The organism is Mannheimia sp. USDA-ARS-USMARC-1261, assembly GCF_000521605.1.
GTDB lineage: Bacteria > Pseudomonadota > Gammaproteobacteria > Enterobacterales > Pasteurellaceae > Mannheimia > Mannheimia indoligenes.
The window spans coordinates 288,358-519,043 of the sequence record NZ_CP006942.1; the positions used below are offsets into that span (position 1 = coordinate 288,358).

218 protein-coding genes, 15 tRNA genes, 2 other RNA genes, 4 pseudogenes, 2 riboswitches and 2 other annotated features (2 of these 243 running past the window's edge) are annotated in these 230,686 nt (G+C 40.1%); of the genes and pseudogenes, 147 read left to right on the forward strand and 92 right to left on the reverse strand.

The window, feature by feature from the left end:
• Nucleotides 1–676: the beginning of a molecular chaperone DnaK gene (gene dnaK, locus X781_RS01385; RefSeq protein WP_025235209.1), read on the reverse strand. It extends 1,223 nt beyond the left edge of the window; the window shows 676 of its 1,899 coding nt (coding positions 1–676); the start codon lies at nucleotides 674–676; its stop codon lies off the left edge, out of view.
• Between the two features lie 369 nt (nucleotides 677–1,045).
• Between dnaK and X781_RS01390 the strand changes: the two genes are divergently transcribed.
• Nucleotides 1,046–1,693, forward strand: a complete 648-nt coding sequence (locus X781_RS01390; RefSeq protein ID WP_235068759.1) for a hypothetical protein — start codon at nucleotides 1,046–1,048, stop codon at nucleotides 1,691–1,693.
• A gap of 93 nt (nucleotides 1,694–1,786) precedes the next feature.
• The gene (locus tag X781_RS01395; RefSeq protein ID WP_025235210.1) at nucleotides 1,787–2,017 is read left to right on the forward strand and encodes a zinc ribbon domain-containing protein; all 231 of its coding nucleotides are present in this window, start codon (nucleotides 1,787–1,789) and stop codon (nucleotides 2,015–2,017) included.
• Nucleotides 2,018–2,280: 263 nt separating this feature from the next.
• Here the strand turns inward: X781_RS01395 and X781_RS11910 are convergent.
• Nucleotides 2,281–2,902 (reverse strand): annotated as a pseudogene (locus X781_RS11910) (IS1595 family transposase).
• Between the two features lie 181 nt (nucleotides 2,903–3,083).
• Between X781_RS11910 and X781_RS01410 the strand changes: the two are divergent.
• Together X781_RS01410 and X781_RS11915 are read left to right on the forward strand one after the other, a co-directional pair.
• Nucleotides 3,084–3,428, forward strand: a pseudogene (locus X781_RS01410) (YadA family autotransporter adhesin); the annotation flags it as partial.
• A gap of 108 nt (nucleotides 3,429–3,536) precedes the next feature.
• Nucleotides 3,537–4,863, forward strand: a pseudogene (locus tag X781_RS11915) (IS3 family transposase).
• 112 nt (nucleotides 4,864–4,975) lie between these two features.
• On the opposite strand, the gene panF reads toward X781_RS11915, so the two are convergent.
• The 3 genes from panF to metJ are packed head-to-tail and all read right to left on the reverse strand — an operon-like array spanning nucleotide 4,976 to nucleotide 6,987.
• Entirely contained in the window at nucleotides 4,976–6,397 is a 1,422-nt protein-coding gene (panF, locus tag X781_RS01425) for a sodium/pantothenate symporter (RefSeq protein WP_025235214.1), read from the reverse strand.
• Nucleotides 6,390–6,620: a YhdT family protein gene (locus X781_RS01430; RefSeq protein WP_038643848.1), complete on the reverse strand. Its 231-nt coding sequence runs from the start codon at nucleotides 6,618–6,620 to the stop codon at nucleotides 6,390–6,392. The genes panF and X781_RS01430 overlap by 8 nt, the downstream gene beginning before the upstream one ends.
• 49 nt (nucleotides 6,621–6,669) lie before the next feature.
• The gene (metJ, locus tag X781_RS01435; RefSeq protein WP_025235216.1) at nucleotides 6,670–6,987 is read right to left on the reverse strand and encodes a met regulon transcriptional regulator MetJ; all 318 of its coding nucleotides are present in this window, start codon (nucleotides 6,985–6,987) and stop codon (nucleotides 6,670–6,672) included.
• A 151-nt stretch (nucleotides 6,988–7,138) separates the two neighbouring features.
• Here metJ and X781_RS01440 point away from each other — a divergent pair, with 151 nt between their 5' ends.
• From X781_RS01440 to X781_RS01455, 4 genes are all read left to right on the forward strand, one after another.
• Nucleotides 7,139–7,894: an MlaA family lipoprotein gene (locus X781_RS01440; protein WP_025235217.1), complete on the forward strand. Its 756-nt coding sequence runs from the start codon at nucleotides 7,139–7,141 to the stop codon at nucleotides 7,892–7,894.
• A 79-nt stretch (nucleotides 7,895–7,973) separates the two neighbouring features.
• A complete protein-coding gene (gene mpl, locus X781_RS01445) occupies nucleotides 7,974–9,338 on the forward strand; it encodes a UDP-N-acetylmuramate:L-alanyl-gamma-D-glutamyl-meso-diaminopimelate ligase (RefSeq protein ID WP_025235218.1) in 1,365 nt (454 codons plus the stop codon).
• 161 nt (nucleotides 9,339–9,499) lie between these two features.
• Complete coding sequence (locus X781_RS01450) at nucleotides 9,500–10,489, forward strand: virulence RhuM family protein (protein WP_025235219.1); 990 nt, start codon at nucleotides 9,500–9,502, stop codon at nucleotides 10,487–10,489.
• Between the two features lie 407 nt (nucleotides 10,490–10,896).
• On the forward strand, nucleotides 10,897–18,789 hold the full coding sequence (locus tag X781_RS01455) for a YadA-like family protein (RefSeq protein ID WP_025235220.1): 7,893 nt from the start codon (nucleotides 10,897–10,899) through the stop codon (nucleotides 18,787–18,789).
• A 60-nt stretch (nucleotides 18,790–18,849) separates the two neighbouring features.
• Here X781_RS01455 and X781_RS11920 read toward each other — a convergent pair.
• Nucleotides 18,850–20,177, reverse strand: a protein-coding gene (locus X781_RS11920) for an IS3 family transposase (RefSeq protein ID WP_144084193.1) whose coding sequence is annotated in 2 segments (ribosomal slippage) — nucleotides 18,850–19,724 and nucleotides 19,724–20,177 — 1,329 coding nt in all. Because the reading frame shifts where the segments join, the coding sequence is not laid out codon by codon here.
• 183 nt (nucleotides 20,178–20,360) lie between these two features.
• Here X781_RS11920 and X781_RS01470 point away from each other — a divergent pair.
• Nucleotides 20,361–20,660, forward strand: coding sequence for a DUF4298 domain-containing protein (locus X781_RS01470; protein WP_025235222.1), 300 nt, complete (start codon nucleotides 20,361–20,363; stop codon nucleotides 20,658–20,660).
• Nucleotides 20,661–20,683: 23 nt separating this feature from the next.
• Here X781_RS01470 and fabR read toward each other — a convergent pair whose 3' ends face one another.
• The 3 genes from fabR to thrC form a co-directional block, all read right to left on the reverse strand.
• Nucleotides 20,684–21,316: an HTH-type transcriptional repressor FabR gene (gene fabR, locus X781_RS01475; protein ID WP_025235223.1), complete on the reverse strand. Its 633-nt coding sequence runs from the start codon at nucleotides 21,314–21,316 to the stop codon at nucleotides 20,684–20,686.
• A gap of 1 nt (nucleotide 21,317) precedes the next feature.
• Nucleotides 21,318–22,202, reverse strand: a complete 885-nt coding sequence (oxyR, locus tag X781_RS01480; protein ID WP_025235224.1) for a DNA-binding transcriptional regulator OxyR — start codon at nucleotides 22,200–22,202, stop codon at nucleotides 21,318–21,320.
• A gap of 213 nt (nucleotides 22,203–22,415) precedes the next feature.
• On the reverse strand, nucleotides 22,416–23,690 hold the full coding sequence (gene thrC, locus X781_RS01485) for a threonine synthase (protein WP_025235225.1): 1,275 nt from the start codon (nucleotides 23,688–23,690) through the stop codon (nucleotides 22,416–22,418).
• Nucleotides 23,691–23,815: 125 nt separating this feature from the next.
• Here thrC and mgsA point away from each other — a divergent pair, with 125 nt between their 5' ends.
• Both mgsA and yccS read left to right on the forward strand, forming a co-directional pair.
• Entirely contained in the window at nucleotides 23,816–24,274 is a 459-nt protein-coding gene (mgsA, locus tag X781_RS01490; RefSeq protein ID WP_025235226.1) for a methylglyoxal synthase, read from the forward strand.
• A 117-nt stretch (nucleotides 24,275–24,391) separates the two neighbouring features.
• Nucleotides 24,392–26,599, forward strand: a complete 2,208-nt coding sequence (yccS, locus tag X781_RS01495) for a YccS family putative transporter (RefSeq protein ID WP_025235227.1) — start codon at nucleotides 24,392–24,394, stop codon at nucleotides 26,597–26,599.
• Between the two features lie 46 nt (nucleotides 26,600–26,645).
• On the opposite strand, the gene X781_RS01500 is transcribed toward yccS, so the two are convergent.
• Complete coding sequence (locus X781_RS01500; RefSeq protein ID WP_025235228.1) at nucleotides 26,646–27,890, reverse strand: paraquat-inducible protein A; 1,245 nt, start codon at nucleotides 27,888–27,890, stop codon at nucleotides 26,646–26,648.
• A gap of 203 nt (nucleotides 27,891–28,093) precedes the next feature.
• Here X781_RS01500 and ilvC point away from each other — a divergent pair, with 203 nt between their 5' ends.
• On the forward strand, nucleotides 28,094–29,575 hold the full coding sequence (ilvC, locus tag X781_RS01505; RefSeq protein ID WP_025235229.1) for a ketol-acid reductoisomerase: 1,482 nt from the start codon (nucleotides 28,094–28,096) through the stop codon (nucleotides 29,573–29,575).
• 140 nt (nucleotides 29,576–29,715) lie between these two features.
• Here ilvC and X781_RS01510 read toward each other — a convergent pair whose 3' ends face one another.
• Nucleotides 29,716–30,573: a phosphoribosylaminoimidazolesuccinocarboxamide synthase gene (locus tag X781_RS01510; protein ID WP_025235230.1), complete on the reverse strand. Its 858-nt coding sequence runs from the start codon at nucleotides 30,571–30,573 to the stop codon at nucleotides 29,716–29,718.
• 202 nt (nucleotides 30,574–30,775) lie between these two features.
• Nucleotides 30,776–30,904, forward strand: a sequence feature (His leader region).
• A 34-nt stretch (nucleotides 30,905–30,938) separates the two neighbouring features.
• Here X781_RS01510 and hisG point away from each other — a divergent pair.
• Nucleotides 30,939–31,838: an ATP phosphoribosyltransferase gene (gene hisG, locus X781_RS01515; protein ID WP_025235231.1), complete on the forward strand. Its 900-nt coding sequence runs from the start codon at nucleotides 30,939–30,941 to the stop codon at nucleotides 31,836–31,838.
• A 102-nt stretch (nucleotides 31,839–31,940) separates the two neighbouring features.
• A complete protein-coding gene (gene hisD / locus X781_RS01520; RefSeq protein WP_025235232.1) occupies nucleotides 31,941–33,224 on the forward strand; it encodes a histidinol dehydrogenase in 1,284 nt (427 codons plus the stop codon).
• Between the two features lie 28 nt (nucleotides 33,225–33,252).
• Here hisD and plsX read toward each other — a convergent pair whose 3' ends face one another.
• The 3 genes from plsX to yceD are packed head-to-tail and all read right to left on the reverse strand — an operon-like array spanning nucleotide 33,253 to nucleotide 35,014.
• Nucleotides 33,253–34,284 (reverse strand): phosphate acyltransferase PlsX, encoded by a 1,032-nt coding sequence (gene plsX / locus X781_RS01525; protein WP_025235233.1) that lies wholly within the window; start codon nucleotides 34,282–34,284, stop codon nucleotides 33,253–33,255.
• 18 nt (nucleotides 34,285–34,302) lie between these two features.
• Nucleotides 34,303–34,473, reverse strand: coding sequence for a 50S ribosomal protein L32 (rpmF, locus tag X781_RS01530; protein WP_005598552.1), 171 nt, complete (start codon nucleotides 34,471–34,473; stop codon nucleotides 34,303–34,305).
• A 16-nt stretch (nucleotides 34,474–34,489) separates the two neighbouring features.
• Entirely contained in the window at nucleotides 34,490–35,014 is a 525-nt protein-coding gene (gene yceD, locus X781_RS01535; protein ID WP_025235234.1) for a 23S rRNA accumulation protein YceD, read from the reverse strand.
• 217 nt (nucleotides 35,015–35,231) lie between these two features.
• Here yceD and X781_RS01540 point away from each other — a divergent pair, with 217 nt between their 5' ends.
• From X781_RS01540 to X781_RS11925, 4 genes are all read left to right on the forward strand, one after another.
• Nucleotides 35,232–36,026, forward strand: a complete 795-nt coding sequence (locus tag X781_RS01540; protein ID WP_025235235.1) for a cytochrome C assembly family protein — start codon at nucleotides 35,232–35,234, stop codon at nucleotides 36,024–36,026.
• Nucleotides 36,027–36,144: 118 nt separating this feature from the next.
• Entirely contained in the window at nucleotides 36,145–37,422 is a 1,278-nt protein-coding gene (locus tag X781_RS01545; protein ID WP_025235236.1) for an HlyC/CorC family transporter, read from the forward strand.
• 339 nt (nucleotides 37,423–37,761) lie between these two features.
• Nucleotides 37,762–39,270: a sodium-dependent transporter gene (locus X781_RS01550; protein WP_025235237.1), complete on the forward strand. Its 1,509-nt coding sequence runs from the start codon at nucleotides 37,762–37,764 to the stop codon at nucleotides 39,268–39,270.
• Nucleotides 39,270–39,368: a methionine/alanine import family NSS transporter small subunit gene (locus X781_RS11925; RefSeq protein WP_025235238.1), complete on the forward strand. Its 99-nt coding sequence runs from the start codon at nucleotides 39,270–39,272 to the stop codon at nucleotides 39,366–39,368. Before X781_RS01550 ends, X781_RS11925 begins: the two co-directional genes overlap by 1 nt.
• Before the next feature lie 49 nt (nucleotides 39,369–39,417).
• Here X781_RS11925 and X781_RS01560 read toward each other — a convergent pair whose 3' ends face one another.
• Nucleotides 39,418–39,678, reverse strand: coding sequence for a GrxA family glutaredoxin (locus X781_RS01560; protein WP_025235239.1), 261 nt, complete (start codon nucleotides 39,676–39,678; stop codon nucleotides 39,418–39,420).
• 138 nt (nucleotides 39,679–39,816) lie between these two features.
• On the opposite strand from X781_RS01560, the gene srmB reads away from it, so the two are divergent.
• Nucleotides 39,817–41,151, forward strand: a complete 1,335-nt coding sequence (srmB, locus tag X781_RS01565; RefSeq protein WP_025235240.1) for an ATP-dependent RNA helicase SrmB — start codon at nucleotides 39,817–39,819, stop codon at nucleotides 41,149–41,151.
• 69 nt (nucleotides 41,152–41,220) lie between these two features.
• Here the strand turns inward: srmB and X781_RS01570 are convergent, their stop codons facing one another.
• From X781_RS01570 to X781_RS01585, 4 genes are all read right to left on the reverse strand, one after another.
• Entirely contained in the window at nucleotides 41,221–41,514 is a 294-nt protein-coding gene (locus tag X781_RS01570; protein ID WP_025235241.1) for a YfcZ/YiiS family protein, read from the reverse strand.
• A 1-nt stretch (nucleotide 41,515) separates the two neighbouring features.
• Nucleotides 41,516–42,556, reverse strand: coding sequence for an LLM class flavin-dependent oxidoreductase (locus X781_RS01575; protein WP_025235242.1), 1,041 nt, complete (start codon nucleotides 42,554–42,556; stop codon nucleotides 41,516–41,518).
• Nucleotides 42,557–42,652: 96 nt separating this feature from the next.
• On the reverse strand, nucleotides 42,653–43,291 hold the full coding sequence (dsbA, locus tag X781_RS01580) for a thiol:disulfide interchange protein DsbA (RefSeq protein ID WP_025235243.1): 639 nt from the start codon (nucleotides 43,289–43,291) through the stop codon (nucleotides 42,653–42,655).
• A 63-nt stretch (nucleotides 43,292–43,354) separates the two neighbouring features.
• Nucleotides 43,355–43,624 carry a YihD family protein gene (locus X781_RS01585; RefSeq protein WP_025235244.1) on the reverse strand — a complete coding sequence of 90 codons (270 nt, stop codon included), beginning with the start codon at nucleotides 43,622–43,624 and terminating at the stop codon, nucleotides 43,355–43,357.
• 150 nt (nucleotides 43,625–43,774) lie between these two features.
• Here X781_RS01585 and mobA point away from each other — a divergent pair, with 150 nt between their 5' ends.
• Complete coding sequence (gene mobA / locus X781_RS01590) at nucleotides 43,775–44,794, forward strand: molybdenum cofactor guanylyltransferase MobA (protein ID WP_051411638.1); 1,020 nt, start codon at nucleotides 43,775–43,777, stop codon at nucleotides 44,792–44,794.
• A gap of 44 nt (nucleotides 44,795–44,838) precedes the next feature.
• Here mobA and fbp read toward each other — a convergent pair whose 3' ends face one another.
• Nucleotides 44,839–45,843, reverse strand: coding sequence for a class 1 fructose-bisphosphatase (fbp, locus tag X781_RS01595; protein WP_025235246.1), 1,005 nt, complete (start codon nucleotides 45,841–45,843; stop codon nucleotides 44,839–44,841).
• Nucleotides 45,844–45,990: 147 nt separating this feature from the next.
• Between fbp and X781_RS01600 the strand changes: the two genes are divergently transcribed.
• The 5 genes from X781_RS01600 to X781_RS01620 all read left to right on the forward strand — a co-directional run bounded on the left by X781_RS01600 (nucleotide 45,991) and on the right by X781_RS01620 (nucleotide 49,614).
• Nucleotides 45,991–46,764 carry a D-hexose-6-phosphate mutarotase gene (locus X781_RS01600; RefSeq protein ID WP_025235247.1) on the forward strand — a complete coding sequence of 258 codons (774 nt, stop codon included), beginning with the start codon at nucleotides 45,991–45,993 and terminating at the stop codon, nucleotides 46,762–46,764.
• Between the two features lie 126 nt (nucleotides 46,765–46,890).
• Nucleotides 46,891–47,841 carry a beta-ketoacyl-ACP synthase III gene (locus X781_RS01605; protein ID WP_025235248.1) on the forward strand — a complete coding sequence of 317 codons (951 nt, stop codon included), beginning with the start codon at nucleotides 46,891–46,893 and terminating at the stop codon, nucleotides 47,839–47,841.
• A 9-nt stretch (nucleotides 47,842–47,850) separates the two neighbouring features.
• Nucleotides 47,851–48,600 (forward strand): tRNA (guanosine(46)-N7)-methyltransferase TrmB, encoded by a 750-nt coding sequence (trmB, locus tag X781_RS01610; RefSeq protein WP_025235249.1) that lies wholly within the window; start codon nucleotides 47,851–47,853, stop codon nucleotides 48,598–48,600.
• A gap of 31 nt (nucleotides 48,601–48,631) precedes the next feature.
• Nucleotides 48,632–48,973 carry a YggL family protein gene (locus tag X781_RS01615; RefSeq protein ID WP_025235250.1) on the forward strand — a complete coding sequence of 114 codons (342 nt, stop codon included), beginning with the start codon at nucleotides 48,632–48,634 and terminating at the stop codon, nucleotides 48,971–48,973.
• 107 nt (nucleotides 48,974–49,080) lie between these two features.
• Entirely contained in the window at nucleotides 49,081–49,614 is a 534-nt protein-coding gene (locus X781_RS01620) for a YggT family protein (protein ID WP_025235251.1), read from the forward strand.
• Between the two features lie 55 nt (nucleotides 49,615–49,669).
• Here X781_RS01620 and X781_RS01625 read toward each other — a convergent pair whose 3' ends face one another.
• The 5 genes from X781_RS01625 to X781_RS01645 form a co-directional block, all read right to left on the reverse strand.
• Nucleotides 49,670–50,422 (reverse strand): amino acid ABC transporter ATP-binding protein, encoded by a 753-nt coding sequence (locus tag X781_RS01625; protein ID WP_025235252.1) that lies wholly within the window; start codon nucleotides 50,420–50,422, stop codon nucleotides 49,670–49,672.
• Between the two features lie 9 nt (nucleotides 50,423–50,431).
• Entirely contained in the window at nucleotides 50,432–51,148 is a 717-nt protein-coding gene (locus X781_RS01630; RefSeq protein WP_025235253.1) for an amino acid ABC transporter permease, read from the reverse strand.
• Between the two features lie 99 nt (nucleotides 51,149–51,247).
• Nucleotides 51,248–52,021, reverse strand: a complete 774-nt coding sequence (locus X781_RS01635; protein WP_025235254.1) for an amino acid ABC transporter substrate-binding protein — start codon at nucleotides 52,019–52,021, stop codon at nucleotides 51,248–51,250.
• Nucleotides 52,022–52,249: 228 nt separating this feature from the next.
• Nucleotides 52,250–52,375, reverse strand: coding sequence for a type B 50S ribosomal protein L36 (gene ykgO / locus X781_RS01640; protein ID WP_025218041.1), 126 nt, complete (start codon nucleotides 52,373–52,375; stop codon nucleotides 52,250–52,252).
• 12 nt (nucleotides 52,376–52,387) lie between these two features.
• Complete coding sequence (locus tag X781_RS01645) at nucleotides 52,388–52,660, reverse strand: type B 50S ribosomal protein L31 (RefSeq protein WP_025235255.1); 273 nt, start codon at nucleotides 52,658–52,660, stop codon at nucleotides 52,388–52,390.
• A 194-nt stretch (nucleotides 52,661–52,854) separates the two neighbouring features.
• On the opposite strand from X781_RS01645, the gene rpe reads away from it, so the two are divergent.
• Nucleotides 52,855–53,532, forward strand: a complete 678-nt coding sequence (gene rpe / locus X781_RS01650; protein WP_025235256.1) for a ribulose-phosphate 3-epimerase — start codon at nucleotides 52,855–52,857, stop codon at nucleotides 53,530–53,532.
• A 196-nt stretch (nucleotides 53,533–53,728) separates the two neighbouring features.
• Nucleotides 53,729–53,959, forward strand: a complete 231-nt coding sequence (gene acpP, locus X781_RS01655) for an acyl carrier protein (RefSeq protein WP_006249478.1) — start codon at nucleotides 53,729–53,731, stop codon at nucleotides 53,957–53,959.
• A gap of 46 nt (nucleotides 53,960–54,005) precedes the next feature.
• Here acpP and X781_RS01660 read toward each other — a convergent pair whose 3' ends face one another.
• The 7 genes from X781_RS01660 to truD all read right to left on the reverse strand — a co-directional run bounded on the left by X781_RS01660 (nucleotide 54,006) and on the right by truD (nucleotide 59,221).
• A complete protein-coding gene (locus X781_RS01660; protein ID WP_025235257.1) occupies nucleotides 54,006–54,569 on the reverse strand; it encodes a DNA-3-methyladenine glycosylase I in 564 nt (187 codons plus the stop codon).
• An 81-nt stretch (nucleotides 54,570–54,650) separates the two neighbouring features.
• On the reverse strand, nucleotides 54,651–55,928 hold the full coding sequence (locus X781_RS01665) for a peptidoglycan DD-metalloendopeptidase family protein (RefSeq protein WP_025235258.1): 1,278 nt from the start codon (nucleotides 55,926–55,928) through the stop codon (nucleotides 54,651–54,653).
• Nucleotides 55,929–55,946: 18 nt separating this feature from the next.
• A complete protein-coding gene (locus tag X781_RS01670; RefSeq protein WP_025235259.1) occupies nucleotides 55,947–56,150 on the reverse strand; it encodes a hypothetical protein in 204 nt (67 codons plus the stop codon).
• Nucleotides 56,151–56,162: 12 nt separating this feature from the next.
• Nucleotides 56,163–56,660, reverse strand: a complete 498-nt coding sequence (locus tag X781_RS01675) for a LysM peptidoglycan-binding domain-containing protein (RefSeq protein WP_025235260.1) — start codon at nucleotides 56,658–56,660, stop codon at nucleotides 56,163–56,165.
• 19 nt (nucleotides 56,661–56,679) lie between these two features.
• Nucleotides 56,680–57,264, reverse strand: a complete 585-nt coding sequence (locus X781_RS01680) for a YqaA family protein (protein WP_025235261.1) — start codon at nucleotides 57,262–57,264, stop codon at nucleotides 56,680–56,682.
• Nucleotides 57,251–58,039 carry a 5'/3'-nucleotidase SurE gene (gene surE, locus X781_RS01685; protein ID WP_025235262.1) on the reverse strand — a complete coding sequence of 263 codons (789 nt, stop codon included), beginning with the start codon at nucleotides 58,037–58,039 and terminating at the stop codon, nucleotides 57,251–57,253. Before surE ends, X781_RS01680 begins: the two co-directional genes overlap by 14 nt.
• 162 nt (nucleotides 58,040–58,201) lie before the next feature.
• Entirely contained in the window at nucleotides 58,202–59,221 is a 1,020-nt protein-coding gene (gene truD / locus X781_RS01690) for a tRNA pseudouridine(13) synthase TruD (protein ID WP_025235263.1), read from the reverse strand.
• Between the two features lie 151 nt (nucleotides 59,222–59,372).
• Between truD and tpiA the strand changes: the two genes are divergently transcribed.
• Nucleotides 59,373–60,164 (forward strand): triose-phosphate isomerase, encoded by a 792-nt coding sequence (gene tpiA, locus X781_RS01695; RefSeq protein ID WP_006251116.1) that lies wholly within the window; start codon nucleotides 59,373–59,375, stop codon nucleotides 60,162–60,164.
• Nucleotides 60,165–60,238: 74 nt separating this feature from the next.
• Here tpiA and X781_RS01700 read toward each other — a convergent pair whose 3' ends face one another.
• The 7 genes from X781_RS01700 to X781_RS01730 all read right to left on the reverse strand — a co-directional run bounded on the left by X781_RS01700 (nucleotide 60,239) and on the right by X781_RS01730 (nucleotide 67,613).
• Nucleotides 60,239–60,709: a DUF986 family protein gene (locus tag X781_RS01700; protein ID WP_025235264.1), complete on the reverse strand. Its 471-nt coding sequence runs from the start codon at nucleotides 60,707–60,709 to the stop codon at nucleotides 60,239–60,241.
• Nucleotides 60,710–60,806: 97 nt separating this feature from the next.
• Nucleotides 60,807–61,643 carry a PTS mannose transporter subunit IID gene (locus X781_RS01705; RefSeq protein ID WP_025235265.1) on the reverse strand — a complete coding sequence of 279 codons (837 nt, stop codon included), beginning with the start codon at nucleotides 61,641–61,643 and terminating at the stop codon, nucleotides 60,807–60,809.
• Between the two features lie 13 nt (nucleotides 61,644–61,656).
• Nucleotides 61,657–62,457: a PTS mannose/fructose/sorbose transporter subunit IIC gene (locus X781_RS01710; RefSeq protein WP_025235266.1), complete on the reverse strand. Its 801-nt coding sequence runs from the start codon at nucleotides 62,455–62,457 to the stop codon at nucleotides 61,657–61,659.
• A gap of 11 nt (nucleotides 62,458–62,468) precedes the next feature.
• Nucleotides 62,469–63,446, reverse strand: a complete 978-nt coding sequence (gene manX, locus X781_RS01715) for a PTS mannose transporter subunit IIAB (protein ID WP_025235267.1) — start codon at nucleotides 63,444–63,446, stop codon at nucleotides 62,469–62,471.
• A 314-nt stretch (nucleotides 63,447–63,760) separates the two neighbouring features.
• Nucleotides 63,761–66,037: a bifunctional glutamate--cysteine ligase GshA/glutathione synthetase GshB gene (gene gshAB / locus X781_RS01720; RefSeq protein WP_025235268.1), complete on the reverse strand. Its 2,277-nt coding sequence runs from the start codon at nucleotides 66,035–66,037 to the stop codon at nucleotides 63,761–63,763.
• A gap of 162 nt (nucleotides 66,038–66,199) precedes the next feature.
• Nucleotides 66,200–67,090: an archaetidylserine decarboxylase gene (asd, locus tag X781_RS01725; RefSeq protein WP_025235269.1), complete on the reverse strand. Its 891-nt coding sequence runs from the start codon at nucleotides 67,088–67,090 to the stop codon at nucleotides 66,200–66,202.
• Nucleotides 67,091–67,268: 178 nt separating this feature from the next.
• Nucleotides 67,269–67,613 (reverse strand): ComEA family DNA-binding protein, encoded by a 345-nt coding sequence (locus X781_RS01730; RefSeq protein ID WP_025235270.1) that lies wholly within the window; start codon nucleotides 67,611–67,613, stop codon nucleotides 67,269–67,271.
• Between the two features lie 290 nt (nucleotides 67,614–67,903).
• On the opposite strand from X781_RS01730, the gene X781_RS01735 reads away from it, so the two are divergent.
• From X781_RS01735 to cysE, 14 genes are all read left to right on the forward strand, one after another.
• Complete coding sequence (locus X781_RS01735) at nucleotides 67,904–69,232, forward strand: LysM-like peptidoglycan-binding domain-containing protein (RefSeq protein ID WP_025235271.1); 1,329 nt, start codon at nucleotides 67,904–67,906, stop codon at nucleotides 69,230–69,232.
• A gap of 56 nt (nucleotides 69,233–69,288) precedes the next feature.
• The gene (locus tag X781_RS01740) at nucleotides 69,289–69,708 is read left to right on the forward strand and encodes an MliC family protein (RefSeq protein ID WP_025235272.1); all 420 of its coding nucleotides are present in this window, start codon (nucleotides 69,289–69,291) and stop codon (nucleotides 69,706–69,708) included.
• Between the two features lie 109 nt (nucleotides 69,709–69,817).
• The gene (waaF, locus tag X781_RS01745) at nucleotides 69,818–70,855 is read left to right on the forward strand and encodes a lipopolysaccharide heptosyltransferase II (protein ID WP_038644082.1); all 1,038 of its coding nucleotides are present in this window, start codon (nucleotides 69,818–69,820) and stop codon (nucleotides 70,853–70,855) included.
• Between the two features lie 64 nt (nucleotides 70,856–70,919).
• Nucleotides 70,920–71,879, forward strand: coding sequence for a lipopolysaccharide heptosyltransferase RfaC (gene rfaC / locus X781_RS01750; protein ID WP_025235273.1), 960 nt, complete (start codon nucleotides 70,920–70,922; stop codon nucleotides 71,877–71,879).
• A gap of 120 nt (nucleotides 71,880–71,999) precedes the next feature.
• Nucleotides 72,000–72,374 carry a 30S ribosomal protein S12 gene (gene rpsL / locus X781_RS01755; protein ID WP_005708967.1) on the forward strand — a complete coding sequence of 125 codons (375 nt, stop codon included), beginning with the start codon at nucleotides 72,000–72,002 and terminating at the stop codon, nucleotides 72,372–72,374.
• Between the two features lie 129 nt (nucleotides 72,375–72,503).
• Nucleotides 72,504–72,974, forward strand: coding sequence for a 30S ribosomal protein S7 (rpsG, locus tag X781_RS01760; protein WP_025235274.1), 471 nt, complete (start codon nucleotides 72,504–72,506; stop codon nucleotides 72,972–72,974).
• Between the two features lie 96 nt (nucleotides 72,975–73,070).
• Nucleotides 73,071–75,173, forward strand: coding sequence for an elongation factor G (gene fusA / locus X781_RS01765; RefSeq protein ID WP_025235275.1), 2,103 nt, complete (start codon nucleotides 73,071–73,073; stop codon nucleotides 75,171–75,173).
• A gap of 59 nt (nucleotides 75,174–75,232) precedes the next feature.
• On the forward strand, nucleotides 75,233–76,417 hold the full coding sequence (gene tuf, locus X781_RS01770; RefSeq protein ID WP_025235276.1) for an elongation factor Tu: 1,185 nt from the start codon (nucleotides 75,233–75,235) through the stop codon (nucleotides 76,415–76,417).
• 225 nt (nucleotides 76,418–76,642) lie between these two features.
• Nucleotides 76,643–79,666 (forward strand): autotransporter outer membrane beta-barrel domain-containing protein, encoded by a 3,024-nt coding sequence (locus X781_RS11775; protein ID WP_025235277.1) that lies wholly within the window; start codon nucleotides 76,643–76,645, stop codon nucleotides 79,664–79,666.
• Between the two features lie 280 nt (nucleotides 79,667–79,946).
• Nucleotides 79,947–81,245 carry a trigger factor gene (tig, locus tag X781_RS01780; RefSeq protein WP_025235278.1) on the forward strand — a complete coding sequence of 433 codons (1,299 nt, stop codon included), beginning with the start codon at nucleotides 79,947–79,949 and terminating at the stop codon, nucleotides 81,243–81,245.
• 90 nt (nucleotides 81,246–81,335) lie between these two features.
• Entirely contained in the window at nucleotides 81,336–81,788 is a 453-nt protein-coding gene (locus X781_RS01785; protein ID WP_025235279.1) for a rhodanese-like domain-containing protein, read from the forward strand.
• A gap of 21 nt (nucleotides 81,789–81,809) precedes the next feature.
• Complete coding sequence (gene secB, locus X781_RS01790; protein ID WP_025235280.1) at nucleotides 81,810–82,313, forward strand: protein-export chaperone SecB; 504 nt, start codon at nucleotides 81,810–81,812, stop codon at nucleotides 82,311–82,313.
• A gap of 95 nt (nucleotides 82,314–82,408) precedes the next feature.
• A complete protein-coding gene (gene gpsA / locus X781_RS01795) occupies nucleotides 82,409–83,419 on the forward strand; it encodes an NAD(P)H-dependent glycerol-3-phosphate dehydrogenase (protein ID WP_025235281.1) in 1,011 nt (336 codons plus the stop codon).
• A gap of 1 nt (nucleotide 83,420) precedes the next feature.
• Nucleotides 83,421–84,242, forward strand: a complete 822-nt coding sequence (cysE, locus tag X781_RS01800; protein ID WP_025235282.1) for a serine O-acetyltransferase — start codon at nucleotides 83,421–83,423, stop codon at nucleotides 84,240–84,242.
• Between the two features lie 95 nt (nucleotides 84,243–84,337).
• On the opposite strand, the gene X781_RS01805 is transcribed toward cysE, so the two are convergent.
• Both X781_RS01805 and ssrA read right to left on the reverse strand, forming a co-directional pair.
• Nucleotides 84,338–85,078 (reverse strand): Abi-alpha family protein, encoded by a 741-nt coding sequence (locus tag X781_RS01805; protein WP_025235283.1) that lies wholly within the window; start codon nucleotides 85,076–85,078, stop codon nucleotides 84,338–84,340.
• A 144-nt stretch (nucleotides 85,079–85,222) separates the two neighbouring features.
• Nucleotides 85,223–85,588, reverse strand: a transfer-messenger RNA (tmRNA) gene (ssrA, locus tag X781_RS11855).
• A 189-nt stretch (nucleotides 85,589–85,777) separates the two neighbouring features.
• Here ssrA and rpoH point away from each other — a divergent pair.
• Nucleotides 85,778–86,740: an RNA polymerase sigma factor RpoH gene (gene rpoH / locus X781_RS01810; protein ID WP_025235284.1), complete on the forward strand. Its 963-nt coding sequence runs from the start codon at nucleotides 85,778–85,780 to the stop codon at nucleotides 86,738–86,740.
• A gap of 141 nt (nucleotides 86,741–86,881) precedes the next feature.
• Entirely contained in the window at nucleotides 86,882–87,208 is a 327-nt protein-coding gene (locus tag X781_RS01815; protein ID WP_235068761.1) for a DUF3144 domain-containing protein, read from the forward strand.
• 18 nt (nucleotides 87,209–87,226) lie between these two features.
• Here the strand turns inward: X781_RS01815 and X781_RS01820 are convergent, their stop codons facing one another.
• Nucleotides 87,227–87,766: a KdsC family phosphatase gene (locus X781_RS01820; RefSeq protein ID WP_025235286.1), complete on the reverse strand. Its 540-nt coding sequence runs from the start codon at nucleotides 87,764–87,766 to the stop codon at nucleotides 87,227–87,229.
• A 69-nt stretch (nucleotides 87,767–87,835) separates the two neighbouring features.
• On the opposite strand from X781_RS01820, the gene X781_RS01825 reads away from it, so the two are divergent.
• On the forward strand, nucleotides 87,836–88,519 hold the full coding sequence (locus X781_RS01825) for a YggS family pyridoxal phosphate-dependent enzyme (protein ID WP_025235287.1): 684 nt from the start codon (nucleotides 87,836–87,838) through the stop codon (nucleotides 88,517–88,519).
• 155 nt (nucleotides 88,520–88,674) lie between these two features.
• Nucleotides 88,675–90,522, forward strand: coding sequence for a translational GTPase TypA (gene typA / locus X781_RS01830; RefSeq protein WP_025235288.1), 1,848 nt, complete (start codon nucleotides 88,675–88,677; stop codon nucleotides 90,520–90,522).
• 46 nt (nucleotides 90,523–90,568) lie between these two features.
• Here typA and rimI read toward each other — a convergent pair whose 3' ends face one another.
• Nucleotides 90,569–91,006, reverse strand: coding sequence for a ribosomal protein S18-alanine N-acetyltransferase (rimI, locus tag X781_RS01835; protein WP_025235289.1), 438 nt, complete (start codon nucleotides 91,004–91,006; stop codon nucleotides 90,569–90,571).
• Nucleotides 90,999–91,406 (reverse strand): DNA polymerase III subunit psi, encoded by a 408-nt coding sequence (locus X781_RS01840; protein WP_025235290.1) that lies wholly within the window; start codon nucleotides 91,404–91,406, stop codon nucleotides 90,999–91,001. The genes rimI and X781_RS01840 overlap by 8 nt, the downstream gene beginning before the upstream one ends.
• Before the next feature lie 142 nt (nucleotides 91,407–91,548).
• On the opposite strand from X781_RS01840, the gene rsmC reads away from it, so the two are divergent.
• From rsmC to hisIE, 12 genes and pseudogenes are all read left to right on the forward strand, one after another.
• Entirely contained in the window at nucleotides 91,549–92,535 is a 987-nt protein-coding gene (gene rsmC / locus X781_RS01845; RefSeq protein ID WP_025235291.1) for a 16S rRNA (guanine(1207)-N(2))-methyltransferase RsmC, read from the forward strand.
• A gap of 123 nt (nucleotides 92,536–92,658) precedes the next feature.
• Nucleotides 92,659–92,781, forward strand: a sequence feature (His leader region).
• A gap of 22 nt (nucleotides 92,782–92,803) precedes the next feature.
• Nucleotides 92,804–93,031 (forward strand): annotated as a pseudogene (locus tag X781_RS01850) (hypothetical protein); the annotation flags it as partial.
• 138 nt (nucleotides 93,032–93,169) lie between these two features.
• The gene (locus tag X781_RS01855; RefSeq protein ID WP_025235293.1) at nucleotides 93,170–93,610 is read left to right on the forward strand and encodes a GNAT family N-acetyltransferase; all 441 of its coding nucleotides are present in this window, start codon (nucleotides 93,170–93,172) and stop codon (nucleotides 93,608–93,610) included.
• 28 nt (nucleotides 93,611–93,638) lie between these two features.
• A complete protein-coding gene (gene hisC / locus X781_RS01860) occupies nucleotides 93,639–94,691 on the forward strand; it encodes a histidinol-phosphate transaminase (RefSeq protein WP_025235294.1) in 1,053 nt (350 codons plus the stop codon).
• Nucleotides 94,692–94,803: 112 nt separating this feature from the next.
• Complete coding sequence (gene tnpA, locus X781_RS01865; protein ID WP_025235295.1) at nucleotides 94,804–95,244, forward strand: IS200/IS605 family transposase; 441 nt, start codon at nucleotides 94,804–94,806, stop codon at nucleotides 95,242–95,244.
• A gap of 125 nt (nucleotides 95,245–95,369) precedes the next feature.
• Complete coding sequence (gene hisB, locus X781_RS01870; protein ID WP_025235296.1) at nucleotides 95,370–96,458, forward strand: bifunctional histidinol-phosphatase/imidazoleglycerol-phosphate dehydratase HisB; 1,089 nt, start codon at nucleotides 95,370–95,372, stop codon at nucleotides 96,456–96,458.
• A 93-nt stretch (nucleotides 96,459–96,551) separates the two neighbouring features.
• Nucleotides 96,552–97,481: a DUF2806 domain-containing protein gene (locus X781_RS01875; RefSeq protein ID WP_158497204.1), complete on the forward strand. Its 930-nt coding sequence runs from the start codon at nucleotides 96,552–96,554 to the stop codon at nucleotides 97,479–97,481.
• A gap of 21 nt (nucleotides 97,482–97,502) precedes the next feature.
• On the forward strand, nucleotides 97,503–98,087 hold the full coding sequence (gene hisH, locus X781_RS01880) for an imidazole glycerol phosphate synthase subunit HisH (protein ID WP_025235298.1): 585 nt from the start codon (nucleotides 97,503–97,505) through the stop codon (nucleotides 98,085–98,087).
• Nucleotides 98,088–98,244: 157 nt separating this feature from the next.
• A complete protein-coding gene (gene hisA / locus X781_RS01885) occupies nucleotides 98,245–98,994 on the forward strand; it encodes a 1-(5-phosphoribosyl)-5-[(5-phosphoribosylamino)methylideneamino]imidazole-4-carboxamide isomerase (protein WP_025235299.1) in 750 nt (249 codons plus the stop codon).
• Nucleotides 98,976–99,749 carry an imidazole glycerol phosphate synthase subunit HisF gene (hisF, locus tag X781_RS01890; protein WP_025235300.1) on the forward strand — a complete coding sequence of 258 codons (774 nt, stop codon included), beginning with the start codon at nucleotides 98,976–98,978 and terminating at the stop codon, nucleotides 99,747–99,749. Before hisA ends, hisF begins: the two co-directional genes overlap by 19 nt.
• A complete protein-coding gene (locus tag X781_RS01895) occupies nucleotides 99,746–100,426 on the forward strand; it encodes a hypothetical protein (protein WP_025235301.1) in 681 nt (226 codons plus the stop codon). Before hisF ends, X781_RS01895 begins: the two co-directional genes overlap by 4 nt.
• Nucleotides 100,423–101,067 carry a bifunctional phosphoribosyl-AMP cyclohydrolase/phosphoribosyl-ATP diphosphatase HisIE gene (gene hisIE / locus X781_RS01900; RefSeq protein WP_200865318.1) on the forward strand — a complete coding sequence of 215 codons (645 nt, stop codon included), beginning with the start codon at nucleotides 100,423–100,425 and terminating at the stop codon, nucleotides 101,065–101,067. Before X781_RS01895 ends, hisIE begins: the two co-directional genes overlap by 4 nt.
• Before the next feature lie 72 nt (nucleotides 101,068–101,139).
• On the opposite strand, the gene hslO is transcribed toward hisIE, so the two are convergent.
• Complete coding sequence (hslO, locus tag X781_RS01905; RefSeq protein WP_025235303.1) at nucleotides 101,140–102,033, reverse strand: Hsp33 family molecular chaperone HslO; 894 nt, start codon at nucleotides 102,031–102,033, stop codon at nucleotides 101,140–101,142.
• A gap of 141 nt (nucleotides 102,034–102,174) precedes the next feature.
• Nucleotides 102,175–102,591: a ribosome-associated heat shock protein Hsp15 gene (gene hslR / locus X781_RS01910; protein WP_025235304.1), complete on the reverse strand. Its 417-nt coding sequence runs from the start codon at nucleotides 102,589–102,591 to the stop codon at nucleotides 102,175–102,177.
• Between the two features lie 88 nt (nucleotides 102,592–102,679).
• Here hslR and nudE point away from each other — a divergent pair, with 88 nt between their 5' ends.
• The 8 genes from nudE (at nucleotide 102,680) to X781_RS01950 (ending at nucleotide 109,723) form a co-directional block, all read left to right on the forward strand.
• Nucleotides 102,680–103,231, forward strand: coding sequence for an ADP compounds hydrolase NudE (gene nudE / locus X781_RS01915; RefSeq protein ID WP_025235305.1), 552 nt, complete (start codon nucleotides 102,680–102,682; stop codon nucleotides 103,229–103,231).
• A gap of 25 nt (nucleotides 103,232–103,256) precedes the next feature.
• Entirely contained in the window at nucleotides 103,257–104,075 is an 819-nt protein-coding gene (gene cysQ / locus X781_RS01920; protein ID WP_025235306.1) for a 3'(2'),5'-bisphosphate nucleotidase CysQ, read from the forward strand.
• 73 nt (nucleotides 104,076–104,148) lie between these two features.
• The gene (gene zwf, locus X781_RS01925) at nucleotides 104,149–105,636 is read left to right on the forward strand and encodes a glucose-6-phosphate dehydrogenase (RefSeq protein ID WP_025235307.1); all 1,488 of its coding nucleotides are present in this window, start codon (nucleotides 104,149–104,151) and stop codon (nucleotides 105,634–105,636) included.
• 49 nt (nucleotides 105,637–105,685) lie between these two features.
• Entirely contained in the window at nucleotides 105,686–106,384 is a 699-nt protein-coding gene (pgl, locus tag X781_RS01930; protein WP_025235308.1) for a 6-phosphogluconolactonase, read from the forward strand.
• A 14-nt stretch (nucleotides 106,385–106,398) separates the two neighbouring features.
• Nucleotides 106,399–106,749, forward strand: a complete 351-nt coding sequence (locus X781_RS01935) for a hypothetical protein (protein ID WP_025235309.1) — start codon at nucleotides 106,399–106,401, stop codon at nucleotides 106,747–106,749.
• Nucleotides 106,746–107,435 carry an aspartate/glutamate racemase family protein gene (locus X781_RS01940; protein ID WP_025235310.1) on the forward strand — a complete coding sequence of 230 codons (690 nt, stop codon included), beginning with the start codon at nucleotides 106,746–106,748 and terminating at the stop codon, nucleotides 107,433–107,435. Before X781_RS01935 ends, X781_RS01940 begins: the two co-directional genes overlap by 4 nt.
• A 107-nt stretch (nucleotides 107,436–107,542) precedes the next feature.
• Nucleotides 107,543–108,997 (forward strand): decarboxylating NADP(+)-dependent phosphogluconate dehydrogenase, encoded by a 1,455-nt coding sequence (gnd, locus tag X781_RS01945; protein WP_025235311.1) that lies wholly within the window; start codon nucleotides 107,543–107,545, stop codon nucleotides 108,995–108,997.
• A 132-nt stretch (nucleotides 108,998–109,129) separates the two neighbouring features.
• The gene (locus X781_RS01950) at nucleotides 109,130–109,723 is read left to right on the forward strand and encodes an SGNH/GDSL hydrolase family protein (RefSeq protein WP_025235312.1); all 594 of its coding nucleotides are present in this window, start codon (nucleotides 109,130–109,132) and stop codon (nucleotides 109,721–109,723) included.
• 68 nt (nucleotides 109,724–109,791) lie between these two features.
• Here X781_RS01950 and X781_RS01955 read toward each other — a convergent pair whose 3' ends face one another.
• The 6 genes from X781_RS01955 to X781_RS01980 all read right to left on the reverse strand — a co-directional run bounded on the left by X781_RS01955 (nucleotide 109,792) and on the right by X781_RS01980 (nucleotide 115,609).
• Complete coding sequence (locus tag X781_RS01955; protein WP_025235313.1) at nucleotides 109,792–112,656, reverse strand: valine--tRNA ligase; 2,865 nt, start codon at nucleotides 112,654–112,656, stop codon at nucleotides 109,792–109,794.
• A 31-nt stretch (nucleotides 112,657–112,687) separates the two neighbouring features.
• Entirely contained in the window at nucleotides 112,688–113,602 is a 915-nt protein-coding gene (locus X781_RS01960; protein ID WP_025235314.1) for a hypothetical protein, read from the reverse strand.
• 240 nt (nucleotides 113,603–113,842) lie between these two features.
• Nucleotides 113,843–114,037 carry a hypothetical protein gene (locus X781_RS01965; RefSeq protein ID WP_025235315.1) on the reverse strand — a complete coding sequence of 65 codons (195 nt, stop codon included), beginning with the start codon at nucleotides 114,035–114,037 and terminating at the stop codon, nucleotides 113,843–113,845.
• 1 nt (nucleotide 114,038) lies between these two features.
• On the reverse strand, nucleotides 114,039–114,788 hold the full coding sequence (locus X781_RS01970) for a Fic family protein (RefSeq protein WP_025235316.1): 750 nt from the start codon (nucleotides 114,786–114,788) through the stop codon (nucleotides 114,039–114,041).
• Nucleotides 114,789–114,794: 6 nt separating this feature from the next.
• Nucleotides 114,795–115,178, reverse strand: coding sequence for a GNAT family N-acetyltransferase (locus X781_RS01975; protein WP_038643858.1), 384 nt, complete (start codon nucleotides 115,176–115,178; stop codon nucleotides 114,795–114,797).
• Nucleotides 115,172–115,609 (reverse strand): DNA polymerase III subunit chi, encoded by a 438-nt coding sequence (locus X781_RS01980; protein WP_025235318.1) that lies wholly within the window; start codon nucleotides 115,607–115,609, stop codon nucleotides 115,172–115,174. The genes X781_RS01975 and X781_RS01980 overlap by 7 nt, the downstream gene beginning before the upstream one ends.
• A 245-nt stretch (nucleotides 115,610–115,854) precedes the next feature.
• On the opposite strand from X781_RS01980, the gene lysM reads away from it, so the two are divergent.
• Nucleotides 115,855–116,298 carry a peptidoglycan-binding protein LysM gene (gene lysM, locus X781_RS01985; protein WP_025235319.1) on the forward strand — a complete coding sequence of 148 codons (444 nt, stop codon included), beginning with the start codon at nucleotides 115,855–115,857 and terminating at the stop codon, nucleotides 116,296–116,298.
• 92 nt (nucleotides 116,299–116,390) lie between these two features.
• On the opposite strand, the gene X781_RS01990 is transcribed toward lysM, so the two are convergent.
• The 5 genes from X781_RS01990 to ubiD all read right to left on the reverse strand — a co-directional run bounded on the left by X781_RS01990 (nucleotide 116,391) and on the right by ubiD (nucleotide 122,463).
• On the reverse strand, nucleotides 116,391–116,918 hold the full coding sequence (locus X781_RS01990; RefSeq protein WP_025235320.1) for a hypothetical protein: 528 nt from the start codon (nucleotides 116,916–116,918) through the stop codon (nucleotides 116,391–116,393).
• A 137-nt stretch (nucleotides 116,919–117,055) separates the two neighbouring features.
• Nucleotides 117,056–120,067: a ribonuclease E gene (gene rne, locus X781_RS01995; RefSeq protein WP_025235321.1), complete on the reverse strand. Its 3,012-nt coding sequence runs from the start codon at nucleotides 120,065–120,067 to the stop codon at nucleotides 117,056–117,058.
• Nucleotides 120,068–120,463: 396 nt separating this feature from the next.
• On the reverse strand, nucleotides 120,464–120,748 hold the full coding sequence (locus X781_RS02000) for a type II toxin-antitoxin system RelE/ParE family toxin (protein WP_025235322.1): 285 nt from the start codon (nucleotides 120,746–120,748) through the stop codon (nucleotides 120,464–120,466).
• Nucleotides 120,741–120,920, reverse strand: coding sequence for a hypothetical protein (locus X781_RS02005; RefSeq protein ID WP_025235323.1), 180 nt, complete (start codon nucleotides 120,918–120,920; stop codon nucleotides 120,741–120,743). Before X781_RS02005 ends, X781_RS02000 begins: the two co-directional genes overlap by 8 nt.
• A gap of 79 nt (nucleotides 120,921–120,999) precedes the next feature.
• Complete coding sequence (ubiD, locus tag X781_RS02010; RefSeq protein ID WP_025235324.1) at nucleotides 121,000–122,463, reverse strand: 4-hydroxy-3-polyprenylbenzoate decarboxylase; 1,464 nt, start codon at nucleotides 122,461–122,463, stop codon at nucleotides 121,000–121,002.
• A 132-nt stretch (nucleotides 122,464–122,595) separates the two neighbouring features.
• Between ubiD and znuA the strand changes: the two genes are divergently transcribed.
• The gene (znuA, locus tag X781_RS02015) at nucleotides 122,596–123,564 is read left to right on the forward strand and encodes a zinc ABC transporter substrate-binding protein ZnuA (protein WP_025235325.1); all 969 of its coding nucleotides are present in this window, start codon (nucleotides 122,596–122,598) and stop codon (nucleotides 123,562–123,564) included.
• Between the two features lie 44 nt (nucleotides 123,565–123,608).
• On the opposite strand, the gene X781_RS02020 is transcribed toward znuA, so the two are convergent.
• Complete coding sequence (locus X781_RS02020) at nucleotides 123,609–124,130, reverse strand: hypothetical protein (protein ID WP_025235326.1); 522 nt, start codon at nucleotides 124,128–124,130, stop codon at nucleotides 123,609–123,611.
• Nucleotides 124,131–124,203: 73 nt separating this feature from the next.
• Nucleotides 124,204–124,524: a zinc ribbon domain-containing protein YjdM gene (locus tag X781_RS02025; RefSeq protein WP_025235327.1), complete on the reverse strand. Its 321-nt coding sequence runs from the start codon at nucleotides 124,522–124,524 to the stop codon at nucleotides 124,204–124,206.
• Between the two features lie 138 nt (nucleotides 124,525–124,662).
• Between X781_RS02025 and rnr the strand changes: the two genes are divergently transcribed.
• From rnr to recN, 19 genes are all read left to right on the forward strand, one after another.
• Entirely contained in the window at nucleotides 124,663–127,026 is a 2,364-nt protein-coding gene (gene rnr, locus X781_RS02030; protein WP_025235328.1) for a ribonuclease R, read from the forward strand.
• 3 nt (nucleotides 127,027–127,029) lie between these two features.
• Nucleotides 127,030–127,296: a hypothetical protein gene (locus X781_RS02035; RefSeq protein ID WP_025235329.1), complete on the forward strand. Its 267-nt coding sequence runs from the start codon at nucleotides 127,030–127,032 to the stop codon at nucleotides 127,294–127,296.
• 202 nt (nucleotides 127,297–127,498) lie between these two features.
• A complete protein-coding gene (gene mraZ, locus X781_RS02040; RefSeq protein WP_025235330.1) occupies nucleotides 127,499–127,957 on the forward strand; it encodes a division/cell wall cluster transcriptional repressor MraZ in 459 nt (152 codons plus the stop codon).
• 15 nt (nucleotides 127,958–127,972) lie between these two features.
• Nucleotides 127,973–128,911, forward strand: a complete 939-nt coding sequence (rsmH, locus tag X781_RS02045; RefSeq protein WP_025235331.1) for a 16S rRNA (cytosine(1402)-N(4))-methyltransferase RsmH — start codon at nucleotides 127,973–127,975, stop codon at nucleotides 128,909–128,911.
• Nucleotides 128,912–128,939: 28 nt separating this feature from the next.
• Nucleotides 128,940–129,251, forward strand: coding sequence for a cell division protein FtsL (gene ftsL, locus X781_RS02050; protein WP_025235332.1), 312 nt, complete (start codon nucleotides 128,940–128,942; stop codon nucleotides 129,249–129,251).
• Between the two features lie 3 nt (nucleotides 129,252–129,254).
• Nucleotides 129,255–131,309 (forward strand): penicillin-binding transpeptidase domain-containing protein, encoded by a 2,055-nt coding sequence (locus X781_RS02055; protein ID WP_025235333.1) that lies wholly within the window; start codon nucleotides 129,255–129,257, stop codon nucleotides 131,307–131,309.
• 8 nt (nucleotides 131,310–131,317) lie between these two features.
• On the forward strand, nucleotides 131,318–132,817 hold the full coding sequence (gene murE, locus X781_RS02060) for a UDP-N-acetylmuramoyl-L-alanyl-D-glutamate--2,6-diaminopimelate ligase (RefSeq protein ID WP_025235334.1): 1,500 nt from the start codon (nucleotides 131,318–131,320) through the stop codon (nucleotides 132,815–132,817).
• 261 nt (nucleotides 132,818–133,078) lie between these two features.
• Nucleotides 133,079–134,473, forward strand: coding sequence for a UDP-N-acetylmuramoyl-tripeptide--D-alanyl-D-alanine ligase (gene murF, locus X781_RS02065; protein ID WP_025235335.1), 1,395 nt, complete (start codon nucleotides 133,079–133,081; stop codon nucleotides 134,471–134,473).
• A 25-nt stretch (nucleotides 134,474–134,498) separates the two neighbouring features.
• Complete coding sequence (gene mraY / locus X781_RS02070) at nucleotides 134,499–135,581, forward strand: phospho-N-acetylmuramoyl-pentapeptide-transferase (RefSeq protein WP_025235336.1); 1,083 nt, start codon at nucleotides 134,499–134,501, stop codon at nucleotides 135,579–135,581.
• Nucleotides 135,582–135,639: 58 nt separating this feature from the next.
• Nucleotides 135,640–136,941: a UDP-N-acetylmuramoyl-L-alanine--D-glutamate ligase gene (gene murD, locus X781_RS02075; RefSeq protein WP_025235337.1), complete on the forward strand. Its 1,302-nt coding sequence runs from the start codon at nucleotides 135,640–135,642 to the stop codon at nucleotides 136,939–136,941.
• Nucleotides 136,941–138,119 carry a putative lipid II flippase FtsW gene (gene ftsW, locus X781_RS02080; RefSeq protein ID WP_025235338.1) on the forward strand — a complete coding sequence of 393 codons (1,179 nt, stop codon included), beginning with the start codon at nucleotides 136,941–136,943 and terminating at the stop codon, nucleotides 138,117–138,119. Before murD ends, ftsW begins: the two co-directional genes overlap by 1 nt.
• Nucleotides 138,120–138,236: 117 nt before the next feature.
• Entirely contained in the window at nucleotides 138,237–139,292 is a 1,056-nt protein-coding gene (murG, locus tag X781_RS02085; RefSeq protein WP_025235339.1) for an undecaprenyldiphospho-muramoylpentapeptide beta-N-acetylglucosaminyltransferase, read from the forward strand.
• 86 nt (nucleotides 139,293–139,378) lie between these two features.
• A complete protein-coding gene (gene murC, locus X781_RS02090; protein WP_025235340.1) occupies nucleotides 139,379–140,806 on the forward strand; it encodes a UDP-N-acetylmuramate--L-alanine ligase in 1,428 nt (475 codons plus the stop codon).
• 9 nt (nucleotides 140,807–140,815) lie between these two features.
• Nucleotides 140,816–141,727: a D-alanine--D-alanine ligase gene (locus tag X781_RS02095; RefSeq protein ID WP_025235341.1), complete on the forward strand. Its 912-nt coding sequence runs from the start codon at nucleotides 140,816–140,818 to the stop codon at nucleotides 141,725–141,727.
• Complete coding sequence (locus X781_RS02100; protein ID WP_025235342.1) at nucleotides 141,727–142,518, forward strand: cell division protein FtsQ/DivIB; 792 nt, start codon at nucleotides 141,727–141,729, stop codon at nucleotides 142,516–142,518. Before X781_RS02095 ends, X781_RS02100 begins: the two co-directional genes overlap by 1 nt.
• 23 nt (nucleotides 142,519–142,541) lie before the next feature.
• A complete protein-coding gene (ftsA, locus tag X781_RS02105) occupies nucleotides 142,542–143,813 on the forward strand; it encodes a cell division protein FtsA (RefSeq protein ID WP_025235343.1) in 1,272 nt (423 codons plus the stop codon).
• Nucleotides 143,814–143,843: 30 nt separating this feature from the next.
• A complete protein-coding gene (gene ftsZ / locus X781_RS02110; RefSeq protein ID WP_025235344.1) occupies nucleotides 143,844–145,079 on the forward strand; it encodes a cell division protein FtsZ in 1,236 nt (411 codons plus the stop codon).
• A 30-nt stretch (nucleotides 145,080–145,109) separates the two neighbouring features.
• Nucleotides 145,110–146,030, forward strand: a complete 921-nt coding sequence (lpxC, locus tag X781_RS02115) for a UDP-3-O-acyl-N-acetylglucosamine deacetylase (protein WP_025235345.1) — start codon at nucleotides 145,110–145,112, stop codon at nucleotides 146,028–146,030.
• Between the two features lie 177 nt (nucleotides 146,031–146,207).
• The gene (gene recN, locus X781_RS02120; protein WP_025235346.1) at nucleotides 146,208–147,887 is read left to right on the forward strand and encodes a DNA repair protein RecN; all 1,680 of its coding nucleotides are present in this window, start codon (nucleotides 146,208–146,210) and stop codon (nucleotides 147,885–147,887) included.
• Between the two features lie 58 nt (nucleotides 147,888–147,945).
• Here the strand turns inward: recN and X781_RS02125 are convergent.
• Nucleotides 147,946–148,021: transfer RNA gene (locus tag X781_RS02125), tRNA-Ala, on the reverse strand.
• A 77-nt stretch (nucleotides 148,022–148,098) separates the two neighbouring features.
• The gene (gene gltX, locus X781_RS02130) at nucleotides 148,099–149,538 is read right to left on the reverse strand and encodes a glutamate--tRNA ligase (protein ID WP_025235347.1); all 1,440 of its coding nucleotides are present in this window, start codon (nucleotides 149,536–149,538) and stop codon (nucleotides 148,099–148,101) included.
• 176 nt (nucleotides 149,539–149,714) lie between these two features.
• Between gltX and X781_RS02135 the strand changes: the two genes are divergently transcribed.
• The 5 genes from X781_RS02135 (at nucleotide 149,715) to X781_RS02155 (ending at nucleotide 150,292) form a co-directional block, all read left to right on the forward strand.
• Nucleotides 149,715–149,790 (forward strand) — tRNA-Val (locus tag X781_RS02135).
• Between the two features lie 49 nt (nucleotides 149,791–149,839).
• A tRNA-Val gene (locus X781_RS02140) sits at nucleotides 149,840–149,915 on the forward strand.
• Nucleotides 149,916–149,968: 53 nt separating this feature from the next.
• Nucleotides 149,969–150,044: transfer RNA gene (locus X781_RS02145), tRNA-Val, on the forward strand.
• 48 nt (nucleotides 150,045–150,092) lie between these two features.
• Nucleotides 150,093–150,168, forward strand: a tRNA-Val gene (locus X781_RS02150).
• A 48-nt stretch (nucleotides 150,169–150,216) separates the two neighbouring features.
• A tRNA-Val gene (locus X781_RS02155) sits at nucleotides 150,217–150,292 on the forward strand.
• Between the two features lie 131 nt (nucleotides 150,293–150,423).
• Here X781_RS02155 and mltF read toward each other — a convergent pair.
• The 5 genes from mltF to X781_RS02180 all read right to left on the reverse strand — a co-directional run bounded on the left by mltF (nucleotide 150,424) and on the right by X781_RS02180 (nucleotide 153,138).
• A complete protein-coding gene (gene mltF / locus X781_RS02160) occupies nucleotides 150,424–151,932 on the reverse strand; it encodes a membrane-bound lytic murein transglycosylase MltF (RefSeq protein WP_025235348.1) in 1,509 nt (502 codons plus the stop codon).
• Between the two features lie 122 nt (nucleotides 151,933–152,054).
• Nucleotides 152,055–152,131, reverse strand: a tRNA-Arg gene (locus tag X781_RS02165).
• 65 nt (nucleotides 152,132–152,196) lie between these two features.
• Nucleotides 152,197–152,273: transfer RNA gene (locus X781_RS02170), tRNA-Arg, on the reverse strand.
• 13 nt (nucleotides 152,274–152,286) lie between these two features.
• A tRNA-Ser gene (locus X781_RS02175) sits at nucleotides 152,287–152,381 on the reverse strand.
• A 208-nt stretch (nucleotides 152,382–152,589) separates the two neighbouring features.
• Nucleotides 152,590–153,138: a hypothetical protein gene (locus tag X781_RS02180; protein WP_025235349.1), complete on the reverse strand. Its 549-nt coding sequence runs from the start codon at nucleotides 153,136–153,138 to the stop codon at nucleotides 152,590–152,592.
• Between the two features lie 89 nt (nucleotides 153,139–153,227).
• On the opposite strand from X781_RS02180, the gene X781_RS02185 reads away from it, so the two are divergent.
• Nucleotides 153,228–154,079: a thymidylate synthase gene (locus X781_RS02185; RefSeq protein WP_025235350.1), complete on the forward strand. Its 852-nt coding sequence runs from the start codon at nucleotides 153,228–153,230 to the stop codon at nucleotides 154,077–154,079.
• Between the two features lie 52 nt (nucleotides 154,080–154,131).
• On the opposite strand, the gene X781_RS02190 is transcribed toward X781_RS02185, so the two are convergent.
• The 4 genes from X781_RS02190 to X781_RS02205 form a co-directional block, all read right to left on the reverse strand.
• Nucleotides 154,132–154,404: an HU family DNA-binding protein gene (locus X781_RS02190; RefSeq protein ID WP_025235351.1), complete on the reverse strand. Its 273-nt coding sequence runs from the start codon at nucleotides 154,402–154,404 to the stop codon at nucleotides 154,132–154,134.
• Between the two features lie 134 nt (nucleotides 154,405–154,538).
• Nucleotides 154,539–155,129 carry a YjaG family protein gene (locus X781_RS02195; protein WP_025235352.1) on the reverse strand — a complete coding sequence of 197 codons (591 nt, stop codon included), beginning with the start codon at nucleotides 155,127–155,129 and terminating at the stop codon, nucleotides 154,539–154,541.
• Between the two features lie 95 nt (nucleotides 155,130–155,224).
• The gene (hemE, locus tag X781_RS02200; protein WP_025235353.1) at nucleotides 155,225–156,289 is read right to left on the reverse strand and encodes a uroporphyrinogen decarboxylase; all 1,065 of its coding nucleotides are present in this window, start codon (nucleotides 156,287–156,289) and stop codon (nucleotides 155,225–155,227) included.
• A gap of 134 nt (nucleotides 156,290–156,423) precedes the next feature.
• Nucleotides 156,424–156,981 carry a UPF0149 family protein gene (locus X781_RS02205; protein ID WP_025235354.1) on the reverse strand — a complete coding sequence of 186 codons (558 nt, stop codon included), beginning with the start codon at nucleotides 156,979–156,981 and terminating at the stop codon, nucleotides 156,424–156,426.
• 77 nt (nucleotides 156,982–157,058) lie between these two features.
• Here X781_RS02205 and X781_RS02210 point away from each other — a divergent pair, with 77 nt between their 5' ends.
• The 7 genes from X781_RS02210 to X781_RS02235 all read left to right on the forward strand — a co-directional run bounded on the left by X781_RS02210 (nucleotide 157,059) and on the right by X781_RS02235 (nucleotide 163,447).
• Nucleotides 157,059–157,343, forward strand: a complete 285-nt coding sequence (locus X781_RS02210) for a cell division protein ZapA (protein ID WP_038643863.1) — start codon at nucleotides 157,059–157,061, stop codon at nucleotides 157,341–157,343.
• A 110-nt stretch (nucleotides 157,344–157,453) separates the two neighbouring features.
• Nucleotides 157,454–157,648, forward strand: a non-coding RNA gene (gene ssrS, locus X781_RS11860) — 6S RNA.
• 1 nt (nucleotide 157,649) lies between these two features.
• Nucleotides 157,650–158,237 carry a 5-formyltetrahydrofolate cyclo-ligase gene (locus tag X781_RS02215; protein ID WP_025235355.1) on the forward strand — a complete coding sequence of 196 codons (588 nt, stop codon included), beginning with the start codon at nucleotides 157,650–157,652 and terminating at the stop codon, nucleotides 158,235–158,237.
• A complete protein-coding gene (locus tag X781_RS02220) occupies nucleotides 158,234–159,022 on the forward strand; it encodes an IclR family transcriptional regulator (protein WP_025235356.1) in 789 nt (262 codons plus the stop codon). Before X781_RS02215 ends, X781_RS02220 begins: the two co-directional genes overlap by 4 nt.
• 89 nt (nucleotides 159,023–159,111) lie before the next feature.
• Complete coding sequence (putP, locus tag X781_RS02225) at nucleotides 159,112–160,626, forward strand: sodium/proline symporter PutP (protein WP_025235357.1); 1,515 nt, start codon at nucleotides 159,112–159,114, stop codon at nucleotides 160,624–160,626.
• An 80-nt stretch (nucleotides 160,627–160,706) separates the two neighbouring features.
• Nucleotides 160,707–161,867, forward strand: a complete 1,161-nt coding sequence (locus X781_RS02230; RefSeq protein ID WP_025235358.1) for an MFS transporter — start codon at nucleotides 160,707–160,709, stop codon at nucleotides 161,865–161,867.
• Nucleotides 161,868–162,037: 170 nt separating this feature from the next.
• On the forward strand, nucleotides 162,038–163,447 hold the full coding sequence (locus X781_RS02235; RefSeq protein WP_025235359.1) for a cytochrome-c peroxidase: 1,410 nt from the start codon (nucleotides 162,038–162,040) through the stop codon (nucleotides 163,445–163,447).
• 63 nt (nucleotides 163,448–163,510) lie between these two features.
• On the opposite strand, the gene rsmI is transcribed toward X781_RS02235, so the two are convergent.
• Nucleotides 163,511–164,383 (reverse strand): 16S rRNA (cytidine(1402)-2'-O)-methyltransferase, encoded by an 873-nt coding sequence (rsmI, locus tag X781_RS02240; RefSeq protein ID WP_025235360.1) that lies wholly within the window; start codon nucleotides 164,381–164,383, stop codon nucleotides 163,511–163,513.
• 74 nt (nucleotides 164,384–164,457) lie between these two features.
• Here rsmI and X781_RS02245 point away from each other — a divergent pair, with 74 nt between their 5' ends.
• From X781_RS02245 to X781_RS12465, 5 genes are all read left to right on the forward strand, one after another.
• Nucleotides 164,458–166,179: a penicillin-binding protein activator gene (locus X781_RS02245; protein WP_025235361.1), complete on the forward strand. Its 1,722-nt coding sequence runs from the start codon at nucleotides 164,458–164,460 to the stop codon at nucleotides 166,177–166,179.
• Nucleotides 166,154–166,525 carry a YraN family protein gene (locus X781_RS02250; protein ID WP_025235362.1) on the forward strand — a complete coding sequence of 124 codons (372 nt, stop codon included), beginning with the start codon at nucleotides 166,154–166,156 and terminating at the stop codon, nucleotides 166,523–166,525. The genes X781_RS02245 and X781_RS02250 overlap by 26 nt, the downstream gene beginning before the upstream one ends.
• Before the next feature lie 6 nt (nucleotides 166,526–166,531).
• The gene (locus X781_RS02255) at nucleotides 166,532–167,116 is read left to right on the forward strand and encodes a D-sedoheptulose-7-phosphate isomerase (RefSeq protein WP_025235363.1); all 585 of its coding nucleotides are present in this window, start codon (nucleotides 166,532–166,534) and stop codon (nucleotides 167,114–167,116) included.
• A gap of 9 nt (nucleotides 167,117–167,125) precedes the next feature.
• Nucleotides 167,126–167,716, forward strand: coding sequence for a division/outer membrane stress-associated lipid-binding lipoprotein (gene dolP, locus X781_RS02260; protein ID WP_025235364.1), 591 nt, complete (start codon nucleotides 167,126–167,128; stop codon nucleotides 167,714–167,716).
• Nucleotides 167,717–167,815: 99 nt separating this feature from the next.
• On the forward strand, nucleotides 167,816–170,425 hold the full coding sequence (locus X781_RS12465; RefSeq protein WP_025235365.1) for an autotransporter outer membrane beta-barrel domain-containing protein: 2,610 nt from the start codon (nucleotides 167,816–167,818) through the stop codon (nucleotides 170,423–170,425).
• Between the two features lie 76 nt (nucleotides 170,426–170,501).
• On the opposite strand, the gene tusA is transcribed toward X781_RS12465, so the two are convergent.
• Nucleotides 170,502–170,744: a sulfurtransferase TusA gene (tusA, locus tag X781_RS02270; protein ID WP_025235366.1), complete on the reverse strand. Its 243-nt coding sequence runs from the start codon at nucleotides 170,742–170,744 to the stop codon at nucleotides 170,502–170,504.
• A 10-nt stretch (nucleotides 170,745–170,754) separates the two neighbouring features.
• Here tusA and pepQ point away from each other — a divergent pair, with 10 nt between their 5' ends.
• From pepQ to nudC, 5 genes are read left to right on the forward strand one after another with little or no spacing between them, the layout of a single operon-like run.
• Complete coding sequence (gene pepQ / locus X781_RS02275; RefSeq protein WP_025235367.1) at nucleotides 170,755–172,077, forward strand: Xaa-Pro dipeptidase; 1,323 nt, start codon at nucleotides 170,755–170,757, stop codon at nucleotides 172,075–172,077.
• Nucleotides 172,077–172,562, forward strand: a complete 486-nt coding sequence (locus X781_RS02280; protein WP_025235368.1) for an FxsA family protein — start codon at nucleotides 172,077–172,079, stop codon at nucleotides 172,560–172,562. Before pepQ ends, X781_RS02280 begins: the two co-directional genes overlap by 1 nt.
• The gene (locus tag X781_RS02285) at nucleotides 172,562–173,410 is read left to right on the forward strand and encodes a DMT family transporter (RefSeq protein ID WP_025235369.1); all 849 of its coding nucleotides are present in this window, start codon (nucleotides 172,562–172,564) and stop codon (nucleotides 173,408–173,410) included. The genes X781_RS02280 and X781_RS02285 overlap by 1 nt, the downstream gene beginning before the upstream one ends.
• Nucleotides 173,407–174,090: a pseudouridine synthase gene (locus X781_RS02290; RefSeq protein ID WP_025235370.1), complete on the forward strand. Its 684-nt coding sequence runs from the start codon at nucleotides 173,407–173,409 to the stop codon at nucleotides 174,088–174,090. The genes X781_RS02285 and X781_RS02290 overlap by 4 nt, the downstream gene beginning before the upstream one ends.
• Entirely contained in the window at nucleotides 174,083–174,841 is a 759-nt protein-coding gene (gene nudC, locus X781_RS02295; RefSeq protein ID WP_025235371.1) for an NAD(+) diphosphatase, read from the forward strand. Before X781_RS02290 ends, nudC begins: the two co-directional genes overlap by 8 nt.
• A gap of 82 nt (nucleotides 174,842–174,923) precedes the next feature.
• On the opposite strand, the gene X781_RS02300 is transcribed toward nudC, so the two are convergent.
• Nucleotides 174,924–176,591, reverse strand: a complete 1,668-nt coding sequence (locus tag X781_RS02300) for a ribonucleoside-diphosphate reductase subunit alpha (protein ID WP_025235372.1) — start codon at nucleotides 176,589–176,591, stop codon at nucleotides 174,924–174,926.
• Entirely contained in the window at nucleotides 176,578–177,555 is a 978-nt protein-coding gene (locus X781_RS02305; protein ID WP_025216695.1) for a ribonucleotide-diphosphate reductase subunit beta, read from the reverse strand. Before X781_RS02305 ends, X781_RS02300 begins: the two co-directional genes overlap by 14 nt.
• 357 nt (nucleotides 177,556–177,912) lie before the next feature.
• Between X781_RS02305 and dusA the strand changes: the two genes are divergently transcribed.
• From dusA to X781_RS02320, 3 genes are read left to right on the forward strand one after another with little or no spacing between them, the layout of a single operon-like run.
• Nucleotides 177,913–178,890, forward strand: a complete 978-nt coding sequence (gene dusA, locus X781_RS02310; protein ID WP_025235373.1) for a tRNA dihydrouridine(20/20a) synthase DusA — start codon at nucleotides 177,913–177,915, stop codon at nucleotides 178,888–178,890.
• Between the two features lie 17 nt (nucleotides 178,891–178,907).
• Nucleotides 178,908–179,414: a DUF2301 domain-containing membrane protein gene (locus tag X781_RS02315; protein WP_025235374.1), complete on the forward strand. Its 507-nt coding sequence runs from the start codon at nucleotides 178,908–178,910 to the stop codon at nucleotides 179,412–179,414.
• Nucleotides 179,415–179,441: 27 nt separating this feature from the next.
• A complete protein-coding gene (locus X781_RS02320; RefSeq protein WP_025235375.1) occupies nucleotides 179,442–179,906 on the forward strand; it encodes a hypothetical protein in 465 nt (154 codons plus the stop codon).
• 57 nt (nucleotides 179,907–179,963) lie between these two features.
• On the opposite strand, the gene leuD is transcribed toward X781_RS02320, so the two are convergent.
• Both leuD and leuC read right to left on the reverse strand, forming a co-directional pair.
• A complete protein-coding gene (leuD, locus tag X781_RS02325; RefSeq protein ID WP_025235376.1) occupies nucleotides 179,964–180,566 on the reverse strand; it encodes a 3-isopropylmalate dehydratase small subunit in 603 nt (200 codons plus the stop codon).
• 12 nt (nucleotides 180,567–180,578) lie between these two features.
• The gene (gene leuC, locus X781_RS02330) at nucleotides 180,579–181,997 is read right to left on the reverse strand and encodes a 3-isopropylmalate dehydratase large subunit (RefSeq protein ID WP_025235377.1); all 1,419 of its coding nucleotides are present in this window, start codon (nucleotides 181,995–181,997) and stop codon (nucleotides 180,579–180,581) included.
• A gap of 433 nt (nucleotides 181,998–182,430) precedes the next feature.
• Between leuC and X781_RS02335 the strand changes: the two genes are divergently transcribed.
• Nucleotides 182,431–184,065, forward strand: a complete 1,635-nt coding sequence (locus tag X781_RS02335) for an ABC transporter substrate-binding protein (RefSeq protein WP_025235378.1) — start codon at nucleotides 182,431–182,433, stop codon at nucleotides 184,063–184,065.
• Between the two features lie 53 nt (nucleotides 184,066–184,118).
• Nucleotides 184,119–184,391 carry an acylphosphatase gene (locus X781_RS02340; RefSeq protein WP_025235379.1) on the forward strand — a complete coding sequence of 91 codons (273 nt, stop codon included), beginning with the start codon at nucleotides 184,119–184,121 and terminating at the stop codon, nucleotides 184,389–184,391.
• Nucleotides 184,392–184,451: 60 nt separating this feature from the next.
• Here the strand turns inward: X781_RS02340 and pepN are convergent, their stop codons facing one another.
• Both pepN and hutZ read right to left on the reverse strand, forming a co-directional pair.
• On the reverse strand, nucleotides 184,452–187,064 hold the full coding sequence (gene pepN, locus X781_RS02345; RefSeq protein ID WP_025235380.1) for an aminopeptidase N: 2,613 nt from the start codon (nucleotides 187,062–187,064) through the stop codon (nucleotides 184,452–184,454).
• A 150-nt stretch (nucleotides 187,065–187,214) separates the two neighbouring features.
• Nucleotides 187,215–187,733 (reverse strand): heme utilization protein HutZ, encoded by a 519-nt coding sequence (gene hutZ, locus X781_RS02350; protein WP_025235381.1) that lies wholly within the window; start codon nucleotides 187,731–187,733, stop codon nucleotides 187,215–187,217.
• 166 nt (nucleotides 187,734–187,899) lie between these two features.
• Here hutZ and X781_RS11780 point away from each other — a divergent pair, with 166 nt between their 5' ends.
• From X781_RS11780 to hutX, 3 genes are read left to right on the forward strand one after another with little or no spacing between them, the layout of a single operon-like run.
• On the forward strand, nucleotides 187,900–189,135 hold the full coding sequence (locus X781_RS11780) for a transferrin-binding protein-like solute binding protein (protein ID WP_025235382.1): 1,236 nt from the start codon (nucleotides 187,900–187,902) through the stop codon (nucleotides 189,133–189,135).
• 49 nt (nucleotides 189,136–189,184) lie between these two features.
• Nucleotides 189,185–191,503, forward strand: coding sequence for a TonB-dependent hemoglobin/transferrin/lactoferrin family receptor (locus X781_RS02360; RefSeq protein ID WP_038643867.1), 2,319 nt, complete (start codon nucleotides 189,185–189,187; stop codon nucleotides 191,501–191,503).
• 55 nt (nucleotides 191,504–191,558) lie between these two features.
• Nucleotides 191,559–192,071: a heme utilization cystosolic carrier protein HutX gene (gene hutX / locus X781_RS02365; RefSeq protein WP_235068768.1), complete on the forward strand. Its 513-nt coding sequence runs from the start codon at nucleotides 191,559–191,561 to the stop codon at nucleotides 192,069–192,071.
• Nucleotides 192,072–192,141: 70 nt separating this feature from the next.
• On the opposite strand, the gene X781_RS02370 is transcribed toward hutX, so the two are convergent.
• The gene (locus tag X781_RS02370; RefSeq protein ID WP_025235385.1) at nucleotides 192,142–193,359 is read right to left on the reverse strand and encodes an aromatic amino acid transport family protein; all 1,218 of its coding nucleotides are present in this window, start codon (nucleotides 193,357–193,359) and stop codon (nucleotides 192,142–192,144) included.
• Nucleotides 193,360–193,517: 158 nt separating this feature from the next.
• Here X781_RS02370 and mfd point away from each other — a divergent pair, with 158 nt between their 5' ends.
• A complete protein-coding gene (gene mfd, locus X781_RS02375; RefSeq protein WP_025235386.1) occupies nucleotides 193,518–196,967 on the forward strand; it encodes a transcription-repair coupling factor in 3,450 nt (1,149 codons plus the stop codon).
• Between the two features lie 170 nt (nucleotides 196,968–197,137).
• Here the strand turns inward: mfd and X781_RS02380 are convergent, their stop codons facing one another.
• Nucleotides 197,138–197,395 carry a hypothetical protein gene (locus X781_RS02380; protein ID WP_025235387.1) on the reverse strand — a complete coding sequence of 86 codons (258 nt, stop codon included), beginning with the start codon at nucleotides 197,393–197,395 and terminating at the stop codon, nucleotides 197,138–197,140.
• A 13-nt stretch (nucleotides 197,396–197,408) separates the two neighbouring features.
• Here X781_RS02380 and X781_RS12470 point away from each other — a divergent pair, with 13 nt between their 5' ends.
• From X781_RS12470 to X781_RS02435, 12 genes are all read left to right on the forward strand, one after another.
• A complete protein-coding gene (locus tag X781_RS12470; RefSeq protein WP_235068769.1) occupies nucleotides 197,409–197,612 on the forward strand; it encodes a helix-turn-helix domain-containing protein in 204 nt (67 codons plus the stop codon).
• 54 nt (nucleotides 197,613–197,666) lie between these two features.
• Nucleotides 197,667–197,885, forward strand: coding sequence for a hypothetical protein (locus X781_RS11940; RefSeq protein WP_144084196.1), 219 nt, complete (start codon nucleotides 197,667–197,669; stop codon nucleotides 197,883–197,885).
• A 157-nt stretch (nucleotides 197,886–198,042) separates the two neighbouring features.
• The gene (gene pepT / locus X781_RS02390; RefSeq protein ID WP_025235389.1) at nucleotides 198,043–199,275 is read left to right on the forward strand and encodes a peptidase T; all 1,233 of its coding nucleotides are present in this window, start codon (nucleotides 198,043–198,045) and stop codon (nucleotides 199,273–199,275) included.
• Between the two features lie 172 nt (nucleotides 199,276–199,447).
• Nucleotides 199,448–199,523: transfer RNA gene (locus tag X781_RS02395), tRNA-Gly, on the forward strand.
• 16 nt (nucleotides 199,524–199,539) lie between these two features.
• Nucleotides 199,540–199,626: transfer RNA gene (locus X781_RS02400), tRNA-Leu, on the forward strand.
• 25 nt (nucleotides 199,627–199,651) lie between these two features.
• Nucleotides 199,652–199,727, forward strand: a tRNA-Gly gene (locus X781_RS02405).
• 18 nt (nucleotides 199,728–199,745) lie between these two features.
• Nucleotides 199,746–199,832, forward strand: a tRNA-Leu gene (locus X781_RS02410).
• A gap of 39 nt (nucleotides 199,833–199,871) precedes the next feature.
• Nucleotides 199,872–199,958 (forward strand) — tRNA-Leu (locus X781_RS02415).
• 21 nt (nucleotides 199,959–199,979) lie between these two features.
• Nucleotides 199,980–200,055 (forward strand) — tRNA-Gly (locus X781_RS02420).
• A 53-nt stretch (nucleotides 200,056–200,108) separates the two neighbouring features.
• Nucleotides 200,109–200,891 (forward strand): GDP-L-fucose synthase, encoded by a 783-nt coding sequence (locus tag X781_RS02425; protein WP_025235390.1) that lies wholly within the window; start codon nucleotides 200,109–200,111, stop codon nucleotides 200,889–200,891.
• A gap of 83 nt (nucleotides 200,892–200,974) precedes the next feature.
• On the forward strand, nucleotides 200,975–201,850 hold the full coding sequence (locus X781_RS02430; protein WP_025235391.1) for a metal ABC transporter permease: 876 nt from the start codon (nucleotides 200,975–200,977) through the stop codon (nucleotides 201,848–201,850).
• Complete coding sequence (locus X781_RS02435; RefSeq protein ID WP_025235392.1) at nucleotides 201,843–202,652, forward strand: metal ABC transporter permease; 810 nt, start codon at nucleotides 201,843–201,845, stop codon at nucleotides 202,650–202,652. Before X781_RS02430 ends, X781_RS02435 begins: the two co-directional genes overlap by 8 nt.
• Nucleotides 202,653–202,699: 47 nt before the next feature.
• Here X781_RS02435 and X781_RS02440 read toward each other — a convergent pair whose 3' ends face one another.
• Both X781_RS02440 and X781_RS02445 read right to left on the reverse strand, forming a co-directional pair.
• On the reverse strand, nucleotides 202,700–203,443 hold the full coding sequence (locus X781_RS02440; RefSeq protein WP_025216715.1) for a metal ABC transporter ATP-binding protein: 744 nt from the start codon (nucleotides 203,441–203,443) through the stop codon (nucleotides 202,700–202,702).
• Between the two features lie 11 nt (nucleotides 203,444–203,454).
• On the reverse strand, nucleotides 203,455–204,294 hold the full coding sequence (locus X781_RS02445; RefSeq protein ID WP_231475492.1) for a metal ABC transporter substrate-binding protein: 840 nt from the start codon (nucleotides 204,292–204,294) through the stop codon (nucleotides 203,455–203,457).
• A gap of 305 nt (nucleotides 204,295–204,599) precedes the next feature.
• On the opposite strand from X781_RS02445, the gene X781_RS02450 reads away from it, so the two are divergent.
• Nucleotides 204,600–205,760, forward strand: coding sequence for a bifunctional tRNA (adenosine(37)-C2)-methyltransferase TrmG/ribosomal RNA large subunit methyltransferase RlmN (locus X781_RS02450; RefSeq protein ID WP_025235393.1), 1,161 nt, complete (start codon nucleotides 204,600–204,602; stop codon nucleotides 205,758–205,760).
• A 42-nt stretch (nucleotides 205,761–205,802) separates the two neighbouring features.
• Here X781_RS02450 and X781_RS02455 read toward each other — a convergent pair whose 3' ends face one another.
• Together X781_RS02455 and X781_RS02460 are read right to left on the reverse strand one after the other, a co-directional pair.
• The gene (locus X781_RS02455) at nucleotides 205,803–206,105 is read right to left on the reverse strand and encodes a helix-turn-helix domain-containing protein (protein WP_025235394.1); all 303 of its coding nucleotides are present in this window, start codon (nucleotides 206,103–206,105) and stop codon (nucleotides 205,803–205,805) included.
• The gene (locus X781_RS02460) at nucleotides 206,089–206,460 is read right to left on the reverse strand and encodes a type II toxin-antitoxin system RelE/ParE family toxin (protein WP_025235395.1); all 372 of its coding nucleotides are present in this window, start codon (nucleotides 206,458–206,460) and stop codon (nucleotides 206,089–206,091) included. The genes X781_RS02455 and X781_RS02460 overlap by 17 nt, the downstream gene beginning before the upstream one ends.
• 215 nt (nucleotides 206,461–206,675) lie before the next feature.
• On the opposite strand from X781_RS02460, the gene pilW reads away from it, so the two are divergent.
• From pilW to X781_RS02485, 5 genes are all read left to right on the forward strand, one after another.
• Entirely contained in the window at nucleotides 206,676–207,233 is a 558-nt protein-coding gene (gene pilW, locus X781_RS02465; protein ID WP_025235396.1) for a type IV pilus biogenesis/stability protein PilW, read from the forward strand.
• Nucleotides 207,230–209,566, forward strand: a complete 2,337-nt coding sequence (locus X781_RS02470; RefSeq protein ID WP_025235397.1) for a Tex family protein — start codon at nucleotides 207,230–207,232, stop codon at nucleotides 209,564–209,566. Before pilW ends, X781_RS02470 begins: the two co-directional genes overlap by 4 nt.
• Before the next feature lie 129 nt (nucleotides 209,567–209,695).
• Nucleotides 209,696–209,938: a hypothetical protein gene (locus X781_RS02475; protein WP_025235398.1), complete on the forward strand. Its 243-nt coding sequence runs from the start codon at nucleotides 209,696–209,698 to the stop codon at nucleotides 209,936–209,938.
• Between the two features lie 10 nt (nucleotides 209,939–209,948).
• Nucleotides 209,949–210,485: a DUF805 domain-containing protein gene (locus X781_RS02480; protein WP_144084197.1), complete on the forward strand. Its 537-nt coding sequence runs from the start codon at nucleotides 209,949–209,951 to the stop codon at nucleotides 210,483–210,485.
• A complete protein-coding gene (locus X781_RS02485; protein WP_025235400.1) occupies nucleotides 210,469–211,020 on the forward strand; it encodes a hypothetical protein in 552 nt (183 codons plus the stop codon). Before X781_RS02480 ends, X781_RS02485 begins: the two co-directional genes overlap by 17 nt.
• A 14-nt stretch (nucleotides 211,021–211,034) precedes the next feature.
• Here the strand turns inward: X781_RS02485 and X781_RS02490 are convergent, their stop codons facing one another.
• Both X781_RS02490 and X781_RS02495 read right to left on the reverse strand, forming a co-directional pair.
• The gene (locus X781_RS02490; protein WP_025235401.1) at nucleotides 211,035–211,856 is read right to left on the reverse strand and encodes an SDR family NAD(P)-dependent oxidoreductase; all 822 of its coding nucleotides are present in this window, start codon (nucleotides 211,854–211,856) and stop codon (nucleotides 211,035–211,037) included.
• A gap of 1 nt (nucleotide 211,857) precedes the next feature.
• Entirely contained in the window at nucleotides 211,858–212,421 is a 564-nt protein-coding gene (locus X781_RS02495; protein WP_025235402.1) for a nitroreductase family protein, read from the reverse strand.
• A 104-nt stretch (nucleotides 212,422–212,525) separates the two neighbouring features.
• Between X781_RS02495 and sppA the strand changes: the two genes are divergently transcribed.
• On the forward strand, nucleotides 212,526–214,382 hold the full coding sequence (gene sppA / locus X781_RS02500) for a signal peptide peptidase SppA (protein ID WP_025235403.1): 1,857 nt from the start codon (nucleotides 212,526–212,528) through the stop codon (nucleotides 214,380–214,382).
• A gap of 79 nt (nucleotides 214,383–214,461) precedes the next feature.
• A riboswitch (TPP riboswitch) is annotated at nucleotides 214,462–214,558 on the forward strand.
• A gap of 61 nt (nucleotides 214,559–214,619) precedes the next feature.
• On the forward strand, nucleotides 214,620–216,140 hold the full coding sequence (gene thiE / locus X781_RS02505) for a thiamine phosphate synthase (protein ID WP_025235404.1): 1,521 nt from the start codon (nucleotides 214,620–214,622) through the stop codon (nucleotides 216,138–216,140).
• A gap of 46 nt (nucleotides 216,141–216,186) precedes the next feature.
• On the opposite strand, the gene X781_RS02510 is transcribed toward thiE, so the two are convergent.
• The 6 genes from X781_RS02510 to ilvG form a co-directional block, all read right to left on the reverse strand.
• Nucleotides 216,187–217,500 (reverse strand): MFS transporter, encoded by a 1,314-nt coding sequence (locus X781_RS02510; RefSeq protein ID WP_025235405.1) that lies wholly within the window; start codon nucleotides 217,498–217,500, stop codon nucleotides 216,187–216,189.
• On the reverse strand, nucleotides 217,493–218,311 hold the full coding sequence (gene thiM, locus X781_RS02515; RefSeq protein ID WP_025235406.1) for a hydroxyethylthiazole kinase: 819 nt from the start codon (nucleotides 218,309–218,311) through the stop codon (nucleotides 217,493–217,495). The genes X781_RS02510 and thiM overlap by 8 nt, the downstream gene beginning before the upstream one ends.
• Before the next feature lie 56 nt (nucleotides 218,312–218,367).
• Nucleotides 218,368–218,471: riboswitch (TPP riboswitch) on the reverse strand.
• Nucleotides 218,472–218,517: 46 nt separating this feature from the next.
• The gene (nrdD, locus tag X781_RS02520; protein WP_025235407.1) at nucleotides 218,518–220,299 is read right to left on the reverse strand and encodes an anaerobic ribonucleoside-triphosphate reductase; all 1,782 of its coding nucleotides are present in this window, start codon (nucleotides 220,297–220,299) and stop codon (nucleotides 218,518–218,520) included.
• On the reverse strand, nucleotides 220,296–220,769 hold the full coding sequence (nrdG, locus tag X781_RS02525) for an anaerobic ribonucleoside-triphosphate reductase activating protein (RefSeq protein WP_025235408.1): 474 nt from the start codon (nucleotides 220,767–220,769) through the stop codon (nucleotides 220,296–220,298). The genes nrdD and nrdG overlap by 4 nt, the downstream gene beginning before the upstream one ends.
• Before the next feature lie 210 nt (nucleotides 220,770–220,979).
• Nucleotides 220,980–221,198, reverse strand: coding sequence for an acetolactate synthase 2 small subunit (gene ilvM, locus X781_RS02530; protein ID WP_025235409.1), 219 nt, complete (start codon nucleotides 221,196–221,198; stop codon nucleotides 220,980–220,982).
• Nucleotides 221,199–221,206: 8 nt separating this feature from the next.
• Nucleotides 221,207–222,859 (reverse strand): acetolactate synthase 2 catalytic subunit, encoded by a 1,653-nt coding sequence (ilvG, locus tag X781_RS02535; protein ID WP_025235410.1) that lies wholly within the window; start codon nucleotides 222,857–222,859, stop codon nucleotides 221,207–221,209.
• Between the two features lie 340 nt (nucleotides 222,860–223,199).
• On the opposite strand from ilvG, the gene nrfA reads away from it, so the two are divergent.
• The 8 genes from nrfA to X781_RS02575 all read left to right on the forward strand — a co-directional run.
• A complete protein-coding gene (gene nrfA / locus X781_RS02540) occupies nucleotides 223,200–224,684 on the forward strand; it encodes an ammonia-forming nitrite reductase cytochrome c552 subunit (RefSeq protein WP_025235411.1) in 1,485 nt (494 codons plus the stop codon).
• Between the two features lie 19 nt (nucleotides 224,685–224,703).
• On the forward strand, nucleotides 224,704–225,360 hold the full coding sequence (gene nrfB, locus X781_RS02545) for a cytochrome c nitrite reductase pentaheme subunit (RefSeq protein WP_025235412.1): 657 nt from the start codon (nucleotides 224,704–224,706) through the stop codon (nucleotides 225,358–225,360).
• Nucleotides 225,360–226,037, forward strand: coding sequence for a cytochrome c nitrite reductase Fe-S protein (nrfC, locus tag X781_RS02550; protein ID WP_025235413.1), 678 nt, complete (start codon nucleotides 225,360–225,362; stop codon nucleotides 226,035–226,037). The genes nrfB and nrfC overlap by 1 nt, the downstream gene beginning before the upstream one ends.
• Nucleotides 226,037–227,005 carry a cytochrome c nitrite reductase subunit NrfD gene (gene nrfD, locus X781_RS02555; protein ID WP_025235414.1) on the forward strand — a complete coding sequence of 323 codons (969 nt, stop codon included), beginning with the start codon at nucleotides 226,037–226,039 and terminating at the stop codon, nucleotides 227,003–227,005. Before nrfC ends, nrfD begins: the two co-directional genes overlap by 1 nt.
• 136 nt (nucleotides 227,006–227,141) lie before the next feature.
• Nucleotides 227,142–229,046 carry a heme lyase NrfEFG subunit NrfE gene (nrfE, locus tag X781_RS02560; RefSeq protein WP_025235415.1) on the forward strand — a complete coding sequence of 635 codons (1,905 nt, stop codon included), beginning with the start codon at nucleotides 227,142–227,144 and terminating at the stop codon, nucleotides 229,044–229,046.
• Nucleotides 229,043–229,576: a redoxin family protein gene (locus tag X781_RS02565; protein WP_025235416.1), complete on the forward strand. Its 534-nt coding sequence runs from the start codon at nucleotides 229,043–229,045 to the stop codon at nucleotides 229,574–229,576. Before nrfE ends, X781_RS02565 begins: the two co-directional genes overlap by 4 nt.
• A 3-nt stretch (nucleotides 229,577–229,579) precedes the next feature.
• On the forward strand, nucleotides 229,580–230,011 hold the full coding sequence (gene nrfF / locus X781_RS02570; protein ID WP_025235417.1) for a heme lyase NrfEFG subunit NrfF: 432 nt from the start codon (nucleotides 229,580–229,582) through the stop codon (nucleotides 230,009–230,011).
• An 11-nt stretch (nucleotides 230,012–230,022) separates the two neighbouring features.
• Nucleotides 230,023–230,686 carry the 5' portion of a TPR domain-containing protein gene (locus tag X781_RS02575; protein ID WP_025235418.1) on the forward strand. The gene runs 104 nt beyond the window's last position, so only the first 664 of its 768 coding nucleotides appear in the window; it begins with the start codon at nucleotides 230,023–230,025; its stop codon lies off the right edge, out of view.

Genomic DNA, 230,686 nt, shown 5'->3' on the forward strand with positions numbered 1-230,686 from the left:
AGTGAGTATCACCGTTAGTTGCACGCACTTCAAAGGTTTGTTCGCCGTCAAAGTTGTCGATTTCGATGATTGAAATATCGAATGTACCACCACCTAAGTCATAAACTGCGATAGTTTGGTTCTCTTTCTTCGAATCTAAACCGTAAGCTAAGGCTGCTGCTGTTGGTTCGTTGATGATACGTTTTACATCTAAACCAGCGATACGACCGGCATCTTTGGTTGCTTGACGTTGTGCATCGTTAAAGTATGCAGGCACAGTGATTACTGCTTCAGTTACCGGCTCGCCTAAGAAATCTTCTGCAGTTTTCTTCATTTTTTTCAAAATTTCAGCAGAGATTTGCGGTGGTGCTAATTTTTCGCCTTTTACGGTTACCCACGCATCGCCGTTATCTGCTTTGCTGATTTCAAACGGCATAATTTCGATATCACGTTGTACTTCAGCATCGGTAAAACGACGACCGATTAAACGTTTGATTGCAAATAAAGTATTTTTCGGGTTAGTAATTGCCTGACGTTTTGCCGGCTGACCCACTAAGGTTTCTTTATCTGTGTAAGCAATGATTGATGGCGTTGTGCGTGCACCTTCTGCATTTTCAATTACGCGTGGTTTGTCGCCGTCCATTACCGCAACACAAGAGTTTGTTGTACCTAAGTCAATACCAATGATTTTACCCATTTTATGATTCCTCTAGTTATAAATTCAGTTTCACAAAGAAACGGGATAATTTCCCGTTCAGACGAAACCATAAATAGGGGCAAAATTTAACGGTTCAAGAGGAAAAGTAAAAAAAATTGTAAAAATTTGGAAAAAATTATTTATAGGATTGTTCACAGTTTCTCTGTTGCCGACAAACCAACCTTCAAAAAACAAGGCTTGCTTGTTTGTGGTGAATTAATCCCATAGAAAACAAATGGGTAATAAATGTTACAATTTACAGTATGAGATTCGGATCTATATCTAAAAAGGTCAATTAAATATTCCTTTCTGTTGTCAAAAAATGTATCATTCCTTCTTTATGGTTTTCGTGAAGGTAGAGAAGTTGTTATGCTCAAGACTCACATTAATAAAATTATAAACTCCTCATTTTCTCTTGCATTTTTAACTATCATCAGCTTTTCGACAGCTTATTGCTATGGCTGGGGACAAGCACTTTTTCACGGCTATCCTTGGTGGCACGTTGAGGTTGGTAATGCCAGTATGGCAAGAAGTCTTGCTTATGTATTCATTGTTTCGGTGTTACTCTTTTTCTGCTATGCTTTAGGCTACGCTTTAATAAATAAAGTTTTTAAACTACATTATTTTCAACATTTAGGCTGGTTAAGAGTTATTGTATTGGTTTCTGTTTTTACCATACCGGTTATTCTCACTTTCTATGTGTTTACGGGTATTGTGCCTGTTTCCATTTCAATTACCTATGTTTTTGTTACCGCACTAAGTGTTTTATTTTTCCAGAAAAAGTGGAATGATACGAAACTTGATCTTGATGTCAGAAAGATGATATTAAAAGGAGATCTCCATATCTTTAATCTCTTTATCTTCCTCTATTTTTCGCTATTAGCTCTACACATCGGTTATTTAAGAGCTGGCTTACGTACTACCTATGATTATATAGAAATAGAGAACCAAAAATATTATATTCTCTCAACCAATAGTGATAATGGTTATATTATGGGGGAGAAACAAAAAGAATGATAATTTTATTTTCTTTAATCGAAATGATCAAAGTTATTATCGTATCTATATTGAAAATTTTTCGAAATAAATAACCGCTTGTAAGGGGAAACTATGGCATTACACCGCTGCCCGGAGTGCAGAAAACGTATCAGCGACAGCGTAGAAAGCTGTCCGCATTGTGGTTTTTCATTTAAAGAAGCAGATTTAGAAATTTATCGGCAAAAATTAGAGCAGCGTAGGCTACATAATCAGGAAATTAATCGTAAAAGTATGAAGTTACAATTGATTTGGCTGGCGGTTTTTGTGATCGTGATTGGAGTGGCAAATTTCATTGTAAATTAATGGCGTATTTAACGAAGTAGGGCATTCATCAGATATGAATGCCCTTTGTTTTTTACAGGCTTTACAGCCTCTTTCTCTGTGCACGTTAGGGCTAAGTAAAATTGAGTAAATAATATGGAATTTTTGGAGTAATACTATTAATTTATAAAATGGCTAAATTTCCTTGTTGTTTGATTTTTAAGGATGTTTTTTTATTTAGTCGATAAAAATGGATTCTGTATTAGGGGCTATAGTAGATATTAGCCCTAAATCTCACGCCATTTTTACAACATTTTAAGCCGTTTTTTGAGCATGCCAAAGTTAAACCGAAATTCACATTCCTTCAAGAATAAAGGGAAGTTTTTTCTGTTAATTCTATTATATTTTCGGAGTACTCGCTTCACTTGATTCCAAAAATTTTCAACGCCATTGATGTGATTTTGTTTCATCGCAAATACCTCGAAATGATTGATTCATTTGTGATGAAATTCGTTTACGTCAAGGGCATCATAACTATGATAAGTATCCTTATAAACCCAGCGGTCAAGCTTGGTTTACCTTGTAATAATAGTCCTCAGTGCTATTTTCTATCACTACCGTAAATACCTTTCCCTGACGCTTCAACAAGCCGAATATGGCAACATTTCTTACTCCTCGTCTTAGTTTTCTTTTGCGATGACCACCAAAATAGCTTTCATCTACCCCAATTTATCCCTCAAAAATTTCGTGAGTTTCAAGGGATAAATGGTATTCAATGATTAGCTTGATTTTATAATAAAGCAGGGCTGTCGTACTGAGCTGAATACCACGCAAATCAGTAGCCGTTCTAATATTCTCTTCGGCAACAAAAAATTCAAGGAGTTTTTTCTGCAAAGATTTCTTTAATTTACAATGGGTTATTTTCATTTTTGTAGTATAGCAGTGATGCTAATTTACTATAGTCCCTAATATTGTTGTTTCACGCAAAGGTTCAGAAGTAACGGTTGCAACATCAATGAAACCAACGTTTGATACAGTAACTGCTAACGAAGTGAAAGTAGGCGATGTAACTATCAATAACAACGGTATTAATGCTGGTAATAAACAGATTACTAACGTTGCAGATGGTGTGAAAGATACTGATGCGGTGAATGTAAGACAGTTAAAACAAGTGAAAAACGATGTTACTAACATCAATAACAAAGTTGATAAACTTGATAAACGTGTACGTGGTATCGGTGCAAGCTCAGCAGCAGCGGCTTCATTACCACAAGTTTACATTCCGGGTAAATCAATGGTCGCAGCAGCTGGTGGTACTTATAGTGGTGCTTCTGCAGTGGCAGTTGGTTACTCAAGAGCAAGTGATAATGGTAAGCTTATCTTGAAACTTCAAGGTACTGCGAACAGTCAAGGAAACTTCTCCGCAGGTGCAGGTGTTGGTTACCAATGGTAATAAGATTTAGCTAATATGCTAATATAATAATGAAAGCCCCTTTCTAATCAGTGATCTGCCCCCCAAAAGTTGGACTAAACAACCAACAGATTAAGGTGCAGATTTTTTATGACTAAATACAACCAATCTTTTAAACAACAAGTGATCGAGTTTTATCTTCAAAATGGGAAAAATCGTTCATTCACCTGTCAGCATTTTCAGCTGGAGAAAAGCACATTACGACTTTGGATTAACCAATATCATTATTATGGTTCCAATGGGTTAGCCGTACTCGGTACTAAACAAACCTATTCCCCTGAATTTAAATTATCGGTCGTACAAGCGGTCAAAAACGGACAATTTTCTGCAAGACGGGCGGCGTTATATTTTGGGATACCTAATCACAGTATGGTAATTCAATGGTTGAAAGCCTTTGATAAACAAGGTATAAACGGCTTATTTCCCAAACCGAAAGGTCGTCCGTCAATGAAACCTAAATACCCGAAAATGCCGCCCCCGCCGAAAACCGAAGAAGAACGCTTGCGTTACCGTATTTTGGAGCTGGAAGCGGAGAATGCTATCCTAAAAAAGTTGCAGGCACTCAACCAAGCAAAAATGCGGAAAAAGCAAGTATCGTAAAAGCATTGCGAGTAGCGTTTCCGCTTGAAATCCTGTTGCAACTTGTCGGCTTGAAACGCAGTACGTTCTTTTATCACTTGCCTGAGAAAGACGATAAAAATGCGGCAATCAAGCAGGAAATTGCCGCTATATTTCACAAAAATCACGGAAACTACGGCCATCGCCGCATTACGCTGGTGTTGAAAAAAACCAAGAAAATCAACCACAAAAAAGTGCAATCGATAATGCAGGCGTTGGAATTGAAAGGAAAATGTCCGCGTAGAAAATACCGTTCTTACCAAGGTGAAGTGGGTAAAATCGCCGATAATCTGTTGCAACGGAATTTCCACTCAACTGCACCCATGAAAAGTGGGTAACGGATATTACTGAGTTCAAATGCCCTGAAGGTAAGCTCTATCTTTCACCGATTAAAGATTTATTTAACGATGAAATCATTGCTTACGACTTGGCAGGAAGCCCGAATTTTGAACAGATTACCCAAATGATGACACAAGCTATCGCAAGGCTTGACGGGGCGAAACCGATTTTGCATTCCGACCAAGGTTGGCAGTATCAAATGGCGGAATTTAGGGCAATCTTGCGGAAAAACGGCATCACGCAAAGTATGTCGAGAAAAGGAAACTGCTTGGATAATGGGGCGATGGAGAGCTTTTTCGGGAGGTTAAAAACGGAGTGTTATTTAGGCAGACAGTTTGAGACGCTTACAGAGCTTGAAAAAACGATTCATGATTACATTCATTACTACAATAATGAGCGTATTCAAGTGAAGCTAAAAGGACTGAGCCCTGTGGAGTACAGAACTCAGTCCTTGAATTAGAGCAGTCTAACTTTTTGGGGTCAGATCATCAGAAAGGGGCTTTGTTTTTATTTATTTCTACAAAGTTATGTAGAGGATAGTAATATGTCTGTTCGCTTTGTAGATAAATATTTTATTTTTGAGATAGTTTATTTCCAACTATAAACGCAACCAACCCAATTACTAGTGAAGGCACAATAGCGTGGAAGCTGAAAATAGTGATCTTAAATGTTGTCATCACAATATAACTGCTTAATCCTGCCAACATTGAGCAAATTGCCCCTGTGGCATTTGCTTTTTCCCAATAAAGTCCTAATACGATAACCCAAAGGAATGTGGCTTCTAAACCGCCTAAAGAGAGCAAGTTGAGCCAAATCAACATATCGGGTGGATTAAGGGCTGCAAATACTAAAAACACCGTGAATGTGAGAGTAGTAATGGTGGAGAATAATTTAATTTTTTTCTCGTTATTAATTGCATTTGGTTTGATAGCTAAATAGAGATCTTTGATCAAGGTTGATGAAGATTGGATCAGCATTGAATCAATAGATGACATAATAGCTGCCATTGGTGCAGCTAAGAAAATACCTGCAACCATTGGAGGAAGCACTTGCACCATTAAGGTTGGGATCACCTGATCCGGCACTTTTAGATCAGGCACAACCGCTCTGCCTAACACGCCTGAAAGGTGCATACCAAACATCAAAATCGCAATGACGATAGTGCCAATAATCATCGCTTTATGTAGAGCTTGGCTGTCTTTATACGCCATACTTCTCACTGCAATATGTGGTAAACCGACTAAGCCAAAGCAAACTAACACCCAAAATGAAGCCATAAAGGTGAGATCAAGTGGGCGTTCATCAATACCGTAAGGAGTAGTAAGTTGTGGATTAATTGCCTCAAGCGTATTCATCGCATTTTCTATTCCACCAGCGGCGTAAATTACCCCACCGAGTAGAATAGTGGTTCCTACCATCATTACTAAACCTTGAATGGTATCGGTTAAAACAACAGCTCTAAACCCGCCGATAAAGGTATAAAGCCCAACGGTAATAGCAAAGATAATCACGGCAGTCTGGTAAGGAATGCCGAGAGTTGTTTCAAGTAAACGCCCTGCACCAATAAATTGCACTGCCATCATTGCAAAAAAGGAGAGCAGTAAGGCGAGTCCTGCAATCCATACTACAAATTTATTTTGATAGCGGGCGAGCAACATATCATTAATGGTTACGCTATTATGTTTACGGGAAAGTAAGGCAAATTTTTTACCTAATACACCTAAAGAAAATAGCACGGCAGGCACTTGAATCATCGCCAGTAATACCCAGCCTAAGCCATATTTATACGCAGCACCCGGTCCGCCAATAAATGAACTTGCCCCAACGTAAGTTGCAGCAGTTGTCATTGCCAGTACAAAGCCCGACATTGAACGACCGCCGATATAATATTCGGAGATAAAACTACCACCTTGACGCTGACGATATGCATAAAAAGCCACACCAAATACAAAAAGCAGATAGGCAATGAGCGGTAAGATCATTTCATTATTCATTATGTACCTCAAGATCGATATTTTTATAGATTTTTTTAACCACAATAATTGCTATTAGAGTGAAGATAATAGGTAAAAAAATACAAGAAAGCTCAAACCAAATCGGAAAGCCGAAAATACCTCTGCCTTGTGGCGAAAAATAAGCAAAACCTATCCACCCTAAAATATAGAGTAGTGTGAGCAAGATTGCCCAGCGAGCCTCTCTGGCTAATTGTTGATACATAATTTCTCCTTAAATTCCATAAAAAGAACCTCGCTGACGCGAGGTGGTTTTAATATTGCCATTCATCAGGATCAATCCCCAACTCACGCATTTTCTGCTTTGCTGCTTCAGGGATCTCATCAGCCCTATCCTTCATTAAATCGTCATCGTTTGGCAAAGGTTGCCCTGTAAAGGCGTGTAAAAAAGCCTCGCATAATAGTTCACTATTGGTTGCGTGGCGAAGGTTTTTAATTTGGCGACGTGTGCGTTCATTGGTTAAAATTTCCAATACTTTAATTGGAATTGACACCGTTACTTTTTTCACTTGTTCGCTTTTTTTGCCGTGTTCTGCATAGGGGCTGATGTATTCGCCGTTCCAGTCTGCCATTTAATACTCCTTATGATTTGTTCGTATTGTAATCAAAAGCGAGGCATATAACAATCTAGACGTCTGGATTTCTAAAGGAAATCGTATTTTATTTTGTATTTTTAATGAACTCCGTTAAAATGACCTCAATTTATTCCTAAAAGGTAAACTTATGAAATTATCATCATTAAAACAACTTTTTGTTGTACTCGGCGTTGCGGTTTTAACCGCTTGTTCTTCAAGCATTAACCCTGAAACCGGTGTGCGAGATGACCCATTAGAGGGCTTCAACCGTGCAATGTGGAAAGTAAACTACGATTATTTAGATCCTTATGTGTTAAAGCCTGTTGCAAAAGGCTGGAAAGACTACGTGCCAAGTCCGGTAAAAACCGGTTTAGTGAATGTAGCAAATAACCTTGATGAACCTGTCAGTTTTGTTAATCGACTATTAGAAGGTGAGGGCAAGAAAGCAATGGTTCACTTCAACCGCTTCTGGATCAACAGTATCTTCGGCTTAGGCGGTTTAATTGACTGGGCAAGCCTTGATGACGGCTTACGCCTGAATAACGGACAGCGTAGCTTAGGCGAAAGTTTAGGGGCAAATGGTGTGCCTTCCGGCTCTTATGTTATGTTACCTGCTTATGGAGCAACAACACCACGTCAAGGCATCGGTAGTGCGGTAGAAACGAGCTATTCCGTACTGACTTATGTAGGCACACCTTGGTCGGTTGCAAAATATGTGGTGCAGGGTATTGATACCCGCTCTAAATTATTGGAGCAAGATGCATTGTTAAAACAAGCACAAGATCCGTATGTAACCTTCCGTGAAGCCTACTTCCAAAACTTAGAATTTAAAGTAAAAGATGGCAGTGTTGAGCAAAATCAACAAGAGCAACTGTCTGAAGAAGAATTGAAAAATATTGATTAATTGATTAACTATACAAGCGGTTCTTTTTTGCAAAAAATTTGTAAAAAACGACCGCTTGTGCACTTTTAAATAGATGAAAATGAAAAAACATATCCACATTTTAGGTATTTGCGGCACTTTTATGGGTGGTGTCGCAATGATCGCTCGTGAACTTGGTTATAAAGTTACAGGGTCAGACACCAATGTTTACCCGCCGATGAGTACCTTTTTAGAATCTCACGGCATTGAAATTATCCCGAATTACGATGTAGCCCAATTGCAGCCGGCTCCTGATTTGGTGGTAATCGGAAATGCGATGAGTCGTGGTAATCCGTGCGTAGAATATGTGTTGGATAACCAACTGAATTACACCTCTGGACCACAATGGTTACACGATCATTTATTAAAAGATAAATGGGTGCTTGCTGTTTCCGGCACGCACGGCAAAACCACTACAACAGGAATGTTGGCGTGGATTTTAGACCAAAACGGCATCGACACAGGCTTTTTAATCGGCGGAGTAGCAGGCAATTTCGGCATTTCTGCCCGTGCAGGCAATAGCAAATTCTTTGTAATTGAAGCGGACGAATACGATTCCGCCTTCTTCGATAAACGATCTAAGTTTGTGCATTACACGCCGAAAACGCTGATTATCAATAATTTGGAATTTGACCACGCTGATATTTTTGATGACCTAAAAGCGATTCAACGCCAATTTCACCACTTAGTCAGAACGATGCCACAAAGCGGCTGTATTTTATCGGCAATTGAGGATAAAAACGTACAAAATACGCTCAAAATAGGCAGCTATAGCCAATTACAATTTATTGGCGAACAAAATGAATGGTTTGCTAAGCCATTGAATGCCGATTGTTCACAATTTGACGTGTTTCATTTAGGTGATAAAAAAGGCGAAGTACATTGGTCGGTTATCGGCAAACACAATATGCACAATGCTCTAATGGCAATTGCAGCTGCTCACCACGCAGGTGTTGGGGTTGAAAAGGCGTGTAACGCATTAGGCTCATTTATTAACGCTAACCGCCGCTTGGAAGTCAAAGGCGAAGTAAACGGCATTACCGTTTATGATGACTTCGCCCACCACCCAACGGCGATTGAAGCTACCATTGATGCCTTACGTGGCAAAGTCGGGCAGAACCAACGTATTTTAGCGGTGCTAGAGCCGCGTTCTAATACAATGAAAATGGGTGTGCATAAAGATGAAATTGCCCCAAGCCTACACGATGCACAAATGGTATTTGTTTATCAGCCCGATATTATTGCGTGGAGTGTGAGTGAGATTACCAATGCGTTATCACAACCAGCCTATTGGTCAGCAAATATTGATGATTTAGTGGAACGAGTTGCTAACGAAGCCAAACCAAGCGATCATATTTTAGTGATGAGCAACGGAGCTTTTGGCGGTATTCATCAAAAACTCCTTGCCAAATTAGCGGATAAATAACCTTTTACAAGCGGTAAATTTTTCACAAAATTTTACCGCTTGTTTGTATAACTCCTCTATTTTTGTGATCTGCATCGAAAAAATCAAAATCATTTCTGGATATTTATACATATTTTATTGAAAATAACAGCTAATATTTCCAACAATAAGCAGAATAAAATATGAACGATTTAATTATTTATAATACTGAAGATGGTAAAAGCAATGTAGCCTTGTTAGTGGTTGAAAATGAGGCTTGGCTAACACAAAGTCAGCTCGCAGAACTTTTTGACACCTCTGTTCCAAATATAACCATTCATATAAAAAATATCTTAGAAGACAATGAGTTAGATGAAAATTCAGTTATTAAGGATTATTTAATAACTGCCCAAGATGGTAAAAATTATCAAGTAAAACACTACTCATTGGCAATGATTTTAGCGATAGGTTTTCGTGTGCGTAGCCCAAGAGGGGTGCAATTTAGAAAATGGGCGAATACCACATTACGTTCTTATCTGGATAAAGGCTTTTTGGTGGATACTGAACGGCTAAAAAATCCTCAAGGACGGTTAGATTATTTTGATGAATTGCTCGAGCAAATTCGGGAAATTCGAGCCAGTGAGTTGCGTTTTTATCAAAAAGTACGAGAGCTATTTAAGCTATCTAGCGATTACGATAAAACAGATAAAAATACGCAAATGTTCTTTGCAGAAACGCAAAATAAGCTAATTTACGCAATTACTAAACAAACGGCAGCCGAACTTATTTGCCAACGAGCTGATGCCACAAAAGCCAATATGGGTTTAACCGGTTGGAAAGGTAAAATTGTACGTAAAGGCGATATTATTACCGCTAAAAATTACTTAAATAATGACGAACTGGATTCTTTAAATCGTCTAGTGATGATTTTCCTTGAGAGTGCAGAATTAAGAGTGAAAAATAATCAAGATTTAACACTGGGTTTTTGGCGAAGAAATGTAGATATGTTGATTGAGTTTAACGGTTTTCCTGTGTTAGAAAATGGTGGAACGATTACGCATAAACAAATGGAAAGCTTTGTTAGAGAACAATATGAAAAATTTGATACTCAGCGTAAATATCTAAAACAGCAGGAAGCGGAGCTTGAAGATCTTAAAGAACTAGAGCAGTTAGCAAAAGGATTAAAACCGTAAAATACAAGCGGTAAAATTTTTCACAAAATTTTACCGCTTGTAACTTTATTTTCTATACCTCTCATCAGTCAGCGTATGTAAAAACGCTTCTAATGCCTTAATGGTTTTATCTGCTAAATTATCAGTATCGTTATCTGATAGTTTCACTCTCTGGTTGTATTTCGTTTCTGTTTTTAATCAAAGAACAGTTAGATAGTAAATTTAACTCCTAAAAAATGATTTTTAACTATTTGAATTTATTAATGTTTTTATGAACAAAATAGATATTATCAATCTTTACAATTAATTTACTCTTTTCTAAATTGCTATACAGACAGCCTAATCATTAATCTATATAATGCGTCCCATTTAAGTAGTAATGTTGCAGCTTGAATATTTAACATATAAACCTTATTAAGGGATTTTTAATGAATAAAATTTTTAAAATTGTTTTTAACAAAGAAACTGGTGTATTTACCGCAGTGGCTGAATTTGCCAAAGCACAGGGCAAATCATCTTCTTGTACAGTCGGCTCTAAAAGCTCAAGATTTGTTGCACAAACGTTCACTTTAACTGCATTAGCAGCGGGGATGATGCTATCATCATCAGTATGGGCTTACTCATCTATGAATGGTCGTGTTACAGGCGGAGATGCTGATAAAACGCTTGCTATGATGGATAATGCTGTTGTAGAAGCGAGCGAAGGTATTGCTATTGGTAATAGTGCTACTTCTTACTCTAATGCTACAGGTCAATCAGCTCAAAACGTAGCTATTGGGCATGAAGCGAAGGCGATTACAGGTGCTGTAGCTATTGGCTATCAAGCTAATACACTAAATAGCTCCCAGCAAAAAGGCACTAATCAGCAGTCAGTTGCTATTGGTTATCAAACCGTTGCTTCAGGTGACCAGTCAACTGCTGTAGGTGCTCAATCAAAGGCTGCCGGTAATTCGTCTGTTGCAATTGGTGGCGATGATTTAGACAAAGTAGCTAGCTCTCAACCCCCTGCTTGGGATAATCAAACCCTTACTGCTGCCCAAGCCAAAGAGCTTAATAATACTGCTGCTGCTAAAAAATATGAGCAATTGACTGGTGATATTTTAGTGCACTTTGAAAATAGCTTTGTGCGTGGAAATCAGGTAACTAAAACGCCAGGTATGCCTAACCGTTACACAGGAACTGAAGCTGGAGAGGGTTCAGTTGCTGTTGGTGTACAATCTCAAGCTAAGGGGGGGTTGGCAACAGCCTTTGGTACCCGTACTTCAGCTAGCGGTACTGCCTCTGTAGCATTAGGTGTGGGTGCATCAGCTACTAACGATGGTTCATTTGCTGGTGCTGCCGGTGCTCAGTCGACAGGAATATCATCTATTGCGTTAGGTACTGGTTCTAAAGCTCAAGGCAATCAATCTATTGCTATGGGTGATGGTGCTATAGCGACAGAAGTAGGTGCTATTGCTCAAGGTTTTTCAGCGAATGCAACTGCTATTTCAGCTATCTCTATCGGTCGTGAAACGAACGCCACTAAAGAAAATGCTGTAGCATTAAGCCGCCTTGCAAATGCAACAGGCGAAGCAGCCAATGCAATTGGTTTTAAATCAGAAGCTCACGGGACTAACTCTGTTGCACTAGGTACTCAGGCAGTAGTAACCGCAGGAGCACTAGCAGGTGTGGCTATCGGTGAAAAAGCGAATGCAAGTAATATCAAATCGATTGCTATCGGTGCCGCATCGAAAAGTAGTGGTGATAAATCTATCGCTGTGGGCGACCAAGCCAATGCGACTAGTGAACATTCATTTGCAATGGGTGGTCAGTCGGCAGCAACTAATCGATTTGCAACTGCTGTTGGTTCAAACTCTGCCGTAAGTGGAGAATACGGTACTGCTATGGGTAAATCAGCCTCTGTATCAGGTCGTATGGGGTCTGCCTTTGGTACAGACAGTAAGGCAAGCGGTGAGAGCTCTACTGCTGTAGGTCGTGCAGCCAATGCTACAGGTTCAAGTGCTATAGCAATGGGGTCTGGTGCGAATGCGACTAACAACAATGCTATAGCTACAGGTACGAGTTCTACAGCAGCAGCAAGTAGTTCTATTGCTATTGGTAACGAAGCGAATGTAGCAAGTGCAGCAGTAAACTCTATTGCAATGGGGTATAAAGCCTCGTCTACTCAACAAAATAGTGTGTCTTTAGGGCGTGAAGCAACTACCGCTTCAATCTACAGTACAGCCTTAGGTGCGAATGCAAATGTGGGTGCAAACTTAGCAGGTGCGGTGGCATTAGGTAACCATTCAACAGCTCAAGCCGGTGTAAGCACAAACGAAGCAACAGTAAATGGTATTACTTATAGCGGTTTTGCAGGTAATAAAATTACACACAACACTGGCACAGAAAGCTATGTCGTTTCAGTGGGTGATGCACAAACCAAACGCCAAATCCAAAACGTGGCGGCAGGTCAAATTACGAAAACCTCTACTGATGCAATCAACGGTTCACAGCTTTATATGGTGGCTGATGAAGTTGCGAAATCAAGAGAGAAAGTAACTTCAAATGATAAAACTGTTACAGTAAAAGAATCAAAAGACGCAAGTGATTCAACCGTATTTGATTTATCAATCAAAAAAGCAGCACCAACAACTAATACAGACGGCAAGGTTCAGCCAATTCAGCAAGATGGCGATACTTCTTTCGTAACCGGCGATACATTAGTCAATACCATTAATGCTGCTGGCTTTAATGTGGCAGGTAATGGCATTAAAACAAATGAATTAGTAAATCCGGGCGATACGGTTGATTTTGTTAATGGTAAGGGCACTACAGCTAATGTAAGCGTTGTAGATGGCAAAAATACCATTAAATATGACATTAATGTTGATGATAAAACTATCAAAGTAGGTGATGATGGTAAATTAACTGTAATTAACAATGTAGAGGATACTAACGATATCGCAAAAGTTGTTGCTGGCGATAACATTCAAGTAGATGCAAAAACTGAAGGTAATACCACTACATTTACTGTCGCAACTAAGAAAGATTTAGTGGTAGATAGCGTTAAAGCCGGTGATACTACTATCAATAATGATGGCTTAAAAATTGGTGATGTAACAGTAAATAACTCTCCGATTACGGTAAATGGTAATACTGTTAATAACATTAATGATGCTATTAACCGAACGGCAGAACAAGCATTTAAATCATTAACTTTCGGTGGCGATAAAGGTAACGATGTAACTCGTAAACTGGGCGAAAAAGTAAATGTTAAGGGTGGAGCGACTGGTGAGCTTTCTAGTGGCAATATTGCTGTTGAAGCAGACGGTACAGATACGTTAAACATTAAATTAGCTAAAGAGCTTAAAGATATCAATAGTATCACTATCAATAATGGTCCAACTATTAATAATAATGGTATTAATATGGACGGTGATAAGATCACTAATCTTAAAGATGGTGAAGATGATGGTGATGCAGTAAATGTTAAGCAATTAAAAGAATCTAAAGAAACGGTTATTTCTAAAGATAATTCAATCAAAGTAACTACAGGCAAAAATGCTAATGGTGCAAATGAATTTGACTTATCTGTGAATAAGACTGAGTTAAAAGATGAAAACAACGACGGTAAAGTTGATGCACCTTCAAATGAAGATGGCGATAAATTAGTCAATGCTAAGAATGTTGCCGATGCAATCAACAGCTCAGGTTTTAACTTAAAAACCTCAGCGACAGATGGCGAGAAATTATCTGGTGCTGATGAGCTAATCAATCCGGGTGATAGCATTGAAATGATTGCAGGTAAAAACTTAACTGTTAAGCAAGAAACGAATGGTAAAGTAACTTACACTACCAAAGAAAATGTAACGTTTACCAGCGTTCAATTAGGCGATAATGGTCCGAAAATTACCAATAAAGATGGTGACATTAATATTGGCGATAAAAACAATAACCCGGTAAATATTACCAACGTTAAAAGTAACTTAGCACCAACTTACAATAGTGCTGATAAGAAAATTGATGAAAAAGGTAAACCGACTAACGAAGTGGTTAATATGCCGACTAAGCAACAAGAAGCACCAAAACCGGCTGATGTGGCGAAAATGTATAACAACGCTGCAACTGTTGGTGATGTGTTAAATACAGGTTGGAATTTACAAGAAAATAGTACAGCGAAAGACTTTGTAAAAGCCTACGATACGGTTAACTTTGTTAACGGGACTGGAACGGTTGCAAATGTTTCAATGAACGCAGACGGCACGATTGCAAATGTCACCTTTAATGTGGCTAATTCGACATTAAAAGTATCTGAAGCACCGACAGTGGCAAACAATAATACGCCAATTGGTAAAATTGAAGCTCCGGCTGAGGCTAACAAACAGAATTTTGTTAATGCCGGTGATTTAGCAAATGTAATCAATAGTGCAGGATTTACGGTTTATGAAAACAATATAACCTTGAAAGCGACTGTGACCGCAGGCGACCAAGTGAATTTTAATAATGGTACTTACACAACAGCAGTTGTTGGACAAGAAAATGATGCAGGTCGTACAAATGTTACTTTCAATGTAGATGGTGCAAAAATTGTTTCGGATAACTCACCTGTGGTTTACACTGATAAAAAAGGTGATAAAGTTTATCCGGTAACTGATGAGAATGGAAATACGACTTTCAACACTCAACCGGACGGTAAAGGTGATAAAGTTGAGCCAAGTGATGTCATTGCTTCAATGCAAAATGCCGACGGCAATAACACCACTAAGCCAATGACATTAACCAACGTAGCAAATGGCACAACGACCTTAAATGGCGATAACCGTGGCGATAAAACCGATAACCCGACAGCGATTGATAAAACAACGCTATTTGGTAATAATCTTTCTAACGCTTATAACGGCTTAGCGGATTTAATTAATGCACCGGTAAGTAATGCGGTAACGGTGGGTGATTTACGCAACTTAGGTTGGGTGGTTTCTGCCACCGGAAACAACTATGCTGATGATGTGCGTAATGCAAATGAAGTCCGCTTTGTGGGTAAAAACGGCTTAGATGTAATGGGCGAAACCGATAAAGACGGTGTACGTGTAATTACTGTAAGTGCAAATGCTGGTAGCGTAGTACCGACTGAAGCAGTTACAACGGCAGACAATAAACCAGTGGTAAAAGTAGGCGATAACTACTACAAAACGGAAGATATTGATCCTACAACAGGTAAGCCGAAAGACAATGCTACGCCAATTTCGGCAAATCAGGTGAAAAATACACCGAATGGAGGCAACAGCTTAGTGACCGGCAACCAAGTAGCGGATGCAATTCAAATTGCAGGTTTTGTCGTGGGTAAACAAAAAGAGACTTTAGCCGTTGCAGACTTCAAAAATGAAGATGAGCGTGTCAATCCGGATGACCAATTACGTTTTGTAGATGGTAAGGGCACTATTGCAAGCTTAGCAACGAAAGCAGCAGTGGATGCCTCTGGTAAAGTTGTTACAACAACAACTGTTAAAGTGGACGTTGATTTGCCGATTGACTATAAATACACTGATAAAGACGGTAATGAAGTAGTTAAACATACCGATGGTAAGTTCTATCCTGCAGATCCGAAAACAGGCTTAGCAGATATCTCAAAAGAGGCAATTGATACTGTAGCTAACCCGGTAACAAAAGATGGTGCGAAATTAACCAACGGTAGCGAGCCTGCAACATCGTACGAACAGCATCCGGACTTTGATTCTATTGAGCAAGATAAGAAGGATGAGCTAAAACCAGGTAAAGGTGGAGTTAATCTTAACAACGTAGCATGGGCAAATGAGCCTGACCAAGCAGTAAATAAAGATCAGCTTGATCAGACGGTTGCGAAATCTGGTTTCTTTGTGAAACAAAACGGAGAATCAACACTGGCGGCGAATAAAGGCAGCAAAAATGACAATAAAACTGAGAAAGTGACACCAAACGATGTTGTAAACTTTGTGAATGGCACAAACACCCAAGTGAATGCAACAACAGAGTTTAATGACGAAACGGGTCAAGATATAACCAATGTGCGTGTTGATGTGGTGGGTTTGCCGGTCACTTATACCACTAAAGATGGTGATAAAGTAGCGAAAGCATCGGACGGTAACTACTACAAAGTTGACCCAACAACAGGCTTGCCGAAAGTGGGAGAAGGCTCTAAAGTTGAGCCAAACAATATTGTGGCAAGTATGGTGAGTCCGAATGGAGACAGCACGACTGCGCCAACTACGTTAACTAACGTAGCTGCCGGAACGAACACCTTAGACGGTTCAGTTGATAATAACGGTAAACCATTAGTGAAATACGGTGATCAATACTATACACCGGATCAATTAGAAAACGGTAAACTGAAAGATGGAGCTGTATCAAGCGTTCCAGCGAAAACTGTAGATGCTTACAATGGCCTAGCAGATTTAGATACGGTGAGTCCAAGTAATGCAATGACTGTAGCGGATGCGAAGAAACTGGGTTGGGTTGTGTCTGCCGATGGAAACAATTATGCAGATGACGTACGCAATGCAAATGAAGTGAAATTCAAAGGCGAAGGTTTGGCTACTGTAACCGGTGCAACTAATGCAACAACCGGTGTGCGTGAGATTACTGTATCAGTGAAAACTGGGGATGTAACCAAGTCTAATGAGTTTGTTGTACGGAAAGACGGAGTGAATACGCCTGTGGTGAAAGTGGGGGATAACTACTACACCAAAGAAAATATTGACCCGACCACCGGTAAACCAAAAGATGGTGCAGAACCGGTGAATACCGAAGGTGCAACGATTGTTAATAATGGTGCAGGTTTAGTAACTGGTAACCAAGTGGCAGATGCAATTCAAGCATCAGGCTTCACAGTAGGCAAAGGTAATACTGAAGGAGTGACATTCGACAATAAAGACGAAAAAGTTAACCCAGATGATGAATTACGCTTGGCAGATAGTGATACCACGACAGTCGCACTAGGTACAACAAAACGTATTGACCCGAACGGAGAAGTAAAAACTACTACGACAGTTAAAGTGGATGTGGCAAACACTACGTTAGATACTAACGATAAAGGGAGTCTTGAAGCACCGAATACTGATGCAGACAAGAAGAAATTTGTAAATGCAGGTGATTTAGTCAATGCAATTAACAAAACTGGCTTCAATCTGAAAACATCAGCTAACGGCGGCGAAAAACTTTCGGGTAGTGATGAGCTAATCAATCCGGGTGATAGCGTTGAAATGATTGCAGGTAAAAACTTAACTGTTAAGCAAGAAGCGAATGGTAAAGTAACTTACGCGACTAAAGATGATGTACAATTCAACTCAGTAACTTCAAATAAAGTTATTGTAGGTGATGCGACTGATCCAGCGAAAAGCTCTACATTAACATCAGGTGATAACGGCTTAGATGTGGGTGGAGATAAGATTACTAACGTTGCAGATGGTGATATTAGCCCAGTAAGCACAGATGTAATTAACGGTAAACAGTTAAACAACTACACCAAAGTAAACGGTAACAACATTGGTACTGATCAAGACGGTTCTATCAATATCGTAAATGGTAACGGTACAACAGTTACTAGCGATAAAGCCGGCGAAATCAAGGTTAATGTGAACAATACTGACTTAACTGTGGCTGAAGAGGGTACGATTAACGTTCAAGATCCGAATGGTACAGGTGCTCACTACGTTAATGCAAATACTGTTGCTAAAGCAGTAAACGAAGTAAGCTGGAGTGTGAACTCTGAAACTGATAAAGCAACTGCAAATGCAGCAACCCAAAACACTTATAAACCGGTGGATAACAAGGTTAAAGCAGGTAGCCAAGTTAAAGTTAATGCAGGACGTAACGTTGAAATCAGCGGTTCTGGTAGAAACATTAACGTTGCAGTATCAGATAATCCAGAGTTTAACAGCGTGAAAGTTGGTGGCACTAAACTTAGCTCGAAAGTAGCTGAAGATGGTGTAAATGAGTTGAACATTGGTGGTAACAACAATGCTCCAACCCGTATTACCAATGTAGCTGCAGGTGTGAAAAATACTGATGCAGTAAACGTAAGCCAATTAAAAGGTGCGGTAAACAATCTTGATAATAAGATCAACCGTAACAACCGTGATTTACGTGCCGGTATTGCAGGTGCGAACGCAGCAGCAGGTTTACCACAAGTTTACATTCCGGGTAAATCAATGGTTGCAGCGGCGGCTGGTACCTTTAAAGGTGAAAATGCTCTTGCAGTCGGTTACTCTCGCTCAAGCGATAACGGTAAAGTTATCTTGAAATTACAAGGTAATGCAAATACTCGTGGAGATTTAGGTGGCTCTGTAGGTGTTGGTTACCAGTGGTAATTAATCTATAATGTGTTCAAATCCCCTTCTTCTGATCTGACCCCAAAAAGTTAGACTGCTCTAATTCAAGGACTGAGTTCTGTACTCCACAGGGCTCAGTCCTTTTAGCTTCACTTGAATACGCTCATTATTGTAGTAATGAATGTAATCATGAATCGTTTTTTCAAGCTCTGTAAGCGTCTCAAACTGTCTGCCTAAATAACACTCCGTTTTTAACCGCCCGAAAAAGCTCTCCATCGCCCCATTATCCAAGCAGTTTCCTTTTCTCGACATACTTTGCGTGATGCCGTTTTTCCGCAAGATTGTCCTAAATTCCGCCATTTGATACTGCCAACCTTGGTCGGAATGCAAAATCGGTTTCGCCCCGTCAAGCCTTGCGATAGCTTGTGTCATCATTTGGGTAATCTGTTCAAAATTCGGGCTTCCTGCCAAGTCGTAAGCAATGATTTCATCGTTAAATAAATCTTTAATCGGTGAAAGATAGAGCTTACCTTCAGGGTATTTGAACTCAGTAATATCCGTTACCCACTTTTCATTGGGCGCAGTTGAGTGGAAATTCCGTTGCAACAGATTATCGGCGATTTTACCCACTTCACCTTGGTAAGAACGGTATTTTCTACGCGGACATTTTCCTTTCAATTCCAACGCCTGCATTATCGATTGCACTTTTTTGTGGTTGATTTTCTTGGTTTTTTTCAACACCAGCGTAATGCGGCGATGGCCGTAGTTTCCGTGATTTTTGTGAAATATAGCGGCAATTTCCTGCTTGATTGCCGCATTTTTATCGTCTTTCTCAGGCAAGTGATAAAAGAACGTACTGCGTTTCAAGCCGACAAGTTGCAACAGGATTTCAAGCGGAAACGCTACTCGCAATGCTTTTACGATACTTGCTTTTTCCGCATTTTTGCTTGGTTGAGTGCCTGCAACTTTTTTAGGATAGCATTCTCCGCTTCCAGCTCCAAAATACGGTAACGCAAGCGTTCTTCTTCGGTTTTCGGCGGGGGCGGCATTTTCGGGTATTTAGGTTTCATTGACGGACGACCTTTCGGTTTGGGAAATAAGCCGTTTATACCTTGTTTATCAAAGGCTTTCAACCATTGAATTACCATACTGTGATTAGGTATCCCAAAATATAACGCCGCCCGTCTTGCAGAAAATTGTCCGTTTTTGACCGCTTGTACGACCGATAATTTAAATTCAGGGGAATAGGTTTGTTTAGTACCGAGTACGGCTAACCCATTGGAACCATAATAATGATATTGGTTAATCCAAAGTCGTAATGTGCTTTTCTCCAGCTGAAAATGCTGACAGGTGAATGAACGATTTTTCCCATTTTGAAGATAAAACTCGATCACTTGTTGTTTAAAAGATTGGTTGTATTTAGTCATAAAAAATCTGCACCTTAATCTGTTGGTTGTTTAGTCCAACTTTTGGGGGGCAGATCATTCGGAAGGGGATTTTTATTTGTAATGTGATAGGTTACAAGCGGTTAAATTCTTCTAAAATTTTGCTATTATGTCAGCATTGCAAAAAAATTTACAAATTCAACCGCTTGTAATAAGGGGGAATGTATGAGAAAAGAAGAAATTCAAAACATGCAAGATCGCTATAATGAATGGGTGGAGTTATTGCCTGAATTAGAAAAAGGCATTGAGCAGTGGAAGAAATCCATTGAGCTTTTAGAGCCATTATGCCAATTTTATTCTGATCCAAAATGGCGTGAGTTGCACGATAATTTTGATGAAGAGCTTGATACAAAAGGCAATTATAGTGTGTTATCGGAAGATGCGTTGTGGAATGCGTTATCGGATCAACACCGATTAGCATTAGAATGGTTAAAATTATCCACCGCACATATTACAAAAGAGTAAAATAGACGCAAAGGCGTCTATTTTTAGCTTTGAGAGGTTTGTTTGTTGGCGTAATAAGAAGAGCCACGAATGAGCATTCTAAGTTGCATAATCACTCGTTGTTTAAGTTTTTCTCGCTCTTGGTTGTTCATATCAAGGGCGTGAGAGCCAGCGGTAAAGACTAAAGTAACCAGCCCTTCTGCCTGAATATAGGCGAGATCTCGGTCGCTGTGGTTGTCTTTTCCCATAATGTAATCGGCAAGCTCTGCTACAAAATGCTGAATTTCTCGTGAGGCGGCAGTTCTAAAAGCTTGTGATGTGCCTGAACTTTCTCGCAGTAACAATCGAAATACGTTAGGTCTGTCGGAAATCAGTTCAAAGAAAGTTTCAACCGATACAATGACTACACTGCCACCGTTGGCAATGCGTTTCCGAGCCTGTCTCATTAATTGACGAAGCAATAAGCCGGATTCATCAACCATTGCCAAGCCAAGCTCATCCATATCTTTAAAATGGCGATAAAATGAGGTTGGAGCAACTCCAGCCTCACGGGCAACTTCTCGCAAACTTAGGTTGGAGAAGCTTTTTTCCGGACTTAATTGGTTAAAGGCAGCTTCAAGTAACGCTCTACGCGTTTTTTCTTTTTGAATGGCACGTACGCTCACCACATTTGCCATTTTAAACCTCAGTTTTAATAATTTGTGTAATTGCTTGAGCTAACCGCTCATAGCGTACACGGAGTGGCGAACCCGGTCGGTAAACCATACCGACTGCACGGAACGGCTTCGGAGCATCAAACGAAATATAGCGAATGCCTTCCATTGGTTTTGCTGCCAGCTTAGGAATGAGAGCCATACCTACATTTGCCGCTACCATATTGCGTAGGGTTTCTAAATTAGTTGCTTTGAAATGCGGATTTTCTTTTGCACCAATAGATAAGCAGTAATCTAATGTGTGAGTGCGTAAGCAATGACCACCATCAAGGAAAAGTAGCTCTTTATTTTTTAATAAGCTGATATCTAATTTATCCAATTTAGCCCATTCGTGATTTTCCGGTACAACGAGATACATTTCTTCATTAAAAATCGGTACTTCAATGAAAGGCTCACTCTCTTTTACAAATGAAATGATTCCACAATCAAGCTGACCTGCCTCAAGTTGATCCAATAGCTGATTGGTTTGCAGTTCATAAAGATAAAGGTCTAAATCGGCAAAATCTTTTTTCAATGCAGGAATAATAATTGGAGAAAGGTAAGGTCCGAGCGTTGGAATTACCCCAATATGGAGCGGACCGGACATCTCTTTCCCTTGATTGCTTGCCATTTCTTTTAGAATTTTAACTTCTCGCAATACGACTTTGGCTTGCTCTACGAGGGTTAAGCCCGCTTGCGTGAAAAGCACTTTACGGCTGGTTCGTTCAAGTAGAATTGTGCCTAGCTCATCTTCTAATTTACGGATCTGTCCACTCAAAGTCGGCTGGCTGACATTACAAGATTCCGCAGCACGGCGAAAATGTTTATAGTCTGCGAGGGCAATTAGGTATTCTAAATCTCGAATGTTCAATTTATTTCTCCAATTTGATATTTTCCTATTAATCCGATAGGTAAATTATGCCATATTTGCACGCATAATGCTTCGTATTTTACAACATAACTTTTTACTTGATAGGATTTAGCGATAAATTTTTAATATTTAATTCGGTTAAACAAATTAATAAAGAGGAAAAAATTTTTTCAATAAAAGAAAATGGGGCTTACCGCCCCATTGAGATGAGATTTATTTTAATAAATAAGCACGCAATGTAGCAAAATCTGCTGGCATTTCATCAGATAACAGAGTTAATTTGTTGTGTTTATCTAATGCTTCCGGAAGTGGCAATTCAATCTCTAAAATACGCTCAACCGATTCTTTAAATTTTGCCGGGTGGGCGGTACATAAGAAAATGCCTGTTTCGCCTGCTTGTAGTTGGTCTTTTAAACTTTGGTATGCAATTGCACCGTGTGGTTCGCATAAATAGCCTTCTGCATATTGAGCTTTTAATGCCGCTTCGGTTTCTTCATCATTTAATGCCGCAGAGCCTAAGTCTGACAAGCTCCAACCGTTGCGTTTAAATAATTCTTCAACACGAGACCAGTTATTCGGGCGGCTTACGTCCATTGCATTTGAAAGGGTTGCAACCGTTGCATTTGGCTCCCATTTGCCTGATTTTAAATAGCGTGGAACGGTGTCGTTCGCATTAGTTGAGGCGATAAAACGTTTGATCGGTAAACCTAGAGTTTTCGCAATTAAGCCGGCGGTTAAGTTACCGAAGTTACCACTTGGTACTGAAACTACTACATTATCACGTTTCTCTTTTGGCAGTTGTGCCACTGCTTCAAAGTAGTAGCAGACTTGAGCCAGTAAGCGGCTGATATTGATGGAGTTCGCCGAGTTCAAACCGATGGCTTGGCGAAGTTCTGCATCGTCAAAGGCTTGTTTAACTAAGGCTTGGCAAGCATCAAAGTCTGATTCAATCGCCACAGTACGAATGTTTCCGCCTAAGGTGCAGAATAATTTTTCTTGTAACGGACTGATTTTACCTTTCGGATACAAAATCACCACATTGATATTTTCTAAACCATAGAAAGCGTGAGCCACTGCTGCACCTGTATCGCCGGAAGTCGCGGTTAAAATTGTGATTTTGCCATCGCCACGCACATTCGCTAATGCCTGAGCCATAAAGCGACCGCCGAAATCTTTGAATGCTAAGGTCGGACCGTGGAACAGTTCTAATGCATAAATATCATCATTGACTTTGGCAAGTGGTGCAGGGAAAGTGAACGCATTTTTTACCATTGTATTTAAGGTTTCTTGCGGTAATTCTTCACCGATTAATGCCGAAAGAATTTTTTGGCTACGTTCAACTAAAGGTAAATCTAATAATTCATCAATATTATCTAATTTAGGTAAGACTTCTGGGAAAAATAATCCTTGATTTTTGCCTAATCCCTGGCGGACTGCTTGGGCAAAACTCACTTGTTCTTCTGGGTGTTTGATGTTGTATAAATTCATTTAGGGAGATCCTTTATTTTAAAATAGAAATTTTTAATTGATTTTAGCCATAAGCAATGATTAGTCAATGCAAAAGCGAAAAATAAGCGGTATGATTTAGTAAAAATTTTGCAAAGGAGATAAAAATGAAAACCATCGTTCGAACAATCGCAAAACAAAAACAGATTGCGTTGGTTGCTCACGACAGCTGTAAGAATGACTTAATCCGCTGGACACAAACCCATAAATCGCAACTTGCTTCCCATAAACTCTATGCCACAGGTACAACAGGACATTTGCTTGCGAGAGAAACCGGGCTTGAAATAACAGCATTAATGAGTGGACCAATGGGCGGTGATCAACAATTAGGTGGGCTGATTGCAGAAAAGAAAATTGATATGCTGATTTTCTTTTGGGATCCGATGAATGCCGCTCCGCACGACCCGGATGTGAAAGCCCTGATGCGAATTGCAACGGTGTGGAATATTCCTGTTGCTATTAATGAAACTTCAGCTAATTTCTTGTTAAATGCAGATTTATTTAATCAAGAGGTTGAAGCGATTGTGCCGGATTACGATGGCTATTTGGCGGAGCGTTTAGGGTAACATTTGATATTAATTACAAGCGGTCATTTTTACTCGCTACGCTCGCTCCTTCGGAGCCGTTGGCAAAGCCAACGTTCAAACGCAAGCGTTTGTTAGTAAAAATTTACAAATAAAAAGATGAATAAGTATTTAAAAAAACTGCAAAACAGTTGGCTCTCGGAAAGTGTGATTAAAACCTTGCCGATGTTTATTTCGCTCAATATTGCCGCAGTAAGCATTTGGCAGCTTGGTATTTCGCATTTTGCGATGCCGCTGATGTTAGGCATTATCGCAGGTGGTTTGGTTGATTTAGATAATAGTCTTATCGGACGAGCAAAAAATCTAATCATCAGCCTAGTGGCATTTTCACTTTCCTCCATTGGGGCAAGCGTCTCTTTATATTTAGGCTGGTTGTTCGTGCCGGTCCTGATGGTTTGTACTTTTCTTCTAGTAATGCTCGGAGCAGTTGGACAACGTTACAGCACTATTGCTTTCGGCACGTTGATTGTGGCTATCTATAACAGCTTAACTTATACCCCCGAAGTACTGTGGTATAACAATGTCGTGATGATTCTACTCGGCACATTGTTATATGGATTGGTCGGGATTTTAGTATATTTAGTTTTCCCGAATCGAACGGTACAGGAGAATTTAGCTTCTGCTTACCTTGCCTTAAGCCACTATTTGCTGGCAAAATCCGCCTATTTTGACCCCGATGATGACGATTTAAACGCAAAACAACTGGCACTTGCCAAAGCGAACAGTGAAGTAATGGTAGCATTTGATAAAACGCGAGTATCATTATTTTATCGTTTAAGACGACAGCACAAACAGCAACGTACGCAACGAATGTTACGCTACTATTTTACGGCTCAAGATATTTTAGAACGGGCGAGTTCCAGTCATTATCAGTACCACGAACTGTTCCAGCAATTAAGTAATAGCGATTTAATGTTTCGCTTCCAGCGAGTAATGGAACTTCAAGCGGTTGCGTGTCAAAAAATTGCAGTGGCATTACGTCATCGAGAAAGATATGAACACAGTGAGCGTGGTGAGAAAGCATTGCAAGGGTTGCTCAACTCGTTGGTTTATCATCAAGAAAGAGGGTTAAAAAGCACTTACCGATGGGAATCGGTTGCTGAGAATTTAGCCAACATTGAACGCCAATTAGCTCAAATTGAACAAGGGGCAAGCCGTTCAGAGCATATTGAGCCACTTAGTAAAAATTTCACAAAATCTAACCGCTTGATAGCCGAAAATATTACGGGTTTTGGCAATATTATCCAAGCAATTAAAGGGCATTTAACCTTTGAATCACAACTATTTCGCCACGCCGTTCGCCTTTCGATTGTGGTGCTTTTATGTAGTGCAATAGTGCCACTTTTAGGTTTTGATAACAAAGGTTATTGGATTTTATTGACGGCGGTTTTTGTCTGTCAGCCCAATTATACCGCAACGAAAACCCGCTTAATTCACCGTGTGATTGGCACGATTTTCGGCGTAATTGTTGGTGGAATGTTTGAATTGTTTAATGTAACGCTTAGTCTTGAAGCTCAACTTGGTATTATTGTACTGACCGGCTCGCTTTATACCTTTTTCCGTTTGGTACATTATGGCTTTTCGACTTTTTACATTACCGTATTAGTGATGATAAGCCTTGATATTGCAGGCGTAAGTATAGAAAGTAGCACATTAATGCGAATTTTCGATACGCTACTTGGCACAGCTATTGCGTGGTTAGCCGTAACATTTTTATGGCCGGACTGGAAATATCTCAATTTGCAAAGTAATTTACATAATAGCCTAAAAGCCAGCGGAAATTATTTACGGCACATTATTGCTCAACTCCAATTTGGTTATAACGAGCAACTGCCTTATCGCATAGCCCGCCGTGATGTACACAACCATTTATCTGCACTCAGCAATACGATTACTAGTATGTATAGTGAGCCACAGAAATACGCAAATGATTTAGCTTTTGCTCCGAAATTGTTAGGCATTGGCTATACCTTGCTTGGCTATATTTCAACCTTAGGGGCTTACCGCATTGCCAGCCGTGAAATTAATCGACAAGTCGATTTTTCCGCAATATTTTTTTCACACGGGCGAGAAGTCGCGAATATTATCGATAAAATTGCGGATGACAGTCGTTCATTTGCAAAATTATCGGAAAAATTGACCGCTATTGACCAAGATCTTGCCCAGTTTGAGCAAGAACACCAGCAAAAACAAGATGAATTAGCTTTAGTTCTAATTCAGCAATTGAGGTTGATCACCCAATTATTGCCGCAGTTGCAGAGTTTGTTGAAAATGGAAAAATTAAGTGGAGTGGAAAAAGTAGATTGAGGAAATTCCCTCTCCCGCAAGGAGAGGGGAGTATCAATAAAATAGATTAATTGTGCTTTATTTTCTCATTATCATAATGAATCTTCCACAACATTCTGGCATCTAAATTGGTGGAAGCAAACATAGTAAGGAAAACTGCTGCACCAAAATAGAATGCCGCTTCGCCTACCGAGAAGCTAAGAATTTGTCCGCGTTCGAGTAGCGACATCATTAGTGAAAGTACAAATAAATCAAGCATCGACCAACGTCCAACAAAGTGAACGTAGTGCAGTAATTTCATCTGTATGTGAATAGGGTGTTTCCATTTGTAGTGAATAGCAAGTAACAGGTAAAAAATAATCGTAATTTTGCTTACAGGTACGGCAATGCTTGCAATAAATACAATAGCTGCAACAGTGTAGCTACCCATTTCTATAAACAAGAGCACCCCGGACATCAATGAATCTGCGGAAACTTTTCCCGCCATTTCAGTAATTGAAATGGGGAAAATATTGGCGGGGATCATCATTATTGTTCCGGCAATTAAACACGCCCAGACACGCTGAATTTTAATATTATCGGCAATCGATAAATTGCTCTCGCAACGAGGGCAGCGTTGTCTACCTTTCAAATCTAAAATCGTTTCATCAAAACAGTATTCACAAGTCGGGCAGAGCGTTGGGTGGCTCGCGTGATCGAAAGGCAGTGAGTGATATTCAGGGTAAAATCGCTCCCACGCCTGTTTGGGCTCTGTTTTGATAAAAAGTAATGTGTTTAGTACCACCACGAGCACAAATGCAATTAAATTAATATCAAATTCTAAATTGGCATAGTCTCGAATTTTAAATGCTGCAACGGCGAGAGCAACCAGATAAACATCAAGCATTACCCACTCTTTAATTTTAGTGAGGAATATTAGTGTATAACGTGGGCGTTGGTGGATCATCCGCTGGATATGAATAGTTAAAATCAGCAAAACAAAGGAGACAGGCATAATGACTGCACACACGAGAACCATAAATGCGGTGTAAGGGTAGCCTGTGGTTGCCATTTTCCAAATACCGTCCCATACGGTGGCATTAATTTTTATGCCGAGTAAATCAATGCTGAGTAGTGGAAAGCCAAGTGCGAAGGGGAGCAAAATTAAAATGGCTAATGCTAAAAATGCACTACGGCGTAAGCTCCAAGTATTGCCTTTTCGTATGACATTATTACAAACAGGGCAGAGGAAGTCCCCTTTTTCGCTCAAAGGAACCCGTACATTTTGCCCACATTCAAGGCAAGTTTGTAGAATGATACTTTTTATCTTCATTTGTTTATCTTCTATTAATTTAAGTGGTTATTTTCTACTTTATAACAGAGATTGCAAGCGGTTAAGTTTTCAAAAAGATTTTCAAACGACAGTTAATTGCATATTTTGCAATATTAAATATTAATATTTTCAATTTACGCAACAATGCTTCTGTGTATAATCACATTAAATATCATTCATTGACTCACTATAAGGATCAAACAATGTCTAACTATTTCAACACATTAAATTTACGTCAAAAATTAGACCAATTAGGTCGTTGCCGCTTTATGGATCGTAACGAATTTGCAGACGGCTGCAATTTCTTAAAAGGCAAAAAAGTGGTGATCGTGGGCTGTGGTGCACAAGGTTTAAACCAAGGTTTAAATATGCGTGATTCAGGCTTAGACATCGCTTACGCATTACGTGCAGAAGCGATTGCCGAAAAACGTGCATCATTCAAACGTGCATCAGAAAACGGATTCGTGGTAGGCACTTACGAGCAATTAATTCCAGAAGCAGATTTAGTGATCAACTTAACGCCAGACAAACAGCACTCTAAAGTAGTGGCTGATGTAATGCCGTTAATGAAACACGGTGCGGCATTCGGTTACTCACACGGTTTCAACATTGTGGAAGAAGGCGAGCAGATTCGCCCGGACATCACTGTTGTAATGACCGCACCAAAATGCCCGGGAACAGAAGTGCGTGAAGAGTACAAACGTGGTTTCGGTGTGCCGACATTAATCGCGGTTCACCCTGAAAACGACCCGAAAGGCGAAGGTTTAGCGATTGCTAAAGCGTGGGCAAGTGCAACCGGTGGCGACCGTGCAGGCGTATTAGAATCATCATTTGTAGCAGAAGTAAAATCTGACTTAATGGGTGAGCAAACAATTCTTTGCGGTATGTTACAAGCAGGTTCTATCGTGTGCTACGACAAATTAGTGGCAGAGGGTAAAGATCCGGCTTACGCAGGTAAATTAATCCAATTCGGTTGGGAAACGATCACCGAAGCGTTAAAACAAGGCGGTATCACCTTAATGATGGATCGCTTATCTAACAGTGCAAAATTACGTGCATTTGAGCTTTCTGAGCAAATCAAAGAGAAATTAGCATTCTTATTTGAAAAACATATGGATGATATCATCAGCGGTGAGTTCTCATCAACTATGATGGCTGACTGGGCAAACGGCGATGCAAACCTCTTAAAATGGCGTGAAGAAACCGGCAAAACCGCTTTTGAAAATGCTCCACAAGCTGACGGCATCAAAATTTCTGAGCAAGAATATTTTGATAACGGCGTGTTAATGGTTGCTATGGTGAAAGCGGGTGTAGAATTAGCGTTCGACACAATGGTTTCAGCAGGTATCTACGAAGAATCAGCGTACTACGAGTCTCTACACGAATTACCGTTAATTGCTAACACCATCGCTCGTAAACGTTTATACGAAATGAACGTGGTTATTTCAGACACGGCAGAATACGGCAACTACTTATTCTCTCACGTTGCAACGCCAATTCTTGCGAAAGAAATTATCCCGAACTTAGAAAAAGGCGACTTAGGCGAACCAACCCCAGCGGTTGAAATCGACAACGTTTACTTACGTGATGTGAACGATGCAATCCGTAACCACCCAATTGAGCTAATCGGTCAAGAATTACGTGGTTATATGACAGATATGAAACGTATTTCATCACAAGGTTAATTTGATGATATGTGTAGGGGCAAATTGCAATTTGCCCCTTGGCTAGATAGTTTGGTTATACAGCAAAAGCCTGTAAGTGTTCCTTACAGGCTTTTTGCTTATTTGCAAAACACAAGCGAAAAACAACCGCTTGCCATACTTTATTTAGTTAATAAATCCAACGCTTCTTGGTATTTTGCCACGGTTTTTTCAATCACATCGGTAGGTACTTTCGGTGCCGGAGCTTGTTTGTTCCAACCGCTGTTTTCCAACCAATCACGTACGAATTGTTTGTCGAAGGACGGTGGGTTTGTGCCTTCTTGGTAGGTATCAACTGACCAAAAACGGCTGGAATCCGGGGTTAATACTTCGTCCATTAAGGTTAGCGTGCCATTTTCATCTAAGCCGAATTCAAATTTGGTATCGCAGATAATAATGCCTTTGGTGAGGGCATATTCTGCTGCTTCGGTGTAAAGTTTGAGAGCGGCATCACGTACTTTGGCGGCAAGCTCTACGCCGATTTGGCGTTCGCACTCTTCGTAGCTGATGTTGATGTCGTGATCACCCACTTCGGCTTTGCTTGATGGGGTGAAAATAGGCTCTGGCAATTTGCTCGCCTCTACTAAACCTTCCGCTAATTTTAAGCCGCAGACTGTGCCGGTTTGTTTGTAATCTTTTAAGCCTGAGCCGGTTAAATAGCCACGCACGATGGATTCGATTTTCACCGGTGTTAAGCGTTTGCACACTACCGCACGGTATTGAATCGCTTCAGCCTCTTCTTTTGGCAACACGTCAAATACGCTATCGCCTGTGAAGTGGTTTGGCATAATATGTGCCAATTTGTTAAACCAGAAATTAGAAATTTGGGTCAGAATCTCGCCTTTGCGTGGAATCGGATCATCTAAAATTACATCAAATGCCGATAAGCGGTCGGTTGCCACCATTAACATTCTTTTGTCATCAATTTCGTAAAGGTCTCGTACCTTGCCTGAATAGATTTTTTTTAAGCTGATTTGCATTTTAAAATTCCTATCTAGTTTGATTTGCAAAAAATTGGAAAAATTATACCGCTTTACGCAAACGTTTGCGATAAATTCTTCCCTTTCGTGAAAAATAAGCCGATTTTTGTAGAAAAAATGCTTGTGATTTATCAATTTTCAGAGTATCTTTTAAACCAATTCAATTTTTGGAAAACAGAACAATGACATTTATGCGTAATCATCACCATCATCATTTCCCTGAATAATCTTTCGGGCATTTGGTGTGTGCGGAAGATAAGAACTTCCGAGTACGCATAAACGCAAACTAAATTTAACCCTCTCGGAAGTCGTTTCGAGAGGGTTTTTCTTTATATTCAAAATTCAAAAACAAGAAGGAAACAGCAATGACAACACAAAATCGTTTACGTATCGCAATGCAGAAAAAAGGGCGTTTAAGCCAAGAGTGTAGCGAATTACTCAAACAGTGTGGGGTAAAAATTATTTGGAATGACCAACGCTTGATTGCCTATTCGGAAAATATGCCGATTGAAATTTTGCGTGTGCGTGATGACGATATTCCAGGCTTAGTGTTTGATGGCGTGGTCGATCTCGGCATTATTGGCGAAAACGTGTTAGAGGAAGAAGAATTAGGGCGATTAGCAGCAGGCGAGAAAGTGGAATATAAAAAACTCCGCCAGCTTGATTTTGGCGGATGCCGTTTATCGTTAGCACTCGATCGTGATCGCAACTATAGCAATGTGCAAGACTTAACCGATGCAGTGATTGCTACTTCCTACCCAAATTTGTTAAAACGTTATATGAAAGAGCAAGGCGTACCGTTTAAAAGCATTCTCTTGACCGGCTCGGTGGAAGTTGCCCCAAGTGCCGGCATCGCCACCGCAATTTGCGATTTGGTTTCTTCAGGTGCAACATTAGAAGCCAACGGTTTAAAAGAGGTGGAAGTGATTTACCGCTCAACCGCTTGTTTAATTCAGCGTAAAGAGCCACTTTCTGTCGAAAAACAGGCTTTAGTGGATAGATTACTTACCCGTATTCAAGGTGTACAGCAAGCAAGCGAATCTAAATACATTATGTTACACGCCCCGAAAGACAAATTGGAACAAATCACGGCTTTATTACCGGGGGTAGAAAACCCAACAATTCTGCCTCTTGCCAATGATCAAACCCGAGTGGCAATGCACGTTGTAAGCCAAGAAAACTTGTTCTGGGAAACGATGGAACAACTTAAAGAGATGGGGGCAAGTTCTGTGCTTGTCTTGCCTATTGAGAAAATGTTGGCGTAGGATTTTATGTTACTTTCTTTGCTTGTGCAAAGAAAGTAACCAAAGAAACAATATGAGTAACCTAGTACGGCTTTACTGTACTAGGCAAAATAAGGATTAAATATGCAAACCCTAATTTGGAATAATCTCAGCGAGTATGAGCAAGAACAATATCTTGCTCGTCCGGCACAGGTAATTGGCGATAGCATCAAAACAGCCGTTGAGGCAATTAAGCAAAATGTATTAGAAAATGGCGATAAAGCCTTATTCGAGCTAAGCGAAAAATTTGATAAAGTCAAACTAGATAGCCTTATTGTATCGAAAGAGAAAATTCAGCAAGCAGAAAGCCGTATTTCGCCTGAGCTTAAAAAAGCGATTCAAAATGCAAAGGCAAATATTGAGGCGTTTCACAAGGCACAGCAAAATCAAGAAGTGGATATTGAAACCCAAGCCGGTGTGCGTTGCCAAGTGATTACTCGCCCGATCAATCGAGTGGGGCTTTATATTCCCGGCGGCTCAGCACCACTTTTTTCAACGGTTTTAATGCTTGCCATTCCGGCAAAAATTGCAGGCTGTAAGAAAATTGTGCTTTGTTCGCCTCCACCGATTTCCGATGAAATTCTTTATACGGCAAACCTTTGTGGGGTGGAAACCATTTATGCGGTAGGTGGGGCTCAAGCCATTATTGCGATGGCAAATGGCACGGAAACGGTACAGAAAGTGGATAAAATTTTCGGACCGGGTAATAGTTTTGTAACAGAAGCGAAACGTCAAGTGGTTCAAGAAGGAACGGCAATTGATATGCCGGCAGGACCAAGTGAAGTGTTGGTGATTGCCGATGAGTTCGCTGATCCGGCTTTTGTGGCGAGCGACTTGCTTTCCCAAGCAGAACACGGTGCAGATTCACAAGTGATTTTAGTAACCCCAAATGAAAAATTGGCTAAAGCGGTGGATAAGGAATTAGAAAAACAAGTTGCCGTTTTACCTCGTGGTGAAACGGCTCGTAAAGCGTTGGAGCATAGCCGAACTTTTATTGCTGAAAACTTGCAGCAAGCGGTCGAAATTAGCAATAAATATGCACCTGAACATTTAATTGTGCAAACAGAAAATGCCCGCTCACTTTTGGCGGATTTAGATAATGCCGGCTCGATTTTCTTGGGGGCTTACTCGCCGGAATCTATGGGTGATTATGCCAGCGGAACTAACCACGTGCTGCCGACTTACGGTTACACTAAAACCTATTCAAGCTTAGGCTTAGCGGATTTCAGCAAGCGAATGACGGTGCAAGAGCTGAGCCCTGAGGGCTTTTTAGCCTTAGCGGAAACTGTTGAGCAAATGGCAAGTGCAGAGCTATTACAAGCACACAAAAACGCAGTGAGCTTGCGTGTGGCGAAATTAAAAGGCTAAGATCAAAATAAGCGAACTTTTGGTTCGCTTATTTTTTATCGAGTTGATGTAATCTTTGCAGGATCTTGTTTGGAATATCGTTTTCAATTTGCTGAACTGCATAATCAATCGCATAGCTAAAGGCATTAGCATTTGCTCCGCCGTGGCTTTTTACAATCACTTTTGATAAACCGAGCAAGGTTGCTCCATTATGGCGATCAGGATTGATTTCTTGCAATTTGCGGTAGTAGCGATAGAAAATCAATTTAAGCAAGTAGCGTTTGGTGTTGCGGCAAATGTTAGAATCGGCTTTCTCTTTTTTAAATAGCGAAATAATATTCTTTGCCGCACCTTCCAATGCTTTTAGAGCGATATTGCCTGTGTAGCCATCACAAATAATTACATCGGTTAAGTAGCTGGTTAATTTATCACTTTCAATGAAACCGATGTAGTTTAAATCTTGTCTCTTTTTTAGTTGCTGATGAACAGCTTGAATTTGTGCAGTACCTTTGTTTTCTTCTGTGCCGATATTTAACAAAGAAATGCGAGGGTAAACTAACCCTAGCATTACTTGTGCAAATAAATCGCCCATTTCTGCAAATTGTTGTAGTTGGCAATCGCTTACTTCAATATTTGCCCCTAAATCTAGCATTACGGTTGATTTCCCATTCATTGTAGGAATGAGTGAGGTAAGAGCAGGGCGTTCAATATTGGGTAACGGTTCAATCAGTAACTTTGCTAATCCCATTAATGCCCCTGTATTTCCACCACTTACGCAACCTTGAGCCTTTCCTTCTTTAACAGCTTCAAGTGCTAAACGCATAGAGCTATTTTTACTTTGGCGGATTGCTTTAGAAAAGGGGATATCTGCATCAATAACTTGTTCGGTATGATGAAGTTGAATTTTAGGAGAATCTAGTAGAGAGTATTTTTCTAATAACGAGGTAATTTGGCTTTCATTGCCAAATAATAAAAATGAGAGATTTGAATGCTGTGATAAGGCTTTTGCCAGAGCAGGAATAGTAACACGGGGACCGAAGTCCCCGCCCATCACATCTACTGCAAGAGTGATATCACCCAAGATATACCTCGAAAGGAATTACTTGTTGATTACTTTACGACCACGATAGTAACCGTCTGCAGTTACGTGGTGGCGTAAGTGAGTTTCACCAGTTGTTTTATCTACTGAAACTGCTGCAGTTGTTAATGCATCGTGTGAACGACGCATATCACGACGTGAACGAGATTTCTTATTTTGTTGAACAGCCACGGGCTTTCTCCTAGATCTAGTTTTTCTTTAAATTAGCTAATACTGCGAACGGATTTGGTTTGCTTGCTAGTTCTTCAGGCAATTCACCAAACACACGTTCACTCACGGACACTTCACAGTGTTCTTCACTATGCATCGGGACTAGAGGTAATTCAAGAATAAATTCATCTTCAATCATATCTAGTAAATTTACTTCACCGAACTCGTTTACTTCGATAGGTTCATAAATTTCGGGCAAGATGTCCGCCTGATCCATGTTAGACACCGGACTGAAACAAAATGAACAGTCTAGCGTGTGTGTAAACGGGTTATCACATCGTTGGCAGTCAAACTCCACCTCAATTTTAGCTGTGCCTTTAATCACAGTTAAACGTTGCGGATCGACATATAACGAAAGTGTAACTTGTGCATCACTTAGCACATTACATACAGATTCACCCAAGCGTTTTAGAAGTTCACCTGAAATGTAGCCTTCATAATCCACTCGACGCTGAGCGTCTTTATATGGGTCAATCGTAAGGGGTAGTTTTACCTTTTGCATAGGGTGTGCATATTACAGATAGAAAGCAAATTAGTCAAAGGAAAATTATTTTTTGATGCAGAATATTAGCTGAAATTGAGAGGATTTTTTGACTTAACATAAAAAGCTATGGTATTTAGGGATAATTTTTCATCTAGCTATCGCAAAAACTAGCTAAAAAGGCGACTTTTGATTAAAATTCTGAAAGTTATTATTATTTGACGAGATTCGAGAAAATATGTTACTTCCTATTTTAGCTATTGTAGCTTATGCCTTAACGTTGCTTTGGGTGGCTCCCACCTTAGTGAATTTGGAAAGTGCAACAGAAAATAAAAAGCCGAATATAACTCTTGTTTTTGGGTTTGGTTTATTAGCTATTCTTTTGCATTGTGCCGTGTTATACAACCAATTATGGTTAATAGAAGGGCAGAATTTTACGGTAACGAATGTAATCTCTTTAATGAGTTTCATTATGGCGATTTGTGTAACCTTTGCGTTACTTAAATGGAAAACTGCGTGGTTTCCTCTGCTTGTTGTATATGCCTTTGCTATTTGTAGTGTGGCGGTAGCCAGTTTTGTGCAGGGGAGTTTTATCCGCAATATAGAAGAAAACGCAGGGTTTATTTTCCACTTAGGTATTGCTCTGTTCTCTTATGCATTGTTTTTCCTCGCCTTAATTTATGCGTTCCAGTTAAAATGGTTAGATCACAAACTCAAAAGCAAAAAAATGTTCTTTTGCTCAATTCTTCCGCCCTTAATGTCGGTTGAACGCCATTTCTTTACCTTAACGCTTGCAGCACAGGCAATGCTTACGCTCACACTATTTTCGGGCGTGATTTATCTACATAACTTTTTTGAGCCGGAGCATATTCATAAAGCGATTTTCTCATTCTTGGCTTGGATTGTTTATAACGTTCAAATATTAGGTCAATGGAAATTACATTGGCGAGGAAAACGGGTGCTTATTTATTCGATTTCGGGTATGATGTTGCTCACAATCGGATATTTTGGTAGCCGTTTGATCGTCCATTAATCGCTACAAGCGGTTAAAAAAGCCCGATTTTTTGCAAATCGGGCTTTTTAGGCGAAGTGAGTGATAACAATCATCGAATTGTGATCACTTTATGATTAATTTATATAGGAATTCAATTTTGGACAGTATTCCCCTGAGTAGTTTATTTATTACCTTAGCTATTCTTTTAGTACTCTCTGCTTTTTTCTCGGGTTCGGAAACGGGCTTGATGTCTTTAAACCGTTATAAAATGCGTCATCTTGCTGAGCAAGGACATAAAGGGGCAAAATTAGCGGAAAAACTCTTAGCACGAACGGATGTTCTGCTCAGTCTTATCTTAATCTGTAATAACCTTGTAAACATTGCTGCTTCTGCAATTGCTACAATGATCGGTATGCAACTCTCCGGCGAAAAGGGTGTTGCGATTGCCACCGGTTTACTTACATTTGTAATGTTGGTTTTCTCTGAAATTCTGCCTAAAACGATTGCTGCGACTTACCCGGAGAAAGTTGGATTTATTGTTAGTTTTGTATTAACACCCCTTAAGAAATTACTAAGCCCGATCGTCTTTTTAATGAATCTGATTATTGCAGGTTTGTTGAAGTTACTGCGTATTCAGCAGAAAGATAAACAAGATCTTAGTCCAGAAGAACTGCGTAGTGTAGTACTTGAGTCGGGTAAGTTTATTCCAGCAGAGCACCGTGAAATGCTTGTTTCCATTTTAGATATGGAAAAAGTTACAGTTGATGACATTATGGTGCCTCGTAATGATATCAGCGGCATTGATATTGATGATGACTGGAAAGCAATTATGCGTCAGCTCAATCACGCCCCTCACGCTCGCGTACTGATTTATAAAGGCGATATGGATAATAATATTCTCGGTATTTTGCGTGTGCGTGAAGCATTTCGTTTAATGTTGGAAAAAAACGAATTTACCAAAGAGATGTTAGTGCGTGCGGTTGATGAAGTTTATTTTATTCCAGAAGGCACACCATTAACTACGCAATTAATGAACTTTAAAGCCAATAAAGAGAGAATAGGCTTAGTGGTTGATGAATATGGTGATATTAAAGGCTTAGTAACCCTTGAAGATATTTTAGAGGAAATTGTCGGCGAGTTTACCACTTCATCAGCCCCGACGCTTGAGCAAGAAGTTCAACAGCAGTCAGATGGGACAGTGATTATTGAGGGATCGGCAAATTTAAGGGATTTGAATAAACTATTTGCGTGGGATTTACCTATTGATGAAGCTCGAACATTTAATGGTTTGCTACTAGAACATTTAGAGAAAATTCCTGATGAAGGAATGGAATTTGAGTTATATAACTTAAAAGTTACTATTCTTGAGGTGGCGGACAATATGGTTAAACAAGCTAAAGTCGAGCATTTAGTAATAGAACAACCTTCGGTATAAGAATAATTTACCTAATGTTTAAGCTAATAACACATCATTGTATCAATGATGTGTTATTTTTTTGTTAAAAATTTAGCTAAAGAATTATGCTAAGCAAAGAAAGGTTTTTAATGCTTTTATCTATAAAATTCTGAGTTTTAGAATATTTGACTTTTTTTGTTTTATTTTTCGATATTTAATTTTGTATTTTAGTATTTTTAAGTCCATTTTTATTTTATTTTTCTACTTTACTTTTATTTGGTATTTCGGCATATTTCGTTTTCAAAATGTGAATAATCACATTTCATACAATTTAAAGTCATTTTTTATATAAACTGTTACAAGTTTGAGGTATTTACTGTGTCTATTCAATCATCAACAGCTCCACAAAGAGAAACCTTTGCCGGTCGTGGGGCATTTATTATGGCAGCTATTGGCTCGGCTGTCGGCTTAGGAAACATCTGGCGTTTCCCTTATACGACTTATGAAAACGGTGGTGGAGCATTTATTCTGCCATACATCATTGCATTATTGACCGCAGGTTTACCGTTGCTATTCTTAGATTATGCTATCGGGCACAAATATCGTGGTGGTGCACCGCTTTCTTTTCGCCGTTTCAGCCCTAAATTTGAAACTTTCGGCTGGTGGCAGGTATTAATCAACGTAATTATCGGTATCTACTACGCCGTTGTATTAGGCTGGGCGGCAAGCTATACCTATTTCTCGCTTAACAGTGCTTGGGGTGATAAACCTGTTGATTTCTTTGTTGGCGAGTTCTTAAAAATGGGCGACATCACACAAGGTGTTAGCTTTGAATTTGTAGGGGCGGTAACCGGTCCATTAGTTGCAGTTTGGTTAGTAGCTATTGCTGTATTAGCTTTAGGGATCAAAAAAGGAATTTCAGCGGCTTCTAATATCTTAATGCCATTATTGGTTGTGATGTTCTTAATCTTGGTAGGCTATTCTTTAACTCTGCCGGGAGCCGCAAAAGGCTTAGATGCGTTGTTTACACCAAACTGGGAAAAACTAACTGACCCAAGTGTGTGGATTGCCGCTTACGGTCAAATCTTCTTCTCACTCTCAATCTGCTTTGGGATTATGATTACTTATGCTTCATACCTCAAGCCAAAAACAGATTTAACCGGTTCAGGTTTAGTGGTTGGCTTTGCCAACAGTGGCTTTGAATTATTAGCCGGTATTGGCGTATTTGCAGCACTTGGCTTTATGGCAACTGCGGCAGGTCAAGAGGTTAATGAAGTAGCGAAAGGCGGTATCGGCTTAGCGTTCTTTGCTTTCCCAACTATCATTAACCAAGCCCCGATGGGAGCATTAGTAGGCGTATTATTCTTCGGATCATTAACCTTTGCAGCATTAACCTCATTTATTTCTGTTGTTGAAGTTATCGTATCAGCAGTGCAAGATAAATTGAATGCAGGACGTGTAAAAGCAACTTTACTGGTGGGTATTCCAATGATGGTTGTTTCAGTAATGTTGTTTGGTACAACCACAGGCTTACCAATGCTTGATGTAATGGATAAATTCGTGAACCAATTCGGCATTGTGGCAGTGGCGTTCGTATCATTAGTTGTGATTGTAACCAGTGAAAAACTCAGTACGTTAGAAAGACATATTAACGAAGTTTCTTCATTTAAAGTTGGCTTTATCTGGCGTTTATGTATCGTAATTACCGCAGGTGTGCTTGCATTTATGTTATTCAGTGAGATTGCGAAAGTATATCGTGAGGGCTATGAAGGCTACCCAAGCTGGTTTGTAAACACCTTCGGTTGGGGTATGGCAATTGGCTTAGCGGTTGTGGCTTACCTACTTTCAAAACTCGCGTGGAAAAATGAACCAAAAGGAGAACTATAATGAGTACAGCAGCAATTATTACAATGGTGGTTGCAATGGCAATCATCTGGGGAGGCTTAATTTTCGCAATTAAAAGCTTACCGAAAGAAGAGCAATAATTTGCAAAAATAATTAAAAAAATGACCGCTTACAAGCGGTCATTTTTTACTAAACAATGCCAAATTTTTCTTTCACAAAGGCTTGGAAATCAGTACAGCCGCCAACGTGAACATTATCAACAAAAATTTGTGGCACGGTTGCAACAGGTTTGCCAACACGTGGTTCTAAATCTTCTTTTGATAAACCTTCTGCGATCATATCAATAAATTTAAAATCAAAATCGTTTAATTCGGTTTTCATTTTTTCAGCTAATTGTTTTGCACGCACGCAGTACGGGCAAGATAAACGTCCGTAAATTTCAACAAACATCTTTTTTCCTCTATAAGTTGTTAATAACAAGCGGTTATATTTTAACAATTTTTTGCAAACCAAGCATAGCTTTATTCACCTCACGGCTTGGGCTTTAATATGATATACTTCTATCAAATTTATTGATGAGAAAAGAATATGTCCGAATTAATGACCTTTGAGGAGCTTGATTTAAGCCCCCAACTTCTAAAAGCCTTAGTAAAAAAGGGCTACAGCCGCCCAACAGCAATTCAACAAGCCACTATTCCAGCTGCCCTTGAAGGGCGTGATTTACTGGGTTCTGCTCCAACAGGCACAGGGAAAACTGCAGCATTCTTACTGCCGGCGATTCAACATTTATTAGACTACCCACGCCGTAAACCGGGAGCTCCACGTATTTTGGTACTTACACCTACTCGAGAGCTGGCAATGCAAGTGGCGGAGCAAGCAGAAGCGCTGGCACAATTTACCAACTTAAGTATTGCGACCATTACAGGTGGAGTGGCGTATCAAAATCACGGCGAAGTCTTTAACAGTAATCAAGATATTGTGGTAGCAACACCGGGTCGTTTGATGCAATATATCAAAGAAGAAAACTTTGATTGCCGAGCGGTTGAAGTGCTGATTTTTGACGAAGCAGACCGAATGTTACAAATGGGCTTTGGGCAAGATGCAGAGAAAATTGCGGCAGAAACCCGTTGGCGTAAACATACTTGGTTATTCTCAGCCACTCTTGAAGGGGAGTTGTTAGAGGATTTCTCTGAGCGATTATTAAATGACCCAATAAAAGTAGATGCAGAGCCAAGCCGCCGTGAGCGTAAGAAAATCCAACAATGGTATTATCACGCTGATAACGTGGAGCATAAAACCAAATTGTTGGCTCGCCTTATCGGAGAATTTTCAGTGGAAAAAGCAATTGTGTTCGTTCGTCGCCGTGAAGATGTGCGAGAGCTAAGCGATACACTTCGCAAACGTGGTTTGCGTTCTACTTACCTTGAAGGCGAAATGGCACAAACCCAACGTAATCAGGCGATTACCCGCTTAAAAGAGGGCGTTGTGAATGTTCTTGTTGCGACCGATGTGGCGGCTCGTGGTATCGACATTGACGATGTGGATTTCGTGATCAACTACGATTTGCCATATAGTGCCGACACTTACCTCCACCGCATCGGGCGAACTGCTCGTGCAGGCAAAAAAGGCTCAGCAGTTTCGCTAGTAGAAGCTCACGATTACAAGCTGCTCGGTAAAATCAAGCGTTATACGGAAGAAGCATTAAAGCCGCGTATTATCGAAGGCTTAGAACCTCGCACCAAAGCCCCGAAAGATGGCGAGTTGAATGTAACGAGCAAAAAAGAAAAAGCCCGCATTAAAAAGAAAAAAGAGGTGAAAAAAGAAGCGGCGAAGCAAAAAGTAAAAGTTCGCCATAAAGACACCAAAAATATCGGTAAACGCCGCAAGCCAAGCAGTGCATCGGCAGCGGTTAAACAGGCATAATGATACAAGCGGTTATTTTCTGAAGATTTTTTACAAAAAATTGATCAAAAATAACCGCTTGTTTTATATCTACCTTACTGCCATTTGAAATAAAATCACTTCCGCTTGGCAGCTAAAGGTTATCCACATTTTCATCAGAAAACCTTCTGCAATTTGTGTGATTTCACTTTGAATTTCACAAGGTTCGGTTTCTACCGATTTTGCTTTTTGTGTGAAAAATTCGACCGCTTGTTGAGCGATTTCTTCACTGTCATAAACTGCTTCAAAGGCAATTTGGCGGTCTGCGTTATCTAACATAGAGTCGCCTTTCAGCTTGCACATATTGTGTGCGTCAGCGGCTTTTTGTTGCATTGTTTTACTCATATTACACCCTATCTGAAATCTCTTTTAACCAGGTATAAGACTGATGTTGTTTTTGCTCATCGAAAATATAGCTTACTGCCATAATTTCATCAATTTCGATTCTCTCTTTTAACGTTTTGAGTTGTTGTTCAACACTCTCACGGCTGCCGATAAGTGAACACGCTGTCATTTGACTAACCACGGTTTTCTCTTGGTTGTACAACGCATTTTGTTGAAAAGCAACAGGTCCGAAATGCGGCACCATCTCAGCTTTCACAAAATTTTCCCAGACCTTTTCGTCAGACTCGACGGGTGGCTGCAAATTGTTCTGAGCGTTGGTTACTACATTTAAGAAAAACTGGGTTTGAGTAGTAGCAAGCTGTTCCGCCTCTTGATCGGTTTCAGCCACGATTGCATTCACACCTAAAATCACATAAGGTTTATCCAACACTTTAGACGGTTTGAAGTTTGAGCGGTAGATTCTCACCGCATCGTCCATAAAACGTGGGGCAAAATGCGAGGCAAAGGCATAAGGTAAGCCACGTTCTGCGGCTAAATACGCACTTTCGGGGCTAGATCCTAGAATATAAAACGGCACATTTAGCCCTTGTGCAGGGTAGGCAGATACAGGGTTTGTGCCCTCAAAATAGCCTTTTAGTTCGCTGATTTCATCGGGGAAAGGCAAACTTTGTGCATTACGGCGTAAAGCGGTGGCGGCACGCATATCAGTACCCGGTGCACGCCCAAGCCCTAGCTCTACACGGTTAGGGTAGAGCGTTTCAAGTGTGCCGTACTGTTCTGCCACAATGTAAGGGCTGTGGTTAGGCAGCATTACGCCACCTGATCCCACTCTTAATGTTTCAGTGTGAGAAAGTGCGTGCTGAATGAGTAATTGTGTTGCCGAGCTGGCAAGGTTTTTCATATTATGATGTTCTGCAATCCAATAGCGTTCAATGCCGATCTTTTCTGCGTGTTTTGCTAATTTCACCATAGAATCAACCGCTTGTTTAGCGGTTTGCCCTTCACGAATAGGCACAAGATTTAGAATGGATAATTTTGTCATAAGGCTTTCCAATTGAATGAGAGTGTAAAATAAAAAAATGCCGAATAGGATTTACCTACTCAGCATTGTAAAACCATACTCTCAATATGGGGACAATTATTTTTTACTCAAGAAGATAATTGCATCAACATAACGTTGAATGAAATCATTCGTTGATGAAGAATCTGCAAAGCCTTCTAAATTCAATTGGTATTGACCATTTACGAAAAATGCAGGCACGCCACGAATTTGGAAGTCTTCCGCTAATTGAACTTGTTTATTCACCAAGCCATTTACGGCAAAGCTGTTAATGCCGCTATCAAACTGTTCAGCCGTAATACCGTTTGCTAAAAATACCGCACGAATATCGCCCATTGATTTGAATGCATCTTTTTGTGCCCCTTCAAATAATGCAGTTTTTACTTTATCTTCAGCTCCTAATGCCATTGCTAATGCCCAAGCACGGGTTAAGTCTTCAGATTGGCGACCTAAGAAATTAACGTGATATTGCACTAATTTGGTGTCTTTTGGTAATTTTTCTTTAATTTGGCTTGGGATCTTGTAGCTTAATTCAAAATCATAGCAGTGCGGGCAGTAGAATGAGAAAAATTCCACCACTTCTTTTTGAGCCGATGGGGCTTTACGTACCTCAGTATATTCTTTCCCTGCGGTTGGATCAGCGGCGATTGCCGTTGAGTTAAATGCAAAAAGGGCAGAAAGTGCAACAAAAAACGTTTTTAATGCCAATTTTTTCATAATGATTCCTTCAAAAAATGTTGATAAATATAAGTGCTAAACCAGCTAACGGATAAGACAACCTTAATCGTTTAAAATTCCACGTGCACGCAATAAAGCGGTTTTAAAGTCATCTTCATAATCTTTTTTTATGCCCGGAATAGGCTCAAGCTTATCTGCGTTTCGCATTTTTAGCTGATAAATTAAGACCTCATCGCTCAAGGCTTTAAAATTATCAGGCTCGCCTACTTCAATCGAAAGTTGCTGCAAAATATCAATGAGGTGTAAGTCAGGATTTTTACGCCAATGTTCGCCAAGTAACTCTAATAATTCTTCCAAGCGTTTGCATTTCATTGTTTGCCCCTTAAAAAATCTTGTTGGAAATTAAGCGAAATAATATACTTTTGCTTTAGTTTTTGCAAAATTTTAAGGGATAAAGCTGTGAGTAAAATAATAGAAGAACGTATTTCAGCCGTGATTTTAGCCGGCGGTTTGGCTCGCCGAATGAATGGCGTGGAAAAAGGGTTGCAACTTTTTGATGGAAAACCGCTTATTTCACACATTTTAACCCGTCTTTCCCCACAAGTTAGCGACATTTGGCTGAATATAAACCGTTCTATTGAGCAATATCAGCAACTTTATCCTACAATCCCTTATTACCAAGATAGTCTGCCCGATTTTCAAGGTCCGCTAAGCGGAATGCTATCAGGCTTAGAGAGAATTGACAGCGACTATGTGCTCTTTGTGCCTTGTGATACACCTTTTATTCCAACGAAGTTATTGCAAAAATTACACATTGCCTTACGTATTAACAACGCTCAAATTGCCTATGTTCACGATGGCGAGCGACCACACCCAACATTTGCATTGGTTCATCATTCGGTAAAAGAGGAATTGAGCCACTATTTAGCTTCAGGCGAACGCCGTCTGCTTTGGTTTTTCCAATCACAAAAAAGTGTGGTGGTGGATTTTTCTGAACAAAAATCCGCATTCACGAACGTGAATACATTGGAAGATTTAAACCGAGTAAGCCAATTTCCGGTGAAAACCCTTGCGATTACAGGCTACAGCGGCACGGGCAAAACTACCTTATTGGAAAAATTAATCCCAAAATTGACCGCTTGTGGCATTCGGGTTGGCTTGATTAAGCACTCCCACCATAATGTTGATGTGGATAAAAAAGGCAAAGACAGCCACCGCTTGCGTGAAGCAGGAGCAAATCCGACAATGATTGTGTGCGATGAACGTTGGGCGTTAATGACAGAAACCAAACAAGCGGTCGAATTTTCTCAATTAATTGCAAAATTCAATCCGCAAGAGATCGATCTTGTTTTCGTGGAAGGCTTTAAACACGAAACTTTGCCGAAAATTCAGCTCCATCGCAAAGAGATTGAAAAGCCATTGCCGGAGCTTGATAAGTGGACGATTGCTACCGCAACAGATTATTTTCTTGAGCGAGAGAATTTACTTGATATTAATGATGTGGAACAAATTACTGAATTTATAAGAGGGTGGATTAGATAAAACTAAGGCGAACTTGATGTTCGCCTTTTGTTTCAGAGAGCGTTTTATTTTGCAAATTCTTGCATAAATTCGCCCGCTTGTTTCACCATTGAGCTTGAGCCAACAAAGAATGGCACACGTTGGTGTAACTCAGTTGGTTTAATATCCAAAATCGGATTAAAGCCGTCAGTTGCCATTCCACCTGCTTGTTCCGCTAAGAAGGCGATTGGGTTGCATTCATAGAGTAAACGTAATTTGCCTTTCGGGTAAACGGTTGAAGTTGGATAAATGTAGATCCCGCCTTTTAATAAATTGCGGTGGAAGTCAGATACTAACGAGCCGATATAACGTGATGAATATGGGCGTTTAGTGGCTTCGTCCGTTTCTTGGCAATATTTAATAAAGCGTTTTACCCCTTGAGGGAAGGTTACATATTGCCCTTCGTTGATGGAGTAATATTTTCCTTCTGTCGGCGTTTTGAGATCGGGGTGAGAAAGAATAAATAAGCCGAGTGATGGATCGTAAGTAAAGCCATTCACGCCATTACCTGTGGTGTAAACCAACATTGTTGATGAGCCATAAGTAACATAACCGGCAGCAACTTGTTTACGCCCTTCTTGCAAGAAATCTTCTTTGGTTACAGGCGTACCAATTGGCGAAACACGGCGGTAGATCGAGAAGATCGTACCAACAGATACATTCACTTCAATGTTAGACGAACCATCAAGCGGATCCGTCATTAAAATATATTTTGCGTTGCGACCACGTTCCGTGTCAAATGCAACAAAGTCATCATCTTCTTCTGAAGCGAAACCTGCTACGTCCTCACGGGCTAATAAGGCTTTTTTCATTGTTTCATTTGCGAAAACATCAAGCTTCATTTGAGCTTCGCCTTGCACGTTTTCAGAGCCTGCTGTGCCTAAAATATCTTGGCTTAAGCCCGCACGGTTAATTTCACGATGAATAATTTTTGCAGCTAAACGAATTGATGACAAAATACCACTTAATTCACCTTTCGCTCCAGGGTATTCGGCTTGTTTTTCAATAATAAATTCGCCGAGCGTTTTCATAGTTTTCTCCTTATCTATGTTAGAATATTAACTATTATAACGACTACCTAAAAGAGGTAGAAAATTAATGCTTAGTTTTGTGATCTCATTCACATTTTTGTTGCTTTTCAATCATTTCACTCATTTCACTCATCAAAGGAATATATTATGAACTTGAGCAATGAATTAAAATTAACCAAATATAATGAATTAGACGTGCTGGAAGTAAATCATAGTAAAGTCAAAGCCAAAATTGCATTACAAGGAGCACAATTACTAAGTTGGCAGCCACATAATGCAAAGCAAGATGTATTGTGGTTAAGTGAGATTGAGCCTTTTAAAGTAGGCACGGCTATTCGGGGCGGTGTGCCGATTTGTTACCCTTGGTTTGGACCGGTAAAAGAACCTGCTCACGGTACGGCACGTATTCGAGAGTGGAATTTAGTTGAACATTCTTGTTCTAGTGAAAACGTTCGTTTAGTGTTCACTTTAGCACAGGAAGCCAGAATGGAGATGATTTTAGGCGAAACTTGCGAGCTACACTTTACCCATTTAGCCCAAGAGCCGGCACAGCTTGCATTACATACTTATTTTAATGTGGGCGATATTGAAAAAGTGGAAGTGCAAGGTTTGCCAATCCGTTGTTTTGATAAATTAACTAATCAAAACGTTGAAGTGCCGTCTCCTCGCCGGATAGATCAAAACATAGACTGTATTTATGCGGCGAACCCAACGAATATCATTCAAGATTTCGCTTACCAAAGAGCCATTGTGATTGAACATCGTAATGCAACAGAAACGGTTTTATGGAACCCTTGGCATAAGCCAACAGGCAGAATGAGCGAAAATGCTTATCAGAAAATGGTTTGTGTTGAAACTGCTCGTTTGAACACTTTACTCCAGCCACAGGAAGTCGTGAGTGTCAAAATTGCGGTTCAATAAATTTACAAGCGGTTGTTTTTAGTAAAAAATTTACCAAAAACAACCGCTTGTAAAGTCTATAAATTTCTTTATTTTCAAGCTATAATAACGGATTACTATTTTAATCGATTGAGAATAATCAAAAATATGAACAGCAAAATTTTAGCAACGGGAAGTTATTTACCAAGTCAGGTGCGTACCAATGCTGATTTAGAAAAAATGGTGGACACCTCTGATGAATGGATTGTTACTCGCTCGGGCATTCGTGAACGCCGTATTGCAAGAGCTGATGAAACCGTTGCTACAATGGGAGCAAAAGCGGCTCAACAAGCCTTAGAAATGGCAAAAATTGACGCTAATGAAATTGGTTTAATCGTGGTTGGCACAACTACCAATTCCCACGCTTATCCAAGTGCGGCTTGCCAAATTCAAGGCTTGCTCAATATTCAAGATGCTATTGCATTTGATGTGGCAGCTGCTTGCACGGGCTTTGTGTATGCGTTAAGTGTTGCCGATCAATTTGTGCGTAACGGGCAAGTGAAAAAAGCGTTAGTGATTGGTTCAGACATCAACTCCAGAATGTTAGACGAAACTGACCGCAGTACAGTTGTGTTATTTGGCGATGGAGCGGGTGCAGTTATTTTAGAAGCCAGCGAGGAGCAAGGGATTATTTCAACGCACTTACACGCTTCGCCGGATTTGGACAATAATCTTACCTTAAAAGGTCAAAAGCGTGGTGAAGAGCGTTCCGGCTTTATTGAAATGCAGGGCAACGCAACTTTCAAAATTGCAGTGAACCAACTTTCAAGCGTGGTAGAAGAAACGTTAGAAGCAAATAATTTACAAAAATCAGATCTTGATTGGCTCATTCCACATCAAGCAAATTTACGTATTATCACTGCAACGGCGAAAAAATTAGAGATGGAAATGGACCAAGTGGTAGTAACCCTTGATAAATATGCCAACACCAGTGCGGCGACGGTGCCGGTAGCTCTTGATGAAGCGGTACGTGATGGTCGTGTAAAACGTGGTCAATTATTACTTCTCGAGGCTTTCGGCGGCGGCTGGACTTGGGGTTCTGCATTAGTGAAGTTTTAAGGCGAGAAAATGTCAGAAAAACAAACCTTTGCAGATAAAAAACGTAAAACGGTTGAGCAAGCTGAATTTACCGAAGATGGTCGTTATTTAAGAAAAGTGCGTAGTTTCGTATTGCGTACCGGTCGCTTAAGCGATTATCAACGTGATATGATGAACAACAACTGGGCAAATTTAGGGCTAGATTATCAACCAATCCCCTTTAATTTTGAACAGATTTTCGGCAACAATAACCCCATTGTGCTAGAAATTGGTTTTGGAATGGGGAAATCGCTGGTTGAAATGGCGGAACAAAACCCAAATCGCAATTACATCGGCATAGAAGTTCACACACCGGGTGTTGGAGCTTGTATTGCTTATGCGTTAGAAAAAGGCGTGAAAAATCTGAGAGTGATTTGCCACGATGCAACGGAAATTCTGCGAGATAGTGTCGCAGATAGCTCATTAGGTGGTTTACAGCTCTATTTCCCAGACCCTTGGCAGAAAGCAAAACACCACAAACGTCGTATTGTTCAGCCTGAATTTATCACAAGAGTGATTGAAAAATTAAGCCCAAACGGCTTTATTCATTTTGCAACCGATTGGGAAAATTACTCAGAGCATATGCTTGAAGTGTTACGCCAATTTGAGGATAAATTGCAAAATACATCACCGACCAATGATTTTATTCCACGCCCGGATTTTCGCCCTTTAACCAAATTTGAAGAAAGAGGGCACAAGCTAGGACATGGTGTGTGGGATCTATATTTTGTTAAAAAATAAGTAACAGTTTACTTAATAGAGGAGAGAAAAAATGGCAGTTCAACGTAATGCTCGTCAGCGTAAAAAAATGCACTTAGGTGAATACCAAGAGTTAGGTTTTTTAATCAAATTTAGTTTTGCTGAAAACACAGGTATCGACCAAATCGATGAAACAGTTGATCGTTTCATTGATGAAGTGATCAAACCAAACGGTTTAGCGTTAGAAGCAAACGGCTACTTAAATTGGGAAGGTTTAGTTTGCTTAGAAAAATTAGGCAAATGTGATGAATCTCACCGTCAATTAGTGAAAACTTGGTTAGAAAACAACGGGTTACAAAATGTACAAGTAAGCGAGTTGTTCGATATTTGGTGGGATTACCCAGCACAAGTTTAATTGATTTACACTGATACAAGCGGTCATATTTTTCTGAAAATTTGCAAATTTTTTCGTAAAAACGACCGCTTGTTTTTTTAATTTCAAGTAATAAAAGAGAGAAATAAATGGAATTTTTAGCCCCTGTTATTTCGTTAGTTGTTGGCTTTTTCAATTTTGTGCTGGTACTCAGAACGTGGCTACAATTTTGTCGAGTTGATCCACGTTTGCCTATTTCGCAAACCTTGCTCAAAATTACAGAGCCTTTGGTTGCCCCTGTTGGTAAATTAATTCCAACGGTTAAAAATATCTGCTTTCCTGCACTTTTGATTGCTGCGGCATTAGTTACTTTGCAATTTATCTTCTTTGGACTGGATTTGCCTCGTGCCGTATTAATCGGTTTATTAAGTTTAGTAAAAACCTTCGGACAAATTCTCTTTTTCACCACCTTAATTCGTGCATTGATGAGTTGGGTTACACAGGGTAACCACCCACTTGATTATACTGTTGCTCAAATTACTGAACCGGTGTTAGGTTTTATCCGCAAACTACTTCCAAGAACAGGAATGTTAGATTTCTCGGTAATGGTATTAGGCTTTGGACTATTGCTATTAAACAGCTTGTTTTACCAAATTTTTGGTGGGCTGTGGGCTGCGGCTTAATTAAGCAATAGAAATAAAATCGGCTCCTTAGGTTAATTAAGGAGCCGATTTTTTATTATCCATCAGCCCGAATTTGATGTAGGAAACGTTTTGTTCGTTCGTGTTGTGGGTTTTTAAAGAGTTGTTGTGGTGAGCCTTGTTCTACAATTTCCCCACCGTCCATTACAACTACAATATCGGCGACATCAAGGGCGAATTTGATTTCGTGAGTAACCACCACCATCGTCCACCCTTCGTTGGCGAGCTCTTTCATTGTATTTAATACATCTTGTACTAATTCAGGGTCAAGAGCTGAGGTCGGTTCATCAAATAGCATTAAATCTGGCTGAATTGCTAGAGCTCTTGCAATGCCAACTCGCTGTTGCTGTCCGCCCGACAGTTGGAATGGATAGAGATCGGCTTTATCTGATAATCCCACTTTTGCAAGCAAGCGTTTTGCATTTTCTTTAGCAATTTCGACCGCTTGTTGCTGCACAAATACAGGTCCTTCCATCACATTTTCCAATGCCGTTTTGTGTGGAAAGAGGTTATAGTTTTGGAACACCATACCTGATTTACGACGGAGTGCTAAAATATCTTTTTTACTTGGTTTTGCAGCAAAATCAATTATTAATGGAGCATTATCAGTAAACTCTAGCGTACCTTTTTCTGGCATTTCTAACGCATTCAAACAACGCAGAAAAGTGGTTTTGCCTGAACCGGATGGTCCTAGAATAACAACGACTTGCCCTTTTTGAATGTCTAAATCAATCCCTCGTAAAATTGTATTTTGTCCGAAGGTTTTGTGAATATTACGGATTTTTATCATTCTTTCCTCCTACTTCGCCACAAATCGGTTAAAGCGAACTTCAAGTCTTGCTTGAATTAAGAACAGTACCCAGCAGAAGCACCAGTAGATAATTGCTGCCTCAATATAAACCGGAAGGAAATCATAAGACATATTTGCCACCTGTTGTGCAACACGGAACATTTCAGTAACGGTTACGACAGAGGCTAGTGAGGTATCTTTGAACAATCCGATAAAGGTGTTGCTCAGTGGTGGTACTGCAACTCTAATGGCTTGTGGTGCAATGATACGGCGGAAAGTTTGCATATAAGTCATACCGATGGTATAGCCTGCTTCCCATTGTCCTTTGGGGACAGATAAAATTGAGGCACGAATAGTTTCAGAGCCATAAGCTCCAATATTTAGAGAGAAGCCAATAATCGCTGCCGGGATAGGATCAATGAAAATACCTACCGCAGGTAATCCGTAGAATACGATACAGATCTGCACCAGCATCGGTGTGCCACGAATAATTGATATGTAACCTTTTACAAATAGCAGCAACAAGCGGTGTAGAATGCTAGTTGATGGACTAATTCTTACTAACGCAACACTTACAGCAATCAACATACCAATAACAAAGGAGGCAATTGCCAATGGAATAGAGACTAAAAAGGCGGCTTTTACCATAGGCAAGAAGCCACTTAACACCAAATCCACTCGGGCTTGGGTCATAAAGGGAATAGAAAGTAGTAGATCGTTTAACATCTAAAAACCTAAAATCTCCCTTACTTTTGAAATAGTAGGGAGATTAAACTTAAAAAAACAAAAGGGGCGAAGTCGCCCCTCAGCCAAATCCAATACGGATTATTGTACACTAATATTTTTACCGAAGAACTGTTCACCTAATTTTTTTAATGTACCATCTTCGCGTAATTGAACGATTGCTTGACTGATTTTTGCTAATGCTTCATCGTTACCTTTGTTTGCCACTAAACCTGCTCCCACTTTTTCTTCTTTTTCCCACACGATTTTCAAGCCTGAATTCAGATTCTTTTTCAAGTAATCTAATAGTGATAAGTGGCTATTGAAGGTTGCATCAGCTCGTTTTTGCTGAATTAATAGTAAGCCTTGTGCCATACCGTCGATTGGCACGATATCCGCACCGCTTTCACGTGCTAATTCGCCATAGTTAGAGCTTAATGTTTGTGCTGTTTTTACACCTTTTACATCAGCCGGGCTTTTGATTTTGGTTTCATCTTCACGCACTAATAATGCTGCACCGTCCCAGCTGTACGCTTCAGATTTATCAAATGTTGCACGGCGTTCCGGTGATGTTAAACCAACTTGGTTTGCCACTAAGTCAAAACGCTCACTTTTTAAACCAGCTAACATTGCGTCCCATTGTGTTTCTTTAAATTCAACTTTTACGCCGAGCTTTTCTGCTACCGCACGGGTTACTTCTACATCATAGCCTGTTAATTTACCGCTCTCATCGTGATAGGTATAAGGTGCGTAGGTTCCCTCTGTACCAACAGTAATTGTGCCTTTGTTATTGATACGCTCAAGTAAGCTCTCTTTCGCAAATGCAGAAACAGAAAGAGTAAGTGCTAATGCGGCAACTGATAATTTTTTCAACATAATAAGTTCCTTTTAATTGGTAAAATTTAGTATTTGCAAATTTAAAGGGAAAAATGACCGCTTGCAAATAACTAAATGGAATAAGCCATAAGGAAATGGTTTTATAGAATGAATTGTTTTATTGATAATGGAACTATGAGGGAAAATAGCAAATTAAGTGGATTATTGGGAACATTTAGTTATAAAAAATTAGCACCTTAATTGGAATGAATTAAGGTGCTATTCTTTTTAACGCTGACGAGCTTTAAATCTTGGATTGGTTTTGCAAATTACGTACAGTTTACCTTTACGTCTTACAATTTGACAATCAGGGTGGCGTGTTTTTGCCGATTTTAATGAATTTAAAATTTTCATTTTATGTCCTTCTTATTTTTTATTTGAAAGTGTTGCAGCAAAGCCTTTAAATCTATCTTTAAATTGACTTGCACGACCTTCATTATTCACTTCACGACGTTTACCTGTGTAAACCGGGTGCGATGCTGATGAGGTATCTAAGGTATAAAGTGGGTACTCTTTACCATCTTCCCATACCATTGTTTTATTCGTCGATGCACAAGAACGGATAACCCAGCCTTGTTGTACAGAGGCATCATAAAACAGTACTTCACGATAATTTTCAGGATGAATCCCTTTTTTCATATTTTCTCCAAAATTTGACAATAGGCTATTAACCATAATTATATTATGGAATATATGTTATACGAAATTTAATTTTTATTCCATAACTTTTTTATGGAATTTAAAGAAAAAGCTAATTTTTAGATCTAGATCTGATTTTCATTTTTAAAATTATGTTAATCTAACAACCATTTATTCATAAATTGTGAGGAAATATGAGCAAAAATCCTTATTTGATTGCCCCTTCGATTTTATCGGCAGATTTAGCTAGATTGGGTGATGATGTGAAAGATGTGCTAAAGGCTGGGGCGGATTTAATTCATTTTGATGTAATGGATAATCACTATGTGCCTAATTTAACCTTTGGACCGGCAATTTGCCAAGCATTACGAGATTATGGCATTCAATGTCCGATTGATGTGCATTTAATGGTAAAACCTGTTGAGCGTTTAATTCCTGATTTTGCTAAGGCAGGTGCCGATTACATTACTTTCCACCCGGAGGCAACAGAACATATTGATCGTAATTTACAACTTATTCGTGATTTAGGTTGTAAATCCGGCTTGGTATTCAATCCTGCAACGCCTTTGCACTATTTAGATTATGTGATGGATAAAGTTGATGTGATTTTATTGATGTCGGTAAATCCGGGCTTTGGTGGGCAATCTTTTATTCCATCCACTTTAGACAAGCTACGTGAAGTTCGAAAACGCATTGATGACAGCGGTTACAACATTCGTTTGGAAGTGGATGGTGGTGTAAAAATCAATAATATTGCCGAAATTGCTGCTGCCGGTGCAGATATGTTTGTAGCAGGTTCTGCGATTTTTGACCAGCCTGATTATAAAACTGTCATTGAGCAAATGAGAGCTGAATTAGCGAAAGTTCGTTAATCAGATCCGGAAATTTGAACTATCTCTATAGATTAAAGACAAACATAATGATAGAATGGTAGAACAGATACAGTTTTATTCTTGTGTATTGGAATAGTCTGGTTTGACCTTTCTATAAAAAGGTTGTATCTAAAATTATTTCGATTACACTAATTAACTCTCGCACTTATGCGATATTCACTATAGGAAAAACAAAATGAGCATTGAAGAACGCGTAAAAAAAATCATTGTTGATCAACTTGGCGCGAAAGCAGAAGACGTTAAACCGGAAGCTTCTTTCATTGAAGATTTAGGTGCTGACTCTTTAGATACCGTTGAATTAGTAATGGCTTTAGAAGAAGAATTCGATATCGAAATTCCAGATGAAGAAGCTGAAAAAATTACTACAGTTCAATCAGCAATTGATTACGTTCAAAACAATCAATAATTAGGATTGAGATTAGGCGACCACTGGTCGCCTAATTTTTTTATCGCTATTTCGTTTTACAGATGCAATTATTCAAGTGGTCATCAACCAGTCCCATTGATTGCATAAAAGCGTAACAAGTCGTTTCACCCACAAAAACAAATCCTTTCTTTTTTAACGCCTTAGACATAGCCTTTGAAGTATCTGTTTTAGCCGGAACAGTTTGAAGCGAGGGTACATCATTAATTTGTGGTTGATGGTTCACAAATCCCCAAATAAATGTACTAAAATCTTCGTCTTTTTCCTGCATTGCAAGATAAGCTTTTGCATTTTTTATAATGGCTTCTAATTTTGCTCTGTGGCGGATTAAACCGGCATTTTGCATTAGTTGATCGAGATCTCTTTCTGTCATCTGAGCAATTTTTACAGGATCAAACTGATGAAATGCTTGACGATAAGCTTCTCGCTTTTTCAGTACAGTAATCCACGAAAGCCCCGCTTGTTGTCCTTCAAGACAAATTTTCTCAAATAGCTTGATGCTATTGAATTCAGGTTTTCCCCACTCTTCATCGTGATATTTCACGTAAAGTTCGCTCTCACCGCACCAATCGCAGCGTGTAGTTTTGCTCATTTGTAAAATTCCTATAAAAAATAACCGCTTGTTCCTAATATAAGATGAAACAAGCGGTCAAATTACGCTAAAAGTTTACCATTATTTTCTTGGTAAATAACGAGCAGGATCGACAGATTTCCCTTTGTAACGAATTTCAAAGTGAAGCTTGTTGGTGTTTGTACCGGTACTACCTAAAGTACCAATCTTCTGACCGGCTTTAACTGTATCTTGCTCATCAACATCAATGGTATTGTTATGTGCATAAGCACTTAAGAAGTCATCGGTATGTTTGATGATAATTAAGTTACCATAACCTTGTAGGGCATTACCTGCATATACAACTTTACCTGCTGCCGCTGCACGCACGTCTTGCCCTTTCGAGCCCGCGATATCTAAACCTTTATTGCCACCTTCTGCTGATGAGAAGCCTGAAATAACACGTCCATTGGTTGGCCATTGCCATTTAATTGATGAAGTAGGAGCTACCGTTGTATTTGAGGCAGACGATGGACTTTCAGAGGCGGTTGTCGCTCGAATAGTCGAAGTTGTACGATTTTCTACTTGGTTTGCATTACCTACAGAAGCTGTTACAGCTGATACTGTTCCTGCTGTTGCTCGAATGCCATTATTAGAAACGGGTACTTCTGTATTACCTGTTCCCGCTTTCACCGGACCTGTAATGTTACCATCAGAAGCGTAAGTTGTACCATTTGCACCTTGTTGATAAGTAATTTGTGGCTCAACCGGTACGGTTACTTTTTCCTCAACGGTAATAGTTTCTGTAGCTGATTTACCGGTCTTAATTTGTTGCCCTACATTTAATTGATAAGGCTCACTCATATTGTTAAGAGCGGCGATTTCTTTTACATCTTTGCCCACAATATAAGCAATTAAAAACATCGTATCGCCTTTGCGAACCGTGTAAGTTGAACCATCATAGAAGCCTTTTTGAATTTGGTTATACATCGGAGCATTGTTAGCATCACGCGGAATCTCAAAATTCTGATCGACTTTTTTCTCTACCGTTTTTGTTTTTTTTACAATTTTAGTCGTAGTCGTCGGCTGTGGCGGTTGTTCTGTAATCACAGGATTAGTGATAACAGGCTGCGGCACATTTGCAACCGGCTGAGGTGTAGAAACAGGCTGCGGAATAGTTTGCACCGGTGTGTTCATTGAGCTTGGCATTGGAGCTGACTGAATATCAGACTGCCAACCACCGCTTGAATTTATTGCTCCCATATTACTATTTACAGGCTGCATCACACCTGGACTAAGCTCATTATTGCCCGAAGCATTAACCACCGGTGCAGGATTGTTCGAGGAACAAGCAGCTAAAATAGCGGAAACTAAAGGTAAAAGTATAAATTGTTTTTTCATTAAATGATTATCCTAAAATTATTTCATTGTATCAGGCATAGACGTCGATTTAATATCGGACGGTAAGCTGTAACTCCCTTGACTTGCTCCAGAACCGGCAACAGGCTCTAATGTGCCTGAAGGTAAGAGGTTCGGATCATCAACGTTGTCCTGTTTAGAGCTTGTTCCACAAGCGGTCAAAAATGCACAAGAAATTGCAAATGTTAAAAATGATTTTTTCACTCAATCCGCCTATTAACGCACACGCAGTACTTGACCAACTTTTAGGGCAGAATTTGCACTTAAGCCGTTTAAGTTAGCAATATGGCTCGCACTTGTGCCTGTTAAGTAGCCAATTAAATAAAGGGTATCACTTTTACCCACTGTGTAAGAGCTATCGGTATAGCAACCTTTGGTAATTTGTGCGTAAATTGGGGCATTATTGCCATCACGCACAACTTGGCAGTTGCCTACGTTTTCCATTTGAGCTCCATAGCTACCGCTTGAAACAGGCATTGGTGCAGGTGCGGCAGTAATAGGTTGTGGGGCTGAATATACAGGCTGTGCCGGCGGTACAGCAATGGGTTGATTCATAGAATCCGGCATTGGTGCAGTTTGAATACTATCCGCAGATTGCCAAGTTGCGTTGGCATCTGTGGTTTCCACGCTTGATGTACTAGACTCGCTTGAGTTACTTGAACAGCCTGCTAAAGCGAATGAGACAAGTGATAAAACAAAAAGTGATTTTTTCATTTTCTATTACCCTTAAAATTTAGTTCAATAATTTGTAAAGAAGATAAGCAACTACCGCAAGCACGATAGTTCCCCAACCAATTAATTCAATAGAGTGGCGAATTCTGACTTCATATTTTTTGCCTCCCCACGCAGACAGTTTTGCGACTAAAATAAAGCGGGCAAAACGAGAAATTGCAGCGGTTATTACAAATGGGAAAAATGCCATTTGTAGCACACCGGCACATATAGTAAATACTTTAAACGGAATTGGTGAGAATCCAGCTAAGAAGACAACTGCCACTCCCCAAGTTTCAAACCACGCTTTTGCTCTATCGAAGTTTGCCTGCATTCCCCAGTTGGCAATAACGCCTTGTACCCAATCGGTCGCATACAAACCGATAAAATAGCCGATAATACCGCCCAATACGGAGGCAACAGTGGTATAAAAAGCATATTTAAACGCATTTTCCGGTTTTGCCATCGACATCGGAATAAGCATTACATCAGGCGGAATTGGGAAGAAAATCGCCTCAATAAAACTGACTAAACTAAGCCAAAATGTCGCTAAACGGTGTTTTGACCATTCCATAGTTTTGTCATAAATTTTTTCAAACAGTTTCATTAAAAATGCCTTTTAAAGTTGCAATAGTTTTATGTGCAGTCATATCCACTTGGATTGGAGTAATAGATACACAATCTCGATTTAACGCATAAAAATCGGTGCCGTAACTTTCATCTATTGGATCGCCTGTTACGCCAATCCAATACACATCGGCATTGCGAGGATCTTTCTGTTTTACGATCTCAGCAGCGGTTGAGCGTTCTCCTAATCGGGTGATCATCGTGCCTTTTAGTTCTGTATAAGGTAAATTTGGCACATTCACGTTTAAAACGTGGTTTGGCGGAAACATTTGATTTTCCATTTTTACCAACAAATCTAACACAACTTGTGCTGCGGTATTAAAATGGTTTTCGCCATCTAAAAATGAGGAATGCTTACGTCCAACCAGCGAAACTGCAATACTTGGTAATGGTAAATGGCGACCTTCTAACGCGGCAGCTACCGTACCTGAGTAAACCACATCATCGCCTAAATTTGCACCGTGATTAATCCCCGAAACCACTAAATCAAATTTTTCCGCAAATTTACCGTCAAACAAGCCATTTAAGGCTAAATGGACACAATCTGCCGGTGTACCGGCGATTACCGCATAATTGTATTCATCAAAACGATGCACACGTAATGGATCGACCAAAGTTAAACAACTTGATGCTGCACTGCGGTTACGATCCGGAGCAATAATGGTTACAATATGCCCTGCATCTCGCAGTGCTTTGGCTAAGGTTTGAATGCCGACAGCGTGAAAACCATCGTCATTACTGATTAAAATTCTCATAATTTCCTTTAGATCTTACTGCTAAACAGATACTAAGTATAAAAGCATTCAATTCTAACAATTTTTCGACAATTTTTTTAGTCTAAAAGTGTAAAAAGCGGTAAGATTTTAAGAAAGTTTTGCAAATTGCAAAAAATCTTATAAATCTAACCGCTTGTAGATTTAAACTTCATTCTCTTCCGATAAACGTATTAACTCTCGCACCAATCCTGTTGCATAGCTACCTGAATCTAAAAAGAATTTTAATCTTAATCCATCTGTCTCAAATTGCCATTCGAGATCTTTAGGTTTGCAGATCATTGCTCGGCGGGCAGTGCTCATTCGCTCTTTTTTCATTAATTCCACTAGATCGGAGTGTTGTTCAATAATTGCTTTTTCGGGTTGGTTGCTTTCCAACTCAAGCGATTTTTCACCAATGAGAGGAGCGGTGAGTAACACATCAAAGTGAGCTAAGCGATCTTGGGTTTCGGCAATTTCATCTTGTTTTACGCAGAAAAAACTATTTGAGCCGGCAAGCTGAACGTAATCATTTTCTAGCACTTGGTTCATCAAACCATCTGCAATACGTTGGGAAACGACTAAATTAAATACTTCAGAGCGGGCAGCGGAAAGGTAGAAACTGCGTTTTTTGCGATCTTTTACCGTAATCTCACCCTTAGCCCAACGTAACGCTTGGGTTAAATTATGACCGTCTCGCCCGAAACGTTGTTCGGTAAAATAATTGGGGAATCCGACCGCTTGTATTTGCTGTAAGCGATGAGTTAGGTTATCGCTTTCTTTGACATCACGCAGCAATAACTCAAAATAATTGCCGGCAAGTGAGCCAACGCGGATTTTGCGGTTGTGGCGAGTAACCTCTAAAATTTCCACACCTTCACATTCAAAAGTAGAGAAATCAGGTGTTTCTTTGCCTGCCAAATGCAAGCAGAACCATTGCTCGGTAACGGCGTGGCGGTCTTTTAAGCCTGCGTAGCTCATCTCTCGCTCAGAAATTCCGACAAATTTTGCTAATTTTTCGCCGACAAAGAGAGTGTTTGCATTGGTTTTACGAATTTTAACTGCCACAAACTCTCCCTCGCCAGTCAGTTCATAGCCCAATTCTTCACGCACGATAAAGTCGGCAAATTCAGCTTTTAAACGCCCTTGGGTTTGAGGGGCAGAGTATAAATAGTTTAGTTGCATTGTTTTTTGCTCATTAGAAATAGATTTACTAATTATACGTTAAACCTTTCGATCTAGATCAGAAAAAGCGAATAAAAACCACAAAACGCTTTCAAAATTTGATATAGTTCACAACGATTTATATTTAAATTCAATTTATAGGAGAAACAAAATGGCACGTCGTCCACTGGTAATGGGTAACTGGAAATTAAACGGTGATAAAGCGTTTACCAAAACCTTAATTGCAGATTTAAAAGCAGAATTACACGGCGTTGAAGGCTGTGATGTAGCAATTGCTCCACCGGTAATGTATTTGGCTCACGCTGAAGCATCACTTGCAGGTTGTGGCTGTGGTTGCAGCGATAAAGGCTTAATTGCATTAGGTTCACAAAATGTTGATGTGAATGTGAAAGGTGCATTCACAGGCGATATTTCCCCTGAAATGTTAAAAGAGTTTGGTGCAAAATACATCATTATCGGACATTCAGAGCGTCGTACTTACCATAAAGAGAGCGATGAATTTATCGCCCAAAAATTCAAAGTGTTAAAAGATGCAGGTTTAGTGCCGGTGTTATGTATCGGTGAATCTGAAGCGGAAAACGAAGCAGGCAAAACCGAAGAAGTGTGTGCACGTCAAATTGATGCAGTAATCAACGCACACGGTGTTGAAGCATTCAACGGTGCAGTTATTGCTTACGAACCAATCTGGGCGATCGGCACAGGCAAATCTGCGACTCCGGCACAAGCTCAAGCAGTACATAAATTCATCCGTGATCACATCGCAGCAAAATCACAAGCGGTAGCAGACCAAGTGATTATTCAATACGGCGGTTCAGTAAACGATGCAAATGCGGCAGAATTATTTACTCAACCAGACATTGACGGTGCATTAGTGGGCGGTGCTTCACTGAAAGCTCCGGCATTTGCGGTTATCGTGAAAGCAGCGGCAGCAGCGAAAGCATAATTGCATTTTTAATATTACAAGCGGTTGTTTTTCTCATATTTTTTGCAAAATGTTTGAGAAAAACAACCGCTTTGCTATTTTCTATATCCACCAAAAAAGTTTACCACAGATTGAAGATCATTTTCGTTTTCGGGGCAGGCAAGTAACCTTCTTCCTCCGTGTAAATCAATGACGAGGACTTTTTCACGAGAATTTATTTCAGCTATATTTATTTGGTAAATTCTAGTGTAATGAAAATAAACGTTGGCAAAGAAAAATCCATTTTGTTTGAGTAAAAGACGTGGTGCACGAAAAAATGCTAAATAGACGGCTAAAATAACGCAAGTGCTAAGTAGATAGAGGGTAAATACTGAAATTTGATTTTGAATGCCATAGCTAATAGATAGTATGATTAAACCAATTAATAACCAACTATCAATAGCTTTTTGTTTTTTGAGTATGACAGTGAGTTTTGTTTCGCCTTTAAGTTTATTCATTAGGATTTGATCGTAAATAGCAAAACTAAAGCTAAGTAAAATAAAGAAAAAAAGAATCGCATTTGTCATAATGTCTGAATAGTGGGAAAATGTAGATAGAAATTATAAAAAACCGCTTGAAGATCAAGCGGTCATTTTTGAGAGAAATTTTACATATTGGTATTATTTAAGCTAATGCACCTGTTGCAGCACCTAAAATACCAATGACAAAGAATCCTAGAATAATCCAAATTGCATTAACACGGTTGCGAAGTAGCCACATACAAGCAAAGGTTAAAAGCAACGGTAGTAAACCCGGCATTAAGCTGTCTAAGATGCTTTGAACGGTGGTAATTTCGGTTGTACCATCTTGTTTTTGAATTGTAGAAAGTACAAGCGGAACATTGATGCTGGTCCATTTTTGGACTAAAGCCCCCATAATAAACAGACCTAAAATTGAAGCACCTTCGGTTAATTTTTGTAGTAAACCTCCGCTCATATCTTGTACAACATCTAATCCTTTTTTATAGCCATAAACTACACCATAATAGCGGCTTGCTAAGCGGACAATATTAAATAAAACAAAGAATAAAATTGGACCTAAAAGTTCGCCTTTTAACGCTAAACCTGCCCCTAATGCAGCAAAGACGGGGCGAACGGTTCCCCAGAAGATAGGATCACCTACACCTGCTAAAGGACCCATCAGACCAACTTTAATCCCGTTAATTGCGGCATTATCGATCTCTTTACCATTAGCTCGCTCTTCTTCCATCGCAATAGTTACACCTAAAATAGGGGCACCAACAAATGGCTGAGTGTTAAAGAATTCAGAGTGGCGTTTAATAGCTTCTTTACGAGCAGGGTCATTTGGATCGGGATATAAGCGTTTGATGACCGGTACCATCGCATAAGCAAAGCCTAAAGCCTGCATACGCTCAAAGTTCCACGAACCTTGGAATAAGTTTGAACGACGTACAACGGCATTCAAATCGCTTTTTGTTACTTTTTTGATTTCGGTTGTCATATTGAATGCCCTCTTAGTCTAAACGGTTGTCTAAATCATTTTTCGGTGTGGTAGTTACTACTACTTGTTGGCTTTTATTGTATTTGGGGTGCATATGGATATACAGCATTGCAATTACAGTACCTAGTACACCAAGTGCTACAAGGTTAAAATCAGTAAAACCTGCAATCACAAAACCGGCAAAGAAGAACGGCATTAAATGACCTGCACGCATCATATTAATCACCATCGCATAACCGACTACGGCAATAAAGCCACCTGCAATTTTGAGCCCTGTTGTTACAACTTCAGGAATAGCGTTTAACATCGTTTGTACTGCATCTGTACCTGCTGTTAGAGCAACAATTAATGCTGGAATAGCAATACGCATTGCTTGTAAGAGTAATGCACCACGATGTAGCCAATCTAAGCGGTTTAAGTTACCATCTTCTATTGATTTATCCGCTGCGTGTTGGAAGCCAACAGTGATAGCTCGTACAATATAAGTTAATACTTGACCTGCTGCTGCAAGTGGGATTGCAATAGCAATACCTGTTGAAATATCTTGTTTACCAACAATGACAAGAATGGTTGAAACAATAGAGGCAAGAGCTGCATCAGGAGCAACTGCTGCACCAATGTTCATCCAGCCTAATGCTAATAGTTCTAATGAACCACCTACAATAACACCAGTTGTAACATCGCCTAACACTAATCCTATCATCGTACAAGCGATCAGCGGACGGTGAGTTTGCCATTCATCAAGAATTGAGCCCATACCGGAGATACAGGCAACGAGGAATAAAAGCACAATTTGTAATGCTGAGAGTTCCATATTGATTTCCTTTAGATTAAATTATGTTTTTTTAATAAATCCATCATATATTGACGGCTATCACTTGAGACTTTACGTACTTCCAACTCAACACCTTTTGTGTCAATAGCTTTGAAAGCCTCAATATCCTTCTGATCAACGGCAACAGCGTGGCTGACCATTTTTTTCCCTTCTTTATGAGAAATGCCTCCAACATTAATGGACGTAAGCGGAACACCACCTTCGATAAGTTCCAGCACATCGCTAGGATTAGTGAAGAGAAGCATCACTCTGTCATCTGCATATTCAGGATTGTTATAGACACGGATCATTTTAGGTACATCAACAACGTGTGCCGTAACACCAAGAGGAGCTACACTTTTTAACATTGTTGTGCGAACGCTATCTTTTGCAACACCCTCATTTACGACAATAATACGATTTACCTTGCTTTCTTTTGTCCAAACAGTTGCTACTTGTCCGTGAATTAGACGATCATCAATACGGGCAAGAGCAATAGTCATTCGGCGACCATCATCGACAATTTCAGATTGTTGGGTAACAGATGTTTCTTGTTCTTGAGTTGGAGTAGTTGCTTGAGCAACCTCAGGTTGATGGTTTAATGAACGAATGCCTGTTGAGCCAGCTTCTAATGCTACTTCAACAAGCTCTTCTAGTGATTCAACATCATCACGAGCCATACAGGTATTGACTAACATTGGGATATTAACACCGGCAACAACATCCATTCCTGTTTTACCATCTTGGAAGCGATTAGCCGCGTTGAAGGGGCTTCCTCCCCACATATCCACAAGAAATAGAACTTGATCACAATGTGATAATGGTCCATCAATTAATGTTTGGTATTTACCCATAATAGTTTCTGCATTTTCACCGGGAACAAAGTTAATGTATGCCACATCTTCTTGCTCACCAATTAACATCTCCGTCGTTTTGAGGAGTTGTTCTGCAGCAACACCATGGGTTGCTATAATAATAGCAATGCTCATTTGTTACTCCTTAGAGGTATTTAGGTTATTACTGGAGTGTGATTTTAATATGATAATTATTTCACGCAATGTATTAATTATGGAAGTGTGATCTATATCACATATAAAGATATTTTTTGTTTGTTAATTAGCTTTATTGTGATTTATTTATAACATTTTAATAACAAAACGTTACTGGTATTCTTTCGTTTTGTTATATGCTCATTCTTTATTTGGAGTGATTTTGTGCGAAGTAAAATATAATTGGAGTGCTGATGTATAAATAAAGAGCCATTGATTAATCAACGGCTCCTCTTGAATAGATAATAAGAATTTTAATTACTTATTTCCGGAAACAGCATTTTAATTACTGCTTTGGTTAAACGGCGAGATTTCCCTTGATATGGGAAAATATGCATCATCATCATTGGATTGAAGTTGGCTTCAATTACGCCCCAAGAGTTGAGATGTGGCTCGGCAGGTTTTGTGAGATCTGGAATAATTAGATCGACACCGCAGACTTTTGCTCCCATAGCGTGAGCAATTCCTACCGCAATTTGTTTATAGCTCTCGTGCATTTGATCGGTCATATCAATCGAATCACCACCGGTACTAATGTTGGAATTGGCACGCAGCTGAACGGTTTGACCTTTCGCCGGCACGGAATTTACCGTTAAGCCTTGCTCTTTCAATTGTAATTGTTCGATTTCGCCCAAAGCGATTTTTTTCAACGGACTGCGTGAACCGTCCCCTCGTAGCGGATCGTCATTTTTCAGCTCAACCAATTCTTTGACGGAATGCACGCCGTCTCCTATCACATTGGCAGGCACACGCAAAAGTACGGCTAAGGTTTCATCGCCCAGCACGAAGAAACGGTATTCTGTGCCGACCAAATAATCTTCTACCATCACTTCTTTATCTTCACGGAATGCAATTTCCACCGCTTTTGCAAAATCCTCCCGATTTTTCACCGCTTGCTGGAAAATGGTAATACCTAAACCGTAATTGGTCGATTTTGGCTTAATCACTACTGCCTTACCTTCAAACAGTGGATAGTGAGCCACAGCCTCTTCAAGTGTGGTAAATTCAACACTTTTCGGTACATTAAAGCCAGCTTTTGCCAATACTTTTTTCGTTACCACTTTGTTTTCCATAATGAGTGGCGAAATATATTGATCGTGGCTGGTCATATTGCCGTTTTTCACATATTCCAAATGATCGCCAAATTTCAGGGCAAGGAATTGATCGTTTTCGTCCAATAATTCCGTGCTAATGCCTTGTTGAATCAAATCAAAGAATAACGCTTGAGTGGACAGCTCCATATTATCAAATGCCGACAACGCATAAAAACGCTCAAAGGCTTGGGCTTTGTATTCTTGAGCGAGTTTTGCTCCTAGTGCTTTATAGTTACCGAATTGTTCGATGGCTTTTAGTAAACGTCCATTAACTGTTTTCGTTGGATCAGCAAACTGAGCTAATTTTTCACGCACAAGAGCAAGTCTTTCTTCATTTGAACCAAGATCTTCTAACATCGCTAAAATATGCTTTAAAATCACCTCACCTTCGGTACGGAAAGCGGTTTCCGCTCTTGGATCTTCGAGAGCTACTTGGTAAAGTTTCTGTTTGCCTATTTCTACCTCTTTTTGACCGCTTGCTTCCTCTAGCCACAACATTCCCAACAAGAATGTGTGGATAAATTTCGCATCTTCCAACGTAATGCCGTAAGGGGAGAAAGGGTTGAGATCAAATAGACGGAACTCGGCATATTTCACCCCATTTTCTAATAAATCACGGGCTTTTTTACCGCCACGTAAACGCACATTTGAGTAGAACTCTTTTTCCGCAATCAGCAACCCTTTCGCCACCTGATCCTCAAGGCTTTCCACATAGCTTTCAAGGCTATCGTGATTGACCTGAACATCAGCTGAATTGACATAACCATAAGGGCTTGAACGCAAGCTACGTACTAATTGCCCCGTTGCAAGCGGTGATTTTTCGTAAAAATATTGCGATTCCACCGTTGGCGTGGCAGCAAGCAAGTAGAGCAAGATCCACTGATAACGCAAGAAGTTATTCGCCAACTTCATATAAAGTGCGTTTTGGTAGGTTTTTAGATCCGAGTATTCCGTTTGCAATGCAAAGGCTTTTTGCACAAATTCCGGCGAAAGTTGGAAGTTATAATGCACACCGCTAACCATCTGCTTATATTTGCCGTAGGTAGCAGACAGATGTTCACGATATTTCACATCCTCGGGGTTATCAAATTGTGCTTCTTGAATCAGGTCTTCCGGCGGTAAACCGGCAGGCATACTTAAAGGAAAAATGTACTCATCTTCCGGCAAAGAGCGTAAAACTACCTCGTGTATTGCCGATAACCAACGAAAACTATCTTCTAATTTCGCATTTGGAGGAGTGATAAGTTCTAACTGGCTTTCTGCAAAATCAGTTTGAATATAAGGGTGGTAAGAACGATTGCCAAATACGGCTGGATGTGGAGTGGTAACAATATTACCAAAGATATCAACACGTTGGCTCTCTTTTTCTAAACCAAAATTTCCTTGTTGAAACAGTAATCCTAAATGATTTTCTCGGATAAGTTGTTGTAGCTTCATTATCTATCCTTATTTAATTTATAAATCGGTAGAACAATAGCATAAATGAAAGGCTTAGTGAAATAGTAGGTTTTATTTTATTGGAATGAGCTAGATGATTTGGTTATGAAAAAGCCCTTTAAAGCTAAATAGTATATTCAGTTTTAAAGGGCTAATGAGTATTTAAATCAGTCTACCTAATTCTTCTCCCATTCGAGTTTTCATTCCTGCAATCAAGGCTGGGTTGAGATGTACCTTTCCTTTCGGGAAAAGGTTAATTACCGTTGAGCCTAAACGGAATGCACCCATTTCCTCACCTTTTCGTAATTTAATCGCTTTTTCACCTTCGGTTTCATAGTTCCAAACGACTACTTCATCAGCTCGAGGTGGGTTAATCACACCTGCCCAAACGGTACTCATACTTGCAGTAACGGTGGCACCCACTAAAATTTGTACCATTGGTCCGAATTCGGTATCAAATTCACAAATTACACGTTCGTTGCGAGCAAATAAGTTTGGAACGTGTTCCGCTAAAAATGGATTTACCGAATATAATTCACCCGGTACATAAATCATTTTACGTAAGGTGGAATCGCACGGCATATGCACACGGTGGTAATCACTTGGCGATAAATAAGTGGTAATAAATGTGCCGTCTTTAAATTTTGCCGCCATTTCTTCATCATTAGCTAATAAGGTTTCTAACGTAAAGTGATGACCTTTTGCTTGTAATAAGCGGTTATCAGAAATTTCGCCTGACTCGCTTACTTTACCGTCTGCTGGAAGGCAAATAGTATTTAAATCATTATTAATAGGACGAACGCCCTTTTTTAATTCACGAATAAAAAATTCGTTAAATGTAGCGTAATCTGAAGGCTCGGTTTTTACCGCTTCAGATAAATTCACTTTGTACTGCTTGGCAAATAATTTAATAATGAAATGAGTAACTGCTCCCCATTTTTGTTCCGCTAACCAACCTGCGGTTCTGGTAATTGCTAACTGTGGCAATAAGTAATGCAGAGCAATTTTTACACGCTGTAAATAAGTCGGAGTAGGGTATGATTTTAATTGCATTGCGTTTTCCTTTTTTTGATTAAAAACTGAAGTCTGTTTTTAAATGAGGGCGAAGTATAGCAAATACAATGCAAAATAGATAAAAAAATTAAAGATGTTGAAGTGGCTACAAAGAAAAAACAGATAGGGGCTTTGTAGTTTTGCCCACTTCAACATATCCTTGGCTGCTACTAAAACCTTACTCTAAAACAATATTAGCTCGATTTTTCTCTAAGGTTGCTTGCCCGATGCCGGATACTTCGGTTAGCTGTTCCACGCTTTTGAAATTGCCGTTTTTGGTACGGTAATCGACAATTGCTTGGGCTTTTTTGGCACCGATGCCAACTAATTTATCTTGAATTTCCGCAGCTGTTGCAGTGTTGATATTGACCGTATTAGTACTGGTTTGAATTTGAGTAGTCGTTTGCTCCACCTCTTGCGCAGGTACTGTTTCTGCCACTTTAGCGGTTTCAGCGGTTTGTGCCAAGCTGTAAGAAGACAAACCCAGTAACAAACTTAAACTTAGTGCTTTGATGATTTTCATAGGCTTTCCTTTTGGTTGTGAAAATTCGAGGAGAAGAGTAAAAGTGAATTAAAATGACGGCAAGTAGCAAAAATGAATTTTTCGACACAGATCGAAAAAATAGAAAAAGCTAAACTTATTAGCTTGCATTTGGTCTGAAATTAAGCGAGATTACAACAATTTGCAAAAAATTTATGAAAAATGACCGCTATATTGTGTAAATTTATTCAAATAAATTCAAATAAACCGTGAATTGATTTAGAATAACGACATTTTTATATGAATTAACTCCCATTATTTTTGGAATAAATATGACACAAAATAACTTTCGTAAAGAGCCTGTTTTTGGCGAACCTTTAACTCCTACTCAAGAAAATGAAAAGGTAGAGTCAGCTCAAATAGAATCTCAACATAACAATAAACCTTATGTTTCTCTACATTCAACAAAAGCACCTGCTCATACATTTACGCCAATTATGAAAAGACCTGATGCGACAGTGGAAGATAAAACAGCAGATGTATTTACAGCTAAATCAACAAAAGAATTTCAATTTACCCCTAGCTCAGAGAATACGGAGAGAGTATTGAATGATGTGGAAGAAAATATCTCTGTAGAAACTACATCAGCAATAACGACTAAACCTATTGAAATAAGTGAAAAAGTAGAACCTGAAGCGGTTAAGCCTGCTCAAGAAAGTTTTACTACTGAGCGTATTATTCCAAATGCAGCAGCAACTGCAGCAGGGGCAACCTTAGCAGCTACGGCAGCTGTGGCGACTGCAAAAACAAAAGATATTAAAGCGAAAATGCCACCTAAAACACGTCGTTTATTATTAGTAGCATTATTAGGTTTAGCATTATTAGTGTTATTTTTCCTATTAAAACCAAGTACGCCTGAAACGGTGGAAGAGTTGCAATCGCAACAAGGTGGTAGTTTACCAATTGAGTTCCGTCCGGTAGATGAGGCAGAAGCAAAACGAGCGGAAGAACAAGCTCGTGCGGAGCAAGAAGCAGCTAAAGCACAAGAACAGGCTCAAGCTCAAGAAACTCAGTCGCAAGCACAACAAGAGGCAACAGCTGCAGTAGCACCAAGTCAAACTGAACAACTGGCTTCTAATCAAGTGCAAAATAATCAGCCACAGGCAACACAAGCTCCTGTTGCTGAGCAACCTGTAGCAGTTAAGCCTGTTCAGAATAAACCTGTAGTTGCACAGCCTGCAATCAAGCCAAAAACAGAGGGTAGCGTAATATTCCAACCTGAAACTACTCCAAAACAGCAGCCTAAAGCTGAGCGTGTTGTAGTACAGGCACAAAAAGAGCCGGCAAAAGTAGTGGCTAAACCGGCAGAAAAAGTACCTGTAAAATCTGAAGTAGCTAAAACAAATACAGCTTCGGCAGCAGTATCTACTAAAACAATGACAGTGCCAAAAGGTGTATCGTTAATGCAGGTATTCCGTGATAATAATTTAAATATCTCAGATGTGAATGCGATGAGTAAAGTAAATAATGTAGTAAGTAATTTAAAAGTGGGTGAACGAGTAACTGTTCATTTAGATAAAAATAACCGTGTGGTTGAAATGAGCATTGGCTCAGGTGGTAAATTTACACGCCAAGCAAACGGTAGCTATACTTTTAAATAATGAGGAAATAAGAGCAACGCTACAAGCGTTGCTTCTTTGTTTTTAAGGAGGAGTATATGAACTTATTTTCCAAATCCTATAAATTTATTGTTTTGGCGGTATTAGTAGGCTCTTTAGCAGCTTGTACAACCGAGATTATTCCGCCTGTTGAGCAAGTTGAAAAAGTACAAAAAGTGGCAGAACCTGCTAAAACTGTGATTAAGCAGGTCGAGAAAGCGACAGAAATCAATCTATATCTTTGTAAAAACAATAAAAAAGTTGAGGTTGAACGCCAAAGAGTTACAAGGAATACAACAAAAAAAGAAACTATTATGGTTAATTTTCAAGGTTCGACTCATCAACTTTCCCCTGCAGTAACCAAAGATGGTAAAAAATACACGAATATTCGCTGGACGTGGCACGAAATGCGTAATGGCAAAGCATTTTTATATAATACAACGAAAAAAAATCTTGCTGAAAATTGTGTAAAACAATAACAAGCGAGAACAAAAAGCATCGCTTTTTGGGCGTTGGCTTTGCCAATTGCAGCGAAGCTGTGAACAATCCTTACAAGGATTGTTAATGATTTTTAAGAGAATTTTGCAAATGAATATTTTAGTTATCGGTCCTTCTTGGGTGGGGGATATGATGATGTCTCATTCACTCTATCAACAACTTAAAGTGCAATATCCAAATTGTCAAATTGATGTAATGGCTCCGGATTGGTGTCGTCCGCTGTTAGCTCGAATGCCTGAAGTACGGAAAGCCATTTCAATGCCGATTGGGCACGGTTCATTTCGCCTATGTGAGCGTTATCAACTCGGAAAATCATTGAGAAATCAATATGATATGGCAATAGTGTTACCAAATTCATTGAAATCTGCCTTTATTCCGTTTTTTGCGAAAATTGCAACACGTCGAGGCTGGAAAGGCGAAAGTAGATATTTCTTCTTAAATGATCTTCGCTCAAATAAAAATGATTATCCGATGATGGTTCAACGCTATGTTGCGTTAGCCTTTGAACAAGGTGCTATTCCTCACGCTGAACAATTGCCGATTGCTTACCCTTACTTGAAAACCGATAGTCAAGAAATTGAGCAAACCAAAGCAAAATTTGAGAAGCAATTAAGTTATGCGGAAAATCGTCCAGCTATTGGCTTTTGTCCAGGTGCGGAATTTGGGCCTGCCAAACGCTGGCCACATTACCACTATGCAGCACTTGCTAAAATGTTGATTGAACAAGGCTATTCTGTGCGTTTATTTGGCTCAAAAAAAGATGAAGAAGCTGGTGAACAAATCCGCTTATCTCTACCTGAAAACTTACAACGTTATTGCTTAAATTTAGCCGGGCAAACGGATTTAAACCAAGCGGTAGATTTAATTGCCGATTGCCAAGCGGTTGTGAGTAACGATTCGGGGTTGATGCATATTGCTGCTGCCCTAAATAAACCGTTGGTTGCCCTCTACGGTCCAACCAGCCCACAATATACGCCGCCACTGGCTAAAAATGCGGTGATTATCCGCTTGATTGAAGGTGGGTTAATTAAAATCCGCAAAGGCGATGGAGCAGAAGGGTATCATCAAAGTTTGATTGATATTGAGCCGCAAATGGTAATAGGAAAACTCCAAGCATTATTAGCATAAACTCACTACAAGCGGTCGTTTTTGTAAATTTTTTTGTAAAAATCACCGCTTGTTATTTATCAAAATGAAAGTTCTAATTGTAAAAACCTCCTCAATGGGCGACGTATTACACACTTTGCCTGCCTTAACTGATATGCAAAATACAATTCCTAATTTGAGTGTAGATTGGGTTGTTGAAGAAAATTTTGCTGAAATTCCGACTTGGCATCCTATTGTTAATAAAATTATTCCTGTCGCCATTCGTCGTTGGCGAAAAAATTTATGTAAGCGTTCTACTTGGATAGAGTGGCAACATTTTTTGCAAGAACTGAAAAGTGAGCAATATGATGCTGTGATTGATGCTCAAGGGCTTATCAAAAGTGCTGTGCTAGTTACTCGCCAAGCCTACGGTAAAAAGTTTGGCTATGACAAAAACTCAGCTCGTGAAGGGCTGAGTAGCCTATTTTATGATGAAAAATTTGCTATTCCTTACCAACAGCACGCAGTAGAGCGAATTAGAAAATTATGTGCAAAATCATTAGGTTATACCTTGCCTGAGGCACAAGGTAATTACTGCATTGCACAATATTTTGCAAAAAATCAGTCGAAAAAGACCGCTTACGTTATGCTCATTCACGCGACAACTCGTGCGGATAAACATTGGAGAGAGGAGTATTGGGCGGATATTGTAAAAGAGCTTGCTAAGCAAAATATTGAAGTGCGGTTAGCTTGGGGGAATCAAACTGAAAAAGAACGAGCGGAACGTTTAGCTAAGGTGATGGGTAATGTTGTGGTTCTCCCTAAAATGGGATTAACAGAATTAGCAACGCAGATTGTGGGAGCTAAAGCGGTAGTGTCGGTGGATACAGGGTTAAGTCATTTGGCGGCAGCTTTAGACAAACCCAATGTGATTTTATACGGAGCAACCGATCCTAAATTAATCGGAGCTTACGGTCAAAATCAATATTATCTAAAAGCCGATAAAATGGAAAATATTAAACCTTTACAAGTACTAGAAAAATTAATGCCGTTGATTAACAAATAATCATTGTTAATCTTTTACTGTGCTTGACTTTTATCCGTAACCAATTTAAAATTTACCGTCCTTTCGTGTGAAAGGATATTTTTAATTTTATTTTTAATAATTTTAACTGGAGCTTTTTTAATGGCAACTATCAACCAATTAGTACGCAAACCGCGTGTGAAAAAGGTTGTAAAAAGCAACGTTCCTGCATTAGAGGCTTGCCCGCAGAAACGTGGCGTGTGTACTCGTGTATACACTACTACACCTAAAAAACCGAACTCAGCATTACGTAAAGTATGTCGTATTCGTTTAACAAATGGCTTTGAAGTAACTTCATACATCGGTGGTGAGGGTCATAACCTTCAAGAACACAGCGTTGTATTAATCCGTGGCGGTCGTGTTAAAGACTTACCGGGTGTGCGTTACCACACTGTACGCGGTGCATTAGACTGTGCTGGCGTTAAAGATCGTAAACAAGGTCGTTCTAAATACGGCGTTAAACGTCCTAAATCTTAATGGTTCTCCGTTGAGTAAGGCCAAACGTCTAAATTTTAATATTTAAACCATAAACTCCAGTCAATATGCCTTAGGCACATTAGATGAGTTTTGGATATCCTGAAGATTTAATATACGGAGAAATTTCCAATGCCACGTCGTCGTAGTATTGAACCACGCAAAATTCTTCCAGATCCGAAGTTCGGTTCAGAATTACTTGCAAAATTTATTAACGTTTTAATGGTAGATGGTAAAAAATCTACTGCAGAAAAAATCGTTTACGGTGCATTAGAAGCTTTAGCACAACGTTCTGGTAAAGAAGCGTTAGAAGCATTCGAAATCGCATTAGATAACGTACGTCCAACTGTTGAGGTTAAATCTCGCCGTGTGGGTGGTTCTACTTACCAAGTGCCGGTAGAAGTTCGCCCAACTCGTCGTAACGCTTTAGCTATGCGTTGGATTGTAGAAGCAGCTCGCAAACGTGGTGACAAATCAATGGCATTACGTTTAGCTAACGAATTATCAGATGCGGCAGACAACAAAGGCTCAGCAGTGAAAAAACGTGAAGACGTTCACCGTATGGCTGAAGCTAACAAAGCGTTTGCTCACTTCCGTTGGTAATCGTTTAAGCAAACTTTTTCAAGGCTTCATCCAAATCTGCGATGAAGCCTTACCCTTATTAAGAATTTCAATTTAAACCCAAAAGGTAAGAAATAAATGGCTCGTCAAACCCCTATTGAAAGATACCGTAACATCGGTATCAGTGCACACATCGACGCGGGTAAAACAACGACTTCTGAACGTATCCTTTTCTATACAGGTGTTAGCCACAAGTTAGGTGAAGTTCACGATGGTGCTGCAACAATGGACTGGATGGAACAGGAACAAGAACGTGGTATTACTATTACTTCTGCTGCAACAACTGCATTCTGGTCAGGTATGTCTAAACAGTATCCACAACACCGTATCAACGTTATCGATACTCCGGGACACGTTGACTTTACTATCGAAGTAGAACGCTCAATGCGTGTTCTTGATGGTGCGGTAATGGTTTACTGTGCAGTAGGTGGTGTTCAACCACAATCTGAAACTGTATGGCGTCAAGCAAATAAATACCAAGTTCCACGTATTGCGTTCGTAAACAAAATGGACCGTACCGGTGCTAACTTCCTACGTGTTGTTGACCAAATCAAAACTCGTTTAGGTGGTAACTCAATCGCATTACAACTTCCAATCGGTGCTGAAGAAAACTTCAAAGGTGTTGTTGATTTAATTAAAATGAAAGCAATCAACTGGAATGAAGCCGATCAAGGTATGACATTTACTTATGAAGATATTCCAGCAGATATGTTAGATGCTTGTGAAGAGCGTCGTGCAATGTTAGTTGAAGCTGCAGCTGAAGCATCTGAAGAGTTAATGGAAAAATTCTTCTCTGGTGAAGAATTAACCGAAGAAGAAATCAAAGCAGCATTACGTCAACGCGTATTAGCAGGTGAAGTAATCCCTGTATGCTGTGGTTCTGCATTCAAAAACAAAGGTGTTCAAGCAATGCTTGATGCGGTAATTGATTACTTACCGGCACCAACTGATATTCCTGCAATTAAAGGTATCAATGAAGATGAAACTGAAGGTGAACGTCACGCAAGCGATGATGAGCCATTTGCTTCATTAGCATTCAAAATTGCAACTGACCCATTCGTAGGTAACTTAACTTTCTTCCGTGTTTACTCAGGTGTAATTAACTCTGGTGATACTGTTTACAACTCAGTAAAACAAAAACGTGAACGTTTTGGTCGTATCGTACAGATGCACGCAAACAAACGTGAAGAAATCAAAGAAGTTCGTGCGGGCGATATCGCAGCTGCAATCGGCTTAAAAGATGTTGGTACTGGTGATACATTATGTGCAATCGATGCACCAATCATCCTTGAGCGTATGGAATTCCCAGAGCCGGTAATCTCTGTTGCGGTAGAACCAAAAACTAAAGCTGACCAAGAGAAAATGGGCTTAGCGTTAGGTCGTTTAGCACAAGAAGACCCTTCATTCCGTGTTCATACTGATGAAGAATCTGGTGAGACTATCATCTCTGGTATGGGTGAGTTACACTTAGACATCATCGTTGATCGTATGAAACGTGAATTCAAAGTGGAAGCGAACATTGGTAAACCACAAGTATCTTACCGTGAAACTATCCGCACTCGTGTTAACGATGTGGAAGGTAAACACGCAAAACAATCTGGTGGTCGTGGTCAATATGGTCACGTTGTAATCGACTTATACCCATTAGATGCGGAAGGTCCGGGTTACGAATTTGTGAACGAAATCAAAGGTGGTGTAATCCCTGGTGAATACATTCCAGCAGTTGATAAAGGTATCCAAGAGCAACTTAAATCTGGTCCATTAGCGGGTTACCCGGTAGTTGATTTAGGTGTGCGTTTACACTTCGGTTCATACCACGATGTTGACTCATCTGAGTTAGCGTTTAAACTTGCTGCATCATTAGCATTTAAAGCTGCGTTTGCAAAAGCAAGCCCGGTATTACTTGAGCCAATTATGAAAGTTGAAGTGGAAACTCCACCAGACTACGTGGGTGATGTAATCGGAGACTTAAGTCGCCGTCGTGCTATGGTTAACGGTCAAGAAGCGAACGAGTTCGTTGTTAAAATCAATGCTGAAGTTCCACTTTCAGAGATGTTTGGTTATGCAACAGACTTACGTTCACAAACTCAAGGTCGTGCATCATACTCAATGGAACCTTTAAAATATGCTGAAGCACCGAAAAACGTTGCTGATGCTATTATTGAAGCTCGTAGAAAATAATTTGTTTAACCTGAGCCATAGCAATAGGGCTGTGGCTCATTTTTTAGGAAGATATTAAAGTGTCTAAAGAAAAATTTGAACGTACAAAACCGCACGTGAACGTAGGTACAATCGGCCACGTTGACCATGGTAAAACAACTTTAACAGCAGCAATTACAACTGTATTATCAAAACACTTCGGTGGTGCAGCTCGTGCATTCGACCAAATCGATAACGCACCGGAAGAAAAAGCTCGTGGTATCACCATCAACACTTCACACGTTGAATACGATACAGCAACTCGCCACTACGCACACGTTGACTGCCCGGGACACGCGGACTATGTTAAAAATATGATTACCGGTGCGGCACAAATGGACGGTGCTATCTTAGTAGTAGCAGCAACAGACGGTCCAATGCCACAAACTCGTGAGCACATCTTATTAGGTCGCCAAGTAGGTGTTCCATACATCATCGTATTCTTAAACAAATGCGATATGGTTGATGACGAAGAGTTATTAGAATTAGTTGAAATGGAAGTTCGTGAACTTCTTTCTCAATACGACTTCCCGGGCGATGACACTCCAATCGTACGTGGTTCAGCATTACAAGCATTAAACGGCGTTGCTGAGTGGGAAGAGAAAATCCTTGAGTTAGCAAACCACTTAGATACTTATATCCCAGAGCCGGAGCGTGCGATTGATAAGCCATTCTTATTACCAATCGAAGACGTATTCTCAATTTCTGGTCGTGGTACAGTAGTAACAGGTCGTGTTGAGCGTGGTATCATCCGTACTGGTGATGAAGTTGAAATCGTAGGTATCAAAGATACAACAAAAACAACAGTAACCGGTGTTGAGATGTTCCGTAAATTATTAGACGAAGGTCGTGCGGGTGAGAACGTTGGTGCATTATTACGTGGTACTAAACGTGAAGAAATCGAACGTGGTCAAGTATTAGCGAAACCGGGTTCAATCACTCCACACACAGACTTCGAATCAGAAGTTTACGTATTATCAAAAGAAGAAGGTGGTCGTCATACTCCATTCTTCAAAGGTTACCGTCCACAGTTCTACTTCCGTACAACGGACGTAACAGGTACTATCGAGTTACCAGAAGGCGTAGAAATGGTAATGCCTGGCGATAACATCAAAATGACTGTAAGCTTAATTCACCCAATCGCGATGGACGAAGGTTTACGCTTTGCTATCCGTGAAGGTGGTCGTACAGTAGGTGCGGGCGTTGTAGCGAAAATCATCAAATAATTTGATCTAGATTCAGTTAATATTAAAAGCATGCTGTAAGGCATGCTTTTTTTGTTAAACTATTGTTTGTATACTTTGTATACTTTGTATACTTTGTATACTTTGTATACTTTGTATACTTTGTATACTTTGTATACTTTGTATACTTTGTATACTTTGTATACTTTGTATACTTTGCAGTATACTTCACTTTACTTGTATATAGCAATCTTAGGTAAATTAAGTATGAAAAATTTTAAACTTTCCTTGGCAACAAAGCTGGTTACTGCAGCTCTTGCTTCATGTTATGTTCTTCCCACTTATGCTGAAATCTCCACAACTGTAGAGACAGGTGAGAATGGCTATAAAAAAACAACTATTAAAGATACTGATGCTGATTCATTAGAAGTTATCGTAAGTGGCGATCAGGGACCATATCGTAAAAGTCTTAATTTAGGCTCCGCTAAACATCTGGTATTACGTAATTCTGCTCACTTAGATAGCCCTGATTATAAAGCCTTTTCAAATGGGAAACCAATTCAATCTATTGAAATAGAAAATAGTGGTAAATTAATTTCTTCTGGAAGCCGACCTACTAGCAGTATTGATTATCAATGGACGACGGTAACAGATCGCTTTTCTGTAGTGAATACCGGTGAAATTAGCACAACCGGTTCGGGTTACAATGAAAATGCTATTATAGTAAACGGAAGTAAAGATACGGTTTATGAGATTAAAAATCTGGGCAGTAATTCACTTATTTCTGCGAAGACTATAGCAGTTAGCTTAAAAAACGGGCAAAGTGCCACGCTCTTAAATGAAGGAACTATTCATGCTCCTACTGCTGTTAATTTTGCTTCTTTGCAAGAAACGCTACTAGAAAATACAGGTACAATTGATGGAAATATTTACGGTAGTAGTGGTAAGGATCATTTAATTTCTAGCTCAGGTAAAATTATCGGCAATGTTTTTATGAATGATGGGAGTGATGAGGTTACCTTATCTAATACAGATATAAGTAAACTGAAAATACTAAATGGTGATTCTAGATTTACTAGCGCTCCTACATATGATGAAGTTTCTGATGTAGTTAATGTATTGAATTTGAACCAAAAAATAGATGCTTATACGATGTGGGGAGGCAAGGAGCAAGCAGGTACGGAAATCATAAATTGGCATAATATTAATATTGGACGTGAAGGACATTTAAATTTAACAAATGGTCTAGAACTAAATAATGGTAAGGAGGTTGGTCCGCTTGCGAGACCTACGAAAACTAATGGAAATATCCTCACTAATAATGGTATTGTTACTTTAACTCCATCATTCAATTCTGTTTGGACTTGGATAGGTTATGATAAAATTGTTAATAATGGCATTATTGATTTAAATAAGGGCGACAGTAAGCCAAACAATAAACTTGCCTTAAATGGTAATTACATTGGTGAACAAAATGCTAAATTAATTGTGGATAGCGAATGGAATAATCCTGATGTGCAGCAAAATGATCAACTTATTATTAGAGGAAATGCATTAGGTAACACAAATATTGAAGTAAAAGATCGTATTTCTGGTGATGTTCTTCGTGAAAAAGTTGAGAAAAATGGAAATTGGCAGAATCCTATAGTTATCATTGAGAAAGGTGATAATGGTAATAATGTGTTTACCGGTAAAGCAAATACTCAAGGTGCGGAAGAAGCTCAAATTGCTCGCCGCATTAATCCCACTACGGGCTTTGCTGAATATACTTGGGTTTTAGATGCATTGCCACCAGAGCCTGAACCGCAACCACAGCCTGAGCCTCAGCCACAGCCACAACCTCAGCCTGAGCCACAACCTCAGCCTGAGCCACAACCTCAGCCTGAGCCACAACCTCAGCCTGAGCCGCAACCTCAACCTGAGCCGCAGCCTCAACCTGAGCCGCAGCCTCAACCTGAGCCGCAGCCTCAACCTGAGCCACAGCCTCAACCTGAGCCACAGCCTCAACCTGAGCCACAGCCTCAACCTGAGCCGCAACCTCAACCTGAGCCGCAGCCTCAACCTGAGCCACAGCCTCAACCTGAGCCGCAACCTCAACCTGAGCCGCAACCTCAACCTGAGCCGCAACCTCAACCTGAGCCGCAGCCTCAACCTGAGCCGCAGCCTCAACCTGAGCCGAAGCCTCAACCTGAGCCGCAACCTCAACCTGAGCCGCAACCTCAACCTGAGCCGCAACCTCAACCTGAGCCGCAACCTCAACCTGAGCCACAGCCTCAACCTAAGCCTGAGCCGCAGCCTCAACCTGAGCCGCAACCCCAACCTAAATATGCTATTTATAAAGCAACTACCTCAGGTTATCTCCAAACTAATTGGATAAACCAAGAGATGGGAATTGAGCAACTTGGTCGTTTATATGAGCGAGTGGGTGAAAGAGCTCCACAAAATGCAGATACTCGTATCTTAAATAGTTGGGGGAGAGTAGGATTTAATAAAAACCTTACTCAAGGTAAACATCGTTTTGGTTTTGAAGCTGATCAGCGTTTAGTTCAAGTAGGGCAAGATATTGCAATTACTGAATCTGATTCAGGATATGCTCGACACGGTTTAATGCTGAGTTATAGCTGGTCAAATAACGATTTTTATGACAAATATCGTGCGGAAAATGGTCGTGTTATTGATAATAAACACACCAGTTCTGGAAAAAGTAAAATGTTCTCTTTAGGTGCTTATAGAACTTTTTATGGCAATGATAACAGTTATTTAGATATTGTGGCTAACTTATCAAGACTAGAAAATAAATACTATGGTAAAAAAGTGTTACGCCAAACAGGGATAGGTGCTGGATTAAGTATTGAAATGGGTAAAGCTTACCCGATAATGGAAAAATGGAAAGTTGAGCCTCAAGTACAATTGAAAGCACAATATACCCATTTAAATAGCTTCTATGATGGTATTCATAACGTGAGTGGCGGAGATTATTTAACAATGCAGGGACGTTTAGGTTTACGTTTAACAAATGATTATCTGTATTTAGCAACTAATATAGTTCAAGATTTAACGCCAGCAAAAGCTTCTGTGAGAATTGGAACAACTTCATTAGAAGAGCGTTATACCCGTAGTCAATTTGAGGTAAGTTTAGGAAGTACTGTTCCGTTAAATGTAGCGAAGACGTTAACATTATATGGCGATATTAAATATAGTCATGCATTAGGGGGAAAACACAGAGTATTTAGTTCTCGTGGTAGCCGTGAAAGTTATAGTGGCCGTGTTGGTTTACGTTATCAGTGGTGATAGATTAACGGATGATACTAATAAAAATTAATTAGATTAATTTTGTTAAAAATCCTCGCTAACATTATTAGCGAGGATTTTTTATATATGTATGACATATCTTAAAAAAGACCGCTTGTAGAAAGTAACATTTACAAGCGGTTAAATTTTCTGATTTTTTTGCAGAAACAGTTCTATTTTCTCTACCTCTCAATGACTTTCTTCTCGACAGCTTCTCGATAGATCGCTACAATAGCCGTCTATTTGTATATCTTTTATATCCCTAAACCGAGGTTTAAGAATGTCATTTTCAATTGAAACATTAGAAGGCTTACAACGCCGCGTAACTATTAACGTACCAGCTGACAAAATCGAAGCAGCATACAAAGAACAATTAAAAGGCTATGCGAAAAACGCACGCGTAGATGGTTTCCGTAAAGGTAAAGTACCTCATTCAATCATCGAACAACGTTTCGGTATCGCTGCTCGTCAAGATGTATTATCTGATGAAATGCAACGTGCATTTTTTGAAGCGGTAATTGCAGAAAAAATTAATTTAGCAGGTCGCCCGACTTTCACACCAAACAACTACCAACCTGGTCAAGATTTTAGCTTCACAGCTGAATTTGAAGTATTCCCAGAAGTGGAATTAAAAGGTTTAGAAAATATTGAAGTTGAAAAACCAGTAGTAGAAATTTCTGATGCAGATTTAGACAAAATGGTTGATGTGTTACGCAAGCAACAAGCAACTTGGACAGAAAGCCAAGAGGCTGCAAAAGCTGAATCACGCGTAACAATTGATTTCGTTGGTTCTGTAGATGGCGAAGAGTTTGAAGGCGGTAAAGCATCTGACTTCGTATTATTTATGGGGCAAGGTCGTATGATCCCAGGCTTTGAAGATGGTATCGTCGGTCGCAAAGCAGGTGAGCAATTTGATATTGATGTAACTTTCCCGGAAGAATATCACGCTGAAAACTTAAAAGGTAAAGCAGCAAAATTTGCAATTACCTTGAAAAAAGTAGAAGAAATGGTATTGCCTGAATTAACAGAAGAGTTTGTGAAAAAATTCGGTAATGCAAAATCAGTTGAAGAATTACGTGCAGAAATCAAGAAAAATATGCAACGTGAGCTGAAAAATGCAGTAACTTCACGCGTTAAAACACAAGTAATCAATGGCTTAATCGCACAAAACGATGTTGAAGTGCCTGCTGCTGCAGTTGAAGAAGAAGTGAACGTGTTACGCCAACAAGCAGTTCAACGTTTCGGTGGTAAACCGGAAATGGCAGCACAATTACCGGCTGAGTTGTTTGAAGCAGAAGCGAAACGTCGTGTTCAAGTAGGTTTATTACTTTCTTCAGTAATCGCATCTAACGAATTGAAAGTAGATGAAAAACGTGTTGAAGATATGATTGCAGATATCGCATCAGCTTACGAACAACCGGCAGAAGTAGTTGCTCACTATGCGAAAAATCGTCAATTAACGGAAAATATTCGTAATGTTGTGTTAGAAGAGCAAGCTGTTGATGCAGTATTAGCGAAAGCGAAAGTAACTGAAAAAGCAATGTCATTTGACGAAGTAATGTCGCAACAAGCTCAATAATTTCCTTAAGGTGGGCTTATGTCCACCTTTTATTGCTTTTACAAGCGGTCAAAAAAGCCGCTTATTTTTCAATTTTAAGGGAATTAAATTATGGAACAGCTTACTTTTGCTCAGCAGTTACAGCAATTTTTCGCAAACCATACTATTATGGTGTTTGCGTGGGTAGCTTTATTTGTTGCAGTAATTTTCAGTTTTTATAAAAACGCAACCCGTAAATATACTATTGTGGATAACGCACAAGCCACTCAGCTTATTAATAAAGAAGACGCTGCGGTGATTGATTTACGTTCGGACGAAGAGTTTCGAGCAGGTCATATTATTGATAGTATTCACGTTTTACCTTCAGAATTAAAAGCAGGCAAAACGAATCAAATTGACAAATATAAAGATCGCCCTGTAATTTTAGTCGATATTAATGGTTTTACTTCAGGCGGTGTTGCTGATGCTATTGCTAAACAAGGTTTTAGCAAGCTTTATGTATTGAAAGAAGGTATTGCCGGCTGGCGTGCAGCAGGCCTACCAACAGTTAAGAAACATAAATAATCTATTTATTAAGGAAATTTTATGTCAGAAGAAAATCAAGTCTCTTCAACAGAAGAAGCTGCTCAAACTCCTTTCGAGCTTCAAATTCAACGTATTTATGTGAAAGATGTTTCATTTGAAGCTCCTAATTTGCCGACTATTTTCCATCAAGAGTGGAAACCACAATTAGGTTTTGAACTTGATACTGAAACCAAAGAGATTGGCGAAGATTTATATGAAGTAACATTACATATCACTGTTCAAACCACGTTAGAAGATAGTGGTGATGTGGCATTTATTTGTGAGGTAAAACAAGCCGGCGTGTTTACCATTAAAGGCTTAGAAGGTATTCAGCTTGCTCACTGCTTAGCATCGCAATGTCCGAATGTACTTTACCCTTATGCACGTGAGTTAATTTCAAGCCTGGTAAATCGCGGTACATTCCCTGCGTTAAATCTTTCTCCGGTAAATTTTGATGCGTTATTTATGGACTACCTCCAGCGTCAAGAACAAGAAGAAAGTGCAGAGCAGCCATTAGCTAACTAAGCATTTCAGAGAAATAGGTATGCACTGCATACCTATTTTTTTATCTACAAGCGGTTGTTTTTAATGATTTTTTTGCAAATGATTTGAGAAGATATATGAGAGAAGTTTATTCCGCACCAATCGCCGTATTAGGAGCTGGCTCTTACGGTACGGCACTAGCAATTGCCCTTTCTCGCAATGGTCATAAAACCTATTTATGGGGGCATAATCCGGCAAAAATGGCAGAGCTTGCTAAGGCTCGAATGAATCAAGACTTTTTGCCGGATATTGTTTTTCCTGAGGCGTTGGAAGTGGTTTCAGATTTATCAACAGCATTGCAAAATGTTAAAGATTTGCTCATTGTTGTGCCGAGCCACGTATTCTCTGATGTCTTAGTGCAGATTAAGCCTCTTTTATCTAAAGATCATCGTATTATGTGGGCAACTAAAGGGCTTGAGCGAGATACCGGGCGGTTATTGCAAACAGTAACGCAAGAAATTTTGGGAGACTCTTACCCACTAGCGGTGCTTTCTGGTCCAACTTTTGCAAAAGAACTTGCTGCAGGTTTACCAACCGCTATTTCACTTGCCTCTACCGATCCTGTATTTGCTGATGAAATGCAACAACGTATTCACTGTTCAAAGGCTTTTCGTGTTTACCTCAATAATGATATTGTCGGCGTGCAACTAGGCGGAGCAATTAAAAATGTGATTGCGATTGGTGCTGGTATTTCAGATGGAATGGGCTTTGGGGCAAATGCACGCACTGCCTTAATTACTCGTGGGCTTGCTGAAATTAGCCGTTTGGGAGTATCACTCGGGGCTGATCCAAAAACCTTCACCGGAATGGCAGGTTTAGGAGATTTAGTGCTAACCTGCACCGATAACCAATCCCGTAATCGTCGTTTTGGCTTAGCTTTGGGGCAAGGGAAATCGCCTGAAATTGCTATTCAAGAAATCGGGCAAGTCGTAGAAGGTTTTTACAATACCAAAGAAGCCTACTTGCTCGCTCAAAAACAAGGTGTTGAAATGCCGATAGTAGAGCAGATCTACCAAATGTTATTTGAGGGAAAAAATGCTCTAGATGTAGTTAAAACATTATTAGGACGTGAGCGAAAGGGAGAATAATATGCAGCAAAACGAAATTGATCAGATTTGGCAATCTATTAGAGAAGAAGCAAAAGAGCTTGCCAACAGTGAACCAATGCTGGCGAGTTTTTTCCACGCAACCATCTTAAAGCATCATAATTTAGGTGATGCGTTAAGCTATATTCTAGCCAATAAGCTAGAAAATCCGATTATGCCAGCCATTGCACTAAAAGAGATTATAGAAGAAGCTTACCGTGCAGAGCCTCAAATTATTGCAAGTGCTGCCTGCGATATTAATGCGGTTCGCACACGAGACCCTGCGGTAGATAAATGGAGTACTCCACTGCTTTATCTAAAAGGTTTTCACGCACTACAAAGCTACCGAGTAACTCATTATCTATGGAATCAAGGCAGAAAGGCTCTTGCTGTTTATTTACAAAACGAAATTTCAGTTGCTTTTGATGTAGATATTCACCCAGCCGCCAAAGTAGGCTGTGGCATTATGTTTGACCACGCAACAGGCATTGTGGTGGGCGAAACTTCAGTGATTGAAAATGATGTCTCTATTCTACAAGGCGTAACACTAGGTGGAACAGGCAAAGAAAATGGCGATCGCCATCCGAAAATCCGAGAAGGGGTGATGATTGGTGCGGGGGCGAAAATTCTCGGCAATATTGAAATCGGACGCTATTCCAAAATCGGGGCAAATTCAGTGGTACTACAACCTGTTCCGGAACACGCTACCGCGGCAGGAGTACCGGCACGCATTATCGGTAAATCCTCAGAACAAAAACCGGCGTTTGATATGAACCAATATTTTGAAGATGAACATAGCGTCACTGGCTACGGTGATGGTATTTAGCCGACAAGCTGTTAAATTTTACTGACATTTTGCAAATGAAAAAGCCTTAACTTTCAATAAGTTAAGGCTTTTTTGTTGATGAACTAGGGGGTATATTAGTTTTCGTCTACAGTTTGTAAAAATTCTAATGCAAAATCAGTGAGTCTAATATCAAAGATAGTTAAGCTCATTTCAGGTGGTTCTAGTGCTTTTTTTAAAGTTTTACCCATTACAAAAGAGTTATCCACCAAAATAGGAGCTTTTGTTATAAATTGAGGAGAAAGTGTAACTAGGCCTAATCTGACCCAGTTATCTATCATTGCTCTTTTAGGAATTTCTAATATGTCTGTTTTCACTGCGGAATAAGAAAAATCAATTTGATTTTTTTCTGAAAAATAAATTGGTGGGTAATGAGGTAAATTTGCATTTTGATACTTAGCTGCAAATTTTATAAAAAATGATAATCCTTGACTTCCTAATTGTTGAATAGTGTCTAAATAAGCAAGAAATAAGCTGTCATCTTGGCGATCATCAAATGATTTTGCTAATGTATTTAAAAATGCATCTTTTAGTGCTGGTTGATCTAATGTATCACTTATACCACGGAGTGCTTGTCGAGCAATGTTGTGTTTAGGTTCTTGCTGATTTTCTATGGGAATTTTATCAATTTTTTCCTCAAGTTCTCTTTTAAAGTCCTTTTTAAAATATGTTTCTACTTTTTTTCTTCCCTCGTTAAGTATAGCGAGTGGTAAAAGTACAGTATTTAATGTGTCAACTATAGTTGATGTTGCTTTCTGTATTTCAGGTGATTTACTCTCTAAACCTTTTTCAAGAGTTTTAATAATCTTATTATCCATATTTATCTATAGTTTATTGGTATAATTACAAAGACGTTTTCATAAGTAATTATTAGAGCAAATAATCTCTAATCTGAACCCATCTTGTAGGGTGGTGTTGAATAATAAAAAGCCTTAACTTTAATAGGTTAAGGCTTTATATTTTGGTGGAGCTGGGGGGATTTGAACCCCCGTCCGAAATTTCTCTACCTTCAGTACTACACGTTTAGTCTAGTCTTTAATTTCGCTTATCCACAGCGGACAGACACGCAATGAATAAACTAGCTTTATTGAATTTAGTGTTTCGATCCTAAAGCGGCGGCGTCCACACGATCTCGTTTTGGATGACTTATCTGAACCCTCGTCTTACGAGCGGAAGCTGAGGAGATAAGGCTAAACGCAGGTTATTAAGCTGCTAAAGCGTATTGTTCGTCGTTTGCGACTATTTTTTTGCGGTTTGTTTACGAGGCCTACCGCACCTCGACGTGCACCTTGGGCTTCGCCAATCCCGTCGAATCCAAAATCAGCCCCAAAAGTTAGGTAATTCTAGCGGAAAGCGGTCAGATTTGCAAAAAGTTTTGCAGATACTTAGCCATTATAAAATTTAAAAAGAAAAAACTACTTTTACTTGGAACTCAACTTTTTTATTTACCTCTAATAAAAGATTTAGCATAACACTGCTATAATGTCGAAATTGGCATAGGGATTGAGACAGATAGAATGAAAAAATTTGATGAAAGTGAGATTGAAGAGGCAGAAATTATAGATGCTGAGCTGATTGATGCTGATGAAATAGAAGAAGATGAAATCTCAACAGTAGAAGCGATGCATCCTGCATTAGTGTCTGCCTCTATGCCTGTGCCACAAGGCAATTTGGATAGCTATATCCGAATGGCGAATCAATATCCGATTCTCACCGCCGAGCAAGAAAAAGAGCTTGCCGAGCGTTATTATTACGATGAAGACGTTGAGGCGGCAAAGCAACTGATTCTCTCGCATATGCGTTTTGTGATTCACATTGCCAGAGGTTACCTCGGCTATGGCTTGCCATTGGCGGATTTAATTCAAGAGGGCAATATCGGTTTGATGAAAGCGGTAAAACGTTTTGACCCGAATGTCGGCGTGCGTTTGGTGTCCTTTGCGGTGCATTGGGTAAAGGCGGAAATCCACGAATATGTACTGAAAAATTGGCGAATTGTGAAAGTCGCCACCACCAAAGCTCAACGTAAATTGTTCTTTAATCTGCGAAAAAATAAAAATCGCTTGGCGTGGTTTAACGAAGAAGAGATCAAAAAAGTTGCTGATGATTTGGGCGTTACGGTGGAAGAAGTACGAGAGATGGAATCTCGTATGACCGGGCAAGATCTCGGCTTTGATTTGCCTGCCGGCGAAGATGATGAAGATACTTACGCTCCTTCAATGTATATTGAGGACAGCAGCTCCAATTTTGCCGATGATTTGGAAGACGAGCAACACAGTGGTCAGGCAACAGCGCAGCTTGCCTATGCCTTAGCTACGTTGGACGAACGCAGCCAAGATATTATCAAAACCCGTTGGTTAGATGATAACAAAGCAACCTTACAAGATCTTGCCGACAAATACGCCATTTCGGCAGAACGTGTTCGCCAGTTGGAAAATGCAGCATTGAAAAAAATTAAAGATGCCATTTCATTAGACGATTAACAGCCTACAAGCGGTGATTTTTTTACTCGCTACGCTCGCACTTCGTGTCGTCGGCAGAGCTGACGTTCAAACGCAAGCGTTTATGCAAAATTTTACGCAAATCTCACCGCTTGTATTTATTTACCCGAACCGGATTTTACGATGAAACACGAGGATATGATGATTAATATTACCGACAAACAAATCGACCCAACTTTTTACCAACGTGCGGACGGCTTTATCAACATAGCCAACGCCCATTTACAAAACATCGCCCCAACTCAAGTGAGCAATGCAATGCTGTTTGCCTGTGCTCGATTTAACGCCTATGTTGCCGCCAGCAAAGCAGAATATAAGCAACAACTTGCCGATTCCAGAGAAGAGGTGATTAATTATTTTGTTGAACAATACAAAGAAATGCTGACCGCCAATTTAGACGAATACATCCACCATTTCGAGCGTTATATTGAAGGGAAAAAGGCGGATTAACCGCCTTTGTTTTTTTGACTACTGTGCCATTTTTTCCGCAATTTTCAAAAATCCGTCAGCGGTTTTAAAAATTTCGTCAAAGCCTTGAGCCTCCAAGATTTTATCGGCAACTTCACGGAATGCCCCCTCACCACCGGCTTTTTCTAACACCCAATCAGCTTGGGCTTTGATGTAATCGTGAGCGTTGCGAGGGGCGATGGCTAAACCACATACCTCAAAAGCAGGCAAATCTAAGGTATCGTCCCCTATGTAGGCAGTTTGTTCCGGCGTAACCCCCGCTTTTTCCATCAGTTCAAAACAGGCGGAACGTTTTTCCATTTTGCCGAGTAGAGCTAAATCAATTTTCAACACCTCTAAGCGTTTGCGAAGTAGTTCGGTATCGCCACCTGAAAGCACCGCTACTTTAATGCCGCAACTTTGCAACATTTTTACCCCTAAGCCATCGTGAACGTGGAAGCGTTTCATCACCTCGCCTTGGTCGGTATAGTACATTCCGCCATCGGTTAAAACGCCATCAACATCGGTAATTACGAATTTAATCTTGGTTAGGTCTAACATTTTTTTGCCTCAAATATGGTATGATTTTGCCATTATAGCGTTTTGCTTTTAGTTTACAAAGGAACAGAAATGTCGATTTCAGCGAATTTAATGCAAATTCATCAAAAAATTCAGCAAATTTCAAGCGAATATCAACGAGAAAATGTCCGATTATTGGCGGTGTCAAAAACCAAGCCGGTTACGGCAATTCAAGAGGCAATTGAGGCAGGTCAGCTTGCCTTTGGCGAAAATTACGTGCAGGAAGCGGTCGAAAAAATTGAATTTTTTGCAAATCGCTCTGAATTGGAATGGCATTTTATCGGACCGCTGCAATCGAATAAAACCAAGTTAGTGGCAACTCATTTTGATTGGATTCAAACAGTGGATAGATTAAAAATTGCCGAGCGTTTAAACGAGCAACGCCCAGCGGATAAAGCTCCGCTTAATGTGCTGATTCAAATTAACATCAGCGATGAAAATTCCAAATCGGGCATTCAGCCGGAGGAAATGTTGCCACTTGCCCAAGCGATTTCGCAATTACCGAATTTGAAATTGCGTGGATTAATGGCGATTCCTAAGCCGGAAAGCGAGCCGGAGCAACAAAAAATCGCCCTTCGCAAAATGCAGCAACTTTTTAACCGCTTGCAAACGGAATTTGACGGTATTGACACCCTTTCAATGGGGATGTCGGACGATATGGTGGCTGCGATTGAGTGTGGTTCGACAATGGTACGGATTGGGACTGCGATTTTTGGGGAGAGGGATTATTCGTAGCAAGCGGTCAAATTCGCAAAAAACTTTGCAAATTCCACCGCTTGTTTTGTAGCCAAATTCGGAAAAAGTCTGTATAATTCGACCTCCAATTTCTAGACTCTCGCCAGTTTTGATGGGCGGGAGTTTTTATTTTCACTTAACTTAAAGATATTCAAATGCAAAATGTAGATATTAATAAATTGCGTAACATCGCAATTATTGCTCACGTTGACCACGGTAAAACCACGCTGGTAGATAAACTTTTACAACAATCAGGCACTTTTGAAGCCACCCGTGGCGATGTAGATGAGCGTGTAATGGACTCCAACGATCTTGAAAAAGAGCGTGGCATTACCATTCTTGCGAAAAATACGGCAATTAACTGGAACGGTTACCACATCAACATCGTAGATACTCCGGGGCACGCGGACTTCGGTGGCGAAGTTGAGCGTGTACTTTCAATGGTCGATTCGGTGCTGTTAGTGGTTGATGCTTTTGACGGTCCGATGCCACAAACCCGTTTCGTAACGCAAAAAGCGTTCGCTCACGGTTTAAAGCCAATCGTGGTAATCAACAAAGTTGACCGCCCGGGTGCTCGCCCTGATTGGGTAGTAGATCAAGTGTTTGACTTATTCGTGAACTTAGGTGCTACCGATGAGCAGTTAGATTTCCCGATTATCTACGCATCAGCCTTAAACGGTGTTGCCGGCTTAGAACACGAAGAGTTGGCGGCAGATATGACCCCGCTTTACGAAGCGATTGTTAAACACGTTCAGCCGCCACAAGTGGAATTAGACGCACCGTTCCAAATGCAGATTTCGCAATTAGACTACAACAACTATGTGGGCGTTATCGGTATCGGTCGTATCAAACGTGGTTCGGTTAAACCAAACCAAGCGGTAACGGTGGTAGATAGCGAAGGCAAAACTCGCCAAGGTCGTATCGGTCAAGTGTTAGGGCATTTGGGTTTACAACGTTTTGAAGCAACAGAAGCTTTTGCAGGCGACATTATCGCTATCACAGGTTTAGGTGAATTAAATATTTCAGATACCATTTGTGATATTAATGCGGTGGAGGCTTTACCTGCATTATCTGTTGATGAGCCAACAGTAACAATGTTCTTCTGCGTAAACACCTCGCCATTCTGTGGTCAAGAAGGTAAATTTGTAACATCTCGCCAAATTCTTGAGCGTTTAACCAAAGAATTAGTACACAACGTGGCATTACGTGTGGAAGAAACCCCGAACCCGGACGAATTCCGTGTATCAGGTCGTGGCGAATTGCATTTATCGGTATTAATCGAAAATATGCGTCGTGAAGGTTACGAATTAGCGGTATCTCGCCCGAAAGTAATCTACAAAGAAGAAAACGGCAAAAAACAAGAGCCGTTTGAGCAAGTTACCATCGACATCGAAGAACAACACCAAGGTTCAGTAATGGAAGCACTGGGTATGCGTAAAGGCGAAGTGCGTGATATGATTCCGGACGGCAAAGGTCGTACCCGTTTAGAGTATGTGATCCCAAGCCGTGGTTTAATCGGTTTCCGTAATGAATTTATGACGATGACTTCAGGTACAGGTTTACTTTACTCAACATTCAGCCACTACGATGACGTGAAACCGGGTGAAATCGGTCAGCGTAAAAACGGCGTGTTAATTTCTAACGCGACAGGTAAAGCCCTTGCTTATGCATTATTCGGCTTACAAGAGCGTGGTAAATTAATGATCGATCACGGTGTAGATGTGTACGAAGGCCAAATTATCGGTATTCACAGCCGTTCAAACGACTTAACCGTAAACTGTTTACAAGGTAAGAAATTAACCAACGTTCGTGCGTCAGGTAAAGACGATGCGATTGTTTTAACCACACCGGTACGTTTCACTTTAGAGCAAGCATTAGAGTTTATTGATGACGATGAGTTAGTGGAAGTAACCCCGCAATCCATCCGTATCCGTAAACGCTTATTAACGGAAAACGACCGTAAACGTGCAAGCCGTACAACAACGAGTACAAGCACACAATAATAATGAAAAAGAGCGACTTAGGTCGCTCTTTTGTTTTTGAATTTCGCTATAAATACAACGCCATAATCACCGCATTTTCTTTCCCACCTTCAGGAGTCGGGTAGTAGTTTTTCCGCACGGTAACTTCGTTGAAACCGAGTAAATCATACAATTTTTGTGCCGTAATGTTGGATTCCCTTACCTCCAGCCAAAGGGTAGCGACACCCCGTTTTTGCAGTTGCAAAATTAATTCGGAAAGTAACCGCTTGCCAAAGCCTTTTCCTTGAAAATTAGGATCAACCGCAATATTAAACAGCGTGGCTTCGTCTAACACCACTTGGCTGATGGCAAAAGCGACAATTTCTCCGTTTTCCACCAACTTTAAATTCAGATATTTTTCGCCTTGATTATTCAGCAGTGTACCTTTACTCCACGGCACTAAATGGGCTTTTTGCTCAATCTCAAATAATCGCTCAAAATCAGCTTGTTGAATTTCTTCAATCACGATCTTCCCTCAAATGATTAGAATAAGTTTCCATTTGCTGCCAAAGTTGGCGTTTGTGCTTAGAATTTGTGAGATCTTGCCAAGCGGTCGAATTTGCAAATTTTTTTGCAATTTTAACCGCTTGTTCTTCTGCTTGAATCAGCCAAATAATCGGCGAATGAGCAAAAACCAACCGTTGAGATTGCTCGGCATTCAGCCATTGATAGTGGGATTTTTGTAGCCCCAATGCCAACAGAATATCTGAAAACAGACGGCTGGTTTGGTAGTCTTCCTCACATACCACAATCAATTTCACACTTTCATTTAAGCGAATTTGGGCATCGCCTTTCAGCACCTGCGGTTTGGTTAAAACCCATTGCGAAATACCCATTTCATTTAACAGCAAATCACGCCTATTCATCTTAACCCTCATAAAATTTACGGCATAGTACCAAAACTCAGCCAAATCAGGAAATTTTTTGCAAAATTCAGCAGGTTTTGCAAGATTTATCCGCCTAAATTCGGTATATTCAACGCAAATTTTTTAGAAAAGGCGAGAAAAAATGCTCTCATTAGAAAGCGAAGTGCTTGAACGCCACTTGGCGTTATTTGAACATAAATCGGTATTATTATTTGGCGATGTGCGAGATGATTTCGCCCAACAGCTAAAAACGGCGAAAAATGTAGCGGTATTCAGTAGCTATTTTGATTACGCCCGCCACCGCTCAAATGTGCAATTTGGCTTGGAGTGTGATCTCAAAGCAGACTTAGCGGTATTTTATTGGACGAAGAACAAACAAGAGTGCCAATTCCAACTAATTCAATGGCTCTCGCAATGCCAAGTCGGGCAAGAAATGTTGATTATTGGCGAAAATCGTGCAGGTGTTCGCTCGGTGGAAAAATTGCTCGAACCCTTTGGCAATATCGCCAAAATTGATTCCGCCCGCCGTTGTGGCTTGTACCATTTTGAGCTACAAACCGTGCCGAATTTTGATTGCAAAAAATTCTGGAAATCTTACCGCTTGGAATCCCTCAACATTTTCGCCTTACCTGCTGTGTTTAGCTCAGCAGAGTTGGATAACGGCACAAAATTATTACTTTCCACCTTCAGCAAAGAAGACCGTTTAAAAGGCAAACTGCTCGATTTAGGCTGTGGGGCAGGGGTAATCGGGGCAACGCTGAAACAGCAATTCCCGAAAATCAAACTGACAATGAGCGATATTCACGCAATGGCGATTGAATCCAGCCGCCGCACTTTGGCGGAAAATCAGTTAGAGGGGGAAGTGTTGGCAAGCGATGTGTTCTCGCATATTTCAGACCGCTTTGATTTTATTGTGTCGAACCCCCCTTTCCACGATGGGGTCGATACCGCTTACCGTGCGGTGGAAGAGCTGATTTTCCAAGCGAAAAACCACCTAACCAAAGGGGGCGAATTACGCATTGTCGCGAATGCCTTTTTGCCTTATCCTGATTTGCTTGATAAAGCCTTCGGCAAACACGAGGTGTTAGCTAAATCCACCAAATTTAAGGTGTATTCGGCAAGAGCTTAACAAATCAGATGAGCGGAAAAAATGCAAAATCCGTATAAAAAACACTTGCTATTTAGAATGTCTTAGCGTAAATTCATTTTAACTGTTTTGGAGAAATACAATGAATTTTAACTGCACTTCACATCATCACTACCATTTAACCTGATATCTTTCGGGCATTTGGTGTGTGCGGAAGATAAATCTTCCGAGCAAGTGTAGTAGTCAATAAATAATCTCTCGGAAGACCACTTTCGAGAGATTTTTTTATAGCTGGAATTTAGGGGGAATAATGAGAAACCCGATTGAAATTTACCAAAGCAAAGACGGCACAACGAACATTGAAGTTCAATTTAATCAAGATACTGTTTGGCTATCGCAGGCACAAATGGCAACGCTATTTAGCAAGGATGTGCGTACTATTAACGAACATATTGCAAACGTGTTTTCAGAAGGCGAATTAGAGCAAGATTCAACTATCCGGAAATTCCGGATAGTTCGTCAGGAAGGTTCTCGCCAAGCCTGTAGCGCAACTGATTAATGACAATACGTTAGTTGCATTGGCGTTGCTGGTGGCGGAAAGTCTGCCTGAACAAAAAGAGTTGATGATTAAATTAATTGAGCATTTTATTTTATTAAAAGAATAACAGGAAAATATATGAGTATTAATATTTCGCCGTTAGCATCTCAAAATCTCACAGAGTGGAGATTATTATGGCAAGACTATTTAGATTTTTATCAAGTGAATTTATCGGATGATATTATTCAATCAACTTGGCAGAAGGTTTCAAATAGTGAAAATATTAAAGGATTTGGGGCATTTGTTGACAATAAGATGATCGGTTTTGTGCATATTGTTATCCATCCAAATACTTGGAATTTAACAGACTGTTGTTATTTAGAGGATTTATTCGTTTTACCTGAATATCGAAATCAAGGAATAGGCAAAAAATTGATTGAATATATTTATCAATATGCACAAGAACATAAATATAACCGTGTTTATTGGGTTACAGATAAAAATAATCACCAAGCACAACAGCTCTATAATAAATTGGCTAATGATAGCGGTGTTATTCAATATCGTAAGAATTTTTAAATTAATTATAAATTAACAGGAACACAATATGACAATTTCACAACTTTCCCGCAAAAACATTCAAGCCTTGACCCCGTACCAATCGGCACGCCGATTGGGTGGCAGTGGCGATGTGTGGTTGAATGCCAATGAATACGCGGTTTCGCCGAACTTTGATTTAACCGACCGCACTTTTAACCGCTATCCTGAGCCACAGCCGCAGGCGGTGATTGAAGGCTATGCCCGTTACGCAGGCGTTCAGCCCGAAAACGTGCTGGTGTCCCGTGGCGGCGATGAGAGCATTGAGCTGATTATTCGTGCCTTTTGCGAGCCGAGCGACAGCATTCTTTACTGCCCGCCGACCTATGGAATGTACGCCGTGAGTGCTGATACTTGTGGTATCAAAGCCAAAACCGTGCCTTTGACCGCTGATTTCCAGCTTGATTTGCCACAAATCCAAGCCAATTTGGACGGCGTGAAAGTGGTGTTCGTGTGCAGCCCGAACAACCCGACAGGCAACCTGATCAAGCGGTCGGATTTACTCGAACTTTTGCAAATGACCGCGGGCAAAGCGATTGTGGTAGTAGATGAAGCCTATATCGAGTTCTGTCCCGAAGCGAGCCTAGTCTGGGAGCTGAAAAACTTCCCGCACCTTGCAATTATCCGCACACTCTCCAAAGCTTTTGCCTTAGCGGGCTTACGTTGTGGTTTTACCCTTGCCAATGCAGAGATGATTGGCGTGCTGCAAAAAGTTATCGCCCCGTATCCGCTGCCAGTGCCTGTCTCCGACATCGCCGCCCAAGCCCTTTCTCCACAAGACATTGCGCAAATGCTTGAGCGAGTGGTGGAAGTGATTGCCCTGCGTGCCGATTTGCAAAAAAATCTCGGAAACTTACCGCTTGTCGAAAAAGTTTTTGACAGCGAGGCAAACTATCTGCTATTCAAATGCCAAGACGGGCAGAAAGTGTTTAAAGCTCTTTGGGAACAGGGGATAATTTTGCGGGATCAGCACAAAGCGTTGGGCTTACAAAACTGCATTCGGATTACGGTGGGGACTGCCGAAGAAAATCAAAGAGTGATTGAGGCAATTTGTAAATTGTAATACCTAGGACGAGCCGTCCTAGGCTAGATAAACCCAGTTGCTCCGCGACTGATAGATTAGAACTGCGGAGCAGCTCGGGTTATCGAGCCTCACACGGCTCGTGTGAGGTTCTATGAGCTACACCAAACTGTACTACCATATCGTTTTTCGCACATTGCAAAGTGTTCCAGCGATTAACGAGCAAAACGAAAAAGAGCTATATCAATATATTTGGGCGTTTTGTCAGCAACAAAAATGTACGCTCCATCGTATTAATGGAATTCCTGATCATCTGCATTTGCTGGTGGAAATTCATCCTAGCTTTGCAGTGTCGGATTTTGTGAAACAGCTCAAAAATGCCAGCCATAAATGGCTGGAACAGCACAGTGATCTTTTTCCTGATTTTTATGCGTGGTCGAAGGGATATTGTGCTTTGACTTACAGCGAACACGAGATTGAGAAAATCATCAATTATATTAAGGGGCAGAAAGAGCATCATAAAAACATTGGTTTTATTGATGAAATGAAAGCCTTGATTGTGAATTTTGATGAATACTTAGAACAAGATTTGTAATCCTAGGACGAGCCCTCCTAGGCTAGATAAACCCAGTCGCTCTGCGACTGATTAGATAGAGCTACGGAGTAGCTCGGATTATTCAGCCTAGCATGGCTCGTGCTAGGCAATACAGGAGAAACCCAATGCAACCAACCCTTTTCATCGACCGCGACGGCACGTTAATTGACGAGCCAAAAACCGATTTCCAAATCGACAGCTTAGAAAAACTCAAATTTGAGCTGAACGTGATTCCTGCCTTACTCAAACTCAAAAACAAATACCGCTTTGTGATGGTGTCGAACCAAGACGGCTTAGGCACGAGTTCGTTCCCACAGGCAGATTTTGACAAACCGCACAATGCGATGATGGCATTGTTCAACTCACAAGGCATTGAATTTGACGATGTGTTGATTTGTCCACACAAGCCCGAAGATGGCTGCGATTGTCGCAAACCGCATACCAAACTGCTACAAAAATACATCGACCGCAAACTGTTCGACCCTGCCAACAGCTTTGTGATTGGCGACCGTGCCACCGATGTGCAACTGGCAGAAAACTTAGGCATTCGTGCCTTGCAATATCACCCCGAAAAGCTGAATTGGGATTTAATCACCGAAAAACTGCTCGGCGAAGCCGTCACCAATATCGGCGACCGCACGCCACGCTATGCCGAAGTCGTGCGTAAAACCAAAGAGACCGACATCAAAGTGCAGGTGTGGCTAGACGAAACCGGCACAAATGAAATCAGCACGGGCGTGGGCTTTTTTGACCATATGCTTGACCAAATCGCTACCCATGGCGGTTTCCGAATGAACATAACCACCAAAGGCGACCTCTGGATTGACGAACACCACACCGTCGAAGACACCGCCCTTGCCCTCGGCACGGCGTTAAAACAAGCCATCGGCGACAAACGTGGCATCGCCCGTTTCGGCTTCGTACTGCCGATGGACGAATGCAAAGCGGAATGCACGATGGATTTATCCGGCAGACCGTTTATCAAATTTAAAGCCGATTTTAAACGCGACAAAGTGGGGGATTTCAGCACCGAATTGACCGAACACTTCTTCCAATCCATCGCTTTCACGCTGCTCGCCACCTTGCACATCAAGGCAAAAGGTGACAACGACCACCACAAAATCGAAAGCCTGTTCAAAGTATTCGGCAGAACGTTGAGGAAATGTATTCGTATTGAAGGGAATGAGTTGCCGAGTAGTAAGGGTGTTTTATAATCACCGTAGGGGCGGGTTTTAACCCGCCCGAAAGAGCGCTTGATTTTTGCAAAGTTTTTGGGGATTTTGACCGCTTGTATGTTCAATATTTTTATGAGAAATTTTATGGAATGGGGATGGTTGATTAATCTTGCTGAAAAAATAGGAATAGATATTTGGAATAATAACCCAGAAAGGATATTAAAAATTGGACGAATTCAGAATCAATTAGCAGAAGAAAAAATTATTGGCGAAGCTAAGGCAAAAGTATATGCAGAACATGAAGCTGATAGGCTTAAGAAAAAATTAGCAGAAGCAGAGCCCAAGGAACAACCTAAAATTATGGGAGAAATCGTAGTAATCAATCATAAAATTGAATTACTGACACGGCAACAAAATACTATGAATTCTTTTATTGAAACGTTGAAAGAAATCGAAGGGCTTTCTGAGAATGAATTAAATGAGCCAGATAATGATTGGCTGAGAGAATGGACTAAAAATGCGGGAAGATTTTCAGATGAGCATTTTAATATTTTATGGGGTAAAGTATTAGCTGGAGAAATGAGGAAGCCAGGATCATTTTCTTATAGAGCTCTAGAAGGATTACGAAATTTATCAAAGGCTGATGCTAACCTTATATTACAGATAAGTCCATTTGTAACTAATGGAATAATTTATAAATCTAATGAGCTAATTTTTAATATGGGAACAACATGGGGTAATTGGTATCAATTAGAAGAAATGGGAATTGTTAAACATGTTGGCTCTGTCAGTACATCGATATCAAATCAGGTCTCTAAAGATCTAGTGATGCATATTGATGGAATAAAGTATTCATTAATATTATCCTCAGAAACCCAAACAGAAATATCTGAACCAGTAATTATATTGACTGAGTTAGGAGGTGCCGTGATGAATTTAATTACAAATACATTTCGGGAAGATATCACGTTAATTAAAAAACAAGAAGAATATATGAATAATTTAGGTGAGCATTTTAGAAATACTTATCAGCTAAACTATTTAATTATAGACAGGCATTAAAAAAATTTATAAGGAAGTAATATGATTATCATCGACACAGGCTGTGCCAACCTGTCTTCGGTCAAATTTGCGTTTGACCGCCTTGGCATACAGGCTGAGATCTCCCGTGATCTCGGCAAAATCCAATCCGCTGATAAACTGCTGCTCCCTGGTGTGGGAACGGCAATCGCAGCGATGAAAAATCTGCACGATCGCCAGTTGATTGAAACGATCCAAAATGCCACCCAGCCGATGCTCGGCATCTGTTTGGGTATGCAGCTAATGACCGAATTTTCCCACGAAGGCGATGTGGCGACTTTGGGCTTAATGGGCGGTAAAACCGAGCTGTTGCCAAACACCGGCTTACCGCTACCACATATGGGCTGGAACAAGGTGCAGTATCAAGCCGACCACCCGCTATTTCACGACATTGAGCAAGACAGCCATTTTTATTTTGTGCATAGCTATGCCGTCCGTCCAAACGCCCACACCATCGCCACTTGCGATTATGGCGTGCCGTTTTCGGCAGCGATTGCCAATAAAAACTTCTACGGCGTACAGTTCCACCCTGAACGTTCAGGCGAAGCTGGGGCGAAGTTGTTAAGGAATTTTGTGGAGAATGTCTAATTTTGCAAGTTTTTGGAAAAATTTGACCGCTTGCACCCCATACGAGCCGTATGGGGCTAGATAAACCAAGCTACTCCGTAGCTTAGATAGACAGTCGCAGAGCGACTGGGATTATTCAGCCTAGCACGGCTCGTGCTAGGCATACAGGAAAAACAATATGCAAAAATCCATTATTATCCCCGCCCTTGATTTAATCAACGGGCAAGTGGTGCGGTTGCACCAAGGCGATTATGCCAAACAGACCACCTACACCGATGACCCCGTCGCCCAGTTTGCCGACTATGTGGCACAAGGAGCAAAACAGCTGCATTTGGTGGATTTGACAGGGGCGAAAAATCCTGCCGAACGCCAAACTGCACTAATCGGCAAAATCATCTCGGCAATCGACTGCCCAATCCAAGTCGGTGGAGGTATCCGCACCGAGCAAGATGTGGCAGATTTGTTGGCGGTCGGGGCGAGCAGTGTGGTGATTGGCTCGACAGCCGTCAAAGAACGAGCAATGGTCAAAGGTTGGTTTGCCAAATACGGTGCGGATAAATTTGTCCTAGCCTTAGATGTCAATATTGACAACAATGGCAATAAAATCATTGCAATTAGCGGTTGGCAAGAGGCGAGTGGCGTATCGCTTGAAGATCTGATCGAGGATTATCAAACTGTCGGCTTGCAACACGTTTTATGCACAGATATTTCAAAAGACGGCACGCTATCAGGCTCAAATGTCGAGCTGTACCGTGAAATCTGTGCCAAATATCCAGAAATCGACTTTCAATCCTCAGGCGGTATCGGCTCGCTTGACGATATTGCCGCCCTAAAAGGCACAGGCGTGGCGGGCGTGATTGTGGGGCGTGCGTTGTTAGAAGGCAAATTTAATGTGGCGGAGGCGATCGAATGTTGGCAAAACGGATAATTCCTTGTTTGGATGTGCGTGACGGACAGGTTGTCAAAGGCGTGCAGTTTCGCAATCACGAAATCATCGGCGACATTGTGCCGCTCGCCCAGCGTTATGCACAAGAAGGGGCAGACGAGCTGGTGTTTTATGACATCACCGCATCATCAGACGGTCGCACGGTGGATAAAAGCTGGGTGGAGCGAGTGGCACAGGTGATCGACATTCCATTCTGCGTGGCGGGCGGGATTAAGACCATTGCCGATGCGGAGCAGATTTTTGCTTTTGGAGCGGACAAAATCTCCATCAACTCGCCTGCCCTTGCCGATCCTAATTTGATCAGCCGGCTTGCTGACCGTTTTGGCGTGCAGGCGATTGTCGTTGGCATTGATAGCTGGTTTGAAAAGGAAACGGGTAAATACTGGGTCAATCAATACACAGGCGATGAAAAACGTACTCGCCAAACCAACTGGCAGCTGCTCGACTGGGTGCAAGAAGTCCAAAAACGGGGGGCAGGCGAAATCGTGCTCAATATGATGAACCAAGATGGCGTACGCAACGGCTACGACTTAGTACAGCTCAAAAAAGTGCGTGAAGTCTGCCAAGTCCCGCTCATCGCATCAGGCGGTGCTGGCGAAATGGTGCATTTTCGTGATGCTTTTATTGACGCCCAAGTTGATGGTGCATTAGCGGCAAGTGTGTTTCATAAACAAATCATCAACATTGGCGAGCTAAAAGCGTATTTGGTGACGGAAAGAGTAGAGATTAGAAAATGAAAAGGTTAGTTGAAATTACACAAGATGCAGCTTGTGTATTAGATATAGAGGACGATGTAGGTTTTTTTACAGAAAATATTGAATCATGTGTTGTTTATATTATTAGAACAGATTCATCTTGGATTGCCATACATGATTCAGGTCAATTAAATATTAATAATTTATCCCAGTTTATATTAGAATATGGGAAAGTAAAAGAATTGAAAGTATTATATGGTAATCAACGTATAGATTCTTTTCATAGAAGGCATAATAAGCTATTGAGGAAATTAAAATATAAAAATAGAGTGGATGAAAAGAAAATTATATCTGATCAATTCAATATTTATTTTACATTTAATGGTAATAAGTCGTTACTTTCTTATCAGAACTCTGAAGAATTTTTTCTTGAGCATTTACCTGAAAGAGATAAAAGGCACGCAATAATAAAGTTAAATAATGCTTTTATAAAGTTAAGAAGTGAATCATTAAATGTTGATGTCCAATATAGTAATCGGGAGTTTCAGTTTAATACAGAGCTTCTATTTTCTAATGATTATATATTACAAAGAGCTGAACAAGAATTAGAACATTTAATAATAAATATTTCAATTATAAATGAAGCTTTAAGAGAGAATGTTATTAATTTCTCTGCGATAGAGCAAAGTAGATTCAATCAATTGGTGAGATTAGTATGAAGAAATTGAAAAATATTGATTGGCAAAAAGTCGATAACCTTCTCCCCGTTATCGTCCAAAACGCCCAAACTTGCGAAGTGTTAATGCTTGGCTATATGAACCAAGAGGCATTAGAAAAAACACTTAATGAAAAACGAGTAACCTTCTACTCTCGCACCAAACAACGCTTATGGACAAAAGGTGAAACATCGGGACATTTTTTAAATGTGGTGGATATGAGCTTGGATTGCGATAATGATACCTTGCTCATTCTTGCTAACCCCATCGGTGAAACCTGCCACACGGGAGCGGAGAGCTGTTTTCATCAATTTGAACAAGAACAGCCGGATTGGATCTTTTTCTCTAAATTAGAGCGAATGATCGCTGAGCGTAAAAATGCCGATCCAGAAAGTTCTTATACGGCAAAACTTTACGCCAAAGGCACGCACAAAATTGCCCAAAAAGTGGGGGAGGAAGCGGTGGAAAGCGTGATTGCGGCAATGAAAAATGATCGGGAAGAATTAGTGAGTGAGGTTGCAGATTTGGCATATCACTTAACGGTGTTATTACATAATGCGGATCTCTCTTGGGGGGACGTGAATGCTAAATTAAAGGAACGGCATAAAGGGATTGGTTTGCACCCTGAGGGTTCGAATAAATAAAACGCAAGCGGTCAAATTCCTATAAAAATTTGCAAAATTTTAGAGAAATTTGACCGCTTGTGATTCTGTGAATTAGTTTAAACCTAACGCACTTAATTTTTCTGCCTCTTCTCTAAAGCCTTCAATCGCAGCTTTGTCGAAGAAATATTGCGTGCCACAACATTCGCATTGCATATCAATCACGCCTTGTTTTTCCGCTAACATTTCTTCAATTTCCTCAGCGGGTACAAGTAATAATGCCGAGCCTGAGCGTTCTCTTGAGCAGCCGCATTTGAATTCGGTGTCTTGTGGTGGGTACACTTCCACTTGCTCTTCGTGGTAGAGGCGGTAGAGCAATTCTTCTGCCTCTAAGCCGAATAATTCTTCGTCTTTTACCGTTTCGGTAAGCGTGGCTAAATGTTCGAAATCATCACGAGAGCCTGTGCCGTCCGGCATAATTTGCAATAACATTCCGCCTGCCACTGCTTTGCCTTCATATTCGCCGTTGCGGATAATCAGGTGGGTTTTTAGCTGTTCTGAACGCTCGAAATAATCTTCTAAACATTCACGAATAGTCGGTTTATCGAGGGTAATCACGCCTTGATAGCGTTCGCCATCAGTTGGGATAATAGAGATTACCAATACGCCGTTGCCGATCATTTCAGAAAGTGTGGCGTTATCGGCAATGTCTGCTTGAACTCGTGCCAATGCTCGTAATTGTTGCTGGTCGTTGCCGTTTACCACCGCTAATTTTAATGCGCCATCGCCTTGAATTTGCACGGTGATTGTGCCGTTAAATTTCATAGTGGCGGTTAAAAGGCTGGTGGCAACTAACATCTCTCCCAATAAATTTTGCACTGCTTTCGGGTATTGGTGAGTGTTGAGGGTTTCGGTGAAAGTGTCGTTTAAACGCACCCATTCGCCACGCACCGCACGGTCTTTGAATAAGTAGCGGTAAAGTTTGTCGTTGTCTTTGGTATAACTCATTATGATTCCTCGTTGCAAGCGGTCGATTTTAGGTAAAATTTTGTAAAAAAATCACCGCTTGTAAAATTAAAAAGGTGAGAGAACTGCTCACTGCCGTAAGATGGCTCTCAATATAAGGATTATTTTGCTAATTACAAGGGTTTAACTAAATTCTTGTTCTTTGAATTTAATTAAATCTCGTCGTTCTTTTTTGTTTGGTCGGCGGTCTGGGTGAGGCATTGAAAGGGCATTGGCTTTGCGGGCGAATGCCATTGCCTCACGGTGTTTCACACTTTTTTCTGTTTCTTGATAGAGTAGTTGGGCTTCCGGTGCGCCTCGTCTTTGGTTGCTTAAGGCAAGTACTTCTACCTCTTTTTCTTCATTGCCTTGACGAAGTTTGATAATAGCTCCTACTTCCACCACTTTACTGACTTTCGCCCGTTGCCCGTTATAATGCACTTTACCGCCTTCAATCATCGCTTTGGCGATAGTGCGGGTTTTGTAGAAACGAGCCGCCCAAAGCCACTTATCTAGGCGGACTTCGTTATCATTGTCTGCTTTTTCGTGTTTATTTTTCATTTTCTGCCTTAAAATCAAAAGAATAGTTGAAATATTAGAGCGAAAATGTGTTTTTTCAACTAAAATAACTCTAAAAAGGTAATATAAAATGAAAAAACAGCTTCCTGACATTCTAAAGATTGAAACTCTTGCTAAAACTCGCATTTTTGAGGTGCAATCGGTCGATTTGCGGTTTTCCAACGGTGAAGAGCGAGTTTACGAACGCCTAACGCCACAACGCCGTTCTGCGGTGCTGGTAATGCCTATTCAGCATAATGAACTGATTATGATTAAAGAGTATGCCGTTGGTTCTGAGCGTTATGAGTTAAGTTTCCCTAAAGGCATTGTTGATGCCGGCGAAGAGCCGAGTGAAAGTGCCAATCGAGAATTACAGGAAGAAATTGGTTTCGGGGCGAAAAAGTTAGATTTTCTGCGTTCGCTTTATAGTTCGCCAAGCCATATGTATGGTTTAATGCACGTTTTTGTGGCGGAAGATCTTTACCCTTCCAAATTAGAGGGAGACGAGCCTGAACCGTTGGAAATTGTGCGTTATCCGCTGGATAAAATAGATGAGTTATTGGCAGAACCGAGTTTTGCAGAATCACGGAATTTATCCGCCTTATTTATGTTAAGAGACTATTTGAAAGAGAAAAATAAATAAAAAATAGATCTTGAGGAGGTAAAGTATGCAAATATTAAATCAACAATTACTAGATAATATTATCGCTCTTGCGAAAGAAGCTGGCGAGCATTTAAAGCTATTTTATGCACGTTCGGTAGAGGTTAAAATTAAGGCAGATGATACGCCTGTTACAGAGGCAGATTTGTTTATCAGCCAATTTTTAACTACTCGTTTACAACAACTTACGCCTGATGTGCCTGTTTTGTCGGAGGAGAGCTGTAATATCCCTTTGTCTGAACGTAATCAATGGCAAGAATATTGGATTATTGATCCGTTAGACGGTACACAACAGTTTATTAATCGTACCGATCAGTTTTCGATAGTGATTGGTTTAGTACAGAAAAGAGGCGAGAAAAATCAGCCCGTTTTAGGCGTAATTTATGCACCAATCGTAGATAAACTCTATTTTGCGATGGAAGCAAGTGGTGCATTTTTGCAAGAACAGGACAAAATTCGACCGCTTGTAAAGGCAGAACAACAAGCTGAAAAACCGTTAGTGATTGCCGTTGGTAGCCAAATCCACGCAGATAAAGTATTGCAAGCAATGGGAGGACGTGAGGCTCAGTTCTTACAATATGGTTCAAGCAGTTTAAAAGCAGGTTTAGTGGCGGAAGGTCAGGCAGATTGTTACATCCGTTTTGGCGATACAGGCGAGTGGGATACCGCAGTTGCAGAAGTGTTACTCAATGAAGTGGGCGGATCTGTTTTCGATTTTAATTTTGCTCCATTAACCTATAATCAGCGTGAAACTTTTATTAACCCTTACTTTGTGATGGTAAAAAACAGCTTACTAAATTGGGATAAAATATTTTTATTCAAATAGGGTATTCCCATTAACAATTTTTATGATAATCTTGCAATAAACAATATTTTAACAAATACAGGATAAATAAAAGATGAATGCTGAAAATAGTTGTATCGTCATTTTTGGTGCCTCAGGTGATTTAACTTTTCGTAAATTAATTCCCGCCCTTTACAATTTATATAAAATCGGCAGACTCGGCGAACATTTCTCGGTATTAGGTGTTGCCCGTTCTGAATTAAGTGATGAATCTTTCCGCCAAAAAATGCGTGATGCATTAGTCAAATTTGAGAAAGCAAGCGGTCCAAAATTAGATGAATTTTGCGAACATCTTTATTATCAAGCAATCAACACTTCTGATGCGGTCGATTATATTAAATTATTACCACGTCTTGATGAATTACACGATAAATATCAAACCGGTGGCAACACCCTTTACTACCTTTCTACACCGCCAAGTTTATATGGCGTGATCCCTGAATGTTTAGCCGCTCACGGCTTAACTACCGAAGAGTTCGGCTGGAAACGTATCATCGTCGAAAAACCGTTCGGCTATGACATTGAAACCGCTAAAAAATTAGACGTTCAAATCCACAAATGTTTTGAAGAGCATCAAATCTACCGTATCGACCACTATTTAGGCAAAGAAACCGTCCAAAACTTATTGGTGTTACGTTTCTCTAACGGCTTATTTGAACCGCTTTGGAACCGCAATTTTATTGATTATGTGGAAATCACAGGAGCGGAATCTATCGGCGTGGAAGATCGAGGCGGTTACTATGATGATTCCGGTGCAATGCGTGATATGTTCCAAAACCACTTGTTGCAAGTATTAGCAATGGTGGCAATGGAGCCGCCGGCAATTATCAACGCTAACTCAATGCGTGATGAAGTAGCGAAAGTGTTGCACTGCTTGCACCCGTTGTCAGAAGAAGACGTGAAGAATGATGTGATTTTAGGACAATACGCTAGAGGCTCGGTGGATGGCGAAGAAGTGGTCGGCTACCTAGAAGAAAAAGGCGTACCGGCAGATTCCAACACCGAAACCTTTATGGCAGTAAAATGTGAAATCGACAACTGGCGTTGGGCGGGCGTGCCTTTCTATGTGCGTACCGGTAAGCGTTTGCCAACCCGTGTAACGGAAATTGTGATCCACTTTAAAACTACGCCACACCCTGTATTTAGCCAAAATGCACCGGAAAATAAATTGATTATCCGTGTTCAGCCGGATGAAGGCATTTCAATGCGTTTTGGCTTGAAAAAACCGGGTGCCGGCTTTGAGGCAAAAGAGGTTTCAATGGATTTCCGCTATTCGGATTTAAGCTCATCTTCCAGCCTACTCACTGCCTATGAGCGTTTATTATTGGATGCGTTAAAAGGCGATGCGACCTTATTTGCCCGTACCGATGCGGTACACGCTTGTTGGAAATTCGTTCAACCGATTTTGGATTACAAAGCGAATCGTGGACGTGTTTACGAATATGAAGCAGGCACTTGGGGACCAACTCAAGCAGATAAATTAATTGCTAAACACGGTAAAGTATGGCGAAAACCGTCCGGTACTTTAAAGAAAAAAGTGTAAATTTCAGTTCCCCTCTTTTCTAAAGAGGGGTGTTATAACAAGGTAAATTATGAATAAAGTTATTTTCCCAACCGCCCAAGCAGCAGTAGAGCAAATCGCAGCAGAATTTAAAACCTACAGCGAACAAAATCGCCCAGTACATATTTCGCTTTCCGGTGGTTCAACGCCAAAATTATTATTTAAAACGTTGGCACAAGTCCCATTTAACACCGAAATTCAGTGGCAAAATCTCCATTTTTGGTGGGGGGATGATCGTATGGTTTCCCCAACCGATCCGGAAAGTAACTACGGCGAAGTACAAAAATTACTGTTCGACCATATCAATATTCCGGCAGAAAATATCCACCGTATTTGTGGCGAAGAGCCAGTGGAACAAGAGCTTGCAAGATTTTCACAAGAATTAACCGCTTGCGTGCCAAATCTTGAATTTGACTGGATTATTTTAGGAATGGGAACAGACGGACACACCGCCTCACTTTTCCCACACCAAACCGATTTTGACGATCAAAATATTGCTGTCATTGCCAAGCACCCTGAAACAGGGCAAGTACGTATTTCTAAAACAGCCTCATTAATTGAAAAAGCAAAACGCATTACTTATTTAGTAACAGGTGCAGCAAAAGCAGAAATTTTAAAAGAAATCCAAACCACACCTGCAGAAAACCTACCTTACCCAGCCGCAAAAATTAAAGCAAAAAATGGCGTAACGGAGTGGATTTTGGATAGTGAGGCGGCGAAATATCTTTAGCGGAAGTTTTAGTGATGTTTAACCTTAATAACAAAATCTTTTCTGCCGTGCAAAATAGTGAAAGTGGTGAAGTGAGTAATCAAACACGTTTTCATTATTTTCAACAAGATAAAATGATCTGGGCGGAATATCAAGGCGGTGAGATTTTAAAAGGATTTTTAATTGGTAAATGGATTTCAGATTGTCAAATTGAGTTTAGCTACCAACATTTAAATCAGAGATTGGAAAATCGTCTTGGGCGTTGTGTAACTACATTTTCGGTAGATAATGGAAAATTAGTTGGGCGTGAGCATTGGCAATGGCTCGACACATTGGAAACAGGGCAATCACAAATTATAGAGATAAATAGCGAAGAAATCTTATGAAAACACTCGGAATTTTAGGCGGAATGAGTGCAGAAAGCACGGTATCTTATTATTTGAATATTAACCGTGCAGTAAATCAAGCATTGGGTGGAAATTCCAGTGCAAAAATTTTTATCTCAAGTGTGAATTTTGAAGAAATTGTTCAACACCAAAAACAGGGAAACTGGCAACGTGCAGGCGAAATTTTGGCAGAGCAAGCAAGTTTATTAGAACAAGCTGGGGCAGAGGGTATTTTGCTCGCCACCAATACGATGCACAAAGTAGCAAATCAGATTACCGATAATATTTCTGTTCCGTTTTTGAATATTTTAGATTGCGTTGCAGATAGCATTCAAGCAAAAGGATTGAGCAAAGTCGCTCTACTTGGCACACAGTTTACAATGAGCGATAATTTTTATCGTGATGGTTTACTTGAGCGTGGTATTACGCCTATTGTGCCTGACGAAAGCACGCAGAAAGAGATTCATCGGATTATTTTTGATGAATTATGCTTGGGTAAAATCGAGCAAAACTCAAAAGATTTCTATCTCAAAACGATTAAAGATTTAGCAGCACTAGGGGCTGAAGGTGTGATTTTAGGCTGTACTGAAATCGGTTTATTAATTCAGCAATCAGAAAGCGAATTACCGTTTTTCGACACAGCAGAATTGCATAGCCAAATGGCGGTAGAGTTTGTTTTAGGCTAACTAAACAATAGATTTAATATTTACAAGCGGTCAAATTTATAAAATTTTTTGCAAAATCTTCATAAAATCCGACCGCTTACCGAATTAAAAAACAACAGGAGCAAACAATGTCAGTAAAAGGCGATATCGGCGTTATCGGTTTAGCGGTAATGGGGCAAAACTTAATTTTAAATATGAATGATCACGGCTTTAAAGTGGTGGCGTATAACCGCACCACGTCAAAAGTTGATGAGTTTTTAGCAGGTCCTGCAAAAGACACCAATATCATTGGGGCTTACTCTTTAGAAGATTTAGCCGCTAAATTGGAAAAACCACGCCGTGTAATGTTAATGGTACGTGCGGGTGATGTGGTGGATCAATTTATTGATGCGTTAGTGCCACATTTGGAAGAAGGCGACATCATTATTGATGGCGGTAACTCAAACTATCCGGATACTAACCGCCGAGTGCAGGCATTGGCAGAAAAAGGCATTCGTTTTATCGGTTCAGGTGTTTCCGGTGGTGAAGAAGGTGCAAGACACGGGCCATCAATTATGCCGGGCGGTGATGAATCTGCGTGGCAATATGTAAAACCAATTTTCCAAGCCATTTCTGCAAAAACCGAACAAGGTGAGCCTTGTTGTGATTGGGTGGGGCGTGATGGTGCAGGTCATTTCGTGAAAATGGTTCACAACGGGATCGAATATGGCGATATGCAGTTAATTTGTGAAGCTTACCAATTCTTAAAAGATGGTTTAGGCTTAAGCTACGATGAAATGCACGAAATCTTCAAAGAGTGGCAAAATACCGAATTGGATAGCTATTTGGTCGATATTACGACTGAAATTCTTGCTTATAAAGATGAAGATGGCGAGCCATTGGTTGAGAAAATTCTTGATACCGCAGGGCAGAAAGGTACAGGTAAATGGACGGGTATCAATGCTTTAGATTTCGGTATTCCATTAACTTTAATTACTGAATCGGTATTTGCTCGTTGTGTGTCTGCATTTAAAGATCAACGTGTTGCGGCATCAAGACTGTTCAACAAAGAAATCGGTAAAGTTGAAGGTGATAAAAAAGTGTGGGTGGAGGCAGTTCGCCGTGCATTATTAGCTTCAAAAATTATCTCTTATGCACAAGGCTTTATGTTGATTCGTGAAGCATCTGAAAACTTTGGCTGGAACATCAACTATGGTGCAACCGCACTTTTATGGCGTGAAGGTTGTATTATCCGCAGCCGTTTCTTAGGCAACATTCGTGATGCGTATGAAGCAAACCCATACTTAGTGTTCTTAGGTTCAGACCCATACTTTAAAGAGATTTTAGAAAACTGCTTAGCCGATTGGCGTAAAGTGGTGGCGAAATCAATTGAGATTGGTTTACCAGTGCCTTGTATGTCGTCAGCAATTACGTTCTTAGATGGCTATACTTCGGAGCGTTTACCGGCTAATTTATTACAAGCACAACGTGATTACTTCGGGGCTCACACTTACGAGCGTACCGACAAACCACGTGGTGAGTTCTTCCACACCAACTGGACAGGTCGTGGCGGTAATACTGCCTCAACCACTTATGATGTGTAATTAATTTTCCAAGCCACTTAATACATTTAAGTGGCTTTTTTATATCAAATTTTCGTCAATAGTTCTTGGAGTAAATATTTCCAAAGGTGTATAATAATGGAGCGATATTTCATTACTATATAAGGAGAATCTATGCTAACAGATCAAGATATTTTTAACCGCTATCAAACCAAAGAAGCGGAGTTTAAAAAACAGGCGGATATCAGCCTTATCGGTCATTCACTGTTCGATATGTGGGGTGATATGGAACAAGGTACGCCAAGTTTGGCAGGGCAAAGTGTGGCGAATTTAGGTTTATCCGGCACTAGCACCCGTCAATATTTAGATGTGATTATTAAGCCAAACCGTATTCAATATGTAGGCAAAAACGTTTTTATTTTTTTAGGTGTGAACGACATCGTGAAAGAGCCTGACTATTCGCCAAAACAAGTATTGGATTGGATTGAGGAAATTGTGGCAAGCCTAAAAGCTATTTCGCCGGATTCCCGTTATTTCTTGTTGGAGGCGACCCCGGTCAATAACATCGCTACTACCGATAATCCGCCAATTAAAGAAATGAACGCCTATTTTGAGGCAAACTGCCCATCTTATCTCACTTATGTGAAAACCTGGACGCATTTTGAAAATGAAGAAGGCAAGCTCGATCTTAATTTATGCCACGATGGCTTGCATTTTACTCAGGCTGGGTATGATCGCTTAAAAGCGATTTTAGAAGCTAATTTATAGTTTTTACTAAAAGATCAAGCGGTCAGATTTTTGCGAAATTTTACAAAATCCTGACCGCTTGTGTTCAATTACAGTGCTTCAATTTCTTGATACTGCACCTGCAATTTCTCTAAACCACTCAGATACTCTTGCATTTTTTCACGCTCTTTGGCAATCACTTGCTCAGGGGCTTTTGCCACAAAGGCTTCGTTGGAGAGTTTGCCTTCGATACGAGCCACTTCCCCTTTGAGTTTATCCATCTCTTTGGTTAAACGAGATAGCTCAGCTTCTTTATTGATAAAGCCTGCCATTGGGATCAAGATTTCGCCATTTGCCACCAATTTCGCCACCGATAGTGGTGCGTTTTCGCCGGTTTCCAGCACTTTCACGCTATCAAGTTTTGCCATTGATTTGAGCAATACTTCATTCGCATTGAGAATTGCGACTTCATCTGCCGAGAAGTTACGGGCGATCAGGTCTAAGCCTTTACTTGGGGCGATGTTACTTTCCGCACGAATGTTACGCACCGCCACAATCACGTCTTTAATGAAGTTGATTTGGTTTTCGGCTTGTTCGTCAATCGCAAGCGGGTCAAATTGCGGGAATTTTTGCAACATAATGGTATCCGCTTCAATGCCCACAAAGCCTTTCACTTTCTGCCAGATCTCTTCGGTGATAAACGGCATTACCGGGTGGATTAAACGCAGTAATTTTTCCAACACATTTACCAGCGTGCGACTTGCCCCACGGCGTTGTGCGTCTGTGCCTTTGAAGAAGATCGGTTTGGTTAGCTCTAAGTACCAGTCGCAGAATTGATCCCAAGTAAATTCGTAGATCGCATTTGCCACTAAGTCGAAACGGTATTGGCTGAGTGCGGTGCGGAAGGTTTCCACCGTGCGGTTGAATTGGCTTTCAATCCAACGATCCGCAAGGCTGTATTCCACTTCACCTTCGCTTAAATCGAGTTTGTCGTTAGTCAGCACATAACGGCTCGCATTCCACAATTTGTTGCAGAAGTTGCGGTAGCCTTCTAGGCGTTTCATATCCCAGTTGATGTCACGGCCGTTGCTCGCAAGTGCGGTTAAAGTGAAACGCAGGGCGTCCGTACCGTGTGCCACAATGCCTTCACTAAACTCTTTACGAGTCGCTTTGGCGATTTTCTCAGCAAGTTGCGGCTGCATCATATTGCCGGTGCGTTTTTCGAGTAAATCATCGAGGCTGATACCGTCAATCATATCAATCGGGTCTAGCACGTTACCTTTCGATTTGGACATTTTCTGCCCTTGCTCATCACGGATTAAGCCGGTCACATACACGGTTTTGAACGGCACTTGCGGTTTGCCGTTTTCATCTTTGATGAAGTGCATCGTGAACATAATCATACGAGCCACCCAGAAGAAGATGATGTCAAAACCGGTGATTAACACATCGGTCGGGTGGAACATTTTCAGTTCTTTGGTTTGTTCTGGCCAACCAAGGGTCGAGAACGTCCATAAGCCTGATGAGAACCAAGTATCTAGCACGTCTTCGTCTTGTTTTAGCACAAGATCCGCAGGTAAGTTGTGTTTTGCACGCACTTCCGCTTCATCACGAGCTACATAGACATTGCCTTGCTCGTCATACCATGCAGGGATACGGTGTCCCCACCAAAGTTGGCGAGAGATACACCAGTCTTGAATATCACGCATCCAAGAGAAGTAGAGATTTTCGTACTGTTTCGGCACGAATTGGATTTCGCCATCTTCCACCGCTTTGGTTGCCACTTCCGCCAAAGGCTTAACAGAAACATACCATTGGTCGGTTAGCATCGGCTCAATCGGTACGCCACCACGGTCGCCATAAGGCACTTTTAAGTCGTGCGGTTTGATTTGATCGAGCAAGCCCAAGGCTTCAAAATCCGCCACGATTTTCTTACGAGCCACAAAACGCTCCAAGCCTTGATAGTCAGCCGGAATTGGGGCTGCATAGCCGGCAAGCGGTTTGCCGTCTGTGCCAATAATTTCTGCTTCCGCACGAATATCGGCATTGAGCGTCATCACATTCACCATCGGCAAGCCGTGGCGTTTACCCACTTCGTAGTCGTTGAAATCGTGTGCAGGGGTAATTTTCACCACGCCTGTACCAAATTCACGATCCACATACTCATCGGCGATAATCGGAATCTCACGGTTAGCAAGCGGTAGGATTACCGTTTTGCCAATCAGCGATTGATAACGTTCATCTTCCGGGTGAACCGCAACCGCTGTATCGCCCAACATCGTTTCAGGACGAGTAGTTGCCACCACCAAATAATCTAAGCCGTCAGCGGTTTTCGCCCCGTTGGCAAGCGGATAACGGAAATGCCACAGCGAGCCTTTGCTCTCTTTGTTTTCCACTTCCAAATCAGAAATGGCGGTGTGCAGTTTCGGATCCCAGTTTACCAAGCGTTTGCCACGGTAAATCAGGCCTTCTTCGTGCAAGCGAACGAACACTTCTTTCACCGCATTAGACAAGCCTTCGTCCATCGTAAAACGCTCACGATCCCAGTCAATCGAGTTGCCCAAGCGACGCATTTGCTGGCTGATCGTACCGCCCGAATAGGCTTTCCAATCCCAGATTTTGTTGATAAACGCCTCACGACCATAATCGTGACGGGTTTTGCCCTCCTCATTAGCGATTTTACGCTCCACCACCATTTGGGTCGCAATCCCCGCGTGGTCAGTCCCTGCCTGCCAAAGGGTATTGTTGCCTTCCATACGGTTGAAACGGATTAAGGTATCCATCAACGTCTGTTGGAAAGCATGCCCCATATGCAACGAGCCCGTCACATTCGGCGGTGGAATGGCGATACAGTAGCTTGGTGCGGATAAATCTTCGCTCGGTTTGAAATAGCCTTGCGATTCCCAGTGTTGGTAGAGGGCTTGCTCTACGGCGGAAGGGTTAAAACGGTCTTCCATTGTGAATTGTTTTGTCATTTTGGTTCTCTTTATTTTTAATGTTTCACATTTAAAACCCTGTTGCTAGGGATAAAAATAATTCTTTACAAAGTTCTTTGTCATCTTCTTTGAGGATAGAATATGTTGCTCCTCTAATTAATACTAAGCTTTCTTCATCAAATTGAATAGGTATATATAATTGATAAAAAATCCCAATTACGTTTTTATTAAATTTAAAATCAGGATTATGCTTCTTTAATTTATTAAGTAATAAATTAAATTGAAATTCTAAAGAATGTGATAGTAAAGTAGATATTATCTGTCGAAAATGTGGATTAGATTTAAAATTATCAATCTCTAGCTCAGAATACTTTTCCCTAAAAAATGTAATTATCGGGTAAATAATTTGAAAATATTCATCCTTGTTAAATACATCAGTAAAATCTAAGGCAATAAATCCCAATGATTTTTCTGGTATTTTATCTAACTGTTTATTAGCATCTTTTATGTTCTTTTCGAATTTTTTTATTGAATGCAATTTTTTACATTCAATAAATAAGTTATCATTAACTATAATATCGGTAATATCAAGCAAGTTTAGTTTTTCTTTTTTAAATCTACTTGCAACATCTATTTCAAAGAAATAATCTTCTGATTTGTGTGCGTCATTAATATTTGTTTCAGAGCCAGAAATTAAATGTCTAAGAGTATCGGTTTTTATTTGTCCTTGATGTTCTTTTACAAAATTAAGGATTCTGGAATAATGGTAAATCTTTGAGAAGATTTTTATTAAAGTTTCTTTATCTTCATTTCCCCTAAGTTCTTTCTCCTTTACTTTTTTAAGCCATTTGGCAAATTTCGTAGCTCTTATATTTTTAAATGGTTTCTCACCTTTAATTTCTATTTTTTCTAACTCATCCATTAATAGAATTGAATTGTTGATTAGATCTTCTAGTTTTGATTTATTAATATTAATATCTGACATATTTCCCCCGATGGAGCTCGTCTCCGACGAGTGCCTATTTATTTAAGCACCCGTCAGAGACGGGTGCTATCGTTGGTATTTTACAAGCGGTCTGTTTTGAGAAGTTTTTTGCAAAATTTTTCTTAAATTTAACTGCTTGTCACCCCACACGAGCCGTGTGGGGTTAAGCATAACCGAGCCACGCTGTGGCTCTTATTTTTCTCTAACTTCTAGCCCCAGAGGGGCTGAGCTATGCTTAACCTAGTACGGCTTTGCCGTGCTAGGTCTGTCCGCATATTGAATTACCTTTTCCGTGCCATCTGGATAATGCTGGATTAAATCTCCATTTTCACGGCGATATGTCAGCACTTCGTGCTTTTTCTTTTCTTCAAACCACGCAGTAAAGAGAATATCCAGCTCTCGTTGTTTTTTGAGTAATTCTTCACGGCTTGTCATTTTATGTCCTCTGTTTCAGAATCGCCAAATATCTTTCCAGTTCCGTTAATTCATATCGACTAATTAATTCAACTAAACTTCTAATACCTTGTTCATTTTTATGGAAATCATCAAAACATTGGTAATAGTTTGCTCGATGAGTAAATTTAATATCAACAGGTAAATAGCCTTGTTTCAATAATTCAAAATTAATCAGTAATCGCCCTGTACGTCCGTTGCCGTCAATAAAAGGATGAATACTTTCAAAGGCTAAATGTAACCAACTAATCGCTTCTATTGGGTGAAGTGCAGTCAGTTTTTGTTGATATTTTTCAATTAACGACTGCATTTCTTCGGCAATCAAATAAGGAGCAGTAGGCTCATTTTCTGCCCCTAAAATACGCACCGGAATTTTGCGATAAACACCTCGACTTTCAGCATTATTCATTAAAACAAGCGAATGAATATCTTTAATGGTTCGCTCGCTTAATGGTTCATCATTGGCAACTAATTCATAAATATAGTTAAAGGCATCTTTGAAACCGATAATATCCAAATGTTCTCGTAATGGCTTTTCCGCAATCGTCATTCCCTCTTTTAAAATCAGAACGGTTTCACGCAAGGTAATGGTATTGCCTTCAATCGCATTGGAATTATATGAGCTTTCAATAATAAATTCTTCTCGCAAACGCTGTATTTCAGATGCGGATAATGGACGACGTTGAGAAAGTTCTGCTTTTAAACGATCAATTTGGGCTAATTTATTTTGCATACTTATTTATTCCTCCCAAACCATATCCAAATGCGGTATCCCGTCTTCCAAATACACGCCTGATACCGCTTTGAACCCAAAACTTTCATAAAACCCTTGCAAATAACTTTGGGCTTGGACGTGAACGGGTTGACCACGAGCCTCTTTTACCACTAACACTCTGCCGATATGTACGCCATCATCACTTGGAATTAGACGGCAGTAAGCGGTCAGATTTTTTGCATTTTTTGCAAAGAAATGCACCGCTTGTAGGTCTTTGTCGTCCACTTCTTGGTAAGGGCAATTTTGCTCAACCACAAACACGGCGGTGCGGAGTTTGTAGATTTCAAATAGCTCTTGGGTGGAAAGTTGCCCAAAAGTCTTGGCTTGCCAATTTATTGTGTTTAGCATTGCACGGTTTCCAGCTGCCAACCTAATTGGCGATATTGTTTATAGCGTTCGCGTGCTTGTACTTTGGCAGTTTCTTCCACCGGCACAAAGTCAATAATATGATTGAAACTGTTAATAAAATCGGGTAATTCTGTTTGTAATGAAATTAGTAAATCCCGATGTTGTGCGTTGCGTTTACCTTTCCACGAAATTTCAATCGGCGTTGGGTAAGTAGTAATTTCGCCCGATAAATTATGTGGTACGAAAGAATCAGGATCTCTTGCCCAAAGTGCTTCATCAATATTGAAGGCTTGTTGTTCTGTTTCACAGGCAATAAGCACTCGTTTACCTAATCGCCACGCTTGAGCGGCAAGTTCACAAGCCTGAGCTTCAGCGGCTGAAATATCGGCTGAATCGGTTTGGCTTAGAAGATAAAATTGCACTTGTTTCACAGCATATTCCTAAACAATATATTGATGTACTTAAACGGTAGATTTTAGCTGAAAATCAGGCAAATATAAAATCTAAGCGGCATTTTTTGCAAAAAATATGCGAAAAAGCACCGCTTGTGGCGTTTTTCAGGAGGTTTGAGGTTGAACTAATTCACTTTTACTTGTTCTAATAGCTGGAATGCACTATTTCCAACGGTGGAAATTGTGTAAAATGAAACCCCCAGTCTTATTATGAGGAACTTACTATGGGCTTATTTGATTTTGTAGACGACATTGGTCGTAAATTATTTAACAAAGAAGAAGATGCTTCAAAAGCCGTTACTGAACATTTGAGCCAAGATAATCCGGGCGTTGAAAATGTGAATGTAACCGTTGAAAATGGTGTAGCGAAAATTTCCGGTATTGCTTCAAGTGCAGCCGCTGTTGAGAAAGCGGTGTTGATGGCAGGTAACGTAGCCGGTATTACTAACGTGAATATTGATGCCTTACAACTTGCAAGAGAAGAACAGTTAGCCGGCGATGATGAGTTTTACGTTATCCAAAAAGGCGATACTTTATGGGAAATCGCAACGAAAGCATACGGCAACGGTGCAAAATATAAAGCGATTGTGGAAGCGAATAAAGAAGTGATTAAAGACGAAAATAAAATCTTCCCGGGTCAAAAAATCCGAATTCCAAAAGGTTTATAATTAAGAAGAGCTAAACTTGTGAAAGTTTAGCTCTTTTTATATAAGAGTAGTTGATAAAAAAGCTCTGCATTTGCAGAGCTTTTGAGTAATTGTTATTTACTTTCTACCGCTTGTTTCACTTCTTCAGCTTTCATTTCAGTTACTTCTTTTAACTCTGCTGCTTTTTCAACTACAGCGTTTTTAGCTGCTTCTGCTTTATCTGATGTTGCTTGTGCGGCTTCTTTAGCTGCTGCTTTCAACTCTGTAGCTTTAGCTTCTGTTGCGACTTTAGCCTCCTCTGCTTTTTCAACTACTGCATTTTTTGTGGCTTCTGTTTTATCTGAAACGGTTTGTGCAGCATCTTTAGCTGCTTCTTTTACTTCGTCAGTTTTAGCTTCAGTTACTGCTTTAACTTCTGCTGCTTTCTCAACAACAGAATTTTTAGCTTCTTCCGCTTCATTTGCTGTTGCTTGCATAGCATCTTTCGTTGCCTCTTTAACTTCTGTTGCTTTTTCAACAACTGCTTCTTTCACTTCAGTAGCTTTGTTTACTGTTGCTTGAGTTGCTTCTTTTGCTTGATCACACGCTGCAAGCGTCATTGTTGTACCTAACACTAATAAAGATAAAATTGTTTTTTTCATTCCGAGTTCCTTAAATTAAAAAAATAAACAAATACATTTTGCAATGTATTTGCTTAGGCTGATTAAATCATAAAAAGTTCATATTATAAAAAATGCCTATTAATTTTTAATCAATAGGCATTCTAGTTTAGAGTTTTTTACTCAATATTGGTTGAGCGAGGTGCAGATTGCACTTGGCTTACCGCACTAGTGTAACCACCGAAACCCTTACCGTAGAAATAATATTTAGAATTTTGCCACTGATTAATAGCAAAAGAGTCTAAGCTTTCTGTTGGTGGTGCAGCAACAGTCATTTCCGCTTTGGTATGTTCAACACGAGAGAATGTGCCTAAGCGACCGTTAAAACTATAGTTGCTTTCATAGCTTGAAACAGGCACTTCAATAACTTGTTGAGATACTGTTTCAATGGCTGGAGCAGAAGTCGCTTTTGATTGGAATTTACCAACACGCTCATTCTTCTCTTTTACCAAATCACGCTCAGAAGGCTGAGCAACCACACTACCAAATGGAGCAATATGTTCTTTTACTTCTGATTTTTGAATTTCCGGTTCTAATCCTTTTTCTGCTTTAGGCTTAGCGTGTTCCTCTTGTTTTTCTTTGACTAAATCACGATTAGTCGGCTGAGCAACAAATCCACCTAACGGGCTAACAGAAAGTGTTTTCTTATCAGCTGCTTTTTTCTCTGCTTCAACAGGTTGGATTTCTTGCTGTTCAAGCATTTGATCAACCGATAAGAATTGTACTTTTTCTTCCGCTTTTGCCGGAGTTGCAAATTGTACCCAAACTTTACCGCTGGCAAGTTCAGGCGAAGCAACTGCTGAGCTCAATGGCATTGCAGAAGTTGCATTACCACGCTGATTCTCACGACGACGCTGATTACCTACACGTAAATGGCGAGGCAAACGGCGTTGGCGGTTGTTATCACGGCTTTCAGAGTTGTTTTCAGCAATAGCTTCTACTGCTACAAGCGGTTGAATATTACTCGCTATGCTCGCTCCTTCGGAGCCGTTGGCTAAGCCAACGTTCAAGCACAAGTGTTTGTCATAATTTTTTTGCACATTTTCAACATCATCTAGTTTAACCGCAAGAGTTTCTACTGTTGATGGTACTAAATTTTCACTTACAGCTTCTACTGCCTCAACACGCACTTTTTTGCGTAATTCACGACGTTGGCGGCGTTCTACTTGGTTTTCTCGTTGATTATTGCGGCTTTCCTGTGCATCAGTTACGCCAGCTACTTCTTCAACCACCGCACGACGTTGTTTTTTCTCAGTACGAGTAGCTTTTTCTTCTTGAGACGCTACTTGATTTTGCTGTTGTTTACGCTCTTGATTTTCCGCTTTTGTATTGCGGTTCGGGCGTTCACGACGTTGGCGACGATCACGTTGATTGCGAGATTTCGGTTTCGGTTTTTCTTCCACTTTTTCTTCTGCTGCAAACCAGCCTTTAATCGTTGCCATTAAACGGCTGAATAGAGATGGTTTCGCCGGCTCAACCGGTGTTGGTGCAGGTTGAAGATTTAGCTCGGTGCTTTGTAATACAGATTCAACGGTAATCACAGGCTCATTGCGAGTTACTAAGGCATCATCATTATGGTTATGTGAATGATGGTGTGGTTCTTCCTCGCTACGTGCCTCGTAATGTTTGGTCAAATCGTAGCTCAAGGTTGGTGTTACTTCATTTTCACGCAGGCGATACACGCTGAAATGTGGGGTTTCCATACTTTCAGACGGTACAACCACAATTTGAACCTCGTGGCGTTTTTCAATGCTTGAAATTGCTTTACGTTTTTCGTTTAATAAATAAGTTGCAATCTGCACCGGCACAATGGTGTGAACTTGAGCCGTGTTTTCTTTAATCGCCTCTTCTTCTAATAAACGTAAGATTGAAAGGGCAATAGACTCATTATCACGCACTTTACCTGTGCCTTGACAACGAGGACAGATATGCGATGAAGCTTCACTTAATGATGGACTTAAACGCTGGCGGCTCATTTCTAACAAACCGAAACGAGAGATGCGAGCAAACTGAATTCTTGCACGGTCTTGACGTGTTGCTTCACGAATGCGGTTTTCCACTTCACGTTGATGACGAACCGGGGTCATATCGATAAAGTCGATCACAATTAAACCGCCCAAATCACGTAAACGTAATTGGCGAGCAATTTCATCTGCCGCTTCTAAGTTAGTGTTAAGGGCAGTTTCTTCAATATCGCCACCGCGAGTTGAACGTGATGAGTTAATATCAATCGCTGTTAAGGCTTCTGTTACATCAATAACAATTGAGCCGCCTGACGGTAAACGTACTTCACGTTGGAATGCAGATTCAATTTGCGATTCAATTTGATAATGGCTAAATAACGGTACTTCGCCTTCGTATAAACGCACACGGTTGATGAAATCAGGGCGAACCAAACGAATGTGATTTTTCGCCTTTTCGAATACTTTTTTGTTGTCGATTAATATTTCACCAATATCACGACGTAAGTAATCACGAATGGCACGTACAATCACATCACTTTCCTGATGGATTAGGAAAGGTGCAGGGCGAGACTCTGCCGCTTTTTTAATGGCGTCCCAATGGTGCAATAGCACTTTTAAGTCCCACTGCAACTCTTCAGGTGATTTTCCCACACCGGCAGTACGTACAATCAAACCGACATCTTCAGGTACATCTAAGCAGTCTAAAGCCTCTTTTAACTCTAAACGCTCATCGCCTTCAATACGGCGGGAAATACCGCCTGCACGCGGATTGTTTGGCATTAAAACTAAGTAACTACCCGCAAGAGAAATGAAAGTGGTTAAGGCTGCACCTTTATTACCACGTTCTTCTTTGCTGACTTGAACGATAACTTCTTGTCCTTCTTGGATAATATCTTTGATATTTGGACGACCGTTAAACACATAGTCTGACGGGAAGTATTCACGAGAAATTTCTTTTAAAGGTAGGAAACCGTGGCGTTCTGCACCGTAATCAACGAATGCTGCTTCAAGGCTTGGTTCAACACGGGTAATTTTACCCTTGTAGATATTAGATTTTTTCTGTTCGTGTCCCGGACTTTCAATATCCAGGTCGAATAAACGTTGCCCATCAACAAGGGCAACACGCAACTCTTCTTTTTGAGTTGCATTGATTAACATTCTTTTCATTGTGTTTTCTCATTATTGTTCATTTTACACGGGCTGTTTGCCCCATTATTCAGGAATGTTTTTATGTCTATCTCACGACTGTCTTAATTCCTAATTAAAAGTGTTGACAGTTGTCTTATGTTTACTTTTTCTTGTCTCAAAGAAACTGCAAAATCAATCACTTATGGCTTGCTGAAGATTTTTGCAAGCGGTTATTTTTTGCCAAAATTTTGCAAATTTTCCGTTGCTTTTTTACAGGCAAAAATAACGAGGTATTATCGCATTTTACCCCTTTTAAAAGCAAGGTAATTGTAGCTGTTGTTGCGAATTAATTTTATTGAATTTTGTTGTTGAATATAAAAAACACAAGCGGTTAAATTTACAAATTTTTTTGCAAATTTAACCGCTTGTGGGTTATTAAGAAGGGCGAGGGTAAAGTCGGCGAGTGTGAATAATTGTAATAATGAAAATATCTTCTTCAATAATCTCATACACTATTCGATAATTTCGTACAAAAGTTTCTCGTGTGCCGTCATTACGAGTAATGCCAATTGTAGGCATAAATTCAAGCAACTTTAATTTCTTAAAGATATCAGTGTGGAGCTTAATACCACTTTGCTCATAGCCTGTAAATTCAACCACATTATCAATGATTTCATCAATATCATTTTCAGCTTGTGTGGTTAAAATAAGATTAGCCATAAACCACATCTCTGTTTCGGCTTAATTCCATCTCTCTAATTTTACGTTCTAGCTTCTCTTTGGTACGCTGTTTAGCGACTTCAAGCGGAACTCCCTGTCCTGCTCGAGCTTGTTCTCTACCAATACGGATTTTTTCAGCTAAAAACTCATCATATCCCTTTTCTTTTAACATAACTTGCTCCTATTAAAACGGACAATTTTAGAACATTGTCCGCCTTTCATTCTAGTTTGTCAAATTAGTCGCTTGTAGGTTAGATACCAAGCTGATCCCAAATCTCATCAACACGTTTTACCACACTTTCATCTTTTTCGATAGGTGTTCCCCATTCACGGGTGGTTTCGCCAGCCCATTTGTTGGTAGCATCAATCCCCATTTTTGAGCCTAAGCCGGCAATTGGCGAGGCAAAATCAAGATAATCAATCGGGCTGTTTTCAATTAATGTAGTATCTCGTGCCGGATCGCAACGGGTGGTGATCGCCCAAATCACATCTTTCCAATCTCGAGCGTTCACATCATCATCACACACAATTACAAATTTGGTGTACATAAATTGGCGTAAGAATGACCAAACGCCCATCATTACCCGTTTAGCATGCCCTGCGTATTGCTTTTTCATCGTAACGACTGCTAAACGATACGAGCAGCCTTCCGGTGGCAGATAGAAATCGACAATTTCAGGGAATTGCTTCTGTAAAATCGGAATAAAGACTTCGTTTAACGCTTCGCCTAACACCGCAGGCTCATCAGGTGGTCTGCCAGTGTAGGTACTATGATAAATCGCATCTTTTCGCATTGTGATATGGGTAACGGTAAACACAGGGAAATATTCTTGTTCGTTATAGTAACCCGTGTGGTCGCCGTAAGGACCTTCTAATGCGGTTTCCTCTAAATCAATGTAGCCTTCAAGTACAATTTCTGCACTTGCCGGCACTTCTAAATCATTTGAAATCGATTTTACCACTTCCGTTTTATTACCACGCAAAAGCCCGGCGAATGCGTATTCCGAGAGTGTATCGGGAATTGGCGTAACGGCGGCTAAAATCGTTGCAGGATCTGCCCCAATGGCAACTGAAACAGGGAATGGTTTATCGGGGTTTTCGGCTTTCCACTCTTGGAAATCTAACGCCCCGCCACGATGCGAGAGCCAACGCATAATGAGCTTGTTTTTGCCGATTAATTGTTGGCGATAAATCCCTAGATTTTGGCGTTTTTTGTACGGACCTTGCGTAATCGTCAGCCCCCAAGTAACGAGTGGGGCAATATCGCCTTTCCAGCAGTGCATAATAGGCAACTTAGTGAGATCGACCTCATCGCCCGAAATAACCACTTGCTGGCATTCTGCTCGACTTAATACTTTCGGCGGCATATTGAGAATTTGCTTCCATTGCGGCAGCTGCCCGATTAAATCCTTGAAACCTTTTGGCGGCTCAGGCTCTTTTAAAAAGGCGAGTAGCTTGCCAAGTTCTCGCAAGGCTTTGGTATCTTCCTGCCCCATTCCCATCGCCACTCGTTTTGGTGTGCCGAATAAATTGCATAGTACAGGAATTTGGCTACCCTTAGGGTTTTCAAACAACAATGCCGGTCCACCTTTTCTTAAGGTTCTATCGGCAATTTCCGTCATTTCTAAATAAGGGTCGATTTCTTGTTTAATACGAACTAACTCACCTTGTGCTTCAAGTAAATCAAGAAATTCTCGTAAATTTTTATATTTCATAGCGGTCATATTTTTGAAGTTTTTTGCAAGTATATAGAAAAATGCGGATGAAAAATACCCATAAAAAATTTATAGAAATTTTATTTGGTTTTGCTAGAATACGTTGATTTCAAATTTATAAAAGGAGATTTTATGTTTAAGAAAACATTGATTGGCTTAGCGGTTTTAGGGGCGGGAGTTGCTCAAGCGGATGTATTAACCAGCATCAAACCGTTGGGCTTTATCGCTAATGCGATTACTGATGGCGTTACTGAAACTAAAGTATTATTACCGGTAACCGCTTCTCCACACGATTACAGCTTGAAACCGTCAGATGTATCGCAGTTACAATCTGCTCAATTAGTGGTTTGGGTGGGCGATGGTTTAGAAAGTTTCCTCGAAAAAAGCATCGAAAAACTGCCGAAAGAGAAGGTATTAACCCTTGAGAATGTCGAAGCGATTGAAGAGTTGGTGGAAAAAGCGAGCGATAAAAAAGAAGATGCTCACGACCACGATCATAAGCACGACCACAAGCATTCACACGAGCATAAACACGAACATAAAGGGCATAGCCACAAACACGATGATCATCACGGTCATAGCCACGATGAAGACTGGCATATTTGGTTATCCAGTGAAGCGAGTGAGTTAGCGGCGGAACAAATTGCTGCACGCTTAAGCGAACAATTACCGGAACAAAAAGCCAAAATTGCAGAAAATCTTGCAAAATTCAAAGCAAATTTAACCGCTAAAAAAGCAGAAATTGCGAAGCAATTAGAGCCGGTGAAAGCCAAAGGCTATTACACTTTCCACGATGCTTACGGTTATTTTGAAAGAGAGTATGGTTTAAATTCATTAGGTTCATTTACCATTAATCCAACGGTTGCACCGGGTGCGAAAACACTTGCCGCAATCAAGAAAAATATTGCTAAAAACAAAGCACAATGTTTATTTGCTGAGCCACAATTTACCCCGAAAGTAATTGAGACTTTAGCTAAAGAAACGAACGTAAATGTAGGGCAATTAGACCCACTAGGTGCGAAAGTTCAACTCAGTGCAACTGCTTATCCTGAGTTTTTACAGGCACTAGCTAACGAATTTAGCCAATGTTTATCAAAGTAAGATAAAAAATAACCCCATTTAAGTAAATTTAAATGGGGTTTGTTTTATTCTTCTTTCACGATAATTTTCTTACCATTAGTAAAATCAATCTGCTTGGCAACAGTAATATGACCAATTGGGGTTTCAAGTGAAGCAAAAACAGGTTTTACATTTTCAGGTAAATTATTTATTGGTAAAACTACTGTAATATTGGTTTTCTTTTTGGCTGAAATAGCTTTATCTAGCTGAGTTTGAACTTCTTGCACAAAGAAAATTTGATTATTAATGGTAAAAGCAGATAACCAATTTAAATTTTTAATACGATTTTTGCCTATGTTATTGACCTCATAAGTTAATACAGCAACATCTTGGTTATCTTGTTTTGCTGTTCCTCTTTGGATCAAATTAATTCTGACATTTTGGTTAAATGCTTTTAGGTTTTTATCTTCAGCTTGTTTTGTTTCCATTTTTTTAGTCTCGGTTTTATTTGCTTCAGTTTTAGCAGCTTGATTATTTTCTGTAGCCTGAACATTAAGTACAAATAATGAAATAGCTGTAAGTATGAATAACAATTTCTTAATAAACATAATATTCCTCTAGTAATTTAATTTGCAAAATTGAGTAAAAATTTGACCGCTTGTAGCTAGTAAAATTTACCCATTAGGCTTTTTTCAAAAATTCAGATTTCAGCATAATTTTGCCACAATCTACATTGTGATCGCCTTCTGCTAAACGAATCCCTTTGAATTTAGTGCCTTTTTTCAAGACTTCTGATGATCCTTTTAATTTCAAATCTTTGATTAATAGTACATCATCACCATCCGATAATAAATTACCATTACTGTCTTTTACAATTAAGACATCTTCGTCTTGACTGGTCTCTTCACCATTCCATTCGTAGGCACAATCAGGGCAAACAAATTGAATAGAATCGTGATAAGTATTTTCGCCTTTGCATTCAGGGCATACAGGGTATGTCATAATATTTTCTTCTCATTGGTTTATGTTAAAAATGGCATTATATAATAAAAAGCAATAAAAAGATAAATGAACAATTTTTAACAATTGTAAAGAAAAGTCAGTTAGAATAAGAGCAGATTAAAGCAAAAGGAGGCAACTATGATAGTCGATCCAAATTATCAACAAGAATTAGAAAAATATGAAAATCCTGTGCCGAGCCGAGAGTTTATTTTAAATACTATTCGTGAACATAACGCACCGATGAGTCGTGATGAGTTGCTCGAAGCATTTCACATTTATGATGAAGAACGAATGGAGGGTGTTCGCCGCCGTTTACGGGCAATGGAAAATGACGGCGAGTTAGTGTTTACTAAAGGTAAACGTTATGCCTTGCCTGAAAAGATGGATTTATTGAAAGGGACAGTGATTGGTCATCGTGATGGCTATGGTTTTCTACAAGTAGAAGGGCACGAAAAACTCACGACGAAAAATGAGGATTGGTTTATTCCTAATGCTCAAATGGTAAAAGTAATGCACGGTGATTTTGTACTGGCACAGCCGAACGGCACAGATAGAAGAGGTCGTAAAGAAGTGCGTATCGTGCGTGTGCTGGAAGCCCGTAAAAAGCAGATTGTTGGGCGATTCTTCCTGGAAAGTGGTATCGGTTTCGTTGTGCCTGACGATAGCCGTATCAATCAAGATATTCTAATCCCTGATGAGCATCGTATGGGAGCAAGAATGGGTCAGGTTGTGGTGGTGGAATTGCAAGAACGCAAAGCCGGTTTTAACCGCCCGGTGGGTTTTATTACGGAGATTTTAGGCGATAATTTAGCACCGGGTATGGAAATCGAAATTGCATTACGCAATCACGATATTCCACACGTTTGGTCAGAAGGGGTAGAAAAGCAAATTCGTCAATTTACTAGCGAAGAAGTGCCGGAAGAAGCGAAGCAGGGGCGTATTGATTTACGTGATTTACCGCTCATTACTATTGATGGCGAAGATGCTCGTGATTTTGACGATGCGGTTTTTGCCAAAAAAGAAGGTAACGGCTGGCGTTTATGGGTAGCAATTGCTGATGTAAGCTATTACGTTCGCCCGAAAACGGCGTTAGATTTGGAAGCTCTTAATCGAGGTAACTCGGTTTATTTCCCGAATCGAGTGATTCCAATGCTACCCGAAGTTCTTTCAAATGGCTTGTGTTCATTAAATCCACAGGTTGATCGTCTCTGTTTAGTGGCGGAAATGTCGGTTTCCAACAAAGGGGAATTGGTCGATTACAAATTCTATGAAGCAGTAATGAATTCACACGCTCGCCTGACCTATACCAAAGTTTGGAAAATGTTAGAAGGCGATGAAATTTTGCGTGAGCGTTATGCACCATTAGTGCCACATATTGAAGAGCTTTATGCGATGTTCCAAACTTTAATGAAAGCTCGCCAAAAACGAGGTGCAATTGAGTTTGAAACCATTGAAAATCAATTTATTTTCAACCCTCAAGGGAGAATTGAACGCATTGAGCCGCTTATCCGCAATGAGGCACACAAACTGATTGAAGAGTGTATGATTTTGGCAAATATTGCGGCAGCTCGCTTTGTGGAACAAGCCAATGAACCTGCTCTTTACCGAATTCACGATAAACCAAGTGAAGAAAAATTACTCAGTTTTAAATCATTTGTGCGTGAATGTGGTTTAACGTGGGATGTTGGGCTTGCTCCACAACCTAAAGATTACGGCGTATTATTAAACCAAATTGCCGAACGAGCCGATAAAGAGCTTATTCAAACAATGTTACTTCGTTCTCTTAAACAAGCCGTTTATGCGGCGGATAACATCGGACATTTTGGCTTAGCATTAACCGAATATGCTCACTTTACCTCGCCAATTCGCCGTTATCCTGATTTGTTGTTGCACCGTGCGATTAAATATTTAATCGAAAAAGGCAAGGGCAATACACGTCATTATACTGATGGCGGTGGTTATCACTACAAGTTAGATGATATGGATGCATTTGGCGATAAATGTTCTGCTACCGAACGCCGAGCAGATGAAGCGACCCGTGATGTGGCAGATTGGCTGAAATGTGAGTTTATGCAGGATCATATCGGCGAAGAGTTTGATGGTGTGATTTCAAGCGTAACAGGCTTTGGTTTATTTGTGAAACTTAATGAGCTATTTATTGATGGTTTGGTTCATATTTCAACCTTAGATAATGACTACTACCATTATGATGCAGACAGACAACGTTTAGTGGGCGAAAGTGGCATCATTTATCGCTTGGGTGATACTGTTCGAGTAAAAGTGATCAACGTGAATTTAGATGAAAAGAAAATTGACTTTGAGTTGCTAACTGAACATAAAACGACAGGTAAAACGGCTAGAAAAAAGGCAAAAGCCGCAGCGAAACCTGTTTTCAAAGAACCAAAAACCGTAAAAAAAGCGAAGAAAACCACAGAGAAAAAACCGGTAAAATCTGCAAAAAAACGGACAAAAACGACCGCTAGTAAGTCAAAGAAGAAATAGAAAATGGATTATAAAAAACAGATTTTGTGTAGCATTTTGTTTGCAGTTGTTATCGCAATAATCAGCTACTTCATTTTTAGCTATATTCCCTTTGATTGTAATGATTTGACTAAACTTGATGATTACCAACGTTTAGAATGCCGTACCGCAGAAGTGCTGGGTATTTATTACTGGCTACCTCACACCACAACCTTGTTTTTCGGGGCTATTCTGTTTTATTGGGCTGTTTATGGTTTGGTATCGTTAGTGCAATCCGTGTTAAAACGCTAACAAGCGGTTAAATTTGAGCAAACATTTGCAAATATTGAAAGACCTATCTTTTTAGATAGGTCTTTTTATTTTGTAAATAAATGAAAACTCCTTGATAGATGTATCGCGAATAGATAAAATCCCCCAATTAAGTGGGAAAAAGTGGTGGATTGTGGATCTTTTTCTTAAATTTAACATTATTTAACTAAGGCGAAGAATCAAAATGTTTCGTGGTGCAAGTTCAATCAGCATTGATAGTAAAGGGCGGATCGCTATCCCGACCCGCTACCGTGCAGAACTTCTCGAAAAACATCACGGAATTTTAGTGTGCACAGTCGATATTCGTCAGCCTTGTTTGCTACTTTACCCTTTGCACGAATGGGAAATTGTTGAGCAGAAATTACTGGCATTATCAAATTTTGACCCCGTTCAACGCCGTATTCAGCGTGTAATGCAAGGCTTTGCAACCGAATGTGAAATGGACTCGGCAGGTCGTATTTTACTTAGCCCTACACTTCGCCAACACGCTCAATTAGATCAACAGATTATGTTGGTTGGTCAATTAAACAAATTTGAAATCTGGCAAGATAAACAATGGCAAGCCCAAATTGCTGAAGATCTTGCATTTGGTGGTTCAGCAGAAATGTTGGATTGCGATGCCTTAAAAAATTTATCGCTATAGTAATTGGAAAGAAAAATGAGCGAAACACCGAAACATATTACAGTATTATTGCACGAAGCCGTTGATGGCTTAGCAATTAAGCCTAACGGTATCTATATTGATGGTACTTTTGGGCGTGGTGGACATTCTCGCTTAATTTTATCCAAATTAGGCGAAAATGGACGCCTGATTGCAACAGATCGTGATCCTCGAGCGATCGCAGAAGCTCAAACCATTAACGATCCACGTTTTCAGATTGAACACACTGCTTTTTCTGCCATTCCTGAAATTTGTGAACGAATGGGATTGGTTGGCAAAATTGACGGCATTTTACTTGATTTGGGCGTTTCTTCCCCACAACTTGATGAAGCTGAAAGAGGCTTCAGCTTTATGCGTGATGGACCGCTTGATATGCGTATGGATACCACCAAAGGATTATCAGCCTCAGAGTGGTTAGCTCAAGTATCTGTTGAAGATTTAGCTTGGGTGCTTAAAGAATTTGGCGAAGAACGCTTTGCAAAACGCATTGCACAAGCGATCGTTTCTTACAATAAATCTGCAAGTGAGAAAATTTCTCGCACGTTACAACTCGCCCAAATTATTAGCGATGCCGTGCCGTTTAAAGATAAGCATAAACACCCGGCAACTCGTTCTTTCCAAGCAATTAGAATTTTTATTAACAGCGAATTAGATGAACTGGAAAAAGCTCTCAATTCCGCATTAACCGTATTAGCTCCAGAAGGGCGTTTGTCTATTATTAGCTTCCACTCACTTGAAGACAGAATGGTCAAGCAGTTTATGCGTAAACATAGCAAAGGTATGGACGTACCTCGTGGTTTGCCTATATTGGAAGCTGAATTGAATAAAAATATTCCCCTTAAAACCATTGGAAAAGCGATTATGCCAAGTGAAGCAGAGATTGAAGCAAACGCTCGCTCACGTAGTGCGGTGCTCCGAATTGCAGAAAAACGCTAGTAACGTTAAGTAAATGAAAGGAATGAAAATGGCTAACGAACGCTATCCGTTACACCAAATTATTATTGACGATATTTTTAGTCATAACAAAGTTGCGATTTTACTGCTAATTGGAGTGGTTATTTCAGCGGTTGCAACAATTTGGGTAACGCACCAAACCCGTTTGTCTGTTAGTGAACAAGGGCAATTAATTTCCGCTAATCAGAAGCTGGAGAGCCAATATACCAATTTGTTATTGGAAGAAAATAGCCGTAGTGGAAGAGCGAGAGTTGATGCCGCTGCGGAATCTTTCGGTTTACAGCCAATTAAAAAAGAACAAGAAATAATTTTAGTTGAATAGAAAATGGTCAAGTCAGTTAAAGTAAAACCTAAACAAAAAGCCCCAATTGCAGAGCCACCAAAAGTAGAAGGTAAAAAATTACCTAGTTTTTTACCGAAACGCTTCTGGGTGGTGGCACTCTTAATGGTGGTAATGGTAGTAGGGCTATTGGCTCAAGCTGCTTATATTCAACTTGTTGATTCTGAACGATTAATTAAAGAAGCAAATAACCGCTCGCTTCGTACTAAAGAATTACAATTCACGCGTGGGCGGATTTTAGATCGCAATGGGCGTTTCCTTTCCATTAGTGTTCCAATGTATTCTTTAACACTTGATCCAAGAGAATATTTCGATACTAAGCTAAGACGTTCCAACGAAAGCTGGCGGGCGTTGGCTATTGAAATGGAAACGTCAAAAAGTAAGATTGAAGCCAGTGTGAATAAATTTATTGAGAAAAAGAATATCTCAAAAGAGAAAGTAGATTTTGACCCTCGCTCTATTTTAAACACCAAAAGTGAAGGTTATTGGACACAACTCGCACAAGTTACAGGCTTGGATTACAACACGTTAATAGAGAAAGTGAGAAATAATCCAAGTTCTGTTTTTGTTCGTTTAGATCAGGAACACTGGGAACTAGAACGCCGAAAATTCCAAGCACTAAGCAAAGAAATCGGGCGGTCTTATAATGACATAATGGACGAGCTTTACAGCAAAAATCGCCAACGTTTTGTCTATTTGTCTCGCCATCAATCAGAAGCGATTAGTGAGTATGCGAAAGAACTTGATATTGATGCGTTAGTGATTAAAGGTGAATCTCGCCGTTTTTATCCATTATCAGAAGAAGCTTCGCAACTTATTGGCTTTACCGATAAAGACGATATGAATGGCTCGGAAGGCTTAGAGCGTAGTTTTAACTCTTTGCTGATTGGTAAAAACGGTAAACAAATAATCCGTAAAGATGCTAAAGGCAATATTGTTGAGAATATTCGTTCGGAAAAACAGTACGATCCGCAAGATGTAATGCTCAGTATCGATGAAGAGTTGCAATCTATGGTGTACCGTGAAATCAAAAAAGCGGTGCAGGAAAATAATGCAGAATCAGGCACAGCAGTATTAGTTGATGTTCAAACAGGCGAAGTATTGGCAATGGCAAATGCACCGTCATTTAATCCAAACAAACGTGATAGCTTTAAACCGGAGCTTATGCGTAACCGTGCGATTACCGATACTTTTGAGCCGGGTTCAACAGTAAAACCTTTTACTGTATTAACCGCCTTGCATAATAAAGTAACTTATAAAGATGAAGTTATCGGCACAAGACCTATTGTAATAAATGGACATACCATTAAAGACGTTGCCCCAAGAGATAGCTTGACTATTACAGGTATTTTACAAAAATCCAGTAACATTGGCGTAAGTAAATTAGCCTTAAGAATGCCAGCTAATGCGTTAGTGGATACTTACACTAAAGTGGGTTTCGGTAAAGATACAGGTTTAGGCTTAGGCGAACAACGAGGTACAAACGGAGACCGTAAACGCTGGGCAGATATTGAACGAGCAACACTTTCTTATGGTTACGGTTTGAATGTTACGCCACTTCAGCTCGCTCGTGCTTATGCAACCTTAGGCAGCTTCGGGATTTATCGCCCACTTTCTATTACCAAAGTAGATCCCCCGGTCATTGGTGAGCGAGTTCTACCTGAAAAAACCACCCGTGAAGTTGTTCATATGATGGAAAGCGTTGCTGCAAAAGGCGAAGGTGGACACCGTGCAGCGGTTGATGGCTACCGTGTCGCAATCAAAACAGGTACGGCTCGTAAGTTAGAAAACGGTAAATATGTGGAGAAATATATCGCTTATACCGCAGGGCTTGCCCCAGCAAGCGATCCGCGTTTTGCTTTAGTAGTACTCATTAATGAGCCGAAAGCAGGTAACTATTATGGTGGTTTTGTATCAGCTCCACTATTCTCTCGTATTATGGGCTATACGCTAAAACAACGTAATATTAAGCCGGATAATTTAACGTCAGACACACAAAGTGCCGTGCGTGAAATCAAATTAGAACGTAGTATCAATTAAGGTCAGCTATGAAACGTTTACTTCCTTTTCTCACAGAGCTTGATGCTTGGGTTGAAGAACTCACCGAGCTAAAGCAAATGACGTTAGACAGCCGCCAAGTTCAACAAGGCGACTTATTTATTGCTCTTAAAGGTCATCAAGTTGATGGTAGAAAATTTATCCCAAACGCTATTGAGAAAGGGGCAAAAATTATTTTAGCTGAAGCGGAAGAAGATCAAATTGAAGTTGAGCTTTCCCCACAATTTGCAAAATTTAACTTAGATCGTACCGCTTGTTGTAAAGTCATTTCTGTGCCTCAATTACCAAAATTGCTGTCTGCTATCGCAGGGGCGTTTTACGATAATCCATCACAAAAATTAGTGTTAGCAGGCATTACCGGCACAAACGGCAAAACGACGACCGCTCAACTGTTGGCTCAATGGCATAACTTGTTAGGCGGAAAATCAGCGGTAATGGGAACAATCGGCAATGGCTTATATGGCAAGGTACAAGAAGCAGTAAACACTACCGGCTCAGCCATTGAAATTCAACGTAACCTTGCTGATTTTGTGAAACTGGGTGCAGATTTTTGTGCGATGGAAGTCAGCTCTCACGGTTTAGCTCAATTTAGAGCAGAAGCTTTGGAGTTTGATTTAGCGATATTCACTAACTTAAGCCGCGATCATCTTGATTACCACAACACAATGGAAGAATATGCAGAAGCGAAATTCCGCTTGTTTAGTGAACTTAATACGAAAGCTCAAGTAATTAACGCCGATGATGATATTGGTTCTGAATGGCTTAGCAAGTTACCAAATGCAGTGGCAGTAAGTACTCGCCCGGATTTCAGCACTAACCATAAATTTATAAAAGCGACTGCCGTGAAATTTACGCTACAAGGTGCAACCATTCAATTTGAATCAAGCTGGGGAAATGGTGAATTACGCAGTAGTTTAATCGGGGCTTTCAACGTAAGTAATATTTTAACTGCTTTTGCTGGCTTGCTTGCATTAGGTTTTGATATTAAAACACTCATCAAAACAGCTCCGCAATTAGTTGGTGTGGCTGGCAGAATGGAATGTATCACAAGCCTAAATAAACCAATGGTGATTGTGGACTACGCCCATACACCTGATGCATTAGAAAAAGCACTACAAGCCGCTCATCTACATTGCGAAGGTGAACTTTGGTGCATTTTCGGCTGTGGCGGAGACCGTGATACGGGCAAACGCCCATTAATGGCAAAAATTTCCGAGCAATTAGCAGATAACGTGATCGCAACCGATGATAATCCTAGAACCGAAGATAACCAAAAAATTATGGCGGATATCTTCAAAGGTTTTGAAAACCAATCTGCGGTACAAGTGATCCACAACCGTGAGCAAGCTATTAAAACTGCCATTGAGCAAGCAAAATCTATCGATGTGATTTTAATTGCCGGCAAAGGGCACGAGGATTATCAGATTATTGGGACGGAGAAGTTGCATTTTTCAGATCAGGAAGTTTCTAGGAAGTATTTAGTATCTTAATCAAATATCCCCCTCCCCTCTTTTCTAAAGAGGGGTGATCGTGCAGAGCGTATTCTGAGTTCATCTGGCTATTTGTAATTTTATGTAGAAAAATGAACTTCAAATTTGTGGAGATCTAGTCCCCTTCTTTGAGCTACGAGGGGCTAGGGGAGATTTATTCGCTTCGCTCACACTGCGTGCCGTTGCTAAAGCAACGTTCAAACGCAAGCGTTTGTGGCAGAATTAATTAACACTCGTAGCTAATTATTAAAGAAAAACAAAATGATAAAACTAACAACCCAACAAATCGCTGAAATCCTAAACGCTCGCCTTATCGGCAACGGCGAAACTGCGGTAGAAACAACCAGCACAGACACCCGACAAGCGGTCGAAAATGGTTTATTTTTTGCATTAAAAGGCGAAAATTTTGATGCCCATCACTACCTCGAAAATGCTGTTGCTCAAGGCTGCGTTGCGGTTGTTGTTGAGCGTGAGTGTGAAATTAACGTACCGCAAATTGTGGTGGCAGATACTCGCCTTGCATTGGGCGAATTGGCGAAGTGGTTAAAAGCAAAACTGAATCCGAAAACGGTGGCGATGACAGGCTCTTCCGGTAAAACGACAGTGAAAGAGATGACTGCAAAAATTCTACAAAAAATGACCGCTTGTGAAGAGGAAGTTTTATACACTTTTGGTAATTTAAACAATGATTTAGGCGTACCAATGACATTACTCCGATTAACCGAACAGCATAAATATGCGGTAATTGAACTGGGGGCAAATCATATTGGTGAAATTGCTTATACGACTGAAATTACCAAACCTGATGCGTGCTTAGTGAATAATGTAGCCGCTGCTCACTTAGAAGGTTTTGGTTCACTTGAAGGTGTGGCACAGGCAAAAGGTGAAATTTATCGTGGTTTGAAAGAAGGTGGAAAAGCCATTATCAATTTGGCTTTCTATTATCCACAATGGCAGAAGGAAATTGGCTCAAACGAAATTCAATCTTTCTCTTATATCGGCTCAGATTCGGATTCATACGCGGATTACTGGGCAGATGATGTGGAATTATTGCTAAATGGCTCACGTTTTATGCTTCATACACCACAAGGCGAAATTGAAATTGAGCTTCCTTATTTAGGCAACCATAATGTGAGTAATGCATTAGCGGCAACCTCGCTTGCAATGTCGGTTGGAGCAACCTTAGAGGCAGTTAAAGCCGGACTTGAGCAACGTTCAATGGTAAAAGGGCGTTTGTATCCCGTACAAATTAATGATAACTGTTTATTTATTGATGATACTTACAATGCCAATGTGGATTCAATGAAGTCGGCAATTTCAGTGCTACAAAATTACCCTGCATACCGAATTTTTGCGGTAGGCGATATGGCAGAATTAGGTGAGGAAAGTGGTAAATGTCATCAAGAAGTGGCAGATTTTGCTCAACAAGCGGAGCTGGATTTGATTGTGAGTTTCGGCAAAGAGAGTGCGGTTATTAGCCAAAATCCACAACATCACTTTACCGATAAGCAGCAAATGGTTGAATTTTTAATACCGATTATTTTGCAAAAAATCGAACAAAAACAACCACTTGTATTACTTGCAAAAGGCTCTCGTAGCCAAAAGATGGAAACTGTGATTTCCGAGCTTTGTAAACAATTTAATATCAATTTTTAATTTTATTATTTTTAAGGACTAAGCAATGTTAGTTTGGCTTGCAGAACTACTGGTGCAATATAATACCGCATTTAACGTGGTCTCTTATATTACCTTCCGTGCCATTATGGCGTTATTAACAGCAATGGGGATCGGGCTTTGGATCGGACCAAAGGTCATTAGACGTTTACAGATCTTAAAATTTGGTCAAGAAGTGCGTAATGAGGGTCCGGAAAGCCACTTTAAAAAACGTGGTACGCCAACAATGGGCGGTATTATGATTTTAGCGGCTATTGGTGTGAGTACATTACTTTGGGCGGATCTTCGCAACTCTTATGTTTGGTTTACCTTATTTGTATTATTTGGCTACGGAGTGGTTGGTTTTGTTGATGATTATCGCAAGATCTCCCGTAAAAACACAGACGGCTTAATTGCCCGTTGGAAATATTTCTGGTTATCCGCAATCGCTTTAGTGGCGGTTTTTGGTATGTATGCGGTTGGAAAAGATACAGCAGCTACTCAATTAGTTGTACCGTTCTTTAAAGATGTGATGCCACAATTAGGTGTGTTTTACATTATCCTTGCTTACTTTGTGATTGTCGGTACAAGTAATGCTGTAAACTTAACAGACGGTTTAGACGGCTTGGCGATAGTGCCGATCATTATGGTCGCTTCTGCTTTTGCATTGATTGCTTGGGCAACAGGTAACTTCAATTTTGCACAATATTTACACATTCCATTTATTCCAAACACATCGGAATTAGTTATTTTATGTACGGCAATTGTTGGAGCTGGTTTAGGCTTCTTGTGGTATAACACCTATCCGGCACAGGTATTTATGGGTGATGTAGGCTCACTTTCATTAGGTGGAGCATTAGGCATTATCGCGGTATTAGTTCGTCAAGAATTGCTATTAGTTGTGATGGGCGGTGTATTTGTAGTTGAAGCCCTCTCGGTTATTTTACAGGTCGGTTCTTATAAATTACGCCAAAAACGAATTTTCCGAATGGCACCTATTCATCATCACTTTGAATTAAAAGGCTGGCCAGAGCCACGAGTGATTGTCCGCTTCTGGATTATCACACTAATGTTAGTATTAATAGGCTTAGTTACCCTGAAATTACGTTAATTGATAAGGTGCGTTTTTTACGCACCTTATGCTGTTTTTTAGATTTAGAGAAAAAATTATGCAAAACCAATATCAAGGCAAAACAGTAACTGTTATCGGATTAGGTACAACAGGATTATCTTGTGTTGATTTCTTTAAGAAAAAGAAAGCGAATATACAAGTAATTGACACTCGAGCTAATCCGGCAGGTGCCGATAAACTCAATAAAACGATTCCTTTACACACCGGTGGATTAAACAGTGAGTGGTTGCTCAAATCAGATTTAATCGTCATTAGTCCGGGGTTAGCATTGGCAACGCCTGAAATTCAGCAAGCGATCCAAGCCGGTGTTGAAGTAGTGGGTGATGTAGAACTATTTTGTCGTGAAGCGAAAGCCCCGATTATTGCTATTACAGGATCGAATGGTAAAAGCACAGTAACAACTTTAACTGCTGAAATGGTTAAGCAAGCAGGCTTGAAGGTTGGAATGGGGGGCAATATTGGTGTGCCGGTGTTAAGTCTATTAGACGAAGATTATGATCTTTTCGTGCTAGAACTTTCCAGCTTCCAACTTGAAACCACTTATTCACTGAAAGCGAAAGCAGCAACGATTTTAAACATCAGCGAAGACCATATGGATCGCTATGATGCAATTGCGGATTACCGTAATGCCAAATTGCGTATTTATGAAAATGCCGAAAACATTGTCGTGAATGGTGAAGATGCTCAAACTTACCCTGAACAAGCGGTCAAAAATTTAATCCGTTTTGCAGAACAGAATGCAGAATACACAATGCGTAATGGTGTACTTTATGCAGGAGATACTGCCATTATTAACACCAACCAAATGTTAATTAACGGTCGTCATAATGAGATGAATGCTCTTGCTGCAATGGCATTGGCAGAAGCTGCCAATGTTCCTCGTGAGGGTATCGTCAAAGCATTACAAACTTATGGAGGATTACCTCATCGCTTTCAAGCAGTTGCCACCAATGATGGCGTGCGTTGGGTCAATGATTCTAAAGCAACCAATGTGGGCAGTACCATTGCTGCACTAAATGGGCTGAGCGTAGCTGGTACACTCTATTTATTACTCGGTGGTGATGGCAAAGCAGCTGATTTCTCTGAACTTAAGCCGTTAATTAATAAGCCAAATATTGTTTGTTACTGCTTCGGGCAAGATGGCAACGAATTAGCAAAATTAAGCGAACAAAGTGTATTGGTAGAAACAATGCAAGAAGCGATTACAGCTATTCGCCCACAACTCAAAAAAGGCGATATGGTTTTACTTTCTCCTGCTTGTGCGAGCTTAGATCAGTTTAAAAACTTTGAACAACGTGGCGATGTGTTTGTTTCGTTGGCACAAGGACAAGAAGCATAATGTTAGAAAAATTTAAAACAGAATGGGATAAATGGGTCAGACTAACCCCTTCTAATTCGCTTTATGACAGAACTCTAATTTGGTTATTTTTAGGGTTACTGGTTATTGGATTTGTGATGGTTACGTCCGCTTCTATCCCTGTAAGCACAAGGCTTAATGACGATCCATTCTATTTTGCTATTCGTGATGGTTTGTATATTATTGCCTCAATTATTTTTTGCTATATTTTTGTACAAATTCCTGTCGAAAAATGGGAAAAATATAATGTTGCATTATTTTTTATTGCCATTAGTTTTTTGATTGCAGTATTGATTTTCGGTAGATCGATTAATGGTGCGGTGCGTTGGATTCCGTTGGGTATTCTTAATTTCCAGCCTGCGGAATTAGCAAAATTAGCAGTAATTTGCTATTTTGCCAGCTTTTATGTGCGTAAATATGATGAAATCCGTAAGGAAAAAGCCAGCTTTTGGCGACCGGCGGTAATTTTATTTGTATTCGGTTTCCTCTTAATTTTACAACCCGACTTGGGAAGTACCTTTGTATTATTTGTGCTCACATTTTCAATGTTGTTTATTGTAGGAGCAAAAATTATGCAATTTATGTTTTTAGGCGTGGTAGGAACAGTCTTATTTGCGGTACTGATTTTGACTTCTGAATATCGTCTAAAACGTGTTACTTCTTTTATGGATCCATTTGCCGATGCGTATGGAGATGGTTTCCAGCTCTCTAATTCACAAATGGCATTCGGGCAAGGTAAATTCTGGGGGCAAGGTTTAGGAAATTCAGTCCAAAAATTAGAATATTTACCGGAAGCTCATACCGACTTTGTTATGGCAGTTGTGGGTGAAGAATTTGGCTTTTTCGGCATTCTTTGTATTGTTCTTTTATTGATATTATTAACGGTTCGAGCCTTAAAAATCAGCAAAGAGTCTTTAATTTTAGAAGAACGCTTTAAAGGCTATATGGCATTTGGTATTGCGATTTGGATTTTCTTACAAGGTTTTGTAAATTTAGGTGTAGCATCGGGGTTACTTCCAACCAAAGGTTTAACCTTCCCGTTAGTGAGCTATGGTGGATCAAGTTTGGTGATTATGTCGATTGCGATTGCGGTATTGCTGAGAATCGATCACGAAAACAGAGCTGAGCGAATTGGGCACGCTAAAATCAAAAGTGTGTAGTACAAGCTATTCTGATTTAAAAATTGCAAATAAATAAAGAATTTTAACCGCTTGTATTTACTTAAAAAGAGATAAATCAAGTAGAATAATACATTTTCCTATTAAAAAGAGTTAAAAATGGCTAAAAAATTATTAGTGATGGCAGGCGGTACCGGCGGACACGTTTTTCCTGCAATTGCGGTAGCGAGAGAGCTACAAAAACAAGGCTGGCAAATCCGCTGGCTCGGCACGAAAGATAGAATGGAAGCCACTCTTGTGCCAAAACACGGCATAGACATCGATTTTATCGAAATTTCCGGCTTGCGTGGCAAAGGGCTGGGGACATTATTAAAAGCCCCTTTTGCGATCTTTAAAGCTGTGATGCAAGCTCGAAAAATCATTAAAGACTATCAACCGGATGCTGTATTAGGTATGGGAGGCTATGTTTCCGGACCAGGCGGTATCGCAGCAAAATTATGCGGTGTACCGGTAATTTTACACGAGCAAAATGCGGTAGCGGGTTTAACTAATGTATGGCTTTCAAAAATTGCCCGTAAGGTATTACAAGCTTTTCCAACGGCGTTTAATGATGCGGAAGTGGTAGGTAATCCGGTGCGTGAAGATTTATCCGCTTTACCTTTGCCAAACGAGCGTTTTAAGGAGCGAGGCTATCCCATTAATATTTTAGTGATGGGCGGCAGTCAAGGGGCAAGAGTGATTAACCAAACTGTGCCGGAAGTCGCAAAAGTGTTGGGTAATAATGTGTTTATTAGCCACCAAGTGGGTAAGGATAATTTAGCCGGTATTGAGGACGTTTATCAACAAACGGGTAATGGTATCGCTTCAGAATTTATTGATGATATGAAGGCAGCCTATGAATGGGCGGATTTAGTTATTTGCCGCTCGGGAGCTTTAACTGTTTGTGAAATTGCCGCGGTCGGTTTGCCAGCTATTTTTGTGCCGTTCCAGCATAAAGATAGGCAACAATTTTTGAATGCAAATTACTTAGCGGAGGCTGGGGCAGCAGTGATTATTGAGCAGGTAGATTTTAATCCTCAATCATTGTTAAATGCCTTACAGCCACTTATTGCCGATCGCCAAAAATTATTAGATATGGCAATGCGAGCCAGAGCAAAAGCAACGCCAACTGCGGCACAGCGTGTGGCAGAGGTGATTATTCAAGAAGCAAATTAGTTGGATGCAAGCGGTCAAATTTTTACAGTTTTTTGCAAAATTTTCGAAAAATTTAACCGCTTACAAAGTAAATAGTAGGATTAGAAATGAAAAATTTCCAGGATAAAGTTAAAAAGTTAGTGCCAGAAATGCGTCGTGTAAACCAGATCCACTTCATTGGGATTGGTGGTGCCGGTATGAGCGGAATTGCAGAAGTATTGCTTAATGAAGGTTACCAAATTTCAGGTTCGGATATTGCTGACGGAGTGGTAACACAACGTTTATCGACAGCAGGGGCAAAAGTGTTTATCGGGCATCAAGCAGAAAATATTTCAGGTGCAAGCGTGGTGGTAGTTTCAACCGCCATTGATGAAACTAACCCGGAAATTATGGCGGCACGTGAAGCTAGAATTCCTGTTATTCGTCGTGCGGAAATGTTAGCAGAAATTATGCGTTTTAGACACGGCATTGCGATTGCCGGCACACACGGTAAAACGACCACAACGGCAATGATTTCAATGATTTATACAGAGGCAAAATTAGACCCGACCTTTGTAAACGGTGGTTTGGTGAAATCAGCCGGCAAAAATGCACATCTAGGGGCAAGCCGTTATTTAATTGCTGAGGCTGATGAAAGCGATGCTTCTTTCTTACACTTGCAACCAATGGTATCGGTGGTAACCAATATCGAACCGGATCATATGGACACCTACGGTGGCGATTTTGAAAAAATGAAAGATACTTATGTGCGTTTTCTGCGTAACTTGCCATTCTACGGTTTAGCTGTGATGTGTGCAGATGATGCAACTGTAATGGAAATTGCTCCTCGTGTTGGTCGTCAAGTGATTACTTATGGTTTTAGTGAAAAAGCAGATTATCGTATTGAAGATTACCAACAAACAGGTTTTCAGGGGCATTATACGGTTGTTTGCCCAAGTGGCGAACGTATTGATGTATTGCTTAACGTGCCGGGTACACATAATGCATTAAATGCAACAGCAGCACTTGCTGTTGCTAAAGAAGAAGGCATTGGAAATGAAGCAATTTTAGCAGCTCTTGCAGATTTCCAAGGTGCAGGTCGTCGTTTTGATCAGCTTGGCTCATTTATTCGTCCTAACGGTAAAATTATGTTAGTTGATGATTACGGTCATCACCCAACAGAAGTAGATGTAACCATTCAAGCGGCTCGTCAAGGTTGGGAGGGTAAACGTGTAGTGATGGTATTCCAGCCTCACCGTTATTCTCGTACTCGTGATTTATTCGATGAGTTTGTTCAAGTGCTTTCTAAAGTTGATGCGTTGATTTTATTAGATGTTTATGCAGCTGGTGAATCGCCAATTGTTGGAGCAGACAGTAAAGCCCTAGCTCGTTCAATCCGTAATTTGGGTAAAGTTGATCCTATTTTAGTGTCAGATACCGAACAACTCGGCGAAGTATTAGATCAAATTATTCAAGACGGTGATTTAATCTTAGCACAGGGTGCAGGTAGTGTAAGCCGTATCTCGCGTGGTTTAGCAGAAAGTTGGAAAGCATAAGGATTTAAAATGAGCATTAAAAACGAAAAAATTGCAGTGTTATTTGGTGGTGTTTCGCAAGAGCGTGAGGTTTCTCTTAATTCAGGTGCAGCAGTAACAGAAGCATTGAGAAGTTTAGGTTATGACGTTGAAGGTATTGATACCAAAGAATTCCCGATTGAAAAATTAAAAGAAAAAGGCATTCAGCGTGTATTTAATATTTTACACGGTGGCATTGGCGAAAATGGCGTCCTACAAGGGGCATTGGAGCAAATGGGAATTCCTTATACAGGTTGTGGCGTGATGGCATCAGCGGTAACCTTAGATAAATTCCGCACCAAATTATTATGGAATGCAGTAGGTTTACCTACGGCAGATATGGTTGTGGTTCAGCGTGGACAAGCGGTCGATTTTGATCAAATTATTGCAAAATTAGGTTTACCTGTATTCGTAAAGCCTTCTTGTGAAGGTTCAAGTGTAGGTGTTTTTAAAGTAAAAACCAGAGAAGAGTTAGAGCCAGCCATTCAAGAGGCGTTAAAATTTGATTCTATTGTATTAGTAGAAGAATTTTTAGCCGGTAATGAATACTCTGTACCGGTGTTAGATGGTCAAGTTCTGCCTGCGGTTCAAGTGATTCCGGACGGTGAATTTTATGACTACCACGCAAAATATGTATCAGATAATACGCAATATGTTTTACCAGCTTTGAACGATGAACGCCAAGCTGAAGTCGCACAATTAGTAAAAGCTGCTTATGATGTGGTTGGTTGTCGAGGTTGGAGTCGTATTGATGTGATGGAAGATGGTAACGGCAAATTCCGTTTGGTGGAGGTTAATACTAATCCGGGTATGACAAGCCATAGTATTTTCCCTAAATCAGCAGCAACGGTGGGGATTTCATTTGAAGCATTAGTTGAGCGTGTATTGGAGTTAAGTGCTTAATGGGGATTTTCCGCAAGAAAAACAGCACAAATGTGCGTTTTAATGTTATTAATCCAAAAACTTCGGTTTCTTCTCGTAAATGGTTAGTATTCATTAAACCATTAATTGTGTTATTATGTACACTATTTATATTTGGTGTATATAGTAACTGGCAAAACATACTTGAAAGTTGGGATAAAGCCCCTATTCGAGCCTATGCATTGACCCATAAAACACAATTTACAACAAATGCGGATATTCGTGAAACTTTATCTGGAGAACCAGCTCTAAAAGGATATTTCGGGCAAGATATTCAAGAGGTCAAAGATAAACTTTTATCTATTCCTTGGGTCAAAGATGTGGTCGTTCGTAAACTTTATCCTGATCGTTTAAGTATTACATTGTTAGAGCATAAACCTGTTGCGGTATGGAACGATGTTAATTTTGTTTCGGAACAGGGTGTAGTATTTAGTTTACCGAAAGATAGATTAGATAAAAACGGTTTGCCTTTATTATATGGACCAGATTCACAGGGTAAAAATGTATTAGAAGCTTGGAATAAGATTCGAGCTGATTTAAATGCTCGTAAATTAGATTTGATCTCTGTGTCGGTGGATAATAGAGGGTCTTGGACGATTGAGCTATCTAATCAAGTAGAATTGCGATTAGGTCGGGGAGAATGGACTTCTAAAATTGATCGTTTTGTAACGATTTTCCCTGAAATTAATATTCCTGAGGGTAATCGATTAGCTTATGTTGATTTGCGTTATCCGCACGGTGCGGCAGTTGGATTTAGCCCTATAAAAAATTAAACGTTTAGTGAATATAAAATAATATGACGAAAGCAGCAGAATCAAAAATTATCGTAGGTCTCGATATTGGCACATCAAAGGTGGTTGCCGTTGTTGGCGAAGTATTACCTGATGGTGTGATTAATGTAATGGGAGCAGGCGTTTGCCCTTCTAAAGGCGTTGATCGTGGTGGTGTAATCGATCTTGATGCTGCCGTTAATTCCATTCAACGAGCGATTGAACAAGCAGAATCTATTGCAGATTGTCAAATTATGGGCGTAACCCTTGCGATTTCAGGACAACATATTGTTGGCTTAAATGAAGCCGGCTCATCAACATTATCAGGCGGTGTTGTTACTCAAGATAATATTGAAAGTGCCGTTGATATGGCAAAAGCAATTAAATTACAAGATGGTTTGGAAACATTACATATGATTCCACAGGAATATCACGTAGATAGATTGCCTGCAACTAAAAACCCAATCGGGTTATCAGGTATGCGTTTACAGGTTCAGGCTCATCTAATTGCTTGTCATCAAGCGTGGCTTAAAAATTTAAAAAATGCAGTTGAACACGCAAAATTAAAAGTCGATCAAGTGGTATTTTCAGGACTTGCATCAAGCTATTCAGTCTTAACAGAAGATGAAAAAGAGTTGGGTGTTTGCTTAATTGATATTGGTGGCGGTACGATGGATGTATTGGTTTATACTGATGGAGCGTTAAGATACAGTAAAGTTATTCCATTTGCAGGTAATAATATTACTGATTATTTAGCCCGTGTATTTACTACTTCCCGCCCAGAAGCCGAAAGCCTTAAGGTAACTTATGGAAGTGCAATTTCGCCTCCAACTCATAATGCAGATAAAAAAATTGAGGTTGCAGGATTGGGTGGACGTATGGCAAGAACTTTCACTCGTGCTCAAGTTGCAACGGTAACATCACAATGTTACAACGATTTATTAAAAGTAGTTGAAGATGAACTCACACAACTACGCAATGAATTATTCCAAAAAGGGATAAAACAAGAATTAATTGCCGGTGTGGTAATTACAGGCGGTGGTTCGCAAATTGAAGATATTGTAGAATGTGCTAAGTCTATTTTTGGTTCACAAGTGCGTGTTGGTTATCCACTCAATATTACAGGTTTAACTGATTATGTGAATAAACCGCAATATGCAACAGCACTAGGGCTTTTACAATATAGTCACTATAACTATACCGAACAAGGTACAATTTCAGATTCTAATGAAGATATTTTAAGTGCTTTTGGTCGTGGTACTAAGAGAGTATTTGATTTCTTCAAGTCAAAATTTTAATAGTGTTATATAACACGCAGGGAGATAAAAATGTTTGAACCTATTATTGAACAAACGCAAGATGCTATCATTAAGGTAGTGGGTGTCGGCGGCGGTGGCGGTAACGCTGTAGACAGAATGTCGCGTTCTGCTGATGATATTAAAGGTGTTGAATTCTTTGATGTAAATACGGATGCTCAAGTATTAAGAAAAAGAACAACACGCCAAACCATTCAAATTGGTGCAGCTACAACTAAAGGTTTAGGTGCAGGAGCTGACCCTATGGTCGGTAAACAAGCAGCTGAAGAAGACCGTGAAGCGATCGCTAATGCATTAAAAGGTGCAAATATGACCTTTATCGCAGTTGGTATGGGTGGTGGTACAGGTACAGGTGCTGCACCGGTTGTTGCTCAAATTGCAAAAGAGCAAGGCTCTTTGACCGTTGGGGTTGTAACTAAACCTTTCCGCTTTGAAGGTCCTCGCCGTATGCGTTTTGCCGATCAAGGTATTAAGGAACTTTCTCAATATGTTGATTCTCTAATTATCATCCCTAATGATAAATTACGTGGTTTAGGTAAACAAACAACAGCCGTAGATGCATTTGCAGCAGCAAATGATGTATTAAGCAACTGTGTACTAGGTATCACTAATATGATTACCAGTTCGGGTGGTTCTACCGGTGCCGATATTAACGTGGATTTTGCTGATGTACGCACTGTTATGTCTGGCAAAGGGCACGCGATGATCGGTACCGGCTTTGCTGAAGGCGAAGTCGGCGAAGGTCGTGCAGAAAAAGCAATGAATGATGCTATTTCAAGCCCATTACTTGAAAATGTAGATATTTCAGGTGCAAGTGGTATGTTGATTAACATCAGTGCAGGAACAGATTTCTTATTAGAAGAAGTTTATGCTATGATGGATTTAATTTATGGCTTTGCGTCTGAAGATGCTGCAATTGTATTTGGTTGTAACTACTACCCTGAAATGGATGGTAAAGTGAGCGTAACTCTTGTAGCAACAGGTATTGGTCAGCCGGAAGAAGCATTACATATGCCAAAAGCACCACCTGTATATGCACATCAAATGCATCAACAACAAGCGGCTCAGCCTCAACAACCACAAGTAGCACCACAGCCGGGATTTACACAGCCATCAGGTTATAATCAGCCTAACCAATTTGGTCAGCAACAAGTTCAACAACCTGTAGCACCAAAGCCACAATCGGTAGACTCAACACAGATTTTTAACCCAAGTTCAATTCCGGGTTTTATGAGAAATAGTCAATAACTTCCAAAATTTGGAAAGTAAGGACAAACTATGATTAAACAAAGAACATTAAAACAAGCAGCAAAAGTAACAGGTATTGGCTTGCACAGCGGTAAAAAAGTAACTTTAACTTTACGCCCGGCACCGGCTAATACAGGTGTTATTTATGCCCGTACTGATTTAGAGCCTGCAGTTTATTTCCCTGCAAGTGCAGACTCTATTCGTGATACACAATTATGTACCTGTATGGTAAATGATGATGGCGTGCGTATTTCAACTGTAGAGCATTTGAATGCAGCGATGTCAGCATTAGGCTTAGACAATGTCATTGTTGAGATAGATGCTCCTGAAATTCCAATTATGGACGGTAGTTCAAGCCCATTCATCTATTTATTATTAGATGCTGGTATTGAAGAGCAAGATGCACCGAAAAAATTTATTCGCATTAAAGAAACCGTTCGCGTTGAAGAAGGTGATAAATGGGCAGAATTAAAACCTTATGATAAAGGATTTAAACTTAATTTCACGATTGACTTTAAGCACCCACTAATCTCGAAGAATGTATGTAGCTATTCAATGGATTTTTCAGCTCAGAATTTCATTCAACAATTAAGTCGTGCAAGAACATTCACCTTTATGAAAGATGTTGAATACCTTCAGTCCATTGGTCTAGCATTAGGTGGTAGCTTAGATAACGCAATTGTGTTAGATGATTACCGAATTCTCAATGAAAACGGCTTACGCTTTAAAGATGAGCTAGTACGTCATAAAATGTTAGATTCAATCGGTGATTTATATATGTGTGGCTACAATATTCTTGGTGAGCTTACCGCTTATAAATCAGGGCACGGCTTGAATAACAAATTACTGCGTGCAGTGCTTGCAAATGAAAATGCTTGGGAATTTGTAACCTTTGAAGATAAGCAACAAATCCCACAGGGTTATCAAGTTCAGCAAGAAATTTTTATCTAATTTAGATGTATGATTGAAAAGACGAACAGTAATGTTCGTCTTTTTCTTTTACAACTTTTTGCTAAAAAACGACCGCTTGTAACAGTGTAAATTTCCAGTTTTTTATTTATTTTTCTTTACTGTTCAAAAAAACAGTTGTACTATATGCCTATACAGTTAATTTGTGTAAGGTATAGTATGCTAACTCAACTTACTATCAATAATTTTGCTATTGTCCGCCATCTTGTTCTTGAACTAAATGAGGGAATGTCAGTGATTACCGGTGAAACAGGGGCGGGTAAATCTATTGCTATCGATGCGTTAGGATTATGCTTAGGCTACCGTTCAGAAAGTGGAATGATCCGTAATGGGGCAGATAAAGCTGATATTACTGCAACTTTTTTGATGCAAAAAAATAGCCCGGCTTATTTATGGCTAGAAGAACACGAACTGCTTGATGAAGATAATCCTCAAGAATGTATTTTACGCCGTATGATTAATGTTGATGGGCGTTCAAAAGCATTTGTTAATAATCGAGCGTTACCTGTTTCACAACTACGGGAGCTTGGGCAATACCTTATTCATTTAAATGGTCAGCACGCTCCTCAGCTATTATTAAAACAGGAATATCAGCTTGAGATTGTCGATAACTATGCTGCTGTACAGCCTTTATTAATTAAAATGGCAAAACAATATGGTGCTTGGAAAGGGCTTAATAAGCAGGTAAAAAACTTTCAGCAGCAATGCCAAGAAAATGAAGCTCGTAAGCAACTATTGCAATATCAAGTTGAAGAATTAGATGACTTTGCGATTAAAGAAAATGAATTTGAAGAAATGGAAGAAAAATATAATGTTCTTTCTTCTTCCGAAGAGCTAACTGAGCTTTCAGATGAAATAATGAATCTGCTAAGTAATGATGAAATCAACGCAAACGATTTGATTTATAAAGCAATACGCAATGCTGAAAATTTAGTGGAAGTAGATAGCCACTACCAAAGTGTGTTGGATATGCTCAATGAAGCTCTTATTCAGGTGCAAGAAGCGAGTTCTGAAGTAACACAATTAGCAAGTAAAATCGAACAAGATCCGGAATTATTACACGAGTTAGATAATCGCATTGCTCAAGCAATTTCTCTTGCTCGCAAGCACCATATTCAAGCGAATGAATTATGGCGACACCATTCAAAACTGAAGAGCGAATTACAAGCATTACTTGATTTTGAAGATAATGAAGAGCAGCTTATTCAAGATGAAAAACAAGCTCATCAGCAATGTTTAGTATTAGCAGAAGAAATTTATCAAAAACGAACAGAAGCAGCTAATAAGCTGGCTCAACAAGTTACAAAACAAATTAAGCATTTAGCGATGGAGAATAGCGAATTTTTCATTAAAGTAGAGCATAATATTGAGAAACTCTCGCCAAATGGTGCGGATTTTGTTGAATTTAACTTGCGGAGCAACTTAGGGCAACAAGCTCAACCGTTAGCTAAAATTGCATCGGGGGGGGAACTTTCCCGTATTTCTTTGGCAGTACAGGTATTAACGGCGAATAAGCTCTCCACACCAACCATTATTTTTGATGAAGTTGATGTGGGCATTAGTGGCTCGGCTGCAACCACTGTGGGTAAATTATTACGTGAATTAGGCAAAAAATGCCAAGTTTTATGTGTTACCCATTTACCACAAGTAGCAAGTTATGGTAATCAGCATTTTAATGTTCAAAAATATGTTGAAAATAACCAAACTGAAACGCAGATGACATTGCTATCTAAAAATGAGCGTGTTCAAGCCTTAGCTCGATTATTAGGCGGAAGTAAAATTACTGAAGCGGTATTAGCCAACGCGGAAGAAATGCTAAAACTGGCAGGTAATGTTTGATTTAATATAGATAAAAAGAAAAATTGCATCAACATTTCTGTTGATGCGATAATAAATTTGGTGGAGGTAAACGGGATCGAACCGATGACCTCTTGCATGCCATGCAAGCGCTCTCCCAACTGAGCTATACCCCCGATATGGGCGGAATGATATGCTTTCCGCCTGAATATGTCAATGGCTTTAGCTGGTGATAAAGCTGATTGATTAAAAACTAGCTATTCGCTTGAATGAATTTGATTGCTTTTTCAAGGCGAGCTAAGGTTTTCTCTTTACCCACTAATTTAGCTGTAATATCCATAGAAGGAGATTGTCCTGAGCCTGTTACTGCTAAACGGAATGGCATACCAACTTTACCCATACCAATTTCAAGTTCAGTAGCTGTTTGGTTCATCGCCTCGTGAATGTTTTCAACTGTCCAATCATTACAAGCGGTCAATTTTTCCAATAATTTTGCAAGTGATGCAACCGCTTCAGCCTTGAAGTTTTTAGCAGCGGCTTTTTCATCATAAGCTTCAAATTCTTGGTAGAAATAGCGGCTACTTTCAGCAATCTCTTTTAATGTTTTACAACGTTCGCCCAACACAGGAATAATTTCCGCAAGAGCTGGACCGTTACTAAAATCAATACCGTGGTTATTCATATGCCATTCAAGGTGTTTTGCAACATAATTTGGATCAAGAGATCGGATATAGTGATGGTTTAACCATTGTAATTTTTCAGTATTGAACGCACTTGCTGATTTGCTCACAGAGTGAATATCAAATAATTCAATCATCTCTTCACGAGAGAAAATTTCCTGATCGCCGTGTCCCCAGCCTAAACGTACTAAATAGTTGATTAATGCTTCGGGCAAATAACCATCATCACGATATTGCATTACACTCACTGCACCGTGGCGTTTGGATAGCTTCTGACCGTCATCACCGTTGATCATTGAAACATGAGCATAAGTTGGTACAGGTGCTCCAAGTGCTTTTAAAATATTAATTTGGCGAGGCGTGTTATTGATATGATCTTCACCACGAACAACGTGAGTGATCCCCATATCCCAGTCATCAACAACCACACAGAAATTATAAGTTGGTGAGCCATCTGTACGGCGGATAATTAAGTCATCTAATTCACTGTTACTGATTTCAATACGACCACGCACGGCATCATCAAATATTACTGAACCTTCTTGCGGATTTTTAAAGCGTACAACGTGTGGAGCATCACTGGTGTGTGAGTGTTCGCCTAAACAGTGGCGGTCATAGCGAGGCTTCTCTTTATTTGTTTCTTGCGTATTGCGTAATTCATCCAAACGCTCTTTTGAGCAGTAGCAGCGATAAGCTGTACCTGCTTCAATCATTTGGTCAATAACTTCATTATAGCGATCAAAGCGTTTTGTTTGGAAATAAGGTCCGTGTTCCCAAGCTAAGTTTAACCATTCCATTCCTTCCAGAATAGCTGCCGTTGCTTCAGGGGTTGAGCGTTCCAAATCGGTATCTTCAATGCGTAATACGAATTCGCCGTTGTTGTGTTTTGCATATAGCCAAGAATAAAGTGCAGTACGAGCACCTCCAACGTGTAAATAGCCAGTTGGACTTGGTGCAAAACGAGTACGAACTTTTACATTTGGATCTAAAGGGAAGAGGGTTTCAATTTTCATTTTATATTTGCCTAATCATTATTTTTAAAGGGAAAACTTGTCTATTTTACTACTCTTGGGGATGAATAATAGTAAAAAATTGATTTTCTGGGGCAAAAAATCAGCAAACAGGGTAAAAAGAGCAAAAAGCGTTTGACGAAAGAGCAAAAATCTCTATAATTCACTTCCACAACAACGGGCGATTAGCTCAGTTGGGAGAGCACCTCCCTTACAAGGAGGGGGTCACTGGTTCGAGACCGGTATCGCCCACCACTTCAACTTTAAGTGTTCTGTTGTTGTAACAATCTAGTTATTTGGAAACGGGCGATTAGCTCAGTTGGGAGAGCACCTCCCTTACAAGGAGGGGGTCACTGGTTCGAGACCGGTATCGCCCACCACTTCAACTTTAAGTGTTCTGTTTTCAAATTCCCTTTGATTTTAAGTCTCAAGTGGGCGATTAGCTCAGTTGGGAGAGCTCCTCCCTTACAAGGAGGGGGTCACTGGTTCGAGACCGGTATCGCCCACCACTTAAGACTAAAATCATAAACTTCAAATTACGATTATTCGTATCTGAAGGGCGATTAGCTCAGTTGGGAGAGCACCTCCCTTACAAGGAGGGGGTCACTGGTTCGAGACCGGTATCGCCCACCACTTAAGACTAAAATCATAAACTTCAAATTACGATTATTCGTATCTGAAGGGCGATTAGCTCAGTTGGGAGAGCACCTCCCTTACAAGGAGGGGGTCACTGGTTCGAGACCGGTATCGCCCACCACTTTTCTTATTAATCAATTTTATAAATAAAAAATCCCTTTCAAGCTTTAACTCAAAAGGGACGTATATTACACTTCTTGTTGCATTTGCATAAACGCTTTTCTGCGTGAAGCAATGAGCCTTTTTCTATCTTTAATTTGTTTGATTTGGCGTGGACGTAGCTTCCTCGTTGGTAACGTTTTCTTTTTCTTCAATTTTCTCATCAGACCTATCCTCCTTTTTTATATGATTATCAGATAAATTTTTTTGTTCTTGCTCAAGCTTTTTTTGCTCTTCAATTCGCTGATAATTGATGATACTGCCATAATAACGACGGATATTTTCAACGTATTGTAATGCTTCATAGCCTCTGGCATAACCATATTTCAGATTGGTATAATAACGTTTTTCAGCAAGTAGTGGCAGATTTTTCTTCACATCTAACCAATTATCAGGATCTCCGCCCAGTTGTTTGGTTAATCTACGGAGATCTAACAAATGTCCTAACCCCATATTATAAGCCGCTAAGCTATACCAAATTTTATCTTCTTGTGGAATAGTTTCTGGCATCTGTCTCATTAACATATGTAAATATTCAGAGCCAGCTTTTATACTTTGAGCAGGGTTTGTTCTATCTGAAATTTTCATTCTATCTGCGGTATCTTTTGTCAGCATCATAATGCCACGTACACCTGTTGGTGAGGTAGCATTTGGATCCCAGTGAGATTCTTGATAGGCAATAGCAGCTAACATTTGCCATTCTAAATCGCCTTTATGTTCACGGAAAAGTGGCTCATATTTGGGGAGTACCGCTTTGATTGCTGCCAAATAGCTTTGAATATCAACATAATCAAATTTTTCCAGATGATTAAAATATTTCTCCTCAATGCGTGAAATAAGTCCATTCTCTACAGAATCCGACATAAAATCCAATAGAGCTGATTGTAATTCGCTGTAGGAGCTATTTGCTAAATACCATAACACAGGGTTTTCATCTGTCAAATCGAATCCTACCGCGAGATTAGGGTTAATATGCTGTACAGAAGAAATATCGACCGACATCGCGATAGTATGTGGAATTTCGCCTTGAGCGACTTTTAATAATAGCTCTTCTTGGGTAAATTTATCTGAAATTTGCCACTTCAATTGAGGATTCTTTTGCTTTAGCTGATTGAGTATTGGAATAACCGCAGAACCAGTTGGAATAATGACATTTTCTTGCAAGTCTGAAAGTCGATATGGTCTTGTTGTCCCTTTTTTATACACTACTTGCCAAGAAGCTGAGTAATAAGATGGACCGATTTGAAAGGTTTCATTTAATTCCGGGTGATAGAGTAATCCTGCCGCAGCAATATCAATATCATTGTTTTTTAAGGCGTCAAATAATTTTTCGCTGCTATCGTAGCTTTTTACTTCAAGATTAACGTTTAGATATTGTGCAAAGGCAGTCGCTAAATCATATTCAATCCCACTTTTGCCTTCAGGACCGACAAAATAGGAAATCGGGTGGTTGATCATTCCCACTTTTAGCTTTTTACTCTGCTGAATTTGAGTGTAGTGGTTAGCTTCTGAATGAATAATTTTTTGCCAAGGGAAAATCATATCCCAAGCCCAAAGTAAGAGAGCTATTGCGATAAAAAGGCGAGCAATTAATCCTTTCAATTTAAAATCCTCATTCATTCAACTAAGAGCTTAAGAGCTAAGTCTAGCCGAAATTATAGCTTAACGAAATAGTTTAATTAATTTAGTAGTAGAATTGATAAAAAGAAAGAACTTAAATGAAATGGCGCACCCGAGAGGATTCGAACCTCTGACCGCTCGGTTCGTAGCCGAGTACTCTATCCAGCTGAGCTACGGGTGCGTATTTGAAGATTGTGAGAATTTAGTTTATCAGCAACCATTTTATTTTTAGAGTAATAAATAAAATGGCGCACCCGAGAGGATTCGAACCTCTGACCGCTCGGTTCGTAGCCGAGTACTCTATCCAGCTGAGCTACGGGTGCGTGATAAAGTAAATGGCGGTGAGAGAGGGATTCGAACCCTCGATAGAGCTTTTTAACCCTATACTCCCTTAGCAGGGGAGCGCCTTCAGCCTGCTCGGCCATCTCACCACTCACTGTGTCTGTGGGCGACATATTACTAGAATTTAAAAAGATGTCAAATTCTTTTTCCCGAAAATATTAAATTCTCGTGTGTTTGCCTATGTAATAAGCAAAACGATGATTTTTTAAGTTTTATAGAATAAATATTAAACATTTCATACGGTTATAAATAAAGCGGTAAAATTTTCTAAAAATTTTACCGCTTGTAGCTTAAATATTATTTTTGCTTTTTCTTGCTTTGAGCTTTCTCTTTATTTTCATCTTCGGCAATCGTTTTTACACAAAGATGTAAGATTTGCTCGACACCGTTTTTAATATAGTCATCACCACGTACTTTATTTTTTTGCAAATCTAACATTGCATCGTGAATACCTTGTGTCATACTCGTCGGTTGTACTAAGTTCCAGCAATTTGGATCTAAGTGGTTAAAGTTAGCTTGTAAATCGGCTGCATAAAGTATACCACTATAGTAAGCATAGACATTATGATCTAACATTCTATTTATTGTCATTGCACGAATCTGTTCAATTGGCAAGGATACTTTTTTAGTGTACCAATCATTTACTCCATTCATAAATGAATTGATGTCATAAGTTTCGTTTACTCTGTCTTTATAGGTTTGAGCGGTTGCACCGTAAGCAATTGCATAAGATTTTTGATCCACTTCTGCTTCATTTAAGCGTGTCCAACTGCCTTTATTTGATGAGCAAGCGGCTAAAAATGCCACTGCGGTAATCATTAAAATAGATTTAATTGTTTTTTTCATATTTATAACTCCTTATTGTGTTTGTCATAAAGTTTTAGCTATTTTACCGAATAAATGGCAAAATTACTTAAAAATTTTATGAGGTCAATATGAAACAGTATTTAGATTTATGCCATCGTATCGTAAATGAAGGGAAATGGGTAGCTAATGAACGTACAGGTAAGAGCTGTCTTACTGTGATTAATGCAGATTTAATCTATGATGTTGAGAAAGGAGAATTTCCATTAGTTACCACTCGTCGCAGTTATTGGAAAGCGGCAATTGCAGAGCTTTTGGGCTATATTCGAGGCTATGATAATGCTGCTGATTTTCGTAATCTGGGAACTAAATCTTGGGATGCCAATGCGAATGAAAATGCCGCGTGGTTAGCGAATCCTTACCGTAAAGGTGAAGATGATATGGGTTTGGTTTATGGGGCTGTTGGACGTAACTTCCCAAAACCTGATGGTGGTTCAGTGGATTTACTTCGCCAAATTGTTGATGATCTGAAAAAAGGTATTGATAATCGGGGCGAAATTTATACTTTCTATCATCCAGGTGCATTTCATATGGGGTGTTTGCGTCCTTGTTTGCATAGCCACCATTTTTCATTGCTGGATGGTACGCTTTATCTTAATAGTACTCAGCGTTCAGCAGACGTACCTCTTGGCTTAAACTGGAATATGATCCAATGTTACACTTTCCTTGCGTTAATGGCTCAAATTACAGGGCATAAAGCAGGGCAAGCTTTCCATAAAATTGTGAATGCTCATATTTATGAAGATCAACTTGAGCTAATGCGTGATGTACAGCTAAAACGTGAACCGTTAAATGCACCCAAATTAATTATTAATCCTGAGATTAAATCACTTGAAGATTTAGAAACTTGGGTAACTTTAGATGATTTTAAAGTGGAAGGTTATGAGTACCATCCATCTATTCAGTATCCATTCTCTGTGTAATAAAAAAGAAAGCCTAGATATTCTAGGCTTTCTTTCAAATCGTTAAAAAGAATTATTTTACTAAGTCTTTTAATGCTTTACCTGAAACGAATGCAGGTACTTTAGCAGCTGCAATTTTGATCTCTTCACCGGTTTTTGGATTACGACCGGTACGTGCTTTACGCTCATTTACTTTAAATGTACCGAAGCCGATTAATTGAACAGGATCGCCTGCTTTTAAGCTTGCAGAGATTGCATCAAGAGTTGCTTCTAATGCTGCTTTAGCATCTTTTTTAGTTAAGTTTGCACCAGCTGCGATAGCATCGATTAACTCAGTTTTGTTCATAGTTTTATCCTCTAAGATAGTGTTTTGAATAAATGACGTAAAACGTCTGAAAAGTTATTGAAACCTTGCCATAGCTTAATTCAAAGTTCAGATTTGTCAAAGTATTATTGTGCAAGATTTTGTAAATATGTATGTTATTGGTTAATATTTAACCCGATATTGCTGATGCCACTTGTTCTAATTTCATCTTTTAAATCAAAAATGAGATCAAGATCACGGTTTTCACATTCGTTGAGCAAGCGATAGATTTGCCATTGCACATCTAGCTCTTCTTGAATTTCCTCTGAATTTTTCAACTCTTGCTCGCTGAGTTCCTTGTCTTGTTGCATTTCAAGATAACTTGCCACTGTGCCTAATGAAATTTGGCTGATACGGATTGCTTGTTCTAAAGTTGCCCCGGCAATAATGCTGTGTAGTAATTCAGAAAGGGCTTCACAGGCTTCCTGTGCAGGTAAAACCCCGAAAAATTCATATTCATTTACGTCGGGTATGATTTCTTCTAATTTCTCTAACTGATTGTCGAAATTAATTTTTGCCCCTTTTACGGTTAAATATTCCCAAACTAAATTTAAAATATTTTGGAACACTTTTGCTTTTTCCGGTTGCTCGGTAACTTCGCAGAAAAGTTGATAGTTAGGGTACATTCTTTCGCATAAACAAGCCATAAAGGTTACATTTTGCCAAGGCTCAAAGCGTTCCATACGTTTATGAATTGGGTTTCGCATTTTGTTTCCTTATTAATTAATAAGTGCAAGCTGTTAAAAATTGCAGTTTTTTTGCAAAATTGCAAAAAATGATCGATTTTAGACCGCTTGTTGAATTATTTATGATACTGCTTCGAGTAGTTGTGAATTGCATCAACAAACACTTTAGGGCTTTCGACCGGTACGTCTAAGTGGATACCGTGCCCTAAGTTAAAGACGTGTCCGCTGCCATTACCGAAACCGGCAAGAATATTCTTCACTTCTTGTTCAATGCGTTCAGGTGTTGCGTAAAGCACGCTTGGATCCATATTGCCTTGAAGTGCCACTTTATCACCAACCCGTTTACGAGCATCGGCAATATCGACTGTCCAGTCTAAACCAATGGCATCACAGCCTGTTTCTGCAATTGCTTCTAACCATAAGCCGCCACCTTTGGTAAAGAGAGTAACAGGTACTTTACGACCTTCATTTTCACGGATTAACCCATCAACAATTTTGTGCATATAGCGTAAAGAGAACTCTTTATAATCGTTGTGTGCCAATACGCCGCCCCAAGTATCAAACACCATTACCGATTGAGCTCCTGCTTTGATTTGTGCATTTAAATATAAAATCACGCTATCGGCTAATTTATCAAGTAATTTGTGAAGAATTTGTGGCTCAGCGTAAAGCATTTTTTTGATTTTGGTAAAGGCTTTGCTTGAGCCACCTTCAACCATATAGGTTGCTAACGTCCAAGGGCTGCCGGAGAAGCCGATTAGCGGTACTTCGCCTTTTAATTCACGGCGAATGGTACGCACAGCGTTCATTACATATTGTAATTCACCTTCAGGATCAGGAATAGGTAGATTATTCACATCAGCAAGTGATTGCACAGGGCGAGCAAATTTCGGACCTTCGCCAGCACCGAAACTCAAACCTAAGCCCATTGCATCCGGAATAGTGAGAATATCAGAGAATAGAATAGCAGCATCTAATTCATAGCGGCGTAAAGGTTGTAAGGTTACTTCACAAGCTAAATCGGCATTACGGCAGAGCGACATAAAATCGCCGGCGATCGCACGAGTTGCCTTATATTCAGGTAAATAACGCCCTGCTTGACGCATCATCCAAACGGGAGTCATATCCACAGGTTCACGCAAAAGGGCTTTTAAATAGCGATCATTTTTAAGTTGAGGCATTGGTTTTTCCTTTGATTATGAAACGGTCGTTTTTATTGAAAAAATTTGTAATTTCATCTGTAGGGGCAAATTGCAATTTGCCCCTATAAAAATTTACAAAATATAGATGAAATTTGGCCGCTTGTATTTATTAATTAATGTAATTGTGGCTTTTCTTCTGTTTTAGGCACGCCTAAAGCAAAATGGCTATGTAAAAATAGAGCTAACACTCGTAAATATTCCAGCACTTCTTCGCCAGCTTCAAGGAGTTCCGCATTATTATCGTCCTCATTGTAACCTAATTTTGCGATTTCATCTAAATCATCAATTGCCTCGCCTACTTCGTCGGTTTCTTGTTGCAGGGTTGGCTGAGCAACACCTAAGCCAAGTAAGAAGTTGTTTGTCCATTCAGAAATACCATCAGCAAGAGCAAATCCGTCTTCGTCATTTTCGGGTAGCCACAGGCTGAATAGGGTATTTGCTTGGGAGAAACTGTCGGTTAATTGTTGGTAAAATTCCGTTAGTTGTTTTAACGGCTCAACTGAAAAAGCGTGTCCGTCATTGGTAAATTGATAGGTTAAGGTTTTCCACGAATCATCTTGAATGCCACCTGCAATCAGTCCGCATAAGAAGCCGTGAAACTCTGCCGGGGTGTCTTCAATTTGTAATTGAGTGATGAGTTGTTTAAATTCTTGGGAATTTGTCATAGCCATAATTGCATTATTGTGATTTTGCTAAAGAATGGCATAATATAGCAAAAATTTAGCGATTAAGTGAGGATTTCGTATTTATGTCGGCAAATAATATCGAATTACAGATTTTTGGTCAGGTGCTACGCTTGCAATGCCCTGTTGAGCAGCAAGAGCATTTACTGGCTTGTGCACAGCGTTTGGAAGAACGTGTGGCGGTATTGAAAGAGCAGTCCGGCATTATTCAGCTTGAAAAAGTGTTAGCTATTGTGGCTCTGAATTTAAATTATGAATTAGAGCAGGCACAGCGTCAAAATGCAGAAAATAAAAGTGTGCTTGTCGCTTGCATTGAGCAGCTAGATAATTCTCTCGGAAAATTTCAATAAAATTAGCTGATTTTTAGTCTAATTGATTAGGAATAGAGCTAAGAGTATTGAGAAATTGCAATTTATGTGATTAAACACTAGGAAAAATTATTAAATTCCGTTACTATAAATCTTGCCTGGGGTGTGCGTTATTAGTTACGTCCCTGAGCCGATAATTTGAAACTTTGAGTTGAACATCTACCGCCGGTGAGCAAGCTTACCTTGAGCTCAAATTCAAGAGTAAGAAGCCTAAAAGCAGTTACGTTTGACTCCCTTGAACCAACTGGTTCAAGGACCATTACTGGTAGCGGCATCTCGGGTACTTATATGAACAATTCTATTCATTCTTTTTGTCGCCATTCTCGTGAACAATTACGGCAATTGATGCGGGCGAAACGCTTAAGTTTAACCTCATCGCAACAAGCACAAGCTGCTCAATCACTTATTCCACAAGCAATTTCTTTAATTGAATCTTACCAAGCCTCACATATCGCCTTTTATTTACCTTTTAACGGTGAAATTTCTCCGCTGCCTTTAATGAATACTTTGCTTGGACAAGGAAAAAAAATCTATTTGCCTATTCTCCACCCTTTTACAAGCGGTCAATTATTGTTTGTAAATTACAATTGCAAAACTATTCTAAAATTTAACCGCTTGGGCATTCAAGAGCCTGTGCCGGATGTTAGAAATATCATTCCCTTACAAGAACTAGAGATGATTTTTACACCATTAGTAGCGTGTGATAAAGCAGGGAATCGGTTAGGAATGGGAGGTGGTTTTTATGATAGAACACTTGCTCAAGCTCCTCATATTATAAGTGTGGGGCTGGCTCACGAATGCCAGCAAGTCGAACAATTACCGATTGAAAGTTGGGATATACCGTTAAATCATATTATTTTGGGAGGAGCAAGATGATTGAAAAAAAAGAAAAGGAGTCCACTGGAAACCAAAGTTTAATTCGTGGCTTAACGCTTTTGGAATTATTGGCAAAATTTCCTAATGGTTGCCCGTTAGCCCACTTAGCGGAGCTTTCAAGCTTGAATAAAAGTACGGTGCACCGTTTATTGCAAGGCTTACAGCAAGAAGGCTATGTTCGCCCGGCTCCAACTGCAGGCAGCTATCGTTTAACCACTAAATGTTTAGCGATTGGGCAAAGAGCTTTAAGCTCAATTAATATCTTACACATTGCAGCACCACATTTAGAAGCCTTGAACTTAAAATTAGGCGAGACGGTTAATTTTGCGATGCGAGAGAAAGATCACGCAATCCTCATTAATAAATTAGAGGCAACCACAGGTTTAATGCGGACTAGAGCTTATATCGGGCAACAGATGCAACTATATTGTTCTGGTATGGGTAAACTTTTCTTAGCCTATGATTCCGAAGATTATATTCCCCAATATTGGCAAGCGAAATCCTCTGTAATTCAACAGCTTACAATCAATACCATTACCACAATTGAGGGAATGAAAAAAGAGCTGGAAACCATTCGTGAGCTCGGTTTTGCGATGGATGCAGAAGAAAATGAGCTAGGTGTTTCTTGTATTGCTTGCCCGATTTTTGATCATCAACAGAAGGTCCATTATGCGGTTTCCGTCTCGCTTTCAACGGCTCGTTTAAATCAGCTTGGGCAAGAAAATTTACTGCCTGCTATTCAAGAAACGGCAGAAAAAATTTCAGCCGAGCTAGGTGGGCGATAATTTTGTATTGCCATTTTGATTATTTCAGGTAATCTTGCACCCTTTAAAAATTATATTTTATAAAATTAAAATTTTGAGGTTCATTCATAATGTTTGGTTTTGACCCAACAACAATAATGTTTGTTGTTTATATTTTGGGTATGATTGCAATTGGATTTATTGCTTATCGTGTAACAAATAATCTTTCAGACTATATTTTAGGTGGTCGCCGTTTAGGCAGTTTTGTAACAGCATTATCCGCAGGTGCTTCAGATATGTCGGGCTGGTTGCTGATGGGATTGCCCGGTGCAGTCTATGCAGGCGGTTTAATTGAAGCTTGGATTGCAATCGGTTTAACTATCGGTGCTTATCTAAACTGGAAATTAGTAGCAGGCAGATTACGTTCTCACACCGAACACAGCGGTGATGCTTTAACCTTACCCGAATACTTTCACAACCGCTTTGGTGATAAAACGAAATTAATTAAGATTTTATCAGCGGTCATTTTTTTACTCTTTTTTGCAATTTACTGTGCCTCAGGCGTAGTAGCCGGTGCGAGAGTGTTTGAAAACCTCTTTGGTTTACCTTACCACCAAGCAATTTGGTATGGGGCAGTAGCAACCATTCTTTACACCTTTATTGGTGGCTTTTTAGCAGTAAGCTGGACGGATACCATCCAAGCCTCATTAATGGTTTTTGCCTTAATTCTAACGCCTCTGTTTGTAATGTATAACTTAGGTGGTTTTGATGAAATGCAAGCCTTAATCGATCGTGCAGGCGAAATGGCACAAAAAGATTATAACGATATCTTTACCGGCACGAGTATTCTAGCCGTGATTAGCCTAATGGCGTGGGGGCTTGGCTATTTTGGTCAGCCACATATCGTGGTGCGTTTTATGGCAGCGGAAAGTGTGAAATCGCTTGAAAATGCACGCCGTATTAGTATGACGTGGATGGTTATTTGTTTAGTAGGGGCGATTGGCATTGGCTATTTCGGTATGGCTTATTTCTTTGGTAATCCGGAACAAGCAAGGAATGTGAGCCAAAACCCGGAACAAATTTTCATTGAATTAGCAAAATTACTATTCAACCCTTGGGTTGCCGGTATTTTATTGTCAGCAATTCTTGCCGCTGTAATGAGCACACTTTCAGCACAATTACTGATTTGTTCAAGTGCGATTACCGAAGATTTATATAAAGGTATTTTACGCCCGAAAGCTACAGACAAAGAATTAGTGTGGTTAAGCCGTTTAATGGTGCTTGCGGTGGCAGCTCTTGCAATTTATATCGCTCAAGATCCGGACAGCAAAGTATTCGGTTTAGTCAGAAATGCGTGGGCGGGCTTCGGCTCTGCTTTCGGACCTGTGGTGCTCCTTTCCCTTTTCTGGAAGCGTATGAATGGCTTCGGGGCAATTGCTGGAATGCTGACCGGTGCATTAGTGGTGCATTTCTGGGCTGATATTACCGAACTCTTTGCTCTACCTGAACTTTATTCAATGATACCGGGCTTTATTACTGCAACCGTGATGATTATTGTGGTTTCACTAATTACACCGGCACCAAGCAGAGAAGTTCAAGAAACCTTTGAACGTGCAAATAAAGCATATTTAGATGAAGTAAAATAACATAAAATAAAAGTGGCTTAGGGAGATCCTTAAGCCACTTTTTTGTAAAAGTTTTATTAAAAACAACCGCTTGTAACACTATGACAAACCTCCTCCTTGCGATTATTTATCTCTGTTTTATCAGTTTAGGCTTGCCTGATGCGATTTTAGGAGCGGCTTGGCCTTCAGTGCACCAAGATCTTAGTGTACCGCTTTCCTATGCGGGTGTCGTTTCAATGATTATGTCGATTGGGACTATTACCTCAAGCCTGATGTCGGATAAGCTCACCTACCATCTCGGCACAGGCAACGTGATGGTAATCAGCGTTGCTTTAACCGCTCTCGCATTGTGGGGGTTTTCGATAAGTGATTCTTTCTGGATTTTGTGTTTATGGGCAATTCCTTACGGCTTAGGAGCCGGAGCGGTGGACGCGGCGTTGAATAACTATGTGGCAGTTCATTACGCCAGCCGACATATGAGCTGGCTGCATTGTATGTGGGGCGTAGGAGCATCTATTGGTCCGCATATTTTAGGTATTGCACTCTTGCAAGGTCGAGGCTGGGAAGGTGGCTATTACACGATTTCTCTATTACAAATCGGGCTAACGGTTATCTTATTTTGTTCTCTACCTTTTTGGAAATCTCGCAAGAAAACTGCTGCGGAAATGAATGAAGCCGCAAAACCGGTCAGCCTAAAAGAAGCCATTAAAATTCCAGGTGTGAAGTACGGCATTTTAGCCTTTATCGGCTACTGTGGTGTAGAACAAACTGCAGGGCTTTGGGCGAGTAGCTATTTTGTGATGGTAAAAGAAGTTGGCTTAGAACAAGCTGCCGCCTTTGGCAGTATCTTTTTTATCGGCATTACGGTTGGGCGAGGCATTAGCGGCTTTCTCACGTTAAAATTAAATAATCATCAAATGATTAAACTGGGTTTTGGTTTAATTCTGATCGGTATTGCAATGCTTTGTTTACCTTTCGGAAAATATGTAACCCTTGTCAGCTTAATTATTATCGGGCTAGGTTGTGCCCCTATTTTCCCGTGTTTAATCCATTCCACACCTGAATTTTTCGGGGAAGCTAAATCTCAGGCGGTAATCGGTATTCAAATGGCAAGTGCTTACGTGGGTGTGCTTTTACTACCGCCGCTGTTTGGTTTGATCGCAAACGCTATTTCCATTCAATTATTACCGTTTTATCTGTTAGTAATGCTGACTCTTTTGGTTTATGCCTACCGCAATTTGCGACGAAAAACGGCAAAATAGCCAACACAAGCGGTCAAATTTTGAGATTTTTTTGCACATTTATCGACTATTACCTATTGTTACTATAGTTTAAGTAAATTAAATCTATTGATCCTACTCAAAATATTAGTGGATGTTTTGGCTCATAATAAAATCTCCTGTACCTATTATTGATTATTAAGGGGTTTATTATGAAGAAATATCTATTTTCAGGGCTTGCTTTAGCTGCTATCGGATATTTTGGGTTAGTGGGATACGCAACGTATTTTGATAAAGCAAATTCAGAAAAATTAATGGCGACAACTGCGGCAGAATTACCGCAATCGCATAAATCGGTATTAGGTGTAATGTATAAAAATGGTTGTCAATATTGCCATTCACCGAATGCTGAACTGCCGGGCTACGCGAAATTTCCTATTGCAAATCAAATTATTGCGAGTGATATTGAAACCGGAAATCGCTTTTTCCGTTTAGATCAGATGATTGAAGGAATGAAAGATCCAAGTAAATTATCTGAGGCAGATTTAGCGAAACTTGAGCAAGTTATTCGTAACGATGAGATGCCTGCGGCGAAATATATCCATATTCACTGGGGATCTCGCCCTGATGAAGCAGAACAGAAAGTGATTTTAGATTGGATCGAAGAGCAACGTAAAACACATTTCTTACCAGAAGGGGTGGAAGGCGTAAATGCGAAAAACCTTGTGCAACCTATTCCAAACAGCTTACCAACCAACCCTAAAAAAGTGGCATTGGGTAAAGATCTTTACTTAGATGGTCGTTTATCGGCAGATGGTTCTATCAGTTGCCACTCTTGCCATTTACTCGCACAAGCCGGCGTAGATAATTTACCGGTAGCGGAAGGGATTCACGGACAAAAAGGTGGTATTAATGCCCCAACCGTATTTAATGCCGCATTAAACAAATGGCAATTCTGGGACGGGCGTGCGAAAACGCTTGCTGATCAAGCAAGCGGTCCACCAACCAATCCTGTCGAAATGGGCTCGAAGAGCTGGGACGAAATTGTAGCGAAATTTGAACAAGATGAAGAGTTCAAAAAACGTTTCTTTGAAGTTTATCCACAGATTTCCGAAGCAAATCTCACTGATGCAATCGGTGAATTTGAGAAAACCTTATTAACCCCAAATAGTGCGTTCGATAAGTTCTTAAAAGGTGATGAAAATGCTTTAACGGCAGAGCAAAAACGAGGCTACGGGCATTTCAAAAATGCAAAATGTGATACTTGCCACACCGGTAGCTTAATGGGCGGGCAATCCTTTGAATATATGGGCTTGTATGGCGATTACTTTAAAGATCGTGGCACGGCGATGACTGATGCGGATCAAGGTCGTTATGCTCATACTAAAGATCCGCACGATATGCACCGTTTCAAAGTACCAACTTTGCGTAATGTTGCTTTAACTGCACCTTATATGCACGATGCCAGTGCAAAAGACTTAAAAGAAGCGGTGCGTATTATGGGCAAATATCAAAGCAATAAAAACTTCACGGATACAGAGTTAAACGAAATTGCCTCATTCCTTGAGTCTTTAACCGGGGAATACGAAGGTAAGTTACTCACTAATGAAAAAATGAAGTAATTATTGCAAACTGACAAGCGGTAATATTTTGCAAATTTTTTACCAAATATTACCGCTTGTATCTTAATCAAAATGCTCTAACCCATACTGATATAACGCATTTTTCTTATAACCAAAAGTTTCTGCCACAATCGCTGCCGCTTTTTTCAGTGGCAATTCTTGGCAGAGGAGTTCAAGCAGTTTGATTGCTTGGCTGGAAAATTCTTCCTCAAGATTTTGTTGTTTTCCTTCAACAATCAGCACAATCTCGCCTTTAATGCGGTTGCTGTCTTCATTTAGCCATTCAATTAAATTGCCGAGTTGCTCGCCGTGAATGGTTTCCCACGTTTTAGTAATTTCACGAGCCATCACTACATAACGCTCTTCGCCGAAGACCTGCTTCATATCTGCCAAAGTGTCTAAAATGCGATGGGTGGATTCATAAAAAATCAACGTGCGAGGCTCATTTTCTAATTCCGCTAGTTTATCGCAACGAGCCTTTGTTTTAGCAGGTAAGAACCCTTCAAAGCAAAAACGGTCTGATGCAATACCCGATGCACATAAGGCGGTAATCGCAGCACAAGCTCCGGGAATAGGAACAACTTTCACGCCTGCTTGGCGGCAGTGGCGAACCAGATGAAAACCCGGGTCGCTAATCAGTGGCGTACCGGCATCTGAAATTAACGCAATGTTTTCGCCTTTTGCTAATTTTTCCACTAAAACGACCGCTTTCTGTTGTTCGTTATGGTCGTGTAAGGCAAAAAACGGTTTTTTGATGCCGTAGTGGCTGAGTAATAAGCCACTGTGGCGAGTGTCTTCAGCGGCAATTAAATCAACGCAGCCAAGCGTATCTAACGCACGTTGGGTAATATCACCTAAATTGCCGATAGGCGTGGCAACAATATATAAAATTCCGTAGTCCGGATTGATTTCAGATGAATTTTGTCTGTTTTTCATTTGCTTTTAGCTCATTTGATAAGTAAGATTTCATCATTAAATTTAGCACATTATATTCTATCGAGGAAAATACAATGGCAACTATTTTAAACCAAACAATGAAAAAGGCATTCGTGCCAACTGCAATTGCATTATTCATTTCTGCCTGTACATCGGTAAACCCAATCACCGAATCCATCAAAGATGAGGCTTATTCAAGCTCAGAGTTCTATATCAATAAAGCCGATCAAACTAGAGCCAAAGAAGATAAAATTTCATACCAGCTTCTCGCCGTACGTAAATTAATTGATGAAAATAAAGAATATGAAGCACAAAATACCTTTAGTGAAATTCAAGTGGCTGAAATGAATGACGTGCAGAAATTAGAATATGCATTAGTTTCTGCACAACTTGCGGCTTTACAAGGTAAAAATGAAATGGCGATTAGCCAGTTAAAAGCGGTTCAACCTTCTTTATTAAGTCCTGCACAGCGTTTACGCTATATTCAAACACAAGCCCGTATTGCGGCAAATCAGAATGATGCAATTGGTATTGTACGTGCGAGATCGCAGTTAAATGCTTACTACAAAATGAACCGCGAACGCCAAGAAAATAACGATATTATTTGGCAAACCTTACGTGATGCTAATCGTGGAATGCTGGAAAGAACAGTGCCTGAAGCCGGTGAAATGGAGCTTGCAGGCTGGTTAGCATTAATTAATATTTATAACCAAAATGTAACTACACCTGCTCAAATGCCACAGGCAATTAATAATTGGAAAAACCAATATCCAAACCACAGTGCGGTTACGGTTATGCCAACTGAATTACAAGGTGTGAATAATTTCCAACAAACGCAATTAAATAGTGTTGCATTATTATTACCGCTTAGTGGTGATGCTCAAATTTTAGGCGATATTATTCAGCGTGGTTTTAATGATGCAAAAGCAGATGATCCAACAGCAGTTCAGACGTTTGATACAAGCTCATCTGATGTAAATTCATTAATTGCCCAAGCAAAACAACAAGGGGCAAATATTATTGTTGGACCGTTGCTGAAATCTCGGGTAGATGAAATGCTATTGAGCCCGGAAATTCAAAATATTAACGTGTTAGCTCTAAACGCAACGGAAAATGCACGCAATATTGCTCAAGTTTGTTACTACGGCTTATCGCCGGAGTCTGAAGCTCAAGCAGGGGCGGAGAAAATGTACCGTGATGGTCATCGAGTGGCTATCGTTGCAGCCCCACAAGATGATTTTGGTAATCGCTCAGCAGAAGCCTTTGCAAAACGTTGGCGTCAGTTAAGTGGCACTGATGCTGATGTACGTTATTATAATCAACCGCTTGATTCTGTTGCTTCTATTCAAAATGCAGGCATAACTAAAGCTGGTTTGTATGTATTAGGCGGTGCAGAACAAGTGGTAGAAATTAAACAAGGTATTGATAGTTCTAACTTAAAAGATCGCTTGGTAATTTATACTTCATCACGCAGTAACTCGCCAAATAATGGCATTGATTTCTATACGGCAATGGAAGGTGTAAAATTTAGTGAAGTGCCGTTATTGGCAGATACTACTTCAAATGAATACCAAAAAGCAGAAAATTTAGCCAATAGTGATTTCTCAATGATGCGTTTATATGCAATGGGAGCTGATGCGTGGTCGCTTGCTACGAAATTTAACGAGTTCCGTCATATTCCGGGCTATAAAATTTCAGGTTTAACCGGCGAATTAAAAGCCGGACAAAATTGTAATATTGAACGTAGTTTATCTTGGTTGCAATATCGAAATGGGGCTATTCAACAGGCTTATTAATAAACGAGAACAAGGCTCTTTTTATGAACAAAAAGCCCGAGTGTTTTTAGAACAGCAAGGGCTTCGTTTTGTTGCCGCTAACCGACATTTTAAAGGCGGAGAGCTGGATTTGATTATGCAAGACGGACAAACGATTGTTTTTGTCGAAGTCCGTCAGCGTAAAAGTGATCGTTATGGTTCGGCAGTTGAAAGCATTGATTACCGAAAACAACAAAAATGGCAAAATGCGGCGAATATGTGGCTACTCAAACAACATCAAAGTTTAGAAACTGCAAATTGCCGCTTTGATGTGGTTGCTTTTGATGGAAGCCAATCCCCATTATGGATTCCTAACTTTTTAGGTTAGATTAAGATGTTAAATAAAATCCAAGATAGATTTACCGAAAGTATACAAACCCAAATTTCTGCAGCAGAATTATTGCCGGCTAAATTAAGTGAAGCAGCAAACCGCATTGTGGCGTGTTTATTGCGTGGCGATAAAGTGATTGTGTGCGGGCACGGGCGTTCTTACGGCAATGCGGCTTTGCTGGTTAGCCACTTAATTCATCGCTATGAGCTGGCAAGACCGAGCTTTTCTGCGGTGCAATTACAAATTAACGGCATATTAGCCGGCGTTTTTGCACAAGATAATGAGCTAGATTCAATTTATAAAAAACAATTACAAGCGGTTGCAAAAGAGGGTGATCTCTTCATTGTTTTTTCGCCTGTGGGAAATGAAGAGTGTATATTGCAAGCCATTCATACGGCTAAAAGTCAGCATTTAGATTTAGATATTATTGCTTTAACAGGCAGTAATAATGACCACACACTCGGATTATTAGATGAAAGTGATATTGAAATTTCAGCTCCCTCAACCAATGAGTTGAGAGTGATTGAAAGCCATCATTTTTATACTAATTTACTCTGTGAACTTATCGACCATTTACTTTTCTCGTAAGGAGAGATTATGACGTATTTAGCAAAAAAACTGCTTAAAGCAGGTTTATTCACTTTAGGCTTCCTGTCTTTACAAGGCTGTATTACCACCGCAGTAGTAACTTCAGCAGCAGTGGCAACCAAAGTGGCTACTGACCCACGCTCAACAGGCACACAGGTTGATGATGAAATTTTAGAAGAAAAAGTGGCTTACAACATCAATAAAGACGAACAAATTAAACAAGAAGCCCGCATTAATGTAGTGGCTTACAACGGTAAGGTGTTATTAATTGGTCAAGCACCGAGTATGGACGTCGTGGAAAATGCTAAAAACTTAGCCGCAGGAGCAGAAGGGGTAACGGAAATTTATAACGAAATCCGACAAGGCGAAAAAATCGGCTTTGGACAGATTACACAAGATAGCTGGATTACCACCCAAGTTAAATCTAAGCTCTTAGTAAATGGCGAAGTAAAAGCTACGGAAGTAAAAGTCGTTACCGAAAACAGCGAAGTTTTCTTAATGGGTAAAGTAAGCCACGTTCAAGCTGATGCTGCCGCAGAAGTAGCTCGTAATGTAGGTGGTGTAACAAAAGTTGTTAAAGTATTTAGCTATGCACACTAATTGATAAGGCGAACCTCAGTGTTCGCCTTATTTCGTTGATTTGTAAAATTTTAGGGAAATTTAACCGCTTGTTTTACTAATAAAATAGGAATAAACAATATGAAAAAGACAGCATTATTTAAATTAAGTGCATTAAGTCTTGCTTTAGCAGGGCAATATGCTTACGCAGATGTAGTTAATCATACTTGCACGGTAAGTTCAGATTGTTATTACTCAACATTACAAGTTGGAAGTTCTAACTATAATGATAGAGAAAATAATAAACGTTACTGGTATGTTCATTCATCTCGGTTGGGTAATCATGATGATGATTTAAATGTTTCAATTATACCGCAGCATTATAAAAATACATTGTCATCTAATAATACTGATAGTAGTTTTGTTTTAATTGGTATTGACAATCCGTATCGAGATGATTTTTCACTTTCTGATTTAGAATATAAACGAAAAGCGAGTTTATATATTCCGTCAGGAACAATGGCAACAGTATCAAATAGTGGTCATTATGATACTAAAGTTGTATATCTCCACAATGCAGATGGGAATATTGAATCTGGTGTTACATTACAAGTAGGGGAGTTAGAACACGATACTGCAACACTATTGACTGCTATTCGTGTATCTGGAGAAAGTAATTTAACGACTTCTGCGGACATTATTTTAAAAAGCAGAGATGCTGATGCAATTTTTGCAAAAGATAATTCAAAAGTAACAGCTGAAAATCATAAAATTGAATTATCTCCCGAATCAGAGGGCATTGTAGTTCGTGATAATGCTAGAGTGATAGCAGATAATGTAACTATTAGTGGTTCTGGTTTTCTCCAAGCTGGGTTGGTTACTTCAGGAGAAAGATCTTCCATTGAGTTTAATAACGGAAAAATTAATTTAACTAATGATATTTTAACGATGGCTATTAGTGCAGATAATGGAAAAATTGATATTAATCATAGTGATATTAATGCCAATTATGCGGTAACTCCAGATGCTTATGGGTATAAAGAAAATGCAGATTATACTTCTGCTCATAGTGTTGTGAATATCAATCATAGCAATGTTACTGGTAGAGAATTATTTGTGGCAGTAAATACCAATGAAGATACAGAGCCACTTTCTCGTGATTATTCTACTACCGTGAATGTTGAGAGCAGTAAGATATCAGGTAGAATTGTAAATATTAAAGATGTTTCTGAGGAAAACGAAGACAACGAATTAGATATTCGCATTGATACACAAGCTAATACTAATGTTGATCTTACAATGAAAAACAGTCAATGGATGGTAAATGGCGATAGTCATTTAAATGGACTTGCAATGGCAAATTCTACAACCTCATTGCAAAAAACAGGTAATCAATTTCAAACTTTGACGATTACGGATTACTTAATCGGCAACGGTCATTTTGATCTCAACACCGATCTTGCTAACCAGCAATCTGACAAAATTGTGGTAAAAGGCGAAGATAGAGGTAATTTCACATTAGGCATTAAAGATAGCGGTAATGAACCGGATGCACCTAACGGAAAAGTAACTTTGGTTGAAACCCAAACAGGGCGAGCTGAATTTAGCTTAAAAGATCGTGAATATGTGGATGCAGGGGCGTATCGTTATCGCTTAAACAAAGAGGGAACAAATTGGGTATTGGCAAACCGCCAAGCTGAGCCTGTTAAAAATAACTCTATTCAGCCTACGCCCCCTGCTAAGCCGGTAACACCAGCACCTACTGAACCAAGTCAGCCAGTGGTTCAGCCAAAACCTGTAGCTCCAACTCAGCCGGTTGTTGTTCAACCGACACAACCTCAACCAATGCAGCCTAGCCAACCTGTTGTAGTTCCTGTGTTGAAAGCCTTAAGTGAGAAAACAAACGCTCTTGTTTCTCTCCGCCAGGCTCAAGGTATATTGCTGAACCAAAACTTACAAGGCATTCATCAACGTTTAGGCGAGTTAAAAACTGATAAATCCAGCAATGTGTGGGTAAAAAATAGCAATAGCCGAAGTGAAGCTAAAGCCCAAAATGTGGCAGTAGATAGCCGTTCTTCAGGGTTTGAGATGGATTCTCACAGCTTACAAATTGGGGCAGATCGTGCTATTAATGATAATCTGCGTTTAGGTGGATTTGTAGGTACAAGCCGTGCTGATGTGGATTTTAATAGTGAATACAGCAAAGGGAAATTACGTTCACAAGCGGTCGGTTTATACGCAACTTTTGCAAATGAACAAGGCTGGTATCTGGATAACATCGTCAAATATGAACGTTTAACTGCTAAATTTGTTGATGAAAAACGTAAATACAATGCGTTTAGTCTTTCCAGCGAAATCGGCAAACGTTTTGTATTAAGCAATGATTGGAGCATTACACCACAAGCTCAACTTGCTTACCATACCGTTAATGGAAAAGCTGATGAAAGCCGTTTAAATCTCTTTACCGCTCGTGCAGGCGTGCGTGTCGCAAAAGGCTTTGTATTGAATAATGGTTGGAATGTACAACCTTATGCGGAAGTGAATGCGATTACTGAAAAAGCGAATAATGCAAAAGTGCGAGTGAATCAATATCAATTTGATGTGGTAGAAAACAAAGGCAGAGTACAAACTGCATTAGGCTTAACGGCAGGAAATAATAACCACCGTTTAGGCTTAGAGGCTTCAGTTATCTCTGGTAGTAAATTTAAGCAGCCACTTAGTGTGTTAGCGAATTATCGTTATCAGTGGTAATGATCTGCAAAAAATTAGGTAAATTCTACCGCTTGTAAAAATGTAGGGGCAAATTGCAATTTGCCCTATGGTTGTTTTACTCTAGACCTTTTTTGATCCAATAGTGATAGGGAGAGGTAGAAACCTCTTTTTGCAGGAGCTGATGATCCATAAATTCGCAGAAACTTGGAATATCACGCGTAGTTGCTGGGTCATCGGCGATAATATGTAAAATTTCGCCATCTTCCATCGTGCGGATTGTTTTACGGGTCAGCATTACCGGCTCCGGGCAGCGTAGCCCTAAGGTATCTAATTCTCTATTTACAATTAACTTATTCATTCTATTCCTTATGAAAACATTATTCTCTGAACATCTCTCTCGCTTGCAAAATGTTGTACAAGACTTACTTGAAAAAGCTTTTTTAGACGGTTTATGGATTTATTCAGGCAAAGCGAAAAATTGGTTTGTAGACGACCAAACCGCCCCATTTAAAATTAACCCTTATTTTAATTACTTTTTCCCTTATTCCCAAGCTGAAAATTGCTGGTTATTCCTAGACGGCAAAAATAAACCAACAATTTACTTTTATGCCCCTGAAGATTATTGGGTTTCTACTCCAAAAATACCGACGGAAGCTTTTTTTGCCACTGAATTTGAGTGGGTTTTACTTAAGTCTGAAACTGAAATTGCAAAATTTATTCAAAATCCGACCGCTTGTGCTTTTATTGGGGAAGATAGCCTGCTTGCAAATTCACTTGGCTTTAGCCAAATTAATCCGCAAAAACTTCTGAATATACTTAATTTTGAGCGTTCAATTAAAAGTGAATTTGAGATCGAGAGTATTTACCAAGCTCAATTTTCTGCGTTAAAAGGGCATTATGCAGCTAAAGATGCCTTTTTGGCAGGCAAAAGTGAGTTTGAAATTAACCTTGAATATTTAAAAGCCACTCAGCAGTCTGATCTAAATGTGCCTTATGGCAATATTATGGCGATTAATCAAAACGGAGCGGTGTTGCATTATACGGCATTAGATTTTGATACCGGTACAAAACGCCACAGCTTTTTAATTGATGCGGGGGCAACGGTAAATGGTTATGCTTCTGATCTTACTCGAACTTATGCTTTTGATAGTTCATCAGAATTTGCGGAATTGGTTGCTAAAATGGAGCAATTTAAATTAGAGATTATTGCAGATTTATCGATTGGCATTAATTATCTGCATTACCACACTCGAATGCAGCAGATGATTTCTCAGCTTTTAGTTGAGCATCAATTTATTCATTTACCGGCAGAACAAATTTTTGAGGAAGGTATCAGCAGAACTTTCTTCCCACACGGGTTAGGGCATTTACTTGGCATTCAGGTTCACGATGTGGCAGGTTTTCAACAGAATGCAAGAGGTAGCCACAAAGCACCGCCAGAGGCTTATCCGAGCCTACGTTGCACTCGTGATTTGCAAGAAAATATGGTACTGACTATTGAGCCGGGTTTCTATTTTATTGATATGTTGCTGAGTAGCTGGAAAAATAGTGCTTATTCTTCTGCCTTTAATTGGCAGAAAATTGATGATTTTAAACGCTTTGGTGGTATTCGTACCGAAGATAATATCGTGATGCGTGCAACAGGTGCGGAAAACTTAACCGCAAAAGCAGAATTAAATGTGAGGAAATAATGCCGATTTTAATGGTTCTTTTTGGAATTTTCTTTTATATCTATTGTGAAATTTCACTGCTGGTTAGCATCGGCTCCGAAATTGGCGTGCTACCAACTATTTTATTATTAGTTGCTATCTCTTTTTTAGGCTTATGGTTTGTGAAGCTACGAGGTGTCTACACCCTCTATTCAATTAAGCAAGATCTCAGCCAAGGCAAAATGCCAACAGAAGCGGTGAGTAATTCAATAATGTTTGTTCTAGCAGGCATTTTATTGATTATTCCCGGCTTTTTAAGTGATATCTTGGCGATTTTATGCGTGTTGCCGTTTAGCCGAAAACTGATTCAAGCTTTTGTGATTAATAGCGTAAAAAATAAAGTTTTTATGCGTTTTACCTCGCAAAACACCCACTTTCATTCACAATCGGCTCAAGAGAGCAATACTTTTGATGCCGAGTTTGAGCGTAAATTTGATCCACAAGATGAAACCAAGAGGATCAAATAATGGATAAAAGAACGCTTGCTCTGTTGAAAGTACACGGCACAGCAGTGTTTTTCGGAGCTTCCGGTATTTTCGGGGCATTAATTCACAGCTCTGCTGAAACCATTGTTCTCGGGCGAGTGATGATCGCATTTACGATGATTTCTTTGTATTTTTTATGGAAAAAACAACCGCTTGTAAAGCTAAATCTCAAACAAATCGGGCAACAAGCTGTATCGAGTGGTTTATTAGCTGCCCATTGGGTAACGTTTTTTATTGCGGTTAAGGTAGGCGGTGTTGCGGTTGCAACATTGGGTTTTGCCAGTTTCCCTGCCTTTGTGGCGTTGTTTGAAAGTTTATTCTTCCGTGAAAAATTACGTTTTCGAGAAGTCGTATTACTGATTGCAATTACCATCGGTTTGATTTTAGTTACCCCTGAATTTACCTTTGGTAATGAAGCCACACGAGGCTTACTTTGGGGTATTTTTTCGGCATTAGTTTACGGCATTCTTGCGGTATTTAACCGCAATACAATGAGCAAAATTTCCGGTGTGCAGGCAAGTTGGTGGCAGTATATTTTTGCAACGATTTTACTGCTACCTTTTTCGCTAACTGAATTGCCTAGTGTGTCTGCACAAGATTGGTTTTGGATTTTCTGCATTGGCTTTTTGTGTACAACACTTGCTTATACTTTGTTTATTTCAAGCCTTGATACCATTAATGCACGTACCGCTTCAATGATTATCTCACTTGAGCCGGTTTATGCGATTGCAATTGCGTGGCTTTGTTTTGGTGAAATACCAACGCTTAAGATGATTATTGGCGGAGCAATTATTTTACTTTCTGTTGCGTGGGCGAATTTGAAAAAATGAAACAACCAATCTTTAAAAAAGCACCAAACAAGCGGTCAAATTTTGCTAAAAATTTGCAAAAACGGGAGAAAAAACGACCGCTTACTTTTGCTGAAACGACCGTCGTGCTCTTTAATAAGCCCTATGATGTACTTACGCAATTTACTGATGAGCAAGGGCGAAAAACGTTAAAGGATTTTATCGCCATTCCCAATGTTTACCCTGTAGGTCGGTTAGACAGAGATAGCGAAGGCTTATTGCTTTTAACCAATAATGGCGAGCTACAACATCGTTTAGCTCACCCAAAATTTGAGAAACAAAAAACTTATTGGGTGCAAGTAGAAGGCATTCCTACTCTTACCGATTTAGCGAAATTAGAAAAAGGTGTGGAGTTAAAAGATGGTTTAACCCAGCCCGCGAAAGCAAAAGCGATTTCTGAGCCAAACTATCATTGGCAATCTGCTCCCAAAATTCGTGAGCGAAAAAGCATTCCAACCAGCTGGGTTGAATTGATTATTCACGAGGGAAAAAATCGCCAAGTCAGACGAATGACGGCACATATCGGCTTTCCAACGTTACGCCTAATTCGTATCGGTTTAGGCAATTTTGAATTAGCTGATTTAGACAGCGGAGAATACCGAGTGTTATCGGAAAGTGAAAAACGCAAATTATTCAAGCAGTTAGGATTAAAAGATGAGTAAAGGATATTGGATTATTGTTAAGGATTTTGACATTGCGTTAGTGAAAAGCGAAATTCCTTGCGGTTTGGCAGAAGAGTTTAGCTTGGGGGATCGTGAAAAATTAGCGATAGGGATTTATCAAAATTTGCCTGTTTATTTAGTGAAAGCAACTGGGGAAGATGATCATCGAGAGTTCGCTTATTTAAGAACGCAAATTGGGCGAGAGCCGGAGTTAAGTCATTTATTGCATAGGGCTGTATCGTTAAATCATTTCTTTCATTCCCATCAATTTTGTGGGAAATGTGGTGAGAAAACCGTACTGGCAGATAATGAAATTGCGGTTCATTGTAATGCTTGCGGTAATCGAGCTTATCCAACTATTAGCCCATCAATTATTGTCGCTGTGCGTAAAGGCAGACAAATTTTGCTGGCAAATCATTTACGTCATAAAGGCACAATTTACACTACGTTAGCGGGTTTTGTGGAAGCCGGCGAACCTGTTGAAAATGCGGTTCATCGTGAAATATTTGAAGAAACAGGGTTGAAAGTTAAAAATATACGTTATTTTGGTAGCCAGCCGTGGGCGTTTCCTAATTCATTGATGCTTGGCTTTTTGGCAGATTATGAAAGTGGCGAAATTATTCTACAGGAAGAGGAGATCTGTGATGCTAAATGGTTTGACTGTGATGAAGCATTACCTGAAATTCCACAAAAAGGTACAATTGCATTTGAGTTAATTCAAGCAACATTAAAGTTGTGTAGAGAAGAGTAGGGATAAATAATCATTTTGCTTTATTAAATAAAAAATGCTGAATAACGTTCTTTATTCAGCATTTTTATTGTTACGTTTTTAATTACCCTTCACAACTTGAGCAGCTGAGCAAGTTACGGTTAAATACCTGTGCTGCACTCATTGAGTTTTGGTAGTAAATGGATTTTAAACCGAGTTCTTCAGCGGTTAAGTATAATTGGTTCAGATCACGTGCCGGTGTTGCCGGGTGAATCATCACATTAATACTTTGTCCTTGGTCGATATATTTTTGACGCTGAGCGGCTTGTTGAATCACGCTTAATTGGCTGATTTCAGCAAAGGTTTTAAATACCTCTTTTTCGTGTTCGGAAAGCTGTGCTAAATGTTGAACAGAGCCATCATTATGTAAAATAGATTCCCAAACTTCCTCTGTATCTAAGTCTTTTTCTTGGAGTAATTTCTCTAAGAACGGGTTTTTATACACGGTTTTGATCTTCGCTAAATCTTTTACATAGTAGTTTGATTTAAACGGTTCGACTGATGGCGAAACGCTACCTAAAATAAAGCTACTGGATTTAGTCGGGGCAATACTCATTAAAGTAGTATTGCGGCGACCATAACCTTCTAAAATTTCCGGCTCACCAAAGCGTTGTGCCAATTCTTGTGATGCTTTTAATGTTTTTTGTTGCAATGTTTTGAAGATTTCATTGTTTTTCTGCATTGCTTGAAAGCTATCAAAGGCAATATTATTTGCCTGTAAATAGCTATGCCAACCTAATACGCCTAAACCCAATGCACGGTGGCGACGGGCAAAGCGGTTTGCACGGTCTAAGAATGGAATTGATTGACTTTTCTCAATAAATTCACTCATTACCACATCGAGGAAATAGGTTAATGTTTCCGGTGCGTCGGTATCTTTCCACTCATCAAAATAGAGTAGGTTCATTGACGATAAACAGCATACGAAACTTTCATCGCTGCTTGAAGGCAACATAATTTCAGTACATAAGTTTGATGCGTGAATAGTCATATTTTTATCTTTATAGACATCAGGACGCCCTGCGTTCGCATTGTCTTTAAAGAATAAATATGGGATACCGGTTTCAGTTTTACGTTGCAATAATTTTGCCCAAAGCTGACGTTTGTATGGATCGCCTGCTTTCATTGATTCTAACCAATCGTGTCCAACACAAACACCATAATACATTAATTGAATTGGGTTACCTTCGGTGTGAATATCTAACCATTCATCAATATCACCGTGTTCAATATCAATATAGCCGGCAAATTGACCTTTACGAGATGTGCCTTGAGAAATCACATCAATTACCGTATCGAATAACTTACTGAAGTTGAATGAGCCGTCTGATTTACCATTATTCTTAATTAAAGAACCACGTGGGCGAATGTCGCCAAAATAGGCTGATGTACCGCCACCGATTTTACTCATCATACCCACTTCAGCGGTTGTTACCATAATTTCGTGGATAGAGTCGCCAATGTAGCTACCGAAACAAGAGATCGGTAAACCACGATCTAAACCGAAGTTTGACCAAATTGGCGAAGAAAGTGAGAAATAACCTCTCGCCATATAGTGATAGAATTTATCTGCATAGCCTTCAATGCCAAGTTTACGTTCTGCGTGCTCGGCAATAAAACGAATACGGTCTAGTGCAGTTGTGCCTTCCAATAAATAGCCACGTTGTAAGAATAAACGGCTGTCTTCATTTAACCAGTGGAAGTCTGGGCGGTCTGTATTAGAATAAGTCATCTGCGGTAATCTGCTTCATTTTTTTAGAATAATCGGTACTACGTTTGTTAAAGAAATCGGTTTCTTTGGTAGAAAGAATTTCAATATCAAACCACTCAGTTTCTTTTAACAATTCAGGATCGATATTATGAGGTGGTTCTAGCCCTAAAATACTCAACGAATTGTTGTAACGGTTCTTAATATAGTTTTCTACCGTTGCTTTGGTGATAAAGCTTAAATCGCCCTCTTCGAAAATCCAGTCTAAGATCCCTTTTTCTGCCTCAAATGCTTGAGTTGCCAAGGTTTCTAAATCTTTAAAGAATTCCGGTGTGAAAAGTTCACTGTGTTCATCACGCAAGATTTCGTATAACGCAATACCAAATTTCCCGTGAATTTCTTCTTCTTTAGAGGTTGCTTCAACTGCATTTGAAATCCCCTTAAATAGGTTTTTATGCTTGTTGAATGACATCATAATAATGAACTGACCGAATAACGAAATATGTTCAACGAATAAAGAGAACAGTACTAAAGACAATACAAACTCACCTTTGCCTGCATCTTTATCTTTCATAAAACTTTCCATATAACGAATACGGTTCATTAATGGTTCAATTTCGTGAATTTGGCTAAACATTTCATTTAAGCCGAGCTTTTCCAATAAGAATGAATACGCATCTTTATGACGCACTTCGCTTTCTGCGAAAGTACCACCCACATCGTCCATTTCCGGTTTTGGGAAATAGCGGTATAACTCGCCCCAGAAACGTTTTACGTTCACTTCCACTTGTGAAATTGCCAACATCGCACGAGTTAAAACGTGGCGTTCGTGATCATTAATAGTGGTGCGATAATCTTGAATATCACCGGTAAAGTTAAACTCGGTATGTAACCAGTAAGAATGGCGGATAGCATCTTTAAATTCAAGAAGCTCAGGATACTCATACGGCTTAATATTTAAGCGTTTTTGGAAAAGATTTCTAGACATATTCTTAGGCTCTATCTTAAAGTTTGATTTCAATCTGGGAGATGATTGTATGCAAAAAAAGTTTCAAGACAAGACTTGACAAACAACCTTTTTACGTCGTTTTTGTTAGCTTATTGATTTATAAAGGAAAATAATTTTGTAAATTTTTATATCAATATATTGTGTTTATTTTATGGTCTAACCACTAGATGTTGTGTTTTGTCGTTTGTTTCAAAAGTGTGCAATAAACTAAGAAAGCCTTGATAAAACTATGTTTGGCTTCCTTTTTCGAGTATGATATCAGCCTGTTTTTATAGGTTGCAAGCGGTCGCCTTTTTGCAAATTTTTACACTTTTTTAACCGCTTTATTTTGATTTTATGGATACGAATACTCAACAATTTTATCGAGGGCGTTTCTCAGTTGCTCCAATGTTAGATTGGACAACTCGCCACTGCCGTTATTTTCATCGTCAATTTAGCAAAAATGCCTTGCTTTATACGGAAATGATTACAGCTCCGGCGATCATTCACGCTAAATATGATTTGCTAGAATATGATCCAAGCGAAAATCCTGTCGCATTGCAATTAGGTGGAAGCGATCCTACTCAGCTTGCTCATTGTGCTAAATTGGTGGAAGAGAGAGGTTATACGGAAGTTAATTTAAATGTGGGCTGCCCCTCAGACCGTGTGCAAAACGGAATGTTTGGGGCTTGTTTAATGGCAAAAGCTGATTTGGTGGCTGATTGCATTAAAGCAATGCAAGATGCAGTCGAAATTCCTGTTACCGTCAAACACCGTATTGGGATTGACGATTTAGACAGCTATGAATTTTTGTGTGATTTTATTGAAAAAGTGCAGCAATTCAGCAGTGATTTTATTGTCCACGCCCGTAAAGCGTGGCTGACAGGTTTAAGCCCGAAGGAAAACCGTGAAATTCCACCGCTGGATTATGAGCGAGTTTACCAACTGAAACGGGATTTCCCGCACCTGAACATCAGCATTAATGGTGGTATTAAAACCATTGACGAAATCAAACATCACCTACAATTTGTTGATGGCGTAATGATTGGGCGTGAGGCTTATCAAAATCCGTCTCTATTAGGCGAAATTGACTTGCAAATTTTTAACGAAAATCGACCGCTTGTAACGGCAAAAGAAGCGGTGGAAAAGATGTTTCCTTATATTGAACGAGAGCTGGCAAAAGGTGTCTATTTAAATCATATTGTTCGCCATATGCTTGGGGCATTTCAAAATTGTAAAGGGGCGAGACAATGGCGTCGTCATTTAAGTGAAAATGCCACTAAACAAGGGGCTGGCGTAGAAGTGGTAGAGCAAGCTCTGGCATTTATCGGCTAACATTTAAGGAGAAAGTTATGGCAGATCCTCATATCAAATCGCCAATGGATTTTTGGGATTATTTAACTGTCATTGTTTATCGTAGCGGTTTTGTATTAGCCACCTTAATGCTGTTTTTGCTGCCTTATTACACATCAACGGCTCAACTTGGCTTATTGGTGGCAGGTACGATGTTGGCTTCGTCTTTACATCTTTATGACAAAACATTCCGCCTGATTTTCCAATTTTCAGCGTGGTTAGGCTTACTTTTCTACATCTTTAATTTTCCATTATTAGCCTTGGGGGCGATGCTACTGGTTATTGGTGGTTTAAGTTATAAGGAATACTTCTGTTTTAGAGTATTTGGCTTGAACTTCCAGCCTGTTCTAGTGGCTATTTTATGGGGAGCATTTGCGTTGGAATGGCATTTTATTATTCAAATTCTAAGCGTGATTTGTGGCTTGTTACTTTTAGTGTTAAGTATTCAAAAATGGCGAATGCCGCTACATTTTGATATTGGTGATAAAACCAAATATCAGGTGTAATTTTTATATTATTTTATCGGAATTTTTATGCAAAAATTTAAAATCGCCTTAGTGGCAACAATGATTATGGGGGTATTTGCTTGTACGCCATCACAATCACCAAAAATAACACAACATAAGCCACAGGTGGGCTATTTAAAAGAGAATATCAGCCAAGCTGAGCTGAATAATCCGAAAAATTATAAACGCTATAGCTATTACTGTAAGAATTTTGCGACAGGTGATGGCTCTTATCTGGCAACTTATTTTCCACTTTGGTCTGAGAGCCGTAAGCAAGAGAATTTCGGGATCTATTTCCAGCTGGATGGCGGAAAACCGTATCCGTTCGACCATATTGCGAATATTAATTTAAATGCCAGAGGTACGAAGTTTGAAGTGCGTTATCGTTCTTATCAGCCGATTGAGGGCAGTTATGTAGAATTAATGGCAAGAGAGTTTAAATCGACCTATTATAAAAATGGTATGCCTTGGCTGGAGTGTCGGGAAGGCTAGTTGAGAATAGAAAAAACGGCTAGAATTTAAATTTCTAGCCGTTTTTTTATTGAGACATTAGCGTAAGAATGCAGGAATTTTGCTTTCGTACTCGGCAATTTTCTGTTCGTGCTGAAGTGTTAAGCCAATATTATCTAAACCATTGAGTAAACAGTGGCGGCGGAATTCATCTAACTCGAACGTATACACTTTATCGCCAGCGGTAACGATCATCGCTTCTAAATCAACGTGGATCTGTTTGCCTTCATTCGCCCACACCCATTGAAAGATCTCTTCCACTTCTTCTTCGGTTAATTTGATTGGAAGCATATGGTTGTTAAGGCTATTGTTGTAGAAAATATCCGCAAAACTTGGGGCGATCATCACTTTAAAACCGTAATCCGCCAACGCCCACGGAGCGTGTTCACGTGAAGAACCACAACCTAAATTTTTGCGAGCAAGCAAAATCGTTGCCCCTTGATATTGTGGGAAATTCAGCACAAAATTAGGGTTTGGCTGGGTTTCTTCTGCATCTAAATAACGCCATTCGTGGAAAAGGTGTTTACCAAAGCCCACACGGGTAATTGCTTGTAAAAACTGTTTTGGAATGATTGCATCAGTGTCTACGTTCGCTGCATCAAGAGGAACGACTAAGCCTGAATGTTGTTTAATACCTGCCATTTCTTATACCTCTTATGCGTTTAATGAAACATTACGAATATCAACAAATTTGCCAAATACCGCGGCAGCTGCTGCCATTGCAGGGCTGACTAAGTGGGTACGACCGTTACGTCCTTGACGCCCTTCAAAGTTACGGTTAGAAGTGGAGGCACAACGCTCCCATTCGCCTAAAATGTCATCGTTCATTCCTAAGCACATAGAACAACCCGGGTTACGCCATTCTGCACCGGCTTCGATAAAGATTTTATCCAAGCCCTCTTTTTCTGCCTGTTCTTTCACTAAGCCGGAACCCGGTACTACTAAAATACGTTTTACGTTCTCCGCTTTTTTACGCCCTTTCATTACTGCCGCTGCTGCTCGTAAATCTTCAATACGGGCATTAGTACAAGAGCCGATAAAGACCTGATCAACAGGTACATTTTTCATATCAGTATGTGGATCTAAACCAATATAAGCCAATGCTTTTTCTGCTGAAGCTCGAGTAACAGGATCTGCCATTTCTTCAGGATTAGGAATGACATCATCAATACCGATTACTTGCCCCGGGTTTGTTCCCCAAGTTACTTGTGGTGCGATATCTTTTGCTTCTAAAATCACTTCGGCATCGTAAATTGCACCTTCATCGGTTTTTAATGTTTTCCAATATTCAACGGCATCGTCCCAATCTTTGCCTTTCGGTGCATTTGGACGATCTTTTAAGTAAGCAAAAGTGGTTTCGTCAGGGGCAACAATACCGGCTTTAGCACCGAATTCAATTGCCATATTGCATACGGTCATTCTACCTTCCATTGAAAGATCACGAATGGCTTGTCCGCAAAATTCCACTACATAGCCTGTACCGCCAGCCATTGTGGTTTTTCCGATAATCGCAAGCACGATATCTTTTGCGGTAATACCCGGGTTCACTTTGCCACGTACTTCCACTTTCATACTTTTCGCACGGGCTTGTTTTAAGGTTTGGGTAGCTAAAACGTGCTCTACTTCAGATGTCCCGATACCAAATGCCAACGCCCCGAAAGCTCCGTGAGTAGCAGTGTGGGAATCGCCACATACAATTGTCATTCCGGGTAAGGTCAAGCCTTGTTCCGGTCCCATCACATGTACGATGCCTTGTTGTTTTTTAGTTATATCAAATAATGGGATACCATTTTCTGCACAGTTTTTCTCTAATTCCAACACTTGAACTTTCGCTTGCCCTTCTAGTTTTTGCACATCACGCACTTGAGTAGAAATACTATGATCCATTGTGCCGAAGGTTTTGCTCACTTGGCGAACTTGACGACCGGCAACACGTAAGCCATCGAAAGCTTGTGGGCTGGTTACTTCGTGAATTAAGTGGCGGTTGATATAAATAATCGGCGTTTCGCCCTCAGCTTCATACACAACGTGTGAATCGAAAAGTTTCTGATATAGGGTTTTAGCTTGCTGCATAAAATAGTCCAACTCAATAAGATAATTTTGTACTCAAGCGGTTAGATTTGTAAAAAATTTTGCAAAATTGACCGCTTGTTAATGATGGATATGAATATAACGACTAAAAAAATGAAAGTAAAATAGTATTTTTACAGAAAATAAGGATTTTTATTCTGTTAAATCAAGCTAAAAATAGCTTTAATAATCAATGTTTAGCATATTATGCTGATTTGTTGGATTGTTACAGCAAGTTATCTAGTCATTATTACAGTTTATAGAGCTATTTTCTTTGACATATTTTTCATCATTTTTTAGATTAAAAGGAGATATCTATCACATTTTTTTAAAAATCCCCTTGCAATTAAAATAATAATCCCTAGACTTAAAAAAATTAATTTGAAAAATATTATTTTGAACCCAGTCTTTATTTATAATAAATGGAGCTTAAATTATGCAGTCAAAATTCCGTCTTTCATTGTTAGCCACCTCTTTAGTATTAGGCTTATCAGCTAATGTTTTTGCAGCCAAAGTGCCGGAAGGTACAGCATTAGCAGACAAACAAGAAATTGTTATTAATAACGGCTCTGAGCCTTCGAGTTTTGACCCGCATAAAATTGAAGGTGTGCCTGAATCTCAAGTTGCTTATCAGCTTTTTGAAGGCTTAGTAACCAAAGATGCTGATGGTAATATCCAACCGGGGGTAGCGGAATCTTGGGAAAGCACTCCTGATTATAAAACGTGGACATTCAAATTACGTAAAGATGCCAAATGGTCTAACGGTGAGCCGGTAACTGCTCACGATTTCGTTTTCTCTTGGCAGCGTTTGGTGAACCCACTCACTGCTTCACCTTACTCAAGTTACTTAACTTATTTAAATGTTGAAAATGCACAGGATATTATCGATGGTAAGAAAAAGCCTGAAGAATTGGCAGTAAAAGCGGTTGATGATCACACTTTCCAAGTGCAATTAAGCCAGCCAATTCCTTATGCGGCGGAGCTTGTAACTCACTCTTCTGTTTTACCTGTACATAAAGCAACAGTAGAAAAATTAGGTGATGCGTGGGTGAAAAAAGGCAATTTAGTGGGTAATGGTGCTTATACTTTAGCAGATCACATCATTAATGAGAAAATCGTTTTTGCCCGTAATCCAAATTATTGGAACGACAAAGAAACTGTGATTAATAAAGCGACTTTCTTAGCAATTCCTAATGCGACAACTGATGTAGCTCGTTATCGTGCGGGTGATTTGGATATGACGAACTATTCCTTACCACCGGAGCAGTTTGCAACTCTTAAAAAAGAGATACCAAATGAAGTATTCACAGCAAGAACACTTTCAACCTATTACTACGAGTTTAACCACAAACGTGCTCCATTTGATAATGTGAAAGTGCGTGAAGCCTTAAACTTAGCTTTAGATCGTAACATCATCACCGATAAAGTATTAGGGCAAGGACAAACTCCAACCTATGTGTTTACGCCTCCTTATATCCACGAAGGGGATAAAATCCAGCAGCCGGCGTATTCAACGCAACCAATGGCAGAACGTAAAGCAAAAGCGTTGAAATTGTTGGAAGAAGCGGGTTATAGCAAATCTAACCCACTGAAATTCACAGTTCTTTATAATACTAACGATAACCACAAGAAGATTGCGATTGCGGTTTCGTCCTTATGGAAACAAGGTACAGACGGTATTGTTGATGTGAAATTAGAGAACCAAGAGTGGAAAACATTCTTAGATACACGCCGTAATGCAAACTACGATGTTTCTCGTGCTGGCTGGGCGGCAGACTACAACCAAGCCTCAACCTTTATTAAGTATTTCTTATCGAACTCAAGTAATAATACGGCATTCTATAAGAACCAAGCCTACGATGATGCAGTGGCAGAATCTTACAAAGCAACCGATGCAGCAGGTCGTGCAGCGGCATACGCCAAAGCAGAAGAGCAGTTAGCGAAAGATTTTGCCATTATGCCGATTTACAACTATGTAAATCCACGCTTAGTGAAACCTTACGTGAAAGGCTATGAAGGAAAAGATCCACAAGATGATATTTTGCTTCGTAACTTATACATCGTGAAATAATCATTTTTAGGCTGTTTATTGAAAAATAAGCAGCCTAATTTTTTGAGGAAAATATGGTTGTAAAACGGTTTTCGATTTATGGTCGGGTGCAAGGTGTTGCTTTTCGTTTTTTCACCTTAAAAGAAGCTGAAAAATTGGGTGTGAAAGGCTATGTGAGAAACTGTAATGATGGCTCGGTAGAAGTTATTGCAATGGCAGATGAGTTAGCAATGGCTCAGTTGGAACAATGGTTACATCAAGGTTCACCTTCTGCAAAAGTAGAGCGAGTCATCGTTAGTGATTATAACGGTAGGGAAACCTTTGAACGGTTTGAGATAAGAGATTAAAGTACAAGCGGTCGTTTTTAGTAAAAAATTTACAAAATTCAACCGCTTGTGGTTTGTTATCTAATCCAATGCTTTTTCGATTTTCTCGAATAAATCACGAGCGAGATTATCCATTTCACGTAAACGCTCTAAACCACGACGCATCAAGGTTTGGCGTTGATTATCGTAGCGAGAAAGCTTGATGAGTGGCTCAATAAGTCGTGCAGCCACTTGTGGATTGCTTTCATTTAGTTTGATGAGGGTATCGACTAAGAAACGGTAACCGGAGCCATCAATAGCGTGGAAAGCTTTCGGGTTTTGACCGCAGAATGCCCCTACCAATGAACGTAGTCGGTTTGGATTGTTAAAGTTGAAACTTGGGTGTTCCATTAAACCTTGCACAATCGCTAATACATTTTCGTCCGGGCGGGTGGCTTGAATCATAAACCATTTATCCATTACCAAGCCATCGTGCTTCCATTTTTCCTCAAAATCTGCCAATAACGCATCACGGCAACTTAGCTGAGCTTTGGTTGCTGCTTGTAATGCGGCTAGCGTATCAGTCATATTGTCTGCATTATTGTAATGTTTATGCACAAGGGCATTGCCTAAGTCAGTAAAGGCTAAATAACTTAAGCAGACATTGCGTAACGCACGTTTAGCAATATCTTCCGCTACCACTTGGTAAGCATCACATTTGTTTTGGTTATAAACAATGAATAATTTATCTTGCAATGCGGTAGCAATCGAATGTTGCATAAACTCACGGACAAGAGAAATACCCGTTGGGTCAATGGTTTTAAACGACTCGGCAAATTCAGTTTCTTTCGGTAATGTGAGCGTTAATGCGGTTAATTCAGGCGATTTGGCTGAATTATCCAACACGAAAGTTAAAGCATCTGCTAAACCTTCTGAGAAGCTAAACGGCTGATTTTGCTGATAACGGCTTAAATTTTCACGCAGTTCATTGGTGTAGAGCATTTGTGCAGCGTCCCAACGTACAAAATCATTTTCAGCGTGTTTGAGTAAGGTTAAAAGCTGTTCGGTAGTGTAGTTGTAATCTAAACGCACCGGAGCAGAGAAATCACACAATAATGCAGGCACAGGGCGTTGCGTTACATTGTGGAACTCAAAGGTTTGATGCTCAGCGGTAACATCTAATACATCACTTACCGTTAATAATTCATACTGTAACGGAATATTTTTACCGTCATTTTCGCCATATAACGCGACTTTCAATGGAATGTGTAAGTTTAATTTTTCCAATTGATCGTGCGTTGGCGGTGTCATTTGTGAAATATGCAAGCGATAGGTTTTGCGAGCTTCATCATATTCATCGGAAATCGTGAGTTCAGGTGTTCCCGATTGGCTATACCAACGGCGGAACTGTTCTAAATCAACGCCTGAAGCATCTTCCATTGCCTTAACGAAATCTTCACAGGTAGCGGCTGAACCGTCGTGTCTTTCCACATAGAGCTTCATTCCTTTTTGGAAGTTTTCTTCGCCTAATAGGGTGTGGATCATACGAATGATTTCAGCTCCTTTTTCATACACAGTTACAGTGTAGAAATTGTTCATTTCAATGACTTTTTCCGGGCGAATTGGGTGTGCCATCGGGCTGGCATCTTCGGCAAATTGCACTGTACGCAATAGACGTACATCTTCGATACGTTTTGCCGAACGAGCCCATAAATCCGAAGTAAATTCCTGATCACGGAAAACGGTTAAACCCTCTTTTAGGCTTAATTGAAACCAATCACGGCAAGTAATGCGGTTGCCCGTCCAGTTATGGAAATATTCGTGGGCGATAACTGCTTCAATATCTAAATAATCGGTATCAGTTGCAGTTTCCGGTTTTGCCAATACAAATTTAGAGTTAAAGATATTTAAGCCTTTATTTTCCATCGCTCCCATATTGAAGAAATCAACGGCAACAATCATATAAATATCTAAATCGTACTCTAAACCGAAGCGGTCTTCGTCCCATTTCATTGAGCGTTTTAAGCTCTCCATCGCCCAAGGGGCACGGTCTAAATTACCACGATCAACGTAGATTTCTAACGTAACTTCACGTCCGCTTTTGGTAATGAATTTATCTTGTAGGAGGTCAAAATCGCCAGCCACTAATGCAAATAAATAACTTGGTTTGAAGAAAGGATCTTGCCATTCCACCCAGTGTCTGCCGTCGTGCAATTCACCTTGAGCAATACGGTTACCGTTAGAGAGTAAGTAAGGATATTTGCTCTTACTAGCGGTGATTTTTGTCGTATATTTTGCAAGTACATCGGGGCGGTCAAGCATATAAGTAATTTGGCGGAAACCTTCAGCTTCACACTGTGTGCAAAGTCCGTCGCCCGATTTATATAAACCTTGTAGTGAGGTATTTTGTGTAGGATTTAAGGCTGTCTCAATTTGCAGTTCAAAACGATCGGCTTTTACCTCTGCTAAATTTAAGGTTAAAGATTCATCATCTTTTTCATAAGATGAAAATGGTTCACCGTTAAATTTAATCGAAAGGAAATCAAAACTATGACCATCTAAGCGAAGGGTAGTCGCATCAGGGTTTTTACGTTCAACAGTTAATGCTGAGGTTACAAAGGTGCGATCAGGGTCAAGTTGAAAATCAAGATAAATATCAGTAATAGTGAAATCTGGTGCTTTATAATCTTTTCTTAGTTTGGCTTTAGGTTGCATAGGATTTCCTTGTTGATTGGCATTCTGCCGCTAGAATAGTGCTGGTTATTGTACTAAATTTATTGCAAATTTTCCAAGAAATATGACCGCTTGTATCAAACAAAACGGCTATAAATATTGCCATTTATAGCCGTTTAGGAAGTATTGAAATTATAGGGTTTGGTGTCCTTGATCGAGATGTACTAAGCTGATTAAATCATCAACGCCAACATCAAATGCTTGTCCAAAACCTTTCACAAATAAACCTGCGGTTGGTTTAAAGCTAAAGAGTTTGAAATCTTGCATATTAGATAGATCATCAATTAATTCACCGTGTCTGGCTTTAAGTGCATTAATGCTTATATTCCATTCATCTTGATCGCGTTCAATAATACGGGCTGTTGCATCAAAGGTTAAACGACGACGTGCAAAAATTTGGCGACTTTTGTTCTCATCTTCAATCAGCATTAGGGAAACTTTAGGTATTTCCTGCAAATTTCGTGCGTGGCGGGCAATAATTGAAATAAGCACTTTATATTCGCCATTGTGAATAACAAAAGGAGCATAGCTCACATTTGGAGTGCCATCTTTATCTGTTGTTGCCATTACAATCGTCTTAATTTGTTGTTTTAGTTCTTCTAGTTCAGGACCTAAACGGTTTTGTAAAACCTCTTGGCGGTTTGTTGTCATTATTTCTCCTTATTAATGATTGGGTTAGCCTATTTATTATATTGAAAAAATGAGCGTTCGATCAATAATAATGATATTGAAAATAGTTTTTATTTGAATTATATTCCTTGTCGATATTTATATTATTAAATGCTTATTAAAATTGAATAAACCTAAGGGGATTTGTATGAAAAAAATAATATTATCAACCTTTGCCGTTCTTTGTGCGTTAGGTATGTCAGCTTGTTCTTCCAGCAGTTCTAGTGGTAGCTCTAATAACAAAGTAGATAAACAAGAGTATGAAATTCTAAAAAGCGAAGTAACGGATCTAAACTCCACTTTATCTGATCTACAAAGTACATTACAACGCTTGCAAAATAAGCTGGCTTCATCTCAATCTGCCAGTAAAAGTGAAATCGAAAAATTAGAAACCCAATTAGCAGAGGCTAAGGGGAATGAAGCGAAAACGGCAGAATTAGTACAACAATTAGATGAACAATTAAAAAATGCTATCAAGGCGGCAACAGAGTCCGGCGATGCTAGATTGGCAGAGGCTTTGGCTAAATCTCAAGAAGAAGTGGCAGCCATTAAAAAGCAAGCAGATGACGCAGCTAAAAAAGCTAACGATGCAATTAATAATGCTCAAAAAGCACAAGAAGATGCAGCAAAAGCACAAGAGGACTTAAATAAAGCTAAAGCAGATTTAGAAGAGGCAAAATCTCGAGCACCAATTAGCGATAAAATCTTTGGGGGATCGTCAGGAAAAATGACGGCAGCGAGCGGTAAACTCTCTGGTGGTGTTTTGGTAAAAGATAAAGATGGCACAGTTTCATCTATAGATGCTCCGGATACTCGAGAAGGAATTAGTTATATTACGGTAATTGATGATAGAGGGAGTGCAGTTGATGTTGGTATTGATTCAGCTCGTGGTGGTTGGAAGCGTAATTTAGGTGGTTCAAGCCTATTTGATCACTCGGGAGCAATAGTTCGCTATGGCGTTTATAATTCTAGTGAAACAGAGAAAGGCTATATCTATTCACAAGGTCAAGCAACCGAGATTGATAAGATGCCTAGAGAAGGTGAATTTACTTATTTGGGTACTGTAGGACAAGCATCATATCAATATGGTTCTTGGAGTGCAGATAGTGGTTCAGCATATGCTAAAGTGAATTTTGCAGATAAAACAGCTCGTGTTGAATTAAACACAGAGTTTGCGGCAGCTCAAAATGGTCGTACGGCAAGTACGAGAGTGGAGGCTTACACTTTTGACAGTAAAATCACCGAGAACTCTATTTCGGGAGTTGCTAATGAAAATAAAGAGGTCAAAATGCAAGCCGGTTTCTTTGGCGATGATGCGAAATATCTATCAGGTATTTACCAATCAGATAAAGTTCAGGGTGTATTTGGTGTAACGAAACAGTAAAAAAGGCTCTCCCCTTTAATTTTAAAAGGGGAGCAAAATAGGATTTGATATGAATAAAAAACAATCTATTGCAAGCGGTCTTTTTTTCAGTTTTTTTGCAATTCAGCCTGTATTCGCTGAGGAAGCGGTAGAACTTGAGCAAGTTGTAGTTACGGAAAAAGAAACTAAGGCAAATTTAATTCAGAAATCACGTAAGGCAGTTCAGCAAGAGATGATCAATGATAGCCGAGATCTTGTTCGCTATACAACAGATGTCGGTATTAGTGATAATGGTCGCCATCTAAAAGGCTTTGCAATGAGAGGCGTTGAGGGAAACCGTGTTAGTATTAGTATAGATGGGGTTTCTTTGCCTGATTCGGAAGAAAACTCATTATATGGTCGCTATGGTAATTTTAACTCTTCCAGACTAAGTATTGATCCTGAATTAACAACGGGCATTGATATTTATCGAGGAGCAAACTCTTTTAATAGCGGCAGTGGTTCGTTAGGCGGTTCGGTAAACTATAAAACCTTAGATGCAGTTGATTTAGTATCTAATGGAAATCGATTTGGTGGTTTAGCGAAAGCAGGCTATTCAAGTAAAAACAGAGAATGGGTTAAAACGGTTGGTGTCGGCTATCTTGGTGAAAAGTTGGATGTTGCATTGCTCTATTCCCATCGAGCAGGGCACGAGCTCAAGAGTAATGGGCGTGGCGATATTGAATTATTTAGTGCCAGACAAAAGCCGGATCCGGTAAGACATCGTACCAACAATTATTTATTCAAGTTAGGTTATGCCTTTAACCCGGAGCATAGAGTTGCTTTTTCGATTAATGGACAAAAAGGTAGCCGTTATACTGACGAGCTTTCTTATACTTCAATAGGTTCATTATGGCGTGAAGCTGATGACCAGAACAAGCGTGTTAATGCGAATGTAAATTACGCTTTTACCCCTGAATCTAAGTATTTAGCATTATTTAAAACCGATATTGACTACCAATATACAGATTTAGCTGCAGTAAACTATAAAGGTCTCAGATCTTGGAACTTTCTCACAAACCAGAGCAATCCCAAAGAGTTGATGGAAATTTATGATCGCCGAATGAAAACCAAATATACTCGAGTGAGTATGCAAGCGGATAGCCAGCCGTTTGAGTTTCCTTATAAAGCCTTAGGTGAACATCAGCTTTCGGTGTCAGCCTTTGTCGGTAGACGGGATTTTAAAAACATCAATTACGATACGATTATTGGGGCACCAACCAGTGAATACACTATTCAGTATCCTGTAAGAACAACTCAGTTAGGAGCAACGATTAAGGACAAAGTAGTCTGGAACCCGACGTTTGATAACTGGTCGCCTATTATTACCGCTCAGTTTGGTTCACGTTTTAATTATGAAAAATTAACGCCGCAAGAGCTAAATGCAGCTTGCAGTGCCGCGTGTAAACGTGAGGGTAAGCCTGATAAGGCTATTTTTAAAACAGTAAGTAGCTTTCTTGATTTAGAAGCTCAGCTTAATGATGTTTGGAAAGTAGGTTATAACGTTGGCTCAGGTTACCGTATTCCAACTGCATCAGAGATGTATTTTACCTTTGATAGCCCTTATGGAAAATGGCAATCTAACCCTGATTTAAGAGCTGAGCGTAGCATTACTCATACGCTTTCAGTTGTTGCGGAAGATAAGAAAGGGAGCTTTGATTTAAATCTTTATCAAAGCAACTATAAAGATTTCTTATTTGAGCAAGAAACTATCGTTAAAAACTACAATATTTACTATAGACAATGTGCTTATTATGGTTGTTCAAGATATTTTGAAACACCTAGACAGCAAATGGTCAATATTGATAAAGCTCGAATTAGGGGATTGGAAGCAAAATTAGCTCTCAATCTTGGTTCATTTACAGAACATTTGAATGGCTGGAAAGTATCAGGTGCAGTTGGTTATAGTAAAGGGAAACTTTCTACCGAAAGTAGCTTATTATCTATTCAACCGGTTAAAGCGATTTTGGGTTTAGATTACGAAGCTACGAGTGGTAAATGGGGTATTTTCAATCGCTTAACTTATCTTGGAGCGAAAAAAGCCAAAGATGCTCAGGTTGTTGAAAATGTTTATAGTTCAAGAGGCTATGCTCCCAAAGTTACCACCTATAAATATCTCAATAAATCAGCCTATGTGTTTGATCTTTTTGGATACTATAAAGCGACTAAAAATATTACGTTAAGGGCGGGTGTCTATAACCTGTTTAACCGAACCTACCACACTTGGGACGCCTTAAGAGGTATTAATGCAAATAGCACAACCAATGTAGTAGATAGGGACGGAAAAGGTTTACAGCGTTTCTATGCACCGGGTCGTAATTACTCAGCATCAATAGAGATTAAGTTCTAATCAAGTATTCGGACACATTAATGTGTCCGATTTTTATCTGATTAAAGGAGAAACAATGTCAGTGTTAACTCAAGAACAACAAACCGCTTTACGCAATGAATTAAATGAAAATCCGGGGCAAATTTTAGAGATGGTTGCTTCAAAATATCAATGTTCGTTGGAAGATGTAATGCTTAACTTGCCACCGGATATGCTTAAAGTAACAGATGGGGAACGCTTTGCTGAAATTCTACAAGAAATTCACGAATGGGACGATGCAATTACCTTTATTTCGCATACGGAAGATGCGATTGTTGAGTTTGTTGGTAAATTACCAAGCGGTTCAATTTCTCGTGGATTTTACAATTTTGAACACAAAGAAAATGGCGGTTTACAAGGGCATTTACGCTATGAAAATTGTGCCAAGATTTATCTATTAGACCGCCCATTTAGAGGAAAACGCACGGTTTCGTTGGTGTTTATCAACAAAAAAGGGAATGCGATGTTTAAGATTTTTGTCGGCAGAGAAAAAGTAGGTGGGGCATTAAAAGAAGATCAAATCAGGGCGTTATATAAATTAATCGGCTAACTTGCAAAAGATTACTCAAATTTAACCGCTTGTAAAAAGGCTACGATAAATCGTAGCCTTTATCAGTTTATTAACCCACCGCTTGTGGCAAATAACCCAGCTGAATTAAAAATGGAATGACCATAATGCAAATACCTGCAATTAAGGCGATAACTAAGGCTAAATTACCGCCAATTACACGGTAAGGCAGATTTGGGTGCTGTCTACGAGCTTTCCACGCCAAACCGATAGGTAAAATCATTCCGTAGAAGGCAAATAATAAACCTGCATAACCTAAAGCCATAATAAAACCGTCCGGATAGAACAACGCAAACAACAGTGGCGGCGTGAAGGTCGCAATAGTCAGCCATAAGCGGTTAGTTGGTAAGTTTAAGCGTTTTAATAAATCGCCCACACCCTCAAAAATACCCATCGAAACACCTAAGAATGAGGTAATTAATGCAAGTACAGAGAACAAACGAACCATTTCGCCTAAAATTGTGCTACCTGTAATTTGGCTGGTTGCAGTTACTAAGCCGTTTAAAGTAGGGTCTTGTTTTAAAATAGTCGTAAATTCGTTTTGACTTAATACACCGTGCGTAGCCAATTGCCATAATAAATAAGCAACTAACGGAATAGCCGTACCGATATAAATCGATTTACGAATTTTGCCGATATCAGCATCTAAATAGGTATTGATAGTCCCCATAATTACGTGGAAACCAAATGCCGTAAAGAAAATAGGCACAGCAGAAAGCACTAATAAATTATCTAACGGAATGGCAGTTAAGTTTTCTAGTTTCGCTTTTGGTAACATCATCACTAACACAGCAATGAAAGCGATGATTTTTCCAAGAAACAGCACTCGGGTTAAACCATCAACGGATTTCACACCAACTACAACAAAGGCACCTAATACCACTGTAAAAATTAAAATGCTGATTTTAAGTTTCATATCAGCATCTACCATTTCCGGCATAATACCACTAAGCAGTGAACCACCACCGGTAATATAAGCTGAGAGTAACGCATAGAGTAGAACAAGTAAGCTAAAAGTCGCTAAAGCACGTCCGAACAAACCAAAATACTGTTCCGCAAGGGTTGCTACCCCTACACCTTTTTGTGGAGCAGTTTGATAAACTTCCATAAATAATAAACCGGTGTAAGCTAATAATGCCCATAGTCCGATTAATAATAAAGCAGTTGCACCAAAGCCCATACCCGCAGAGGTTAGTGGCATTGCAAGCATTCCTGCACCGATTGTGGTGCCCGCAATCATTAATGCACTTCCTAAAATTTTATTTTTCATAATATTATTTGAGTTAAACTTAAAAGGGGATTTATTCTATCAGAAATTTTAATTAATAGATCTGAATGCTGTAATTTCTCATCTAATTTTGCACAATTCTGCCTGCTTTAGTAAACTAGAGTCAATTTGTCATTTTTTATCAAAAACAGACCGCTTGTATGTCTCTAATTTTACTTAATCTGCCGCAAACCGGCGGCAATTTTCAAGATCATCAAACTCTTGGCAACCTTGTCGGGCATTCCGATACGCTTGCGATCAGCCAAGCCGCTCAACAGTTTCACGGCTTGACGGTGGTGGTGACTCCCGACACCCGCACAGCGTTACGGCTGGAAAAATCCCTACCGCAATTTGCTAATTTGCCTGTGCAACTTTTCCCCGATTGGGAAACCTTGCCCTACGATAATTTTTCGCCACATCAAGATATTATTTCCGCCCGACTTTCTGCCCTGTTCGAGCTACAACAAGGGCGTAAGCAGATTTTCTTGTTGCCAATCAATACCTTAATGCAGAAGGTTTGTCCACCGAGTTATCTTGCCAACAATGTGTTGCTGATTAAAAAAGGCGACCGTTTTTCAATTCAAAACCTGCGTTTGCAGTTGGAAAATGCCGGCTATCGGGCGGTCGATCAGGTGCTTGAATATGGCGAATATGCGGTGCGTGGGGCGATTTTGGACTTGTACCCAATGGGGGCGGACGAGCCATTCCGCTTGGATTTTTTTGATGATGAAATCGATACTATCCGCACCTTTGATGTGGATAGCCAACGTACGAAGGCAGAAATTGCCGAAATCAATCTACTGCCGGCTCACGAGTTCCCGACAGATAGCAACGGAATCGAGCATTTTCGCAGCAAATTCCGTGAAACTTTCGGCGAAATCCGCCGTGAGCCGGAGCATATTTACCAGCAGGTCAGCAAGGGCATTTTGAATGCGGGGATCGAATACTGGCAGCCGCTGTTTTTTGCGGAAATGGCGAGCCTGTTCGATTATCTCAACCCGAACACGCTGTTTATCACTTATGCCGATATTCAGCAGAAAGCTGAGCAATTTCAACAAGATACGCAGAATCGCTATGAAAGTCGCCGAGTCGATCCAATGCGTCCGCTGTTACCACCGAGCGATCTCTGGTTTGCGATTGATGAAGTGAACCGTTGGCTCAAAGGTTACCCACGTTTAAGCATAACCGCTGAGAAAATCCGTAAATCTGCGGCGAAAATGAATGCAAATGTGGGGAATTTACCCGATTTAGCCATTCAATCAGGGGCAAAAGAGCCGTTTGCAACGTTCCAGCAGTTCCGCCAAACATTCAAGGGCGATATTCTGTTTTCGGTGGAGAGTGAAGGACGGCGTGAAACCTTGTTGGATTTGCTTGCTCCGTTGGGCGTGAAACCGAAGCAGATTTTGCAAATTTCCGATGAAATAGAACCGCTTGCGTTGATGATATCCAATTTGGATCAAGGTTTTGTGATTGAAACAAGCGGTCGAAATTTGGCAATTATTTGCGAAACCGACTTGCTTGGCGAAAAAGTCCAGCAAAAACGCAGTGAGAAAAACCGCAAAACCGTCAACCCTGACACGCTAATCCGAAACCTCGCAGAGCTGAAAATCGGGCAAGCGGTGGTGCATTTGGAAAACGGCGTGGGTCGCTACGGCGGTTTGACGGTACTCGATGCAGGCGGAATGAAAGCCGAATACTTGGTGTTGCACTATGCCAACGATGCGAAATTGTACGTCCCTGTTGCGTCCTTGCATTTAATCAGCCGTTATATCGGTGGTGCGGACGAAACCGCTCCACTGCACAAACTCGGCTCGGAAGCGTGGGCGAAAACCCGCCAAAAAGCGGCAGAAAAAATCCGTGATGTGGCGGCGGAGTTGCTCGATGTTTATGCTAAAAGAGAGAGCCAGACAGGCTTCGCTTTTGCTTACGACAAGGCAGAATTCGACCGTTTCAGTGCGACGTTCCCGTACGAAGAGACGGACGATCAGAAAATGGCGATCAATGCCGTTATCAGCGATATGTGCCAAGCGAAGGCGATGGATCGGCTGGTGTGTGGCGATGTTGGCTTCGGTAAAACCGAAGTCGCCATTCGGGCGACGTTCTTGGCGGTGATGAACCATAAACAGGTCGCCATTCTTGCTCCGACCACCTTGCTCGCTCAACAACATTTCGAGAATTTTAAAGACCGTTTCGCCAATTATCCGGTCAATGTTGAGGTACTTTCCCGCTTTAAAACCGCCAAAGAGCAGAAAACGATTTTGGAAAAAGTCGCCGAAGGTAAGGTCGATATTTTGGTCGGTACACACAAGCTTCTGCAAGATGACGTGGCGTTTCGGGATCTCGGTTTACTCGTAATTGATGAAGAACACCGTTTCGGCGTGCGTCAAAAAGAGAAAATCAAGCAACTGCGAGCCAACGTCGATATTCTCACGCTCACCGCTACACCGATTCCGAGAACGCTCAATATGGCGCTCAACGGAATGCGAGATCTCTCGATTATCGCCAGTCCGCCGGCTCGCCGTCTGAGCATTAAAACCTTTGTGCGACAAAGCGATGAAGCGATTATTCGAGAAGCGATTTTGCGTGAAATTCTGCGTGGCGGACAGGTTTACTACCTGCATAATGATGTCGCCACCATTGAAAATTGTGCCGAAAAACTCAGCCAGCTTGTGCCAGAAGCACGCATTGTGATCGGGCACGGACAAATGCGAGAGCGTGAGTTGGAGCGAGTGATGAGCGATTTTTATCACCAACGTTTTAACCTACTGGTCTGCTCGACCATTATCGAAACGGGGATTGACGTGCCGACCGCCAATACAATTATCATCGAACGGGCGGATAAATTCGGCTTGGCACAGCTCCACCAACTGCGTGGGCGTGTGGGGCGTTCCCACCACCAAGCCTACGCCTATATGCTTACGCCACATCCGAAAACGCTGACCAAAGATGCCGAACAACGCTTGGAGGCGATGAGTACTATCGACAATCTCGGTGCAGGTTTTGCCCTTGCGACCCACGATTTAGAGATCCGTGGTGCGGGCGAACTGCTTGGCTCTGAGCAGAGCGGACAGATCGAGAGCATCGGCTTTTCGCTCTATATGGACTTGCTCGAAAATGCGGTCAAAGCCTTGCAGGAAGGGCGTGAACCAACGCTGGAAGAAATCACCCAAAACCAAGTGGAGATTGAACTGCGAGTACCGGCATTAATTCCGGACGACTACCTGCCGGATGTGAATATGCGACTGTCGTTCTATAAACGGATCGCAAGTAGTGAGAGCGATGAACAGCTCAAAGATCTTAAAATCGAGCTGATCGACCGCTTCGGGCTACTGCCGGAAGCAACCAAAAACTTGTTTGCGATTACCCAACTTCGCATTGCTGCCCAACCGCTCGGCTTGAAGAAAATCGATGCCGGCATTCACGGCGGTTATTTGGAATTTAAACCGATCGCCCAACCGGATCCGATGAAGTTTATTCAGCTTATTCAAAAACAACCGGCAGTGTACAGCTTTGAAGGGGCGGTGAAATTCAAGTTCAGATTACCGCTGGAAGAAAACCACAAGCGGTTGGAATTTGTGGAGAATTTGCTAAACGATATTGTGGCTGAATAGAAAAAGGCAGAGAGCATCTGCCTTTAGAAATAGCTCAATAGATATATTGATGCATATAAGATTGTGCCTGTGCTTGTGTTGCAAAATCAGCACATTTAGCTGCGTGTGCAGAATAAGAAACAAATAAGATTGATAAGGCTAAAAGGGCTTTTTTCACGGATTTTCTCCTATTATTGACGTAGATGAACTTTCCAAAAACCATAGGATTGACAGATCCTACTATTTGGAGTGGTTTTCCCATAAAGACACTGTTTAGCTTGTGAAACTGCAAATTTAAAAGCATCTTCGTAGGAGTATTGTTTGTGCATCAAATCTTCAGCAAATTGCTGTACACGAGGATCTAGTTTGAGAGCCTCATCAATTTCTTCATTAGAGTATGTAAAGGGAGATATTAATAGGCTAAAATAGAATAAGTAACTGCGAGACATAATTTTCCTTAAAATGATGTTAAATTTATTATGTCATTATCGTTTAATACTCTACAATCAACCCAAAGTGAACATTTCTACCGAATTTATGGAGATTAAAATGAATGTGAATGAAAAAGTCCGTTTTTTGCGTGAAGCGAGAGGTTGGTCTCAGGAAGAAATGGCTGAAAGAGTTTGGCTTTCCGTACACGGTTATTCCAAAATTGAGAGAGGATAAACCCAGCTTAATCTTTCTCGCCTTCGCCAAATTTGTGAGGTATTGAATTACGATATGTTGGAATTGATGACATTAGGCGAGAAAAATGTGGTTTATTTTCAAGAAAGTGGAAATAATCATAGTATCAATATTATTAATCCAACTTCAGAAAATTTAGTTTCCGAAATTGCTCAACTAAAGCAAACAATATCCCATCAAGCGGAGATTATTGAAATGCAAAAGGTACAAATAGAGACATTGAACGCTCTTGTAGCTTCAATGAAAAGTGCATAACAAATCGGGTATCACATAAAACGATTTTTGCGATTTATCTCGTAAAAATCGTTTTTTATTTGAAAGAGTGCCGCACAGAAATGAAAACCGAATATTGTTGGTAACAAGCGGTCAATTTCGGCTAAAATGTTGCAAATTCTATGATTAAGGACATTATATGAAACAAGCTCTTCTCAACCGTCTTTTACGTTATACCCAAATCTACACTACTTCTGACCCGAAAAGCCAAAGCGTGCCAAGTTCTCCTCAACAATGGGATTTGCTCAACCTTTTGAAAGCAGAGGTGGAATCAATGGGGCTGACGGAAATTTTTCTCGATCCTAACGGCTATCTGTTTGCTACACTGCCTGCCAATACGGATATCTCCATTCCTGTATTGGGATTGATTGCACACGTTGATACTTCACCCGATTTTAATGGTAAGAACGTTAAGCCACAGGTGATTGAATGCTATCAAGGTGGCGATATTTTATTAAGCGGTAGTGGTGATAAGCTCTCGCCGAACGACTTTCCAAATTTAAACAAACTTATTGGCGACACATTGGTAACGACTGACGGCACAAGTCTGCTAGGAGCGGATGATAAGTCGGGCATTGCGATTATTCTCTCGGCGATTGAATATTTACAAGCTAATCCGCAGATTTCGCATGGCAAGATCCGCATTGGTTTTACCACCGATGAAGAGATTGGGCGTGGTGCAGATCATTTTGATGTAAAAGCTTTTGGTGCCGATGTAGCGTTTACGCTTGATGGTGGTCCGCTTGGCGAGTTGCAGTATGAGAATTTCAATGCCGATGCTGCAGTGGTAACTTTCTTTGGTCGCAGCGTTCACCCCGGCACGGCAAAAGGTAAAATGATCAATGCGTTAGAACGAGCGTGTGAATTCCAGAACCGTTTACCGCCACATTTAACCCCGGCAACCAGTGAGCATCGTAAAGGTTTTATTATGATGCACGATATTGAAGGCGGTGTAGATAAAGTAGAAGTGCGTTATATTCTTCGTAGTTTTGAGCGTGAAGAGCTGGCAACATTTGGCAAAATGTTGACAGATACGATAGCAGAAATGCAGAAAATTTACGGCGAAAACTGCGGCAAAGTTGAGATTATTGAACAGTATCGCAATATGCGTGAGGTATTAGACGGCTATCCATACCTGATTGAGATTGCGGAAAAAGTAATGCGGGAGCAGGGCATTGAGCCGAATTTAGAGCCAATTCGAGGTGGTACAGATGGCTCTCGTTTGTCGTTTATGGGATTACCTTGCCCGAATTTATTTACCGGAGGAGAGAACTTCCACGGACGTTTTGAATTTATTTCTGTTGATACAATGGAAAAGGCGGCAACGGTTGTAGTTGGTATTTCAACAGGTTTTACCAAGCATCAATTTTAGCCTAGAGTGAATTACAAGCGGTTAAATTTGTGCAAAAATTTGCAAAAAAGCCTTATTTTTCGCCACTTAAACCATTTTTTAAAGATTTCCTGTAAATTTATTTGACATTAAATCGGAAATCCATAGAATATGCACCTGTTGAGACGCTACGAAGTTCGTAGCGTTTTTAAATGCGGGAATAGCTCAGTTGGTAGAGCACGACCTTGCCAAGGTCGGGGTCGCGAGTTCGAGCCTCGTTTCCCGCTCCAATTTCTATATCGTGCTGCCCGAGTGGCGGAATCGGTAGACGCAAGGGATTTAAAATCCCTCGCCTTTCGGGGCGTGCCAGTTCAAGTCTGGCCTCGGGCACCATTTAGAAATCAACAATTTAAAATTTGCGGGAATAGCTCAGTTGGTAGAGCACGACCTTGCCAAGGTCGGGGTCGCGAGTTCGAGCCTCGTTTCCCGCTCCAATTTTTCTATATCGTGTCGCCCGAGTGGCGGAATCGGTAGACGCAAGGGATTTAAAATCCCTCGCCTTTCGAGGCGTGCCAGTTCAAGTCTGGCCTTGGGCACCATTTAGAAAAAGACAATTTTAAAATCAAAACATTATCGAAGCCCGAGTGGCGGAATCGGTAGACGCAAGGGATTTAAAATCCCTCGCCTTTCGGGGCGTGCCAGTTCAAGTCTGGCCTCGGGCACCATTTCGATAATATACCAAATATGCGGGAATAGCTCAGTTGGTAGAGCACGACCTTGCCAAGGTCGGGGTCGCGAGTTCGAGCCTCGTTTCCCGCTCCAATCTTAAAAAGAACAGATAGCACCACGAGGTGCTTTTTTTATGCCTAAAATTTATGAAAAAAATCACCATTATCGGCTTAGGCTGGCTAGGTTTACCGCTCGCCCAAAAATTACAAAATGAGGGCTGGCAAGTTGCTGGTTCAAAACGCACAGCGGGCGATTTGCCGGTTGAGTGCTATCCGCTAGACTTAAATCATTTTGCTATTACGCCTGACATTGAGCGTATTTTGGCAACTGATGCAATGGTGATTACTTTGCCGCCATCTACGACAAGTGAAGAGGGGTATTTTTCGGGTATCCAAAAACTGGCATCATTTGCGATGGCTAAAGGCTTAAAACATTTGATTTTTATCAGCTCGACCTCAGTTTTGCCGATGTCGGAGGGGAATTTTGCCGAAGATACTGAAGTGGATCCAAATTCGTTGCTTGCAAAAGTAGAAAATTGGTTGTTAAGCCAAAAACTTGATTGCGATATTTTGCGATTAGCTGGACTAGTCGGCAAGCAACGCCACCCAGTGTTTTATTTGGCGGGAAAATCAAATTTGAAAGCACCGAACCAACCTGTGAATTTAGTCCATTTAGAGGATTGTGTATTCGCCATTTCCTTACTTTTAGCTAAACCAAACGGGCAACGCATTTTCCATTTATGTGCAGAACAGCACCCTACTCGTAAAGCGTATTATGGCGAAATGGCAAAACGCTTTGGCTTGGCGGATTTGCAATTTTCTGACGAAAATCAACTGCTTGTAAGAGTAGTAAAAGCAGACAAAATTTGCAGAGAGCTAGGCTTTATTTATCGTTATCCGAATCCTTACGATTTTAAATTAGATATTTAGCAAAATACAAGTTTAATCCCTACATACAAAGTGGTTTATATGGTAGTATATGCGAACTATTATCAACAACTTATTGGGATTTTATGCTTGATGTTTTATTAGAACCCTTTGCCTACAACTATATGCAAAAAGCGATTTTTGTGAGTATGGGAGTGGGCTTGGTTTGTGCTTTTCTCTCCGCTTTTTTAATGTTAAAAGGCTGGTCTTTAATTGGTGATGCCTTGTCGCACGCAGTCGTGCCGGGTGTTGCCATTGCTTATGCGTTAAAATTACCTTACGCCGTTGGGGCGTTTTTTTCAGGGATTTTGGCGGCATTATCAATTCTTTGGGTAAAAAGCCTCACAAAAATTAAAGAAGATGCTGTCATCGGCTTTATTTTTACCACCTTTTTTGCCTTAGGTATGTTTATTGTTTCCTTAAATCCGACATCAGTGGATGTAAATTCCATTGTGATGGGAAATATTTTAGGGATTGCTGATGAAGATTTGTGGCAGGTGGTACTGATTATCGTCATTTCGTTACTCGGTTTAATCCTATTTTGGAAGGATTTGCTACTCGTCTTTTTTGATGAACATCACGCTCTTTCGGTCGGTATTTCGCCATTACGCTATAAAGTCATCTTTTTTACCCTGTTAAGTGCCTGTGTGGTAGTGGCATTACAAACTGTTGGGGCAATTTTAGTGATTGCGATGGTAGTAACACCGGGAGCAACGGCGTATTTATTGTCGGATCGTTTCTCTAAAGTCGTAATGATTGCAATGATTATCGGTACACTAACTTCAGGGCTAGGAGCGTATTTAAGCTACTTTTTAGATGGGGCAACAGGAGCTGTGATTGTATGCCTGCAAACCTTGATTTTTCTCGCTGCATTTTGTTTCGCTCCTAAATATGGTTTAGTTTCGCAAAAGGGTCAATTTGTGAAAGAAGGAGATCGAGAAGTGGAGGAGCAAAATGCTTGATTGGATTTTAGAACCTCTTCAGTTTGAGTTTATGCAAACCGCCCTCATCACAGCTATTTTAGTGGCGAGTGTGAGTGCCGTTCTCTCGTGCTATTTGGTGTTGAAGGGGTGGTCTTTAATGGGGGATGCCATTTCCCACGCAGTATTGCCGGGTGTGGTGATTTCTTCATTATTAGGTTTACCACTTGCGATTGGTGCATTTTCTTCGGGCTTATTTTGTGCGTTATCGGTTGGCTATTTAAAAGAGAACAGTCGTTTAAAAGAAGATACCATTATGGGGATTGTGTTTTCGGGTATGTTTGCCTTTGGGATTCTGTTGTTTACTGCATTTAATACGGGTGAACATTTAACCCATATTTTATTTGGAAACTTATTGGGTGTAACGAAAAGCGATTTAATCCAAACGGTAGTAGTCAGCCTTTTCACCTTTGCAGTTATGTTGCTCAAACGTAAAGATTTCTTACTTTATTGTTTTGATATGAACCAAGCCAAAGTGGTTGGTTTACCGGTGAAATTATTGCACTATGGCTTGCTATCACTATTAGCTTTAACTATTATCAGTGCAATGCAAGTTGTAGGGGTGATTTTAGTTGTGGCAATGCTGATTATACCGGGCATTACTGCTTACTTGCTCACAAAGCGGTTTGATAAAATGCTTGCCATTGCGTTAGTGATTTCCGTCGGTTCATCTGTATTTGGTACTTTACTAAGCTACCATATTGATGCTGCTACAGGTCCGACTATCATTCTAGTGCAAGCGGTCATTTTTTTCTTAAGTTTTGCGTATTCTAAAATCCGCTAACACAAATAAAAAATAGGGAGTGCGTTAGCCTCCCTATTGTTCAAACACTATTTTTGATAATGCAATAAACCACCAAATACCCTTTCTAGGTTTTGATTATTAAAGGTTTCTTCTGTTTTGCCTGCGGCTAATAATGTTCGGTTGATCATTAACACCTGATCGCAAAAACTTGGCACGCTGGCAAGATTATGAGTAGAAACTAAAATCAAATGCCCTTCTTCTTTGAGCTGTTTGAGCAATTCAACAATGGCATTTTCAGTTTTTACATCAACGCCTGTAAAAGGCTCATCTAACAAAATAATCTTACTTTCTTGGGCTAAGGCTCGGGCGAGAAAGACTCGCTTTTTCTGCCCGCCGGAAAGTTCGCCAATTTGTCGTTCTTTCAGATGTAAAACACCGACACGCTCCATTGCTTGTTCTGCTTTTTGTTTGTCAATTCCACGAGGAATACGCAAGAAATTCATATAGCCGTATCGCCCCATCATTACGACATCATAAACAGAAACAGGGAATTGCCAGTCTACCTCTTCACTTTGTGGCACATAAGAGACTAAATTTTGCTTTAAGGCTTTAGAAATGGGTAATTGACTCAGTTTAACTGAGCCGGTAAGTGGTTTTACCAGCCCCATTAAACTTTTAAAAAGTGTGGATTTACCCCCTCCATTTACCCCGATTAATGCACAAATCGTACCGTTTTCAAGCTGAAACGACACATCGTGCAAGGCGATGTGTCCGTTATTGTAACGGACGGATAAATTTTCGACGGAAATGGAGGTTGAATGTGTTGTCATTTTAACTCTGGTTATTTTTTACTACGCTCGAAACCTTCAACAATGGTGCTGATGGTAACATTCAGTAGATCTAAATAAGTTGGTACAGGACCATCTTTTTCTGAAAGTGAATCTACATAAATTACACCACCGTATAACGCACCGGTTTCTTTCGCTACTTGTTTAGCAGGTTTGTCTGAAACGGTACTTTCACTAAAGACAACAGGGATTTTATTCGCTTTCACGCCATCAATCACTTTTTTAACTTGTTTCGGTGAGCCTTGCTCTTCGGCGTTGATCGCCCATAAATAAAGCTCTTTTAAGTTGTAGTCTTTTGCAAGATAGCTAAATGCCCCTTCGCTTGTAACCAACCAGCGTTGTTGCTCAGGAATAAAGGCTAAACGTTGGCGAAGTGGCTCAGCAATGCCTTTGACTTTTTCAGCATAGGCTTTTGCATTTGCGTTGTAAGTTTCGGCATTTTTAGGGTCGTATTTTACTAAAGCTGCACGAATGTTTTCAATGTAAATTAATGCATTGTCGGTGGACATCCAAGCGTGTGGATTCGGCAAGTTTTTATATTCGCCTTCGGTAATTGGCATTGGCGTAATCCCTTCGGTTACAACAACGGCAGGTTTACCTTTTACATTTTCAAAGAAACGTTCAAACCAACGCTCAAGGTTCATACCATTCCATAATACTAAATCAGCTTTTTGGGCTTTTACAATATCTTTTGGCGTAGGTTGATAATCGTGAATTTCCGCACCGGGTTTAGTGATTGATTCAACAACTGCTTTATCGCCTGCTACGTTTTGCGCAATATCTTGAATAACAGTGAAGGTGGTTACAACTTTAAACGGTTCTGCCATTGCCATTGCGGAGCCTAAGCCAAAGGTTAGGACTAATGCTTTTTTGATTGTTGATAATTTCATTTTCAGCCTCCTTTTTGTTATTGAGAATGATTATTATCGTTTGATATTCTATAGATCATTTAGATTAATGTAAATAGTCTTATATTTTATAAGGATATTATTTATCCAAAACATTTTGACTTAAAAAGCACTAGCCTTAAAACAAAAGAACCAGTAAAATTGCACGCTTTAAAAATCATCGCAAAACAAGGGCAAGTTCGTCCTAACCTTTTGCCACAAAACGTGTAACAACGAGGCTTTCTAATTTTATGTCAGAACAAATCACTAATGCTGCCTGTGGAGCAGCAGACCAACCTAAAGAAAAAATCAATTTATTAAACCTAAACCGCCAAGAAATGCGTGAGCTTTTTGCGGAAATGGGGGAAAAACCTTTCCGTGCCGATCAGCTAATGAAATGGATTTACCATTTTGGGGAAGATAATTTTGATAATATGAGCAATATCAATAAGGTATTGCGTGAGAAATTAAAACGTATTGCGGAAATCAAAGCACCGGAAGTGGCGGTAGAACAACGCTCGGCAGATGGTACAATCAAATGGGCGATGCAAGTAGGCGATCAGCAAATCGAAACCGTATATATCCCAGAAGATGATCGTGCAACCCTTTGTGTATCTTCACAAGTAGGCTGTGCATTGGCGTGTACCTTCTGTTCAACTGCTCAACAAGGTTTTAACCGAAATTTAAGCGTGTCAGAAATTATCGGGCAAGTGTGGCGAGCTTCTAAAATTATCGGTAACTTTGGCGTAACCGGTGTACGCCCGATTACCAATGTAGTGATGATGGGAATGGGCGAGCCGCTTCTGAATATGAACAATGTGATTCCTGCAATGGAAATTATGTTGGACGATTTTGCCTACGGCTTATCAAAACGCCGTGTAACCCTTTCCACCTCAGGAGTTGTGCCGGCATTAGATAAAATGCGTGAGCAAATTGATGTGGCGTTAGCGATTTCGCTCCACGCTCCAAATGATGAATTGCGTGATGTATTAGTGCCGATTAACAAAAAATATAACATTAAAATGTTGATGGAATCGGTGAATAAATACTTAGAGGTATCTAACGCTAACCACGGTAAAGTAACGATTGAATATGTGATGTTAGATCACGTTAATGACAGCACAGACCACGCACATCAACTTGCCGAAGTATTGAAAAATACCCCGTGTAAAGTGAACTTAATTCCTTGGAACCCGTTCCCGGAAGCTCCTTATGGCAAGAGTTCAAATTCCCGTGTTGATCGCTTCCAAAAAACGCTGATGGAGTACGGCTTCACCGTAACAGTGCGTAAAACCCGAGGCGATGACATTGACGCTGCTTGCGGTCAGCTTGCCGGTGATGTGATCGATCGCACCAAACGTACCTTAGAAAAACGCAAGTTTGGACAAGGGATTGATGTGAAAACGCAGTAATCTGAATAGAGAAAAGGCAGGGGTTTCCTGCCTTTTGTTTTCTTATCCTAAATGTGGAACATATTGGAATGAGCCGCCTAAGGCGTTTAAGTAACGGACAACCGTTGTGTATTTAGGAGAAACGACGCCTCGTTCTAAGCGACTGATATTTTTTACATTAATCCCTGAAAGCTCGGCAACTTGTGCTTGTGTGAGGTTTTTCTCAAGCCTTGCCTGTTTTAGCATTTGAGCTAATTCTCTCTGTACTCTCAGCTCGTCAAATTCCTCTTTAAAGTGAGGATTTGTCATCGCTTGCTGTAACACTTCATCAAAAGAGATAACTGCTAAATCAAGATCTTTTGTCATTTTCTAATTCCTGTTTTAATTTCTTCATTCGCTCAATAGCAAGATCAAGGTTTTGCTTTGGCGTTTTTTGACTCTTTTTCTGAAAAATATGCACAATATAGGCTTGCTTGCCTTTTATAAAGAAAAAGAAACTGCGAGAAATACCTTCTCTAGATTTAGCTCTTAATTCTTTAAGCCCATTTTTGAAAGACTTTACTTCCGGCTCTGTAAGCGTATTTCCATATAATTTTAGCTCGTTAATAACATCAGCCGTTGCTGCTTGGAGCGAAACCGGTAATGCTAAAAATTCTTTGTGAGCATGCTTTGTCAGAAACACATCAAAAGATTGAATAGCCTGATTCTGAGGATTTGTCATAACAATTCCTTGTAATCATAAGTGATTAGTTTAGGGAGATTTTATAGCGTGTCAAGTATCTTGAGAAAAAGCATAGAACGACGCAACTTCCAATTATTATTTTTGCGATCTGCGTCGAAAAAATCGCACGAAAAATTTCCCTCTTTATGCAAAAATCTCTAGTCTTATAGGGTATTGAACAGTAAAATTTAGCCTTTTGATGACAGGAGAACGCTATGTTTGCAAAATTTCTTAAAAAAATAACCGCTTGTATGGCGATAGTGTTATTGGCGGCGTGTTCTTCTCAGCAAGAATCTTCTTCCGAACCTGAATTTAATCGCTCTGAAGCAGTGAAAGCCCGCATTAATCTTGCTTTAGCCTATTTGGAACAAAACGATTTCCCCAAAGCAAAACAAAATATTGATAAAGCCCTTGCTCACGATGAAAAAGATTACCTCCCTTATTCGGTATTAGCCTACTATTATCAACAAACAGGTGATATTGAAAATGCTGAAAAAGCCTATCAACAAGCGCTCAATTTAAGTGAAAATCGCCCTGATGTATTGAATAATTACGGCACTTTTTTGTGTAAACAGGGTCAATTTCAACAGGCGTATCAACAATTTGAACAAGCGGTAAAAAGCCCAAAACCCTATTATCATCAAGCAGATAGCTTAGAAAATATCATTCTGTGTGCGAAAAAAGAGCCAAACCCGCAGAAAGTGAATGAAACATTAACCCAGCTCGAAAAATTAGATAAAGCTCGAGCGAATTTATTGAAGGAAAATCAATGAGTCAATTAAACAGTGAGTTAAATCGTCAAATCAGCCAAATTATCGCCGGTGAATTAAATGTGGGATCACATCAAGTTTTAGCGGCAATGACTTTATTAGACGAGGGCAACACCATCCCCTTTATCGCTCGTTATCGTAAAGAGGTAACGGGTGGGCTAGATGACACCCAACTTCGCCATTTTGAAACACGTTTAATCTATTTACGTGAAATGGACGACCGCCGTCAAACCATTCTGAAATCTATTGAAGAACAAGGCAAACTCACCGAGGAATTAAGAGAGAAAATCTTAAATTGCGAAAGCAAAACCGAGTTAGAAGATCTCTATTTACCGTACAAACCAAAACGCCGTACTCGTGGGCAAATTGCGATTGAGGCAGGTTTAGAGCCGTTGGCGGAAACGTTATGGAACAATCCAAACCAAGTGCCCGAATTACTTGCTGAACAGTTTATCAACGCCGAAAAAGGCGTTGCCGATACCAAAGCCGCTTTAGACGGGGCAAGATATATTTTAATGGAGCGCTTTGCCGAAGATGCGGAATTACTTGCAAAACTTCGCCAATATTTGACCGCTTACGCCACCCTTGAATCGAAAGTGATTGAGGGCAAAGAGGAAGAGGGCGAGAAATTCCGTGATTATTTCGCTCACAGCGAGCCGTTTAAAACCGTGCCTTCCCACCGAGCATTAGCGATGTTCCGTGGGCGTAATGAGGGCATTTTATCCCTTTCGTTAAATGCCGATCCGGAAGCGGAAGAAGGGGCAAAAAGCAGCCATTGTGAAGAGATTATCCGCAGCTACTTAGGGGTAATTTTCAATAATCAACCTGCCGACAAATGGCGTGAGCAAGTGATTGCTTGGACGTGGAAAATCAAAGCGGCTCTGCATTTAGAGACCGAGTTAATGGGTAGTCTGCGTGAAAAAGCGGAAGAAGAGGCAATTGATGTTTTCGCCCGCAACCTTTCTGCTTTATTGATGGCGGCTCCGGCAGGGGCAAGAAATACGATGGGCTTAGACCCCGGCTTGCGTACCGGCGTAAAAGTGGCGGTGGTGGATAACACCGGTAAACTACTTGATACTGCGACCATTTATCCACATACAGGGCGAGAGGCTGAGGCTCAAGTGGCGATTTTCAGCTTGATTAAAAAGCATAATGTTGAGCTGATTGCGATTGGTAACGGCACGGCATCTCGTGAAACGGAACGTTTTGCCAAAGAAGTGATCAAAGAAATTAAAGAAAATAAACCACAAACTGTCGTTGTAAGTGAGGCTGGAGCATCGGTCTATTCTGCCTCAGAATTTGCTGCTAATGAATTCCCGAACTTAGATGTGTCTCTGCGTGGTGCGGTGTCAATTGCCCGCCGTTTGCAAGATCCATTGGCGGAATTAGTGAAAATTGAACCGAAAGCGATTGGAGTGGGGCAGTATCAGCACGATGTAAACCAATCCCAACTTGCTCGCAAACTTGATGCAGTAGTGGAAGATTGTGTAAATGCGGTAGGCGTGGATCTTAACACTGCTTCAGCACCGCTATTGGCTCGAGTAGCTGGAATGACGAAAACGCTTGCTCAAAACATTGTGGCATTCCGTGATGAAAACGGACGTTTTGCCAGCCGTTCTGACTTGAAAAAAGTGCCTCGTTTAGGACCTAAAGCCTTTGAACAATGTGCCGGTTTTATGCGAATTGTCGGTGGAAAAAATGCGTTAGATGCCTCTAGTGTTCACCCGGAGGCTTATCCAATCGTTGAGAAAATCCTACAGGCAACCACATCAACGTTAGCAGAATTAATGGGTAACAGCTCGAAAATCCATTCGCTAAATGCGAAAGATTTTGTGGATGAACAGTTTGGTTTACCGACCGTAAACGACATTTTCAAAGAGCTGGAAAAACCGGGAAGAGACCCACGAGGCGAGTTTAAAACGGCAGTGTTTATGGATGGTGTAGAAGAAATTACCGACTTAAAAGTGGGTATGATCTTAGAAGGCACGGTTACCAATGTTGCCAACTTTGGGGCATTTGTAGATATCGGCGTTCACCAAGACGGCTTAGTCCACATTTCAATGCTGTCAAACTCTTTTGTGGAAGACCCACATACGGTGGTTAAAGCGGGCGATGTGGTTAAAGTGAAAGTGCTGGAAGTGGATGCGGCTCGCAAGCGTATTGCTTTATCAATGCGTTTAGACGATAAACCTACCGAGAAAAGTGAGGCTGCAAGCGGTCGAAATTCGCAAGAAATTCGCAAAAATCCGCCAAAAAATGACCGCTTGCAACGTGATAACCGCAACGCATTTGGTAACAATGCCTTTGCCGATGCGTTGAAAGGGTGGAAGAAGTAAAATTATTTTGTTTATTTCAGCTTTTTAGTCACAAGCCCGATTAGGATATCCTAATCGGGCTTTCTCTTGACAGAGAAAGCCCTAACACTTCCTATAAACCTTTATTTATCTAAACAAGAGATACTCTATATGAAAAATCAAGAGCTTAATGAGGCGTATGAGCTTATCAATAATGTCGTTAAAAATAAGATTCGTATTTTGATTGAAGAGGACTTACACCTTTATGAACAAGATGCGGATATTTTACATCATTACTCTGATGAGATTATTGAAAAAGTAATGCAAAGAATTACAAAGGAGCAACCTTATTTTGAGGTTGTATGGAATTATTCACCGAAGGTGTTAGAACTTCGTATTCAACGTAAAAAATAATAAGGAGAAAATGATGAATAACAGCTCAGGAATCGAACACATTAAATCACAATTATTTTCTGAAGGAAAATTATTTTCTTTTGAAGGTAGAGCTAACAGGCTACAATTTTTTATTATTACTCTATTTACATTACCTATATTTATTTTCGTTCTTATATTTGGAGCAAAAGTATTGCTAGAAATATTACCAGAGTATAGTGATTTCGATTTAGAGAAAGTCCTGATTATATTTAGCATCCTAATTATGTTAGGCTCTATTTCTGGGTATATATTTTGCTCCGCTGCAAGACGTCGATTACGGAGTCTTAATATTCCTAGCAACCCTTATATTAATTACCTAGTGTTTTTGAATATTTTTGCACTCATATTAATTATCTTTTTCATATTTTTTACCACTGCTAGACTAGATCGTATTATCCACGAAGGAGCGGAAGATATACTTGAGTATTTTCTTGGTTTTGTATTATTTAGTATAATGATTATTGATATTATTGTACTTTTAATTATGTTTTTTATTAAGGGAGTGTCTAATGCTAATCAAAAATAATAGATATATTTCCTTTATATTTACTTTAATTTTTTCATTATTTTTATCTTCGCAATCTTTAGCCTATGATGTAAATGCTAGGGAAGATGCATTGCTTTTAAAGCAGTTTAATGAAACATTGGGGCAAGAATTTCACGCTAATGCAAGAAATACTCGATTGAAAACCGATTCTTTAATTAAGAATAGTGCTGAAAGAGAAGTAACAAAGCAGGATATGGAACTAGCATCTCAATATATGAATGAGCTAAAAGGTAATCTAGATAAAATGGTATTGGAGTTAAATAACTTAAAACTTAAACATCCCCTTGCTTTAGATTTGCGTGAAGATCTTAACGAGATGTATCATCTAATGTATAAAATGTTAGAAATTGTTAATAATGCTCTTTATTTAAAATATCAAGGAATAGAACTATCCAAGGAAAGAAAAAAAGAAATGGATAATGAAATGGCAAGTATTAAACAGCAAATACAGAATAAAATGTCTGCTGTGAAATATTCTGCGGAAGAGCTGGCTAGAGAAGCTAACACAAAATAACGTGAATTAATGGCTTACCCACCAAACTTCCGATTCATATAATCAAAGGCTATGGTTGGTAAAATCCGTCTTAGCCACCAAAATAATTTTGTGGGGAAGGTTACTTGATAACGTGCTTTCGGCTTTTCGGCATTCAGTGCTTTTAAACAGGCTCTAGCACAGGCAGTTGCCGGTAAGGTAAAAGGATTGGCATTGCCTTTGGTGGTTAAACGTTGATATTGGCTCTGGTTGAGGGCTTTGTGATAGGAATTTTCCACATCAATATATTGTTCTAATTTTGCCACCGAGTTTGGGCGGAAGTTACTTTGAATCGGACCGGGTTGAATCAGAGAAACATAAATATTGGAGCCGTGCAGCTCGCAACGTAAGGTATCAGCAAGCCCTTCTAAGGCAAATTTAGTCGCGTTATAAGCCCCACGATAATGCATTGCGGCAAAACCTAAAATGCTACTGTTGATTAAAATTCTACCGTGATTTTGCTCTCGGAAGATTTTCATTGCGTGATGAATAACTTCCCAAGTCCCAAACACATTGGTTTCAAAAATTTCTTGCAACGCAGCTTTTGGCACATCTTCTACACAGCCGGGCTGACCATAGCCGGCATTGCAAAAAATCGCATCTAATTGACCGCTTGTTTGAATATATTGAAAGGCATTTTGGATATGTTCTGAACGGGTTACATCAAGCAAAAGGCATTCAAACCCTTCTGATTTCAACCGCTCGACATCTTGCTCTTTTCGGCAGCTGGCGATCACTCGCCAGCCTGCATCTCTGAGATGATGTGCAGTCGCATATCCAATGCCGGAAGAGCAACCTGTGATTAAAATTGTTTTCATTTTATCTTATATAGTTTACAAAACCATCTAAACTCTCGCTTTCCGGAGCGAGAGCGATTTTGCCTTCTTCCTCAGGCGAACCGAGCATAATTAAGGCGATCACTTGATCTTGTTCTTGACAGCCAAAAGCAGAGCGAAGAGCTGAGCCATTTACCCATTTATTGGTGATCCAAACCGTATCAAAGCCGAGTGAATTTGCGGCTAGTTGAATGGCATAGCTGCTACAACCGGCAGTTATCATCTGCTCCCAAGCCGGTACTTTTGCAATACTATGATCTAACTTCGCAATTACACCAATAATCATAGGGGCTTGATTAGATAACTTTTCCGCTTTTTTAAAACGTTCTTCGCCCATATCAAATTCTTCAACCGCAGCTTTGAAGAGCTCGCAAAGTTGTGGCATTCCGCTTTTTTCAATCACCACAAAACGATAAGGTTTTAATTTGCCGTGATCAGGCACTCGCAATCCTGCTTTTAAAATTTGTTCAAGTTGTTCGGGAGTTGGGGCTTTATCACCAAATTTTTTATTAGAACGGCGATGATGTAATAGATCTAAGATTTGCATAAACATTACCTTTTATGAATTTCTTTTGGTTTAAGAATAGCATATTTTATTCATTCCGTGATTGCTTTATACTGTGCTGACTGTTTTATTTTTAGGGATTTATGATGTTAAATATGCTAAAAGCGATTTATAAAATGTTTCGCTGTATTAGAGAGTGTGTTATTAACCTCTTTTTTATCTTATTTATTCTATTCTTAGTGCCTGTGGTTGGGTTTATAGCTTCCTCGCAAAACACGCAAAAACCTGTTTTTACACAAGGGGCGTTACGTTTAAATTTAGATGGTTATTTGGTGGATAATCGCGAAGAATTTACTGATTTCTACCGCTTGCTTCAATCTGAACTAGGCGGAGCTGAACCCTTTAAAATTTCAACTTTTGATGTAGTGCAGGCGATTAGCAAAGCGAAAAATGATCCGCAAATTACAGGATTAGTGCTGGATTTGCATAATTTACAAAATGCTGATTTTTCCTCTTTAGATTTTATTGGTAATGAAATTAATAGCTTCAAAGAATCAGGCAAACCGGTTATTGCTATTGGTGAGCAATATTCACAAAAGCAATATTATCTTGCTTCATTCGCCGATGAAATTTATTTAAATAAAGCGGGTTCTGTGGAGCTTCAAGGCTTAAGCTATTCCAATACTTATTTCAAAACCTTGTTAGATAAAATTGAAGCTGAACCACATATTTTCCGTATAGGTACTTACAAATCAGCAGTTGAGCCTTTTATGCGTGATGATATGTCTGAAGAGGCTAAACAAAATGCTCGAGGTTGGCTCAATGGTACTTGGCAACAAACGGTGGAAATGATCGCTCACAACCGTAAAATTGAACCAAAAGAAATTAATTTATCTGCCGAAAACTATATTGAAAAATATAAAGCTGCAAAAGGCGATGATGCTCAGTTCGCCTTAAATCAAAAGTGGGTAACACAGCTAGTGTCTAACCAAGAAAGCAAAGCAAAGTTGATCGAGAAATTTGGTGAAAACAGTGAGGGAACGTATAACCACATTGAATTTTCAGACTATGAACTTGAGCTAAATGACCGTTTTGCTAATATCAACGCCCCTAAAATTGCCGTTGTGAATGTGGAAGGGGCAATTATAACAGGCGAGAGCGACCAATCAGGTGTGGGTAGTGAAACTATTGTAAAATTACTGCAAGAAGCAAGAGCCGATAAAAACGTAGAAGGCTTGATTTTACGTATTAATAGTCCGGGTGGAAGTGCGATGGCATCAGAGCTTATTCGCCAAGAAGTGGAAGCATTCCAAAAAGAAGGTAAGCCAGTCGTTGCTTCAATGGGGGGAATGGCGGCATCAGGCGGTTATTGGATTGCGGCAACCAGCGATAAAATTATCGCCAGCCCAAATACCATCACCGGCTCAATCGGCATTTTTGGTTTAGCGGTAACTTTTGAAAAAACAGCTAAAAACTTAGGCGTGAGTGAAGATGGTATTGCAACTTCTGCACTTGCTGAGCCAATCGGTTTGAAAAGCCTACCGAAAGAGCAAGGTGAAGTGCTGCAAATCGGCATTGAAAATGGCTATGACCGTTTCTTAGAGCTGGTTTCTCGTGGCAGAAATATGTCAAAAGAGGCGGTAGATAAGGTCGCTCAAGGGCAAGTTTGGCTAGGCTCTGATGCACTAAAACACAGTTTAGTTGATGAGTTAGGCAATTTTAATGTGGCTTTTGTTACCTTATCTGATTTAATCAATCAAAAACGTGAAGCACAGAGCAAAGCAAAGGTTGAGCGATTCGGTTTACAATGGTTTGCCGAACAAGACGACAGCCTATTTGGCACGCTTGCTCGTGATTTCAAAACTCAGCTACAAGTGAGTCTAACTAACTGGTTTGATTTACCTGTGCTGAAGCAATCGCAGAAACAAATGGAAATCCTTTCACGTTTTAATGATCCAAAACAGATGTATCTCTACTGTTTAAATTGCGGAAAAGTAAATTAATCAATGCTAACAAGCGGTTCATTTTTCAGAAAATTTTGCAAATTTTTTGTGGAAAATAACCGCTTGTAAGCTATACTAAAAATGCTTGTCGGAGTGCCATAGGGCTGAGATCGCAACTGCGAGATCCGTCGAACCTGTAGGTTAGTACCTGCGTAGGGAACAAGTTTTAACATTCAATTTTACCTATTGCCACATCTCTGACAAGCAAACCCTAACTTTAAAAAAGAGGATTTTGCGATGTCTATTTCTAATACCCATCAACCTAAAGTGATTTGGACGGTTGCCGGTTCAGATTCTTGTGCCGGAGCAGGGCTACAAACCGATTTACATACCTTTCACGATTTTAATTTAGTGGGGTGCTCGGTGGTTACGTCTGTTACAGCCCAACACCCACACGGCGTGCTTTGTGTAACACCTGTTGATGATCACACTTTCCGCCGGCAGTTTGACGCGTTACTCATTCAAGGCTATCCAAATGCAATCAAAATTGGCTTACTTTGTTCACAGGCTCAAGTTGAGATTTTATGTGAATATATCCAAAAAATTCGATTAGAAAGTAAAAACTATTGCTTTGTAGTTTACGATCCTGTTGCGGTAGCAAGTAGCGGACAGGCTCTCTCAGACAGTATTTTATTACCCGTAGTGCAAGAAAAACTCTATCCGTTAGTTGATCTGATTACACCAAATGGAACTGAATTAGCCCTATTGAGCGAGACTGAAATTAATACCTTTGATGATGTGAAAACTGCTGCTCAAATGCTTATTTCACAAGGTGTGAAGGCTGTTTTAGCCAAAGGCGGACATTTTGAATGGCAGGGCGAAACGGTAAGTGATTATCTGCTTAACTCCCAAGACATTTTTTCCTTTTCCCACCCAAGACTGCAAAGTGTTAATACACACGGTACAGGTTGTACCTATGCTTCTGCGGTGGGTTCAATGTTAGCCAAAGGTTTTGATTTGCCTGATGCCGTAACCGTTGCTACTGCGTATTTACAAAAAGGTTTATCGGAAAAAGAAGGGAGAGGGCAAACTGCACTAAGTTCGTTATGCCACACAGGCTACCCGGAAGATATTGATTTCTTCCCTCAAACCGCACTGGTTTCTGTACCGCTCAATTTGCCGAAAAAACCTTTTGCGGCAACTGATTATCAGCTTGGGCTTTACCCTGTGGTAGAGAGCTTTGAGTGGATTGAACGCTTGATTCTTGCTGGGATAAAAACCTTGCAAATTCGTGTGAAAAATCGACCGCTTGCAGAAGTTGAAACAGAAATTGCACGCTCAATAAAGCTTGCGAAACAGTATAATGTCCGCTTGTTTGTGAATGATTACTGGCAGCTTGCAGTAAAATATCAGGCTTACGGTGTGCATTTAGGGCAAGAAGATTTAGCCACAGCGGATTTAAATGCTATCCAACAAGCAGGATTACGTTTAGGCGTTTCCACTCACGGCTATTTTGAAATTATGCGAGCCTTAGCAATTCAACCTTCTTATATTGCATTTGGACACGTTTTCCCAACGCAAACAAAGGAAATGCCATCGCAGCCACAGGGACTGGTTAATTTAGCGAAGTATGTCGATCTGGTTGCACCACTTCAAATTCCAACGGTAGCAATTGGCGGAATTAATGAAGACAGAATTGAAAATGTGATGAGCACCGGTGTAGGCAGTGCTGCAGTGGTGAGTGCCATTACGCAGGCTACAGATTGGCAACAAGCGGTTAAAAATCTGGAAAAATTTGCAAGTGGCTGGAACGAATAGTTAAAGTATAGTTAGGCGGACGCAAGCTCCGCCTAATTTATTTCAGTTAAATCTCCGCCAATTCCAAATCTTTGGTTTCGTGAACCTGCCACAATGCCCAAAAGCTTAACAATGAGGCGACAGATAAATAACCTCCAACCCCAAATAAGCCGAAGTTTTCGTTAATTTTAACCGCAATAATGGTAAATACACTCGCCCCTAAAATACCTGCTGCGGTGTAGGCAAGGGAGGCTCCTGTGTATCGTACTTCTGTTGGAAAAAGTTCGGGTAGAATGACTGCCATTGGTCCAAAACTTAAGCCTATTAAGATCATTCCGATGGTTAAGAAAATAAAGATTGAGGTTGGTGTGCCGTTTTCTAGGAAAAATGGCATTATTAAGCCGTAAATTACGGTTGCCCCTGTGGCGATGAGTAGTAATAAACGGCGACCGATGCGGTCGGAATATAAGCCTGAGAAGAAAATGGCGATCCCGAAAATCACGGATGTGATCAGCAAATATTGGGTGTAGAGATTTGCCGGCAAGCCCAAACCTGTGGCGTAGCCTGCTTTAGACACCGCAACAGGGCTTTTTACGAAAATCGGAGTAAAGGCAACTAAAATGTAGAATAGCACATAGCCTGCGGTGGCAATTAATACGCCGATCATAAATGGCTTGAAATGCTTGCTAAAGAGTGTTTTAAGTGGCGTGTGGCGGTTTTTTCCTTGTTGTTCTGCCTTGAGGAAAATCGGGCTTTCGCTAATTTTTATGCGGATATATAAGCCGATAAAAATCATCACAATAGAAGCAATAAACGGAATTCGCCACGCCCAATCCAGAAAAGCTTGTTCGCCATAAATGAGATTAACTAAGTAGAATGCCCCATTGGCTAATAGCAAGCCGATAGGAGCTCCCATTTGCGGAAAAATACCAAAAAATGCCCGCTTGTTTTTGGGGGCGTGTTCGGTGGCGACTAATGCAGCTCCGCCCCATTCTCCCCCTAAGCCCAAACCTTGCCCGATACGGCATAAGCAGAGCAGTACCGTTGCCCAAATACCAATAGCGGCATAGTTTGGCAGTAAACCAATCGCTACTGTGGATAAGCCCATCAATAAAAGCGAGGCAATAAGGGTTTGTTTACGTCCATATTTATCGCCGAAATGCCCGAAAATGATCGACCCCATCGGGCGAGTGAAAAAGGCAAGGGCAAGAATGGAAAGCGACATTAATTGATTGGAAACAGGGTCATCACTATTGAAAAACTGCACGTTAAATACCAGTACTGCAGCCATTGTGTAGATATAGTTATCAAAGTATTCAATTGCCGTGCCAACCATTGAGGCAAAGGCAACTTTTGTCGGACTCGATTGTAGGCTAGACATATTCCACCTCCGCATATTGCTCAACCGTTTCCGGTATTAAAGCCCCTAATTCATCTAAAAGATTGACTGCAAATTGCCCGTATTGGGTTGGTTTGAGTGATTTTGCCGCAACTTCACCGGCAACGGCATAAGCGGTACAAGCCTCAACCAGTACGTTGAAATAGCGTTTTTTCTCAGCAACGGCTAAAAATGCACCGCACACGGCACTTAATAAACAGCCTGAAGCGGTAATTTGTGGGAACATTGGGCTGCCGTTTTTAAGTAACGCAGTGCGTAAGCCATCGCTTACTACATCGGTTTCGCCACTAATGGCAACTAAGGTTTTATAACGTTTAGCAACTTGTTGAGCGATTTCCACAAGGCTATGCGAGCCTTCGCCAGCATCAACACCTTTAGCTTGCCATTTTACGCCTGCGAGGGTGGCAAGTTCTCCTGCATTGCCTCGAATGGCGGTGAATTGGATTTCGTTAAGCAAGATTTCAACCGTTTGGCGGCGAAAAGATGTTGCTCCAACGCCGACAGGGTCAAGAATTACAGGAATGCCTAAACGGTTTGCCGCTTTACCGGCAAGCACCATTGCTTCCACTTCTTTGCCGATTAATGTGCCGATATTAATTACCACAGCCGAACTTAATTGAGGCACAGCTTCCATCTCCTCAATGGCAGTCGCCATAATGGGTGAAGCCCCGAGAGCCAATAAACCATTGGCGGAAAAGTTGGCGGCAACAATGTTGGTAATATTATGAACAAGCGGTCGATTTTGCCGGATTTTTTGCAAATAGATTGATTGAAATGGGGGAGATGTGGTCATCGTTTATTCCTCATTGTATTGAAAAAACAATGCACCAACACGAACGGGAATAGATCGGTTTTAAGCCTTTAGTTTCCTACGTCAGTGCTAACTGCATCAGGTTCAACGGGTATTTCTCAGCTTGCTTTATTTGAGTAAACAAGCACCCCGACTAAATGAGAGCTCAATATAAAACTTTAGAAAAGGGTTGTAAAGTACCTTAAACGTTAAGCCGCTTCTCGATGATAAAACCGCAAGCTATGTTCTTTTTGGCGGGCGGAACTAAAGGCGGAAACCCGTTTTAAGTAGCCGATAACCCTTGTGCCGTAGTCAATATTTTGCGAGCCGCATTGAGAGCAGCTATGTAAAGTGCGTTTGTCGATATGGCTACATTCGTTGCAAATCGTGATTTTGACGTTAATGCAGAAATAGTTGCAGCCTGTTTTAGCGGCGGTGTCTAATAGTGAACGATAGCCGTTAGCAGTTAAGGCTTCATCGAGGTTTAAATGCAAGGCTGAACCACCATCTAGCCATTCAATTAGCTCTTTGCCGTGCAGTAAGAATTTATCGAGAGCGTTAGTTTCTTCATCTTCTACCACATAGAAATAGGAGTTGTAGCAATCACGAGGCACGAAATAGCCGTCTGCTTTATCCCATTTCGCATTTTTTACCCCTAAATTTTCGGCAGGCACAAATTCAGTGTTGAACTTCACACCATATTGTTGGCTGGCAGCTTGGTTTGCCTCAAAAATCGTTTTTAAGCGAGATTGCACAAATTCAATATATTCAGGATTGTAGCCTACTTTCAAGCCTTGAGATTCAGCAGCCTCTGCCATACCGTTAATGCCGATGGTGAGGAATTGTTTATCTAACGAAATAAATCCAGCATCATAAACAGGCAGCATCCCGTTGGCTAAATATTCCTCCATCAATTTTCGGTAAGCATATTGATATTTATGGATCTTGCTGACTTCTGAGCTCAAATCACGCTTATCTTGCACTAAACGGTTCATATTAATCGTAATCACATTTATCGAACCTGTTGCTACACCGCCAGCACCGAGTGAGTAAGAGAAGGTGTGATCACTGATTTCATTGCGTAAACGGCAGCAAGAAGCGAGGGAGTCAGGGTTATCCGACTGATAAATAAAAAAGGAATTACCTTGTGCCAGTTCATTTGCCATTTGGTTGGCAAATTCGTCATCTTTGCATTTACCTTGTTCAGTTAGCATTGCGGCAGTTACTACAGGGAACGTAAGAATGGCTTTGCTACGTTCTTTGTTAAACCACTGCATAAAGAAAAGTTGCAATTTAGCGGTGGTTTCCCAGCAGGGCTTTTCAAAATCAGGGAACACAAAGTTACCGAACATTGCCTCAAAATAGAATTTATCGTAAACCGAAATATTCCAAAATACGCTTTGATAGCCTCGTGCGGCGGCAGGTTGGTTAATGCTGTAGACCACTTGTTGGAGGTGATTTTCAATGTCGGAACGATGGGTTTCCAGGTAGTTATCACCATAATCTTTACGGGCGAAGTAGTCAAAGTAAGTTAAAAACTCAACTGTAGCGACTGCCCCTGCAAATTGTGAACTAACCGCAAAAACAAAATTGACAAAAGAGCCACAAAAAGAAGCCAGATGTTTTGGAGCTTTGGATTCGCCCCCCAGTTTGGTTAAGCCATCACGCAAAAACGGATACATTGTAACCGATACACAATAAGGTTTGAGGCTGGTTTCATCGTGAACGTAAATTTCGTGTGCTTCAATTTGGCGTAAGTATTCGCAAGCGGTCTCTTTATCAAAAAGTTTTGCAATTTTTTCGTTGATTTTTGCTCGATTAATTTGCACAAAAAAATCTTTCATCAGCTCGTTTTCCATTGTGGCAATATTTTTTTGTGTTACGTTGGCGTTAGCGTCCATTTTTGAGCCATCAGCCGCATTTTGGGCTTGAATGTAGTGGTCAATAAAAGCTAATTTTTCTGAAATTTGTTTCGCTTCTAAGCGAATCATAGCATTGCTCCTTTGATAAATAAGTAGTTTAGATTTTCATTATTGCGTAAATCAATAAAACGTTGGTTGGTGGTCAGGCTGTTTAATCCGCCTTGCTCGGCAATCCAACGACCTGTTTTTAAGTAAGTTAATTCAGTCAGCAAACAGGGAGGAACTTCGTGCCGCTCTAAGCCTGTGTAGAGGCAAGTTTGTAGCTTTTTTTGCTTACAACGTTTTAATAAAGAGAGTAATGTTTCCGCTTGCCATTCACCCCCCATAAATAGCACGCAACTAATTAAACCTTGATAGCGTTTTAGGCGTTCATTGAGATAATCAAGCGTTAGCTCTTTTCCCTCACAGGCTTTCCAACTCTCTACACTATGGCAGCCTTTACAGCCAAGCGGACAGCCTGTAATGAGAAAAGCCAGTGAAGTTTCATTCGGCACTTCTTGCCAAACAATTTGTTCTGAACTGAATCTGAGGTTTTCCATTTTTATTATTAACACAATATGTTGTGTTTTTTAACATTATTTAACACTATATATAGTATGTTAGATCTGTTGGGTTTAAAAAGTAAAGAGCAAAAAATAAGAAAAATAGGTTGAAATTTGAAGATGTGAATAAAATCAAAAAGATAGAGAATTGTAAATTTTTGGCGAAAAAAAGACCGTGTAGAAAACACACGGTCTTGAAAAGTTTGACTAATTGATCTCTATAACATCAAACAGTTTTTCTAATTGATGGGTTAAAAGTGAAATCTGGCGTTGGCTTACTAAAGTCAATTCTAATTCAAATGTTGCATTATTTGCTTCAACCTTCAAACTTTTTACTTCAAAACCACGATGACGGATCACTCTTAAAATACGCTCTAAAGTTTCCGGGCGTTTGTTGGCTTTTAAGGTTAATTGATATTCTTGCATTTTTCCTCCTACACATCATCGTCCAGCATATCCGCATTACAAGCACCTGGTGGCACGAGAGGCCAGACGTTATCTTCTTGTGGAATGCAAACGTGAAGTAAATACGCCCCTTTGGCATTTAACAAGCGGTCAATTCCGTCCGAAACTTCGCAAGCCTTTTCAATGCGTTCGCCCTCAATATCAAAGGCTTTAGCAAGCATTACGAAATCCGGGTTGTCGTCTAAAATTGTTTGGCTGTGGCGACCGTGGAAGAACAGAGATTGCCATTGGCGAACCATTCCTAAACGTTGGTTATCCAGCAACAAAATTTTTACCGGCAGCTTACCACGCTTGATAGTACCAAGTTCTTGAATGTTCATTAAAATTGAGCCATCGCCTGTAATAACAATGACTTGATCTTCAGGGCGAGCAACTTGAGCTCCGATTGCAGCAGGCAAGCCAAAGCCCATTGAGCCGAAGCCTGCTGAGGTAATGTAGTTTTTCGGATCGGTATAAGTTAAATGTTGTGCCGACCACATTTGGTGCTGACCAACATCGGTTGTTACGACACTGTTTTTTGCTTTACGGTTAGACAAGGTATGTAATAACGCAACCGCATTGATATCACCATTACCGCTATTTTCTTGATATTGGAAGTCAAATTGCTGTTTTAAATTACGTACATCTTCACGCCAAGCATCAATGTCTAACGGTTGAGCTAAATAATTAATTGCTTCTATGAGGCTGCCTTGTAGGGCAATTTGAGCTTGTCGTAGCTTGTTAATTTCAGCATTATCAATATCAATATGAATGACTTTTGCGTGAGGAGCAAAAGTGTCTAATTTACCGGTTACACGATCGTCAAAACGAGCACCGCAGGCTATGAGTAAATCGCACTCTTGCACGGCATAGTTAGCGGCTTTTGTGCCGTGCATACCAATCATACCCATATAAAGCGGATCGGTTGGTTCGATAGTGCCTAATCCTTTTAGTGTGGAAACAGAAGGAATATTTGCAATTTTTACAAAATTTCTGACCGCTTGTACACCGTCAGCCATTCCTACGCCTCCGCCAACGTAAAGTACAGGGCGTTTAGCTTCTGATAATAGTTTTTTGGCTTCAGCTAGTTTCTCTGCATTTTGTGTAGGGGCTTTCTCTTTCGTATAAACAATGGGCTGAGCATTAATAGGAGCTAATTGAACATCTCGCGGAATATCAACTAATACAGGACCCGGTCTGCCACTTTGAGCAATTTGGAACGCAAGGGCTAAAATCTCAGGTAGTTCTTCAATACTTTGAACGATAAAACTGTGCTTAGTACAGCCGAGCGACAACCCGAGAACGTCTGCTTCTTGGAAGGCGTCTGTACCTATTAAATGGCTTGCAACCTGCCCGGTAATTGCAACGATAGGAATAGAATCTAGTGCTGCATCACCTAATCCGGTAATTAAATTGGTCGCTCCCGGTCCTGAGGTAGCAATGCAAACGCCCACTTTTCCTGTTGAGCGAGCGTAACCAATAGCTGCCATTGCAGCACCTTGCTCATTTCGGCAGAGAAGATGCTCTAAGCCCGAATCATATATGGCATCGTAGGTTGGCATTATTGCTCCGCCCGGATAGCCAAAAAGATGAGTTACACCGTGAGCTTTTAGGCTCTCAGTAATAAATCTTGCACCATTCATTATGTTGTGTCCTTCGCATTTTTTATTATTTGTTAAAAATGTTATAGATACCACAAATTCACTATTTTTTAAACTTTAATTTTGACTAAAGTAAGAATTGATTTTATCTATAATTTAAGCAAATAAAAGTCGTTTTTATTTAGGCTGTAAAAGGCTTTAACCCTTAAGGGGTATTTTGCGGAATTTTCTTGATTTAATTCAAAAAATATTCACTTTGAGATAGTAGAGTTGATTTAAATTTCATATTCTCTTTAATGAATTATTAGAATTTTCTTATTAATGTAATAGGAAAAATTCTTATTTATATTTAATAATTTTTTACCTGAGTGGGAGAACCAAAATGAAATTATTCACGAAAAGCCTAATGGTGGCTGCAATTTCAATATTGGGGTGTTTACAACCGGCTTTAGCAGAAGAAGCAAAAAAAGAGTCTTTAACAGATAAAGCCGTTAAACACGAAAAATTAGGCGTAACGGTTGAGTCTGCAAACCACCTTTTTGCAGAGAAATATCCGCTCCAGTATAACTCTTGGAAAGCGACTTCTCAATCAACCGACCGTGGTAGTGCGTTAGAGTATGACCCACGTTATGTGATTTTATGGGCAGGCTATGCGTTCTCTAAAGATTATAACAAACCACGTGGGCATTACTATGCGGTTACCGATGTGCGTGATATTTTGCGTACCGGGGCACCTAAAGATGAAAACGACGGTCCACAGCCTTCAGCTTGTTGGACCTGTAAAGGTCCGGATGTTGCTCGCTTAATTGAAGAAAAAGGTGAGCGTGGTTATTTTGACCCTAAATGGGCAAAATATGGTTCAGAAGTCGTAAACTCAATTGGTTGTGCAGACTGCCACGATACAGCTTCAGAAGAGTTTAAAGAAGGTAAAGCAGCACTTCGTGTTGCACGTCCTCACGTATTGCGTGCGTTAAATACCATTGGTTGGAAATTTGAAGACTTAGACAAGCACGGACAACGTCCAGCCGTGTGTGCAAACTGCCACGTGGAATACTACTTCAAAAATAAAACAGACGTAACTTTCCCTTGGAAAAACGGTATTGATGTAGATAGCATCGAAAAATACTACGATGAAATCAACTTTGCCGACTGGACACACGCCTTATCTAAAGCACCAATGTTAAAAACCCAACACCCTGACTTCGAAGTTTGGGCTCAAGGTACACACGGTAAAAACGGAGTGACTTGTATTGACTGCCATATGCCAAAAGTGAAAGATAAAGACGGAAAAGTTTACACCGAACACAAAATCGGTAATCCGTTCGATAACTTTGAAGCGACTTGTAAAACTTGCCACGAGCAAAGCAAAGAAACACTTGAAAAACGTGTGAAACAATACAAACACGATGTGAAAGAAGCGATGATTCGTTTAGAAGATCAATTAGTGAAAGCTCACTTCGAAGCGAAAGCGGCTTGGGAAGCCGGTGCAACAGAAGTTGAAATGAAAGATATTTTAACTGCAATCCGTCACGCTCAATGGCGTTGGGACTACTCAGCAGCAGGTCACGGTAACCACTTCCACGCACCAGATGTTATGCTACGTACTATCGCAACCGGTATTGACCGTGCAGCAGATGCTCGTGCAGAGTTAGGTGTAGTATTAGCGAAACACGGCGTGACCACTCCGGTTGCAATTCCAGACATCTCAACCAAAGAGAAAGCACAATTAGCGATTGGCTTAGATATTCCTAAAGAGCAAGCTGCGAAAGATGAATTCTTAAAAACAGTTGTGCCACAATGGGAAAAAGAAGCTCGTGCTAAAGGCTTATTGCCTGCAGAAGACGCACCAAAAGCAGATGCAAAATAATGTAGCTTGAGGTGATACTATGAAAAATTTAATCTCAAAAGCAGGGCGAAGAATCGCCCTCCTACAAGCGGTCGCATTTGCAAGTTTTTTTGCAATTTCAACCGCTAGTGCAGAAATGCCGGCTCCGCCAAAACCACTTTGGCAATCTGAACAAGCGGATAATTCACAAATTGCTCAAGATGCTCGCCGTGATCCAAACAAATACTGTACGCAATGTCACGAAACAGCGAATGCAACAGGTAAGCCTTTCCATCACGCAGGAAAACATTTCCAAAAAGATGTGAAAAGTCCAAATACAGGCGAGCAACTTACCTGTGTGAGTTGCCACGGGAATATCTCTGAAAGCCATCGTAAAGGGGTAAAAGACGTAATGCGTTTTAACCCTCACGGTAAAGCAAGTAATGTAGATCTTGAGCGTTCTATTAATGAGCAAAATCAAGTTTGTGTAGCTTGCCATACACCAGAGAAATTGCGTGAAAAATTCTGGGCTCACGACACACACGCAACAAAAATTACTTGTACGAACTGTCATGAAATTCACCCGGAAAAAGATCCGATGAAAGACATTCCTGAAAAAGATCGTATTAAACTTTGTACAGATTGTCATACTAAAATTCATTCAGGAGAATTTAAAAATCCTGAAATGAAAGCCACAGAAGCAAAAGGAATAAAATAATGACTTGCACCCGTAGAGATTTCGTCTCAGGGGCAGGTGCTATAGCTGTCGTAGCAAGCACCGGGCTTGCTACCTCAGTAACTCTTGCTACTGAGAAAGAACAAAAGAAAATTCGCTATGCGATGGTACACGATGAAACCTCTTGTATCGGTTGTACTGCGTGTATGGACGCTTGCCGTACTACAAACAAAGTGCCGGAAGGTGTTTCTCGATTAGAAATTATCCGTAGCGAGCCGTTTGGCGAATTCCCAAATGTACAGTATGAGTTTTTCCGTCAATCTTGCCAACATTGTACTAACGCACCTTGCGTAAGTGTTTGCCCGACAGGTGCATCGTTTGTTGATCCGGAAACGGGGATTGTGGATGTTCATTCAGATTTATGTGTGGGTTGTCAATATTGTATTGCGGTGTGTCCGTACCGTGTACGTTTCATTCACCCAGAGAAAAAATCGGCAGATAAATGTAACTTCTGTCGTGACACCAACTTGGCTGAGGGCAAACAACCTGCTTGTGTTGAAGCCTGCCCAACCAAAGCATTAACCTTCGGTGATATGAACGATCCAACCAGCGATATTTTCCACAAAGTGAAAAACAACCCTGTTTATCGCACGAAAACATCGCTCGGTACAGAGCCGAACTTGTATCACATTCCATTTGGTAAAGGAGAACATAGATAATGAATGAATATGTACCTTTCCAAACCCCAAACCTTGTTTGGGACGGCACCATCGCTATCTATTTATTTCTACTTGGTATTTCATCAGGTGCGGTACAGTTAGCGATTGCTTACCGTAATAGCGGTGTAAAAATCGAAAAACCAAGCCAAAACTGGATTATTCGCAGTGCGGCAATTCTTGGTACATTACCAACCATCATTGGTTTGTTGTTGCTAATTTTCCACTTGACCAAACCTTGGACATTCTGGAAATTAATGTTCAACTACAACTTTTCATCGGTAATGTCGATGGGGGTGATGTTATTCCAACTTTATATGGCAGTTCTCGTTGTTTGGATTGCAATTATGTTTAAAGATTGGTTAGCCTGCTTTATTAGCCGCTACCTACCAATGTTTAAATTTGCTTTAGGTTGGATCGATTTTGCCGAAGCAAAACTGTTAAAACCGATTGAATTTATCTTATTCGTGTTAGCGGCGGTATTAGGGGCTTACACAGGCTTCCTACTATCAGCCTTAGTCAGCTATCCGATGTTAAACAACCCTGTGTTACCGGCACTATTCTTAGCATCCGGTGCATCTTCAGGTATTGCGGCAACATTCCTGATGGTATTAATTGCCGGTAAATTATCGGGGGAAAGCCACGAAGTCCACTTTATGCACAAATTTGAAGTGCCGATTATGGTAACTGAATTAGGTTTAATTGTGGCATTCTTCGTGGGCTTACACTTCGGTGGGGCAGATAAATCACTTGCTTTAACAAATGCACTTTCAGGCTTCTGGGGTAGCGTATTCTGGATCGGCGTAATGTTAATTGGTATCGCTATTCCATTAACGGCAAATATTTTTGGTAGCCACCGCTTGAAACATAATGTGAAATTTATTATTTTAATTTCTATTTTCGACTTAATCGGTGTACTCTGCTTACGTTACTTTATCCTCTATGCAGGGCAACTTACGGTTGCAAGCTAAGCGATAAGCTAAAACATTATTTAAGCAATAGGGTGGGGGCTAATATAGCCCCCCTCTTTGCTAAAGATGGGAATTTAATTAAACATCTATTTTCGTCCTATTTTACCTTCACAAGCGGTCATTTTTGGGATTTATTATGCTACCTGAACTGGGCTATTTTTCACTTTTATTGGCTGCAATTTCAGCGGTTTTTCAAATTGGTTTTTCACTTTGGGGAGAGCTACGCAAGCAATACCATTGGCTAGCGTTATCGCCTTTGTTTACTTATTTGCAAGCTACTTTTACCACAATTTCCTTTTCTGCTTTAGCCTATGCTTTTTTGATAGATGACTTTTCTGTTATCTATGTCGCAGCCCATTCCAATAGCCAACTTCCTGATTTCTTTAAATTTGCTGCTACTTGGGGCGGACACGAGGGCTCAATGCTGTTTTGGCTTACTGCTCTTGTGCTTTGGTCTGCGGTATTTTGCAAATTTTCGCAAAAAATTGACCGCTTGTTTGCCAATCGAACTTTGGTAATGCTGGGGCTGATTTCGCTTGGTTTCTTGCTTTTCATTTTGTTAGTTTCTAGCCCATTCGAGCGAGGCTTTCCACCTCCACCGGAAGGGCGAGATCTCAATCCAATGTTGCAAGATATTGGTTTAATCTTCCACCCTCCGCTACTTTACTTAGGCTATGTAGGCTTTGCGGTTAGCTTTGCGATGATTGTCGCTGCCTTAATTTCCGGTGGAATGGACGTGGCAGTAATGCGTTGGATCCGCCCGTGGACGATGATTTCGTGGGGTTTCCTTACTGCAGGCATTATTTTAGGGGCTTGGTGGGCTTATTATGAACTCGGCTGGGGTGGCTGGTGGTTCTGGGATCCTGTTGAAAATGCCTCATTAATGCCTTGGTTATTAGGCACAGCATTAGTGCACAGTTTGATTGTGAGCCAACAACGAGGCGTGTTCTACTACTGGACAATTTTACTTGCCATCTTCGCTTTCGCTCTAAGTTTATTAGGCACTTTTATTGTTCGCTCTGGGGTTTTAACATCTGTTCACGCTTTTGCGGTTGATCCTGACAGAGGAATGGCAATTCTTATCCTCTTTTTTAGCCTCAGTTTCGTTGCATTAGCCCTTTTCGCCTTTCGAGCGAATTTATGGCAAGGCAAAGTTCGTTTTGATTTGCTCTCGAAAGAAACTGCATTCCTACTGATTAACGGCTTATTTAGTGTAGCGGCTTGTGTCGTATTGTTAGGTACATTTTATCCGATGATCTTTACCATAATGAATTGGGGATCGATCTCGGTTGGTGCTCCATATTTCAATAGTGTTTTTGCTCCGCTTAGTTTACTGCTAATGGTAGTGATGGGATTTGCAGTAGTGCTACGCTGGAAACAGATCCCAACTAAACAGATTTTAGTAAAATTATGGTTATTCCTTGTGGCAGTAGGCTTGGCTCTCGGCATAATTTACACCTCTATTTCACAAAGACCGCATTTTGATTTCGTGCTACTGCCAATTGTGTTCATCAGTTTCGCGGTATGGATTATTTTAACCCATATCCCTTATTTGCCATTTATGTTCAAAATAAAACCGCTTGCAATGCGATTAGCCCACATCGGCTTTGCGATCTGCGTGATTGGAGCGATGATGAACAGCTATTATGGCGATGAAATCGGCGTGCGTTTAAAACCAAATGAACAGGCGGAATTAGCGGGTTTTACCTTCAAATATCAAGATTATCACGATTTAATTGGTCCAAATTACACCTCAGAACAAGCCGTATTTTCAATTAGTAAAGATGAGAAAGTGCTTGCAACAGTAACGCCTGAAAGACGTTATTACGATGTGCGTACGATGACGATGGCAGAGGTCGGGCTTTATCACCACTATTTAGACGATATTTACATTGTTATGGGCGATAAATTCGGTAATTTAGAATACGCTTTCCGCCTGCATTACAAGCCTTATGTGCAAGCCCTTTGGCTGGGTGGTATTATTATGATTATTGCCTCCATTTTGGCATTATTCGGCTATCGTAGAGAACATAAAAAATGAAAAAAGCACTGTTACTTATTCCTATTTTGATACTTGTAATGATTGTGGGCTTTCTTGCCGTGCCGTTAATGAATAAAGATGCACTTTCACCAACCGAAGACTGGCAGGGCAAGCCTTTCCCTGAATTTGTGGGCAAAAACTTACTTGATGGCAATGCTCATTTAAATAACAACAGCTTGCCTCAAGAGCCTTATATTCTCAACGTTTGGGCAAGTTGGTGTACTTGGTGTATTAAAGAATTTCCTATTTTATTAGAACTCAAACAGCAAGGTGTGCCAATTGTCGGTTTAACCTATAGCGACCGCCCAAATGATGCTCTTAAAGCGTTACAAAACTGGGGAAACCCATTTAGCTTGATTATTGATGATTATGAAAAAGGCTATTTAATTCAAACGCTTAAAGTTTCATCAGCCCCATCGAGCTATTTAATTGATCGACACGGCGTGGTACGTTATCAACAAAAAGGCTACAACCCGGATTTCGCCCAAGATTTTATGCCAAGATTAGAGGCTCTTAGGAAGGAAAAATAGTGAATGATAAATAACCTATTTTCACTTTTGCAAAAAATTGCCAAAATTTTACCGCTTGTATTTGCGATGAGTGTTTGCATTAATACCGCCCAAGCGGATATGGTAGATACTTTCCAATTCAAAAACGAATCAGACCGAGTAAGGGCGATTTCACTTGCTCGCTCTTTACGTTGCTTACAATGCCAAAACCAAAATTTGGTGGAATCAAACGCAACTGCCGCCTATAACTTGCGGATTGAAGTGTATGAAATGGTAAATGAAGGCAAAAGTAATGAGGAAATTATCCGCATTATGACCGAACGTTTCGGCAATTTTGTGAATTACCAGCCACCGCTTACACCACAAACGTGGGTGCTCTGGGGCTTACCGGTTGGATTGTTCGGCTTATTGTTTATTGCGATTTTATGGCGAACTCGAAAAAATAGAACCAAATAAGAGTAAATTCAATGGAAACCCGTGATCAATTAAGCAGAGAAAATTATCAACAGGCGGTCAAATTTGCTCAATATTTTGCAGAGGATGTGAAGCAAGAGTATGAGCGTGAGGCAGAGCAGCGTTACCAATTTGAGAAGGCTCAATTTGAAAAAAATGAGTTGCAAAATAACGTTAAAAATCGACCGCTTGCTAAAATGGCAATGCTTTCACTTATCGCAATTTTATTGTTAGGAACTGCTTACTATGCTTTCTCAGGGCGTTATCAAGTTGTACAAGAAGGCTTGAAAGTCCACAAAGATTTCCAGCAACAAGTAAGCGAACAGCACGGCACATCAAAAAATGAACGCTACATTATCAGTCTACAAAATCAGCTAAGAGAAAATCCCAATAGTGGAGACCTGTGGTATGAATTAGGGCAGGCTTATGTGTTAAGCAATGACTTCGACTCCGCCTTAGTTTGCTACGACAATGCTCAAAAACTACTTGGTAAAAAAGCTGCCATTTTAGGAGCAATTGCCACCGCCCGCTATTACGATAACGGACAGAAAATGACCGTAGAAATCAACGCAATTATTGATGAAGCTTTGAGTTTAGATAAAAATGAAAGTGCTAGTTTATTGCTACGGGCTTCGGACGGCTTTCTAAATAATAACTACCAACAAGCACTTGATTACT

Coding starts and splice junctions, on each gene's coding strand:
- X781_RS01390 (WP_235068759.1), top strand. CDS start 1,046: ATGCTCAAGACTCACATTAATAAAATTATAAACTCCTCATTTTCTCTT.
- X781_RS01395 (WP_025235210.1), top strand. CDS start 1,787: ATGGCATTACACCGCTGCCCGGAGTGCAGAAAACGTATCAGCGACAGC.
- panF (WP_025235214.1), bottom strand. CDS start 6,397: ATGAATAATGAAATGATCTTACCGCTCATTGCCTATCTGCTTTTTGTA.
- X781_RS01430 (WP_038643848.1), bottom strand. CDS start 6,620: ATGTATCAACAATTAGCCAGAGAGGCTCGCTGGGCAATCTTGCTCACA.
- metJ (WP_025235216.1), bottom strand. CDS start 6,987: ATGGCAGACTGGAACGGCGAATACATCAGCCCCTATGCAGAACACGGC.
- X781_RS01440 (WP_025235217.1), top strand. CDS start 7,139: ATGAAATTATCATCATTAAAACAACTTTTTGTTGTACTCGGCGTTGCG.
- mpl (WP_025235218.1), top strand. CDS start 7,974: ATGAAAAAACATATCCACATTTTAGGTATTTGCGGCACTTTTATGGGT.
- X781_RS01450 (WP_025235219.1), top strand. CDS start 9,500: ATGAACGATTTAATTATTTATAATACTGAAGATGGTAAAAGCAATGTA.
- X781_RS01455 (WP_025235220.1), top strand. CDS start 10,897: ATGAATAAAATTTTTAAAATTGTTTTTAACAAAGAAACTGGTGTATTT.
- X781_RS01470 (WP_025235222.1), top strand. CDS start 20,361: ATGAGAAAAGAAGAAATTCAAAACATGCAAGATCGCTATAATGAATGG.
- fabR (WP_025235223.1), bottom strand. CDS start 21,316: ATGGCAAATGTGGTGAGCGTACGTGCCATTCAAAAAGAAAAAACGCGT.
- thrC (WP_025235225.1), bottom strand. CDS start 23,690: ATGAATTTATACAACATCAAACACCCAGAAGAACAAGTGAGTTTTGCC.
- mgsA (WP_025235226.1), top strand. CDS start 23,816: ATGAAAACCATCGTTCGAACAATCGCAAAACAAAAACAGATTGCGTTG.
- yccS (WP_025235227.1), top strand. CDS start 24,392: ATGAATAAGTATTTAAAAAAACTGCAAAACAGTTGGCTCTCGGAAAGT.
- X781_RS01500 (WP_025235228.1), bottom strand. CDS start 27,890: ATGAAGATAAAAAGTATCATTCTACAAACTTGCCTTGAATGTGGGCAA.
- ilvC (WP_025235229.1), top strand. CDS start 28,094: ATGTCTAACTATTTCAACACATTAAATTTACGTCAAAAATTAGACCAA.
- X781_RS01510 (WP_025235230.1), bottom strand. CDS start 30,573: ATGCAAATCAGCTTAAAAAAAATCTATTCAGGCAAGGTACGAGACCTT.
- hisG (WP_025235231.1), top strand. CDS start 30,939: ATGACAACACAAAATCGTTTACGTATCGCAATGCAGAAAAAAGGGCGT.
- hisD (WP_025235232.1), top strand. CDS start 31,941: ATGCAAACCCTAATTTGGAATAATCTCAGCGAGTATGAGCAAGAACAA.
- yceD (WP_025235234.1), bottom strand. CDS start 35,014: ATGCAAAAGGTAAAACTACCCCTTACGATTGACCCATATAAAGACGCT.
- X781_RS01540 (WP_025235235.1), top strand. CDS start 35,232: ATGTTACTTCCTATTTTAGCTATTGTAGCTTATGCCTTAACGTTGCTT.
- X781_RS11925 (WP_025235238.1), top strand. CDS start 39,270: ATGAGTACAGCAGCAATTATTACAATGGTGGTTGCAATGGCAATCATC.
- X781_RS01560 (WP_025235239.1), bottom strand. CDS start 39,678: ATGTTTGTTGAAATTTACGGACGTTTATCTTGCCCGTACTGCGTGCGT.
- srmB (WP_025235240.1), top strand. CDS start 39,817: ATGTCCGAATTAATGACCTTTGAGGAGCTTGATTTAAGCCCCCAACTT.
- X781_RS01570 (WP_025235241.1), bottom strand. CDS start 41,514: ATGAGTAAAACAATGCAACAAAAAGCCGCTGACGCACACAATATGTGC.
- X781_RS01575 (WP_025235242.1), bottom strand. CDS start 42,556: ATGACAAAATTATCCATTCTAAATCTTGTGCCTATTCGTGAAGGGCAA.
- dsbA (WP_025235243.1), bottom strand. CDS start 43,291: ATGAAAAAATTGGCATTAAAAACGTTTTTTGTTGCACTTTCTGCCCTT.
- X781_RS01585 (WP_025235244.1), bottom strand. CDS start 43,624: ATGAAATGCAAACGCTTGGAAGAATTATTAGAGTTACTTGGCGAACAT.
- mobA (WP_051411638.1), top strand. CDS start 43,775: ATGAATGGCGTGGAAAAAGGGTTGCAACTTTTTGATGGAAAACCGCTT.
- fbp (WP_025235246.1), bottom strand. CDS start 45,843: ATGAAAACGCTCGGCGAATTTATTATTGAAAAACAAGCCGAATACCCT.
- X781_RS01600 (WP_025235247.1), top strand. CDS start 45,991: ATGAACTTGAGCAATGAATTAAAATTAACCAAATATAATGAATTAGAC.
- X781_RS01605 (WP_025235248.1), top strand. CDS start 46,891: ATGAACAGCAAAATTTTAGCAACGGGAAGTTATTTACCAAGTCAGGTG.
- trmB (WP_025235249.1), top strand. CDS start 47,851: ATGTCAGAAAAACAAACCTTTGCAGATAAAAAACGTAAAACGGTTGAG.
- X781_RS01615 (WP_025235250.1), top strand. CDS start 48,632: ATGGCAGTTCAACGTAATGCTCGTCAGCGTAAAAAAATGCACTTAGGT.
- X781_RS01620 (WP_025235251.1), top strand. CDS start 49,081: ATGGAATTTTTAGCCCCTGTTATTTCGTTAGTTGTTGGCTTTTTCAAT.
- X781_RS01625 (WP_025235252.1), bottom strand. CDS start 50,422: ATGATAAAAATCCGTAATATTCACAAAACCTTCGGACAAAATACAATT.
- X781_RS01630 (WP_025235253.1), bottom strand. CDS start 51,148: ATGTTAAACGATCTACTACTTTCTATTCCCTTTATGACCCAAGCCCGA.
- X781_RS01635 (WP_025235254.1), bottom strand. CDS start 52,021: ATGTTGAAAAAATTATCAGTTGCCGCATTAGCACTTACTCTTTCTGTT.
- ykgO (WP_025218041.1), bottom strand. CDS start 52,375: ATGAAAATTTTAAATTCATTAAAATCGGCAAAAACACGCCACCCTGAT.
- X781_RS01645 (WP_025235255.1), bottom strand. CDS start 52,660: ATGAAAAAAGGGATTCATCCTGAAAATTATCGTGAAGTACTGTTTTAT.
- rpe (WP_025235256.1), top strand. CDS start 52,855: ATGAGCAAAAATCCTTATTTGATTGCCCCTTCGATTTTATCGGCAGAT.
- acpP (WP_006249478.1), top strand. CDS start 53,729: ATGAGCATTGAAGAACGCGTAAAAAAAATCATTGTTGATCAACTTGGC.
- X781_RS01660 (WP_025235257.1), bottom strand. CDS start 54,569: ATGAGCAAAACTACACGCTGCGATTGGTGCGGTGAGAGCGAACTTTAC.
- X781_RS01665 (WP_025235258.1), bottom strand. CDS start 55,928: ATGAAAAAACAATTTATACTTTTACCTTTAGTTTCCGCTATTTTAGCT.
- X781_RS01675 (WP_025235260.1), bottom strand. CDS start 56,660: ATGAAAAAATCACTTTTTGTTTTATCACTTGTCTCATTCGCTTTAGCA.
- X781_RS01680 (WP_025235261.1), bottom strand. CDS start 57,264: ATGAAACTGTTTGAAAAAATTTATGACAAAACTATGGAATGGTCAAAA.
- surE (WP_025235262.1), bottom strand. CDS start 58,039: ATGAGAATTTTAATCAGTAATGACGATGGTTTTCACGCTGTCGGCATT.
- truD (WP_025235263.1), bottom strand. CDS start 59,221: ATGCAACTAAACTATTTATACTCTGCCCCTCAAACCCAAGGGCGTTTA.
- tpiA (WP_006251116.1), top strand. CDS start 59,373: ATGGCACGTCGTCCACTGGTAATGGGTAACTGGAAATTAAACGGTGAT.
- X781_RS01700 (WP_025235264.1), bottom strand. CDS start 60,709: ATGACAAATGCGATTCTTTTTTTCTTTATTTTACTTAGCTTTAGTTTT.
- X781_RS01705 (WP_025235265.1), bottom strand. CDS start 61,643: ATGACAACCGAAATCAAAAAAGTAACAAAAAGCGATTTGAATGCCGTT.
- X781_RS01710 (WP_025235266.1), bottom strand. CDS start 62,457: ATGGAACTCTCAGCATTACAAATTGTGCTTTTATTCCTCGTTGCCTGT.
- manX (WP_025235267.1), bottom strand. CDS start 63,446: ATGAGCATTGCTATTATTATAGCAACCCATGGTGTTGCTGCAGAACAA.
- gshAB (WP_025235268.1), bottom strand. CDS start 66,037: ATGAAGCTACAACAACTTATCCGAGAAAATCATTTAGGATTACTGTTT.
- asd (WP_025235269.1), bottom strand. CDS start 67,090: ATGCAATTAAAATCATACCCTACTCCGACTTATTTACAGCGTGTAAAA.
- X781_RS01730 (WP_025235270.1), bottom strand. CDS start 67,613: ATGAAAATCATCAAAGCACTAAGTTTAAGTTTGTTACTGGGTTTGTCT.
- X781_RS01735 (WP_025235271.1), top strand. CDS start 67,904: ATGACACAAAATAACTTTCGTAAAGAGCCTGTTTTTGGCGAACCTTTA.
- X781_RS01740 (WP_025235272.1), top strand. CDS start 69,289: ATGAACTTATTTTCCAAATCCTATAAATTTATTGTTTTGGCGGTATTA.
- waaF (WP_038644082.1), top strand. CDS start 69,818: ATGAATATTTTAGTTATCGGTCCTTCTTGGGTGGGGGATATGATGATG.
- rfaC (WP_025235273.1), top strand. CDS start 70,920: ATGAAAGTTCTAATTGTAAAAACCTCCTCAATGGGCGACGTATTACAC.
- rpsL (WP_005708967.1), top strand. CDS start 72,000: ATGGCAACTATCAACCAATTAGTACGCAAACCGCGTGTGAAAAAGGTT.
- rpsG (WP_025235274.1), top strand. CDS start 72,504: ATGCCACGTCGTCGTAGTATTGAACCACGCAAAATTCTTCCAGATCCG.
- fusA (WP_025235275.1), top strand. CDS start 73,071: ATGGCTCGTCAAACCCCTATTGAAAGATACCGTAACATCGGTATCAGT.
- X781_RS11775 (WP_025235277.1), top strand. CDS start 76,643: ATGAAAAATTTTAAACTTTCCTTGGCAACAAAGCTGGTTACTGCAGCT.
- tig (WP_025235278.1), top strand. CDS start 79,947: ATGTCATTTTCAATTGAAACATTAGAAGGCTTACAACGCCGCGTAACT.
- X781_RS01785 (WP_025235279.1), top strand. CDS start 81,336: ATGGAACAGCTTACTTTTGCTCAGCAGTTACAGCAATTTTTCGCAAAC.
- secB (WP_025235280.1), top strand. CDS start 81,810: ATGTCAGAAGAAAATCAAGTCTCTTCAACAGAAGAAGCTGCTCAAACT.
- gpsA (WP_025235281.1), top strand. CDS start 82,409: ATGAGAGAAGTTTATTCCGCACCAATCGCCGTATTAGGAGCTGGCTCT.
- cysE (WP_025235282.1), top strand. CDS start 83,421: ATGCAGCAAAACGAAATTGATCAGATTTGGCAATCTATTAGAGAAGAA.
- X781_RS01805 (WP_025235283.1), bottom strand. CDS start 85,078: ATGGATAATAAGATTATTAAAACTCTTGAAAAAGGTTTAGAGAGTAAA.
- rpoH (WP_025235284.1), top strand. CDS start 85,778: ATGAAAAAATTTGATGAAAGTGAGATTGAAGAGGCAGAAATTATAGAT.
- X781_RS01815 (WP_235068761.1), top strand. CDS start 86,882: ATGAAACACGAGGATATGATGATTAATATTACCGACAAACAAATCGAC.
- X781_RS01820 (WP_025235286.1), bottom strand. CDS start 87,766: ATGTTAGACCTAACCAAGATTAAATTCGTAATTACCGATGTTGATGGC.
- X781_RS01825 (WP_025235287.1), top strand. CDS start 87,836: ATGTCGATTTCAGCGAATTTAATGCAAATTCATCAAAAAATTCAGCAA.
- typA (WP_025235288.1), top strand. CDS start 88,675: ATGCAAAATGTAGATATTAATAAATTGCGTAACATCGCAATTATTGCT.
- X781_RS01840 (WP_025235290.1), bottom strand. CDS start 91,406: ATGAATAGGCGTGATTTGCTGTTAAATGAAATGGGTATTTCGCAATGG.
- rsmC (WP_025235291.1), top strand. CDS start 91,549: ATGCTCTCATTAGAAAGCGAAGTGCTTGAACGCCACTTGGCGTTATTT.
- X781_RS01855 (WP_025235293.1), top strand. CDS start 93,170: ATGAGTATTAATATTTCGCCGTTAGCATCTCAAAATCTCACAGAGTGG.
- hisC (WP_025235294.1), top strand. CDS start 93,639: ATGACAATTTCACAACTTTCCCGCAAAAACATTCAAGCCTTGACCCCG.
- tnpA (WP_025235295.1), top strand. CDS start 94,804: ATGAGCTACACCAAACTGTACTACCATATCGTTTTTCGCACATTGCAA.
- hisB (WP_025235296.1), top strand. CDS start 95,370: ATGCAACCAACCCTTTTCATCGACCGCGACGGCACGTTAATTGACGAG.
- X781_RS01875 (WP_158497204.1), top strand. CDS start 96,552: ATGAGAAATTTTATGGAATGGGGATGGTTGATTAATCTTGCTGAAAAA.
- hisH (WP_025235298.1), top strand. CDS start 97,503: ATGATTATCATCGACACAGGCTGTGCCAACCTGTCTTCGGTCAAATTT.
- hisA (WP_025235299.1), top strand. CDS start 98,245: ATGCAAAAATCCATTATTATCCCCGCCCTTGATTTAATCAACGGGCAA.
- hisF (WP_025235300.1), top strand. CDS start 98,976: ATGTTGGCAAAACGGATAATTCCTTGTTTGGATGTGCGTGACGGACAG.
- X781_RS01895 (WP_025235301.1), top strand. CDS start 99,746: ATGAAAAGGTTAGTTGAAATTACACAAGATGCAGCTTGTGTATTAGAT.
- hisIE (WP_200865318.1), top strand. CDS start 100,423: ATGAAGAAATTGAAAAATATTGATTGGCAAAAAGTCGATAACCTTCTC.
- hslO (WP_025235303.1), bottom strand. CDS start 102,033: ATGAGTTATACCAAAGACAACGACAAACTTTACCGCTACTTATTCAAA.
- hslR (WP_025235304.1), bottom strand. CDS start 102,591: ATGAAAAATAAACACGAAAAAGCAGACAATGATAACGAAGTCCGCCTA.
- nudE (WP_025235305.1), top strand. CDS start 102,680: ATGAAAAAACAGCTTCCTGACATTCTAAAGATTGAAACTCTTGCTAAA.
- cysQ (WP_025235306.1), top strand. CDS start 103,257: ATGCAAATATTAAATCAACAATTACTAGATAATATTATCGCTCTTGCG.
- zwf (WP_025235307.1), top strand. CDS start 104,149: ATGAATGCTGAAAATAGTTGTATCGTCATTTTTGGTGCCTCAGGTGAT.
- pgl (WP_025235308.1), top strand. CDS start 105,686: ATGAATAAAGTTATTTTCCCAACCGCCCAAGCAGCAGTAGAGCAAATC.
- X781_RS01935 (WP_025235309.1), top strand. CDS start 106,399: ATGTTTAACCTTAATAACAAAATCTTTTCTGCCGTGCAAAATAGTGAA.
- X781_RS01940 (WP_025235310.1), top strand. CDS start 106,746: ATGAAAACACTCGGAATTTTAGGCGGAATGAGTGCAGAAAGCACGGTA.
- gnd (WP_025235311.1), top strand. CDS start 107,543: ATGTCAGTAAAAGGCGATATCGGCGTTATCGGTTTAGCGGTAATGGGG.
- X781_RS01950 (WP_025235312.1), top strand. CDS start 109,130: ATGCTAACAGATCAAGATATTTTTAACCGCTATCAAACCAAAGAAGCG.
- X781_RS01955 (WP_025235313.1), bottom strand. CDS start 112,656: ATGACAAAACAATTCACAATGGAAGACCGTTTTAACCCTTCCGCCGTA.
- X781_RS01960 (WP_025235314.1), bottom strand. CDS start 113,602: ATGTCAGATATTAATATTAATAAATCAAAACTAGAAGATCTAATCAAC.
- X781_RS01965 (WP_025235315.1), bottom strand. CDS start 114,037: ATGACAAGCCGTGAAGAATTACTCAAAAAACAACGAGAGCTGGATATT.
- X781_RS01970 (WP_025235316.1), bottom strand. CDS start 114,788: ATGCAAAATAAATTAGCCCAAATTGATCGTTTAAAAGCAGAACTTTCT.
- X781_RS01975 (WP_038643858.1), bottom strand. CDS start 115,178: ATGCTAAACACAATAAATTGGCAAGCCAAGACTTTTGGGCAACTTTCC.
- lysM (WP_025235319.1), top strand. CDS start 115,855: ATGGGCTTATTTGATTTTGTAGACGACATTGGTCGTAAATTATTTAAC.
- X781_RS01990 (WP_025235320.1), bottom strand. CDS start 116,918: ATGAAAAAAACAATTTTATCTTTATTAGTGTTAGGTACAACAATGACG.
- rne (WP_025235321.1), bottom strand. CDS start 120,067: ATGAAAAGAATGTTAATCAATGCAACTCAAAAAGAAGAGTTGCGTGTT.
- X781_RS02000 (WP_025235322.1), bottom strand. CDS start 120,748: ATGGCTAATCTTATTTTAACCACACAAGCTGAAAATGATATTGATGAA.
- X781_RS02005 (WP_025235323.1), bottom strand. CDS start 120,920: ATGTTAAAAGAAAAGGGATATGATGAGTTTTTAGCTGAAAAAATCCGT.
- ubiD (WP_025235324.1), bottom strand. CDS start 122,463: ATGAAATATAAAAATTTACGAGAATTTCTTGATTTACTTGAAGCACAA.
- znuA (WP_025235325.1), top strand. CDS start 122,596: ATGTTTAAGAAAACATTGATTGGCTTAGCGGTTTTAGGGGCGGGAGTT.
- X781_RS02020 (WP_025235326.1), bottom strand. CDS start 124,130: ATGTTTATTAAGAAATTGTTATTCATACTTACAGCTATTTCATTATTT.
- X781_RS02025 (WP_025235327.1), bottom strand. CDS start 124,524: ATGACATACCCTGTATGCCCTGAATGCAAAGGCGAAAATACTTATCAC.
- rnr (WP_025235328.1), top strand. CDS start 124,663: ATGATAGTCGATCCAAATTATCAACAAGAATTAGAAAAATATGAAAAT.
- X781_RS02035 (WP_025235329.1), top strand. CDS start 127,030: ATGGATTATAAAAAACAGATTTTGTGTAGCATTTTGTTTGCAGTTGTT.
- mraZ (WP_025235330.1), top strand. CDS start 127,499: ATGTTTCGTGGTGCAAGTTCAATCAGCATTGATAGTAAAGGGCGGATC.
- rsmH (WP_025235331.1), top strand. CDS start 127,973: ATGAGCGAAACACCGAAACATATTACAGTATTATTGCACGAAGCCGTT.
- ftsL (WP_025235332.1), top strand. CDS start 128,940: ATGGCTAACGAACGCTATCCGTTACACCAAATTATTATTGACGATATT.
- X781_RS02055 (WP_025235333.1), top strand. CDS start 129,255: ATGGTCAAGTCAGTTAAAGTAAAACCTAAACAAAAAGCCCCAATTGCA.
- murE (WP_025235334.1), top strand. CDS start 131,318: ATGAAACGTTTACTTCCTTTTCTCACAGAGCTTGATGCTTGGGTTGAA.
- murF (WP_025235335.1), top strand. CDS start 133,079: ATGATAAAACTAACAACCCAACAAATCGCTGAAATCCTAAACGCTCGC.
- mraY (WP_025235336.1), top strand. CDS start 134,499: ATGTTAGTTTGGCTTGCAGAACTACTGGTGCAATATAATACCGCATTT.
- murD (WP_025235337.1), top strand. CDS start 135,640: ATGCAAAACCAATATCAAGGCAAAACAGTAACTGTTATCGGATTAGGT.
- ftsW (WP_025235338.1), top strand. CDS start 136,941: ATGTTAGAAAAATTTAAAACAGAATGGGATAAATGGGTCAGACTAACC.
- murG (WP_025235339.1), top strand. CDS start 138,237: ATGGCTAAAAAATTATTAGTGATGGCAGGCGGTACCGGCGGACACGTT.
- murC (WP_025235340.1), top strand. CDS start 139,379: ATGAAAAATTTCCAGGATAAAGTTAAAAAGTTAGTGCCAGAAATGCGT.
- X781_RS02095 (WP_025235341.1), top strand. CDS start 140,816: ATGAGCATTAAAAACGAAAAAATTGCAGTGTTATTTGGTGGTGTTTCG.
- X781_RS02100 (WP_025235342.1), top strand. CDS start 141,727: ATGGGGATTTTCCGCAAGAAAAACAGCACAAATGTGCGTTTTAATGTT.
- ftsA (WP_025235343.1), top strand. CDS start 142,542: ATGACGAAAGCAGCAGAATCAAAAATTATCGTAGGTCTCGATATTGGC.
- ftsZ (WP_025235344.1), top strand. CDS start 143,844: ATGTTTGAACCTATTATTGAACAAACGCAAGATGCTATCATTAAGGTA.
- lpxC (WP_025235345.1), top strand. CDS start 145,110: ATGATTAAACAAAGAACATTAAAACAAGCAGCAAAAGTAACAGGTATT.
- recN (WP_025235346.1), top strand. CDS start 146,208: ATGCTAACTCAACTTACTATCAATAATTTTGCTATTGTCCGCCATCTT.
- gltX (WP_025235347.1), bottom strand. CDS start 149,538: ATGAAAATTGAAACCCTCTTCCCTTTAGATCCAAATGTAAAAGTTCGT.
- X781_RS02180 (WP_025235349.1), bottom strand. CDS start 153,138: ATGAAAAAAACAATTAAATCTATTTTAATGATTACCGCAGTGGCATTT.
- X781_RS02185 (WP_025235350.1), top strand. CDS start 153,228: ATGAAACAGTATTTAGATTTATGCCATCGTATCGTAAATGAAGGGAAA.
- X781_RS02190 (WP_025235351.1), bottom strand. CDS start 154,404: ATGAACAAAACTGAGTTAATCGATGCTATCGCAGCTGGTGCAAACTTA.
- X781_RS02195 (WP_025235352.1), bottom strand. CDS start 155,129: ATGCGAAACCCAATTCATAAACGTATGGAACGCTTTGAGCCTTGGCAA.
- hemE (WP_025235353.1), bottom strand. CDS start 156,289: ATGCCTCAACTTAAAAATGATCGCTATTTAAAAGCCCTTTTGCGTGAA.
- X781_RS02205 (WP_025235354.1), bottom strand. CDS start 156,981: ATGGCTATGACAAATTCCCAAGAATTTAAACAACTCATCACTCAATTA.
- X781_RS02210 (WP_038643863.1), top strand. CDS start 157,059: ATGTCGGCAAATAATATCGAATTACAGATTTTTGGTCAGGTGCTACGC.
- X781_RS02215 (WP_025235355.1), top strand. CDS start 157,650: ATGAACAATTCTATTCATTCTTTTTGTCGCCATTCTCGTGAACAATTA.
- X781_RS02220 (WP_025235356.1), top strand. CDS start 158,234: ATGATTGAAAAAAAAGAAAAGGAGTCCACTGGAAACCAAAGTTTAATT.
- putP (WP_025235357.1), top strand. CDS start 159,112: ATGTTTGGTTTTGACCCAACAACAATAATGTTTGTTGTTTATATTTTG.
- X781_RS02230 (WP_025235358.1), top strand. CDS start 160,707: ATGACAAACCTCCTCCTTGCGATTATTTATCTCTGTTTTATCAGTTTA.
- X781_RS02235 (WP_025235359.1), top strand. CDS start 162,038: ATGAAGAAATATCTATTTTCAGGGCTTGCTTTAGCTGCTATCGGATAT.
- rsmI (WP_025235360.1), bottom strand. CDS start 164,383: ATGAAAAACAGACAAAATTCATCTGAAATCAATCCGGACTACGGAATT.
- X781_RS02245 (WP_025235361.1), top strand. CDS start 164,458: ATGGCAACTATTTTAAACCAAACAATGAAAAAGGCATTCGTGCCAACT.
- X781_RS02250 (WP_025235362.1), top strand. CDS start 166,154: ATGGGGCTATTCAACAGGCTTATTAATAAACGAGAACAAGGCTCTTTT.
- X781_RS02255 (WP_025235363.1), top strand. CDS start 166,532: ATGTTAAATAAAATCCAAGATAGATTTACCGAAAGTATACAAACCCAA.
- dolP (WP_025235364.1), top strand. CDS start 167,126: ATGACGTATTTAGCAAAAAAACTGCTTAAAGCAGGTTTATTCACTTTA.
- X781_RS12465 (WP_025235365.1), top strand. CDS start 167,816: ATGAAAAAGACAGCATTATTTAAATTAAGTGCATTAAGTCTTGCTTTA.
- tusA (WP_025235366.1), bottom strand. CDS start 170,744: ATGAATAAGTTAATTGTAAATAGAGAATTAGATACCTTAGGGCTACGC.
- pepQ (WP_025235367.1), top strand. CDS start 170,755: ATGAAAACATTATTCTCTGAACATCTCTCTCGCTTGCAAAATGTTGTA.
- X781_RS02280 (WP_025235368.1), top strand. CDS start 172,077: ATGCCGATTTTAATGGTTCTTTTTGGAATTTTCTTTTATATCTATTGT.
- X781_RS02285 (WP_025235369.1), top strand. CDS start 172,562: ATGGATAAAAGAACGCTTGCTCTGTTGAAAGTACACGGCACAGCAGTG.
- X781_RS02290 (WP_025235370.1), top strand. CDS start 173,407: ATGAAACAACCAATCTTTAAAAAAGCACCAAACAAGCGGTCAAATTTT.
- nudC (WP_025235371.1), top strand. CDS start 174,083: ATGAGTAAAGGATATTGGATTATTGTTAAGGATTTTGACATTGCGTTA.
- X781_RS02300 (WP_025235372.1), bottom strand. CDS start 176,591: ATGACTTATTCTAATACAGACCGCCCAGACTTCCACTGGTTAAATGAA.
- X781_RS02305 (WP_025216695.1), bottom strand. CDS start 177,555: ATGTCTAGAAATCTTTTCCAAAAACGCTTAAATATTAAGCCGTATGAG.
- dusA (WP_025235373.1), top strand. CDS start 177,913: ATGGATACGAATACTCAACAATTTTATCGAGGGCGTTTCTCAGTTGCT.
- X781_RS02315 (WP_025235374.1), top strand. CDS start 178,908: ATGGCAGATCCTCATATCAAATCGCCAATGGATTTTTGGGATTATTTA.
- X781_RS02320 (WP_025235375.1), top strand. CDS start 179,442: ATGCAAAAATTTAAAATCGCCTTAGTGGCAACAATGATTATGGGGGTA.
- leuD (WP_025235376.1), bottom strand. CDS start 180,566: ATGGCAGGTATTAAACAACATTCAGGCTTAGTCGTTCCTCTTGATGCA.
- leuC (WP_025235377.1), bottom strand. CDS start 181,997: ATGCAGCAAGCTAAAACCCTATATCAGAAACTTTTCGATTCACACGTT.
- X781_RS02335 (WP_025235378.1), top strand. CDS start 182,431: ATGCAGTCAAAATTCCGTCTTTCATTGTTAGCCACCTCTTTAGTATTA.
- X781_RS02340 (WP_025235379.1), top strand. CDS start 184,119: ATGGTTGTAAAACGGTTTTCGATTTATGGTCGGGTGCAAGGTGTTGCT.
- pepN (WP_025235380.1), bottom strand. CDS start 187,064: ATGCAACCTAAAGCCAAACTAAGAAAAGATTATAAAGCACCAGATTTC.
- hutZ (WP_025235381.1), bottom strand. CDS start 187,733: ATGACAACAAACCGCCAAGAGGTTTTACAAAACCGTTTAGGTCCTGAA.
- X781_RS11780 (WP_025235382.1), top strand. CDS start 187,900: ATGAAAAAAATAATATTATCAACCTTTGCCGTTCTTTGTGCGTTAGGT.
- X781_RS02360 (WP_038643867.1), top strand. CDS start 189,185: ATGAATAAAAAACAATCTATTGCAAGCGGTCTTTTTTTCAGTTTTTTT.
- hutX (WP_235068768.1), top strand. CDS start 191,559: ATGTCAGTGTTAACTCAAGAACAACAAACCGCTTTACGCAATGAATTA.
- X781_RS02370 (WP_025235385.1), bottom strand. CDS start 193,359: ATGAAAAATAAAATTTTAGGAAGTGCATTAATGATTGCGGGCACCACA.
- mfd (WP_025235386.1), top strand. CDS start 193,518: ATGTCTCTAATTTTACTTAATCTGCCGCAAACCGGCGGCAATTTTCAA.
- X781_RS02380 (WP_025235387.1), bottom strand. CDS start 197,395: ATGTCTCGCAGTTACTTATTCTATTTTAGCCTATTAATATCTCCCTTT.
- X781_RS12470 (WP_235068769.1), top strand. CDS start 197,409: ATGATGTTAAATTTATTATGTCATTATCGTTTAATACTCTACAATCAA.
- X781_RS11940 (WP_144084196.1), top strand. CDS start 197,667: ATGTTGGAATTGATGACATTAGGCGAGAAAAATGTGGTTTATTTTCAA.
- pepT (WP_025235389.1), top strand. CDS start 198,043: ATGAAACAAGCTCTTCTCAACCGTCTTTTACGTTATACCCAAATCTAC.
- X781_RS02425 (WP_025235390.1), top strand. CDS start 200,109: ATGAAAAAAATCACCATTATCGGCTTAGGCTGGCTAGGTTTACCGCTC.
- X781_RS02430 (WP_025235391.1), top strand. CDS start 200,975: ATGCTTGATGTTTTATTAGAACCCTTTGCCTACAACTATATGCAAAAA.
- X781_RS02435 (WP_025235392.1), top strand. CDS start 201,843: ATGCTTGATTGGATTTTAGAACCTCTTCAGTTTGAGTTTATGCAAACC.
- X781_RS02440 (WP_025216715.1), bottom strand. CDS start 203,443: ATGACAACACATTCAACCTCCATTTCCGTCGAAAATTTATCCGTCCGT.
- X781_RS02445 (WP_231475492.1), bottom strand. CDS start 204,294: ATGGCAATGGCAGAACCGTTTAAAGTTGTAACCACCTTCACTGTTATT.
- X781_RS02450 (WP_025235393.1), top strand. CDS start 204,600: ATGTCAGAACAAATCACTAATGCTGCCTGTGGAGCAGCAGACCAACCT.
- X781_RS02455 (WP_025235394.1), bottom strand. CDS start 206,105: ATGACAAAAGATCTTGATTTAGCAGTTATCTCTTTTGATGAAGTGTTA.
- X781_RS02460 (WP_025235395.1), bottom strand. CDS start 206,460: ATGACAAATCCTCAGAATCAGGCTATTCAATCTTTTGATGTGTTTCTG.
- pilW (WP_025235396.1), top strand. CDS start 206,676: ATGTTTGCAAAATTTCTTAAAAAAATAACCGCTTGTATGGCGATAGTG.
- X781_RS02470 (WP_025235397.1), top strand. CDS start 207,230: ATGAGTCAATTAAACAGTGAGTTAAATCGTCAAATCAGCCAAATTATC.
- X781_RS02475 (WP_025235398.1), top strand. CDS start 209,696: ATGAAAAATCAAGAGCTTAATGAGGCGTATGAGCTTATCAATAATGTC.
- X781_RS02480 (WP_144084197.1), top strand. CDS start 209,949: ATGATGAATAACAGCTCAGGAATCGAACACATTAAATCACAATTATTT.
- X781_RS02485 (WP_025235400.1), top strand. CDS start 210,469: ATGCTAATCAAAAATAATAGATATATTTCCTTTATATTTACTTTAATT.
- X781_RS02490 (WP_025235401.1), bottom strand. CDS start 211,856: ATGAAAACAATTTTAATCACAGGTTGCTCTTCCGGCATTGGATATGCG.
- X781_RS02495 (WP_025235402.1), bottom strand. CDS start 212,421: ATGCAAATCTTAGATCTATTACATCATCGCCGTTCTAATAAAAAATTT.
- sppA (WP_025235403.1), top strand. CDS start 212,526: ATGTTAAATATGCTAAAAGCGATTTATAAAATGTTTCGCTGTATTAGA.
- thiE (WP_025235404.1), top strand. CDS start 214,620: ATGTCTATTTCTAATACCCATCAACCTAAAGTGATTTGGACGGTTGCC.
- X781_RS02510 (WP_025235405.1), bottom strand. CDS start 217,500: ATGTCTAGCCTACAATCGAGTCCGACAAAAGTTGCCTTTGCCTCAATG.
- thiM (WP_025235406.1), bottom strand. CDS start 218,311: ATGACCACATCTCCCCCATTTCAATCAATCTATTTGCAAAAAATCCGG.
- nrdD (WP_025235407.1), bottom strand. CDS start 220,299: ATGATTCGCTTAGAAGCGAAACAAATTTCAGAAAAATTAGCTTTTATT.
- nrdG (WP_025235408.1), bottom strand. CDS start 220,769: ATGGAAAACCTCAGATTCAGTTCAGAACAAATTGTTTGGCAAGAAGTG.
- ilvM (WP_025235409.1), bottom strand. CDS start 221,198: ATGCAAGAATATCAATTAACCTTAAAAGCCAACAAACGCCCGGAAACT.
- ilvG (WP_025235410.1), bottom strand. CDS start 222,859: ATGAATGGTGCAAGATTTATTACTGAGAGCCTAAAAGCTCACGGTGTA.
- nrfA (WP_025235411.1), top strand. CDS start 223,200: ATGAAATTATTCACGAAAAGCCTAATGGTGGCTGCAATTTCAATATTG.
- nrfB (WP_025235412.1), top strand. CDS start 224,704: ATGAAAAATTTAATCTCAAAAGCAGGGCGAAGAATCGCCCTCCTACAA.
- nrfC (WP_025235413.1), top strand. CDS start 225,360: ATGACTTGCACCCGTAGAGATTTCGTCTCAGGGGCAGGTGCTATAGCT.
- nrfD (WP_025235414.1), top strand. CDS start 226,037: ATGAATGAATATGTACCTTTCCAAACCCCAAACCTTGTTTGGGACGGC.
- nrfE (WP_025235415.1), top strand. CDS start 227,142: ATGCTACCTGAACTGGGCTATTTTTCACTTTTATTGGCTGCAATTTCA.
- X781_RS02565 (WP_025235416.1), top strand. CDS start 229,043: ATGAAAAAAGCACTGTTACTTATTCCTATTTTGATACTTGTAATGATT.
- nrfF (WP_025235417.1), top strand. CDS start 229,580: ATGATAAATAACCTATTTTCACTTTTGCAAAAAATTGCCAAAATTTTA.